General features: G+C 73.0%; 214 protein-coding genes, 1 tRNA gene and 1 riboswitch. Of the genes, 98 read left to right on the top strand and 117 right to left on the bottom strand.

Going from position 1 to position 222,549, the window contains the following annotated elements; all coding sequences use genetic code 11:
* The first annotated feature begins 424 nt into the window (after window positions 1–424).
* Together ACBI99_RS00005 and ACBI99_RS00010 are read left to right on the top strand one after the other, a co-directional pair.
* On the top strand, window positions 425–1,012 hold the full coding sequence (locus ACBI99_RS00005) for a hypothetical protein (protein WP_219515057.1): 588 nt from the start codon (window positions 425–427) through the stop codon (window positions 1,010–1,012).
* Window positions 1,009–2,310 carry a family 43 glycosylhydrolase gene (locus tag ACBI99_RS00010; RefSeq protein ID WP_357585758.1) on the top strand — a complete coding sequence of 434 codons (1,302 nt, stop codon included), beginning with the start codon at window positions 1,009–1,011 and terminating at the stop codon, window positions 2,308–2,310. Before ACBI99_RS00005 ends, ACBI99_RS00010 begins: the two co-directional genes overlap by 4 nt.
* Here the strand turns inward: ACBI99_RS00010 and ACBI99_RS00015 are convergent.
* From ACBI99_RS00015 to ACBI99_RS00040, 6 genes are all read right to left on the bottom strand, one after another.
* Window positions 2,307–2,885, bottom strand: coding sequence for a dihydrofolate reductase family protein (locus ACBI99_RS00015; protein WP_219515053.1), 579 nt, complete (start codon window positions 2,883–2,885; stop codon window positions 2,307–2,309). The two genes, ACBI99_RS00010 and ACBI99_RS00015, sit on opposite strands and share 4 nt — an antisense overlap.
* A gap of 88 nt (window positions 2,886–2,973) precedes the next feature.
* Entirely contained in the window at window positions 2,974–4,143 is a 1,170-nt protein-coding gene (locus tag ACBI99_RS00020) for an FAD-dependent monooxygenase (protein ID WP_246646555.1), read from the bottom strand.
* A gap of 98 nt (window positions 4,144–4,241) precedes the next feature.
* A complete protein-coding gene (locus ACBI99_RS00025) occupies window positions 4,242–5,561 on the bottom strand; it encodes a hypothetical protein (protein ID WP_375071357.1) in 1,320 nt (439 codons plus the stop codon).
* Window positions 5,558–6,376 carry a hypothetical protein gene (locus ACBI99_RS00030; RefSeq protein WP_375071358.1) on the bottom strand — a complete coding sequence of 273 codons (819 nt, stop codon included), beginning with the start codon at window positions 6,374–6,376 and terminating at the stop codon, window positions 5,558–5,560. Before ACBI99_RS00030 ends, ACBI99_RS00025 begins: the two co-directional genes overlap by 4 nt.
* The gene (locus tag ACBI99_RS00035) at window positions 6,373–8,406 is read right to left on the bottom strand and encodes a right-handed parallel beta-helix repeat-containing protein (RefSeq protein ID WP_375071359.1); all 2,034 of its coding nucleotides are present in this window, start codon (window positions 8,404–8,406) and stop codon (window positions 6,373–6,375) included. The genes ACBI99_RS00030 and ACBI99_RS00035 overlap by 4 nt, the downstream gene beginning before the upstream one ends.
* A gap of 27 nt (window positions 8,407–8,433) precedes the next feature.
* Entirely contained in the window at window positions 8,434–9,411 is a 978-nt protein-coding gene (locus tag ACBI99_RS00040; protein ID WP_219515035.1) for a YafY family protein, read from the bottom strand.
* An 86-nt stretch (window positions 9,412–9,497) separates the two neighbouring features.
* Here ACBI99_RS00040 and ACBI99_RS00045 point away from each other — a divergent pair, with 86 nt between their 5' ends.
* A complete protein-coding gene (locus ACBI99_RS00045) occupies window positions 9,498–9,926 on the top strand; it encodes a VOC family protein (RefSeq protein ID WP_375071360.1) in 429 nt (142 codons plus the stop codon).
* A gap of 3 nt (window positions 9,927–9,929) precedes the next feature.
* Here ACBI99_RS00045 and ACBI99_RS00050 read toward each other — a convergent pair whose 3' ends face one another.
* The 5 genes from ACBI99_RS00050 to ACBI99_RS00070 are packed head-to-tail and all read right to left on the bottom strand — an operon-like array spanning window position 9,930 to window position 15,773.
* Window positions 9,930–10,745 (bottom strand): carbohydrate ABC transporter permease, encoded by an 816-nt coding sequence (locus ACBI99_RS00050; protein ID WP_375071361.1) that lies wholly within the window; start codon window positions 10,743–10,745, stop codon window positions 9,930–9,932.
* On the bottom strand, window positions 10,738–11,616 hold the full coding sequence (locus ACBI99_RS00055; RefSeq protein WP_375071362.1) for a carbohydrate ABC transporter permease: 879 nt from the start codon (window positions 11,614–11,616) through the stop codon (window positions 10,738–10,740). Before ACBI99_RS00055 ends, ACBI99_RS00050 begins: the two co-directional genes overlap by 8 nt.
* A gap of 3 nt (window positions 11,617–11,619) precedes the next feature.
* The gene (locus ACBI99_RS00060; RefSeq protein WP_375071363.1) at window positions 11,620–12,864 is read right to left on the bottom strand and encodes an ABC transporter substrate-binding protein; all 1,245 of its coding nucleotides are present in this window, start codon (window positions 12,862–12,864) and stop codon (window positions 11,620–11,622) included.
* A 21-nt stretch (window positions 12,865–12,885) separates the two neighbouring features.
* On the bottom strand, window positions 12,886–14,532 hold the full coding sequence (locus tag ACBI99_RS00065) for a beta-N-acetylhexosaminidase (RefSeq protein ID WP_375071364.1): 1,647 nt from the start codon (window positions 14,530–14,532) through the stop codon (window positions 12,886–12,888).
* A complete protein-coding gene (locus ACBI99_RS00070) occupies window positions 14,529–15,773 on the bottom strand; it encodes a Gfo/Idh/MocA family oxidoreductase (RefSeq protein ID WP_357585746.1) in 1,245 nt (414 codons plus the stop codon). The genes ACBI99_RS00065 and ACBI99_RS00070 overlap by 4 nt, the downstream gene beginning before the upstream one ends.
* Window positions 15,774–15,914: 141 nt before the next feature.
* Between ACBI99_RS00070 and ACBI99_RS00075 the strand changes: the two genes are divergently transcribed.
* From ACBI99_RS00075 to ACBI99_RS00085, 3 genes are read left to right on the top strand one after another with little or no spacing between them, the layout of a single operon-like run.
* Window positions 15,915–17,081: an ROK family transcriptional regulator gene (locus ACBI99_RS00075; protein ID WP_219515024.1), complete on the top strand. Its 1,167-nt coding sequence runs from the start codon at window positions 15,915–15,917 to the stop codon at window positions 17,079–17,081.
* 44 nt (window positions 17,082–17,125) lie between these two features.
* Entirely contained in the window at window positions 17,126–18,916 is a 1,791-nt protein-coding gene (locus ACBI99_RS00080) for a discoidin domain-containing protein (RefSeq protein ID WP_375071365.1), read from the top strand.
* 60 nt (window positions 18,917–18,976) lie between these two features.
* The gene (locus ACBI99_RS00085) at window positions 18,977–20,119 is read left to right on the top strand and encodes a low temperature requirement protein A (protein WP_375071366.1); all 1,143 of its coding nucleotides are present in this window, start codon (window positions 18,977–18,979) and stop codon (window positions 20,117–20,119) included.
* A 296-nt stretch (window positions 20,120–20,415) separates the two neighbouring features.
* On the opposite strand, the gene ACBI99_RS00090 is transcribed toward ACBI99_RS00085, so the two are convergent.
* On the bottom strand, window positions 20,416–20,889 hold the full coding sequence (locus tag ACBI99_RS00090) for a MarR family winged helix-turn-helix transcriptional regulator (RefSeq protein ID WP_375071367.1): 474 nt from the start codon (window positions 20,887–20,889) through the stop codon (window positions 20,416–20,418).
* Between the two features lie 116 nt (window positions 20,890–21,005).
* On the opposite strand from ACBI99_RS00090, the gene ACBI99_RS00095 reads away from it, so the two are divergent.
* Window positions 21,006–22,424: an MFS transporter gene (locus tag ACBI99_RS00095; protein WP_375071368.1), complete on the top strand. Its 1,419-nt coding sequence runs from the start codon at window positions 21,006–21,008 to the stop codon at window positions 22,422–22,424.
* Window positions 22,421–23,587, top strand: a complete 1,167-nt coding sequence (locus ACBI99_RS00100; protein WP_375071369.1) for a cytochrome P450 — start codon at window positions 22,421–22,423, stop codon at window positions 23,585–23,587. Before ACBI99_RS00095 ends, ACBI99_RS00100 begins: the two co-directional genes overlap by 4 nt.
* 6 nt (window positions 23,588–23,593) lie before the next feature.
* On the opposite strand, the gene ACBI99_RS00105 is transcribed toward ACBI99_RS00100, so the two are convergent.
* The 4 genes from ACBI99_RS00105 to sigJ all read right to left on the bottom strand — a co-directional run bounded on the left by ACBI99_RS00105 (window position 23,594) and on the right by sigJ (window position 26,603).
* Window positions 23,594–24,454, bottom strand: a complete 861-nt coding sequence (locus tag ACBI99_RS00105) for an alpha/beta hydrolase (RefSeq protein ID WP_357585738.1) — start codon at window positions 24,452–24,454, stop codon at window positions 23,594–23,596.
* 111 nt (window positions 24,455–24,565) lie between these two features.
* A complete protein-coding gene (locus ACBI99_RS00110; RefSeq protein ID WP_375071370.1) occupies window positions 24,566–25,084 on the bottom strand; it encodes a hypothetical protein in 519 nt (172 codons plus the stop codon).
* 66 nt (window positions 25,085–25,150) lie between these two features.
* Window positions 25,151–25,699 (bottom strand): hypothetical protein, encoded by a 549-nt coding sequence (locus ACBI99_RS00115; protein ID WP_375071371.1) that lies wholly within the window; start codon window positions 25,697–25,699, stop codon window positions 25,151–25,153.
* A 19-nt stretch (window positions 25,700–25,718) separates the two neighbouring features.
* Window positions 25,719–26,603: an RNA polymerase sigma factor SigJ gene (gene sigJ / locus ACBI99_RS00120; RefSeq protein ID WP_357585734.1), complete on the bottom strand. Its 885-nt coding sequence runs from the start codon at window positions 26,601–26,603 to the stop codon at window positions 25,719–25,721.
* Window positions 26,604–26,790: 187 nt separating this feature from the next.
* Between sigJ and ACBI99_RS00125 the strand changes: the two genes are divergently transcribed.
* Window positions 26,791–27,723, top strand: a complete 933-nt coding sequence (locus tag ACBI99_RS00125; RefSeq protein ID WP_364174611.1) for an NAD(P)-dependent oxidoreductase — start codon at window positions 26,791–26,793, stop codon at window positions 27,721–27,723.
* Window positions 27,720–28,106 carry a hypothetical protein gene (locus ACBI99_RS00130; RefSeq protein WP_357585730.1) on the top strand — a complete coding sequence of 129 codons (387 nt, stop codon included), beginning with the start codon at window positions 27,720–27,722 and terminating at the stop codon, window positions 28,104–28,106. Before ACBI99_RS00125 ends, ACBI99_RS00130 begins: the two co-directional genes overlap by 4 nt.
* On the opposite strand, the gene ACBI99_RS00135 is transcribed toward ACBI99_RS00130, so the two are convergent.
* The 4 genes from ACBI99_RS00135 to ACBI99_RS00150 form a co-directional block, all read right to left on the bottom strand.
* Window positions 28,089–28,496 (bottom strand): hypothetical protein, encoded by a 408-nt coding sequence (locus tag ACBI99_RS00135; protein ID WP_219518882.1) that lies wholly within the window; start codon window positions 28,494–28,496, stop codon window positions 28,089–28,091. The genes ACBI99_RS00130 and ACBI99_RS00135 overlap by 18 nt on opposite strands.
* A gap of 66 nt (window positions 28,497–28,562) precedes the next feature.
* Window positions 28,563–29,867, bottom strand: coding sequence for a hypothetical protein (locus ACBI99_RS00140; protein WP_357585728.1), 1,305 nt, complete (start codon window positions 29,865–29,867; stop codon window positions 28,563–28,565).
* Between the two features lie 24 nt (window positions 29,868–29,891).
* Entirely contained in the window at window positions 29,892–30,500 is a 609-nt protein-coding gene (locus ACBI99_RS00145) for a TetR/AcrR family transcriptional regulator (protein ID WP_375071372.1), read from the bottom strand.
* A gap of 7 nt (window positions 30,501–30,507) precedes the next feature.
* Window positions 30,508–31,317, bottom strand: coding sequence for an oxidoreductase (locus ACBI99_RS00150; protein WP_375071373.1), 810 nt, complete (start codon window positions 31,315–31,317; stop codon window positions 30,508–30,510).
* Window positions 31,318–31,400: 83 nt separating this feature from the next.
* On the opposite strand from ACBI99_RS00150, the gene rph reads away from it, so the two are divergent.
* Entirely contained in the window at window positions 31,401–34,037 is a 2,637-nt protein-coding gene (gene rph, locus ACBI99_RS00155; protein ID WP_219518894.1) for a rifamycin-inactivating phosphotransferase, read from the top strand.
* A gap of 32 nt (window positions 34,038–34,069) precedes the next feature.
* Here the strand turns inward: rph and ACBI99_RS00160 are convergent, their stop codons facing one another.
* Window positions 34,070–34,993, bottom strand: coding sequence for an NAD(P)-dependent oxidoreductase (locus ACBI99_RS00160; RefSeq protein ID WP_219518897.1), 924 nt, complete (start codon window positions 34,991–34,993; stop codon window positions 34,070–34,072).
* A 149-nt stretch (window positions 34,994–35,142) separates the two neighbouring features.
* Between ACBI99_RS00160 and ACBI99_RS00165 the strand changes: the two genes are divergently transcribed.
* Window positions 35,143–37,290, top strand: a complete 2,148-nt coding sequence (locus ACBI99_RS00165; RefSeq protein ID WP_375071374.1) for a transglycosylase domain-containing protein — start codon at window positions 35,143–35,145, stop codon at window positions 37,288–37,290.
* A gap of 12 nt (window positions 37,291–37,302) precedes the next feature.
* On the opposite strand, the gene ACBI99_RS00170 is transcribed toward ACBI99_RS00165, so the two are convergent.
* Window positions 37,303–37,761: a MarR family winged helix-turn-helix transcriptional regulator gene (locus ACBI99_RS00170; protein WP_357585720.1), complete on the bottom strand. Its 459-nt coding sequence runs from the start codon at window positions 37,759–37,761 to the stop codon at window positions 37,303–37,305.
* Between the two features lie 49 nt (window positions 37,762–37,810).
* Here ACBI99_RS00170 and ACBI99_RS00175 point away from each other — a divergent pair, with 49 nt between their 5' ends.
* Window positions 37,811–38,587 (top strand): alpha/beta fold hydrolase, encoded by a 777-nt coding sequence (locus tag ACBI99_RS00175; RefSeq protein ID WP_375071375.1) that lies wholly within the window; start codon window positions 37,811–37,813, stop codon window positions 38,585–38,587.
* Window positions 38,588–38,941: 354 nt separating this feature from the next.
* Here the strand turns inward: ACBI99_RS00175 and ACBI99_RS00180 are convergent, their stop codons facing one another.
* Genes ACBI99_RS00180 through ACBI99_RS00190 form a run of 3 tightly spaced genes read right to left on the bottom strand, consistent with a single transcriptional unit; the run spans window position 38,942 to window position 42,115 of the window.
* The gene (locus ACBI99_RS00180) at window positions 38,942–39,514 is read right to left on the bottom strand and encodes a TetR/AcrR family transcriptional regulator (protein WP_375071376.1); all 573 of its coding nucleotides are present in this window, start codon (window positions 39,512–39,514) and stop codon (window positions 38,942–38,944) included.
* On the bottom strand, window positions 39,511–41,598 hold the full coding sequence (locus ACBI99_RS00185; RefSeq protein WP_375071377.1) for a molybdopterin-dependent oxidoreductase: 2,088 nt from the start codon (window positions 41,596–41,598) through the stop codon (window positions 39,511–39,513). Before ACBI99_RS00185 ends, ACBI99_RS00180 begins: the two co-directional genes overlap by 4 nt.
* A gap of 46 nt (window positions 41,599–41,644) precedes the next feature.
* Entirely contained in the window at window positions 41,645–42,115 is a 471-nt protein-coding gene (locus ACBI99_RS00190) for an Rrf2 family transcriptional regulator (RefSeq protein WP_357585714.1), read from the bottom strand.
* A gap of 81 nt (window positions 42,116–42,196) precedes the next feature.
* Here ACBI99_RS00190 and ACBI99_RS00195 point away from each other — a divergent pair, with 81 nt between their 5' ends.
* The 7 genes from ACBI99_RS00195 to ACBI99_RS00225 all read left to right on the top strand — a co-directional run bounded on the left by ACBI99_RS00195 (window position 42,197) and on the right by ACBI99_RS00225 (window position 46,442).
* Window positions 42,197–42,940, top strand: coding sequence for an SDR family oxidoreductase (locus ACBI99_RS00195; protein ID WP_357585712.1), 744 nt, complete (start codon window positions 42,197–42,199; stop codon window positions 42,938–42,940).
* 78 nt (window positions 42,941–43,018) lie between these two features.
* Window positions 43,019–43,795 (top strand): hypothetical protein, encoded by a 777-nt coding sequence (locus tag ACBI99_RS00200; protein WP_375071378.1) that lies wholly within the window; start codon window positions 43,019–43,021, stop codon window positions 43,793–43,795.
* A complete protein-coding gene (locus ACBI99_RS00205) occupies window positions 43,792–44,718 on the top strand; it encodes a hypothetical protein (RefSeq protein WP_357585708.1) in 927 nt (308 codons plus the stop codon). The genes ACBI99_RS00200 and ACBI99_RS00205 overlap by 4 nt, the downstream gene beginning before the upstream one ends.
* 48 nt (window positions 44,719–44,766) lie before the next feature.
* Window positions 44,767–45,270, top strand: coding sequence for an AAA family ATPase (locus ACBI99_RS00210; RefSeq protein ID WP_375071379.1), 504 nt, complete (start codon window positions 44,767–44,769; stop codon window positions 45,268–45,270).
* Between the two features lie 7 nt (window positions 45,271–45,277).
* On the top strand, window positions 45,278–45,871 hold the full coding sequence (locus ACBI99_RS00215) for an AAA family ATPase (RefSeq protein WP_375071380.1): 594 nt from the start codon (window positions 45,278–45,280) through the stop codon (window positions 45,869–45,871).
* Between the two features lie 5 nt (window positions 45,872–45,876).
* Window positions 45,877–46,284, top strand: a complete 408-nt coding sequence (locus tag ACBI99_RS00220; protein ID WP_375071381.1) for a DUF4276 family protein — start codon at window positions 45,877–45,879, stop codon at window positions 46,282–46,284.
* Window positions 46,215–46,442 (top strand): DUF4276 family protein, encoded by a 228-nt coding sequence (locus ACBI99_RS00225; RefSeq protein WP_357585702.1) that lies wholly within the window; start codon window positions 46,215–46,217, stop codon window positions 46,440–46,442. The genes ACBI99_RS00220 and ACBI99_RS00225 overlap by 70 nt, the downstream gene beginning before the upstream one ends.
* On the opposite strand, the gene ACBI99_RS00230 is transcribed toward ACBI99_RS00225, so the two are convergent.
* Window positions 46,412–47,302, bottom strand: coding sequence for a DNA-3-methyladenine glycosylase family protein (locus ACBI99_RS00230; protein ID WP_375071382.1), 891 nt, complete (start codon window positions 47,300–47,302; stop codon window positions 46,412–46,414). The genes ACBI99_RS00225 and ACBI99_RS00230 overlap by 31 nt on opposite strands.
* A gap of 31 nt (window positions 47,303–47,333) precedes the next feature.
* Complete coding sequence (locus tag ACBI99_RS00235) at window positions 47,334–48,212, bottom strand: alpha/beta fold hydrolase (RefSeq protein WP_375071383.1); 879 nt, start codon at window positions 48,210–48,212, stop codon at window positions 47,334–47,336.
* A 133-nt stretch (window positions 48,213–48,345) separates the two neighbouring features.
* Between ACBI99_RS00235 and ACBI99_RS00240 the strand changes: the two genes are divergently transcribed.
* A complete protein-coding gene (locus tag ACBI99_RS00240) occupies window positions 48,346–51,609 on the top strand; it encodes a BTAD domain-containing putative transcriptional regulator (RefSeq protein ID WP_375071384.1) in 3,264 nt (1,087 codons plus the stop codon).
* 26 nt (window positions 51,610–51,635) lie between these two features.
* On the opposite strand, the gene ACBI99_RS00245 is transcribed toward ACBI99_RS00240, so the two are convergent.
* The gene (locus ACBI99_RS00245; protein WP_219518969.1) at window positions 51,636–51,923 is read right to left on the bottom strand and encodes a hypothetical protein; all 288 of its coding nucleotides are present in this window, start codon (window positions 51,921–51,923) and stop codon (window positions 51,636–51,638) included.
* Window positions 51,924–52,057: 134 nt separating this feature from the next.
* On the opposite strand from ACBI99_RS00245, the gene ACBI99_RS00250 reads away from it, so the two are divergent.
* A complete protein-coding gene (locus ACBI99_RS00250; protein ID WP_219518971.1) occupies window positions 52,058–52,708 on the top strand; it encodes a DedA family protein in 651 nt (216 codons plus the stop codon).
* Here ACBI99_RS00250 and ACBI99_RS00255 read toward each other — a convergent pair.
* Window positions 52,631–53,293, bottom strand: coding sequence for a hypothetical protein (locus ACBI99_RS00255; protein WP_375071385.1), 663 nt, complete (start codon window positions 53,291–53,293; stop codon window positions 52,631–52,633). The genes ACBI99_RS00250 and ACBI99_RS00255 overlap by 78 nt on opposite strands.
* A gap of 129 nt (window positions 53,294–53,422) precedes the next feature.
* Complete coding sequence (gene vanY-N / locus ACBI99_RS00260) at window positions 53,423–53,986, bottom strand: D,D-peptidase/D,D-carboxypeptidase VanY-N (RefSeq protein ID WP_364174555.1); 564 nt, start codon at window positions 53,984–53,986, stop codon at window positions 53,423–53,425.
* Window positions 53,987–54,188: 202 nt separating this feature from the next.
* On the opposite strand from vanY-N, the gene ACBI99_RS00265 reads away from it, so the two are divergent.
* Genes ACBI99_RS00265 through ACBI99_RS00275 form a run of 3 tightly spaced genes read left to right on the top strand, consistent with a single transcriptional unit; the run spans window position 54,189 to window position 56,844 of the window.
* Window positions 54,189–54,863 carry a response regulator gene (locus ACBI99_RS00265; RefSeq protein WP_375071386.1) on the top strand — a complete coding sequence of 225 codons (675 nt, stop codon included), beginning with the start codon at window positions 54,189–54,191 and terminating at the stop codon, window positions 54,861–54,863.
* Window positions 54,860–56,359: an ATP-binding protein gene (locus tag ACBI99_RS00270; protein ID WP_375071387.1), complete on the top strand. Its 1,500-nt coding sequence runs from the start codon at window positions 54,860–54,862 to the stop codon at window positions 56,357–56,359. The genes ACBI99_RS00265 and ACBI99_RS00270 overlap by 4 nt, the downstream gene beginning before the upstream one ends.
* Complete coding sequence (locus ACBI99_RS00275; protein ID WP_357585686.1) at window positions 56,356–56,844, top strand: GerMN domain-containing protein; 489 nt, start codon at window positions 56,356–56,358, stop codon at window positions 56,842–56,844. The genes ACBI99_RS00270 and ACBI99_RS00275 overlap by 4 nt, the downstream gene beginning before the upstream one ends.
* Window positions 56,845–56,853: 9 nt before the next feature.
* Here the strand turns inward: ACBI99_RS00275 and ACBI99_RS00280 are convergent, their stop codons facing one another.
* Complete coding sequence (locus tag ACBI99_RS00280; RefSeq protein ID WP_375071389.1) at window positions 56,854–58,497, bottom strand: GMC family oxidoreductase; 1,644 nt, start codon at window positions 58,495–58,497, stop codon at window positions 56,854–56,856.
* 223 nt (window positions 58,498–58,720) lie between these two features.
* Window positions 58,721–60,112: an MFS transporter gene (locus ACBI99_RS00285; RefSeq protein WP_375071390.1), complete on the bottom strand. Its 1,392-nt coding sequence runs from the start codon at window positions 60,110–60,112 to the stop codon at window positions 58,721–58,723.
* Here ACBI99_RS00285 and ACBI99_RS00290 point away from each other — a divergent pair.
* The 5 genes from ACBI99_RS00290 (at window position 60,089) to ACBI99_RS00310 (ending at window position 65,245) form a co-directional block, all read left to right on the top strand.
* Window positions 60,089–61,042 carry a DUF5937 family protein gene (locus tag ACBI99_RS00290; RefSeq protein WP_375071391.1) on the top strand — a complete coding sequence of 318 codons (954 nt, stop codon included), beginning with the start codon at window positions 60,089–60,091 and terminating at the stop codon, window positions 61,040–61,042. The genes ACBI99_RS00285 and ACBI99_RS00290 overlap by 24 nt on opposite strands.
* An 89-nt stretch (window positions 61,043–61,131) precedes the next feature.
* The gene (locus ACBI99_RS00295; protein WP_219518249.1) at window positions 61,132–61,749 is read left to right on the top strand and encodes a TetR/AcrR family transcriptional regulator; all 618 of its coding nucleotides are present in this window, start codon (window positions 61,132–61,134) and stop codon (window positions 61,747–61,749) included.
* Complete coding sequence (locus tag ACBI99_RS00300; protein ID WP_219518247.1) at window positions 61,746–61,937, top strand: ferredoxin; 192 nt, start codon at window positions 61,746–61,748, stop codon at window positions 61,935–61,937. Before ACBI99_RS00295 ends, ACBI99_RS00300 begins: the two co-directional genes overlap by 4 nt.
* Window position 61,938: 1 nt before the next feature.
* A complete protein-coding gene (locus ACBI99_RS00305; RefSeq protein ID WP_219518246.1) occupies window positions 61,939–63,213 on the top strand; it encodes a cytochrome P450 in 1,275 nt (424 codons plus the stop codon).
* 64 nt (window positions 63,214–63,277) lie between these two features.
* A complete protein-coding gene (locus ACBI99_RS00310; RefSeq protein WP_375071392.1) occupies window positions 63,278–65,245 on the top strand; it encodes an alpha-glucuronidase in 1,968 nt (655 codons plus the stop codon).
* A 48-nt stretch (window positions 65,246–65,293) separates the two neighbouring features.
* Here the strand turns inward: ACBI99_RS00310 and ACBI99_RS00315 are convergent, their stop codons facing one another.
* Genes ACBI99_RS00315 through ACBI99_RS00335 form a run of 5 tightly spaced genes read right to left on the bottom strand, consistent with a single transcriptional unit; the run spans window position 65,294 to window position 71,781 of the window.
* Window positions 65,294–65,983, bottom strand: a complete 690-nt coding sequence (locus tag ACBI99_RS00315) for a hypothetical protein (RefSeq protein WP_375071393.1) — start codon at window positions 65,981–65,983, stop codon at window positions 65,294–65,296.
* A gap of 2 nt (window positions 65,984–65,985) precedes the next feature.
* On the bottom strand, window positions 65,986–67,641 hold the full coding sequence (locus ACBI99_RS00320; protein WP_375071394.1) for an extracellular solute-binding protein: 1,656 nt from the start codon (window positions 67,639–67,641) through the stop codon (window positions 65,986–65,988).
* A gap of 35 nt (window positions 67,642–67,676) precedes the next feature.
* Window positions 67,677–68,552 (bottom strand): carbohydrate ABC transporter permease, encoded by an 876-nt coding sequence (locus ACBI99_RS00325; RefSeq protein ID WP_357585670.1) that lies wholly within the window; start codon window positions 68,550–68,552, stop codon window positions 67,677–67,679.
* Window positions 68,549–69,463 carry an ABC transporter permease gene (locus ACBI99_RS00330; RefSeq protein ID WP_375071395.1) on the bottom strand — a complete coding sequence of 305 codons (915 nt, stop codon included), beginning with the start codon at window positions 69,461–69,463 and terminating at the stop codon, window positions 68,549–68,551. Before ACBI99_RS00330 ends, ACBI99_RS00325 begins: the two co-directional genes overlap by 4 nt.
* Entirely contained in the window at window positions 69,460–71,781 is a 2,322-nt protein-coding gene (locus tag ACBI99_RS00335; RefSeq protein WP_375071396.1) for a glycoside hydrolase family 3 N-terminal domain-containing protein, read from the bottom strand. Before ACBI99_RS00335 ends, ACBI99_RS00330 begins: the two co-directional genes overlap by 4 nt.
* Window positions 71,782–71,978: 197 nt before the next feature.
* Here ACBI99_RS00335 and ACBI99_RS00340 point away from each other — a divergent pair, with 197 nt between their 5' ends.
* Window positions 71,979–72,992, top strand: a complete 1,014-nt coding sequence (locus tag ACBI99_RS00340) for a LacI family DNA-binding transcriptional regulator (RefSeq protein ID WP_219519780.1) — start codon at window positions 71,979–71,981, stop codon at window positions 72,990–72,992.
* Window position 72,993: 1 nt separating this feature from the next.
* On the opposite strand, the gene ACBI99_RS00345 is transcribed toward ACBI99_RS00340, so the two are convergent.
* Window positions 72,994–74,400, bottom strand: a complete 1,407-nt coding sequence (locus tag ACBI99_RS00345; RefSeq protein ID WP_375071397.1) for a DHA2 family efflux MFS transporter permease subunit — start codon at window positions 74,398–74,400, stop codon at window positions 72,994–72,996.
* 123 nt (window positions 74,401–74,523) lie between these two features.
* Window positions 74,524–75,321, bottom strand: coding sequence for a hypothetical protein (locus tag ACBI99_RS00350; RefSeq protein ID WP_219519773.1), 798 nt, complete (start codon window positions 75,319–75,321; stop codon window positions 74,524–74,526).
* A gap of 132 nt (window positions 75,322–75,453) precedes the next feature.
* Between ACBI99_RS00350 and ACBI99_RS00355 the strand changes: the two genes are divergently transcribed.
* The gene (locus tag ACBI99_RS00355; protein ID WP_357585662.1) at window positions 75,454–76,167 is read left to right on the top strand and encodes an AfsR/SARP family transcriptional regulator; all 714 of its coding nucleotides are present in this window, start codon (window positions 75,454–75,456) and stop codon (window positions 76,165–76,167) included.
* 146 nt (window positions 76,168–76,313) lie between these two features.
* Here ACBI99_RS00355 and ACBI99_RS00360 read toward each other — a convergent pair whose 3' ends face one another.
* Complete coding sequence (locus ACBI99_RS00360) at window positions 76,314–79,655, bottom strand: BTAD domain-containing putative transcriptional regulator (RefSeq protein WP_375071398.1); 3,342 nt, start codon at window positions 79,653–79,655, stop codon at window positions 76,314–76,316.
* Window positions 79,656–79,696: 41 nt separating this feature from the next.
* Entirely contained in the window at window positions 79,697–80,599 is a 903-nt protein-coding gene (locus ACBI99_RS00365) for an inositol-3-phosphate synthase (RefSeq protein ID WP_375071399.1), read from the bottom strand.
* Between the two features lie 59 nt (window positions 80,600–80,658).
* On the opposite strand from ACBI99_RS00365, the gene ACBI99_RS00370 reads away from it, so the two are divergent.
* Complete coding sequence (locus ACBI99_RS00370) at window positions 80,659–81,999, top strand: NAD(P)/FAD-dependent oxidoreductase (RefSeq protein WP_219510204.1); 1,341 nt, start codon at window positions 80,659–80,661, stop codon at window positions 81,997–81,999.
* Here ACBI99_RS00370 and ACBI99_RS00375 read toward each other — a convergent pair.
* Entirely contained in the window at window positions 81,953–82,597 is a 645-nt protein-coding gene (locus ACBI99_RS00375; protein ID WP_219510251.1) for a hypothetical protein, read from the bottom strand. The genes ACBI99_RS00370 and ACBI99_RS00375 overlap by 47 nt on opposite strands.
* Before the next feature lie 20 nt (window positions 82,598–82,617).
* Here ACBI99_RS00375 and ACBI99_RS00380 point away from each other — a divergent pair, with 20 nt between their 5' ends.
* Window positions 82,618–82,782, top strand: a complete 165-nt coding sequence (locus ACBI99_RS00380; RefSeq protein ID WP_219510205.1) for a hypothetical protein — start codon at window positions 82,618–82,620, stop codon at window positions 82,780–82,782.
* On the opposite strand, the gene ACBI99_RS00385 is transcribed toward ACBI99_RS00380, so the two are convergent.
* Complete coding sequence (locus ACBI99_RS00385) at window positions 82,758–84,320, bottom strand: ABC transporter substrate-binding protein (protein WP_375071400.1); 1,563 nt, start codon at window positions 84,318–84,320, stop codon at window positions 82,758–82,760. The genes ACBI99_RS00380 and ACBI99_RS00385 overlap by 25 nt on opposite strands.
* A gap of 162 nt (window positions 84,321–84,482) precedes the next feature.
* Here ACBI99_RS00385 and ACBI99_RS00390 point away from each other — a divergent pair, with 162 nt between their 5' ends.
* Both ACBI99_RS00390 and ACBI99_RS00395 read left to right on the top strand, forming a co-directional pair.
* A complete protein-coding gene (locus tag ACBI99_RS00390; RefSeq protein ID WP_357585654.1) occupies window positions 84,483–86,381 on the top strand; it encodes a nitrate- and nitrite sensing domain-containing protein in 1,899 nt (632 codons plus the stop codon).
* Window positions 86,374–86,730, top strand: coding sequence for a DUF742 domain-containing protein (locus ACBI99_RS00395; protein WP_219510209.1), 357 nt, complete (start codon window positions 86,374–86,376; stop codon window positions 86,728–86,730). Before ACBI99_RS00390 ends, ACBI99_RS00395 begins: the two co-directional genes overlap by 8 nt.
* Before the next feature lie 32 nt (window positions 86,731–86,762).
* On the opposite strand, the gene ACBI99_RS00400 is transcribed toward ACBI99_RS00395, so the two are convergent.
* From ACBI99_RS00400 to ACBI99_RS00430, 7 genes are read right to left on the bottom strand one after another with little or no spacing between them, the layout of a single operon-like run.
* Window positions 86,763–87,638 carry an ABC transporter ATP-binding protein gene (locus tag ACBI99_RS00400; protein ID WP_219510210.1) on the bottom strand — a complete coding sequence of 292 codons (876 nt, stop codon included), beginning with the start codon at window positions 87,636–87,638 and terminating at the stop codon, window positions 86,763–86,765.
* On the bottom strand, window positions 87,635–88,372 hold the full coding sequence (locus tag ACBI99_RS00405) for an ATP-binding cassette domain-containing protein (RefSeq protein ID WP_375071401.1): 738 nt from the start codon (window positions 88,370–88,372) through the stop codon (window positions 87,635–87,637). The genes ACBI99_RS00400 and ACBI99_RS00405 overlap by 4 nt, the downstream gene beginning before the upstream one ends.
* Complete coding sequence (locus tag ACBI99_RS00410; RefSeq protein WP_219510212.1) at window positions 88,369–89,214, bottom strand: ABC transporter permease; 846 nt, start codon at window positions 89,212–89,214, stop codon at window positions 88,369–88,371. Before ACBI99_RS00410 ends, ACBI99_RS00405 begins: the two co-directional genes overlap by 4 nt.
* On the bottom strand, window positions 89,211–90,227 hold the full coding sequence (locus ACBI99_RS00415; RefSeq protein WP_357585648.1) for an ABC transporter permease: 1,017 nt from the start codon (window positions 90,225–90,227) through the stop codon (window positions 89,211–89,213). Before ACBI99_RS00415 ends, ACBI99_RS00410 begins: the two co-directional genes overlap by 4 nt.
* Window positions 90,228–90,230: 3 nt before the next feature.
* Window positions 90,231–91,868, bottom strand: a complete 1,638-nt coding sequence (locus ACBI99_RS00420) for an ABC transporter substrate-binding protein (RefSeq protein ID WP_219510214.1) — start codon at window positions 91,866–91,868, stop codon at window positions 90,231–90,233.
* Window positions 91,869–91,886: 18 nt separating this feature from the next.
* Window positions 91,887–93,434, bottom strand: a complete 1,548-nt coding sequence (locus tag ACBI99_RS00425) for a hydantoinase/oxoprolinase N-terminal domain-containing protein (protein WP_375071402.1) — start codon at window positions 93,432–93,434, stop codon at window positions 91,887–91,889.
* Window positions 93,427–94,500 (bottom strand): DUF917 domain-containing protein, encoded by a 1,074-nt coding sequence (locus ACBI99_RS00430; RefSeq protein WP_219510216.1) that lies wholly within the window; start codon window positions 94,498–94,500, stop codon window positions 93,427–93,429. Before ACBI99_RS00430 ends, ACBI99_RS00425 begins: the two co-directional genes overlap by 8 nt.
* 122 nt (window positions 94,501–94,622) lie before the next feature.
* On the opposite strand from ACBI99_RS00430, the gene ACBI99_RS00435 reads away from it, so the two are divergent.
* From ACBI99_RS00435 to ACBI99_RS00455, 5 genes are all read left to right on the top strand, one after another.
* Window positions 94,623–95,078: an RpiB/LacA/LacB family sugar-phosphate isomerase gene (locus ACBI99_RS00435; protein WP_357585643.1), complete on the top strand. Its 456-nt coding sequence runs from the start codon at window positions 94,623–94,625 to the stop codon at window positions 95,076–95,078.
* Entirely contained in the window at window positions 95,071–95,295 is a 225-nt protein-coding gene (locus ACBI99_RS00440; RefSeq protein WP_219510217.1) for a hypothetical protein, read from the top strand. The genes ACBI99_RS00435 and ACBI99_RS00440 overlap by 8 nt, the downstream gene beginning before the upstream one ends.
* A 39-nt stretch (window positions 95,296–95,334) precedes the next feature.
* Entirely contained in the window at window positions 95,335–95,484 is a 150-nt protein-coding gene (locus ACBI99_RS00445; protein ID WP_219510218.1) for a hypothetical protein, read from the top strand.
* Window positions 95,485–95,511: 27 nt separating this feature from the next.
* Entirely contained in the window at window positions 95,512–98,103 is a 2,592-nt protein-coding gene (locus ACBI99_RS00450) for a Tex family protein (RefSeq protein WP_375071403.1), read from the top strand.
* Between the two features lie 113 nt (window positions 98,104–98,216).
* Window positions 98,217–99,275, top strand: coding sequence for a hypothetical protein (locus ACBI99_RS00455; RefSeq protein ID WP_375071404.1), 1,059 nt, complete (start codon window positions 98,217–98,219; stop codon window positions 99,273–99,275).
* A 783-nt stretch (window positions 99,276–100,058) separates the two neighbouring features.
* On the opposite strand, the gene ACBI99_RS00460 is transcribed toward ACBI99_RS00455, so the two are convergent.
* The 9 genes from ACBI99_RS00460 to ACBI99_RS00500 form a co-directional block, all read right to left on the bottom strand.
* Window positions 100,059–100,505, bottom strand: a complete 447-nt coding sequence (locus ACBI99_RS00460) for a hypothetical protein (RefSeq protein WP_375071405.1) — start codon at window positions 100,503–100,505, stop codon at window positions 100,059–100,061.
* Between the two features lie 97 nt (window positions 100,506–100,602).
* Window positions 100,603–101,496, bottom strand: a complete 894-nt coding sequence (locus ACBI99_RS00465) for an RNA polymerase sigma factor RpoD/SigA (protein ID WP_219510253.1) — start codon at window positions 101,494–101,496, stop codon at window positions 100,603–100,605.
* A gap of 10 nt (window positions 101,497–101,506) precedes the next feature.
* Window positions 101,507–101,893 carry an STAS domain-containing protein gene (locus tag ACBI99_RS00470; protein ID WP_219510221.1) on the bottom strand — a complete coding sequence of 129 codons (387 nt, stop codon included), beginning with the start codon at window positions 101,891–101,893 and terminating at the stop codon, window positions 101,507–101,509.
* 41 nt (window positions 101,894–101,934) lie between these two features.
* On the bottom strand, window positions 101,935–102,912 hold the full coding sequence (locus ACBI99_RS00475) for a phosphotriesterase (RefSeq protein ID WP_219510222.1): 978 nt from the start codon (window positions 102,910–102,912) through the stop codon (window positions 101,935–101,937).
* Between the two features lie 103 nt (window positions 102,913–103,015).
* Window positions 103,016–103,639 carry a DsbA family oxidoreductase gene (locus ACBI99_RS00480; protein WP_375071406.1) on the bottom strand — a complete coding sequence of 208 codons (624 nt, stop codon included), beginning with the start codon at window positions 103,637–103,639 and terminating at the stop codon, window positions 103,016–103,018.
* Window positions 103,640–103,684: 45 nt separating this feature from the next.
* Complete coding sequence (locus ACBI99_RS00485; RefSeq protein ID WP_219510224.1) at window positions 103,685–104,197, bottom strand: TrmH family RNA methyltransferase; 513 nt, start codon at window positions 104,195–104,197, stop codon at window positions 103,685–103,687.
* Between the two features lie 119 nt (window positions 104,198–104,316).
* Window positions 104,317–105,630: an APC family permease gene (locus ACBI99_RS00490; RefSeq protein WP_375071407.1), complete on the bottom strand. Its 1,314-nt coding sequence runs from the start codon at window positions 105,628–105,630 to the stop codon at window positions 104,317–104,319.
* A gap of 140 nt (window positions 105,631–105,770) precedes the next feature.
* Complete coding sequence (locus tag ACBI99_RS00495; RefSeq protein ID WP_219510226.1) at window positions 105,771–106,229, bottom strand: universal stress protein; 459 nt, start codon at window positions 106,227–106,229, stop codon at window positions 105,771–105,773.
* 81 nt (window positions 106,230–106,310) lie between these two features.
* Window positions 106,311–106,937 carry a DUF998 domain-containing protein gene (locus tag ACBI99_RS00500; protein ID WP_357585633.1) on the bottom strand — a complete coding sequence of 209 codons (627 nt, stop codon included), beginning with the start codon at window positions 106,935–106,937 and terminating at the stop codon, window positions 106,311–106,313.
* Between the two features lie 279 nt (window positions 106,938–107,216).
* Here ACBI99_RS00500 and ACBI99_RS00505 point away from each other — a divergent pair, with 279 nt between their 5' ends.
* The gene (locus tag ACBI99_RS00505; RefSeq protein WP_219510228.1) at window positions 107,217–108,191 is read left to right on the top strand and encodes an aldo/keto reductase; all 975 of its coding nucleotides are present in this window, start codon (window positions 107,217–107,219) and stop codon (window positions 108,189–108,191) included.
* Here ACBI99_RS00505 and ACBI99_RS00510 read toward each other — a convergent pair.
* On the bottom strand, window positions 108,176–109,129 hold the full coding sequence (locus tag ACBI99_RS00510; RefSeq protein WP_219510229.1) for an anti-sigma factor RsbA family regulatory protein: 954 nt from the start codon (window positions 109,127–109,129) through the stop codon (window positions 108,176–108,178). The genes ACBI99_RS00505 and ACBI99_RS00510 overlap by 16 nt on opposite strands.
* Before the next feature lie 180 nt (window positions 109,130–109,309).
* Between ACBI99_RS00510 and ACBI99_RS00515 the strand changes: the two genes are divergently transcribed.
* Entirely contained in the window at window positions 109,310–109,867 is a 558-nt protein-coding gene (locus ACBI99_RS00515; protein WP_246646102.1) for a DUF1707 domain-containing protein, read from the top strand.
* Here the strand turns inward: ACBI99_RS00515 and ACBI99_RS00520 are convergent.
* Both ACBI99_RS00520 and ACBI99_RS00525 read right to left on the bottom strand, forming a co-directional pair.
* Window positions 109,834–110,946, bottom strand: a complete 1,113-nt coding sequence (locus tag ACBI99_RS00520) for an SRPBCC family protein (protein ID WP_375071409.1) — start codon at window positions 110,944–110,946, stop codon at window positions 109,834–109,836. The two genes, ACBI99_RS00515 and ACBI99_RS00520, sit on opposite strands and share 34 nt — an antisense overlap.
* A 62-nt stretch (window positions 110,947–111,008) precedes the next feature.
* Window positions 111,009–112,103, bottom strand: a complete 1,095-nt coding sequence (locus tag ACBI99_RS00525; protein WP_357585629.1) for an NAD(P)/FAD-dependent oxidoreductase — start codon at window positions 112,101–112,103, stop codon at window positions 111,009–111,011.
* A 120-nt stretch (window positions 112,104–112,223) separates the two neighbouring features.
* On the opposite strand from ACBI99_RS00525, the gene ACBI99_RS00530 reads away from it, so the two are divergent.
* Together ACBI99_RS00530 and ACBI99_RS00535 are read left to right on the top strand one after the other, a co-directional pair.
* Complete coding sequence (locus ACBI99_RS00530; RefSeq protein WP_219510233.1) at window positions 112,224–112,601, top strand: hypothetical protein; 378 nt, start codon at window positions 112,224–112,226, stop codon at window positions 112,599–112,601.
* Between the two features lie 37 nt (window positions 112,602–112,638).
* Window positions 112,639–114,129 (top strand): DUF2079 domain-containing protein, encoded by a 1,491-nt coding sequence (locus ACBI99_RS00535; protein ID WP_308126010.1) that lies wholly within the window; start codon window positions 112,639–112,641, stop codon window positions 114,127–114,129.
* A 2-nt stretch (window positions 114,130–114,131) separates the two neighbouring features.
* Here the strand turns inward: ACBI99_RS00535 and ACBI99_RS00540 are convergent, their stop codons facing one another.
* The 3 genes from ACBI99_RS00540 to ACBI99_RS00550 are packed head-to-tail and all read right to left on the bottom strand — an operon-like array spanning window position 114,132 to window position 115,953.
* Window positions 114,132–114,593, bottom strand: coding sequence for a hypothetical protein (locus ACBI99_RS00540; RefSeq protein ID WP_357585625.1), 462 nt, complete (start codon window positions 114,591–114,593; stop codon window positions 114,132–114,134).
* The gene (locus ACBI99_RS00545) at window positions 114,590–114,832 is read right to left on the bottom strand and encodes a hypothetical protein (RefSeq protein ID WP_219510235.1); all 243 of its coding nucleotides are present in this window, start codon (window positions 114,830–114,832) and stop codon (window positions 114,590–114,592) included. The genes ACBI99_RS00540 and ACBI99_RS00545 overlap by 4 nt, the downstream gene beginning before the upstream one ends.
* A 14-nt stretch (window positions 114,833–114,846) precedes the next feature.
* Entirely contained in the window at window positions 114,847–115,953 is a 1,107-nt protein-coding gene (locus ACBI99_RS00550; RefSeq protein ID WP_375071410.1) for a glycosyltransferase family 4 protein, read from the bottom strand.
* Window positions 115,954–115,991: 38 nt separating this feature from the next.
* On the opposite strand from ACBI99_RS00550, the gene ACBI99_RS00555 reads away from it, so the two are divergent.
* The 3 genes from ACBI99_RS00555 to ACBI99_RS00565 all read left to right on the top strand — a co-directional run bounded on the left by ACBI99_RS00555 (window position 115,992) and on the right by ACBI99_RS00565 (window position 121,332).
* Window positions 115,992–116,810 (top strand): PIG-L deacetylase family protein, encoded by an 819-nt coding sequence (locus ACBI99_RS00555; RefSeq protein WP_375071411.1) that lies wholly within the window; start codon window positions 115,992–115,994, stop codon window positions 116,808–116,810.
* 25 nt (window positions 116,811–116,835) lie between these two features.
* On the top strand, window positions 116,836–117,894 hold the full coding sequence (locus tag ACBI99_RS00560; RefSeq protein WP_219510237.1) for a lysylphosphatidylglycerol synthase domain-containing protein: 1,059 nt from the start codon (window positions 116,836–116,838) through the stop codon (window positions 117,892–117,894).
* A gap of 75 nt (window positions 117,895–117,969) precedes the next feature.
* Window positions 117,970–121,332 carry a BTAD domain-containing putative transcriptional regulator gene (locus ACBI99_RS00565; protein ID WP_219510238.1) on the top strand — a complete coding sequence of 1,121 codons (3,363 nt, stop codon included), beginning with the start codon at window positions 117,970–117,972 and terminating at the stop codon, window positions 121,330–121,332.
* Here ACBI99_RS00565 and ACBI99_RS00570 read toward each other — a convergent pair.
* Window positions 121,301–121,831 carry a hypothetical protein gene (locus ACBI99_RS00570; RefSeq protein WP_375071412.1) on the bottom strand — a complete coding sequence of 177 codons (531 nt, stop codon included), beginning with the start codon at window positions 121,829–121,831 and terminating at the stop codon, window positions 121,301–121,303. The two genes, ACBI99_RS00565 and ACBI99_RS00570, sit on opposite strands and share 32 nt — an antisense overlap.
* A gap of 149 nt (window positions 121,832–121,980) precedes the next feature.
* On the opposite strand from ACBI99_RS00570, the gene ACBI99_RS00575 reads away from it, so the two are divergent.
* The gene (locus ACBI99_RS00575) at window positions 121,981–122,490 is read left to right on the top strand and encodes a DedA family protein (RefSeq protein ID WP_246646103.1); all 510 of its coding nucleotides are present in this window, start codon (window positions 121,981–121,983) and stop codon (window positions 122,488–122,490) included.
* Between the two features lie 75 nt (window positions 122,491–122,565).
* Window positions 122,566–123,405, top strand: coding sequence for a D-alanyl-D-alanine carboxypeptidase family protein (locus ACBI99_RS00580; RefSeq protein WP_375071413.1), 840 nt, complete (start codon window positions 122,566–122,568; stop codon window positions 123,403–123,405).
* On the opposite strand, the gene ACBI99_RS00585 is transcribed toward ACBI99_RS00580, so the two are convergent.
* Window positions 123,398–123,586, bottom strand: a complete 189-nt coding sequence (locus ACBI99_RS00585; RefSeq protein WP_219510242.1) for a hypothetical protein — start codon at window positions 123,584–123,586, stop codon at window positions 123,398–123,400. The two genes, ACBI99_RS00580 and ACBI99_RS00585, sit on opposite strands and share 8 nt — an antisense overlap.
* Window positions 123,587–123,660: 74 nt before the next feature.
* Here ACBI99_RS00585 and ACBI99_RS00590 point away from each other — a divergent pair, with 74 nt between their 5' ends.
* The 5 genes from ACBI99_RS00590 (at window position 123,661) to ACBI99_RS00610 (ending at window position 128,317) form a co-directional block, all read left to right on the top strand.
* Window positions 123,661–124,707 (top strand): LacI family DNA-binding transcriptional regulator, encoded by a 1,047-nt coding sequence (locus tag ACBI99_RS00590; protein ID WP_357585614.1) that lies wholly within the window; start codon window positions 123,661–123,663, stop codon window positions 124,705–124,707.
* 135 nt (window positions 124,708–124,842) lie between these two features.
* Entirely contained in the window at window positions 124,843–125,649 is an 807-nt protein-coding gene (locus tag ACBI99_RS00595; protein WP_375071414.1) for a sugar phosphate isomerase/epimerase family protein, read from the top strand.
* 2 nt (window positions 125,650–125,651) lie between these two features.
* Window positions 125,652–126,746, top strand: a complete 1,095-nt coding sequence (locus ACBI99_RS00600) for a Gfo/Idh/MocA family protein (protein ID WP_375071415.1) — start codon at window positions 125,652–125,654, stop codon at window positions 126,744–126,746.
* Between the two features lie 19 nt (window positions 126,747–126,765).
* Entirely contained in the window at window positions 126,766–127,491 is a 726-nt protein-coding gene (locus tag ACBI99_RS00605) for a ThuA domain-containing protein (protein ID WP_357585610.1), read from the top strand.
* Window positions 127,492–127,534: 43 nt separating this feature from the next.
* A complete protein-coding gene (locus ACBI99_RS00610) occupies window positions 127,535–128,317 on the top strand; it encodes a neutral zinc metallopeptidase (protein ID WP_375071416.1) in 783 nt (260 codons plus the stop codon).
* A 9-nt stretch (window positions 128,318–128,326) separates the two neighbouring features.
* Here ACBI99_RS00610 and ACBI99_RS00615 read toward each other — a convergent pair whose 3' ends face one another.
* Genes ACBI99_RS00615 through ACBI99_RS00625 form a run of 3 tightly spaced genes read right to left on the bottom strand, consistent with a single transcriptional unit; the run spans window position 128,327 to window position 130,197 of the window.
* On the bottom strand, window positions 128,327–128,584 hold the full coding sequence (locus tag ACBI99_RS00615) for a DUF4235 domain-containing protein (RefSeq protein WP_219510249.1): 258 nt from the start codon (window positions 128,582–128,584) through the stop codon (window positions 128,327–128,329).
* 28 nt (window positions 128,585–128,612) lie between these two features.
* Window positions 128,613–129,422 carry a TrmH family RNA methyltransferase gene (locus ACBI99_RS00620; protein WP_375071417.1) on the bottom strand — a complete coding sequence of 270 codons (810 nt, stop codon included), beginning with the start codon at window positions 129,420–129,422 and terminating at the stop codon, window positions 128,613–128,615.
* On the bottom strand, window positions 129,415–130,197 hold the full coding sequence (locus ACBI99_RS00625; protein WP_375071418.1) for a DUF4184 family protein: 783 nt from the start codon (window positions 130,195–130,197) through the stop codon (window positions 129,415–129,417). The genes ACBI99_RS00620 and ACBI99_RS00625 overlap by 8 nt, the downstream gene beginning before the upstream one ends.
* 227 nt (window positions 130,198–130,424) lie before the next feature.
* Between ACBI99_RS00625 and ACBI99_RS00630 the strand changes: the two genes are divergently transcribed.
* The 11 genes from ACBI99_RS00630 (at window position 130,425) to ACBI99_RS00680 (ending at window position 144,432) form a co-directional block, all read left to right on the top strand.
* Window positions 130,425–130,979: a cation transporter gene (locus ACBI99_RS00630; RefSeq protein WP_308126271.1), complete on the top strand. Its 555-nt coding sequence runs from the start codon at window positions 130,425–130,427 to the stop codon at window positions 130,977–130,979.
* Between the two features lie 233 nt (window positions 130,980–131,212).
* Window positions 131,213–132,892 carry a substrate-binding domain-containing protein gene (locus ACBI99_RS00635; protein WP_357585606.1) on the top strand — a complete coding sequence of 560 codons (1,680 nt, stop codon included), beginning with the start codon at window positions 131,213–131,215 and terminating at the stop codon, window positions 132,890–132,892.
* 101 nt (window positions 132,893–132,993) lie between these two features.
* Window positions 132,994–134,544 carry a sigma factor gene (locus tag ACBI99_RS00640; RefSeq protein WP_357585604.1) on the top strand — a complete coding sequence of 517 codons (1,551 nt, stop codon included), beginning with the start codon at window positions 132,994–132,996 and terminating at the stop codon, window positions 134,542–134,544.
* Window positions 134,545–134,770: 226 nt separating this feature from the next.
* Entirely contained in the window at window positions 134,771–135,139 is a 369-nt protein-coding gene (locus ACBI99_RS00645; RefSeq protein ID WP_219517401.1) for a hypothetical protein, read from the top strand.
* Window positions 135,136–136,248 (top strand): GNAT family N-acetyltransferase, encoded by a 1,113-nt coding sequence (locus ACBI99_RS00650; RefSeq protein WP_375071419.1) that lies wholly within the window; start codon window positions 135,136–135,138, stop codon window positions 136,246–136,248. Before ACBI99_RS00645 ends, ACBI99_RS00650 begins: the two co-directional genes overlap by 4 nt.
* 166 nt (window positions 136,249–136,414) lie before the next feature.
* The gene (locus ACBI99_RS00655; protein WP_219517404.1) at window positions 136,415–137,248 is read left to right on the top strand and encodes a glycosyltransferase family 2 protein; all 834 of its coding nucleotides are present in this window, start codon (window positions 136,415–136,417) and stop codon (window positions 137,246–137,248) included.
* 24 nt (window positions 137,249–137,272) lie between these two features.
* Window positions 137,273–138,214, top strand: coding sequence for a glycosyltransferase family 2 protein (locus tag ACBI99_RS00660; RefSeq protein WP_219517406.1), 942 nt, complete (start codon window positions 137,273–137,275; stop codon window positions 138,212–138,214).
* Complete coding sequence (locus tag ACBI99_RS00665) at window positions 138,211–139,014, top strand: polysaccharide deacetylase family protein (protein WP_364174370.1); 804 nt, start codon at window positions 138,211–138,213, stop codon at window positions 139,012–139,014. Before ACBI99_RS00660 ends, ACBI99_RS00665 begins: the two co-directional genes overlap by 4 nt.
* A complete protein-coding gene (locus ACBI99_RS00670) occupies window positions 139,007–140,326 on the top strand; it encodes a lipopolysaccharide biosynthesis protein (RefSeq protein ID WP_375071420.1) in 1,320 nt (439 codons plus the stop codon). Before ACBI99_RS00665 ends, ACBI99_RS00670 begins: the two co-directional genes overlap by 8 nt.
* Window positions 140,327–140,418: 92 nt before the next feature.
* On the top strand, window positions 140,419–143,169 hold the full coding sequence (locus ACBI99_RS00675; protein WP_375071421.1) for a hypothetical protein: 2,751 nt from the start codon (window positions 140,419–140,421) through the stop codon (window positions 143,167–143,169).
* A 138-nt stretch (window positions 143,170–143,307) separates the two neighbouring features.
* Entirely contained in the window at window positions 143,308–144,432 is a 1,125-nt protein-coding gene (locus tag ACBI99_RS00680) for a DUF418 domain-containing protein (protein WP_375071422.1), read from the top strand.
* Here the strand turns inward: ACBI99_RS00680 and ACBI99_RS00685 are convergent.
* From ACBI99_RS00685 to ACBI99_RS00695, 3 genes are all read right to left on the bottom strand, one after another.
* A complete protein-coding gene (locus ACBI99_RS00685) occupies window positions 144,389–145,780 on the bottom strand; it encodes a xylan 1,4-beta-xylosidase (protein WP_308126174.1) in 1,392 nt (463 codons plus the stop codon). The two genes, ACBI99_RS00680 and ACBI99_RS00685, sit on opposite strands and share 44 nt — an antisense overlap.
* An 87-nt stretch (window positions 145,781–145,867) precedes the next feature.
* Window positions 145,868–146,617, bottom strand: a complete 750-nt coding sequence (locus ACBI99_RS00690; protein WP_375071423.1) for an SDR family oxidoreductase — start codon at window positions 146,615–146,617, stop codon at window positions 145,868–145,870.
* Between the two features lie 7 nt (window positions 146,618–146,624).
* Entirely contained in the window at window positions 146,625–147,656 is a 1,032-nt protein-coding gene (locus tag ACBI99_RS00695; protein WP_219517416.1) for a phosphotransferase family protein, read from the bottom strand.
* 144 nt (window positions 147,657–147,800) lie between these two features.
* Between ACBI99_RS00695 and ACBI99_RS00700 the strand changes: the two genes are divergently transcribed.
* Both ACBI99_RS00700 and ACBI99_RS00705 read left to right on the top strand, forming a co-directional pair.
* Window positions 147,801–148,883 carry a GNAT family N-acetyltransferase gene (locus tag ACBI99_RS00700; RefSeq protein ID WP_219517418.1) on the top strand — a complete coding sequence of 361 codons (1,083 nt, stop codon included), beginning with the start codon at window positions 147,801–147,803 and terminating at the stop codon, window positions 148,881–148,883.
* Window positions 148,880–149,986, top strand: coding sequence for a DegT/DnrJ/EryC1/StrS family aminotransferase (locus ACBI99_RS00705; RefSeq protein WP_219517420.1), 1,107 nt, complete (start codon window positions 148,880–148,882; stop codon window positions 149,984–149,986). The genes ACBI99_RS00700 and ACBI99_RS00705 overlap by 4 nt, the downstream gene beginning before the upstream one ends.
* Here ACBI99_RS00705 and ACBI99_RS00710 read toward each other — a convergent pair.
* Window positions 149,973–151,352, bottom strand: coding sequence for a PLP-dependent aminotransferase family protein (locus tag ACBI99_RS00710; RefSeq protein ID WP_219517421.1), 1,380 nt, complete (start codon window positions 151,350–151,352; stop codon window positions 149,973–149,975). The two genes, ACBI99_RS00705 and ACBI99_RS00710, sit on opposite strands and share 14 nt — an antisense overlap.
* A 71-nt stretch (window positions 151,353–151,423) precedes the next feature.
* Between ACBI99_RS00710 and ACBI99_RS00715 the strand changes: the two genes are divergently transcribed.
* From ACBI99_RS00715 to ACBI99_RS00750, 8 genes are all read left to right on the top strand, one after another.
* Window positions 151,424–152,062 carry a pyridoxamine 5'-phosphate oxidase family protein gene (locus ACBI99_RS00715; protein WP_219517422.1) on the top strand — a complete coding sequence of 213 codons (639 nt, stop codon included), beginning with the start codon at window positions 151,424–151,426 and terminating at the stop codon, window positions 152,060–152,062.
* A gap of 86 nt (window positions 152,063–152,148) precedes the next feature.
* Complete coding sequence (locus ACBI99_RS00720) at window positions 152,149–154,488, top strand: protein kinase (protein ID WP_375071424.1); 2,340 nt, start codon at window positions 152,149–152,151, stop codon at window positions 154,486–154,488.
* Between the two features lie 113 nt (window positions 154,489–154,601).
* Window positions 154,602–156,284 (top strand): serine/threonine-protein kinase, encoded by a 1,683-nt coding sequence (locus tag ACBI99_RS00725; RefSeq protein ID WP_375071425.1) that lies wholly within the window; start codon window positions 154,602–154,604, stop codon window positions 156,282–156,284.
* A gap of 24 nt (window positions 156,285–156,308) precedes the next feature.
* Entirely contained in the window at window positions 156,309–157,850 is a 1,542-nt protein-coding gene (locus tag ACBI99_RS00730) for a hypothetical protein (protein WP_375071426.1), read from the top strand.
* A gap of 61 nt (window positions 157,851–157,911) precedes the next feature.
* Window positions 157,912–159,036: a DUF2510 domain-containing protein gene (locus ACBI99_RS00735; RefSeq protein ID WP_375071427.1), complete on the top strand. Its 1,125-nt coding sequence runs from the start codon at window positions 157,912–157,914 to the stop codon at window positions 159,034–159,036.
* Window positions 159,037–159,107: 71 nt separating this feature from the next.
* Complete coding sequence (orn, locus tag ACBI99_RS00740) at window positions 159,108–159,701, top strand: oligoribonuclease (protein ID WP_375071428.1); 594 nt, start codon at window positions 159,108–159,110, stop codon at window positions 159,699–159,701.
* A 66-nt stretch (window positions 159,702–159,767) separates the two neighbouring features.
* Window positions 159,768–159,840, top strand: a tRNA-His gene (locus ACBI99_RS00745).
* A gap of 158 nt (window positions 159,841–159,998) precedes the next feature.
* Entirely contained in the window at window positions 159,999–160,220 is a 222-nt protein-coding gene (locus tag ACBI99_RS00750; protein ID WP_049556178.1) for a LuxR C-terminal-related transcriptional regulator, read from the top strand.
* Here ACBI99_RS00750 and lat read toward each other — a convergent pair.
* From lat to ACBI99_RS00770, 4 genes are all read right to left on the bottom strand, one after another.
* Complete coding sequence (gene lat / locus ACBI99_RS00755; protein WP_375071429.1) at window positions 160,206–161,492, bottom strand: L-lysine 6-transaminase; 1,287 nt, start codon at window positions 161,490–161,492, stop codon at window positions 160,206–160,208. The genes ACBI99_RS00750 and lat overlap by 15 nt on opposite strands.
* A 66-nt stretch (window positions 161,493–161,558) precedes the next feature.
* Entirely contained in the window at window positions 161,559–162,101 is a 543-nt protein-coding gene (locus tag ACBI99_RS00760; protein WP_219513632.1) for an HdeD family acid-resistance protein, read from the bottom strand.
* A gap of 51 nt (window positions 162,102–162,152) precedes the next feature.
* On the bottom strand, window positions 162,153–162,797 hold the full coding sequence (locus ACBI99_RS00765; protein WP_219513640.1) for a hemolysin III family protein: 645 nt from the start codon (window positions 162,795–162,797) through the stop codon (window positions 162,153–162,155).
* Between the two features lie 20 nt (window positions 162,798–162,817).
* Entirely contained in the window at window positions 162,818–164,350 is a 1,533-nt protein-coding gene (locus ACBI99_RS00770) for a penicillin-binding transpeptidase domain-containing protein (protein WP_375071430.1), read from the bottom strand.
* Between the two features lie 25 nt (window positions 164,351–164,375).
* On the opposite strand from ACBI99_RS00770, the gene ACBI99_RS00775 reads away from it, so the two are divergent.
* Complete coding sequence (locus ACBI99_RS00775; RefSeq protein WP_308126101.1) at window positions 164,376–165,224, top strand: fused MFS/spermidine synthase; 849 nt, start codon at window positions 164,376–164,378, stop codon at window positions 165,222–165,224.
* Here the strand turns inward: ACBI99_RS00775 and ACBI99_RS00780 are convergent.
* Window positions 165,221–165,889 (bottom strand): response regulator transcription factor, encoded by a 669-nt coding sequence (locus ACBI99_RS00780; RefSeq protein ID WP_246646449.1) that lies wholly within the window; start codon window positions 165,887–165,889, stop codon window positions 165,221–165,223. The genes ACBI99_RS00775 and ACBI99_RS00780 overlap by 4 nt on opposite strands.
* Window positions 165,882–167,594 (bottom strand): sensor histidine kinase, encoded by a 1,713-nt coding sequence (locus tag ACBI99_RS00785; protein WP_375071431.1) that lies wholly within the window; start codon window positions 167,592–167,594, stop codon window positions 165,882–165,884. The genes ACBI99_RS00780 and ACBI99_RS00785 overlap by 8 nt, the downstream gene beginning before the upstream one ends.
* A 157-nt stretch (window positions 167,595–167,751) precedes the next feature.
* Between ACBI99_RS00785 and ACBI99_RS00790 the strand changes: the two genes are divergently transcribed.
* The 3 genes from ACBI99_RS00790 (at window position 167,752) to ACBI99_RS00800 (ending at window position 170,662) form a co-directional block, all read left to right on the top strand.
* Window positions 167,752–169,107 carry a serine hydrolase gene (locus ACBI99_RS00790; protein ID WP_219513666.1) on the top strand — a complete coding sequence of 452 codons (1,356 nt, stop codon included), beginning with the start codon at window positions 167,752–167,754 and terminating at the stop codon, window positions 169,105–169,107.
* Window positions 169,108–169,162: 55 nt separating this feature from the next.
* Window positions 169,163–170,128: a pirin family protein gene (locus ACBI99_RS00795; protein ID WP_219513668.1), complete on the top strand. Its 966-nt coding sequence runs from the start codon at window positions 169,163–169,165 to the stop codon at window positions 170,126–170,128.
* A gap of 66 nt (window positions 170,129–170,194) precedes the next feature.
* Window positions 170,195–170,662, top strand: coding sequence for a hypothetical protein (locus ACBI99_RS00800; protein WP_375071432.1), 468 nt, complete (start codon window positions 170,195–170,197; stop codon window positions 170,660–170,662).
* Here the strand turns inward: ACBI99_RS00800 and ACBI99_RS00805 are convergent.
* The 5 genes from ACBI99_RS00805 to ngcE form a co-directional block, all read right to left on the bottom strand.
* Window positions 170,655–171,188, bottom strand: a complete 534-nt coding sequence (locus ACBI99_RS00805; RefSeq protein ID WP_219513678.1) for a superoxide dismutase family protein — start codon at window positions 171,186–171,188, stop codon at window positions 170,655–170,657. The genes ACBI99_RS00800 and ACBI99_RS00805 overlap by 8 nt on opposite strands.
* Window positions 171,189–171,261: 73 nt before the next feature.
* Complete coding sequence (locus tag ACBI99_RS00810; protein WP_219513680.1) at window positions 171,262–171,537, bottom strand: 4a-hydroxytetrahydrobiopterin dehydratase; 276 nt, start codon at window positions 171,535–171,537, stop codon at window positions 171,262–171,264.
* Between the two features lie 9 nt (window positions 171,538–171,546).
* Window positions 171,547–172,407, bottom strand: a complete 861-nt coding sequence (locus tag ACBI99_RS00815; RefSeq protein WP_219513688.1) for a carbohydrate ABC transporter permease — start codon at window positions 172,405–172,407, stop codon at window positions 171,547–171,549.
* Window positions 172,407–173,321: a carbohydrate ABC transporter permease gene (locus ACBI99_RS00820; protein ID WP_219513690.1), complete on the bottom strand. Its 915-nt coding sequence runs from the start codon at window positions 173,319–173,321 to the stop codon at window positions 172,407–172,409. The genes ACBI99_RS00815 and ACBI99_RS00820 overlap by 1 nt, the downstream gene beginning before the upstream one ends.
* 4 nt (window positions 173,322–173,325) lie before the next feature.
* Window positions 173,326–174,774 carry an N-acetylglucosamine/diacetylchitobiose ABC transporter substrate-binding protein gene (ngcE, locus tag ACBI99_RS00825; protein ID WP_219513692.1) on the bottom strand — a complete coding sequence of 483 codons (1,449 nt, stop codon included), beginning with the start codon at window positions 174,772–174,774 and terminating at the stop codon, window positions 173,326–173,328.
* Window positions 174,775–174,933: 159 nt separating this feature from the next.
* On the opposite strand from ngcE, the gene ACBI99_RS00830 reads away from it, so the two are divergent.
* A complete protein-coding gene (locus ACBI99_RS00830) occupies window positions 174,934–176,166 on the top strand; it encodes an alkyl sulfatase dimerization domain-containing protein (RefSeq protein ID WP_375071433.1) in 1,233 nt (410 codons plus the stop codon).
* Here the strand turns inward: ACBI99_RS00830 and ACBI99_RS00835 are convergent.
* Window positions 176,143–177,372, bottom strand: coding sequence for an aminotransferase class III-fold pyridoxal phosphate-dependent enzyme (locus ACBI99_RS00835; protein WP_375071434.1), 1,230 nt, complete (start codon window positions 177,370–177,372; stop codon window positions 176,143–176,145). The two genes, ACBI99_RS00830 and ACBI99_RS00835, sit on opposite strands and share 24 nt — an antisense overlap.
* 10 nt (window positions 177,373–177,382) lie before the next feature.
* Window positions 177,383–178,300: a carbohydrate kinase family protein gene (locus tag ACBI99_RS00840; protein WP_219513710.1), complete on the bottom strand. Its 918-nt coding sequence runs from the start codon at window positions 178,298–178,300 to the stop codon at window positions 177,383–177,385.
* Window positions 178,301–178,365: 65 nt separating this feature from the next.
* Between ACBI99_RS00840 and ACBI99_RS00845 the strand changes: the two genes are divergently transcribed.
* On the top strand, window positions 178,366–178,950 hold the full coding sequence (locus ACBI99_RS00845; RefSeq protein ID WP_219513712.1) for a TetR/AcrR family transcriptional regulator: 585 nt from the start codon (window positions 178,366–178,368) through the stop codon (window positions 178,948–178,950).
* 33 nt (window positions 178,951–178,983) lie between these two features.
* Window positions 178,984–179,616 carry a class II aldolase/adducin family protein gene (locus tag ACBI99_RS00850; RefSeq protein WP_375071435.1) on the top strand — a complete coding sequence of 211 codons (633 nt, stop codon included), beginning with the start codon at window positions 178,984–178,986 and terminating at the stop codon, window positions 179,614–179,616.
* On the opposite strand, the gene ACBI99_RS00855 is transcribed toward ACBI99_RS00850, so the two are convergent.
* Window positions 179,588–181,174: a DUF885 domain-containing protein gene (locus tag ACBI99_RS00855; protein WP_357585565.1), complete on the bottom strand. Its 1,587-nt coding sequence runs from the start codon at window positions 181,172–181,174 to the stop codon at window positions 179,588–179,590. The genes ACBI99_RS00850 and ACBI99_RS00855 overlap by 29 nt on opposite strands.
* Window positions 181,175–181,196: 22 nt before the next feature.
* Between ACBI99_RS00855 and ACBI99_RS00860 the strand changes: the two genes are divergently transcribed.
* The 4 genes from ACBI99_RS00860 (at window position 181,197) to ACBI99_RS00875 (ending at window position 184,098) form a co-directional block, all read left to right on the top strand.
* The gene (locus tag ACBI99_RS00860; protein WP_219513719.1) at window positions 181,197–182,411 is read left to right on the top strand and encodes a DUF4032 domain-containing protein; all 1,215 of its coding nucleotides are present in this window, start codon (window positions 181,197–181,199) and stop codon (window positions 182,409–182,411) included.
* Window positions 182,412–182,522: 111 nt separating this feature from the next.
* The gene (locus ACBI99_RS00865; protein ID WP_219513725.1) at window positions 182,523–182,900 is read left to right on the top strand and encodes a roadblock/LC7 domain-containing protein; all 378 of its coding nucleotides are present in this window, start codon (window positions 182,523–182,525) and stop codon (window positions 182,898–182,900) included.
* Window positions 182,901–182,904: 4 nt separating this feature from the next.
* Window positions 182,905–183,684, top strand: a complete 780-nt coding sequence (locus tag ACBI99_RS00870) for a hypothetical protein (RefSeq protein ID WP_357585561.1) — start codon at window positions 182,905–182,907, stop codon at window positions 183,682–183,684.
* A 42-nt stretch (window positions 183,685–183,726) separates the two neighbouring features.
* The gene (locus tag ACBI99_RS00875; protein ID WP_357585559.1) at window positions 183,727–184,098 is read left to right on the top strand and encodes a hypothetical protein; all 372 of its coding nucleotides are present in this window, start codon (window positions 183,727–183,729) and stop codon (window positions 184,096–184,098) included.
* A 44-nt stretch (window positions 184,099–184,142) separates the two neighbouring features.
* Here the strand turns inward: ACBI99_RS00875 and ACBI99_RS00880 are convergent, their stop codons facing one another.
* From ACBI99_RS00880 to ACBI99_RS00890, 3 genes are all read right to left on the bottom strand, one after another.
* Window positions 184,143–184,991: an alpha/beta fold hydrolase gene (locus tag ACBI99_RS00880; protein ID WP_375071436.1), complete on the bottom strand. Its 849-nt coding sequence runs from the start codon at window positions 184,989–184,991 to the stop codon at window positions 184,143–184,145.
* 130 nt (window positions 184,992–185,121) lie between these two features.
* On the bottom strand, window positions 185,122–185,916 hold the full coding sequence (locus tag ACBI99_RS00885) for a hypothetical protein (RefSeq protein ID WP_246646451.1): 795 nt from the start codon (window positions 185,914–185,916) through the stop codon (window positions 185,122–185,124).
* A gap of 168 nt (window positions 185,917–186,084) precedes the next feature.
* A riboswitch (cyclic di-AMP (ydaO/yuaA leader) is annotated at window positions 186,085–186,216 on the bottom strand.
* A 166-nt stretch (window positions 186,217–186,382) separates the two neighbouring features.
* On the bottom strand, window positions 186,383–186,583 hold the full coding sequence (locus ACBI99_RS00890) for a DUF5302 domain-containing protein (RefSeq protein ID WP_219513739.1): 201 nt from the start codon (window positions 186,581–186,583) through the stop codon (window positions 186,383–186,385).
* A 95-nt stretch (window positions 186,584–186,678) separates the two neighbouring features.
* Here ACBI99_RS00890 and ACBI99_RS00895 point away from each other — a divergent pair, with 95 nt between their 5' ends.
* Both ACBI99_RS00895 and ACBI99_RS00900 read left to right on the top strand, forming a co-directional pair.
* Window positions 186,679–187,122 carry a CBS domain-containing protein gene (locus ACBI99_RS00895; RefSeq protein WP_219513741.1) on the top strand — a complete coding sequence of 148 codons (444 nt, stop codon included), beginning with the start codon at window positions 186,679–186,681 and terminating at the stop codon, window positions 187,120–187,122.
* 43 nt (window positions 187,123–187,165) lie between these two features.
* Window positions 187,166–188,134 carry a rod shape-determining protein gene (locus ACBI99_RS00900; protein WP_375071437.1) on the top strand — a complete coding sequence of 323 codons (969 nt, stop codon included), beginning with the start codon at window positions 187,166–187,168 and terminating at the stop codon, window positions 188,132–188,134.
* Window positions 188,135–188,139: 5 nt separating this feature from the next.
* Here the strand turns inward: ACBI99_RS00900 and ACBI99_RS00905 are convergent, their stop codons facing one another.
* The 11 genes from ACBI99_RS00905 to ACBI99_RS00955 form a co-directional block, all read right to left on the bottom strand.
* A complete protein-coding gene (locus ACBI99_RS00905; protein WP_375071438.1) occupies window positions 188,140–189,084 on the bottom strand; it encodes a hypothetical protein in 945 nt (314 codons plus the stop codon).
* Complete coding sequence (locus tag ACBI99_RS00910; RefSeq protein ID WP_375071439.1) at window positions 189,081–191,777, bottom strand: AAA family ATPase; 2,697 nt, start codon at window positions 191,775–191,777, stop codon at window positions 189,081–189,083. Before ACBI99_RS00910 ends, ACBI99_RS00905 begins: the two co-directional genes overlap by 4 nt.
* Window positions 191,777–192,916: an exonuclease SbcCD subunit D gene (locus tag ACBI99_RS00915; RefSeq protein WP_375071440.1), complete on the bottom strand. Its 1,140-nt coding sequence runs from the start codon at window positions 192,914–192,916 to the stop codon at window positions 191,777–191,779. The genes ACBI99_RS00910 and ACBI99_RS00915 overlap by 1 nt, the downstream gene beginning before the upstream one ends.
* A gap of 15 nt (window positions 192,917–192,931) precedes the next feature.
* Entirely contained in the window at window positions 192,932–194,719 is a 1,788-nt protein-coding gene (locus ACBI99_RS00920; RefSeq protein WP_375071441.1) for an ATP-binding protein, read from the bottom strand.
* Window positions 194,720–194,791: 72 nt separating this feature from the next.
* Window positions 194,792–195,178 carry a hypothetical protein gene (locus ACBI99_RS00925; protein WP_375071442.1) on the bottom strand — a complete coding sequence of 129 codons (387 nt, stop codon included), beginning with the start codon at window positions 195,176–195,178 and terminating at the stop codon, window positions 194,792–194,794.
* A complete protein-coding gene (locus ACBI99_RS00930; RefSeq protein ID WP_375071443.1) occupies window positions 195,175–196,446 on the bottom strand; it encodes a hypothetical protein in 1,272 nt (423 codons plus the stop codon). Before ACBI99_RS00930 ends, ACBI99_RS00925 begins: the two co-directional genes overlap by 4 nt.
* Entirely contained in the window at window positions 196,443–197,579 is a 1,137-nt protein-coding gene (locus ACBI99_RS00935; RefSeq protein WP_375071444.1) for a hypothetical protein, read from the bottom strand. The genes ACBI99_RS00930 and ACBI99_RS00935 overlap by 4 nt, the downstream gene beginning before the upstream one ends.
* A gap of 121 nt (window positions 197,580–197,700) precedes the next feature.
* Window positions 197,701–197,937, bottom strand: a complete 237-nt coding sequence (locus ACBI99_RS00940) for a hypothetical protein (RefSeq protein ID WP_357585537.1) — start codon at window positions 197,935–197,937, stop codon at window positions 197,701–197,703.
* Between the two features lie 13 nt (window positions 197,938–197,950).
* Window positions 197,951–198,946 (bottom strand): hypothetical protein, encoded by a 996-nt coding sequence (locus ACBI99_RS00945; RefSeq protein WP_375071445.1) that lies wholly within the window; start codon window positions 198,944–198,946, stop codon window positions 197,951–197,953.
* A gap of 34 nt (window positions 198,947–198,980) precedes the next feature.
* Window positions 198,981–199,691: a ubiquinone/menaquinone biosynthesis methyltransferase gene (locus ACBI99_RS00950; protein WP_375071446.1), complete on the bottom strand. Its 711-nt coding sequence runs from the start codon at window positions 199,689–199,691 to the stop codon at window positions 198,981–198,983.
* A complete protein-coding gene (locus tag ACBI99_RS00955; protein ID WP_375071447.1) occupies window positions 199,678–200,769 on the bottom strand; it encodes a hypothetical protein in 1,092 nt (363 codons plus the stop codon). The genes ACBI99_RS00950 and ACBI99_RS00955 overlap by 14 nt, the downstream gene beginning before the upstream one ends.
* Window positions 200,770–200,990: 221 nt before the next feature.
* Between ACBI99_RS00955 and ACBI99_RS00960 the strand changes: the two genes are divergently transcribed.
* Genes ACBI99_RS00960 through ACBI99_RS00970 form a run of 3 tightly spaced genes read left to right on the top strand, consistent with a single transcriptional unit; the run spans window position 200,991 to window position 203,473 of the window.
* Entirely contained in the window at window positions 200,991–202,082 is a 1,092-nt protein-coding gene (locus ACBI99_RS00960; RefSeq protein ID WP_375071448.1) for a sensor histidine kinase, read from the top strand.
* Window positions 202,079–202,723: a response regulator transcription factor gene (locus tag ACBI99_RS00965; RefSeq protein WP_219516749.1), complete on the top strand. Its 645-nt coding sequence runs from the start codon at window positions 202,079–202,081 to the stop codon at window positions 202,721–202,723. The genes ACBI99_RS00960 and ACBI99_RS00965 overlap by 4 nt, the downstream gene beginning before the upstream one ends.
* Window positions 202,724–202,765: 42 nt before the next feature.
* Window positions 202,766–203,473, top strand: coding sequence for a hypothetical protein (locus ACBI99_RS00970; protein WP_375071449.1), 708 nt, complete (start codon window positions 202,766–202,768; stop codon window positions 203,471–203,473).
* Window positions 203,474–203,475: 2 nt separating this feature from the next.
* Here ACBI99_RS00970 and ACBI99_RS00975 read toward each other — a convergent pair whose 3' ends face one another.
* Window positions 203,476–204,711 carry an MFS transporter gene (locus tag ACBI99_RS00975; RefSeq protein WP_375071450.1) on the bottom strand — a complete coding sequence of 412 codons (1,236 nt, stop codon included), beginning with the start codon at window positions 204,709–204,711 and terminating at the stop codon, window positions 203,476–203,478.
* Between the two features lie 116 nt (window positions 204,712–204,827).
* Here ACBI99_RS00975 and ACBI99_RS00980 point away from each other — a divergent pair, with 116 nt between their 5' ends.
* Window positions 204,828–205,379, top strand: coding sequence for a CGNR zinc finger domain-containing protein (locus tag ACBI99_RS00980; protein WP_375071451.1), 552 nt, complete (start codon window positions 204,828–204,830; stop codon window positions 205,377–205,379).
* 8 nt (window positions 205,380–205,387) lie between these two features.
* On the opposite strand, the gene ACBI99_RS00985 is transcribed toward ACBI99_RS00980, so the two are convergent.
* The 5 genes from ACBI99_RS00985 to ACBI99_RS01005 form a co-directional block, all read right to left on the bottom strand.
* A complete protein-coding gene (locus tag ACBI99_RS00985) occupies window positions 205,388–205,744 on the bottom strand; it encodes a DUF1330 domain-containing protein (RefSeq protein ID WP_219516728.1) in 357 nt (118 codons plus the stop codon).
* Between the two features lie 37 nt (window positions 205,745–205,781).
* Window positions 205,782–206,150, bottom strand: coding sequence for a nuclear transport factor 2 family protein (locus ACBI99_RS00990; protein ID WP_219516725.1), 369 nt, complete (start codon window positions 206,148–206,150; stop codon window positions 205,782–205,784).
* A 76-nt stretch (window positions 206,151–206,226) separates the two neighbouring features.
* A complete protein-coding gene (locus ACBI99_RS00995) occupies window positions 206,227–206,598 on the bottom strand; it encodes a hypothetical protein (protein ID WP_375071452.1) in 372 nt (123 codons plus the stop codon).
* A gap of 11 nt (window positions 206,599–206,609) precedes the next feature.
* Window positions 206,610–207,524, bottom strand: coding sequence for an RNA polymerase sigma-70 factor (locus ACBI99_RS01000; RefSeq protein WP_375071453.1), 915 nt, complete (start codon window positions 207,522–207,524; stop codon window positions 206,610–206,612).
* Window positions 207,525–207,677: 153 nt separating this feature from the next.
* Window positions 207,678–208,256 carry a TetR/AcrR family transcriptional regulator gene (locus tag ACBI99_RS01005; RefSeq protein WP_375071454.1) on the bottom strand — a complete coding sequence of 193 codons (579 nt, stop codon included), beginning with the start codon at window positions 208,254–208,256 and terminating at the stop codon, window positions 207,678–207,680.
* A gap of 91 nt (window positions 208,257–208,347) precedes the next feature.
* Between ACBI99_RS01005 and ACBI99_RS01010 the strand changes: the two genes are divergently transcribed.
* The 5 genes from ACBI99_RS01010 to ACBI99_RS01030 all read left to right on the top strand — a co-directional run bounded on the left by ACBI99_RS01010 (window position 208,348) and on the right by ACBI99_RS01030 (window position 211,706).
* Window positions 208,348–208,713, top strand: a complete 366-nt coding sequence (locus ACBI99_RS01010; protein ID WP_375071455.1) for a DUF4267 domain-containing protein — start codon at window positions 208,348–208,350, stop codon at window positions 208,711–208,713.
* Window positions 208,714–208,826: 113 nt separating this feature from the next.
* Window positions 208,827–209,225, top strand: a complete 399-nt coding sequence (locus tag ACBI99_RS01015; protein WP_375071456.1) for an ATP-binding protein — start codon at window positions 208,827–208,829, stop codon at window positions 209,223–209,225.
* Window positions 209,226–209,289: 64 nt separating this feature from the next.
* Window positions 209,290–209,862 carry a helix-turn-helix domain-containing protein gene (locus ACBI99_RS01020; protein WP_357585522.1) on the top strand — a complete coding sequence of 191 codons (573 nt, stop codon included), beginning with the start codon at window positions 209,290–209,292 and terminating at the stop codon, window positions 209,860–209,862.
* Window positions 209,859–211,154 (top strand): MFS transporter, encoded by a 1,296-nt coding sequence (locus tag ACBI99_RS01025; RefSeq protein WP_375071457.1) that lies wholly within the window; start codon window positions 209,859–209,861, stop codon window positions 211,152–211,154. Before ACBI99_RS01020 ends, ACBI99_RS01025 begins: the two co-directional genes overlap by 4 nt.
* Before the next feature lie 111 nt (window positions 211,155–211,265).
* Window positions 211,266–211,706: a VOC family protein gene (locus tag ACBI99_RS01030; protein ID WP_246646630.1), complete on the top strand. Its 441-nt coding sequence runs from the start codon at window positions 211,266–211,268 to the stop codon at window positions 211,704–211,706.
* A gap of 43 nt (window positions 211,707–211,749) precedes the next feature.
* Here ACBI99_RS01030 and ACBI99_RS01035 read toward each other — a convergent pair whose 3' ends face one another.
* From ACBI99_RS01035 to ACBI99_RS01075, 9 genes are all read right to left on the bottom strand, one after another.
* Complete coding sequence (locus tag ACBI99_RS01035; protein WP_375071458.1) at window positions 211,750–212,922, bottom strand: hypothetical protein; 1,173 nt, start codon at window positions 212,920–212,922, stop codon at window positions 211,750–211,752.
* An 11-nt stretch (window positions 212,923–212,933) separates the two neighbouring features.
* Window positions 212,934–214,754, bottom strand: a complete 1,821-nt coding sequence (locus ACBI99_RS01040; protein WP_375071459.1) for a TOMM precursor leader peptide-binding protein — start codon at window positions 214,752–214,754, stop codon at window positions 212,934–212,936.
* Window positions 214,751–216,562 carry a hypothetical protein gene (locus tag ACBI99_RS01045; protein WP_375071460.1) on the bottom strand — a complete coding sequence of 604 codons (1,812 nt, stop codon included), beginning with the start codon at window positions 216,560–216,562 and terminating at the stop codon, window positions 214,751–214,753. Before ACBI99_RS01045 ends, ACBI99_RS01040 begins: the two co-directional genes overlap by 4 nt.
* Window positions 216,563–216,567: 5 nt before the next feature.
* Window positions 216,568–217,680 (bottom strand): hypothetical protein, encoded by a 1,113-nt coding sequence (locus tag ACBI99_RS01050; RefSeq protein ID WP_357585514.1) that lies wholly within the window; start codon window positions 217,678–217,680, stop codon window positions 216,568–216,570.
* The gene (locus ACBI99_RS01055) at window positions 217,677–220,226 is read right to left on the bottom strand and encodes a lantibiotic dehydratase (protein WP_375071461.1); all 2,550 of its coding nucleotides are present in this window, start codon (window positions 220,224–220,226) and stop codon (window positions 217,677–217,679) included. The genes ACBI99_RS01050 and ACBI99_RS01055 overlap by 4 nt, the downstream gene beginning before the upstream one ends.
* Window positions 220,227–220,285: 59 nt before the next feature.
* Complete coding sequence (locus tag ACBI99_RS01060; protein WP_219519446.1) at window positions 220,286–220,447, bottom strand: thiazolylpeptide-type bacteriocin; 162 nt, start codon at window positions 220,445–220,447, stop codon at window positions 220,286–220,288.
* A gap of 23 nt (window positions 220,448–220,470) precedes the next feature.
* On the bottom strand, window positions 220,471–220,632 hold the full coding sequence (locus ACBI99_RS01065; RefSeq protein WP_219519441.1) for a thiazolylpeptide-type bacteriocin: 162 nt from the start codon (window positions 220,630–220,632) through the stop codon (window positions 220,471–220,473).
* Window positions 220,633–220,709: 77 nt separating this feature from the next.
* On the bottom strand, window positions 220,710–221,501 hold the full coding sequence (locus ACBI99_RS01070; RefSeq protein ID WP_357585510.1) for an ABC transporter permease: 792 nt from the start codon (window positions 221,499–221,501) through the stop codon (window positions 220,710–220,712).
* On the bottom strand, window positions 221,498–222,451 hold the full coding sequence (locus ACBI99_RS01075; RefSeq protein ID WP_357585508.1) for an ABC transporter ATP-binding protein: 954 nt from the start codon (window positions 222,449–222,451) through the stop codon (window positions 221,498–221,500). Before ACBI99_RS01075 ends, ACBI99_RS01070 begins: the two co-directional genes overlap by 4 nt.
* Between the last annotated feature and the right edge of the window lie 98 nt (window positions 222,452–222,549).

The raw sequence follows: 222,549 nt of genomic DNA on the forward strand, positions 1-222,549 counted from the left end.
CCCCGGAGCCGCCCCACCCGCCACCCCGCCCGGAACTGCCCCCTCCGGGACCGGGCCGTTCGGGGCCGGTCCCTCCGGCCCCAGCCCTTCCGGCCCCGGCCCCTCGGGCGCAGGCCCGTCCGGGACCTGGCCCTCAGGGGCGTGGACGCCTGAGGCCGGCAACTCCAGGGCCGAGCCCCCTGGGGCCGCCGCCTCGGGCGCGGGCCCATCCACTGCCTGGCCCACCGGCACCGCGCCCTCCGGCACCGCGCCCTCCGGCACCGGCACCGGGGCCGGGGCCTCGGGCGCAGGCCCGTCCGAGGCCGCAGCCTGGGCCGGGCCCGCCACCGGGCCGTCCGGCGCCGCACCCTCCGGGGCCGCGCCCTCCCGACCGGCCTCTCTGGAAGTAGGGCGGAGGGCAGGGCGGCGGCGGAAGGTGGTGTTGGTGGCTGCCGGGTTGACGGTGGTGGCGGGGGTGGGGGTGAGCGTCGCGTTGACGGCGGGGCCGTGGGGTGGCACGCCGGACACGCTGTCCCGGCGCACCCTGGTGCCCGGCCACATCGTGAGCGACGACGGCCGCGCGTTCCCCCGTGGCGGCCGGAGCCGGTTCACGGTGACGGTGGAGCCGCGCAACACCGGCGTCCGCCTGATCCGCCGCCTGGACGTGGGGGTGGCCCTGCAGCACGCCTCCATCACGGTGAACGGCCTGCCCGCCGGCGAGTGGCGCCCGCTCATGGGCGACGACGTCTACAAGTGGCGCAACCAGGTCGTCGAACTGCCACCGGAGCTGACGGCCGGGCGGCGCAAGCTGACGGTGGTCAACACGTCGCTCTCCTCCTCCGGCTTCAACGAGTTCCTGTACGTCGTGGAGCAGCGGCTGGACGGCGCGTGGGAGACGGCCGACACGGTGGACGTCGGCGAGTCGCACGCCTCCAGCGAGGCCGCGCACGACTACGGCACGGTCGGCGAGGACTGGGCCGACACGCAGACGTTCGCCTACCCGCCCCGACCCGAGGACTGGACTGTCGAATGAGTCTCCTGCGTGCCCTGCTGGCAGCGGCCCTGCCCCTGACGGCCGCCGCCCCGGCGGCCACCGTGCCCCCGGCGGCCGTGATCTCCACGGACTTCCCGGACCCGGACGTGATCGAGGCGGGCGGGACGTTCCTCGCCTACTCCACGAGCAGCGGCGCGGGGAACATCCCCTTCGCCACGGCGCCGGCGGCGGACGGCCCGTGGACGGTGCGCGGCGACGCGCTGCCCGTCCGCCCGTCCTGGGCGGTGGCCTGCGGGGGCGGCGCCGACTGCGGCCTGTGGGCGCCTGACGTGTCGCGCCGCCCGGACGGCCGCTACCTCATGTACTTCACCGCGCCCAGCGCCGCCGCGGGCCGTCGCTGCATCGGCGCGGCGCTCGCGGACGGCCCGCTCGGCCCGTTCCGGCCGCTCGGTGACGGCCCGCTGGTGTGCGACCCGAGCGAGGGCGGCGCGATCGACCCGGCGAGCTTCACCGATGCCGACGGCAGGCGCTACCTGCTCTACAAGAACGACGGCAACGCGGTGCGCAGGCCGGCGATCGTCTGGCTCCAGCGGGTGCTCGACGACGGCGTCACGTTCACCGGCCCGCGCCGCGAGCTCATCCGCAACGACGCGCCGGAGGAGCACGGCGTGATCGAGGCGCCGGTCCTGGTCAGGCGTCCCGGCCAGTACGTGCTGTTCTACTCGGGCGGCCCGTACGGCGACGATCGCTACTTCACGGGTTACGCCGTGGCGCCGACGCTGGCGGGGCCGTTCACGAAGGCGTACCGGCCGTTGCTGACGACCCGCACGCTAGGCGGGGCGGTGCGCGGGCCGGGCGGCGCGGACGTGCTCGGCGACCGCCTCTTCTTCCACGGCTGGGCGGGCACGGCCCGCTGGATGTACGCGGCGAGCCTGGGCTGGGCCGACGGGTTCCCGGTGGTGCGGGGCAGCAGGGTCCGGTACGAGGCCGAGCGGGGCACGATCCACCACGCGAGGGTCCGCTCGGGCGCGGCCGGGGCTTCGCAGGGCGCCGTCGTGGCCGGGCTGGACCATGACGACAGCTGGGTGGACCTGCGCGTGTTCGCGCCGGCGGCCGGGACCTACACCGCGTACGTCACGTACGCGGCGGGGTACGGCCATGCGCAGCACACCGTGACCGTGAATGGTTCGTCCGCGTTCGTACTGGACTATCCCGACCACGGCTGGGACCGGTGGAAGGAGGTCCCGGCCACGGTCACGCTGGTCCAGGGCTGGAACACGCTGCGCTTCCGGCACCACAGCCGGTGGGCCGAGCTCGACCACGTCGAGCTGGCCTAGCGGCGGACCTTGTAGAGCAGGTGCAGCACCCGGTTCCCCCGGACGACCACGTGCGGGTCCTCCAGCAGGTGCTGGGCGTCGACGGAGCCGAAGTAGCGCTTGCCGGAGCCGAAGACGACGGGCACGACGTCCATCGCCACCTCGTCCACCAGGCCGAGCGCGAACGCCTGCCCGCCGACGTCGCCCGCCGCGACGGCGACGGTGCGCTCCCCGGCGAGCTCCTTGGCCTTGGCGACCGCTTCGGCCACGTCGCCGACGAAGTGGTAGGACGCCTCGGGGTGCCAGCCTTCGGGCTTGGGCCGGTGCGACACCACGACGACGTGCTCGGCCGCCGGCGGCGAGCCGTCCCAGCCGTTGGTCATGTCGAACAGGTGCCGCCCGATCACCATCGCCCCCATGCCCGCCCAGATCGGGCGGACGTAGTCGGCCGACGCCTGCGACACCCTGATCGGGCTGCCTTCGGCGAGCTCGGCGTCGCCGTTGCCGTACCACTCGAACAGTGGGCCGACCTGGTCGTCCAGGTCGGCGATGAAGCCGTCGACCGACACCACGTTGTGCATCACCACGGTGCTCATCAGGTCTCCTTCGTGCGTCGCGTTCTGTCCTCTCGCCTGTGCGTCGACCGAGCGGCGCCGGAATCGACACGGCTTCCGGAAATTTCTCCTACGTGGCGGACCGGCGGCCGGGCAGCAGCCGGGCGGCCTTGGAGCCGAGGCTGACGCCCTGGTAGTAGAGCCGGGGCGGCACGTGCGGGAGGAGCCGCGAGTGCCGCCGGCTGCGCAGCGCGTGCAGTTGCTCCGGCGGCAGGCCGATGTAGCGGGTCAGGTTCTCGTACCACCGGGCGCTGTAGCGGGCGTCGCGCTGGGTGAGCCGGAGCGCGCCCCGGCGGTCGCGCCCGTAGCGGGCCAGGGCGGGCTCCAGGCTCTTCTCCTCGACCAGCGCCTCGACCAGGTAGGTGGCGTCCTCCAGGGCGAGCGCGGTGCCGGCGCCGACGGAGTAGTGCGTGGTGTGGGCGGCGTCGCCGAGCAGGACGAGGTTGCCGCGGTGCCAGGTCCGGTTGGTCACGGTGCGGAAGCGCTGCCAGCGCGCGCCCGCGCCGCCGATCAGCGGGTTCCCGTCGAGGATGTCGGCGAACAGCTTCTCCAGCAGCACCAGCATCTCGGCCTCGTTCGCCCGGTCCAGGCCGAGCGCCTGCCAGGTCTGCGGGTAGCACTCGATGACGCAGGTGCTGCGGTTCTCGCCGTAGCCGTAGCCGTAGCACCAGATCCAGCCGTGCTCGGTCTCGGTGAAGGCGATGGTGAAGCCGTCGAACAGCTTCGTCGTCCCCAGCCACACGTACGGGTTGCGGCCGGTCGTCACCTTGGTCCCGAAGTGTTCGGCGTGGCGTTCGCGCAGCGCGCTGCCCGCGCCGTCGCCGGCGACGATCAGGTCCGCCCCGGCCACGTCGTCCTCCCCGGTGATCTCGCGCTCGTACTCGACGCGGACGCCGAGTGAGCGGGCCCGGTCGGCGAGGATGCCGAGCAGTTCGCGGCGGCCGATGCCGAAGCCCTCGTCCCAGTTCTCGCCGCCCAGGCTGGCGCGGTCGTGGACGTTCATGATCCAGCTGTCCCAGCGGTACGAGCTCTTCCTGATCGCCTCCGCCGACTCGGGGTCGGCGCTGAGCAGGTCGTCGAGGAGCTCGCCCCAGAAGGTCACTCCCCAGCCGTACGTGGATCCGGCCGGATTCCGTTCATAGACGGTGATGTCGTACGCCGGGGCGACCTGCTTCATCAGGATCGAGAAGTACAGGCCGGCCGGTCCCCCGCCGACGCACGCGATTTGCACATCTGCCATAAGCGTGGCCTTCCCTCGGCCGCCCCCGGACCGCGCACGCCAGTACGGAGCTTCACCGGCTCATGACCATCTCCATCCGGTCACCGGCAGAAAGGTCGCTATGCGGCCAGGAGGAGGGTGAGCCCGCCGAGCGTGTAGCAGACCATGAGGATGAACAGCGGGATCTGCCCGGCGACGGCCTTGGCGGGGGCGAACAGCCGTACCGAGCGGTCGTGGGCGGCGATCACGCCGAGCACGTGCCCGGCGACGATGGACACGACCTGCACGGTGGCGATCGTGCCCGGCGAGACCACCGCCTCGTCCACGGTGCGCGAGGCGGTGCCGAGCAGGTCGAGGCCGGTGTCCAGCGGGTCCGACGCGAGGATGAACGCCCGCTGCCCCTCGATGACCAGCAGCGAGAAGTAGTGGGCGACGAGGTAGCCGACGGCGATGGGCACCAGCGAGTGGGCGAAGGCCCGCAGGTTGCCGTCGCCGGGCCGCCGGGAGCCGCCGATCAGGCCGGCGACGCCGATGCACGCGCCGTACAGCAGGGCGACCCCGGCGACGGCGGCGAGCAGGCCGAGCGTGCCGGTGGCGGTCGGGCCGGCGGCGGCGCTCTGCAGGGTGTCCACCCACACGGGGGCGTCGGAGAAGCCGTCGTAGGCGGTGGAGGCGAGCATGACGCACACCAGCGCCACCAGCCCGGGGACGGGCGTCACCGCGTCCAGGCCGTGGAACGGGTTGCGCAGCACGATCCTGCCGTCGGCGCGGCGGCCGAGCGGGGCCAGCCGTCCGATCAGCGCCGAGTACGCCTCGAACGCCTCGGCCCGGTCGAACCAGCGCGGCCCGTACACGAGTGACCCGGTCAGGTGCACGGCGGCGTAGCAGCCGAAGAACGCCAGCATGGAGGAGTTGGCGGCGGGCTCGGGGGCGACGAGCTCCAGCCAGGTGAAGGCGAGCAGCCCGGCCGCCGCCGGCCAGTGGCCGAGCCACGCGGGCGGCTCCCGGTCGCGGCGCCGCCCCGGCAGCCGGGCGAGTGCGGCGTGGACGGCGCGCAGCGGGTTGACCAGCCGCCACACCGGCCCGAACAGCAGCGACGCGGGCACCAGGCCGACCCAGAAGACGACGTAGACGAGCGTGGCCGCCGCGTTGCGCTCCGGGTCGTCTGGCCCGAACGCGGCCAGGAACACCGTGAACGCGGCTCCGGCCAGGCCGAGCGCGCGCAGCGCCGTCCGGGTGGCGGGGGCGTCGGCGAGCCGTTGCATCACGTGCGGCAGCGCCAGGCCGGCCTCCCGGCCGCGGAACTTCGACTCGGCCCAGAGCACGGCCAGCCCGAGGAACGACACGACGAGCGCGGCCAGCGCCCCCGCGAACGCGTAGAACGCGGGGATCGGCAGGTCGTGGCGTGACCCGATGCCGTGCGCGAGGATGCCGCTCATCGGACGACGAGCTGGGTCAGGACGAGGCGGGAGTCGTGGGTCTCCACCTCGAACAGGCCGCTGCGGTCGGCGGTGAACTCGAGAACGAGCGGGGTGCCCGGGGTGAGGGGGCGTTCGAGGTCGAAGCCGTGCACGTGGACGGTGTCGGCCCGGTCGCCCGTGACCTCCAGCCGCACCCGGCCGCCCTTCGCGACCTCGACGCGGCCGGGTGGCGGCGTCACCTTGCCTCCGCTGACGCTGACGGCGACGGTGACCGGCGCGGGGCCGGTGGCTGTCGCGGGGCCGGTGGCTGTCGCGGAACCGGTCGTGTTCGCCTCCGGGGCGGGTCCCTCGACGGTGGCGGTGCCCTCCACCGGCTTGCCGGCCACCGACCAGAGCGTGTGGTCGTCGGCGCTCAGGCGGGCGGCGAGCGTGTGGCTGCCCGGCGGCACGGCCTCGCGCGGCAGGTGGTGCCAGGGCCCGTACAGCCGGGCGATCTTCTTGCCGTCGAGGTAGAGGTGGGCGTGCCCGGTGCCGGGCAGCGCGGCCCCGCCGACGCTGTCGGGGGTGAACGTGAACCGCTCGGTGACCAGGCGCAGGTTCCAGCCCGAGTCGCTGTCGGGCCGCACCTCCAGCCGCACCGAGGGGGCCTCGGCGGCGGGGACGTCGCGGGTGCGGTGGTCGCCGTGGGCGTGCGGCGGCCCGGGGGTGCCGGCCGAGGCGGTGGCGGGCGCGTGGTCGGTGCCGGGCCGGTGGTGCGTGGTCACCGGCTCGCCGCACCCGCCGAGCAGCAGCGCCGCCGCCACGGCCAGGACTCCGAGGGGGAGGCGGGTCATGCGGCCGCCTCGGCGGCGACGGGCTCGGGCGCCCTGCTGCCCGGCGGGCGCGGCGCGAGGCGCACCACCGCCCACAGCACCCACACGATCGCGAACAGCACCCGCAACCAGGCCGGGCTGAGCGGCAGCCACGGGATCAGCATCAGCGACTTGTCCACCGCGTCGAGCAGCGTCAGCACGCCGAACACGACGGTGGCGCCGCCGAAGAAGCGGTACGGGCGCCGCAGGGCCAGTCCCATGCCGGTCAGCCCCGCGCCCAGGAGCAGCAGGGCCGCGGCGGGCAGCAGCGTGTGGTCCTGGGCGGCGCCGGGGACGTCGAGCGCCAGCCCGGCCAGCGCGAGCGCCGCCGACACCGTCCCCAGACTGCCGGCGCCGCGCAGCCGCCGCCACCACAGCAGCGCCACCAGCAGCCCGAGCAGCACGGACGTGCCGAGCGTCACCTGCACCTCGACCCTGGCCAGGCCGGACGCGCCGAACCAGTCGCACCCGGCGGGCAGTCGCCGCTCGGTCACGCTGTACTCGGCGCACACCAGCGAGTGGGCGAGCTTGGCAGGCTCGCCGACCACCCGGTGCGAGCCGGGCCCGGCGAGCTCGCCGGCCTTGCCGCCGCAGCCCGGCACCACGTACGGGCTGGTCGCGGCCCGGGTGTCCCAGCAGTTGCGGCTGCCCTGGCCGTCCCAGAAGACGTCGGTGGCGTTGGGCCGGACCGTGCCGTCGGGGGCGACGCCGAGCCGGTTGCCGCCGTAGAAGTTGTCGTGCGAGGTGTCGGCCTGCTTGCCCAGCGCCTCCTCGCCGCGCAGGAACGCCGGAGCCCACAGCAGCATGAACGCGGTCCTGTCGTGCCCGTAGACCCAGTTGCCGCGGTAGACGTTGTGGTTGCCGCCCGCCGTCAGGATGCCGGTGCCGGGCGCGACGCCGATCTGGGGGCAGACCACGCCGCTCTCGTAGCCGCGCTGCCCGGCGGGCTTGGCGCAGGTGCCGTCGCGGACGTGCCGGTAGTAGTTCTCGTTGTTGTCGTAGATCCTGTTGTTCTCGAACAGCGCGTGGTTCTGCGGGAGCCCGGGGTGGTCGGGGAACAGGCTGTCCATCGAGGCGCCGGCCATGTTGTCGTAGAAGTCGTTGTCGTGCGCCCAGACGGAGTTCCCGGCGGTGCCGGAGTAGCCGACCATGTTGTGGTGGCTCTTGCAGCGGCGGATCTCGATCGCGTAGCGGGGCACGTCGTGGCCCCGGCCGGCGTTGATGTCGGAGGCGCTGCCGGGGTAGATGCCGCTGTCGCCGTTGCCGTAGGACTCGCAGTCGGTGTAGAGGCCGTGGTCGGAGGCGAAGGTCAGGAAGCCGTACTCGTCGTTCCACCGGGTGAGCATGCGGTCGATGACGAAGCCGTCGGTGGCCAGGATGTAGAGCGAGTTGAACGTGGTCCGCTGGGCGGTGAAGTTGCGGAAGTAGACGCCGTCGGTCATGTCGGCGCGGATCGCGTTCAGCTTCCTGTACTGGGCGTCCACGACCACGTCGAGCGGGGACGCGCCGGTGCCCTCGATCTGGAGGTCCTGGATGCCGAGGATGGCGACCAGGTTCTGGTTGTGCGGGCACTGCTTCTGCTGCTCGAAGGAGAGGATCTGGTAGCCGAAGGAGGACCAGCGGGCCTGGAGGTTCGCGCAGGCGCCGGTGGGCTCGGGCAGGCTGGGCTCCTCCTGGTAGAGGCCGGGGAGGATCTTGATGGTGTAGCCGGGGCCCTTGACCTGGTCGACGGCCTCCTGGAGGTGGCGGAAGCCGTCCTTCTGGCAGCGTTCGAACAGGGTGAGGTTCTGCTCCTTGAGCGCGGCGGGGAAGGAGGCGACGCGCCGCTCGAAGTCGGCCCGGTCGCTCTTGCAGACGAGCAGTTCGGGGCCGGTGGTCCGGTAGACCGGCACGGTGCCCGAGCCGTCGGGGAACGTGACCGGGCGCTCCTCATGGGCGAGCGCCGGGGCCGCCTGGGCCAGGCATAACAGGGCGAGGAGGGCGGCCACCGCCAGCTTCCGCAGCATCGACATAGGGCAAAAGTAGAGCCAAGCTCATGTTCAGTCCACGCCCGGCGATGAATCGATACGGATGTCCGGTTCGTACTGGCGGACCAGCTCCCGCCCGATCCTCGCCAGCTCGGCGCGCACCTCCTCCGGCTCGACCACCTCGATCATGGCGCCCCACCCGGCGAGCTGCTCGGCGACCGCGCGCGGCATGTGCGCCGCGACACGCACCCGGACCCGCCCGCCGTCCTCCTCGGCGACGAGCTCGCAGTGCCGGCCGAAGTGCGTCCGCAGCACCGGGAAGAACCGGGCGCCGACCAGTACCTCGGCGTGGACGAGCGAGCGCCGCCGCTCCATCTCCGCCGCGACGCGCTCCCACTCCTCCTGAAGGTCGAAGCCGTCGGGCCGCTCGGCGGGCAGCTCGGTGACCTCCGCCCCGGCGACGCGGTCGACGCGGTACGTCCGCCGCCCGGCCGGGGTGCCCGCGACGAGGTACCAGATCCCGTCCTTGTCGACCAGGCCGAGCGGGTCCACGAGCCGTTCGGCCGCCTGCCCGTCCTTCCCCGGGTACGCGAGCCGTACCTTGAGCCTGCGCACCACGGCGGTCTGCAGCGACTCGACCAGGGCGGGCGGCTCCTTGCCTCGCTCCCCCCAGCCCGCCGGGTCCGACACGACGGCCCGCGCGGCGGCCTCGGCGTCGGCGCGGAAGGTGGCGGGCAGGGCGCGCACGAGCTTGCGCAGGGCGGAGGTCAGCTCGGGGGTCGCCGAGCCGGCCGGGCCGAGGACCAGGAAGAGCGCGCGCGACTCGGCGGCGTTGAGCCCGCTCAGGTCGGTCCTGGCGCCGCCGACGAGCTGCCAGCCGCCGCCGCGTCCGGGCTGCGGGTAGACGGGGATGCCCGCAGCGGACAGCGCCTCCAGGTCGCGGCGGGCGGTCGCGACGGAGGTCTCCAGCTCCTCGGCCAGCTCGGCGGCGGTCACCCGGCCACGGGACTGGAGCAGCAGCAGGGCGGCAACGAGACGGTCAGCGCGCATGTCCGCCATTCTCTCCAGGAAAGTGCTCAGTTGATGAGCACTTTGAAGGGAAGAATGGAGACATCACCACGAGAAAGGCACCGGACATGCTGCGAGGACTCACCACCGCCACCTTCTACTCCCCCGACTTCGAGGCCACCAGGAGCTGGTACACCGAGGTGTTCGGCATCCCGCCCTACATGGACACGCCCGGCTACCTGGAGTGGCGCATCGGCGACTACCAGCACGAGTTCGGCGTCGTCAACAGCGCCTACGCCGGGAGCGAGCTGGCCAGGACCCCATCCCCGCAGACCGTCGGGCAGCCGGCCGGGGCCGTCGTCTACTGGCACGTGGACGACGTGCCCGCGGCCCTGGAGAGGCTGGTGGCGCTGGGCGCCAAGGAGCACGACTCCCCCCACGACCGCGGCACCGGCTTCATCACCGCGAGCGTCATCGACCCGTGGGGCAACATCCTGGGCCTGATGTACAACCCGCACTACCTGGAGATCCTGGCCTCGCTCAAGGGCGGCGTGTGAGCGTCACCCCTTCGAGCCCGTGAACGCGATCCCCGCGATGAGCTGCCGCTGCATGACCACGAACAGCGCGATCACGGGCAGCGAGGCCACCACCGAACCGGCGAACAGGATGGGGAAGTTCGTCTGGAACTGCCCGCGCAGCGAGGCGAGCCCGGCCGACAGCGTCATCATCTCCGGATCGGTGTTGACCACCAGCGGCCAGAGCAGGCTGCTCCACGACCACATGACGGTCAGCAGCCCCAGCGCCAGCAGCCCCGGCCGCACCAGCGGCAGCATGATGTGCCAGTAGATCTGCAGCGGGTTGGCGCCGTCGAGCCGCGCCGCCTCGTCCAGCTCCTTGGGCAGCGTGAGGAAGAACTGCCGCAGCAGGAACGTGCCGAACGCCCCGAAGACGCCCGGCGCGATCAGCGCCTGCAGCGTGTTCAGCCAGCCGAGCCCCTGCATGATCTCGTAGCGCGGGATGATGAACAGCTCGCCCGGCACCATGAGCATGGCCAGGAACACCATGAAGATCGCGCCCCGGCCGGGGAAGCGCAGCCGGGCGAAGGCGAAGGCCGCCATCGAGCACAGCAGGAGCTGCCCCGCCGTGACGCCGACGGTGACCACCACCGTGTTGACGAACTGCCTGGCCAGCGGCACCGAGCGGAAGACCTCGGAGAAGTTGGACCACTCCCACGAGGGCGTGAACTTCGGCGGCACCCGCAGCGAGTCGGGCAGCGTCTGGAGCGAGACCACGACCTGCCAGACGAACGGCGCGATCATCACCAGCGCGCCCGCCGTCAGGATCACGTGAGCCGGCCACGTCCTGGCCCTACTCATAGTGCACCCACTTCTTCTGCAGCCTGAACTGGATGGCGGTCAGCACGAGGATCAGCCCGAGCAGCACCACGGCGATGGCCGCGGCCAGCCCGCGCTGGTTCTGCACGAAGCCCTTCTCGAAGAAGAGGTAGACGATCGTGCGACTGCCGTTCAACGCCGGGCCGTCCAGGTCGATCATGAGATAGACCAGGTCGAAGACCTGCAACGCGTTGATCATGGTGATCACGAGGACGAAGAACGTGGTCGGCGTGAGCAGCGGGAGCGTGATGCGGAAGAACTGCCGCAGCCGCCCCGCGCCGTCCATCGAGGCCGCCTCGTAGTACTGGCGCGGGATGCCCTGGAGCCCGGCCAGGAACAGCACGGCGTTGTAGCCGACCGAGCTCCAGACCCCGACGATCGCGATCGCGTAGATGGCGAAGTCGGGGTCGCCCACCCAGTACGGCCCGTCGATGCCCAGCTCGCCCAGGAAGTGGTTGATCGCGCCGAAGTCGCCGTTGAACAGGTAGCGCCAGGTCAGGCCGACGGCGGCGGGCATCGTGACGACGGGCAGGAAGTACAGCGTCCGGTAGACGCTCATGCCGCGCAGCCCCGGCACGTTCAGCAGTGCCGCCACGACGATCGCCACCGGCACGCCCGCCAGCACCAGCACCGCGTAGAGCAGGGTGTTGCCGAGCGCGCCCCGCATCTGGTCGTCGCCGAGCAGTTCGGTGAAGTTGTCCGTCCCCACCCAGGTGTGCCCGCCGAAGACGCCCGACTCGGTGAAGCTGAGATAGAGCGTCTGGGCGATGGGCCACAGGTAGAAGACGCCCAGGCCCAGCGCCATCGGGGCGATGAGGAGGTATCCCCACACCCACTCGCGCTTGGAGAGCATCCGTTACTCCTTGGCCAGGATCTCGTTCATCTGCGCCGCGATCTCCTTGGCGACGTCGGCGACCGGCCGCTTGCCCGACCAGGCGTCGGCCAGCAGCCTCTGCTGCACGTCCTGCCACTGCGCGGTGTTCAGCGTCGCCGGGTACGGCACGCCGTGCGGCATCGAGGCGTCGTAGGTCTCCTTCAGGTGGAAGGACGGGAACGCCTTGAACCAGCCGTCCTGCGTGCCCGGCCGGAGCGAGAGGGCGCCGCCGCCGCTGTCACTGAGGATCTTCTGCGCCTGCTCGGAGGAGACGAACTCGGCGAACGCCGCCGCCTCCGCCGGGTGTTCGCTCTTGGCCGACACGGCGTTGGCCAGGCCGAGCAGGATGACGGCCTCCTTCGCCGGGCCCGCGGGCAGCGGCGCCACGTCGATGCGCTCGCGGATCTCCGGGTTGGCCCAGAACGTGGAGGCGAACCAGACGCCGCCGTAGTACATGCCGTACTTGCCGGACTGGAAGAGCTGGATGGGGTCGGTGTCGGTGTAGACCTCGGCGACGGGCGCGACCTTGTCCTTGATCAGGCCGGTCCAGAACTCCAGGCCCTTGATCGAGGCCGGGTCGTCGAAGCCGCTCTTCTTGCCGTCGGGCGAGAGCACGTGGCCGCCCGCCTGGAGCATCGTCGGGTAGAAGCCGCCCTGGTCCCACATCGGGGCCAGGATGCCGAACTGCTTCTTGGCCGGGTCGGTCAGCTTCTTGGCCGCGGACTTGACGTCGTCCCAGGTCCAGTCGGCGGTCGGGTAGTCCAGCCCGGCGGCGTCGAAGATCTTCTTGTCGTACCAGAGGGCCGGGATGCTCACGTTGTGCGGCAGCGCGTACAGCTTGCCGTCGTAGCGGTAGCCGTCGACGACCGCGTCCGGCAGGCCCTCGGCCTTGGCCGCGTCGATCGGGGAGATGACGCCGCCCTTGGCGTACATGCGGACGTTGAGGCTGTTCATCCAGAAGACGTCCGGCGCCGCGCCGCCGGACGCGGCCGTCTGGAGCTTGGTCCAGTACTGGTCCCACGGGGTGATCTCCAGCTTGACCGTGACCTTCGGGTTGGCCTGCTGGAAGGCGGCGATGATCTTCTCGGCGCCGGCCTGGTCGTTCTTGTCCCAGATGGCGTACGTGATCGCGGCCTTGCCGTCGGCGGCCGGCTCGGAGGAGGAGCCGCAGCCCGCGGCGAGGACGGCGAGGGCGAGCAGCCCGGCCAGGGGGAGGCGGTGGCGCATGGTTTCTCCAGGTGGGGGGTGTCAGAACCGCAGGTTCGCGGTCCAGGCGGCGAGCTTGCCGTCGATCTCGGCCCTGGTCCGGGGGTGACCGGGGGCGTCGGGACGGCGCTGCCAGGGGTGCGGTCCGCCGGCCGGGCGATACTCCACGCCCAGCGCGTCGAGCCGCTTCTCGTGCACGGCGAGCCGGGCGAGGAACCCGCCGAAGTCGCGCTCCTCGCTCCACACCGCCTCGGCGAAGGCGGCCAGGCGCGGGAAGGCCATGTAGTCGAGCAGCCGCGGCGAGTCGATGTGCTCGGTCCACAGCGCCGCCTGCGCGCCGAGGATCCGGCCGCGCTCCTCTCCGGTCAGACCGGCGGGCACCGGGTCGAAGGCGTGCACCGCGTCCAGCGAGGTCACGCTGCCGATCGGCACCGGCTCCTGGTCGCCCTCGGCCTGGCGGAAGTCCAGGTACGTCTCCGCGAACGGCGAGACGACCACGTCGTGGCCGGACCGCGCGGCCAGCGTCGCGCACTTGTCCCCGCGCCAGGCCGCGACCGTGACCCCCGGCGGCAGGCCGCCCTCCAGGAGCTCGTCCCAGCCGAGCGGCTTGCGGCCCCGGGCCAGCAGGTAGTCGGTGAAGTGCCGCATCAGCCAGGTCTGCAGCTCCTCGGCGTCGCGCAGGTTCAGCTCGCGGATGCGCTCCTTGGCCGGGACGCTCTCGTTCCACTGGGTCTTGGGCACCTCATCGCCGCCGACGCAGACGTAGTCGCCGGGGAAGAGCTCCAGCACCTCGTCCAGGACGTCGGTGAAGAAGGCGATCGTCTCGTCGGCGACGTTGAGCACGTTCTCGCCGACGCCCCACTCGGTGCGCACGTCCAGCGGGGTGTCCAGGTTGCCGAGCTGGGGGTAGGCGGCGATGGCGGCCTGGGTGTGGCCCGGCAGGTCGATCTCCGGGACGACCGTGACGAACCGGTCGGCCGCGTAGGAGACGATCTCCCTGATGTCCTCCTGGCTGTAGAAGCCGCCGTGCGGGCGGCCGTCGAACAGCCCGTGCCGCTTGGCGCCGCGCGGCGACTCGCGCCGCCAGGCGCCGACCTCGGTCAGCCTCGGGTACTTCCTGATCTCCAGCCGCCAGCCCTGGTCGTCGGTCAGGTGCAGGTGCAGGACGTTCAGCTTGTGGGTGGCCAGCAGGTCGATGTAGCGCAGCAGGTCGTTCTTCGGCAGGTAGTGGCGGGCCACGTCGATGAGGCAGCCGCGCCAGGCGTAGCGGGGGGCGTCGGCGATCGTGACGGCGGGGACCGTCCACGTACGGTCGCCGGTGCGGCCCGCCCGGAACGCGGCGGGGTCGAGGAGCTGGCGCAGCGTCTGGGCCCCGTAGAAGGCGCCGGCCGGGGCCGTGGCCTCGATCAGCACCGACGCGGGGGTGACGGTGAGCCGGTACTCATCGGGGCCGAGCCCGTCGGTGAGGCGGATCTCGACGCCGCCGGGGCCTTCGGGCAGCGGCAGGCCGGTGGCCGGGCCGAGCGTCTCGCGCAGCCACGCCGCCGCCCTGGCGAGCGCCGGGTCGGCGGCCAGCGGCGTGGCGGCGTCGAACGTGAACCGCCCCGCCCCGGTGACGACCCGCGCGGGCACGGGAACCACCCCACCGGCGGCGGTGGCGGCCGTTCCGGAGGCAGCGGGCGCCGTCACAGGGGCTGCACCGTCCTGGTCTCGCGGGCGCGCTCGGCGGCCCAGACGACGAGGTGCCCGGCCAGCGCGTCGGCCGCGCCGGCGCCGAGCGGCGCCTGGTCCCCGGTGGCGACGGCGTCGAGGAACGCCGCGACGAGCCCCGCGTCGCCGCCGCCGTGGCCGTCGGCCAGCGAGGCGCCCGCGCGGGTCCCGGTGTCGACGATCTCCTCGTCCCCGGTCACGAAGTCGACGACCCGGATCGTCCGCCCGTCGCCCTCGGCGTAGCCGCGCGTGCCGAACACGCGGGTCTTGCGGTGCTCCAGCGGCGTGAAGGCCGTCATGGTGAACGACACGGTCGCGCCCCGGGCGAACTCCATCGTCACCACCTGCTGGTCGACCACGTCGTTGTCGCAGTCGTACACGCAGCGCCCGTACGGGCCGGTCTCCAGCGCGCTCATGACGCCTGCCGTCGTGGCGTCGGTGGTGACCGGGCCGAGCGGCCAGAACTCCCGGTCCGGGTCGCCGAGGCAGCCCAGGTAGAGGCGCTTGGCCGAGTAGGCGCAGGCGGGCTCGACCGGGCAGCTCACGCACCGCGAGCCCGCGCCCTCCGGCCGGTTCTCGGGCCGGAAGTGGGTCAGCGAGCCGAACGAGGACACGCCGACGGGCCGGTCCCCGACGAGGTGGAGCAGCCAGTCGATGTCGTGGCAGGACTTGGTCAGCAGCATCGGCCCGGACTCGGCGGCGTTGCGCCAGGAGCCACGGACGAAGGAGTGGGCCATGTGCCACCAGCCGACCGGCTCCAGGTGCTGGACGCTGGAGATCGTGCCGAGCCTGCCGCCGTCGACGAGCTCCTTGAACACCTGGGTGTAGGCGGTGTAGCGCAGCACGTGGCAGACGGCGAAGACGACGCCGGCGCGCTCGACGGCCTCGACGATGCGGCGCGCCTCCGGCTCGGTGGGCGCCATCGGCTTCTCCAGCAGGATGGCGTAGCCCAGCCCGGCGAAGGCGATCGCGGGATCGACGTGCAGGCGGTCCTGGGTGGCGATGACCACGGCGTCGGCCAGTTTCGGCGCGGCGGCCAGCTCGGCCCAGCCGGTGAAGCGGGCCTCCTCGGACACGCCGTGCTCGTCGGCGAGCCTGTCGCGCCGGGCCGGGTCCGGGTCGGCCACGGCCACGATCCGCGCCCGTCCGCCGGCCGTCGCCGCGCGGGCGTAGATCTGGCCTCGGGCTCCTGCCCCGACGACGGCTAAGGTCACTGTCATATCTGCCCGAACTCCCCGATTTATTGTGGAGTCCATAGATATTCATGGATCCGGTCTTGCAGTCAAGACCCGCTTGGCCGATGATCCCCCTAGCAGCGGACCGACATCGTCTGGAGACCATCAATAGTGAGGAGAGAGCCCGTGCAGGTCAACGGCGGCGACCTACAGCGGCTGCGCCAGCTGAACCTGCTGAGCAGCATCCGCGCGCTGCGTGAGGCCACCGGCCCGCTGACGCTGACCGAACTGGCCGCGAGAACCGGGCTGTCCCGGGGCTCGATGGTCGACGTTGTCACCGACCTCCAGGACCGCGGCTGGATCGCCGAGGTCGAGCCCGCCCCCGGGGGCATGGGCCGCCCCGCCAAGCGCTACCGCTTCCGCGCCGACGCGGGACACGTGCTCGGCATCGACATAGGGGTGCACAAGGTCCTGGCCATCATCACCGACCTCGCCGGGCGGGCCGTCGCCAGCGGGCGGGTCGCCGTGACCCCCGCCACCACGCGCGACGAACGGCTGGAGGCCGTCGACAGGGCGATCGACGCCGCGCTCGTCGCCGGCGGCCTCACCACGCTCGACCTGTGGGGCGTCGCCGCCGGGAGCATCGGCGTCGTCAACCGGGAAGGCATGGTCACCCGCGTCACCGCGCTGCCCGACTGGGCCGGCGTCGACCTCATCGGCCATCTCGGCCGCCGCCTGTCGTGCCCGATCACCATCGAGAACGACAGCAAGCTCGCCGCCCTGGCCGAGCAGCGGCTGGGCGTCGCGGCCGGCGTCCGCGACCTGGTCTACCTGCACGCCGGCCGGCGGCCCGGGGCCGCGCTCATCCTCAACGGCCTGCTGCACCACGGCTTCAGCGGCGCCACCGGCGAGGTCGGCCTCATGGACATCACCGGCTGGCGCACGATGGCCGGCCACCTGGAGAACTCCCCCGCCGCCGCGGGCGCCGCCCCGGAGGACGCCGCCGGGCTCGTCTTCGCCTCCGCCCGCACCGGCGACCCCGCCGCCCTGGCCGCCGTCGACGCCTACGCCGATCAGCTCGCGCTCGGCACCGCCGCCATGGTGCTGACCCTGGACCCCGAGCTGGTCGTCCTCGGCGGCGGCTTCTCCCGCTCGGCGGACGTCCTGCTGCCCGCGCTCCGCCGCGCCCTCGAACCCCACTGCCTGCGCGTCCCCGAGATCCGGCCCTCGACGCTCGGCGAGGAGTGCGTCTCGCTGGGCGCGGCCTGCCTGGCCCTGGACCACGTGGACGACCGGTTCTTCTCACCGCAGGGCTCGATCTCCCGGCCCGCGGCCCCGCAACGCCTCACCTGATCCCCCCTGCCGGCTCGCCCGGCGCACCGCAGAAGGAAAGTGCCTTGCGCAAGTTGATCCCCCCGATGGTGGCCGCCCTGGCCCTCGCCGCTCTGACCGTGCCCAGCCCGGCCTCGGCCGACCCCGGCCCCAGGCCCGCCGCGTACCGCCTCGACTGTGACGGTCAGGCTCCCGGCAGCTCGTGCACGGTCGTGGCGAGCGGCAAGAGCCGCCCGAACCACGTGCAGGAGTTCGTCGCCACGGTCAGGACCGGCGAGCAGGTGTGGGCCCGCGACACCATCTACACGCGCGAGGGCCAGGCCCGCACCCGCCCCTTCCCCCTGCCCGCCGGGAACGTGACCGTCGACGTCTCCGTCACCTCCATGCCGGAGAAGAAGGCCGGCACGCCACTGCGGCTCATGGCCTGGAACCTGTACGTGGGCGGCACCATCAACGGCCAGGAGAAGACGGGCCAGAACCTCGCCCAGCTCATCGAATACCTCAACGAGGTCAACCCGGACATCCTCTTCGTGGTCGAGGCGTACGGGTCCGGCGAGAAGATCCTCGACGGGCTCAACGCCGGACGCGCCGAGGACGACCGCTACACCGCCGCCCGGCTCACCCAGCCCGAGGACTACAGCGTCAACGGCGACAACCTGTGGATCTACACGAAGCTGGACATCCAGCAGGTCTACCCGCGTTACGCCGACGAGGACATCTCCTCCTTCAACCTCGGCGGCGCCCGCCTCGGCCTGCCCAACGGCAAGCACGTGCACGCGTTCAGCATGTGGACCTGGCACGAACTGTCGTCCAACTGGGACGGCCACGAGGCCGCCGTGCAGAACCTCTACGGCATGCCCAGGACCAAGACCGACCAGCAGCTCGCCGAGAACGACAACTTCCGCCGCGTCGCCATGGGCAAGTCCATCCTGGAGAAGGCGCTGCCGTCCTTCATCGGCGACGACGACGCCCCCGTGCTCATGGGCGGCGACCTCAACGCCTGGCCGCACCTCGACTGGACCGAGCAGTTCAAGAACGCGCGCGGCCACGCGGGCATGGTGCTGCCGTGGCCGCTCACCAAGATGTTCACCGACGCGGGCTTCACCGACACCTTCCGCCACGCCAACCCCGACGCCGGCCGCCACCCCGGCCGCACCTGGAGCTCGCTGAGCGGGTGGCGGTCCGCGCCCGCCCGCATCGACTACGTCTTCACGCGCGGCGAGGACGTACGCGTGCTCGGGTCGCGCATCGACGACCGGCGGCTCCCCCGCCACCAGGACAGCCCGCTCGACGACCCCTACCCGTTCTACTCCGACCACAGCTCGGTCATCACCGACGTGGTGATCCGGGGCAAGGGCACCGGCCCCGACCAGCCGGTCGTCCACGACGAGCCCGAGCACGCGCCCGGCGTCTGGCCCGAGGTCCCGGCCGGCACCCGGGTGCCCCCGGCCGAGCTCAGCGCCACGGCGAGCACGTTCAAGCCCGGCGCCGGCGACCCCGCCCGGGCCGTCGACGGCAACCTGACCACGGACTTCCACTCCTACTACCCCGGCCCGCCGCCGCAGCCCCACCACATCACCGTGGACCTGGGCAAGGTGCGCGAACTGTCCGCCGTACGCTTCCAGCCGAAGCTCCGCTACGACATGAACGGCACCGTCCGCCGGGGCGTCGTCCAGGTGAGCGACGACGGCGAGACGTTCCGCGACGTCAAGCGGGTCGAATGGCCGATGATGACCGCGCCCAACGACGTCGACCTGACCGGCGTCTCCGCCCGCTACATCCGGCTGCGCGCCGACTACGGCATGGGCGGCGCCACCGCTCTCGCCGAGATCATCCCGTATGAGGTAACTCGCTGACAATTACACCATTACAATGCCGTTCATGATCGTTGACCTCGGCCGAGGACGGTTACGGCATTGATCCTCAGATCGCGCGTGCGCGCCGCGAAGGTCGTCCCCATCGAGCTCTTCTTCGACCTCGTGTACGTGTTCGCCATCACCCAGCTCTCCCACCTGCTCCTTGAGCACCTCGACGCGGCCGGCGCGGCACAGACCCTGCTGCTGACGCTGGCCGTGTGGTGGGCCTGGATGTACGCCACCTGGACCACGAACTACCTCGACCCCGACCACCCGGCCATGCGGCTCACCATGGCCGGGATGATGCTCGCCGGACTCGCCATGGCCGCGGCGCTGCCACAGGCTTTCGGCCCGCGAGCCCTGTGGTTCGCGCTCGCGTACGTGACCATCCAGGTCGGGCGAGCCGCCGTGGCGGCCGTCGCCGCGCGGCGCGAGCCCATCGGCCACACGTTCCGGCTCATCCTCGCCTGGCACGTGGTCAGCGCCGCCCTGTGGATCGGCGGCGCCCTCGCCGGAGGCGGCGCCCAGGTCGCGCTCTGGATCGCGGCGCTGCTCGTGGAGTACGCGGCGCCCTGGCACGGCTACCGGATGCCGCTGCTCGGCCGGGCGACCACCACCGAATGGTCCATCGACGGCGGCCACATGGCCGAACGCTGCCAGCTCTTCGTCATCCTCGCGCTCGGCGAATCGGTGCTGATCACCGGCCTCACCCTGGCCGAGAACGACCACCTCTCCGCCGCCACCGTCGCCGCCTTCGCGATCGCCTTCCTGACCAGCGTGGCGATGTGGTGGGTGTACTTCGACCGGACCGCCGACGCCGCCGCCGAGAAGGTCGCCGAATCCGACGACACCGGACGGCTCGGGCGATCCGCCTACACCTACAGCCACATCCCCATCGTCGCCGGCGTCATCGTCGCCGCCGTGGGCGACGAACTCGCGATCGCCCACCCGCTCGGCCACACCACGGCCGGGGCCGCGCTCACCATACTCGGCGGCCCCGCGCTGTTCCTCGCCGGGCACGCCGTGTTCCAGCGCGTGGTCTTCGGCACCCTCCCGACCGGCCGCCTCGTCGCCGCCGCCCTGCTCGTCGCCACCGCCGTGGCCGTCCCCCTCACCTCCGCCCCCGTCCCACCCCTCGCCCTCGCCGCCCTCGCCGCCCTCACCCTCTCCACCGTCGCCCTCACCACCCCCCGCCACCCCTGACCTTCCTCGGGGAAACGGGCGGTGAGCGAAGGCCCAACCGAACGACCCGGCGCCCCGCACGGGCAAGGCACCCCGCACGGGCAGCCCAGGCCACCGGCCCGCGCGCACCCCGCCTTAGCGGGCAGCTCAGACCACTTCGTGGCACGCGGCACGGTGGTGTCCCAACGGCCCGGACGGCTCCAACAGCCCGGGCGCCCGTGGCCCCAACCGCTTAGGGGCACCGCCGTGCGGCATCCCCCGGTTCCCGAAAGCCCTGGAAGGTTCGGGGCAGCTCGGAGGCCCCCGAAGGCGCGGGGTTAGTCGGTGGTGGGGGTTGGGAGCTGCTGGAGCTCGGCGGTCGTGTCGCGGTGGGCGGATCGGACGAACTCGAGGATGGTCTCCAGGGCGCGGTCGTCGAAGGGCGCCAGGGACTGCTCGGTGCGGGTGATGAGCCCGGCGTAGGCGGCGCTGACGCGGGCGATGCCGTCCGGGGTGGGTTCGATGAGCACGCGCCGCCGGTCGCCGGGGTCGGCGACGCGGCGTACGCAGCCGGCGGCGACGAGGCGGTCGATCATGCGGGAGGCCGAGCCGGTGGTGAGGCCGACCTGTTTGGCGAGGGCGCCGGGGGTGGCGGGGCCGAGCCGGTCGAGCACGTGCAGGCATTGGACGTCGCTCTCGGCCACGCCGAGCCGGTCGGCGACGGCCTTGTTGAGCCGTACGACGGCGATGGCCCAGCCCGGTATCGCGTTCTTGACCAGCTCGGCGACCAGCGCCTGCCGTTCCTCGTCCATCACCCGACCGCCCTCCGGTTTGCTGCGTGACGCAGAGGTTCTGCTATAAATTAGCTGCGTCGCGCAGCTACTGCGTTATGCAGTCATTCTAGCGGATCGAGGAGCACCCACGCGCTATGACCACTCCCCCACCCACCACCCTCCTGACGGGACGGCCGGCGGTTCTCGTCCTGGCCGCGGTCCTCATCGCGTCGTTCATGGAGCTCCTTGACGCCACCATCGTCAGCGTCGCCCTCCCGGCGATCGCCGCCGACCTGGGCGCGGGTGACGCCGCGCTCCAGTGGACGGTCGCCGGCTACACGCTCGCCGTGGGCGCCGGCCTGATCACCGGGGGCCGCGCCGGTGACGCGTACGGGCGCCGCCGGGTGTTCCTCGCCGGGCTGTCGGCGTTCACGCTGGCCTCGGCGGGCTGCGGGCTGGCGCCGGACGCCGCCGTCCTGGTCGGCGCGCGCGTCGCGCAGGGCCTGGCGGGCGGCCTGATGATCCCGCAGGTGTTCGGCGTCATCCGGGCCTCGTTCGAGCCCGCCGCCCGGGCCAGGGCGCTCGGCGCGTACGGCGCGGTGCTGGGCCTGGCCTCGGTCGCCGGGCCGCTGCTCGGCGGGGTGCTGGTCGAGGCCGACCTGTTCGGGCTCGGCTGGCGGGCGATCTTCTGGGTGAACGTGCCGATCGCCGCCGTCGGGCTCGCCCTCGGGGCCCGGCACCTGCCCGACTCGCGCGAGCCCGGCCGCGTCCGGCTCGACCTGCCGGGCGCGGCGCTCGCCGCCTGCGCCGCCGTGCTCCTGCTGCTGCCTCTCGTGCAGGGGCGCGAGTGGGGCCGGCCCTGGTGGAGCTACGTGATCCTGGCGCTCGCGGTCCCGGTGACGGCGGTGTTCCTGGCCAGGCAGCGGCGGCTGGCCGAGCGCGGCGGGCAGCCGGTTCTCGATCCGGCGCTGCTGCGCGTGCGGGCGTTCGCGGGCGGGCTGGCGGCCTCGCTGCTGTTCTTCGGCGCGCTGGGGTCGTTCTTCCTCGCGCTCTCGCTCTACCTGCAGTCGGGCGCCGGCTACTCGGCGCTGGAGACCGGGCTGGTGATCCTGCCGTACGCGGTCGGCTCGATCATCACCTCGGGCCTCGGGGTACGGGCCGGCCGCGGCACCCTGGTGGCGGGGTCGCTCACGCTGGCCGCCTCCCAGGTCGTCCTCCACCTGGTCGTCAGCGGCGGCGCCGAGCCGGCCGCCTGGCTGCTGGCCGCGCCGATGCTGCTGGGCGGCCTGGGGCTGGGCCTCACCGCGCCCGGCCTGATCAACGTGGTGCTCGCCGGGGTGCCCGCCCGTGACGCCGGGGCCGCGGGCGGCGTGCTCACGACCGTGACGCAGATCGGCAACGCGGTGGGCGTCGCCGTCCTCGGCCTGATCTTCTTCGACGCCCTGGAGGGCGCGGGCGGGACGCCCGGGCTCGCGGCGTACTCCGGGGCCATGAGCGCGGTGCTGCCCTGGCAGGCCCTCTGTTACGTGGGCGCTGCCGCGCTGATGTTCCTCCTGCCCAAGCAGACCCGATGACCCCCGAGGAGATCCCGATGACCGAAGCCCCGTACGCCGGCGTGGACCCGTTCGCCGTCACCGTCCGCGCGATCGGCGAGCCGCATCCGGCCCGTGCCGCCCTGCGCGCCGCCGGCCCGATCGTCCGGGCCGACGCCCCCGCGGGCGGCCCGGCGTGGATCGTCACCGAGGAGGCGCTGGCCCGCCAGGTCCTCGTCCACCCCGACATCGTCAAGGACCCGGCCTGGGCCCCGGAGAGCTGGGACCCGCGCACCGCGGGCCTGGAGCCCACCGCCGCCGCGCAGCCGTCGCTCACCACGCTCGACGGGCCCGCGCACGAACGGCTGCGCCGGGCGCACGCGCCCCTCTTCACCGCGCGCCGCCTGGCCGCCTACGCGGACCGGATCACCGGGCACGCCCGCGACCTGCTGGCCCGGCTGGCCGCCACGGGCGAGACCGTGGACGTGATGGCGGACTTCGCCACCCGTTACCCGCTCACCGTGGTCTGCGACGTGCTCGGCGTGCCGCTGGAGCGCGTCGACCAGGCGATGGCGGCCTGCCGGAGCATGTACAGCCCGGACCCCGAGGAGGTGGGCGCGGCGATGGCCGCCTTCGCGGAGCTGGCCGGCGCGGCGCTGGCCGAGGGCCGGGACGGCCTGGCCGCCGAGCTGCGCGAACGGGTGCCCGAGTTCAGTGAGCCGGAGGTGCACTACCTGATCTTCACGCTCGTGTTCGCCGGTCAGCTCACCACCGATCCGTCGCTCGGCTTCCTGCTGGCCCGCGCGCTCGACGTCGCCCCGGAGCCGTCGCAGGCCGAGGACTTCGTCAACGAGACGCTGCGCAGGCACGCGCCCGCGCCGTTCACGCTGTGGCGGTTCACCTCGGCTCCGGTCGAGCTGGCCGGGGTGCGGCTGCCCGCCCGCTCCCCCGTGCTCGTCGACATCCAGGGCATCAACCTCGATCCGCGCCGGGCGATCGGGCCGGACCTGACCTTCGGCGCCGGCCCGCACTACTGCACCGGCGCACAGCTCGCCCGGCTCGAACTGCGCGCGCTCGTCGAGGTCCTGCGCACCGACTTCCCCCGGGCGCGGCTCGCGGTGCCGTACGCCGAGCTGCGGCAGACGGACTTCGGCGGCATCCAGGGCAGCAGGCTCACCGCGCTGCCGATGCGGCCGCACGGCTGACCCGCGCTACTCCGACAGGACCTTGCGCAGCGCGGCGGCGAAGCCGTCGGGGTCGCCCTTCATGCCGAACTCGCCGTCCATGAAGCCGCCGTGGTTGCTCGGGAAGATCACCGCTTCGGTGCCGAGCCGCGCGGCGACGCCCTCGCCCGAGCGCCGGGCCATCTGGCCCTCCGACTCGGCGCCCACGGCGATGACCACCCGGGTGGAGGCGGCGCGCAACGCCTCGTAGTCGTGCTCGTAATGCGTACAGGAGATGAGGTTCTGGGCGAACAGCACGTCGTCGCGCGAGCCGTCGTCCTCCGTCGGCATGCCGAACGCGGCGGGGTCGGGCATGGGCCGGTCGGCGAAGTCGGCGGGGATCTCGCCGGTCAGGCTGGTGATCCCGATGAACTTGGCCATCGCGGGCCCGAAGCCGTCACGCTCGTAGGTCTGCCGGATGTCGGCGATGGCCGCGAGCGCCTGCTCGCGGTCGGGCAGGGCCTGGGCGGCGGGCGGCTCGTGCGCCACCAGCGTGCGGACCTGCTCGGGGTGCTTGGCCACCAGCGCCAGCGCGTTGACGGCGCCGCCGCTGCTGGCCAGGATGTCGACCGGCCCGCCGCCGATCGCGTCGATGAGCCGGTGCAGGTCGTCGGCGTGCAGGTCGGGCGTCGACTCGCCGCCCTCGGTGCGCACGCTCCGCCCGGCGCCGCGCGGGTCGTACGTGACGACCGTGCGGTCGGGGAAGCGCGCGGCCAGCGACGCGAAGCCGGCTGCGTCCATCGGCGACCCGATCAGCAGCAGGATCGGGTCGGCGCTGTCGGCCGGGCGGATGTCGTAGTGAAGGACGGCCCCGGGCACTTCCAGGGTGTGTGTCGTGAGCTCGGTCATGCGGTCGCCTCCTGGTCGATGCTGATGATGCAGACCGCCGCGAGCGGCGAAACTCATCGGCGCAGGCGAAAACGTACCCCGAACCGGGAGCCGTGCGCAGGAGCCGTCCGGTCAGCCCGCCTTGCGGAACCGCCGCACCAGGAGGAGGCCCCAGGCCAGCGCGAGCAGCGCGAAGACCGCCGAGGCGATCTTGAAGCCGGTCGCCGCGCCGCTCGCCCGCTCGGCGTCACCGGCGGCGGAGTAGACCGGCCGGCCGTCGACCGAGGCCCCCAGCGCCTTGATCAGGTAGTCGGAGTCGGGGAAGCGGGCGGCGCGGGCGAGCGTCTCGGCGGTGTCGGCGGGGACCTCCAGGCGCACGGCGGCGCCGTCGGGCACCCCGCCCGGCGGCGGCTGCAGCAGGCGGAAGGTCACGTTGGCCGGATAACCGGAGAGGGTCAGCGCGAACACCACGACCGTCGAGGTCCGGTTGCCCCGCCCGGTGCTGTCGGTGTAGGAGCGGTAGCCCGCCGCCGTGCCCTCCAGCACGCTGACCTCCCGCACCACCGGCTCCCGCCGCGCGCCCTGGTCGAACAGGAACAGCGCCGTCCCGGCCAGCACCAGCAGCGGGACGAGCCGCGAACGCCACTTCACCGGGGGACCTCCTCAGGCGGCGGGGGCGCCGATCCTACCGATGCCGCCGGGGACGGCACCACAGGATCAGGCGCTCGCGGCGGCCTTCCTGGCGATGGCGCGCAGCATGATCCGGCGGATCAGCCCGCTGAAGGGGCGGATCAGCCGCCAGTAGGCCAGCATCCTGCGCCGGGTCCGCGGCGAGTCGGCGGTGACCCGGGTCTCGGTGCGCAGCAGCGTGCCGTGCTCGGTCGGGATCACCTCGAAGATCGACGCCGACTTGGCGAAGCCGGGCGCGTGGTAGTCGCGGAAGCTGCCGGGCGGGCAGGTGTGGCGGTGCTCCCCCGGCCGCAGCCGCCAGAACTGGCTGATCGAGCCGAGCACGATGTAGCGCTGCGGCTCTCCGGCCAGCTCGAACCAGCCGCGGCCGCGCATCGTGGCGAGCATCGTCGGCGCCTGGTTCAGCCCGTTCGCCGGGAGCGAGCGCAGGCCCATGAGCAGCCGCACCCCCGGCAGCTCGGCGGGCGTCAGCGTGTTCAGCGCGGTCCACACGGTCTCCGGCCGCTGCCGGATGTGCAGCTCGTGGCACTCGGTGCCCAGGGGCCACGGGATGAAGTCCTCCAGGACCTTCGGCATGCGCGCATCCTCTCGTTCGTCAGTTGTGCTGCGACAGGTGGGCGAGCTTGTCCGGGTTCGCCATGCCGTAGATGGCGCGTACCCGGCCGTCCACGGGGTCGGTCTCGACGGTGACGACCGCGACGGGGCGGTCGCCGTCGACGATCAGGGCGGTCGGGGTGCCGCCGGGTGCCGCCCAGCGCACCTGGTACCCGGCGTAGTAGGGGCCGACGGCGGCGAGCAGGCGGGCCACCTTGGCCGCGCCGTGCACCGGCCGCAGCGCGGCGCGGGCCCGGCCGCCGCCGTCGTTCCAGAGCGTGACCTCGGGGGCCAGCACGTCGAGCAGGCCGGTCATGCTGCCCCCGACCGCCGCCGCCACGAACCGCTCGGCCGCGACCTGGGCCTCGCGCTGGTCGGCGGAGAATCGGGGCCGCCGCGCGTGCACGTGCCCGCGCGCCCGGTGCACGAGCTGCCGCACCGCCGCGGGCGACCGGCCGAGAATGCCGGCGATCTCGTCGTACTCGTAGGCGAACGCCTCCCTGAGGACGAACGCGGCCCGTTCCAGCGGGGACAGCGTCTCCAGCACGACCAGCAGGCCGAGCGCCACGCCGCCGCTGCGCTCCACCGGCTCGGCGGCGCTCTCGTCGGTCCACAGCGGCTCGGGCAGCCACGGGCCGATGTAGTCCTCGCGCATCCTGCGCGCCTTGCGGAGCTGGTCGACCGCCCGGTGCACGACGATGCGCATCAGGTACGCGCGCGGGTGCTCGATGGCCTCATGATCGGCCCCCTGCCAGCGCAGCCACGCGTCCTGCACGACGTCCTCGGCGTCGGTGACGCTGCCGAGGATGTCGTACGCGGCCGCGAACAGCAGGTTGCGGTTCGCGGCGAAGACGGCTTCCCTCTCGTCCGTGATGTCGTCCGTCACTGTTCCCCCTGGTCGCTTGCCTTCCCTCGTTGGGACGAACCCGCCGCCCGGCTTGTGACATCCCGGGCGGAAATCCGTGTCACAGGCGCCGGCGCGCCGGCGTCAGATCGTAGAGCGGCCGGGCAGGAACACCGAGGCCGCGGGAAGGAACGTGTTCGATGACACACCAGCAAGAAGGAGACGGGGAATGAAGGTCGTGCTCGCGGGTGCGACGGGCGCCCTCGGCGGCGAACTCGTGCCGAGGCTGCTCGCCGCCGGTCACTCGGTGCTCGGCCTGACCCGCTCGTCCCGCCGGGCGCGCCTGCTGGAGGAGGCGGGCGTCGAGACGCGGGTGGTCGACGTGATGGACGAGCGCAAGCTGCTGGACGCGCTGCGGGGGCACCGCGCCGACGCGGTGATCCACCAGGCGACCGCGATCACCGGCACGCCGCTGCGCCACCGGGACCTGCACGCCACCGACGACCTGCGCGAGCAGGGCACGGCGAACCTGCTGCGGGCGGCCGAGCTGGTCGGCGCGCACCGGTTCGTCACGCAGTCGTTCTTCCTCGGCTACGGCTACCTGGACCACGGCGAGGCGAAGCTGACCGAGGAGCACCCGTTCGCGCCGACCGGCCGGGGCGCCTTCGAGCGGCACATGCGCTCGATGCGGACGAACGAGCGGCTGACCTTCGGCACGGCGGGCATCGAGGGGGTCGCGCTGCGCTACGGCCTCTTCTACGGCCCGGAGGCGGGCACGCGCAAGCTGATGGAGCTGGCGTCGCGGCGAATGCTGCCGGTGCCGAGGCCGTCCGGGGTGACCTCGCCGATCCACATCGCGGACGCGGCGGCGGCCACGGTCGCCGCTCTCGAACGGGGGCGGGCCGGGCAGGCGTACAACGTGGTGGACGACACGCCGCTGCCGTTCGCCGAGTTCGTCGCCGCCCTGGCGGAGGCGGCGGGCGCGCCCGCGCCGATCGCCGTGCCGAGCCTGCTGCTGCGGCCGGCGCCCTACATGTACGCGCTGATGGCGGGCACCCGGATCCGGCTGTCGAACGACAAGGCCAAGCGGGAGCTGGACTGGCGGCCGGAGTACCCGAGCTGCCGGGCCGGGCTGCGGGCGATGCGCGAGGTCCGCGCGTGAGGCGGGCGATCCGCGCCGCGGCCGTCGCCGTCGCCCTGCTGGTGACGGCGGCGGCGTGCGGCCAGGGCGGGGGGCAGGTCGGGGGGCAGGTCGAGGGGCAGGGGGCCGAGGGCGCCGCCGCGCGGCGGCACCTGTTCGTCGTGGCCGGCGGCGAGCTGGTGACCGGGCCGGACCGGGTCGAGGCCCGCACCGGCGACACGGTCGAGCTGGTCGTGACCTCCGACGCCGCCGACGAGCTGCACGTGCACGGCTACGACCGCGAGGCGGAGCTCGTCCCCGGCCGGGCCTCGACGCTGAGCCTCGTCGCGGACATCCCGGGCGTCTTCGAGGTCGAGCTCCACCGCGGCGGGCTGGTGCTGACCCGGCTACGCGTCAGCCCGTGACCGGCGGCTGAGCTGCCTGCGGTGCACCACGAGGCCGGCCAGGGCCAGCAGCGAGACGAGCCCGAGCTGCCACCAGTTGTCCGGGCTGCCGCCGAGGTCCAGGTCGGCCGCGTGGTTCACCGCGTGCAGCGAGTTGGTGACGAAGAACCCGACCAGCACGATCGAGAGCACGTCGTGCCACACCAGCGCGCAGAGCATCATCAGCCCGATGCCGATCTGGAAGACCCCGGCGTCGTGCAGGAAGTGCACGTGATTGGGGAACTGGGCGAAGACCGCGAAGCCCGCGGGGTCGATGCGCATCCACACGCCGAACACCAGCATCGTCAGCGCGCCGACCACGACGGCCACCTGGACGAAGATCCTGGCCGGCCTGCTGTAGCCGTTCATCATGATTTGTCCCTTTCCTGTGCTTGATCTGGTGATAGGACGAGCGCCCCCGGCGGCGTGTGACACGGCTCAGCCCGCGGACATCAGCGTGATGCCGAGGCCCGTGTAGACGACCATGAGCGTGAGCATCGGGTACTGGCCGGTCCGCAGCTCCCCGGCGCGTACCACCTCCAGCGCCCGGTCGTGCGCGGCCACCACGCCGCCGATGTGGCCGAGCACGATCGCGCCCACCTGGACGGCGGCGATCAGCGACGGCGCCAGCACCGTGTAGTCGACGGCCGCGTCACCGACGCCGAACAGGTCCCAGCCGAGGCCGAACGGGTCACCGGCCAGCAGCCAGCCCCGCTGCCCCTCGAAGACGGCGAAGGAGAAGTAGTGCGCGACGCTGTAGCCGACCATGACCGGCACCAGCGAGTGCGTGAACGCGTCGGCCACGCCCGCCGACGGCCGGGCGTACGGCCTGGTCATCCGGAGCGCGTCACGGTAGGCCAGGTGGTTGAGCGCGATCACGACGCCGAGCGCGGCCGTGGTCAGCAGCGTCGCGGCCGGGCCGCCGAGCACGCCGGTGATCCCGGTCCACACCGGCAGCCTGCTGAAACCGTCGTACATGGTGCCGCCCAGCACCACGAGCGCCAGCGCGGTCTGCCCGGCGTCGGCGCGACCGGCGCGCAGCCCGGCCGGGGGCGTCCGCAGCACCAGCCGCCCGGCCTCGTCCCTGCCGATCGGCGACAGGGCGGCGAGCAGCCCGGCGTACACCTCGAAGGAGTCCGCCCGATCGAACCAGCGCGGCCCGAACACGGCTCCGGCCACCGTGTGCGCCAGCGCGTACCCGGTCACGAAGAGCGCCACCGCGCGCGGTGAGCCGGGGTCGGGGGAGGCCAGTTCGAGCCAGAGGAAGGCGGCCATGCCGGCGACCGCCGGCAGGGAGCCGGCGCGGCCGGACGGCGGCTCGCGGCGCGCCGCCTCCGGCAGGAGCCGGCGGACGGCGGCGGCGAGCGCGCGCACCGGGTTCACCAGCCGCCAGAGCGGCCCGAACAGCAGCGACACCGGGATCAGGCCGACCCAGAACCACACGTAGAACCAGGCGGGCGCCGGGTTGCGCGCCGGGTCGGCGGCGCCGAACCAGGCGGTGGCCAGCAGCAGCGCGAGCGCCGCCAGGCCCGCCGCCCTGAGCAGCGCGCGGACGGCGGGGGCGGCGGCGATCCGCTGCGCGGCCCGGGGCAGCGGCACGCCGCCCGATCGCTGCCGCTGCCGTGGCCGCAGCACCGACACCGCGAAGAACGCGATCAGCACCGCCCCCGCCCCGGCGTAGAGCGCCAGCCAGAGCGGGATCGGCAGATCCGACCGCCCGCCGATCCCGTGCGCGAGAATCACCGCAGCCCCTCCCCCAGTCGTCCGTCACTGAGCAGACGGCGGCGGGCGGCCCGATGTGACATCCGTGCGGTATCCGGCCTGCCGCAGGATGGCCACGAAGTACGCCTTGACCGCCTCGGCGCTCTCGGTGTCGGGGTAGGCGCCGAGGTGGTGCAGCACCGCGCCGTTGAGAAGCTGCTGGACGGTGTCGGGGTCGCTCTCGCGCGGGAGCTGGCCGCGCTCGCGCGAGCGGCGCAGCGCCGCGTGCTCGGCCGCCGCCCGCCGCCCGCCGTGGGAGTTCCGGTACGCGCGCGGCAGCTCGGGGTAGTCGTCCACGGCCCCGTACAGCCGCCGCAGCATGCGCCGGTTGCGGGGGGTGCTCAGGTAGGCCGCCCAGTTGTCGAGCATGCGGTCGATGTCCGGCCAGTCGAGCGCCCCGGGGCCGTGGTCGTGGTGCACCGACTCGATGGCCTGGATGAGCAGGGCCGTCGTGCCGGGGAAGCGCCGATAGACGGTGGCGCGGGTGACTCCGGCGCGCTGGGCGATCTGCTCGATGCTGGTCTGGCTGGCGCCGCGCTCGATGAGCAGGTCGAGCGCGGCGGCCAGGACCGCCGCGTCCACCTCCCTGCTGCGCGGCCGGCCGGGTCGTCTCATGGCCGCGCTAGCCTGCCTTCGTGACCAGGGCGTCGAACGCCCGGTCGGGCAGGATCCGGTGCATCGCCAGGAGCGTCCTGGCCAGGTAGCCGACCGGGTAGCGGGACTTGGGCCGGGGCGATTCGGCCGCGGTCCTGATGGCCCGGGCGACCACGGCGGGCGGGGAGCCCTTGGTGTTGCCCTCGGCGCGCCTGGCCATCGACTCGGCGAGCGCGCCGTAGGCCCCGCCGCCGGAGGTCTCGCGCAGCTCGCGCGGCGTGTCCTCCTCGAACTCGGTGCGGATGATGCCCGGCTGCACGACCACCACGCGGACGCCGAACGGCAGGCATTCCTGGCGCAGCGAGTCGGACCAGGTCTCCAGGGCGTGCTTGGAGGCGTGGTACCAGGCGACGAGGGGCAGCGAGATCTCGCCGGCGATCGAGGAGACGTTGACGATCGTGCCGGAGCGGCGCTCGCGCATGTGCGGCAGGACGAGCTGGGTGAGCCGGGCCGGGCCGAAGAGGTTGACCTCGAACAGGCGGCGGGCGCGTTCGACGGGAACGTCCTCGACGGCGCCGTGCAGGCCGGTCCCGGCGTTGTTGACGAGCACGTCGATCCGGCCGTGCTCGTCCAGGACGGCGGCCACGACGCGGGCCAGGTCGTCGTCGCTGGTGACGTCCATGGCCAGCGGGTGGGCCCCGGCCTGTCGCAGTCCGGCCATGCGGTCGACGCGGCGCGCGGCCCCGTACACGATGTGGCCGGCCCGGCGCAGCTCCAGCGCGGTGGCGTGGCCGATGCCCGAGGAGGCTCCGGTCACCAGGCAGATCTTGGCAGTCATGGGGACGTCCTTCCCTGTTGGCGTGTCCCGATTTCAATACAGTACAGTGCTGTATTGAAATCGGATGAGAGACGGGATCAGCCATGAGTGCCTACGTACTCGGGTTCCAAGACATCGACAAGACGCACCTCCCCTTGGTCGGCGGAAAGGGGGCCAACCTGGGCGAGCTGTCCGCGATCCGCGGGGTCCGCGTGCCGCCGGGCTTCTGCGTCACCACCGGCGCGTACGAGCAGGTCGTCGAGCGTGACCCGGCGGTCGCCGCGCTGATCGACGGGCTGTCCGGGCTGCGGGCCGACGACCGGGCCGGAATCGCCGCCGCCGCCGCCCGGCTGCGCGCCGCCATCGAGGGCCTGACCGTGCCCGAGGAGATTCGGCACGACATCGTCCGCCACCTCGGCGGGATGGGCGGCGACGAGGCGCCCTGCGCGGTGCGCTCCAGCGCCACCGCCGAGGACCTGCCCTCCAGCTCCTTCGCCGGCCAGCAGGACACCTACCTGAACGTGCGCGGCGCCGAGGCGATCGTCGACGCGGTGCGGCGCTGCTGGGCGTCGCTGTTCACCGACCGGGCCGTGGCCTACCGCATCCAGAACGGCTTCGGCCATCGCCTGGTCCGGCTGTCGGTGGTCGTGCAGCGGATGGTCTTCCCCGAGGCGGCGGGCATCATGTTCACCGCCGACCCGGTCTCGGCCAACCGCCGGGTGGTGTCGATCGACGCCGGGTACGGGCTCGGCGAGGCGTTCGTGTCGGGGCTGGTCAACGCCGACAACTACCGCGTCAGGGCGGGGCGGATCATCGACAGGAAGATCGCCACGCAGACGATGGAGCTGCGCGGGCTGCCGTCCGGCGGCACCGAGGAGCTGCCGGTCGAGCCCGCCCGGCAGTCCGCGCAGAAGCTCGGCGACGAGCAGATCCTGCTGCTGGAGCGCCTCGGTCGGGAGATCGAGGCGCACTTCGGCCGCCCCCAGGACATCGAGTGGGCGCTGTACGACGGCGCGTTCCACGTCCTGCAGAGCCGCCCCGTCACCACGCTCTACCCCGTGCCGCCCGCCGGCGACGACAAGAACCACGTGTACGTCTCCTACGGGCACCGGCAGATGATGACCGACGCCTTCGCGCCCCTCGGCCTGTCGTTCTTCGCGCTGCTGCACGACAAGCTGGGCCGCACGGCGGGCGTCGTGGCCGGCAACCGCTTCTACAAGGACGTCTCGGCGGAGCTCACCTCGGCCTGGGCCAGGCCCGCCACGCTCAAGAGCCTCGACCAGGTCGACGTGCTGATGGCCAACGCCCTGCGGGCCGTGCTCACGCGCAAGGACTTCGTCGCCGGGCTGGCCCGCGGCAAGACCTCGATGCTGGACTTCGGCGAGGGCGGCGTGCTGCCGATCGCCAAGCAGTATCTCAAGCTCGCCCGCGAGGACGACCCGCGCGTCGTGCCCGACCTGATCGCGCACACCGAGGCGACCGTGGCGCGGCTGCGGCGCGAGATCGCCGGGAAGTCGGGCGACGAGCTGTTCGCCTGCATCGTCGACGACCACGACGTGCTCGCCGAGCTCACCTTCGACCCGCGCAGCGTGGCGGCGGCCTTCCTCGGCATCCAGTCGGTGAACTGGGTCAACAAGCACATGGAGTCCTGGCTGGGCGTCAAGAACGCCGCCGACGCCGTCGCCCAGTCCGCCGACCACAACGTGGTGGCCGCGATGGGGCTCGACCTGCTCGACGTCGCCGACGCCGTCCGCGACCATCCCGAGGTGCTGCGCTACCTGGAGACGGCCCGGCGCGACACCTTCTACGACGGCCTGGCCGGGCTGGAGGGCGGGGCCGAGGCCGCCGGCGCCATCCGCCGCTACCTGGACACGTACGGGATGCACTGCGCCGGCGACATCGACCTGACCAGGACCCGGTGGAGCGAGGACCCGACGCTGCTCGTGCCGCTCATCCTCAGCAACATCCGCAACTTCCCGCCCGGGGAGCGCCTCCGCAAGGCGGAGCAGGGCCGCGCCGACGCCGAGCGCACGATGGCCGACCTGCTCGCCCGCCTGCGGGCGCTGCCCGGCGGCGCCGGCAAGGCGAAGAAGGCGGCCAAGAAGATGAGCCTGATCCGGCACTTCATCGGCTACCGCGAGTACTCCAAGCACGCGCTGCTCCTCCGCTACGAGGTCTACAAGCGGGCGCTCATGGAGGAGGCGGCCAAGCTCGCCGCGCGCGGGGTCGTCCAGGCGCCCGAGGACGTGTACTTCCTGTCCATCGAGGAGTTCAGGAAGGCGGTCAACACCGGCGAGCTGGACTACTCGCTCATCACGCGGCGGCGGGAGGAGCACGAGACGTTCCAGAAGCTGACCCCGCCGCGCGTGATCACGTCGGAGGGCGAGGTGATCTCCGGCGCGTACGAGCCGGGCTCGCTGCCGAAGGGGGCGCTGGCGGGCATCCCCGTGTCGTCGGGCGTCGTGGAGGGCCGGGCGCGGGTCATCCGCAGCATGGCCGAGGCCGACCTGGAGGACGGCGACATCCTCGTCACCGTGTTCACCGATCCGAGCTGGTCGCCGCTGTTCGTCTCGGTCAAGGGCGTCGTCATGGAGGTCGGCGGGGTCATGACGCACGGCGCCGTGGTGGCCCGCGAGTACGGGCTGCCCGCGGTCGTCGGCGTGGAGGGCGCCACCCGGCGCATCGAGGACGGGCAGCGCATCCGGGTCAACGGCGGCGAAGGGTACGTGGAGATCCTCTGAGACCGCCGGGGCGGCGCCGCCCCGGCGGGTCGTCAGCGGGCCTTCAGCCCCTCGGGCACGCTCCGGTGCACCGGAGCCCAGCCCAGTTCGCGGGTGGCCTTGGCGTGCGAGACCCGCGTCGTGGTATCGATCAGCAGGCAGCCCAGGTACGGCACCGCCAGCCGGATCAGCCACCTCGGCGTCACGACCGGGCGCGGGGTGCCGTGCGTGCGCGCCACCGTCATCAGGAAGTCGCGCCAGCTCATCGGCTCGTCGTCGACGATGTTGTACGCCTCCCCCGGCCTGCCGCGCTCCATCGCCGCGACCGCGGCCGCCGCGGCGTCGGCCACGTGGACGAAGGACGTGGTGCCCGTCCTGCCGCGCGGCAGCACCGGCGCCCGCTTGCGCATCATGTCGGCGAACATGTCGCTGAAGGCGTTCTTGCCATAGAACATGCCGTAACGCAGGGCGATGCCCTCGATGCCCTCGGCGGCGAACACCTGCCGCTCGGTCGCCACGCTGGAGTCCGTCACCAGGTCGGCGACGGTACCGACGTGCACGCCGAACTCGTCCTCCTCGGTCAGCAGCCGCTCGCCGTTGTCGCGGTAGCCGTAGCCGGTGATCAGCGACTGGGTGACGAACCGGTGCGCGCCGACCACCCGCGCGGCGTCGAGCAGGTTGGCGGTCCCCCGGCCGCGCAGTGCGATCGTCGGGTCGTCGGGAGTCAGCCTGCGCGAGGCGTTGCGCAGCGCCGTGGCCTGGTGCATCACCACGTCGGCCGACACCCCGTCGACGGCGCGCAGCAGCGCGTCGCGGTCGAGCACGTCGGCGATCACGGCGACCGCCCCGCCGTCGGTGACGAGCCGCCGCTTGGCGGGATCGCGGATGACGGCGACCACCTCGTGCCCGGCCCCGGCCAGCGCCGACAGCAGCGGCACCCCGATCGCGCCGGTCGCCCCGGCCAGCAACACCCTCATGAAGACCTCCTCGTCTGTTGGACAGCACGGGGAGGACGGGACAGCGGCCCGGGATGTGACAGCACCGGCATCGATATCTGTTTGGATATCAAAGGGCGATTGATATCGGTCTTGGACAGTCTGTGGATGCCTGTGCTGTCATGGCCGCCATGTCCAGGTCGCATTCCCGTACCCGCATGTCCGGCGTCGCCCGGCTGGCCGCCGCCGCCACCGCCGCCGGGCTGGTCGCCGCCGCGCTCGCCCTGCCCGCCGTGGGCGGCTCGGGCGCGGTGCTCGTCGCGGGCACCGAAGCGCTCAACCTGCGCCCGGAGGAACTGGTGGAGCCGCCGCTGGCGGAGAAGACCGCGGTGTACGACGCCGAAGGCCGCAGGATCGCCCAGTTCTACGCCCAGGACCGCAAGGTCGTCCCGCTGGTGCGCATCGCCGAGGTGATGCGCACCGCCATCGTCGCCATCGAGGACGACCGCTTCTACGAGCACGGCGCCATCGACGTCGAGGGCACCGCCCGCGCGCTGGTCAAGAACCTCACCTCCGGCGGCATCAGCCAGGGCGGCTCGTCCATCACCCAGCAGTACGTCAAGCAGGTGCTGTTCAACGCGGCCGGCACCGAGGCGGAGAAGAACGCGGCCCTGGAGGCCAGCTACGCGCGCAAGCTGCAGGAACTGCGCCACGCCATGGCCGTCGAGCAGAAGTACACCAAGGACCAGATCCTGGAGAAATATCTGAACATCGCCTACTTCGGCGCGGGCGCCAACGGCGTCGAAGCCGCGGCCAGGCGCTTCTTCGGCGTCTCCGCCGCCCGGCTCGACCTCGCCCAGGCCGCCACCCTGGCCGGCGCCGTCCAGGACCCCAACGCGACCTCGCCCGACCGCGGCGCCAAGGCCCGCGAGCTGCTGCGGCAGCGGCGCGACGTGGTGCTCGACCGGATGGCCGAGCTGGGCCGGATCACCCCCGCGCAGGCCGCCGCCGCCAAGGCCCGCAAGCTCGGCTACAAGGGTGTCAAACAGCCCAACGGCTGCCAGGAGAGCCGCTACCCGTACTTCTGCGAATACGTCCGGCACGAGCTGCTGTCCGACCCCGCCTTCGGCAAGACCCGGCGGCAGCGCGAGGCCGCCTTCAGCCAGGGCGGGCTCAAGGTCCACACCACGCTCGACCCCGCCGCCCAGAAGGCCGCCGAGGCCGCCATCAAGAAGCACGTCCACGCCTCCGACCGGGCCCTGGCCGCCGAGGCGCTGGTCCAGCCGGGCACCGGCGCGATCCGGGCGATGGCCGCCAGCCGGCCCTTCGGCGGCTCGGCGCGCAAGAACGAGATCTCCTACAACGCGGTGGCCGACATGGACCACGGCGGGCTGGTCGGCTTCCAGGCGGGCTCGACGTTCAAGACGTTCACGCTGATCGAGGCGCTCAAGCAGGGCATGAAGATCGACGACGGCATCACCGCCGGCGCCGGCTACACCGCGCCCGCCGCCGCCTCGTTCACCGACTGCGCGGGCCGCAAGGTCGGCGACCCGTCGTGGACCGTCACCAACGACGAGGGGTCGCCCGGCTTCAAGACGCTCGCCACCGGCACCTGGGGCTCGGTCAACACGTTCTTCATGGAGCTGCAGGAGCGGGTCGGCCTGTGCCCGACGGTCCAGACCGCCAGGTCGCTCGGCATCAAACGGGCGGACGGCGAGGAACTGCGGGAGTTCGAGACGTTCACGCTCGGCATCAACGAGAGCGACCCCGTCACCGTGGCCACCGCCTACGCCGCCATCGCCGCGCGCGGCACGTACTGCCCGCCGATGGCCATCACCAAGGTCGTCGGCCGGGACGGCAAGGCCACCACGTTCCGGCCGCGCTGCGAGCGGGTGCTCGACGCCGGGGTCGCCGACGCCACCGCGCACATCCTGTCCGGGGTGTTCACGCACGGCACGATGAGCGGCGTCGGCGGCATCGGCCGGCCCGCCGCCGGCAAGACCGGCACCACCGACGGGTACGCCAGCGCCTGGTTCGCCGGGTTCACCCCGGACCTGGCCGGGGCCGTCAGCATCGGCGACCCGCGCGGCTCCCAGCGCCACAAGCTGACCGGCGTCACCATCGGCGGACGCTACTACGGGTCGGTCCAGGGCGCCTCGCTGCCCGGCCCCATCTGGAAGGACACGATGATCGCCGCGCTGCGCGGCGTGCCCGCGACGCCGTTCACGCCGGTCGACGCGGACCGGTTCGGCGGCTGCGACCTCGGCTGCGCGCCGGCCGCCGACCACCCGGACGACGCCACCGCCGAGCCGGCCGCCGACGACGACGCCGCGTTCTAAGCCGACGTCCCCCTAGTCGACGTCCACGTCGTCGAGGTGGCTCAGGAGGCGTGACAGCACGCGCAGGCAGGCGGCGATCTCGGCCTCGGTCAGGTCGCCGCCGATCTGCCGCAGCATGGCGCGCTCGCGGTCGAACACGGCGGTGATCGCGGCCCGGCCCGCCTCCGTCAGCCGGATCAGCGACGACCTCCGGTGCGCCGGGTTCGGCACGAACTCGACCAGCCCGCGCGCCGCCGCGTCGTTGGTCATGCGCTGCACGAACTGGCGGCTCAACGCCTGGTCGCGGCCCATCTGGGGGACGGTCATGGGGCCGTGCTCGCGCAGCATGTTGAGCACCGCCCGCACGCCCACCGACAACCCCTCGATCGGGGCGTCCAGCTCCACCTTGCGCTGGGCGCGCCGGTAGAGCGGGCCCACCAGGTCGAACACCTCGGTGAGCCGGTCGGTCACCGCGTCGCCACTCTCGCTCATGATGACACCTTAGTTGCCATGTTGGGCGGAAGATGACACCTTGGTTGTCATGAGTGAGTTGTTCTGGACCGAATCCGGCACCGGCCGTCCCCTCGTCCTCCTGCACGGCGGGTTCCTCCACCACCGCATGTGGGACGACCAGATCCCCGCCTTCGCCGAGCGCTTCCGCGTCATCGCCCCCGACGCCCGCGGCCACGGCCGCTCCCCCAACGCCACCGAGCCCTACCGGCTCACCGACGACCTTGCCGCCCTGCTGCGCCACCTCGGCACCGGGCCCGCGATCCTCGTCGGCGTCTCCATGGGCGCCGCCACCGCCGTCGACACCGCGCTCGAACACCCCGACCTCGTCAGCGCCGTCGTCGTCACCGGAGCCGGGACCAGCGAACCGTACTTCACCGACCCCTGGACCACCCGGGCCTGGACCGGCTGGCAGGCCGCCATGGCCGCCGGCGACCTGGACGCCTCCGTCGAAGGACACCTGCTCTTCGCCGCCGGACCGCACCGCGCGCTCGACACCCTCGACCCCGACGTGGTCACCCGCCTGCGCCGCATGGCCCGCGAGACCATGTCCAAACACGCCCCCGGCGAGCCGAACCACCTCGTCCCGGTCCACGACACCTGGGAGCGGCTCCCGTCCGTCCGCGTCCCCGTCCTGGCGATCAACGGCTCCCTCGACTCGCCCGACCACCTCGGCATGGCCGACCGCCTCACCACCACCGTCCCCCACGGCCGCACCCACACCATCTCCGGCACCGCCCACTACCCGAACCTGGAACAACCGGACGCCTACAACAAAACCCTCGAGTCCTTCCTCCACACCCTCTGACCCCCCGGGAGCGGTACGCCCCCGCCCCAGAACCGGAGCGTCCGGGGGCCCCGCGCCCCACCCAGCGCGCCCCCGGAAGGGACGCACCCCACGGGACGGCCTCCCAAAACGAGAGGCCCCCGAAACGGGACGAGCTCCGGCCGAAGGACGCCGGTCCCGACGCGGGCGGGCGCCCGTACAAGCGGGAGCGGCCTCCCCGGGGGCGCCAGGCCCGGCGTGGGCGCGCACCCGTGCAAGCGCGAGCGGCCTCCCCGGGCGGAGCCACCCCGGGCGGGGCCACCCCGGTAGCAAACCCGAAGGGACGCCGGGGCGAGTGCGGGATGCACTCGGGAGGAGCGAGCGCCGGGGCTTCGGTTATGGGGTGGGGTCGGGGAGGGAGTGGGCGATGGTGCGGGCGGCGTACTCGAGCCAGGCGGGTTGGGCGGCCACCGGAAGGGGCCGGGCGAGGGCGTCGAAGAGGACGCCGTCGAGCTGGGCGACGAGCATGCGGGCCGCGTCGTCGGCGCCGGGCACCCTGGCGGCGCGCAGGCCGGTGGCGGCGAGGTGGAGGAAGCGGGCGCCGGCGGCGTCGAGCTGGGCGCGGAGGGCGGCGTGGCGGGCGGCGTCGAGGTAGAGCTCCATGCGGGCCCGGGTCCGGGTCCGCGCCGGTCCGAGCCAGTGGGCGAGCAGCCCGGCCAGCGTCGCGGCGACCCGTTCGCGGCTGCTCCACGCGTCGGGCGGCAGGCGTACGATCGACGCCTCGTCCAGCTCCAGCATGCGGGCCAGCAGCGCGTCGAGCAGGGCGAGGCGGGTGCGGAAGCAGCTGCTGGTGCTGCCGGGCGGCAGCCCGGCGCGGGCGTCGACGGCGCGGTGGGTGAGGCCGCGCATGCCTTCGTCGGCGAGGACCTCGATGGCGGCGTCGGCGGCCCGCCGGCTGCGGGGGGTCATGGGCTGGGCTCCACGGTGACGGGGACGCCGTTGAGCACGGCGGTGCCGCTGAGCTGGTCGAGCGCGGCCGGGTCGGTAAGGGCGTTGACGGGGGCGCCGGGCAGGTGGCGGGCGCGGGTCAGCCGTACGCCTGGCAGGTCGTGGCCGTAGCCATGGGGCAGGCTGACGGTGCCGGGCATGAGGTCGTCGCTGGCGGCGACCTCGACGGTCACCTCGCCGGTCGTCGAGCGGACGCGCACCGGAGCGCCGTCGGCGAGGCCGCGGGCGGCGAGGTCGGCGGGGTGCATCAGCAGGTGGTGGCGCGGGCGGCCTTTGGTGAGCCGGGCCGAGTTGTGCATCCACGAGTTGTTGTCGCGCAGGTGACGGCGGCCGATGAGGAGCAGTGTCCCGGGCTCGGCGGGGGTGAGCAGGTCGGCGGCGGCCTGCCGGACGGCTTCGAGGAGCGGCGGCGGGGCGGCGCGCACCCGCTTGCGCGGGGTGCGCAGCCGCCGGGGCAGGCCGGGGCGCAGCGGGCCGAGGTCGATCCCGTGCGGGTGGCGGCGCAGCCGGGCCAGTGACAGCCGGTACGGGCCGGTCCGCAGGGCGAGGTCGACGATCCGGTCGGGGCGCAGCCGCAGCATGAGGGCGTCGCGCCACCGGCCGGTGCGGACGAGGCGGCGGTAGCGGCGGGCGAGGTCGCGGAAGATCTCCCAGTCGTGCCGGGCGCCGGGCGGTTTGGGGAAGGCGGCGGCCGAGTAGCGGGCGGTGTCGCGGACGGCGAGCATGCGGAAGACCAGGTCGTAGTGGTCGCGTTCGAGGGGTTCCGTGGGCGGCAGGATGACGTGGGCGTGGCGGGTGGTCTCGTTGACGTAGAAGTCGACGGCGGCCATGAACTCCAGCCAGGCCAGCGCCTGGTCGAGCGCGGGCCCGCCGGGGGCGGACTGCACGGGGTTGCCGGCGACGGTGAGCAGGGCGCGGACCTGGCCGGGGCCGGGGGTGCGGATCTCCTCGGCGAGGGCGGCGAGCGGCAGTTCGCCGCCGAACTCGGGCAGCCCGCGCACCCGGCTGTGCCAGCGGCCCCGGCGGCCGGGGTCGAGCTGTCCGATCGCGTCCACGGCGGGCCTGGTGAGGAGGGTGCCGCCGGGCCGGTCGAGGTTGCCGGTGACGATGTTGAGGAGCTGGATGCCCCACTGGCACAGCGTGCCGTACCGCTGCGTGGACACGCCCATCCGGCCGTAGCAGGCGGCGGCCGGCGCGGCGGCGAACTCCAGGGCGACGCGCCGGACGGTGCCGGGTCCGACGCCGGTCGCGGCCTCGACCCGTTCGGGGGTGAAGGGCTCGACGGCGTGGCGGACCTCGTCCAGCCCGTCCACGTACGCGGCGGGCGTGGCGGCGCCTTCGGTGAGGATGACGCGGAGCAGGCCGAGGATGAGGGCGGCGTCGGTGCCGGGGCGGATGAAGTGGTGGTCGACGCCGAGCCTGGCGGTCTCGGTCCGGCGCGGGTCGAACAGCACGGCCGTGCCGCCTCGCTCGCGCAGCGCGCGGATGCGGCGGGTCATGCCGGGGGCGGTCATCAGGCTGCCGTTCGAGACGGCGGGGTTGGCGCCGAAGATCAGGAAGTACGCGGTGCGGTCGATGTCGGGGACCGGGAGCAGCCACTGGTGGCCGTACAGGAGCCGGGCGACGACCTGGTGGGGGAGCTGGTCGACCGATCCGGCGGTGAAGCGGTTGCGGCTGCCGAGCAGGTTGACGAACGGCGGCGCGTGCGTCATGCCGCCGAGGCTGTGGGTGACGGGGTTGCCCAGGTAGGTGGCGACGGCGTCGGCGCCGTGCCGCCGGCGGATGCGGGCCAGCGCGCCGGCGACGAGGTCGTACGCCTCGTCCCAGGTGATCTCCTGCCAGCCGTCGGCGGTGCGGCGGACGGGGGCGCGCAGGCGGTCGGGGTCGTCGCGCAGGTCGGCGAGGGCGAGCGCCTTGGGGCAGAGGTGCCCGGCCGACAGGGGGTCGTCGGCGTCGCCGCGGATGCCGGTCACGCGGTCGCCGGAGGTGGTGATCAGCAGGCCGCACATCGCCTCGCACAGCGTGCACGTGATGGCCTTCGTCATGACTACAGTTGTAGCAGCCGATTGCTACACCTGTAGCGGCGGCCCCTCACTTCGCCATGAGGCGGGAGCGGGTGCGGGCCGGGGCGGTCGGGGGCAGCTCGCCGAGGATGTCGGCCAGCGTGACCCCGCGCAGGCTGTCGCGCCACGCCCGGTGCGCGTCGGCCATCTTCGCGGCCAGCACGCAGGCGTCCCGGCAGTCCTCCGGCGGCAGCGCGCCTCTCCCCTGCCGGCGGATCTCGCGGCATTCGTACGGCGAGGCCGCGCCGTCGACGGCCTCGACGATCCGCAGCAGCGTGATGTCGGCGGCCGGGCGGGCGAGCCGGAACCCACCGCGCGGGCCGGTCGTCGCCGCCAGCACCCCGGCCCGGACCAGCGCCTGCAACTGCTTGGCCAGGTAGGGGGCGGGCAGATCGTAGTAGTCGGCGAGCTGAGCCGCCGACGCGGTGGCGCCTGGCTCCAGCTGGGCCAGCGTGGTGGCGCAGTGCAACAGCCATTCGGTGCTCACGGGCAGCTTCACGCCACCAGCATATACCGGATATTGCAGATCCATTTAGTCCGAGATATGGTCGTGACCCCACGGGAAGAAGGAGAGATCATCATGCGGATCGCCGTCGCCGGCGCCACCGGCAACATCGGATCCCTGACCGTCGCCGCCCTCGAACGCGACGGGCACGACGTCGTGCGCATCAGCCGCTCGCTCGGCGTCGACCTCATGACCGGCGACGGGCTCGACGCGGCGCTCACCGGCGTCGAGGCCGTCGTCGACGCCACCAACGGCCCGGCCGGCCGCCGTGAGGAGGCGGTGGAGTTCTTCACCACCACCACGGGCAACCTGCTCGCCGCCGAGGCGCGGGCCGGCGTCCGGCACCACGTGCTGCTCTCGATCGCCGGCATCCACCGCGTCGAGGGCAACGCCCACTACGCCGGCAAGCGGGAGCAGGAGCGCCTGGTGGCCGCCGGGCCGGTGCCGTGGACGATCGTCCCGGCCACCCAGTTCCACGACTTCGCCGAGATGGTCGCGGGCTGGACCGAGCAGGACGGCGTGGCCACGATCGCGCCGCTGCTCGTGCAGCCGGTCGCGCCCGCCGACGTGGCCGCCGTCCTGGCCGAGATCGCCACCGGCGCGCCGCTGGGCCGCCACGCCGACCTCGCCGGGCCCGAGACGCAGGACCTCGTCGACATGGCCCGGCGCACCCACCAGGCGCGCGGCCGCGAGGTCAAGCTGGTGCCGACGTGGTCGGGCCTCTTCGGCACGTCGATGGCCGGTGACGTGCTGCTGCCCGGCGAGGGCGCCCGGATCGCGCCGACCACGTTCGAGGAGTGGCTGGCCACCGTCCGGTGACCTCCGGGGCGCGGATTTGGCCAGGTTTTTCCAACGCCGGATGGGAGCGGGGCACGCTGCGACGGTATGACCGGAGCCGTGGGGAGAACCTGGTCAGCGGCCCTGACGGCGCTCGCGCTCGCCGCCGGCGTGGCGCTGGCGGGCGGCTGCGGCGGCTCCCGGGACTCCGCGCCGTCACCGCGCGTGTCGGCGAAACCGGCCATCAAGCCGAACGGCGAGCTCGTGCCGTCCACCGGCGGCGGCGACGTGCCCGACACGACCGTGGCCGTGTGCCGCGAGTGCCAGAAGCTGCTGGCGTCCGGCCAGTACGAGCTCGCGGCGCGGCGCATGGACCGGCACGCGAACCAGCGGCCCGCGAACCTGGGCGGCGACTCCAGCACGGTGGCCGTCGCCCTGGTGTGCGCGGGGGCGGCCAAGGCCAGCCTGGGCCGGTACGAGGAGGCGATCAAGAGCCTCGCCGCGGCGGACCGGCTGGACGCCGAGCTGCCCGCCGACACGCGGCCCCAGTTCCTGGAGCTCATGTACCACGCCCAGCTCGTCAGCTACACGGCCGTCGGCGAGCCGGCCAAGGCCCAGGAGAGCCTGGCCCGGCTCGCCGGACTCGGCCGGGACACGGGCCCGTACCTGAAGGAGGCCTGCGCGGAGAAGCCCGGCGCGCTGCCCGCGTGCACCGGCGCCCCCATCGGCTCCCCGACCGGCTCCCCCACCGGCGAGGAGGAGCGCCCCTCGGAGCCCACCCACGACCCCGTGCCGACGGAAACCGGCGGGACCACCCCGCCCACGGCCCCCGAGACGGAACCGGAGCCGGAGCCCGAACCCGAACCGGAACCCGAACCCCTCCCCGAAGAAACGTGAAGAAACTCGGCGAGAACCCCGACGAGGGCGACGCCGGCCCCGGCGTGAGTCAGGACCTGGCGCGGCTGGGCAGCGTCCTGGCCCACATCGTCACGCCGACCACGATCGTCGCCGCGCTCATGGTCTACTTCGGCTCGGTGCGCACGAACACCTTCTTCGCCAGCCTCGGCGTCGACCAGAGCGTGCTCGGCCTGTCGATCCAGGACTACGCGCTGCGCAGCGTCGCCTCCACCATCGAACCGCTGGCCGTGCTCCTGCTGGCCGTCCTCGTCGCGCTGCCGGCGCACGCGGTGCTCGTCCGCCGCCTGGCCGCCCGGCCGGCCGCCATGCGCAGGTTCGTGATCGTGCTGGACGTGCTCGGCTTCGCCGCCGTCGTCGCCGGCGTGCTCGGGCTGGCCGGCTGGGTCGAGTACAAGGTCAGAGCCCCGGTCGCCCCCGCCTGCCTGGGGCTCGGCGTGCTCGCGCTCGGCTACGCCGCCTCCCTGCGCGCCCGGAGCCTCCCCCGCCCGCCCGGCTACGCCGTCGAACCCCACGGGGTCCGCGTCGTCCGGCGGGCCATCTTCGTCGCCCTGCTCGCCGTCCTGCTGCTGTGGTCCGTCGCCGTGTACGCGCAGCTACGCGGCCTCCGGGCGGTGGAGCAGCTCCGCCACAGCCCGGCGCTGCTGCCCGGCGTGGTCATCTACACGCCCCACCGCCTCTACCTGGAGGGCCCCGGCGTCACCGAGACCCGCCTGCCGGACGAGACGGCCAAGTTCCGCTACCGCTACGCCGGGCTGCGGCTGCTGATCCGGGCCGACCAGCGCTACTTCCTGCTGCCGTCCTGCTGGGCGACGACCCCCCAGGCCCGCGCCATCGCCCTGCACGACGACCCGTCGATCCGCCTGGAGTTCTTCCACGTCACCACACCCCCACCCTGCCCCTGACCGCCCGATCGCAGATCACGCGGGGCCGAGCCGTCCTAAGCTGGTCACATGACGCGCCGCGGACTCCGATCGATCATGGTCGAGGGATACACCTCGATCCGCTCGGCCCGCGTCGAGCTGCGCGATCTCAATGTGCTGATCGGCGCCAACGGCGCCGGCAAGAGCAACTTCATCTCCGCGCTGGCCCTGCTGGGGCGCATCGTCGACGCCGAGCTCAACCTGTTCGTGGGCCGCGCCGGCGGGGCCTCCGCGCTGCTCCACGGCGGCTCCAAGGGCGATGCGCGGATCTCTCTCGGCCTGGACTTCTCGCCCAGCGCGTACGAGGCGACGCTCATCCCCGCCGCCCGCGACGAACTGATCTTCAGTGACGAACGCATCCGATTTCATGGGCGAGGACCGGACGCAACCGGTCGACTCCTCTCTCGGGCGAGGGCATCGCGAAACCCTGCTGCTGGAGGAGATCGGCCGGTACGGCTGGGACTCCGTCGCCGGGCACGTGGTCGACACGCTGCGCGGCTGCCGGGTGTTCCACTTTCACGACACCGGCCCTAACGCTCCGGTGAAGCAGACCGGCTACGCATCCGACAACATCGCGCTCCACCCTGACGCCGGCAACCTGGCCGCCGTCCTTCTCCGTCTGCAGCAGACCGACGGCGCGACCTACCGGCGCATCGTGCTCAGCGTCAGGCAGGTCGCCCCCTTCTTCCGTGACTTCGTCCTCGCCGAGGAGAACGGGCGGCTGCGACTGCGCTGGCGGCAGGAGGGGTCCGACGTGGTGTTCCCCGCCGACGCCCTGTCCGACGGAACGCTCCGCTTCATCTGCCTGACGACCTTGCTCAGCCTGCCTGACCTGCCCAACCTCGTCGTCCTCGACGAGCCGGAGCTCGGCCTGCACCCCTACGCCATCGTGCAGCTGGCCGACATGCTGCGCGCGGCCAGCCACGACAGCCAGGTCCTCATCGCCACCCAGTCGGTCACGCTGATGAACCAGTTCGGCCTCGACGATCTCATCGTCGTCGAACGTGCCGGCGGAGCCTCCGTCTTCGACCGCCCCGACCCCGAACGGTTGCGGGCCTGGCTCACGGACTACTCGCTGGGCGAACTCTGGGAGAAGAACCTGCTCGGAGCCAGGCCCCAGGCCGAGCCCCGGTGACCGGGATGCGCCGCCTGCACGTCCTGTGTGAGGGACAGACCGAGGAGACCGTCGTACGCGAGGTCATCGACCCCTATCTGCGCAGCGCCGACGTCTACGTGACCCGGTCCGTCTTCACCACCAAGCGCCCTGCCGGCGGCATGAGCCACAAAGGGGGCCTGTCCACCTGGGGCAAGCTCGCCACCGAGATCCGCCTGCTCCTGCGCGACTCCTCCATCACCGTGCTCACGACCCTGCTCGACTACTACGGGCTGCCCGGCGACGTGCCTGGCATGGCGACCCGCCCGCCAGGTTCGCCACACGACCGGGTCACCCATGTCGAGCCCGCGCCGCGGAGGCGATCGTGCTGGGCGCCCACGGCGCCGAACTCGTCAACGACGGGGCCGACACGGCGCCGTCCAAACGCCTGCTGAACCTCTACCCGCGCTATCGCAAAACCTCCGACGGCCCGCTCGTCATCGCCGAGATCGGGATCGACGCCGTCAGGAAGGGGTGCCCGCATGCTGACGCCTGGTTCGCCGCCGTGAAAGCCTCGCTCGGTCAGGACGGCTGGTCGGCCGGGGTGCCGTAGGTGGAGGCGCGGAACAGGAAGGACGCCCAGGAGCGGTACGGGCGCCAGGCGTCGGCGACCTTGCGGTAGGCGGCGGCCGGGGCGTCCTCCGGCAGCCCGTACGCCTCCCGGAGGATGGCGAACAGGCGCGGCTCGTCGCCCGGGAAGGCGTCCGGGGCGCCCGCGCCGCGGATGAGGATGAGGCCGGCCGAGAACGGGCCCACGCCAGGGAGGGCGCGCAGCTCGGCCAGGGCGTCGCGCGGGTCGAGGGCGCGCAGGTGCTCGGTGGTGAGCACGCCGTCGAGCGCGGCGCGGGCCAGGCCGCGCAGCCACTCCTCCTTCTGCGCGGGCAGGCCCAGCCCGCCCGCGTCGAGCAGCGAGACCGGCGGCGGGAAGGCCGCGTAGGCGGTGCCGTCGACGGTGACGCGGGAGCCGTGGCGCTCGGCGATGCGCTGCTTGATGCGCGAGGTGATCAGCATGGACGAACGCTGGACGATCACCGCCCAGCAGGCCGCCTCCCAGGGGCTCCAGAAGCACACCGGGCGCAGGCCGGGGCTGCGCCGTTGCAGGTCGCCGAGGATCGGGTCGCTCTTGCCGAGCTCGGCGAAGCCGGTGCCGTCGACGTCGAGCGACAGGATCCGCTCCACCTCGCCCCGGATCGCCGGCCCGGCCGGTCGTGTGGTGGCGACGGCGACCCCGCCGGGCGCGGCGGTCACGGTCACGCCGATCGGCCGCCAGTCCGACTCCGCGCAGTAGGCGAAGCGCAGCGCCCGCCCGTCGGAGGGCAGCGCGGCGGTGGCCGGCCAGTCCTCGACGAACCGCAGCGACGCGCCGAAGTCGAACGGGCCCTCGGCGGTCAGCGTGAATCCGTGCGTGGTCATGGCCGTATGGTAGGCGGCCCGGCCGACACGTCTACCTGGCCAGGAGCGCGCGCAGCTCCTTGACGACCACGGCGGGGGCCTCCTCGGCCATGAAGTGGCCGCAGGTGACGGTGCGGTGGACCAGGTCGGGCGCCCAGGCCCGCCACAGCGCCTCCGCGTCGTAGCCGAGGGCGGCGCCCCAGTCCTGCTGGAGCACGGTGACGGGCATGCGCAGGTGGTTGCCGGCCGCGCGGTCGGCCCGGTCGTGGTCGAGGTCGATGCCGGCCGTCGCGCGGTAGTCGGCGACGATCGACGGCACGGCCTCGCGCGACGCCTTCAGGTACGCGGCCCGTACGTCCGCCGGGATCGCCTCCGGGTCGGTGGTCCAGACGTCGAGGAAGTGGCCGAAGAAGGCGTCCGCGCCGGCGGAGATGAGCTGTTCGGGCAGGCCGGGCGGCTGGGCCATCAGGTACAGGTGCCAGCCGACGGCCGCGCCGGCGCCGCGCATGACGTCCCACATGTCGAGCGTGGGCAGGACGTCGAGGGACGCCAGGTGGGTGACGGCGTCCGGGTGGTCGAGCCCGGCGCGTACGGCGACGAGGGCGCCCCGGTCGTGCCCCGCCAGGGCGAACCGGTCGTGGCCCAGTTCGCGGGCGAGCGTGACGATGTCGGCGGCCATGGTGCGCTTGGAGTACGCGGTGCCGTCCGGGTCGCCGGGCTTGTCGCTGGCGCCGTAGCCGCGCAGGTCGGGGCAGATGACGGTGTGGTCGGCGGCCAGGTCGGCGGCGACGTGCCGCCACATGAGGTGCGTCTGCGGGAAGCCGTGCAGCAGCACGATCGGGCTGCCGGAGCCGCCGACGGCGGCGTTCAGCGTCACGCCGTCGGCGACGGTGACGCGGTGGTGGTCGAATCCGCTGATCCGGGGGTTCATGAGGGCCTTTCGGTGGTGCTTCCAGTGGTACGCCGTCCAGCGTGCCCGGCGGGGGTCAGCAGCCGGTCAGTGTTGGATCAGCGGTCCGGTCAGCGGGTCGGGTCAGGGGGCCGGAGCTGCGTAGATTGGGGGCGTGACCACGGTGGCGTTCGGCGTGCTCGGGCCGTTGGAGGCGGTGGGCGAGCACGGGCCGATCTCGCTCAGGGGGCCCCGGCACCGGGCGGTGCTGGCGCGGCTCCTGGTCGCCCGTGGGCGGGTGGTGCCGGTCGACCGGCTCGTCGAGGACCTGTGGGAGGAGCCGGGCGAGGGGGCGGTTTCGGCGCTGCGGACGTTCGTGTCCGATCTGCGGCGGGCGCTGGAGCCCGATCGGCCGCCGCGTGAGCCCGCGCGGCTGCTGGTGACGGCGGCGCCGGGCTACGCGCTGCGGGCGGCGGCCGACGCGGTGGACGCCTGGCGCTTCGAGGCGGCCGTCGGCGAGGCGGGGCGGCTGCTGGCCGACGGGCGGCCGGCCGCGCCGCCCGGGGGCCCGGCGCCTGGGGGTCAGGCGCCCACGGGTCCGGTGCCCACGGGTCCGATGCGCGGCCGGGAGCGGGCCGAGCGGGCGCTGGCCTGCCTGGACGGGGCGCTGGCGCTGTGGCGCGGGCCCGCGTACGCCGAGAACGCCGGGGAGGAGTGGGCCCGTTCGGAGATCCACCGGCTGGACGAGCTGCTGGCGCTGGCCGTGGAGCGGCGGGCGCAGGCGCTGCTGGCGCTGGGGCGTTCCGCCGAGGCGGTCTCCGACCTGGAGGCGCACGCCGGTGACCGGCCGTTGCGCGAGGACGCCTGGCACCTGCTCGCCACGGCGCTCTACCGGTCGGGGCGGCAGGCCGACGCGCTGGCCGCGCTGCGCCGGGTCCGCGAGACGCTGGTGACCGAGCTGGGCGTGGACCCGGGGCCCCGGCTGCGCCGCCTGGAGTCCGACATCCTCACCCAGGCGCCCCACCTCAGCCAGGACGACCCGGCCCCCGTACGGGCTCCCGAGCCGGCGGCAGGCGGCCGGGTGTTCGTGGGGCGGGAGGGGGACCTGGCACGGCTGGAGGAGGCGGCCGGGCAGGTGGCCGGGCGGGGCGGGCCGGGGGTCGTCCTGGTGTCCGGGGAGGCCGGGGCGGGCAAGACGGCGCTGGCCGAGGCCGTCGCGGCGCGGCTGGCGGCGCGCGGCTGGGTGACGGCGTGGGGCCGCAGCCCCGAGTACGAGGGCGCGCCCGTCGCCGCGCCGTGGACCCAGGTCACCGGCGCGCTGCCCCCGCCCCCCGAGCCGGACGGGCCCGGACCGGAGGGGTCGAGCGGGCTCGGGCCGGACGACGGGGGGCGGGGCGCGGATCCGGCGGTGGTGAGGTTCCGGCGGCATCGGGCGGTCGTGGCGCGGGTCGCGGGGGCGGCGGCCAGGGAGCCGGTGCTGGTGGTGCTGGACGACCTGCACCGGGCCGACGCCGACACCCTCGACCTGCTGACCGCCGTCGCCACCGCGCCCGAGATGGGCCCGGTGCTGGTCGTGGGCACGTTCCGGACCACGGAGGTCGGCCCGGAGCTGACCTCGGCGCTGGCCAGGCTGGCGCGCACCGAGCCCGTGCGGGTCTACCTGGGCGGGCTGACCGAGGCGGCGACGGGCGAGCTGGCCGGGGCGGTCACCGGGCGGGAGCCGGCCGGGCCGGTGGTGCGGCTGATCCATCGGCGCAGCGGCGGCAACCCGTTCTTCGTACGGGAGCTGGCCCGGCTGTTCGCGGCCGAGGGCGAGGCGGGGCTGGAGGCGGTTCCGGCGGGGGTGCGGGACGTGATCCGGCACCGCCTGGCGCAACTGCCCGAGGAGACGCGGACCGTGCTGATGCAGGCGGCGGTCGCGGGGCGGGACGTGGACCCGGAGGTGCTGGCCGAGCTGGCGGGCGAGGGGCCGATGCTGGACGCGGTGGAGCGGGCGCTGCGGGCGGGGTTCCTGACCGAGCGGGGCGGGCTGCGGTTCACGCACATCCTGGTGCGCGACACGCTGTACGGGGATCTGTCGGCGTTGCGCCGGGCCCGGTGGCACGCGGCGGTCGGGGAGGCGGTGGAGCGGCTGCATCCGGACGACGTGGCGGCGCTCGCCCACCATTTCACCCTGGCCGCGGGCGGCGCTGTCTCGCCCAGGGCCGCCCGTTATGCCCGCGCGGCTGCCGAGCTGGCCGAACGCCGTTCCGATCCGCACGAGGCCGCCCGGCTGTGGCGCCAGGTGATCACACACACGGGCGGCGACGCCGTACGGGATCGGCTGGAGGCGGATCTCGGGCTGGGGCGGGCGCTGGCCGTGACGGGGCGGATGGAGGAGGCGCGGCGGCTGCGGGCGGAGGCGGTGGACACGGCGGAGAGCCTCGGCGACGCCGACCTGACGGCGGCCGTGATCACGGCCTTCGGCGTGCCGGCCGTCTGGACGCGCAACGACGACGAGCGCCTGTCCGCCCGGATCGCCGCCGCCGCCGAGCGCACGCTGGCCGCGCTCTCCGGCGACCCGTCCGCTCCCCGGGACGTGGTGGGCCGGCTGTGGAGCGCGCTGGCGCTGGAGCTGCGCGGCACGACGTCGGATCGCGGCCGGCGGGCGGCCCGCGAGGCGGAGGCGATCGCCCGCGCGTCCGGGGACCGGGCGTCGCTGGCGCTCGCGCTCAACGCCCGGTTCATGCACGCGTTCGGACGTGCCGGGCTGGCGGGCGAACGGGCGCGGATCGGGGCCGAGCTGGTCGAGCTGGCGGCCGGCGGCGAGCTGGTGACGTTCGAGGTGCTGGGGCGGCTCGTCCAGCTCCAGGCGCGCGCCGCGCTGGGCGACCTGGCCGCCGCCGACGCGCACGCCGAGGCCGCCGACGCGCTCGCGAGCCGGTACGAGCTGCCGCTGGTGGGGGTGTTCACCGCCTGGTACGCGGGGCTGCGGCACGCGGTGGCGGGACGGCCGGAGGAGGCCGCGGCCGCCTACCGGGACGCGCAGGCCCGGCTGGCCGGGAGCGGCATGCCCGGCATGGAGGAGGGCCTGCTGCCGCTCGCCCTGCTGGCGCTGCGCCTGACGACCGGCCGGGACGGGGACGCGGGGAGCTGGCGTGGCCGCGACTACGGCCCGTACGAGCCGTGGGTCCGCCCGCTGATCCTGCTGGACGCCGGCCGGCGCGAGGAGGCCGCGGCGGCGCTGCGCGGCCTGCCCGAATCGCCCCACGACCTGATGCGCGAGGCGCGCCTGTGCCTGGCGGCCCGCGCCGCCGTCGCGCTCGGCGAGCGCGCCGTCATGGCCCGCCTGCGCCGCGAGCTCGCGCCCGCCGCCGGAGAGCTGGCCGGGGCGGGCAGCGGCGTGCTCACCCTCGGCCCGGTGGCGGGCTACCTGGACGACCTCGTCACCGGCCGCTGAACGACGAGCCCAGGCCCTGGGCTCGGTCAGTCGATGTACACGCTCGTGCCGAACTCCGAGACGGTCGAGCCGCCGGGCTCGACCAGTTCGAGCAGCTCGCCGGTGCAGTCGGGCGAGCTGAAGACGTACGCGAGCCCGTTGGTGTGGTTGGCGACGGACAGCGGCCACCGGTCGCTCGAGTAGCAGCCGCTGGGGTCGAAGTACGGCTGGTCGTTGATGACGAGCACGCCGTCGGCGGCGTGGGCGGGCGTGAGCGGGGCCAGGACCGCTCCGGCGGCGGCCAGGGCGGCGAGGGCTGTGGTGATGCGTCGCATGGTCTGGATTCCTGTTCTCGAACGGGTGGGACGACGCCATTGTTCACTTACAGCAATGACTCAACTACTGACTGTGAGGTGACGAGCCCGTCCCGGGCGGCGATTGGCGCCATCAGTCCCGGGAAGCCGGGATCATGGTGGTTCACGAACATGTACGGGGGCGGCGCACGGTGGATCTGATCACGGATGTCGTCCAGGCGATCAGCGATCTGCCGTTCCCGGTGGTGGGGGTCGTGGCCGGGGCCATGGCGTTCGCCGAATCCGGCCTGGGCCTCGGGTCGATCGTGCCCGGGGAGACGGGCGTGCTGCTGCTGGGGGCCGCCGCGGGCACTCCCGTGCGGTACGTCGTGATGCTCCTCGTCGTCGCCCTCGGCGTGACCGCGGGTGACCACGTCGGCTACCTGCTCGGCCGCCGCTACGGCGTGCGGATGCGGGAGCTGCGGGTGGTGCGGCGGCTCGGCGTACGGCACTGGGACCGCGCCACGACGGCGCTGCTCAGGTACGGCGCGGCTGCGGTGTTCGTCACCCGGCTGATCCCCGTGGTGCGCACGCTCACCCCGGCCGCCGCGGGCGCCGCCCAGGTGCGTTACGGGCGTTTCCTGCCCGCCTCGCTCGCCGGATCGCTGCTGTGGTCGGCGGTGTACGTCAGCCTGGGCGCGTTCGCGGGTGCCTCCGCCGCCCACCTGGAACGGCTCCTCGGGCGGGCGTCATGGGCCCTGCTCGGCGTGCTGGTCGCCCTCGTCGTCACGGTGAGCCTGGTCCGCCGCTTCCGCCGCCGCCGCTAGCTGCAGGGGCGCGGCGGTCCCGCCCGCGAGCTCCCGCCCGTGGTTCAGCGCGTGGTCGAGCTGCCTGGCCAGGTTCGGGACGGACGCGGGAGGCAGGTACGCGTCGGCCCCGGCGTCGAGCAGCCGGCGGACCGGGCCGTCGTACCGCACCCCGAGCTCGTCGTCCTCGATCTCGGTGACGACGACGCGCGCCTTCGGGAACGCCGACCGCAACGCCCCGATCAACTGCGGACTGCCCGCCGGCACCAGCAGCACGTCGGCCGTCACGGGAGCCGCGTGCATGTCGAGCACCACGTAGTCGGCCCCGAGCTGCGCGGCCAGCGCCACCCTGGCCGCGGTGGACAACTCCATCGCGGTCGCCACCACGGTCACGCCCTCGTAGCTCGCCGGCCCCCGCCCGTGCCCCTCGTCCGGCGTCCCGCGCCCGACGACGGCCCCCTGCACCACGTCCACGGTGCTGGAGATCCGCGCGATCGACCCGCCGTCCCGCGTGACGACCAGCTCCTCACCGGGTTCGAGCCCGTCGATGAGCGCCACGAGCTCCTCGGGCAACCCCGCCACGTCCACCCTCCGGGCAGCCCCCATGCCACGTCCCTCCTGCTCCCCACCCACGCTATTGCACGATCACCCGCGCACGACCGCCCCCAGCACGGGCCGGCCGAGGTGCGCCTGAGTGATCACGACGCCGGTGACACGCCCCCGCGAGCGCCAGAGCTAGGCGTGGTTCTCGGGTGCGGGGAGGGGGTGCCAGTTGGGGTGGGGGCGGCGGGGTGGGGGGCCGGCCGGGTGGTGTTCGAAGTGCCACCACTCGTTGTCGTACATGCGGTAGAGGGCGTAGCGGGGGCCGTGGTCCTCCAGCCAGCGGGCGCCTTCGTAGGGGCGTACATCCAGGGCGGTGCCCTTGACGTGGCGCGATTCGGCCGGCGGCAGGACGAGCATCCGGGCGGAGGCCGGGGAGCCGGAGCGGCGTACCTCGTCGTCGAACAGCCGTTGCTGGGCGGCGGGGTCGCGGTAGCCGGAGGTGAGGCCGATGAGCTGGCCGTGGCGCCAGAGGGCGTCGGTGCGCGCCGCGGTGAAGGCGGCCTTGGCGCCGTCGGTGAGGCCGGTGAGGTCCTCGGCGGGGAAGCGCAGCCGCAGCGCCCAGCCGCAGGCGAGCTCGCGGGCGCGGCCGGGGTGGCGGGCGAAGGCCACGGGCAGCAGGAGCGCGGCGAGCACCAGCGTGACCACGGCGTACAGCCGGTCGCGGGGCCGGGGCGGGAGGATGTGTGGTTCGCTCATGACGAACTACGATTGGCGGGGGATGTGCGCGCGTCGTCAGCCGTATGTCATGGTTCGTCGACGGCGGCGCACCCGTGGCGCCCGAGGGCGGGATCGTGACACAACGATGACACGGCGCGCACAGGGCGCGGACACGGCCGGTCGACAGTGGACGGGGTCGGCCGGCGGGTGAGTTACGGAGCGTGCTGAGATGCTCGGCAGCGTGTCGCGAGTGTTGTTGATCGAGGATGACCCGGCTGTGCGGGAGGGGCTGGAGCTGGCCCTGACCCGGCACGGCCACCGGGTGCGCGCGGTGGAGTCCGGGGAGCAGGGGCTGGAGCAGCTGCGTACGGACGTCCCGGACGTGGTGGTGCTCGACCTGATGCTGCCCGGCATGGATGGCTTCGAGGTGTGCCGTCGTATCCGGGTGGCCGGTGAGACGCCGATCATCATGCTGACGGCGCGTGGTGACGACATGGACGTGGTGGCGGGGCTGGAGGCGGGCGCCGACGACTACGTGGTCAAGCCGGTGCAGCCGAGGGTGCTGGAGGCCCGCATGCGCGCGGTGCTGCGGCGGATCGGCCGGGACCAGGCGGAGCTGGAGCGGCACGGGGACCTGGTCATCGACCGGGCCGGGCTGGTGGTCACCAGGCGCGGCGAGCCGGTCAGCCTCGCGCCGACCGAGCTGCGCCTGCTGCTGGAGCTCTCGGGCACGCCGGGCCGGGTGCACAGCCGCCAGCAGTTGCTGGAGTCGGTGTGGGAGCACGGCTACTTCGGCGATTCGCGGCTGGTGGACGCGTGTGTGCAGCGGTTGCGCGCGAAGATCGAGGACGACTCGGCGGCGCCGGTCTACGTGCAGACGGTGCGTGGGTTCGGGTACCGGTTCGGGCCGGTGTGAGCCGGTTGGTGGAGTCCCGGCCGAGTCTGGGGCTGCGGACCCGGCTGCTGTACGCGTTCGCCCTGTTGTGCGTGGTCACGGCGGCGGCGGTGGCCGGTGCGATGTACGTCGAGGCCCGCATCTCGATCCTCCAGCGGGCCCAGGATGCCGCGGTGGAGGCGACGCGGGGACGCCTGGCGACCCTGTTCCCGTTGCGGACCGCGACGCCGGGCCGGGCGGAGCTCGACGAGATCGCCCGCGTCATGGCCGACGGGGGCGGCCTCGCGGTCGCCGTCTACCGCGACGCGCACTCGACGCTGCTCGCGGCGCCGGGCCCCCGGCTGCGGCGCGAGGACACCCCGATCCTGGACCCGGGGCTGATCCCGGCGGGGCTGCGGGGGACGGTGGCGCGCGGCGAGATGGCGTGGCAGCGCGTGGTGTGGAGGGGCCACCCTCTCCTGCTCATCGGCGCGCCGTTGCTGATCGCCGAGCCGGGCCGGACGGCGCAGGTGTCGGGCATCGAGGTCTACACCGCGCGCAGCCTGGCTCCCGAACAGCTCAGCATCGACAGCCTCGCCGCGCGGGCGTGGCTCGCCGGCGGGGCGGCGCTGGTGCTCTCGGTCGTCCTGGCGTCGCTGGCCACCCGTGGCGTGCTGCGCCCGGTGCGCGAGCTGGGCCGGGCGGCCCGCCTGCTCGGCGAGGGCGATCTGCGGACCAGGATCGCGGTCCGCGGCTCCGACGAGCTGGCGGACGTGGCGCGTACGTTCAACGAGACGGCCGCGGAGCTGGAGCGGCACGTCGAGCAGCTGCGCGAGATGGAGGCCGACGCCCGCCGGTTCGTGGCGGACGTGTCCCACGAGCTGCGCACCCCGCTGGCCGCGCTCGCGGCGGTCGCCGACGTCCTCGACGAGGAGGCGGCCGAGCTGCCCGAGACCGCCGGGCGCGCCGCGCGGCTGGTCAGCCAGGAGACGCTCAGCCTGACCGGGCTGGTGAATGACCTCATCGAGATCAGCAGGTTCGACTCCGGCGTCGCGGCGCTCGCGCTGAACGAGGTCGACGTGGCCGAGCTGGTGCGCGCGACCCTGCACGCCCGTGGCTGGTCGGAGTCCGTACGCACCGAGCTGCCCGCCGGGGTGACCGCGCGGCTGGATCCGCGCCGGGTGGACGTCGTCCTCGCCAACCTGGTCGGCAACGCCCTGCGACACGGCGAGCCGCCCGTGTCGGTACGGCTGTCCGCCGGCGCGGAGGAGATCGTCCTGGAGGTACGCGATCACGGGCCGGGGCTGGACGAGGCGGTGCTGCCGCACGTGTTCGACCGGTTCTACAAGGCCAGCGCGGCCCGGGCCAGGTCCGAGGGCAGCGGTCTCGGCCTGGCCATCGCGCGGGAGAACGCGCGGCTGCACCGGGGCGATCTCACCGTCGCCAACGCCCCGGACGGAGGCGCCGTGTTCACGCTCCGCCTGCCGCGCCGGATGGACGATCCGGACGGGCACCTCGACTCTGGAGGTCCCGCGTGAGAGCCGGACCCGGCCGTCTCGGGCTCGCCCTGGGCGTGGCGGCGCTCGTCGCCGTCGCCGGCTGCGGCGTGCGGCCCAGCGACCCCATCTCCGTCGGCGCCCCGCCGAGCGGTGGCGTCGCCACGCACACGACGCTCACCCTCTACCTGGTCAAGGACGGCCGGCCCAGCCCGGTGAAGCGGTCCGACGACAGCCGCCCGTGGTTCCGGGCGGACATCCTGGCGCTGCTGGCCGTCGGCCCCACCGCCGGGGAACGGGCGAACGGCTTCACCACCGACATCCCGGCCGGGGCCGGCCCGTTCTCGGTCACCCCCGTGAAGGCCGGCCACCTGGTGGTGACCCTGTCGGCTCCGGCCGGTGAGCTGTCGCCGCTGGCGGTCGACCAGATCGTGTGCACGGTCACCGCCCCGGAACGGGACCACCCCGCCCAGGTCACCATCATCGGCGCCGGGCAGAGCGTCGGCCCCCGCGACTGCCCGGTGTGACCCGCGCGGTCAGGCGCCGCCCAGGATCAGCCGTCCGCACCGGTCGCCGATCATCATCGACGGGGCGTTGGTGTTGCCGGAGGTGATGCTGGGCATGATCGCGGCGCTGGCCAGCCGCAGCCCCCTGACGCCGCGTACGCGCAGGTGGGGGTCCACGACGGCGTGCGCGTCCGTGCCCATCCGGCAGGTGCCGACCGCGTGGAAGTCGGCCTGCGAATAGGTGCGCACCGCTCGGATCAGCTCCTTGCGGGTGTTGACGTCAGGGCCGGGGATGGCGTCGTCGTCGATGACCCAGTCACGCAGTCCCTTCGCGTTGACCAGCTCGATGGCCAGCCGGTAGCCGTCGAGCTGCGCCTCGAGATCCTCTCCGGTCCGCAGGAAGTTCGGCTGGATGATCGGCGGCACGGCGGGATCGGCCGACCGCAGCCTGACGTGCCCCCGGCTGGTGGGGTGCAGGTTGATCATGCCGACCGCCTGCGAGAACGCGGAGAAGGGCGGATACCCGCCCGCGCCGATGTAGTAGACCTGCCCCTGGTACGCCGGCGTCCCGGGCACCCGGCCGCTGCCGGTGAAGAGGCTGACGTCCATCGAAGTGAGGTGCGTCGCGGGCTCGGGGGTGCGGAGTCTCTTCAACGCCACCGAGATCAGGTGGTCGTGCAGGTTGGCGCCGACGCCGGGCAGGTCGGCGACGACCGGGATGCCGAGCCGTCGCAGGTCCCGCGCCGCGCCGATGCCGGACAGCTGGAGCAGGCGAGGCGTGTTGACCGTGCCCGTGCTGAGGATCACCTCCCGCTCGGCCCGGACGGTGAACCGGCGGCGACCGGCGTGGATGACGACCCCGTCGATCGCGTCGCGGCGGTCGAACGTCAGCCGCGCGACCTCCGCGTCCGTCATGATCGTCAGGCGCGGGTCCGTGAGGTACGGGACCAGGAACGAGGTGAACGCGTCCTGGCGGATCTTGTCCACCACGTTGAGCCGCGTGTAGGAGACGCCGAACTGGGTCGCGCCGTTGTAGTCGGGGTTGAAGGTGTAGCCGAGGTCGACGGCCGCTGCCACCGTGGCCTGGGAGAGCAGGTTGCGCCGCGTCAGCTCGTCCGACGGCTCGATGGGCCCGGACAGCGCCTCCAGCGAGGGCCGCACGCTCGCGTAGTCCCAGCCGGTGGCGCCCTGGGCGGCCCAGCTGTCGTAGTCGGCCGGGTTGCCGAGGACCCACACCATCCCGTTCACCGAGCTGCTGCCGCCTTCGAGCTTCCCGCACACGAACGACTGCCGCGCGTGCAGCAGCTCCCGCTGCGGAACCGACTGGTACGGCCAGACGAGCCCCGAGTTCGGCGCCGCCGCCAGGGCCGACTTGGTGAAGTCCCGCACCACCGGCAGGTCGTTCGTGCCGCCGGCCTCGATCAGTAGCACGCTCGCCCGCGAGTCCGATAACAGGCGCGCGGCCAGCGTGCACCCGGCCGAGCCGGCTCCCACGATCACGTAGTCGTAGCGGCGCGTGGCCGCGGCTGCCGTCCCCGCGGCCGAGGCGAAGGCCGCCGACGCCGCGGACACACCGAACATCGCGAGCAGATGGCGTCTGGTGAGGCTTCCGTCCCGCACCCGGCGAGCGATCTCGTCCGGGTCCTGCCAGGCTTTCCCATCCTTACCGGGCATCAGCGTCCCTTCGCGTCGGAATGGCGGCCCGCGCCACCGATGACGTGAACGGGGGCTGGTGCGCGAACGGGGGCCGACGACGTCGCGGTGGCAGGGTTCAGAAGTATACGAAGCGAACCGGCGCCGGATCCGGCCCTGAGTGCATACCAACTGCAGGATGGGGTCGGAGGGATGGGCGGCGCGGCGAAGACACTCCAGGTGGTCATGACGATGGCGGCCTGCGTCAGACCTCGTGGCGGAGTGGGCTGAACCAGATCGGTATCCAGCTGAGCGCCATGATCGCTGCGCCCGTCCACATTGCCGTCCCAATGCCCCAGACCTCGCCGAGAAGGCCCGCCAGCAGACCACCGACGCCGACCGCACCGATAAGGATCAGGCGCATGGTGGCGTTCATCCGGCCGAGCATCGGGTCGGGTGTGACTTCCTGCCGGAAGCTGACGAGCAGCACGTTGTTCACCCCTGTCCGGAAGCACAGGATGCTCCATGCGGCCGCCGAGATCCAGACGCTCCAGCCGACGAACGGCACCAGAAGCGCGAACGGCGCAGTGGTCATGCCGACGATCCACACGGCACGCCCGCGGCCGAGCCGCCGGCCGATCAGGTGAGCCGTCGAGGAACCGGCCAGCACACCGAGCCCGCCGACGGCAAGGTAAGCCCCGAGCACCCAGGCGGGCTGCCCGAGCTCGTCAACGAGCAGCACGGGCAGCAGCGTCGAGCAGAGCGGGAAGGCGAGGTTCGTCATGCCGCCTTGCGCCGCGATGGCGATGAGGACCCGGTTGCCGAAGAGGAATCGCACCCCCTCGCCGATCTGCCGTCCGAGTCGCTCGCCGGGTACGGGGGCGGGCGCGGGTTCGGGCTTGCTGATCCGGCGTAGCCACACGGCCGACCACAGGTAGGTGAGCGCGTCGAGCACGATCGCCACCGGCGCGCCCGCGAGAGCCACCAACACTCCGGCGGAGCTCCTGCCCCCCACGTCCATCGCCGCGCTCGTGCCGACGAGCACCGAGTTCGCGGCGGTGAGCCGGTCGCGGCCGACCAGGTGCGGGAGCGTGCTCTGCGAGGCGACGTCGAAGAAGAGCGTGCCGATTCCCGTCGCGATGGCGACGCCGTACAGCTGGGTCATCGTGAGAGCGTCCAGCCACCACGTGACCGTCACCGACACCAGAAGCACGGCGCGGACCAGGTCCGTCGCGATCATCACCGGGCGGCGCCTGACCCGGTCCACCCATGCTCCGGCGGGCAGGCCGAGCACGAGCACGGTGATGGTGGTGAGGGCGCTGAGCAGTCCCACTTCACCGGGCCCCGCGTCGAGGGCGATCACCGCGAGCAGGGGCATCGCCACGTAGCCGACCTGGGAGCCGAACTGGCTGACCGCCGACGCCAGGTAGAAGTTTCTGAAGGAGGGGTCATGCAGGAGCGGAGGCCCGGCGACAGTTGTCATAGCACCTAGATGATGGAATCCTCCGTCCGAGCGCCATTGATTAAGCAGAGGACGAATCGGATGGGCCTTGAGCTGACGTTCACCGCACAGGATGCGGCCAATGTCCGTTTCGCGGTTTCTCCTCTGTGGGAGGTCGTCGCCAGCGTGCGGGTGGCGAAGAATCCGGCCGCGCATGCCGTGCTCAAGCCCTGGGCCGAACGGGTGCGGCGGCGGCTCGCCGATGTCGACTGGCGGCTGCTGTCCGACCTGGTGCCGGTGCCGACGGTCTCGATCGTCGGCTTCGTCTGCCCCCCGCCCTCAACCGCCGTGCCCGACCTGGAGGTCGAGCTGGCCGGGATGGCGGCGATGGCACCCCTGGTCCAGGAGGGTCTCGACGTCTGGGACGGTCCGCGCACCCGAGCGCTCCAAGAGCTCTACGCCGACCCCGTGGGTGGCCTCGAACGGCTGGCCGAGGAGATCCGCGGCTACTGGGAAGCGGCCATCGCGCCCTACTGGCCGCGCGTACGGGCCCTGCTCGAAGGCGACGTGCTCTACCGCGCCAGGTTGCTGGCCGAGGGCGGCCTGCGGCGCATGCTCAGCGACCTCGACCCCGCCGTGACGTGGGAGGGAGAGACACTGCGCCTGCCCAAGACGGTCTGCGAAGGCGTGCGCCCGCTGGGCGGCCTGGGACTGTTGCTCGTGCCGTCGGTGTTCACCTGGCCGCGGGTCTTCTCCATCACGACCCCGCCCTGGCAGCCCACGATCCGCTACCCCCCGCGCGGCGTCGCGACGCTCTGGGAGCACCGCGAGAGCGACCCGCCACAGGCGCTGGCCGCCGTGCTCGGCCGGACCCGCACCCGGCTGCTGGCCGAGCTCGACCAGCCCGCCTCGACCAGGGAACTGGCCGCCCGCCTCGACCTGTCGGAACCAGGCGCGAACCAGCACCTCACCGCTCTCCGCAGGGCCGGGTTGGCCAGCGCGCACCGCACGGGGAGATATGTGCTCTATGCCCGTACGGCCGTCGCCGAGACGCTACTCGCCGGCGACGCGAGTCCCATACCGAGCGGTCACGAGTACGAACGGGCGGGAACCGCCGAAGTCCTCCACCCACCCCGCGCCCACTGACGACCAGGCCCCCAAGCGCCGCGTCAGACATTCCAGTTGCCCGGCCCGCAACCCTTGACGAATCAAATGAATGTTCTTTCAATTCTCCTATGGGGCGTATCGCAGGCGTCACCGCCGCGGAGACGCGGAAGCGGCTGCTGCGCGCGGCGGCCGACGCGTTCGCCGAGCGCGGCTACGACGGCACGCGCGTGGCCGACATCGCCGCCGCCGCGGGCGTGAGCAACGGCGCTCTGTACGCGCACTTCGGGTCGAAGGCGGAGCTGCTGGTGGCCGCGTTGCGGGCGCACGGGCCGACGCTGATGGCGGACCTGTTCGCCGCCCACCCGGACGAGCCGATCACGGACCTGCTGGTGGCGAGCGGGCGGCGGCTGCCCCGGCGGCGGGACGCGCTCGGCTACCTGATCGTCGAGGCGCTGGTGGCCGCCCGGCGCGACGAGGACGTGGCCGGGCCGATGCGCGACTACGTGCGCGAACGCGCCGACTGGATCACCCGGCTGGTGCGCGCCGGGCAGGACGCGGGCGAGCTCGACCCCGCGGTCTCCCCCGATGCGCTCGCGCACTTCTGCTTCCTGCTCGCGATGGGCAGCGCGCTGGTCACCCCCGACCAGCACGCGGTGGACGACGAGGAGTGGGTCGCGCTGCTCACCCGTCTCGTCGCCGCGATCACCCGTACCGGATCCACCTCAGCCACGGAGGCGACACCGTGAAAGTCCAGATCAACCCCGAACGGTGCCAGGGCCACGGCCGGTGCTACGACCTGGCGCCCGCCCTGTTCGGCGAGGACGGCGAAGGCTACGGGACGGTGCTCGGCGACGGCCTGGTGCCACCGGGGCGGGAGCAGGAGGCGCGGCTGGCGATGGCCAACTGTCCCGAGAAGGCCGTCGAGGAGGCATGAGATGACCGTTGACGACCGCTTCACCCGTGATTTCCGGGAGACCGACGGGGAGGAACCCCTGGGCACCCGGAACGAGATCATCACTGGCCCGGTCTCCGACTGGGCGACCGATTTCTCCCACTTGGAACCGGAGTGGGCGGCCGACCCGTACCCGATCCAGGACGACCTGCGGCAGCGCTGCCCGATCGCGCACACCGAGCGGTTCGGCGGCGGCTGGCTGCCGACGCGGTACGAGGACGTGGCGGCGGTGGCGTACGACACCGAGCGGTTCTCGTCGCGGTCGATCATCATGAGCAACTTCCGGCCGCCGCGCGAGCTGGCGCCGATGGGCGGCTCGCCGCCCATCTCCTCCGACCCGCCCTTCCACCACGACGCGCGCAAGCTGCTGCTGCCGGCGTTCACCAAGACGGCGGTCGCCAAGCAGGTGGACTCGACGCGGGCGCTGTGCCACGCGCTCATCGACGAGTTCGAGGGCCGCGACGTGGTCGACGCCGCCCGCGACTACGCCCAGCACATCCCGATGCGGGTGATCGCCGCCATGCTCGGCTTCCCGGCCGAGGACGGGCCGAGGTTCCGCGAGTTCATCGAGAACGTGCTCGAAGGCGTCAACCATCCGCCGGAGGAGCGGATCGAGCGGATGCAGCAGCTCTTCGACTACCTGCTGGAGCAGATCCGCGACCACGTCGACCGGCCGCGTGACGACCTGACGACCTACCTGATCAACGCCGAGCTCTACGGCCAGAAGCTGGACCCCTCGCACGTGGCGGGCACGATGGCGCTGCTGCTCATCGCGGGGATCGACACGACGTGGAGCGCGATCGGCGCCTCGCTGTGGCACCTGGCCAAGACGCCGGCCGACCGGGAGCGCCTGGTTGCCGAGCCGGGGCTGCTGCCGACGGCGATGGAGGAGCTGCTGCGCGTCTACGCGCCGGTGACGATGGCGCGGCTGGTCAAGGAGGACATGCACTGGCACGGCGTCGACATGAAGGCCGACGACTGGGTCCTGCTGTCGTTCCCGGCGGCGAACCGGGACCCGGCGCAGTTCGAGCGGGCGGGCGAGGTCGTCATCGACCGTCAGGTGAACCGGCACGCCGCGTTCGGGCTGGGCATCCACCGCTGCGTGGGCTCGCATCTGGCCCGGATGGAGCTGCGGGTGGCGCTGGAGGTGTGGCTGGAGCGCATCCCGGTGTTCGGCCTGGCCGATCCGGAGGCGGTGACGTGGGCGGCCGGCCAGGTGCGGGGGCCGCGCACGCTGCCGCTGACCCTGGGGCGGTAATGCCGGGAGAGGCCGGTCTCCGGTAGGTTGGCGCGAGGAAGCGCTTTCCCGCCGGAGGACCCCCGTGAGCATTTCCGACCTGGCCGACGTCCACGCCGCGTGGCTGCCTCCGGAGGCGTTCCGGGCGATCGGCTCGCGCCGCACCCTCGTGCTGGGCGGCGACGGCGTCGCCACCGTGCACGACGAGGTGGCGGCGGCCTGCGCCCGGTTCGGCGGCAGCGTGAACGACGGCGACGCCGCCGATCTCGTGCTCGCGCTGACGTCCGAGGCGGGGGCTCCCGCCGCCGACGGCATCGGCCCGGAGGGGTACGCGCTCGGCCGCCGCGACGGCGTCACCACCGTGCTCGCCGACGACCCGGCCGGGCTGCTGTACGGGCTGTTCCACGTGGTGCGGCTGGGCGAGGCGGCGTTCGGCGCGGACCGGCCGGTCGAGCACCACCGGCCCGCGCTGCGCCGCAGGATGCTCGACCACTGGGACAACGTCGCCGTGCACCCGGTGATGGGCCAGGTCGAGCGCGGCTACGCGGGCGGTTCGATCTTCTGGCGGGACGGCGGCCCGCAGGGCGACCTGGCCAGGGTGCGCGCCTACGGGCGGCTGCTGGCCGCGATCGGCGTCAACGCCATCGCCGTCAACAACGTGAACGTGCACGCCGCCGAGGCCCGGCTGCTGACCGACCGGCTCGGCGACGTCGCCGCGATCGCCGGCGAGCTGCGCCCGTACGGCATCCGCGTGCACCTGTCGGTGAACTTCGCCGCGCCGGTCACGCTGGGCGGGCTGCCGGTCGCCGACCCGCTGGACGAGGACGTGCGCGCCTGGTGGGCGGGCACGACCGCACGCGTGTACGAGGCGATCCCGGACTTCGGCGGTTACGTGGTCAAGGCCGACTCCGAGGGGCAGCCGGGCCCGTTCGCCTACGGGCGCACCCACGCGGACGGCGCGAACATGCTGGCCGACGCGCTGGCCCCGTTCGGCGGCGTGGTGCACTGGCGCGCGTTCGTCTACAACCACCGCCAGGACTGGCGCGACCGCTCCACCGACCGGGCCCGCGCCGCCCACGACCACTTCGCGCCGCTCGACGGGCAGTTCAGGGACAACGCGATCGTGCAGGTCAAGCACGGGCCGATGGACTTCCAGCCGCGCGAGCCGGTCTCCCCCGTGATCACCGCCATGCCGCGCACCCGCCTGGCGGTGGAGCTCCAGGTCACGCAGGAGTACACCGGCCAGCAGCGGCACGTGTGCTATCTCGCGCCGATGTGGAGCGAGGTGCTGGCCTTCGCCGACGTCGCGGACGTGGCCGCCGGGGGCGGGCTGGTCGCGGTCTCCAACGTGGGCGACGACCCGTACTGGACCGGCCACCCGCTCGCCCAGGCGAACCTGTACGCGTTCGGCAGGCTGGCGTGGGCGCCCCGCGCGGACCCGGCCGCGATCCTGGACGAGTGGATCGGGCTCACGTTCCCGCAGGCCCCGGCCGCGCTGCGGGAGACGCTGCACGCGATCATGGACGGCTCGTGGCGGACGTACGAGCGTTACACCGCCCCGCTCGGCGTCGGGTTCATGGTCAACCCGGGCGACCACTACGGCCCGTCGGTCGACGGCTACGAGTACTCGCCGTGGGGCACGTACCACTTCGCCGACCGTGACGGCGTGGGCGTGGACCGGACCCGCGCCACCGGCACCGGCTTCGCCGGGCAGTACCCGGAACCGTGGGCGGGGACGTACGAGTCGCTCGACCGGTGCCCCGATGAGCTGCTGCTGTTCTTCCACCACGTCCCGTACGGGCACGTGCTGCGCAGCGGGTCGACGGTGATCCAGCACATCTACGACACGCACTTCGCCGGGGCGCGGGAGGCGGCCGGTTACCGGGAGCGGTGGGCGGAGGCGGCCGGGCTGGTGGACCCGGCGCTGCACGCCCGGGTGCGGGAGCTCCTCGACGAGCAGGTCCGCTGCGCCGAGGAGTGGCGCGACCAGGTCAACGCCTATTTCTTCCGCAAGTCGGGGGTGCCGGACGCGCACGGCCGGCGCATCCCCTGAGGCTCGGTCCTCGCGCAGGACCAGGACGCCGCCGGGCGTCCTGCGGCTTCAGCGGGTGAACCTCTCCTCGATCTCGGCGATCATCGGCCGGCTGTTGCGCAGCAGCGCCGCCGCCACCGCGAAGGCGAGCAGCGCCAGCGCCGCCTCCGAGGCGACCAGCGTGACGCCGCCCGCCAGCACCAGCAGGCACAGGTTGCCGAGCGTGGCGCCGGGCGCGCGCACCAGGAAGTACGCCGCCAGCCGCGCCACGTCGGCGGTGCGGAACGCGTACAGGGAGGTGATCACCAGGGCGTTGGCGACCCACAGGGTGGCCGCGACGGCGACCACGACGAGGAGCGCCGCCCACCAGCCGGGCAGGCCGGAGGCGCCGAAGTTGGCCAGGGTGAGGCCCGCGACGGCCAGCCAGGCCAGCCACGGCGTCCAGATCTTCAGCACGCCGCCCGCGTTGGCCCGGTAGCCCCGCCAGAACGCGACGGCGGGCCGCAGGTCGGCGAGGTCGCGGGAGCGGCGGCGCAGCGCGTAGACGGCGGCGGACAGCGCCGGGCCCACGGGCAGCAGGCAGGCGACGGCCAGCGGGACGTTGCCGGGGTCGCGCTCGAGCAGGGTCAGCCCCGCCAGGCCGGGCACGACCCCGGCCAGGAACAGCAGCTCGATCGTCAGCAGGGTGTAGACGAGCGCGGCGGCCCGGGAGAGCACCCCCTCGCCGAACCGCCCGCCCGCCGCCGGGATCTTCGTCACGCTCAGCCGTGTTCCTTCTTGAACCGCTCGTAGGCGGTGTTGACCAGGTTGATGTAGCTGGTGGAGCTCTTGGCCTCCAGCTCCTTGACGTAGGCGTCCCACTCCGACAGCGGCCGGTCGCCCAGGATGAACTTGAGCGTGTTCTGGTCGACGTGGTCGCGCAGCGCGGTCTCCCACAGCGCCGCCTGCTCGCGCTCCTCGTCGGTGAACGGGCGCGGCGGCGGCACCGGGAGCGCCTGACGGGCGTTGATCACGGCCTGGAACTCCTTCTCCTCGTCGGAGAAGGTGGACTGGAGCAGCGACGTCCGGCCGCCGTAGGCGAACACGCCGTTGCTGAAGCCGAAGTCCTTCTGCAGGTGCTTGGAGCCGTCGGGGTTGAGCCCGATGAAGTCGACGTCCTCGTTCAGCTCGTACTCGCCCTCGCCGGCCTTGGTGTAGGTGACGCCCTCGACGCCCCACTTGGCGAACTCCTGGCCGGCGTCGGAGTACCAGAGCCAGTCGATGAACTGCATCATGGCGACGAAGTTCTCGCTGTCCAGCGCCTTCTTGGAGATCATGATGCCGTTCTCCAGGCGGTTGCCGGCCTTGACGTCGCCGAGCGGGCCCGTGGGCGTCGAGATCTTGACGAGCTTCGCGTCCGGGTCGAACTTCTTCAGCGGCGGCCGGTAGTCGTTGACCAGCGTCTGCGCGTTCGTGCTGATGACGAACGACTTGCCGCCGACGATCTTCTGGATGGCGGCGTCGTCCGACTGGGTGAACGACTCGGGGTCGAGCAGCTTCTCGGCCACCAGCTTGTTCAGGTACTCCAGCACGGCCTTGTACTGCGGCATGCTGCCGGTGAAGGCGAACTTCCCCGCGGCGGCGTCCCAGGTGGCGTGCTGGTAGCCCCAGCCGCCGGGCGCGCCGTGGGCGGCGCCGACGATGTTGAGCAGGTTGCCGCCCGGCGTCGGGACGCCCCACCGGTCGGTCATCGGGTAGAGGTCCGGATACTCCTGCTTGATGGCCTTGAGCAGCGTGTGGAGCTCGTCCCAGGTCTTCGGGACCTGGAGGCCGTGCTTGTCGAGGATGTCGGCCCTGACGGCCAGCGAGTAGTCGAGCCAGATGTTCTCGTGCAGGCCGGGCAGCAGGTAGAAGCGGCCGTCGGCCTGGCGGAGGGTGTCCAGGTCGGCCTTCATGTTCCACTTGGCGACCTTGTCCTGGAAGTGCGGCATCAGGTCGACGTAGTCGCTGACCGGCAGGATCGCGCCGGAGGCGACGAACGGCTCCTCCTGGTGCGGGTAGGTCTTGGGGATGATGAGGGGGGCGTCTCCCGCGCCGATGAGCAGGCTGCGCTTCTTCTCGTAGTCGCTGAGCGGCACCGTGACCGGGTCGAACGTCACGCTGGTGCGCTTCTCCAGCTCCGACCAGAACAGCCAGTCCTTCTTGAGCGCGTAGTTCGGGTGGTTGTTGTACAGGACGGAGAAGGTCAGCGGCACGGTGGCCTTGAACTGGTCGCCGACGGCGTACTTGGGCATCGCGCCCGCCTTGTTGCCCAGGCCCGGCTTCCCGGCGGCGGGCGCGGCCGGGGCCTCGCCGCTGCACGCGGTGGCGGCCAGGGCGAGCGCGCCGAACGTGAGGAGCGCCTGGCGGCGGGTGACGCGGCGGGTGACTCTGTGCATGGGGGGTTGCCTTTCCCGTGGGGAGACGGCGGCCCCTATCCCTTGACGGCTCCGAGCATGACGCCCGAGACGAAGTAGCGCTGCACGAAGGGATAGACGGCCAGGATGGGGAGGACGGTGAGCACGATGGTCACCGACTGGATGTTGGCGGCGGCCTGCGTCAGCTCCCCGGCCACGGCGCCGGCGTTCTCCACGCCCGTGGCTCCGGCGATGAGGTTGCGCAGGTAGACCGTCACGGGGAACAGCTCCGACTCGTTCATGTAGAGGAACGCCGCGAACCACGAGTTCCAGAACGAGACCGCGTAGAAGAGCACCATCGTGGCCACCACCGCCTTCGACAGCGGCAGCGTGATCCGCCACAGGATGCCGTAGGTGTTGAGCCCGTCGATGGCGGCCGCCTCCTCCAGGTCGTCCGGCAGGCTCTCGAAGAACGCCTTCATCACCAGCAGGTTGAAGACGCTGATCGCGTTGGGCAGCGCGATGGCCCACACGGAGTTGCGCAGGCCGAGGCTGGTGACCAGGACGTAGTTCGGGATCAGGCCGCCGGAGAAGATCATGGTGAAGACGGCGATCCAGATGAGCGCCGTGCGGCCCTTGAGGTGCTTCTTCGACAGCACGTAGGCGTAACAGGTGGTCAGCACGATCGCGACCAGCGTGGCGACGACCGTGTAGTACACGGTGTTGCCGTAGTTGCGCCAGAACATCGGGTCGGAGGCGACGATCTCGTACGTGGTCAGGTTGAAGCCGCGCGGGATCAGGTTCACCTCGCCCGCGCGGATGTACGTCTCCTCGCTGAACGAGCGGGCCAGGATGTTGAAGAACGGGTAGAGCGTGACGGCCACGACGCCGGTGAGGACGACGGCGTTGACCGCCTGGAAGACCCGGTAGCCCCGGCTCGTGCCGACTGTCACCACAGGCTCGTCCCTACTGTGCGGCGGGAGATCACGTTCGCCGACACGACCAGCACCAGGCCGATGAGCGCCTCGAACAGGCCGATGGCGGCCGCGTAGCTGAAGTTGCTGGACAGCACGCCCATCCGGAACAGGTACGTGGAGATCACGTCGGCGGTGGGGTACGTCAGCGGGTTGTAGAGCAGCAGGATCTTCTCGAAGCCCACGGCCAGGAACGTGCCGAGGTTGAGGATCATCAGGGTGACCGCCGTGGGCCGGATGCCCGGCAGCGTCACGTGCCAGATCTGCCGCCACCGGCCGGCGCCGTCCATCCGGGCGGCCTCGTACAGCTGCTCGTCGATGGTGGTCAGGGCGGCGAGGTAGAGGATGGTCCCCCAGCCGACGGTCTGCCACACCTCGGACGAGACGTAGATCGTCCGGAACCACTCGGGCTGCTGCAGGAACGTGACGGGCTCCTCGCCGAGCGACTTGAGCACCTGGTTGATCGGGCCGTCGACGGCCGTCATCTGCATGACGAGCGCGGCCACGATGACGACCGACAGGAAGTGCGGCAGGTAGGACACCGACTGCAGGAACCGCTTGAGCCTGCGGGTGCGGATCTCGTTCAGCAGCAGCGCCAGCACGATCGGCAGCGGGAAGCAGAACAGCAGCGTCAGCCCGCCGAGCATGAGCGTGTTGGTGAACACCGTCCAGAACGTCGGGTCGGACAGGAACATGTTGACGTAGCGGAGGCCGACCCACTCCTCGCCGAAGAGGTTGCCGCCGGGCTGGAACTTGCGGAAGGCGATGACGTTGCCGAGCATCGGCGCGTAGCGGAAGATCAGGAAGAACAGCAGCGGCAGGATCGCCAGTGTGTAGAGCTGCCAGTCGCGGCGCAGCGCCCGGCGCCAGGTGCGGTCCTGGGGTTTCACGACCGCTCCTCGGGCGCGATCCGCGTCACCGGCCGCAGCTTCCGGTCGTGCCCCACCTCGCGTTCCCGGCCGTCGAGGCGCAGCGGCAGCGCCGCCACCAGGTCGCCCGCCGAGCGCCCGAACCGCAGCTCGACGTCGCCGGGCTCGACGACGCGGCGGCCGCGCACGCCGGTGAACGCGGTGAGGTCCGCCGGGACGGTGAACGTCACCACCGCGCCGTCGCCCGGTTCCAGCGGCACCCGGGCGAAGCCGAGCAGGCGGACCACCGGCCTGGTCGTCTGGGCGACGGGGTCGTGCAGGTAGAGCTGGACGACCTCGGCGCCCGGCCGCTCCCCCGTGTTGCGCACGGTGATCTCGACCGTCGCCTCGCCGTCCACGGGCCACACGTCCGGCCCGACCACCCGCGCCCCGCTCCACTCGAACGCGCTGTAGCCGAGCCCGTGCCCGAACGGGTACGCCGGCGTCGGGTCGACCGACGACACCTCGCTGCGGCGGCCGAGCGGCGGCGACAGGTACGTGGCGGGCAGCCCGCCGGCGTCGCGCGGGACGCTGACCGGCAGCCGGCCGGACGGGTTCACCGCGCCGGTGAGCACCTCGGCCAGCGCCTGGCCGCCGAGCTGGCCGGGGAAGAAGCCGCAGACGACGGCCGCGGCGGCGTCCGTCCCGGGGCCGAGCGCGTACGGGCGGCCGGCGAGCAGCACCAGGACCACGGGGGTGCCGGTGGCGAGCACCGCGCGCACCAGCTCGGGCTGCACGCCGGGCAGGCGGAGGTCGGCGGCGTCGCAGCCCTCGCCTGAGGTGCCGCGCCCGAACAGCCCGGCCCGGTCGCCGACGGCGAGCACGCACACGTCGGCGGCCTCGGCGGCGGCGACCGCCGCCGCGATGCCGGAGGTGTCGTCGCCGCTGACGTCACAGCCCCGCGCGTACGCGACGCCGGGGACGAGGGCGTCGAGCGCCTGGCGCAGCGAGGGGACCTCCAGCCCGAGGCCGTGCTCCGGGTGGCCGCCGACGTGCAGGGGGAAGGAGTAGCAGCCGAGCATCGCCATCGGGTCGTCGGCCACCGGCCCGACCAGCGCGACCCGCGCGCCGGGGGCAAGCGGGAGGACGCCGCGGCTGTTGCGGAGCAGCACGACCGCCTGGCGGGCCAGGCGCAGCGCGATGTCGCGGCCCCGGTCGTCGTCCAGGCGCAGGTTCTCGACGTCGTCCGGCAGGGGCCGCCAGTCCGGGTCGAGCAGGCCGAGCTCGGCCTTCTGCGCCAGCACCCGGCGCAGCGCCCGGTCGATCAGCGCCTCGCTCACCGTGCCCGCCTTGACCGCGTCGATCAGCGGGGCGCCGAACGTGTCGACGGTGGGCAGCTCGACGTCGATCCCGGCGCGCAGGGCCAGCCCGGCGGCCTGTCCCCCGTCGGCGGCCAGGCCGTGCAGCTTCTGCAGGAACCGGACCGCGAAGTAGTCGGCGACGACCGTGCCGGTGAAGCCCCAGGTGTCGCGGAGCAGGCCGGTGAGCAGGCTCTCGTCGGCGGCCACGGGCAGGCCGTCGATCTCGGAGTAGGAGTTCATCACCGAGCGGGGGCCGCCCAGGCGCAGCGCCATCTCGAACGGCGGCAGCACCACGTCGGCCAGCTCGCGCGGCCCCATCGGCACGGGGGCCAGATTGCGCCCGCCCCGGGAGGAGGCGTACCCGGCGAAGTGCTTGAGCGTGGCGACGATCCCGGCGCCCTCCAGGCCGCGCACGTAGGCGGCGCCGAGCGTGCCGACGAGGTAGGGGTCCTCGCCGATCGTCTCCTCGGTGCGGCCCCAGCGGTAGTCCCTGGTCACGTCCACCACCGGGGCCAGGCCCTGGTGGACGCCGGCGGCGCGCAGGGAGCGGCCGATGTGTCCGGCCATCTCCTCGACCAGCGCCGGGTCGAAGCTCGCGCCCCAGCTCAGCGGGGCGGGGTAGACGGTAGCGCGCCAGGCGGCGAAGCCGGTCAGGCACTCCTCGTGCACCTGGGCGGGGATGCCGAACCGGCCGGCGGCCACGATCTCGGCCTGGGAGGCGGCCAGCGAGCGGGCGCCGGCGACCGGGTCTACCGGGGCGGTGCCGAACGGGCGGGTGAGCTGGCCCAGGCCGTGGGCGATGACCTCGCTCCACTCGACGCCCGCCATGTCCTCCTGGTGCGGGGCGACGCCGCCCCCCGACGCGTCGGCGCCCACCCACACCCCGGCGAGCTGGGCGACCTTCTCCTCCAGCGTCATGAGCGGGATCAGCGCCTCGGCGCGCTCCGCAGGGGACAGCCGGGGATCACGCCAGGGCTCGGGGGCGGTGTCGGTTGGCATGCCATCCCTTCGGCCGGCGGAATACGAAACTTTCGAGAAGATTCCGTTAATTGCGGCAACCTAAGGGGCTCGTCGTGGTGTGTCAAGAGTTGCGTCATCTGCCGTTATGCGTATAGTTCGGGACTGTCAGGCCGAAAATTGCGGGCCCTGACGGCAGGGGTTGCCCGAAAGTTTCCGAAAAAATAGGATGCCGGGCGATGACCACTCCCCGCTCCGCGACGATCGCCACCGTGGCCGGTGAGGTCGGCGTCTCCGTGACGACGGTCTCCAAGGTCCTCAACGGCCATCCCGACGTCGCGCCCGAGACCCGGGCCCGCGTCGAGGCGAGCCTCGCCCGCCACCAGTACCGGCGCCGGACCCGGCGCCGATCGTCCGGATCGGGCCAGCTCGACCTGGTCTTCCACGAGCTCGACTCGGCCTGGGCCGTCGAGATCATCCGCGGGGTCGAGGCCGTGGCCGCCACGGCGAAGGTCGAGATGGTGCTGTCCCAGCTCGGCGGCAAGCACCGGCCGCCCGCCGAATGGCTCAACGCCGTGCTCGCCCGCCGGCCGCTCGGCGTGGTGTTCGTGCTGTCCGGGCCCACCCCGGCCCAGCAGGAACGGCTCCAGCGGCAGGGCATCCCGGTCGTCGTCGTCGACACCGACAGCGCGACCGCCGCCTCCGTGCCGACGGTCGGCTCCAACAACTGGGACGGCGGCCTGCTCGCCACCCGCCACCTGCTGGAGCTCGGCCACCAGCGCATCGCGATCGTCTCCGGCCCCGAGGACGTGCTGTGCAGCCGGGCGCGCGTGGCCGGGTTCCGCTCGGCGCACGAGGAGGCCGGGCTGGAGGCCGACCCCGAGCTGGTCCGCTACGGCAACTTCTACATCGACGCCGGCTACGAGCACGGCATGGAGCTGCTGTCCCGCCAGGACCGCCCGACCGCGATCTTCGCCGGGGCCGACATGCAGGCGCTCGGCGTCCTGCGCGCGGCCCGGCGGCTCGGGATCGACGTGCCCCGGGAGCTGTCGGTGATCGGGTACGACAACCTGCCGATGTCCGAATGGATCGATCCGCCGCTGACCACCGTCAACCAGCCGTTGCGCGACATGTCGGGGATGGCCGCCCAGATGCTGCTCGACCTGGCGCGCGGCGCGGAGCTCGCCAGCAGCCGCATCGACCTGGTCAACGAGCTCGTCGTCCGCGCCAGCACCGCTCCACCGCCGGCGTGATCTACTCCAGGCGGGCCCGCTTCGGGAGCAGGAAGCCCAGGCAGAACGTGACGGCCGTGGCCCCGGCAGCGAGCAGCGTCACCCGGGCCGCCGCCTCGGCGAAGCCCGCCGTCCCGGCCGTGGAGAAGAACACGGTGCCGAGCACCGCCACCCCCAGCGACGCGCCGACCTGCTGGAAGGCCGACAGCATGCCGGACCCCGAGCCGACCTCGTGGTCGCGCAGCCCGCCGACGATGATGTCGAACAGCGGTACGAAGATCATTCCCATGCCGATCCCGTACACGACCAGGGGCCCGGTCAGGTCCCAGCCGTCGAGCGCGACGCCGATGCCGGTGAAGACCGCGTACAGCCAGCCGAGGCCGGTGGTCATCAGGGCGAGGCCGAGGTGCAGGATGCGGCGGCCGAGCCGGTTCATCAGCGCGCCGCCGAAGGCGGAGCCGAGGAAGGCGCCCACCGCCCAGCCGGACATGGCCAGGCTGGCGTCCAGCGGCGAGTAGCGGAGCCCCACCTGCAGGAACAGCGCCACCACGAGCGAGAACCCGGTGATCGAGCCGAAGAAGGCGACCACGAACGCGACCCCGGAGGCGTAGGAGCGCCGGGCGAAGACGCCGAGGTCGACCAGCGGCGCGCGGCCCCGGCGGCGGAGCTGGTGCAGGACGAACAGGGCGAGCGTGGGCACCGAGGCGGCCAGCAGGACGAGCGTCCAGGCCGGCCAGCCGAGCTCGTGGCCCTGGACGAGCGGCACGACGAGCATGGTCAGCCCCGCGCCCGCCAGCAGCGCGCCGGTGGTGTCGAGCCGGGCGCCCCGGGCGGTGGGCGGCACCGCGGGCAGCACCTTCCAGCCCACGGCCAGCGCGAACGCGCCCAGCGGCACGTTGATCAGGAACACCGACCGCCAGCCGCCTGCCTCGACGAGCAGCCCGGACACGATGGGCCCGAGGATGGTGGCCAGCCCGATCACCGGCCCGAGCAGGGCGAACGCCTTGCCGGTCCGCTCGCCGAACAGGTCGCGGATGAGGCCGAACGACTGCGGCACCATGAGCGCGCCGAACAGCCCCTGCAGCACCCGGGCGGCGATCATCGTCGCGGGCGAGAACGCCAGCCCGCAGGCCAGGGAGGCGACGACGAACCCGGTCACCCCGACCATCATCATCCGCTTGCGTCCGTACATGTCGCCGAGCCGCCCGCCGGTGAGCAGCCCGACGGCCATGGCGAGCGTGTAGCCGGCGACGATCCACTGCATGGTGGCGGCCGAGCCGCCCAGCTCGGCGCGGATGGCGGGGGCGGCCACGTTGCCGACGGTGCCGTCGAGCAGGTTGAGCAGGTCGGCCGCGAGGATCGCGAACAGCCCGGTCCAGCGCCTGGGCGGGGCGACGGCGACGGGCGCGGGGGGAGCGAGGACGGTCATGTGCTCGGCCCTTCAGTCGGAACGGAACGCTACATTCCCATAATAACAGAACGGAACGATCGGTTCCACAACTACAAGGCCCCCGGTACGTGACCGGGGGCCTTGGCGGTGAAGCGGGGACGCCTATCGGCGGCTGGACCAGAGCGGCTTGTTGTCCTTCGAGTAGACGATGACCCGGCCGTCGTTGCTCACCGACAGCCACGCGCCCGGGTTGCCCGCCGTCGGGCTCGTCCACAGGGCCTTGTCGTCACGGCCGACGACCACCCAGTTGCCCTCCCGCTGCATGATCGACCGGGCGCCCGGGTGACCGGCCGTCGGCGTCGTCCACAGGCTCCGCGTGCCGTCGTACAGCACCGCGTTGCCCTCGTCCTGCTGGATCAGCTTGTAGCGGCCGTTCGCCGACTGCACCCACTGCCCCGGCCGCAGCACGTGGCCCGACGGCAGCTTGCCGAAGTACGTGTGCGACGACCACAGCGGCGTGTTCTCCCGCGAGTAGATCACCAGGTTGCCGCTCTGCGCGGGCAGCTTCAGGTACGCGCCCGGGTTCCCCGCCGTGGGCGTGGACCACAGCGGCTTGTTCCCGGCGTCGTAGATGACGAGGTTCCCCTCCTTCTGCATGGTGGTGCGCGCACCCCGGTTGCCGGACGTGGGCGAACTCCACAGCGCCCTGGTGCCGTCGTAGAACACCAGGTTGCCCTCACGCTGCTGGACCAGCTTGAACCGGCCGCCGCCCGACGTGAGCGACTGCCCGGGCAGCAGCCACTCCCCCGCGCCCAGCCGGTCCTTCGCGGCCACCGCGGTCTCGGCGGTCACGGCCGCCGCCGGCTGCGCCGCCGCCGCCGTGGTGAACTGCGCCGCGACCAGCAACGAACCCGCCGCGACGACCGCCGCCCCCGCGACCGCCTTCTTGAAAGCCTTCACTGCTTCCTTCCCCGATCATGTAGGCGAAACAACGGGTGGAAACCCTGGCAGGCGCGCTTGGCGTTTCGTTGGCGTCGCAGCTCCTAGCCGATCCTTAGCCCGCCCTTAGCGGCCCCCGCCATGCTGTGGCGGATGGATCTCCTGGAGTTTCGCCTGCTCGGGTCCATCGACGCCTGGAACGGGGGACAGAGGCTGGAGCTGGGGCCGCGCAAACGGCGGTACGTGCTCGCCGCGCTGCTGCTGACGCCCGGCACGCCCGTGGCCGTGGACCGGCTGATCGGCGCCGTATGGGACGGCAGCCCGCCCGACAGCGCCCGCGTCACCGTGCAGGGCCACGTCTACCGGCTGCGCAAACTGCTCGGCGACGAGCTGCTGGAGACGACGCCGACCGGCTACGTGCTGCGCGTCGAACCCGAACGGGTCGACGCGCTGCGGTTCCGCCGGCTCGTGGCCGAGGCCGCCCAGGCCGGCGACCGGCGCGGCGCCGACCTGCTCGACGAGGCGCTGTCGCTGTGGCGCGGCCCCGCCCTCGGCGAACCGGGGCTGGCCGCCGCCATCGACCTGGAGGAAGCCAGGCTGGCCGCCGTCGAGGACCTGGCCCGGCGCCGCCTGCGGCTCGGCGAGCCCGAGCGGGTCGTGGCCGCGCTCCGCACCGCCGTCGCCGCCGGTCCCCACCGGGAACGGCTGGTGGCCCTCCTCATGACCGCCTTCTACCGCCTGGGCCGCCAGGCCGAAGCCCTCGACCTCTACGAACGCACCCGCGCCGGCCTCGCCGCCGACCTCGGCGTCGACCCCGGCCCCGAACTCCGCTCCACCTTCGAAGCCGTCCTCCAACGCACCCTCTGACACCCGCCCCCAAGACAGGGAGACACCCGCCCTCCTCGGGAAAGCGGGGTGCCCTCCCCTCCGGCGGGGGTGCCGGCCTGTCGGGGCGGGCGCGGCGTCTTCCCAGGGTGGGCGCCGTCCACCAGGGCGGGGTGGTGGGACCTGGGTCAGGGGGTCATCCCCAGGTCGAGGCCGCCGCTCTCCAGGGCGGGGGCGCCGTCCCTCAGGTCGGGGGTGGTGGGGTGGAGCCAGGGCGGGCGGGCGCCGAGGGCGCGGAGGCAGGTGCGGGCGCGGGCGGCCAGGGGAGCCGCCTCGTCGGGGCGGCCGTCGCGGACGAGGCAGGCGGCCGCCGCCAGCATGGCGTCGGCCTCGTCGAGCCGGTGGCCGAGCTCCCGGTGCAGCTCGGCGGCCCGCAGCGCGTCTCCGGCCGCCCCCTCCGGGAGGCGGGCCGACACCGTGAGCGCCTGCCCTTCCAGCCGCCGCAGCTCGTGCGCGCGGGCGAGCTCGAGCGCCTCGGAAACGCGCCGACCGGCCTCCCCGGAGGTCCCCGCGCGCTGCCGCAGCGTCGCCAGCAGGAGGTGGGCGCGGGTCTTGGGGTACGGGTGCGCCCCCCGCTCGGCGTAGGAGGCGACCACCCGCTCCAGGAGCGCGCACCTGACGTCGAGGTCCGCGGTCTCGTCCACCCAGGCCAGCGTGGACAGGGCCTCGTCGTGCTCGCCCGCGACCCCCCTGCCGCGCGTGGAGTCGACGGCCCGGCGCGCGTGCTCCACGGCGGCGCCGACGTCGCCGCGCAGGTAGTGGGTCATGGCGACGCTGCCGTAGGCCGCCGCCTCCCGGAAGCGCGAGCCGAACTCCGGCTCGCCGCCGAGCGCCACCCCGAACGCCTCCTCGGCCGCGCCCAGGTCGCCGAGCGCCAGGTGCACGTCCCCCAGGATCGCGTACGCGCGCCCGCGCCACGACCGGCTGCCGCCGAGCTCCCGGAACAGGTCGATGGCGCGCCGCTGCTGCTCCAGCGCCTCCCCGGCCCGTCCCTGCCACAGCAGGGCGAGGGCGTGGTTCTCCAGGGTGGCGGCCAGTTTGGCCGACGGTTCGAGCTTCTCCCAGACGCGGATGACGCGCTCGTAGTGGCGGGTGCTGCCGGCGAGGTCGCCGCGGCTGGTGCCCGCCGTGGCCAGGTTGGTCAGCGTCATGAGCACGCCGGGCGTCCAGCCGATGTCCTCGTAGTGGGCCGAGGCGCGCTCGTAGTGGGCGATGGCGGCGTGCGGGTCGTTGAGCACGAGCCGGGCGTTGCCCAGCGTGTGGTGCATGCTGCCCTGCCCGGCGGTGTCGCCGGCCTGTTCGGCGGCGCGCAGCCCGGCGCGGGCCAGGGAGAGGATCACCTCCAGGTGGACGCGCCCGTTCATGAACGCGCGCAGCACCTCGATCAGCCGCCACAGCATCCGGTGCGCGCCGAGCTGGATCGCCTGGTCGAGGACGGCGAGCAGGTTGTGCTGTTCGGCGTCGAGCCAGGCGCGGGCCCGGGCGGGGTCGTCGAGCGGCTCGGCGTCGAGCGGCGGGTCGTCGGCGGTGAGCGGCAGCAACTCGTTGGCGGGCGCGAGGAGGGCGGCGGCGGCCCGCGCCGTGTGCAGGTAGTAGGCGTGCAGGCGGGTGCGGGCGGGCTCGTCGTCCGGCTGCCGCCGCTCGCGCGCGTACAGGTGGATCAGGTCGTGCAGGCGGAAGCGGCCCGGCGCGTGCTCCTCGATGAGGTGGGCTGAGGCGAGCGCGCCCAGCAGGCGCGTGGCCGTGGCGGCGTCGGCGCCGGCGAGCCGGGACGCGGTGGCCACGGTGAAGTCGCAGCCCGGCGCCAGCCCGAACCGGCGGAACAGCAGCGCGGCGTCGGGGGCGAGCGAGGCGTACGAGCGGCCGAAGGCGGTGGCGACGGCCGCCCGCGGGTCGCCTTCGACGCTGAGCGTGCGCCACCGGTCGGCGCGCAGCTCCGCGGTGTAGCTCTCGACGCCGAGGCCGGGCCGGGCGGCGAGGTTGGCGCCCGCGATGCGCAGGGCGAGCGGCAGGTGGCCGCAGAGCCCGGCCATCTCGGCGACCGCCCCGGGCTCGGCGCCGATCCGGTCGGGCCCGGCCACGTCGGCGAGCAGGTCGCGGGCCTCGACGGGGGTGAGCGTGCCGAGCGTCAGGCTGCGGGCGCCCTCCAGGGCGACCAGGCCGCGCAGGCTGTCGCGGCTGGTGACGATCACGGCGCAGCCGGTGCCGCCCGGCAGCAGGGGGCGCACCTGGCCGGCGTTCGCGGCGTTGTCGAGGACGACGAGCAGCCGCCGGCCTGCCGTGAGCGAGCGGTAGAGGTCGGCCTGTTCGGTCGCGCCCGCCGGGACGGAGCCGACGCCGAGCGCCCGCAGGCAGCGGGTGAGCGCGCGTTCGGGCGGCACCGGGTCGCCCTGGCCGTAGCCGTTGAGGTCGACGTGGAGCTGCCCGTCGGGGAACTCGGCCGCCAGCCGGTGCCCGGCCCGCACGGCCAGCGCCGACTTCCCGGCCCCGGCGGCCCCGGTGACGAGTACGATCTGGCGCTCGCGGAGCAGCGCGCAGAGCCGGTCGAGCTCGGCCCGGCGGCCGGCGAACCCGGCGGTCTCCATGGGGAGCTGCCTCGGCACCACCCGCCCGCCCGCCGGAGCGGGCGAACCAGACGCGGACGAGCTGGACGCGGGCGAGCCAGGCGCAGTCGAACCGGGCGCGCGCGAACCGGGCGACGTCGTCTGCGGGTGGCCGGTCGTCAGCACCACGCGCCCGGCCGACGGCGGCGGGGCGCCGGACAGGATGCTCGCGTGCAGGTCGCGCAGGCGGGGCCCGGGGTCCACGCCCAGCTCGTCCGCGAACAGCCGCCGGACCTCCCGGAACAGCTCCAGCGCCTCCGGCGCGCGCCCGCCGTGCCACAGCGCGACCATGGCCAGCTCGTGCGGCCGTTCGCGGAACGGCTGCTCGTGCCGCAGCTCCCGCAGCACGACCGGCACCTCGTGGTGGCGGCCCAGCTCGGCCAGCGCGGCGGCGTACTCCTCCAGCAGCGCCCACCGCTCCTCCAGCAGCGGCCCGCGCACCCGCTGGTCGACCCAGACGCCGCCGATGCCCTGGAGCGGCTGGCCGCGCCACTCGTCCAGGGCCCGCGACCAGGCGCGGGCGGCGTCGGCGGGCCGGGCGGCGGCGCGCCCTTCGGCGGCCAGGCGGCGGAACCGGCCGAGGTCGACCCGGTCGGCGGGCACGGCCAGCGCGTAGCCGGCCGCGCCGCTGTCGATCAGGTCACCGGCGGCCTTGCGGAGCTGGGACACGTGCCCCTGCACGATGGTCTTGGCGGTCTTGGGCGGTTCGTCGTCCCACAGGGCCTCGCTCAGCCGCTCCACGGACACGTAGCCGCCGAGGTGCGCGGCGAGCAGCCCGGCGACGCACCTCTGCTGGGCTCCCCCCAGCGGCACCCCCGAACCGCCGCCGTCCCGCACCTCCACCGGGCCGAGCACGCGGATGTCCACAACGTCCGAGCATAATCACGCGGGCGAGCCGGGCGAGTTGATCAGGCGGGCGCCTTCATCAGCTCGCGTGAGACCTCGCCGAGGACGCCGCCGACGCCCCGGTCCAGGGCGGCCTTGGCGTGGCGGACGGCGTCCAGCGTGTTGCCCGCGGCGCTGGGCGAGTCCTCGACGCTCATGCGCACCTCGACCTCCAGCGGCGACCCGCCGAACCCCTCGCCTTCGAGGCGGATGTAGGCGACCTTGCGGTCCTCCAGGAACGGGATGTAGTCGGCGCCGACGTGGGCGGCGGTGCCCGCGCCCGCGACCTTGGTGGCCCGCTTGGTCTGCATGCTCGCGGGGTCGAGCAGGTTGAGGAAGTCCATGTTGCCGCCGCCGAGCAGCTGGTAGCCGTCGCCGAGCCGTACCCCTCCCGAGGTGAGGGCGTCGACGAGCGCGCGGTGCACCAGCGTGGCGCCGAAGGAGCTCTTCAGGTCGTCGCCGACCAGCGGCAGCCCGGCGGCGGCGAACCGGGCGGCCCACTCGGGCGAGCGGGCGAGCACGGCGGGCATGCAGTTGACGTAGGCGCAGCCGGCCGCGAGGGCCGCCTCCGCGTACATCTCGCTCTCGCGCTGGGCGCCGGCCGGCAGGAAGCTGACCGCGACGTGGGCGCCGCGCAGCCGTTCCGCGGCCTCGTGCGGGGCGGCCACCTCGACGCCGAGGCAGGGCACGTCGGCGAACTTGCGCGCGTTGTTGGGCGCCGCCCAGATCGCCTCGGACAGGTCGAGGCCGATCTTGCCGGGGTCGGCGTCGAAGGCGGCCGTGAAGCGCACCTGGGAGACGGCGTAGCCGGCGCAGATCGGGTTCCGCAGGCCGGGGGCGTCACCGTCGCGGTAGTACTCCACCCCCTGGACGAGGGAGGACGCGCAGTTGCCCACGCCGATCAAGGCCACGTTCACAGTCGTCATGCGTGGATTTTCCCGTATCCGCAGGTTCGCGTGGCCCAGTCCACGGAAGGGCCTTTCACGTGACACGTATCGCGATCGTGGGCAGCGGATTCGGCGGCTTCGCCTGTGCCAGGCTCCTCGAACGGCGGCTGCGGCCAGGCGAGGCGGAGATCGTCCTCATCACGCCCAAGGACTACAGCCTCTACCTGCCCCTGCTGCCCCAGGTCGCCGCCGGGGTGCTGCAGCCGCGCTCGATCGTGGCGCCGCTGCACACCAAGCTGCGTCACGCCAAGCTGCTGCCGGGCGTCGCGATGGACGTGGATCTCGACTCCCGCACGTGCGAGGTGTTCAAGATCAGCGGGGAGACCGTGCGGGTGCCGTTCGACGTGATCGTGCTGGCTCCGGGCAGCAAGACGCGCACGTTCGACATCCCGGGCCTGTCCGAGCACGCGCGCGGCATGAAGACGCTGGCCGAGGCCGTGTACCTGCGCGACCAGGTGATCGCCCAGCTGGAGCTGGCGGCGATCGCCCACGACGCCGAGGAGCGGGCCTCGCGGTGCGGGTTCCTGGTGGTGGGCGGCGGCTACTCGGGCGTCGAGACGGCGGCGACGCTCCAGCTCGTCACCCGCAAGGCGCTGCACCGCTTCCCCGGCCTGGACCCGGGGCTGGTCCGCTGGACGCTGATCGACATCGCGCCCAAGCTGATGCCGGAGCTCGGCGAGCAGCTCGGCGCCGCCGCGATGCGGCTGCTGCGGCATCGCGGCATCGACGTGCGGCTGGGCGTCACGGTGGAGCGGCTGACGGGCGAGTCGGCCGCGCTCACCGACGGCACCACGCTGCCCACGCGTACGGTCGTCTGGACCGCCGGGGTGACGCCGAGGCCGGTGGTGGCGAGCCTGGGCACCGAGACGGTCAAGGGACGGCTGGTGGTCGGCACCGACCTGGTGGTGCCGGGGCACGGCGGCGTGTTCGGGCTGGGTGACGCGGCGGCGGTGCCGGACCTGACCAGCGCCTCCGGCCTGCCCTGCGCCCCGACGGCGCAGCACGCCCACCGGCAGGCGGCGACGGCCGCGTACAACGTGGTGGCGGCGCTGCGCGGGCGGCCGCTGCGCGAGTACCGGCACCACGACATCGGCTTCGTCGTGGACCTCGGCGGCGCGGACGCGGTGGCCAGGCCGTTCGGGATCGACCTGGCGGGCCCGCCCGCGCAGCTCGTGACGCGCGGCTATCACCTGCTGACGGCGCCCACCGGCCGTTCCAAGCTGCGCATCGGCGGCGACTGGCTGCTGAACGCGATCACCGGCGACGACCTGATCAGGCTCGACTTCCTCCAGGACACGCCGGGCACGCTCGACGACCTGGAGCACATGCCGATCAGGCGGGGCCAGAGCCGGGAGCGGGCAGGGGCACCCCCACGGTGATCTCGTTGCCGAGCTTGTGCTCGCCGAGCAGCCCGAGGTCGTCGCCGCTCCAGAACCGGCCGGGGTCGTACCAGTTGGGGCGCCGGCCCGCGGGCAGCAACCCCATCTCCTCGTACGTGACGGCCACGATCTCGGCGCAGTAGGCGCGCTCCAGCGTGTGCTCGCGCTCGCGGCGGCGCAGTTTGGGCACGCGGCCGCGCAGCCAGCGCCCGGCCAGCCGGGCCGTCGAGGGGAACGGCGTGCCGTCGAGCCTGGCGACCGCGCGCAGCGCCGCGTCCTCCATCTCGCGGGTGGCCTGCGGTTCGAGCTGGCGCAGCCAGGCCCGCTGGCCGTAGCGGGCGGCCCAGACGGTGACGGCGTCGCGCAGGTCGTGCAGTTGCACGCCCCGGTGGTGGCCGCCGGCCCACAGGTCGGGCAGCGACCTGCCGAGCTCGGCGTGCCACATCATGGGCGGCAGGTCCTCGATGACGATCGCCATGCCCACGTGGTTGACCGGGCTGTTGGTCATCGTCTGGATGGCCCGGTCGGGCACCGAGCGCCCGCGGAAGACCCACAGGTCACCGGTCCTGGTCAGCTCAACGGCCTCGTCGAGAGTCAGCACACGGCTAGCCTAGGCACATGCGCTGGTGGAAGATACTCGGGCTGGCCGGGATGGCGGGAGTGGCCGCGACCGGGGTGGCGATCGCGCGGGCCGAGCGGCGGCGCCGCGCCTACACCCCGGAGGAGATCAGGCAGCGGCTGCGCGAGCGGGCCGGGGATCAGCCGGAGGGCCGCAGGTCGTAGACGAAGACGACGTCCGGGTAGGCCGGGTTGTCGTCGTAGCCCTGCACACCGCCCAGGTAGGCGCGGCGGTAGTTGACCACCCACGGCATCGCCGCGGCGGCCTGGTCGTCGAGGACCTGCTTGGTGGCGCGGGCGAACATCCGCTGGGCGGTCGCCCTGTCGGTCACGGTGAGCTCGGGCAGCGAGTCGAGCAGCGCGTCGGTCGCCGGGTGGTTGAGGTAGGCCAGGTTGAAGACGGGCGGGTTCGCGCTGCGGAAGACGTTGCCGAACCAGGAGTAGCCGTCGGCGTAGTCGGGCCACCAGTACATGACGAGGATGTCCTGGCCGCGTTTCTTGCCCAGCTCCCACTGCTGGGACCAGGGCAGGGCGCGCACCCGCAGCGTGATGCCGAGCCGGGCGAGCGTGGTGCGCAGGCTGCGGGCCAGCAGCCGCTGGTCGGTGTCGCCCTCGGTGTAGGTGAGCAGCAGCCGCAGCGGCCTGCCGCCGGGTCCGTAGCCGGCCTGGCGCAGCAGCCTGGTGGCGCCCGCGAGGTCCTGCCGCGGCGTCCGGCCGGGCACGTGGCCGACGAGCCCTTCGGGCACGACGCCGCTGGCGGGCGTGACCGCGCCGCGCAACGCCCTGACGACGCCCTCGTAGTCGACGGCCTTCTGGACGGCCCGCCGTACCCGCACGTCCTTCATGGGGCCGGTCGCGGTGTTGAAGAGCATCATCGCCGTCTGGAACGAGGGCCGCTCGACCGTGCGCAGGCCGGGCGTGCGCTCGGCCCGCGCGTACAGGCGCGGGGCGAGCCGGTGCACGAACGTCGCCTCGCCGCGCGTCAGCAGCTGGAAGGCCCGTTCGGGCTCGGGCACCACGCGGAACTTGACCGAGCGGTAGTGCGGCCGGTCCCAGCCTCCCCAGTAGCGGTCGTACGACCTCAGCGTGAGCTCGTCCTCCTGGCCCCGCCGCCAGGAGGCCACCGTGTACGGCCCGGTCCCGGCGTCGCGGCCGGCGCCGAACCAGGCGGTCAGGTCGCCGGCCGCCTGGGTGTCGTAGACGTAGGCCGCGTAGGCGGAGGAGGCCACGACGTCCAGCGGGACCGGGTAGCGCAGCGAGAACGTGACCGTGGCCGGGTCGTCGGCCCGGATGGAGGCGACGGAGTCCCAGATGTAGTGGGCCCCGGCCTTGAGCTGCCGGGTGCGCTCGATCGACGCCTTGACCGCGGCGGCGTCCAGCGGCCTGCCGGTGTGGAAGGTGACGCCCTGGCGCAGCGTGAACGTCCAGGTGCGGCCGTCGGCGGAGGAGCGCCACGAGGTGGCCAGGCGGGGGCCGGTCTTCTTGGTGACCGGGTTCCACAGGGTGAGGGTCTCGTAGATGTTCTGCATGGCGATGATCTCGTTGGAGTAGGACCGGGACGGGTCCCACTCCGTGATCACGCCGGTGTTCTCGACGTAGACGAACGCCGACTCCCCCGGTGACGCCTTCGGGACGGGCGCCTGAGCCGAGCAGGCCGCCAGTGTGATCACCAGCGCGGCGACCGCGGCGAGACGACGGCGCAACGCTTCTCCCTCTGTGACCGATCTACTGGCGAAACCTACTGCATGATCAACGCCAAGTGTCCAAAAGTGCCGAAAAATTGGGCATTCCGGAGATCGAATTGCTATTCTCATGGCTTGTCCCGTCCGGGGTTGCCAGCAGGGGACCGACCGGAGTGAGGTGTCATGGGTCGTAGCCGCACGATCCGCATGAAGATCATCGGCCTGCTGCTGGTTCCGCTCGCTTCGATGGTGGTGCTGTGGGGCGTCATCACCGTCGTCACCGCGGGCGAAAGCCTGGAGCTGCGCCAGTACACCACGCTCTGGACCAACCTGCGTCACCCCGCCTACAAGCTCGGCACCGAGTTGCAGCGTGAGCGCCTCGCCTCGGTGAAGCTGCTGCGCGCCGGGAGGGCGGCCGACCGTTCGGCCCTCACCCAGCAGCGCGCCCGCAGCGACAAGGCAAGGCAGCAATTCAGGATGCTCTCGGGCCGGTCCCGGGACACGTCGGAGGCGATCCGCAAGCAGGTGGACGCGGTGTACACCGAACTGGACGGGCTCGACGCCATCAGGGGCGAGATCGACACGGGCCTGGCCGACCGCCTGCGCGCAGTCGAGGCGTACAACGCGATCATGGACTCGCTCTTCGGGCTGCACCGCCGGGTGGGGTTCATCAAGGAGATCCCGATCTACGAGCAGGCGCGCGTGGTCATCGACCTCGGCTACGCCAAGGAGCTGCTCACCCGCGAGCAGGCCCTCGCCCTGGGCCCGACCACGCTCGCCGAGCGCCGGGTCTTCACCCAGATCGTCGGCAACCGGCGCTTCCTGCTCGACCACGCGCTCGGCGAGCTGGACCCCGCGCTGCGCGAGGCCCAGGTGTCCATCATCACCTCGCCCGACTACCAGCGGATGCGGCTGATGGAGGACCAGATCATCGCGGGCGGCTCGCCGCTCGGCTGGCTCGACACCACCGAAGGGCTGGCCAAGTCGTTCCAGGACGCCCAGCTCAAGGCCAGCATGGCGCTGTCGGCCCGGTCCGAGCCGGTGGCCGACTCGGTCCTCACCCGGGCGCTGCTGCTGGCCGGCACCGCGCTGCTGCTGATCGTCGTGTCGATCGCGTTCTCGCTGCGGATGGGCAACCGGCTCTCGCGCGAGCTGGGCACGCTGCGCGAGGCGGCGCTGGAGGTCGCCAGGGAGCGGCTGCCCGAGGTCGTGGCCAAACTGCGCAGGGGGGAGGCGGTGGAGGTGCCCGAGCTGTCGGTGACCAGCACCACCGTCGAGATCGACGACGTGGGCCAGGCGTTCTCCACCGTCCAGCAGACCGCCGTCGAGGCCGCCGTCGGCCAGGCGCAGCTCCGCGACGGCGTCGGCCACGTCTTCCGCAACCTGGCCAGGCGCAGCCAGGCGCTGCTGCACCGCCAGCGCATCCAGCTGGAGGGCATGCAGCACCGGGCGACCGACCCGGAGGCGCTGGACGACCTGTTCCGCCTGGACCACCTGACGACCCGCATGCGCCGCCACGCCGAGGGCCTGATCATCCTGTCGGGCGCCACCCCGGGCCGGGGCTGGAGCAAGCCCGTCCCGCTGCTCGACGTGGTCCGCGGCGCCACCGCCGAGGTGGAGGAGTACCCGAGGGTCGTCGTCGAGCCGATGCCCGCCCAGCGGCTGGCCGGGCCCGTGGTCGGCGACGTCATCCACCTGATCGCCGAGCTCATCGAGAACGCCACCGTCTACTCGCCGCCGCACACCTCGGTCGTGGTGCGCGGCGAGGTGGCCGCCCGAGGCTTCGCCGTGCACGTCGAGGACCGCGGGGTCGGCCTGACCCCCGAGGAGCTGGCCGACCTCAACGAACGGCTGGCCAGCCCGCCCGAGTTCGACCTGGCCGACAGCGAGCGGCTCGGTCTTTTCGTCGTTTCCCGCCTGGCCGCCAGGCATGACATCCGCGTGACGTTGCGCGGTTCACCATATGGAGGGACCACCGCCATCGTGCTGATCCCGGCAGAGCATGTGACAGATCCTCCCGACGAGCCGGAGGAGCCCATCCGGCAGCCGGCCCGTCCGATGCGGGTGGTGCAGGGTGACTGACGAGCGCTGGCTGGACGAGGACGCCGGTCCGATCGTCCCGGCCTACCTGCTGACCCGAGGCCGCACCGTGCCCGCGAGCGAGGCCATCGACCTCATCGCGGTCATCATCACCTCCGGCGGCCTCGCGCCGCCGTCCGGCCTTGGACCCGAGCACCTGATCATCCTGCAGAAGTGCACCCGGCCGACCCGGCTGGTGGACGTCGCGGCCGAGCTGAACCTGCCCATCGGGGTGGTCCGGGTGCTGGTCGGCGACCTGCACGAACAGCAGCTCGTCCAGGTCGAGTCGCCGCCCCCGGCGCCGGACGCCACGGTCCTCCTGGAGGTGATCACGGGCCTCAAGGCCCTGTGATCCCCTCCTCGCAGGCCCGGTGACCGGGCTCCTCAGGAGCCCGCGAGCACGTCCTCCGCGCGGTGGCAGGCGACCCTCCGGCCGGCCACCTCGCGCGGCTCAGGCGCCCGCTCGCACTGCGGCGCCGCGAGCGGGCAGCGCAGCCGGAACGGGCAGCCCGACGGCGCCGGCCTGGCCTCCGCCCGCCCCCGCGCCACCGGCGGCGGCCCGCCCAGCTTCGGCACGGCGTCGCGCAGGGCCAGCGTGTACGGGTGCGCGGGCCGGCCGAGCAGGTCGGCCGTCGGGCCCGACTCCACCACCCGGCCCGCGAACAGCACGTGCGACGTCCGGCAGAGCCGCTCCACGACGGCCAGGTTGTGCGTGATGAGCAGCCGTTCGGTGTCGAGCCCGGCGAGCAGGTCGAGAATCCTGGCCTGGACGGTCACGTCCAGCGCGCTGGTGGGCTCGTCGAGGATGAGCAGCCGGGGCCGGACGGCGAGCGCCCTGGCGATCACCACCCGCTGCCGCTGGCCGCCGGAGAGCTCGTGCGGCCTGCGCGTGGCCAGGTCCGGCGCGAGGCCGACCTGTTCCAGCAGCTCGGGGACGCGGTGGCGGCCGGACCTGGGCAGCGCCTCGGCTATCGAGCGGCCGACGCGCATCCGGGGGTCGAGCGACTCGGCCTGGAAGACGGGCTGGACGTCGGCCCGGAACGCCTTCCGGTCGGCTTTCCTGAGGTTCTGCGTGCCGTACCAGATATTTCCGGACATGGGGGTGAGGAGGCCGAGGAAGGCGCGCGCCAGCGTGGTCTTGCCGGACCCGCTCTCGCCGATCAGGCCGGTGCCGCCCTCGGCGAGGTCCAGCGTCACGCCGTGGACGACCGGGGTGCGGCCGTAGCCGAGCGTCACGTCCTCCGCCCGCAGCAGGGTCACGGCAGGGCCTCCAGCAGCTCGCGGGTGTAGGGGTGGGCCGGGCGCGACAGCACCTCGGCGGCGGGGCCGCTCTCCACGACCGTGCCGTCCCGCATCACGAGCACCCGGTCGGCGATCGTGGAGACGAGGGCCAGGTCGTGCGAGACGAGGAGCAGGGCCAGCCCGCGTTCCTCGCGCAGCCGGCACAGCACGCCGACCACCTCGGCCTGCACGGTCACGTCCAGGGCGCTGGTCGGCTCGTCGGCCAGGATCGCCTCCGCGCCGAGCGCGATGGCCAGCGCGATCGCGAACCGCTGCGCCTGGCCGCCGGAGATCTCGTGCGGATAGCGGCGCAGGATGCCGGGGTCGAGCATGACCGCCTCGGCGGCCTCGGCCAGGACGCGCTCGCCCGACGGCAGCCCGTGCAGGCGGAGCGCGCGCCGCATGAGGACGCCCAGCCGGGTGGTGGGGCTGAGCGCGGCCTGCGGCGACTGCATGACCAGGGCCACGCGGGCGCCCCTGATCGCGCGCAGCTCGCGCGGCGTGGCCGTCAGCACGTCCACGCCGCACACCCTGACGTGGCCGGAGACGTCGGCTCCCTCGGTGAGGCCGAGCAGCGACAGCAGCGTGGTCGACTTGCCCGACCCGCTCTCCCCCACGACCGCCACGCACTCGCCCGCGCGCAGGTCCAGCTCGGGCACCCGGGCGACGACCCGCCCGCCGTAGGCGACCTGAAGGTCGCGCACCTCGATCACTTCACGATCCTCCGCGGGTCGAGCGCGCCGCGCAGCCCCTCGCCCAGCACGTTGAACGCGAACGCCGTCACCAGGATCGCCAGCCCGGGGAAGGTGACGACCCACCAGTTCGTGGTGAACAGCGTCTGGCCCTGCTGCACCATCAGCCCCCACTCGGCGACCGGCTCCTGCGCGCCCAGCCCCAGGTACGACAGCGCGGCCGCGGTGAGGATCACCCCGCCCGCGTCGAGCGAGAGCTGGACCAGGACGGGCGTGAGCGAGTTGGGCAGCACGTGCCTGACGACGACCAGCGGCGCGGGGACGCCCAGGCAGCGGGCGGCGTCCACGTACGGGCGGTTGGCGATGGAGGCGGCCGTGGCGGCCGACAGCCGCGCGTACCAGGGCCACCAGGTGACGGCGATGGCCACGACGACCGTGGTCACGCTCGGCTGGAGCACCACGGCCAGGGTCAGCGACAGCAGCAGCGCCGGGAAGGCCAGGAACACGTCGGTGACCCGCATGATCACGTCGCGCACCCAGCCGCCCGCGTACCCGGCGACCACGCCCAGCGTGACGCCCACGGCCGCCGACACCGCCAGCACGGCCACGGCGATCGACAGCGACGTGCGGCCTCCGTACAGCACCCGGGTGAGCACGTCGCGGCCGACCTGGTCGGTGCCGAACCAGTGCGCGCCCGACGGCGGCAGCAGGGCGTTGACCGGATCGACCTCGTCGGCCGGGTACGGCGCGATCCACGGCGCCAGCAGGGCGGCGAGCACCACGAGCACGATGAGCGCCGCGCCCGCGAGGGCGAGCCTGTCGACGGAGCCGGGCAGGGCGCGGCGGGTCACGAGCGCGGTCACCGGGCCCTCGCCCTCGGGTCGACGACGCCCTGGAGGAGGTCGACGACCAGGTTGGCCAGCACGTAGACGAGCGCCACGAGCAGCGTGACGCCCGCGATGGCCGGCGTGTCGCCGGAGAAGATCGAGTCGACCGCGTAGCGGCCCAGGCCCGGCCAGTTGAAGACGGCCTCGACCAGGAACCCGTTCACGATCGCGTAGGCGAACACGAGCGCGATCAGCGACAGCACCGGGTTGAGCGCGGGCCGCAGCGCGAACCGGGTCAGGATGGACGTCTCGCGGAAGCCGAGCGCGCGTTCCAGCCGGGCGTGGTCCTGGCTCGCCTCCTCGATCAGCGTGGCGCGGACCATCTGGGCGATCACGCCGGCCGGATAGGCGGCCACGACGAGCGCGGGCAGCACCAGGTGGCGCAGGGTGCTGGTGAAGATCGGCCAGTTGCCGGTGATGAGCGCGTCCACGATCGTGATGTTGGTCCAGAGGGTGAGCGGGCTGGTCGTGTTGAGGCTGTCGTCGTACTCGCCGGCGACGGGGAACCAGCCGAGGTTGCTGGCGAAGACGGTCTGGAGGGCGAGGGCAAGCCAGAAGACGGGGACGGAGACGGCGAGCATGCTCGCCACCCGCACCCCCAGGTCCGGAAATCTCGTCTTGTAGCGGGCGGCGAGCACCCCGACCGGGACGCCCACCGCGATGGCCAGTAACAGCGCGGCCCCCACCAGCTCCAGGCTCGCCGGGAACGCCAGCGCCAGGTCGTCCAGCACCGGCTGCCGGGTCCGCAGGCTGGTGCCCCAGTCGCCCGTCACCAGGTCCCGGACGTAGGCCCCGAGCTGCACCCAGACCGGCTCGTCCAGCCCGAACCGCTCGCGCGCCTGCGCGAGCTGCTCCGGCGTCGCCTTCGGCCCCGCGTACGCCACCGCCGGATCGCCCGGCACCAGCCGCATGATGACGAACGTGAGCACGATCACGCCGGCCACGACCAGGAGCGCCTGGCCGAGCCGGCGGATCAGGTAGCGGGCCACGGCTCAGGCCGCGGGCTTCAGGTCGTAGAAGAAGACCACGTTCGGATAGGCCGGGTTGTCCTTGTACCCCTGCACGCCCGCCGTCAGCGCCCGCTGGTAGGTCTGCACGTACGGCACGGCCACCGCCGCCTTGTCGTTGACGATCTGCTTCTGCAGCTTGTCGTAGGCCATCTCGGCGGCGAACGGGTCGGTGGCCGTGAGCCGCGGCAGCCCGTCGATCGCCGCGTCGATCCCGGCGTCCTTCAGGTACGACAGGTTGAACTCCGGCTTGTCCGAGCTCCTGAACACGTTGAGGAACCACGAGTACGGGTCGGCGTAGTCCGGGTACCAGTACATGACGAACACGTCCTGGCCCTTCTTCTTGCCCAGGTCCCACTGCGCGTTCCAGGCCATCGGCCGCGCCTGGAGGGTCACGTTCAGCTTCTTCAGCGCCGAGCTGAGCAGCGTCACGAACAGCTTCTGGTCGTCGTCGCCCTGCGCGTAGGTCATGGTCAGCTTGAGCTCGGGGTTGTCGGGCCCGTACCCGGCGGACGTCATCAGCTCCTGCGCCATGGACAGGTCGTGCACCGGCTCCATGCCGAACACGTGGCCGAGCAGCCCCGGCGGCACCAGCCCGCTCGCCTTCTGCCCGGAGCCCTTCAGCGCCGACACCAGGCCGTCGTAGTCGATGGCGTACTGCAGCGCCTGCCGCACCCGCACGTCCTTGGTCGGCCCGCTCTCGGTGTTGAACAGCACCAGCAGGTTCTGGAACGACGGCGTCTGCGACGCCTGCACGCCCTCGGTGGACCCGGCCTGCTGGAAGAGCTGCGGGTTGAGCCGCTGGACGAAGTTCACCTCGCCCCGCTTGAGCAGCTGCCAGGCCGTGGTGATCTCCGGCGTCACCCGGAAGGCCACCTTCTTGTACTGCTCGGGCTTCCAGCCGCCCCAGTAGTCCTCGAACGCCTTCAGCGTCAGCTCGGTCTCCTGGCCCTTCCTCCAGCTGTCGATCGTGTACGGGCCGGTCCCGGCGTCGCTCTTGCCGTCGGCGACCGCGTCCACGGCCTCGGTGTCGTAGATGTAGGCCGCGTAGCCGGAGGAGGCCACCAGGTCGAGCGGCGCCGCGTACTTGAGCGAGAACTTCAGCGTCGAGGCGTCCGGCGCCTCGATCGTGTCGACGGCCCCCCAGATGTAGGCCGCGCCCGCGTTCTTCTTGATCGTGCGCTCGATGGCCTTCTTGGCCGCCTCGGCGTCCATGGGCGCGCCGGTGTGGAACTTCACGCCCTGGCGCAGCTTGAACGTCCACTGCTTGCCGTCGTCCGCCGACGACCACTCGGTGGCCAGACGCGGCTCCGGCTTCTTCGTCTCGGCGTTGTAGCGGGTCAGGCCCTCGTAGATGTTGGACATGGCGATGATCTCGTTGGAGTACGAGGACGCCGGGTCCCAGTCGGTCACCACGTCCAGGTTCGGCGCGTAGACGAACGTGGCGTCGTTCTCCTTGCCGCCCGGCTCGGCCTGGGCCGCCGTCGGGGCGCCCGTGCCGTCATCCGCCGTCGGCTGCGGGGTGCCCCCGGCGCCGCGCACCTGGCCGCCCGCGCACGCGGACGCGGCCAGGGACAGGATTCCGACGACTCCGGCGACCAGCAGGCGCTTGTGCCAGCGCATGGGGGGATCCTTTCTCTGTCACCGCGCGAGGGGTCCGGCGGCTTTGACGTGTACGCGCACGGCGGGTTCGGCGAGGTAGCTCAGCGGCACCTCCAGCAGGTCGACGATCTCGACCCCGGCCGGATCCGCGCCCGCGGCGACGGCTCGGGCAGCCGCCTCCTCTTTAACCCTTTCGATAGCCTCTGCCCGGCTTTCGTGCGCAGGCATGATCGTATCGACTCTGCCGCTCGCCAGGGCGATGGCGGCGCCGACGGCGTTGGCGACCTCGGCGTGCTCGGGCCTGATCACCCGGCTCACGCCCGGGAGGTCGGCGGGCAGCAGGAACGCGCCGCCCCCGACGACGACCAGCGGCCGGCCCGCCCGGCCGAGCGCCATCCGGTCGACCGCGTCCGCGGCCGCCGCGTCGGCGAGTGCGAGCGCGGCGCGCAGCTCCGCGAGATCGGCGCCGGACGCCGCCAGCCGGTCCGCCCAGCCCGCCGAGCCCTCGGGCAGGCGGCCCGCGGCCACGGCGGCGTCCGTGAGCGTCGGGGTCCGGCCGCCGAACACCAGCGCCTCCTCGGCGATCCGGTAGCCGACCGAGTCCGGCCCCACGGCCCGGCCGCGCACCACCGTCCCGCCGCCGAGCGCGATCGCCAGGATGTCCGGCATGCGGAAGTTGGTGAGCACGCCGCCGATCTCCACGGCCGCCGCCGACTCGCGCGGGAACCCGCCGGCCAGCACCCCGAGGTCCGTCGACGTGCCGCCCACGTCCGCCACGATCGCGTCCGGCACCCCCGACAGGAACGCGGCCCCGCGCAGCGAGTTGGCCGGCCCGGACCCGATGGTCGACACCGGCAGCCGCGCCGCCTGCTCGACCGTCATCAGCGTGCCGTCGTTCTGCGCCAGGTACGGCAGCGCGTCCAGGCCGCGCTCGGCCAGCGTCGCGGTGAGCGCCCCGGTCACCTGCGCGGCCACCCGGTACAGCGCCGCGTTCAGCACGGTCGCGTTCTCGCGCTCCAGCAGCCCCAGCGAGCCGATCTCGTGGCTCGCCGACACCGGCAGCCCGTACTCGGCCTGGACCAGCTCCCGCACGGCCAGCTCGTGCCCGGCGCTCGACGGGCTGAACACCCCGGTGACCGCCACCGCGTCGGCGTCCGTCCCGTCCAGGAACCGCCGGATCGCGTCCAGGTCCAGCCGCCCGATCTCCCGGCCGTCCACGTAGTGCCCGCCCGGCACCACCGCCTCGCCCGCCGACACGACCTCGCGCAGCTCACCCGGCCAGTCCGACAGCGGAGGCACCGACGTGGTCGCGGGCGCCCCCAGCCGCAGCACGGCCACCCGGCCCAGGTCACGACGCTCCAGGATCGCGTTCGTGGCGTGCGTGGTGCCCAGCATGACCCGGCCGATCCGCTTCCTCGCGTACGGGTCCAGCCCGGCGAGCACGGCGTCCAGGGCGGCGCGCAGGCCCTCGGTCACGTCCCGGCTCGTGGGCCGCTTGGCCTTGGCGATCACCCGGTCGGAGCCGTCCAGCACGACGGCGTCGGTGTTCGTGCCGCCGACGTCGACCCCGACACGCAAGTCAGCCATGCCGCGTCTCCAGCTCTTCGACGGGCACGTACTCCAGGTCGTGGCCGAACGCCCGGGGCCCGGCCGTCTCCAGCCCCCTGGGGGTGCGCCACAGCGGGTCGCACGGCCAGGCGAGCACCGCCACGCGCTGGCCGTAACGCAGGCCCTCGGTCTGCACGGCGGCGGCCGTCTCGGTGTCGGCCACCGTGATCAGGTCCGGCACCATGGCCCTGACCCGGCCGTCCTCGACCGCCACCAGGTTCTCGTTCTGCAGCTCCAGCGTGAGCGTGCGGCCCCGGTCGCCGCCGGTGCCCTCGATCGTGGCCGTGCCCCTGACGAACCCGCCGCTGGTGCGCCGCTCGACGTCGGTGAGCTTGCCGGTGATCAGCCGGACCGCGCCCAGCTCGCTCCGCAGCGCCTCCAGCGGGTCCGCGGCGCCCTCGGTGGCCCGGCCGATCTCCAGCGCCCGCGTCACCGTGCCCTCGATCACCGCCCCGCGCGCCCGCCCGGCGGTGATCACGTAGTCGGCCATCAGCGCGTGCGACCCGGCGGCCACGCACACCGCCCGCGCCAGCCGCTCCGACCACAATCCGTCCACCGGGCGGATCGTCACCACGTTGCCCGCGACGTCCGCCATGACCACCAGGTCGGCCGGCAGCCCCGCCACGTACATGGACACCATCTGGACCTCGGGGAACGCCCGGCCCATCCCGTCGGCGTCGAGCAGCGGCAGGCCGAGCTGCGCCGCCCACGCCACGGGGGCGACCCCGTTCGCGCCGCCGATCTCGGACGACATCACCGCCGCCGGCGGGCGGCCGAAGATCCGCTCAACCTCCTCGGCGATGCGCCTGGGCTCGTCCTCGCCGTGGATCATCTCGTGGCTGACGGTCGGCGCGCCGATGCCCGACAGCGGGACGATCAGCGCGTCCTCCGGCAGCTCGGCGAGCCGTACCAGCGGGACGGGGCCGTACGTCCTGATGGCCCGCCGCGCGGCCAGCGCCCCGGTCCGCACGTCACCGCCGCCACCGGTGCCCAGGACCGCACATCCCCGCGCAAGAGCGGAAATATCATCTTCAACGATGTCCATATGGCGACACAACCAAGCACATACGGGGTGATCGCGCCAGCCGGTTACTCCTCTCGTCGCTGATTCCGTTGTCTGATAGAGCTGAACACGTTGCCTGAAACTGGACCCCCGGAAGGAGCGCCATGCGGATCGCGGTGGCCGCCGACAGCCTCGACGGGATCGCCGAGCGAGTGGTGACGGCGCTGCGCGAGCGCGGTCACGAGGTCGTCCCGCACGGCGCGCTCAACCACGGCGAGCGCGCCGACTGGGCCTGGGCCTGCGAGGCGGCGGCCCGCGACGTCGCCGAGGGCCGCGCCGACCAGGCGGTCGTGTGCTGCTGGACCGGCACCGGCGCGTCGATCGCGGCCAACAAGGTGCCCGGCGTCCGCGCCGCCCTCTGCGCCGACGCCTACACCGCGGGCGGCGCCCGCACCTGGAACGACGCCAACGTGCTCGCCCTCAGCCTCCGCCTCACCTCCGCCGTGGTGCTCGACGAGATCCTCGACGCCTGGTTCGCGAGCAGGCCGAGCACCGATGCCGTCGATCAGGCGAACATCTCTCATCTCTCCGAGATCCCGATATCGTCGGGCAATGGCTGACTTCCGGTGCACCCACTGCGGCGCGACAGGGCTGCAGACAGGCTTCGTCATGGACAGCGGGCAGTACTCCCAGGGCTTCGCCAACTGGGTGGAAGGCGCTCTGGAGCGCGGCGTCTTCGGCGGGGCCAAGCTGTCCGGCCGCCCGAGGTGGGAGATCGACGCCTACCGTTGCCCCCGCTGCTTCCACCTCGAACTCTTCGCCGGCCGCCCCGCCTGACCGCGCCGAATCGTCGGTGCGGCGCTTTAGGGTGCAGGCATGACGGACGTCCTCCTGCGCGACGGCCGCCCGCGGGTGCTCGGCGGGCCGGCCGCCGACCCGCCCCGCGACCTGCGGCCCGGTAGGGAGGCGGCCGTTCACCCTCGGCGCACCCTGGTCATGGAAGACGGCGTCGTCCTGCACAATTGACCGGCGGGACCATCGAAAGGCAGGCAAGTGCTCTCTATTCACCAGCGGATCGCGGAAGAGCTCGGCGCGCGCGAGGGGCAGGTGCGGGCGGCGATCGAGCTGCTCGACGGCGGCGCGACCGTGCCGTTCATCGCGCGATACCGCAAGGAGGCCACGGGCGCCCTCGACGACGCCCAGCTGCGCACGCTCGAAGAGCGGCTGCGCTACCTGCGCGAGCTCGAAGAGCGCAGGACGGCGATCCTGGAGTCGATCGAGTCTCAGGGCAAGCTCGACGACGACCTGCGCGCCCAGGTCATGGCGGCCGAGACCAAGGCCCGCCTGGAGGACATCTACCTCCCCTACAAGCCCAAGCGGCGCACCAAGGCCCAGATCGCCCGCGAGCTCGGGCTGGAGCCGCTGGCCGACAAGCTGCTGGGCGACCCGGCGCTCGACCCGGCCCAGCTCGCGGAGTCGTTCGTCACCGAGGGCGTCGCCGACGCCGCGGCTGCGCTCGAAGGCGCCAGGGCGATCCTGATCGAGCGCTTCGCCGAGGACGCCGACCTCATCGGCGGCCTGCGCGAGCAGCTGTGGAGCCGCGGCCGGCTGGTCTCCAAGGTGCGCGAGGGGCAGGAGGAGGCGGGGGCCAAGTTCTCCGACTACTTCGAGTTCGGCGAGCCGTTCACCAAGCTGCCCTCGCACCGGATCCTGGCGATGTTCCGGGGCGAGAAGGAAGAAGTGCTCACGGTCACGCTGGAGCCCGAGGAGACCGCCGCCTACGAGCTGCGCATCGCCGGCCACTTCGGCATCGCCGACCGGGGCCGCCCGGCCGACAAGTGGCTGACCGAGACCGTCCGCTGGGCCTGGCGCACCCGCATCCTCGTCCACCTGGGCATCGACCTGCGCATGCGGCTCTGGCAGGCGGCCGAGGACGAGGCCGTGCGCGTGTTCGCCGCCAACCTGCGCGACCTGCTGCTGGCCGCCCCGGCCGGCACCCGCGCCACGATGGGCCTCGACCCGGGCCTGCGCACCGGCGTCAAGGTGGCCGTGGTCGACGCCACCGGCAAGGTCGTCGAGACCACCACCATCTACCCGCACGAGCCGAAGAAGCAGTGGGACCAGTCGCTGGCCGTGCTCGGCGCTCTGGTGCAGAAGCACGGCGTCGAGCTGATCGCCATCGGCAACGGCACCGCCTCCCGCGAGACCGACAAGCTGGCGGGCGAGCTGGTCAAGCTCATGCCGTCGGTCACCAAGATCGTGGTGTCGGAGGCGGGCGCGTCCGTCTACTCCGCCTCCGCCTACGCCTCGCAGGAGCTGCCCGAGCTCGACGTGTCGCTGCGCGGCGCGGTCTCCATCGCCCGCCGGCTGCAGGACCCGCTCGCCGAGCTGGTCAAGATCGACCCCAAGTCGATCGGCGTCGGCCAGTATCAGCACGACCTGGCCGAGACCAAGCTGTCCCGGTCGCTCGACGCCGTCGTCGAAGACTGTGTCAACGCGGTCGGCGTCGACGTCAACACCGCCTCGGCCCCGCTGCTCACCCGCGTGTCGGGCATCGGCGCCACGCTGGCCGAGAGCATCGTGCGCCACCGCGACGCCAACGGGCCGTTCAAGACCCGCACCGCGCTCAAGGACGTCGCCCGGCTCGGCCCCAAGGCGTTCGAGCAGTGCGCGGGCTTCCTGCGCATCCCCGACGGCGACGACCCGCTCGACGCCTCCAGCGTGCACCCCGAGGCCTACCCGGTGGTCCGGCGCATCCTCAGCTCGGCGGGCGCCGACCTCAAGTCGCTGATCGGCAACACGTCGGCGCTGCAGGCGCTGAAGCCCGAGGAGTTCACCGACGACACCTTCGGCCTCCCGACCGTCACCGACATCCTGCGCGAGCTGGAGAAGCCCGGCCGCGACCCGCGTCCGGCCTTCAAGACGGCGACGTTCAAGGAGGGCGTGGAGAAGCTGTCCGACCTGGAGCCGGGCATGATCCTGGAGGGCGTGGTCACGAACGTCGCGGCGTTCGGCGCGTTCGTGGACGTCGGCGTCCACCAGGACGGGCTGGTCCACGTCTCGGCCATGTCCCACAATTTCGTGAAGGATCCCCGCGAGGTGGCCAAGCCGGGCGACATCGTCCGCGTCAAGGTCCTCGACGTCGACATCCCGCGCAAGCGCATCAGCCTGACCCTCCGCCTCGACGACGAGCTCCCCACGGCCACCGGCGCCGACGGCCGCCGCAACGGCCGCCGCTCCGACGCCGACGCCACAGCCACCGCCTCCGGCAACGGCAACGGCGCGGCCGGTGGCGGCAACGGCACCGGCGGTCGCGGGGAAGGCCGCTCCCGCGGCCGGGGCGACGGCGCCCAGCGTGGCCGCGGCGGCGACGGCCAGCGCGGTGACGGCAACCGCGGCGGCCGAGGCAACAACGGCGGCCGGGGCGACAGTGCCCGTGGTGACGGTGCCCGTGGCGACGGCGGCCGGGGCGGCAACGGTCGCGGCGACGGTCGCGGCGACGGCGGGCAGCGCGGACGTGACGGACAGCGCGGTCGCGGCGACGGCAACCGTGGCGGCCAGCGCCGCCAGGACCGCCCGCAGCCGATGGGCGCCATGGCCGAAGCCCTCCGCAAGGCCGGCCTCGGCGGCGACACCACCCGCTGACCCCAGGGCCCGCCGTTCCTCCACCGGCTCGGAACGGCGGGCTCCCGGGATGATCGCCCTCAGCGGAAGGCCGTACGCCCTGTCGTGGAGGTGCGGGGCGATACGGTCGAGGGGTGAGCACCACAGCGTTCGACACCACGATCAACCAGGCTCGCGACCTGCTCAGGTGGCGTTCGCCGCTGCGCACCGAGTTGTGGGCGGCCCGGCTCACCGCCGACCTGGAGGCGGCCGGGGACGACGGGCTCCTCGCCCAGCTCGTACGCGACGACCGCACCGAAGCCCGCCTCGCCCTCGCCGCCCTGGCGGCCCTCCACCCCACCGAGGACGAGGCCACCGCACCGCCACCGGACACCGCCGAAGGCGAGACCACAGACGGCGACGACACCCCCACTGACTCCCCCGCCGGCACCTCCGTCTTCGCGCCGTACCGGCAGGCCGGGGTCGAGGCGACGGGGTCGCTGGCCGGCTGGGTGGCGCGGATGGGGCAGGTCACCTGCGACGGCGCATGGTACGGCCCGGCAGATCGCTACGGCGAGCAGACCCTGGCCGCGCTCGCCTTCCGCTACGCCGACGGCAAGGAGCCGCACCTGCTCGTGGTGGCCATCGACCAGGTGCACGGCGGGCTGGCCGTCGACGCGGTCGTGGAGGAGCCGAAGTTCCTCGACGACCTCGACCTCGTCCCCACCGATCCGGGGGTCGTGGCCGGGCGGATCCTCGACGCGTTCGAGGTGACGGACCTGGTGCTGGGGGCGGAGGTCGCGGAGACGCTGCCCGCCGTCCGCCCGCTCGCGCTGTCACGCGCCCGCGCCGTCCCCGACCCGGTACGCCACCCGGCCGACGACCTGATCACCCGATTCCACGATCTTCCGGACCTGCCCGGGGCTCGGGAGGCGTTCGAGAAGCTCGTCGAGTTCCTGGGGGATCGGCCGTTGTGGTGGAGCCCGGCCAGGGTGACGCGGTTCCTCACCTCATGGCTTCCCCGTGAGGCGATCCTGTCGGACGCGGCCGTCGCGGCGATGCCCGACGTCGTCCGCGCCTGGACCCGCCACCACGGCGACCACCCGGAGATCCTGCGCCGCATCGACGAGGACGCCCCGCACCTGCCGGCGCTCATGGCCGACGACTCCCTCGCGAGCCTCGGCAAGCGCATCGCCCAGCAACACCACCCCTGAGCCCCGCCCTTCCCTCGGACACCTGCCCGGAAACGGACACTCCCCTCCGGAAGGGAAGAACCGACCCACCCCACCCCACCGGACGAAGGCGAACGACCGACCCCTCTCCCCCGGAGGGACGGAGGGCCGGGCCCTCCCGGACACCCCTCCCCCGGAGGGGCGGAGAACCGATCCGACCGGACGCCCTCCCCCGGCGGGACGGAGTCCCCACTGGACGCCCACTCGCCCCGGAGGGACGGAGGGGCGGCCCTTCCCGGACGCCCCCCGGGGGGCGGACGGCCCGCCCGTCAGGACGCCCTCTCCCCGGAGAAAGGGCGAGCCGATCCGACCCGACGCCCACCCCCGGCGGGACGAAAAACCCACTGGACGCCCGAATCCCCGGAGGGGCGGCGGCCCGGACGCCCCCTCCCCTCGGAGAGGCGGACGGCCCGCCCGTCCGGACGCCCTCTCCCTGGAGGAGGGCGGGCGGCCGGACCGGCCGTCACCCGACCGCACGAAGGGGTGGTCGGGTCGTCGTACGCGGGCCTCGTAAGGGGTGGGCGTCGTGCCGAGCCCCTCACGCGAACCCGGGCGCGGGTGGGTGGCCGGATGGTGGGCTCTGCGCATGGCGCGGGGACGGCTATGCTGCGCAGTGACGTTTACGCTGCCCCCGCTCGGGCGTTGCACAGGGAGATTGATTCTGCATGTACAAGGAGTTCGCCGCCGAGGCTGTCGTCTGGGTCGTGCCGATCGTGGTGCTCATCGGTCTCGCCCTGATGATCACCGCCTGACGACGCAGCAGGGTCAGCGGTAATACTCGTAGTGCACGACGGTGTTGACCTGCTTGTCGAAGCGGATCTCACCGTCGAGCCAGCGGTTCCACATCTTCGACAGCGATCTGGTCCGGACGGTGCATCCGCCCCACCGGACGCCCTTGGGTCGGATCTGGCCGACGTAGTCGTGGCAGGATCCGACCTTACGGTTGTTGACCTTGAGGCGAGCGTTCACGCTCACCGAGTAGAGGCGCTTGCTGGATGTGTTGGTGATGCGGACCTTGATGCGGCAGGTGTCCTTGCACCGGCCGAAGTAAATCTTGTAGCGGATGAGGTGCGGTTTCGCCGCGACGGCGGCCGCGGCCTCGGTGACGGACGCGGTGGCGCCGGCCCGCGTGGTAGCGGCCTCGGCGGGTGGGACGAGCACTCCCGCGGCGGCCGTGGCGATTAAGAGCGCGCCGGCAAGACTTCTGATCATGTTGCCCCCATGGCGAACCGGTTCAGCCGCCTCCCCCAGTTGAAGGCGGCATCTCCATTGACCACCGGCAGCCGGGCGACATCAAGGAGCGGGACGGTTACGAAGCCCAGGCGAGCAGCGGCCCGTCCTTGCTGAGCCGCTTGAGCGCCTGCTTCTCCAGTTGGCGGATCCGCTCCCGGGTCAGCCCCATTTGTCGCGCAATATCGCTATATGTCCAGACCTCTTCCCCGGCGAGCCCGTACCTGAGCCTGAGGATCACCGCCTCCCTCGGCGGCAGCGACGTGATCACCTCGTTCACCGAGACGCTCAGCGCCCGCCGCTCGGCCAGCTCCTGCACCTGCGGCCCGTCCTCGTCGGCGAGCAGGTCGCCGATGCTGCTCTCGCCGTTCTCGCCGACGGGCGTGTCCAGGCTGACCGGGTCCCTGGCGAGCCCGCGCAGCCCCGCCACCTGCTCCGGCGTGCGCCCGGCGGCCTCGGCCAGCTCGTCGTCGCCGGGTGTGCGGCCGAGCGAGGCGGCGAGCGCGCGTTCGGCCCGCAGCAGCCGCGCCAGCTCCTCCGCCACGTGGACGGGCAGCCGTACGGTGCGGCTCTTGTCGTGGATGCCCCGTTCGATCGCCTGGCGGATCCACCACATCGCGTACGTGGAGAACTTGTAGCCGCGCCGGTAGTCGAACTTCTCCACCGCCCTGATCAGCCCGAGGTTGCCCTCCTGGATGACGTCGACGAGCGGCAGCCCGCGGTGGGCGTAGCGTCGGGCGGCGGCGACCACCAGCCGGAGGTTGGACCCGATGAGCAGGTCCTTGGCACGCTGGCCGTCGCGGCGGACGACGTCGAGCTCGGCGGTGCCCGCGCCGGAGCCGATGAGGTGCCCGGCGTACAGCCCGGCTTCGATCCGCTGAGCCAGCTCCACTTCGTCCGCGGCGGTGAGCAAGGGGGTCGTGCCGATCTGCTTCAGGTAAAGGCCGAGCAGATCGGGCTCTTGGACCGGCATGCCGAGGCAACTACCCGGTAAACGGCGGTGAATTCCCGTCTTCGCTGAGTTCGGCGATGGCGAGCTCGGCGGTGGTGCGGATGTCGAAGAACTTGTCGAGCGCGGTGATCGCGAACAGGTGCTTGCACCTGCCGTTGAGCCCGGACAGCAGCAGCCGTCCGCCGGACGCGGTGACGGCCTTGTGCAGGTAGACCAGGACGGACAGGCCCGAGGAGTCGCAGACCGCGACGGCCTGCATGTCGATGACAAGCATCGGCGGCTGGGTCAGGTCGAGCGCCTTGGTGACGCGATCACGGACCTCGGCCGCGGAGCCGAAATCGAAGTCGCCGGTCAGCCTTGCGATGACACACGGCCCCTGAAGCCCGAGGCTGATCGACAAGGCCTGGTCCGAAGTCACCCAGTTCCACCTACCTGCGTTGCTCTTACCTTCCCCCCACTTTACGAGAACAGTTGACGGGGGTTGAACACCAGCATCCGTTCGATCTGCTCGCCGGTCACACCAGACTCCGTCAGCGCGGCCAGCACGTCGTCGTGGATGTGATCGTATCTCCAGTTGGGCGCCAGGGCGCCGCGGGTCTCGTCCCAGGCCTCGGGAAAGTAGTCGTTGAAGCAGGCGGCGTCGTGGCTGAGCACCATCCGGTCGGCGTAGCCGCGGCGGCACAGCGCGGCGATCGTGGCCACGCGCTGCGCCGTCGGGTTGTAGAGGTCGAGCCCGAACCGGTCCATGCCGAGCGTGGCGCCGGTGTCGGCCAGCTTCATCAAGTAATCCAAATCGTTACTGTCACCGGCGTGGCCGACCACGACCTTGGCCAGGTTCACGCCCTCCTCGGCGAACAGGTCGAGCGCCGGGAGCCCGCTCTGGGTGAACGAGTTCGTGTGGACGGTGATCGGCGCGCCGGTGCGCAGGTGGGCCTGGGCGACGGCGCGGCAGACCCGCTCGACGCCGGGCGTCAGGCCCTTGTGCTCGACGACGCACTTGAGGAACGCCGCCTTGACGCCCGTGTCGGCGATGCCTTCGGTCAGGTCGCGGACGAAGTCCTCGATCATCGGGTCCGGCATGTCGATGAGCAGCCCCGGCCCCCGGTGCTCGTACTGGTGGGGCAGTTCGTCGAAGGTGTAGAGGCCGGTGGCGACGATGATGTGCAGATCGGGCACTTCAGCCGCTATGCGCTGGATGCGGGGGATGTAGCGCCCGAGCCCCCACACCGTGGGGTCGACGATCGTCCTGACCCCCTTGGCCGCCACCGCGTTCAGCTTCGTGATCGCGTCGGCGACCCGGTATTCCTCGTCCCACCAGGCGCCTTTGCCGTAGTTGTCCAGGTGCTCGGTGGAGGTGACGAACACGTGCTCGTGCATGAGCGTCTGGCCGAGCCGGTCGGCCTCGACGGGCCCGCGGACGGTGCTGACTGTGGTCATGGGGGCCTCCGTGCCTGCTGGGCCGACCGCGCCAATGTAAAGCCGCCTCACATGCACGTCAACGTACGCGCCCGGCAACCCCGCGGCGAGCGCCCGGCGGGGATCACCTGGCCAGCGCGAGCTCCAGCAGGCGGCGCAGGTCGGCGACGGGTTGGACGCCGGGGACCGGCGGGCCGCCGTCGATCACCAGGGTCGGGACGCCCGTGATGCCCCGCTCGGCCGCGCTGCGCCGGTCGGCGCGTACGTCGTCGGCGTGCGCGTCGCCGGTCAGCACCGCGTCGACTTCGCCGGCGTCCAGGCCCGCCTCCGCGCCGAGGCGGCGCAGCACGTCCGGGTCGGCCACGTTCAGGCCCTCGGTGTGGTAGGCGCGCAGCAGCCGTTCCATCATCTCGGCGGCCAGCCCGTGCCGGGCGGCGAGGAGGTTGAGCCGGTGCGCGTCGAACGTGCTCACCGGCCTGGCCAGCCCCAGGTTGAGCTCCAGGCCCTCGGCCGCGCCCAGGGCCTGGATGTGCGCGACCCTGGCCGGCGCCTGGTCGCCCCACCATTCGCTCATCGCCTCGGCGGCGGTCGGGCCGGGGACGCGGCCCTGCTCCGGCGCCAGCTCGTAGGCGCGCCAGACGAGCTCGACGGACTCCCGGCCGGCGACCGTCTCCAGGGCGGCCGCCAACCGCCTCTTGCCGATGTAGCACCACGGACAGAGCACATCGGCGTAGATTTCCACCTTCATGCGCCCGATCCTGCAACCTCAACCACGGTTGGGGTCAACTTCGGCTCAGCTGAACCCGGCCAGCTTGTAGAGGACGAGCGACCCGGCGACGGCCACGTTCAGGCTCGCGCCGGTGCCGATCATGGGGATCTCGACGACCAGGTCGAGCAGGTCGAGCGCCTCGGGCGGGATGCCGTCGGCCTCGTGGCCGAGCACGACGACGGTCGGCTGCCTGGCCATGGGCAGGTCGGCCAGCCGGACGGCCTCCTCGGCCAGCTCGACGCCGACGACCTGCTCGCCCCGCTCGCGCCGTTCGGCGAGCCAGCGCAGCGGCCGCACCCAGTGGACGCAGGCCCCGGCGCGCAGCGTGTTGCCCTTGGCCAGCGCCTCCGGCACCCACGGCAGCCGGGGCACGGCCAGGCACGCGCCGACGGCGTCGCAGGTGCGCAGCAGCGTGCCCAGATTGGCGGTGTGCATCGGCCACAGCGGCGCGACGGTCAGGTGCCCCAGGCACCGGGGTGGCCGTCGCCGCCGGGCGGACTTGAGGTCCTTGCTCGTACGGACCCTGACCCCGCTCATGCGCGCGGGCGGATCTCCTCCGCGGAGGTCTTCATGTGATGGGCGCTTTCAGCGGCACGCCCGAGCCATCGACGGGAGCCTCCAGCATAACGCGGCCGGACCCGCCCGGCCCAGGCGCGTCAGGGTGACGGCCGGCCCTGCCGGAGCCGGTGCCGTACGGCCCAGAGGACGGCGCCGGCCGCGAAGACGGCCAGGCCCGCGAGCACGGAGGCGAGCGGGAGGGTGGCGGCGAGCAGCAGGCACAGGGCCAGCCCGAGCACCGGCACGGCCTTCGGCGGCGCGCCCTCGTCGCGGCGCAGGGTGAACGCGGAGGCGTTGGCGACGGCGTAGTAGACGAGCACGCCGAAGGAGGAGAACCCGATGGCCCCGCGCAGGTCGGCGACCAGCAGCAGGACGGTCACCGCCGCCGCGACGGCGAGCTCGGCCCGGCGCGGCACCTGCGCTCCGGGGTGGACGGCGGCGAACACGCCGGGCAGGTCACGCTCCCTGGCCATCGCCAGGACCGTGCGCGACACCCCGAGCATGAGCGCGAGCAGCGCGCCGAGGGCCGCCACCGCCGCGCCGGCGACGACCACCGGCCGCATCCACTCCGCCCCGGCCGCGCTCACCACGTCGGCCAGCGGCGCGCCGGAGCCCGCCAGCCCCCACGCGGTCAGCGTGCCGAGCGCGGCCACCGCCACCAGGGCGTAGACGACGAACGTGACGGCCAGCGCGATGCCGATGGCACGCGGGATGGTCCGGGCGGGATCGCGCACCTCCTCCCCCAGCGTGGCGATCCGCGCATATCCGGCGAACGCGAAGAACAGCAGCCCGGCGCCCTGGAGCACTCCCCAGAGCCCGGGGGCGGCCAGGCCGGCGGGCGCCCCGGCGGCCTGGGCCGTGACCTGGGAAGCGCCGGGCGTGCCGCCCGCGAAGGCCGCCACGACGACCCCGGCCAGCACCAGCAGGACGAACGCCACCATCACCCGGGCCGCGGCGGCGGAGCGCTGCACCCCGAACAGGTTGAGCGCGGTGAGCACCACCACGGCGGCGATGGCCAGCGGGCGGGCGAGCGCGGGGGCCGCATAGGCGCCGAAGGTGAGCGCCATCGCGGCGCAGGAGGCGGTCTTGCCGATCGTGAAGCCCCAGCCCGCGAGGTAGCCCCAGAACGGGCCGAGGCGACGCCTGCCGTAGACGTACGTGCCGCCGGACTCGGGGTAGAGCGCGGCCAGGCGCGCCGAGGAGGTCGCGTTGCAGTAGGCCACCAGGCCGGCCAGGGCGAGCGCGGCGAGCAGCCACGTGCCGGCCGCCCGCGCGGCGGGGGCGAAGGCCGCGAACACGCCGGCGCCCACCATGGCACTGAGCCCGACGACCACCGCGTCGCCGGTGGCCAACCTTCTCGCCAGCCCTGCGGCCACGCGCCCTCCTCGTTCCAGGAGGCAACTCTGCACCATCGGGCCGACACTTTCCCATCGGCCCGGGATACGCGGGGGAAATGGCGGGCGGCGTTTCGACGAGCGCCCCGGAGCCCAGCGGGTGTGGGTGGACGGTGGGCTCCGGGGACGATCAACCCCCGGACAGAGGACGGGGAAGATCAGGCCCCGGACTCCGGTCCGGGGACGACGAGGACGGGGCGGCGGGAGTGGTGCAGGACGCGGTCGGAGGTGCTGCCCAGCAGGAGCGAGCGCACACCGCCGAGCCCCCGGGTGCCGGTGACGATCAGCTCGGCGTCCAGCTCGTCGGCCGTGTCGACGATCGTGGCCCAGACGGCCACGGCGTCGGAGGAGCAGCGCGGGGTGGCGTCCAGGCCGGCCTCGGTGGCGAGGGAGGCGCCGTGCTCGGCGAGCTCGCGCATGGCCTTGCCGATGGCCTCGTCCTCGGCGGCTGAGTTGTCGATCGTCATGATGAGCCCGGCGGACGCCCGGGCGGAGGTCATCGCCAGCCGCTCCCACACGGTCAGCACCACCGCGTGCCGGCCGGGGAACATCTTGCCGGCGAAGGCGATGGCGGCCTTGGCGTCGTCGGAGCCGTCGTAGGCGATCAGGATGGTCATGCCGATACCTCCGTGCAAAGCAAAGTGTCAGGCTCCCCCTCTAACCGAGGGAGAGCCGTTCACTCCTGCTCAGGCAAGGGCTCAGGCAAGGGGGCGGGCGAGGGCGGGCACGCGGCGGGGGGCGGGGTTGAGCGCCGACATCCCGGCCAGGGCGAGGACGGCGAGCTCGGTGACGACCACGGTGCGCTGGATCAGCCCGGCGGGGAAGTCCTCGTTGGCCAGCGGGATGCCGAACATCCGGACCACGTACGGGATCACGACGGCGACCAGGGCGACCAGGGCGATGGTGCTGAGCACGCGGACGGCGCGGGCGTGGCGGACGCGGGCCCTGGCCAGCAGCAGTCCCGCGACGGGCATGACCAGGAAGGCGACGAAGGCGGCGTAGCGGTGGACGGCGCCCGACAGCGACAGCTCGACGCCGGGCGGGTCGGTCGGGAACGCGCCGATGAGGAACATGCTCGCGCCCCACACCAGCAGCAGGGCGACGACGCGGCGGTCCGCCCCGGCCCGGCGCACGGCCTCGGCGATCAGCGTCGAGCCCACCGCGAACAGGGTCAGCGACAGCGGCAGCAGCCAGCCGGCCGCCTGGAAGGCGTACTCGCTGATCACCGTGTGCATCGGGTCCAGGCCCGTCTCGGCGTGCAGGGTGAACATGGCGCCCGCGCCGGTGCCGATGGCCGTGAATCCGCTGACAAGCAAACCCTTCATGCCTACAAACGTGGCGGAATCCGGCTTCGCGGAGTATCGGAGATCACCCCCGGCGGGCCCTGAGGAATCCCCTACTACTTCGGTCTTGATACCCCTGTCAGGGGCATGATGACCTGCGGGGATACAGACCCTGGTAGGGATTGCCCCCTCAGGGGGAGTAGGGATTTGACTTAGAGCGCGCTCAAAGGGCGACCCTGGATGCATGAGCTGCTCAGGAAGGCCCGGAGGCGGTCGGGGAGCGGCCCTGGACCACACGATCGACATGTACAGGGGACACGGATGAACAGGCGCACACTCGGCACGGACGGCCCGGAGGTCTCGGCTCTGGGGCTGGGCTGCATGGGCATGTCGGAGTTCTACGGCAAGGGCGACGAGGCGGAGTCGATCTCGGTCATTCACCGCGCCCTCGACCTGGGCATGAATTTTCTGGACACCGCCGACATGTACGGCAGCGGGCACAACGAGGAGCTGGTGGGCCGGGCGATCAAGGGCCGCCGGGACGAGGTCGTGCTCGCCACCAAGTTCGGCGTGAACCGCGCCGGCGGCGCCCGCACGATCGAGAACAGCCCCGACTACATCCGGACGGCCTGCGACGCCTCGCTGCGCCGGCTCGGCGTCGACCACATCGACCTCTACTACATGCACCGCCGCAACCCGGACGTGCCCGTCGAGGACTCGGTCGGCGCGATGGCCGAGCTGGTCCAGCAGGGCAAGGTCCGCCATCTCGGGCTGTCGGAGGTGAGCGCGGCGACGCTGCGCCGGGCGGCGGCCGTGCACCCGATCGCCGCGCTGCAGAGCGAATACTCGCTGTTCACCCGGGGCCTGGAGGCGGAGATCCTGCCCACGGCCCGCGAGCTGGGCGTGGCGCTGGTCGCCTATTCGCCGATCAGCCGGGGCTTCCTCACCGGCGCCATGCCGCCGGCCGACGAGCTGCCCGACGACGACTTCCGCAAGTGGATGCCGCGCAACACGGGACAGAACGCCGAGCACAACGCCGCCATGGTCGCCGAGGTCACCAGGATCGCCGAGGCGGCCGGGGTGACGACGGCGCAGCTCGCGCTGGCCTGGGTGCTCGCCCAGGGGCGCGACGTGGTGCCGATCCCGGGCACCAAGCGGCTGCGCTACCTGGAGGAGAACGCGGCGGCGGCGGACATCGAGCTGACCTCCGAGCAGCTCGCCGCGCTGGAGCGGGCGGTGCCCGCCGACGCGGTGCGCGGCGACCGTTACGCCGACATGGCCTACCTGGAGTCCTGAGCGGGCACGGAGCGCCGTCCGGGCAGGTCGAAGTAGGCCCGGATGGCGGTGGCTCCGGCCCGGGTGTGCACGCGGACGAGGTCGCTCAGCAGGTTGACGATGAGCAGGCCGCGCGAGCCGGGCACGCGCGGGTCGACGGGGGCGCGCCCGGCCAGCGGGTCGGTGATGTGCCCGGCGTCGCTCACCTCGCAGACCAGCCGGCCGTCGGCGTGCCACACGCGGATCACGCCGGCGCCGCCGCCGTGGTCGAGGCTGTTGGCGCTGAGCTCGGCGACGACCAGCCGGATGTCGTCGAGCCGCTCGCCGGTGAACCCCAGCTTGTCGCCCACCTCACCGGCGAGCAGGCGGGCCGCCGCCAGGTTGTGGCGGTCGAAGCGGAGCGCGACGTGCTCGCCCGGCTCGTCGAGCGGGCGGTTGTGCCCGTCGACGACCGCCTGAGGAGCGTAGAGGTCGCTGATGCGCTCCCCCTCCTCGTCGAGCAGCACGGGGTGGGTGAGCTCGGCCTCGCGGATGACCTCGGGATCGAGCCCGTCCAGGTCGTACGGGCACAGGATCGTGACCTGCCTGCCCCGGAACGCGTAGTTGATCAGCGCCTCGTGCTGGGCGCACGCCGGGTATTCGGTCGCGCTGCGCCCGGGCCAGATCGGCTCGCCGATGATGCGCACGTGCTCGCCGGGATGGCGGTCGGCGAAGTCGCGCAGCACGCCGGGGATGATCCGCCCGGGATTGCGCCCCGCCTTGAGCATGTCGAGCATGGTCACACGGGCGGCATCGGCGCCCAGCACGGCCTCGATCAGCTCGAGGTTACGCGCCGGAACGGCGACGGCCACGGGCTCGCCGGCGTCCAGGCCCTCGCGGATGAACCGGGTCGTGGCAGCAACGTATTCCCGATCGCCTCTGTAGAAGAGTGCCGGGTGCACGAACGGGTCTGCCAACATCGCCTTTCACGCTACCCGGCGTTGGTGTCATCAAGGCCGAGTGTTGGGTAGCTATTCAGTGTGAAGAGACTTCAGATCGTACAGCGGCCCCGGCCCCCTCGCCGCCCGCTCCCCCTCGATCTGCGTACCCCCGCAGGCCGTCCACTCCCGTTCTGACCGATGCGACCCTATGCTCAAGACATGTCGGAAATGCAGATCCGCGCATCCGACGCGGATCGGGAACTCGTCACCCAGCAGTTGCAGCGCGCCTTCACCGAGGGGCGTCTGGACCAGTTCGAGCTGGAGGACCGGCTCGAACGGGCGCTGAGTGCCAAGGTTCAGAGCGACCTGGTCAAGGTCGTCGAGGACCTGCCCGCCGACACGCCGCAGGCCGACGACGTGGTCGTGCTGGAGACCAAGCATGACGAGCTCAAGCGCGCCGGCGACTGGGCGGTGCCGCGCCGGCTGCGTGCCGTCTCCAAGCACGGCGGCGTCCACCTCGATTTCAGCCAGGCGGTCATCGCCCATCCCGTGGTGGAGGTCGAGCTCGACCTCAAGTACGGCTCGGCCAAGATCGTGCTGCCGCCGGGCGCCTCGGCCAACGTCGACGGGTTCCGCACCACGTACGGCACCACGTCCACCGCCGACGTGCCCGGGCGTCAGCGGCCCGGGGTGCTGCACGTGGTGGTGACGGGCGAGACCAAGTACGGCGCGCTCGCGGTCCGCTATCCGCGCAAGCGCTGGTTCACCCAGTCGTGAAACGCGGAGATGTGGTGCTCGCTGGGCACCAGCACGCCGCCGTCGGCGTAGGCGCGTGACGACATGCCGAGCTGGGTCCGCTCGCAGGCGTCGAAGTCCTGCTCGTTGACCCGGTGGAACAGCTCGACGGAGCGCGACAGGTCGGCCCCCGAGGCGACCACGTCGGGGTGGTAGAGCCAGTCGCACTCCACGATCGTGCGGTCGGCGGCCAGCGGGAACATCCGGTGCACGATCACGTGGTCGGGCACCAAATTGACGAAGACCTGCGGCTTGACGGTGACCGCGTAGTAGCGCCGGTCCTGCTCGGGCGCGACGTCGGGCAGCTTGCCGAACCCGGCGGCGCCGTCGACGGTGAACCCCTCGGCCCGCTCGGCGAACGCGGCGCCGTGCCCGACGTAGTACTGGGCCGCGTATCCTCCGGCGAACTCCGGCAGCACCGCCGTGAGCTCGGGGTGGATGGTCGCGCAGTGGTAGCACTCCATGAAGTTCTCGACGATGAGCTTCCAGTTGGCGCGCACGTCGTAGCGGACGCGGCGGCCCACGGCGAGCTCGTCGGCGTGGTAGCGATCGATGGCGGCCGGGTCGCCGAGCCGTTCGGTGGCGGCGTGGGTCACGCTCTCCTCGAACGGTGGCGGCTCGTCGGCCAGGCAGATCCACGCGTAGCCGAGCCATTCGCGCAGCGCCACGGGCACCAGGCCGTAGGCGACCCGGTCGACGTCCGGCATCCTCGCCAGGTTGGGCGCCGCCGCCAGCGTGCCGTCGAGGTCGTAGGACCAGGCGTGGTAGGCGCACCGGATCGTCCGCCTGATCTCGCCGCCCTCCTCCAGGCACAGCCGCGCGCCGCGGTGCCGGCAGACGTTGAGGAAGGCCCGCAGCAGCCCGTCGCGGCCCCGCACCACGATGACGCTCTCGCGCCCGGCCTGGACGGTACGGAACGCGCCCGGGGCGGCGAGCTCGGCGGATCTGACCGCGCAGAACCAGAGCGATTCGAAGATCAGGGCCTGCTCGCGGGCGAACACCTCGGGGTCGGTGTAGGAGCGTCCGGGCAGCGTGGAGATCAGGCTCGATGTGCTGGTCAACAGACACTCCTTGTTGCGTAATACGCACCGAGTTGCCCTATATGCGAAATAGTCAGCTCGGCCTAGGAGGCTGTCAAGAGGTAGCCGCTGGCCCACCTGAGCCACCGGGTGCACAGGCCGGTCGCGACCCGTTTCGGCACCAGCCGGGCCAGCGGCTCGTGCCGGTTGGTGATCTCGATCCCGGCGAGCACGGCCGAGCGGCGCACCATCCTGGCGCGGGCCCGCTCGTAGGCGCGCAGGTCGCCGGTGACCGAGCGCGCCAGCAGCCAGGCGTCCTCCAGCGCCTGGTTGGCGCCCTGCGCCAGGGTCGGCGGCATGGTGTGCGCCGAGTCGCCGGCCAGCGTGGTCGGCCCGTGCCCCCACACGTCCGGGATCTTCCACGTGTGGTGCGGGAAGAACTCGGGCGCGGTCATCGTGGCGAGGATGCGCGGCACCGGGTCGGGCAGGTCGCCGAACAGCCGCCGCAGCTTCCCCACCGGGTCGGGGTCGTCGCCCCACAGCGGCCTGCCGGGAGCCGTGCGCACGTCGAACCACCACAGCAGCCGCCCGCCGCCCGCCGGGATCAGCCCGCACAGCCCGCCCTCGCCGGAGATCAGGACGGCCCGGCCCGCGGAGATGAGCGGGGTCGGCTCGGTGGTGAACCCCTGCCAGGTCGCCCAGCCGCTGAGCCGCGCGGGATCGCCGCCCAGCATGGCGTGCCGGACCGCCGACCGGCGCCCGTCCGCGCCCACCAGCACGTCGCCGCGGACCGTCCGGCCGCCGGCCAGCCGCGCACGCGCGCCGCCTGGGTCGACGTCCTCGGCGGCGGCGCCGTACGTGACCGGGACGCCCTCGGCGAGCAGCGCGACCAGCTCGCCGCGCGCCACGTGCACGGTGGGATGGCCGTAGGCGCGCTCGGCGTCGGTGAGGTCGGCGGCGCTGAGCATCCGCCCCCGCGCCGACCAGGACTCCAGCGTCTCCAGCCGCCGCCCGGCGGCGGCGGCGTCGATGCCGAGCTCGCGCAGGATCGCGGTGCTGCCCGGCCAGAGCGTGACGGACCCGCCGGCCGTGCGCGGCTCCGGGGCCTCCTCGAACACCTCGACCTCGTGCCCGCCGCCCATCAGAGCGCGCGCGAGAGCGAGACCCGCCACGCCCGCCCCGATCACGACCACTCTCACGAAGAGGACAGATACCCGCTTTACGTCGGCTTGATATCGATGATGCTAGTGGGGTGCAAGCGTCGGTCAAGGTTTGCGCCATACTGTCCCCTCGTTCCTACACCAACGAAGGGCAAGACCATGACTCCCCCTCGCCGCATCGCGATCGCGATCGCGACGCTCACCCTTGCCGGCCTCACCACCGCGTGCGGCGCGATCGGCACCGCGGTCGACTGCAACAAGGTCGCCAGCGAGGTCACCACGATCATGAACGGCTTCAGCACCTCGGTCGCGGGCGCCGCCACCGACCCCTCCGCCATGGAGAAGGCCGGCCAGGAGGCCGCCGGCAAGATCAAGACCCTGGCCGCCGACTATGACGGCGAGCTCCGCTCGGCCCTCGACGAGATGGCCAGCGGCATGGAGAGCATCAAGATCGACGCTGCGAACCCGACCGCCGCCATGGACGCCGTCACCAAGCTCCAGAGCTCCGCGACGAAGATCCAGGGCGCCTGCAGCTGATGACGTTCCGCATGAAACCGGTCTAGTCTTGCTGCCCGTGACGGGCGACACGCTGGTGGGGCGGCCCAAGGTCGGCGCCACTCTCTCCGGTTTCATGACCCGGTTCAACCCCTGGCTGAGGGGCGACCGCCTGCGGGTCGGGCTCCTCAGCCTGGTGTCGGCCGTCGCGTACGCCGTGATCGGCCTGGTGGAGCTGGCCACCTACCGCACCAGCACCTTCGACCTGGTCATCCTCGACCAGACCGTGCGCAACTACGCGTCCTTCCGGCTCCCGTACGCGCCGGTCCTCGGCGCCTTCCACGACCGGGGGCTGGACTACCTCCAGCTCGCCGACCACTTCTCGCCCATCTACGCGCTGCTGGCGCCTTTCTACTGGGTGCACGACGGGCCCGGGTCGCTGATCGTGGCGCAGGCGCTGCTGTTCGCGGCGGCGATCCCGTTCATCTGGCTGTTCACCCGCCGCGTGCTGGGTCTCGGCCCCGCCTACCTGGTCGCGCTGGCCTACGCGCTGTCGTGGCCGGTGGCGCAGGCGGTGGCGTTCGACGCGCACGAGGTCATGTTCGTGCCGCTGCTGACCGCCGTCGCGATCGAGCGCTACCAGGCCGGCCGGCACCTGCCCGCCTTCGTGGCCCTGTTCACGCTCCTCCTGGTCAAGGAGGACATGGGGCTGATGGTGATCGGGTTCGGCGCCTACCTGTTCGCCGTGGGCGACCGCTTCCGCGGCGTGTGCTGCGCGGCCGTGGGGCTGGGCGGGGTGATGCTGACCCGGGGCGCGCTCGTCCCGATGCTGGGCGGGCAGGCGTCCGACTTCTGGGCCTACGGCCATCTCGGGCCGGACGTGCCGGGCGCGGTGCTGACGATGCTGCGCGATCCGCTCGCCGCGCTGCTGCTGCCCTTCAGCGAGGAGGCCAAGGTCGACACGCTGTTCCTGCTGGCGTGGCCGACGCTGCTGCTGTGCCTGCTGTCGCCGCTGTCGCTGGTGGCGCTGCCGCATGTGCTCGAACGCATGCTGGCCGACCGTCATCTGTGGTGGCAGGCGGACTTCCAGTACAACGCCTTCACGGTGGCGATCCTGTTCTGCGCGGGCGTGGACGGGCTGGCCCGGCTGCTGCGCTGGGTCAAGCGGCCCGGCGACCGGTCGCTGACGCTGGCGTGGGCGGTGGCGGTGTGCGCGGTGGCGGTCACGCTGGTGCCGAGGTTCGCCCTGGACCAGCTCTACCATCCCGCCTTCTACAAGGGCGACCCGGTCAAGACGGCCGCGGCCGAGGCGGCGGTCGCGCACGTGCCGTCGGGGGTGACGGTCGAGGCGGCCAACTCCGTCGGGCCCGCCCTGAGCAGCCGCGCCACGGTCCTGCTGTGGACGGGACGGCCGCAGGGCGCGCCCTGGGTGGTGGCCGACACGGCCCGCTGGGAGTTCCCGTTCGGCACCGCCGAGGAGCAGTTCGCCCAGGTGGGCAGGCTGATGGCGGAGGGCTACACGAAGGTGTTCGAGCGCGACGGCTACGTGGTGCTCAACCGGGCTCCATGACCTCAGCCGGGGGTCACGGCCTCGGGCGCGCTGAGGTGCTCGGCGATGGCGGTCTGCCAGCCGCGCAGGTAGTCGGCGTAGCCGTCAGCGAACCCGCGCAGCTCGCGGGCGCCCTGCGGGGACAGGGCGGTGAGGTCGTAGACGACCTCGGCCGTGCTGCCGCCCCGGGTGTCGCCGGTGACGGTCACGGTGACCGTGCCGGCCCGGGAGCCGGGGGTGACGCGGGCGTAGCAGACGCGGCGGCCCTCCTGGCGGTCGACCACGATCCAGGTGGTGCGCTCGCCGTGGGTGTCGGTCTCGAAGACCGTGCCGGGCGCGCAGTCGTCGTCGGCGGGCATCGGGAAGCGCGGCCGCCAGCCCTTGACCCAGCGCTCCTCGCCGCGCGGCGTGAACAGCAGCAGCGCCTCGGCGGGCGGCAGCGGCACCGCGACCAGGCCGCTGAGCGAATACTGCACCCCCGTCACCGGGTGACCAGCCGGTGCGCGTCGTCGGCGGTCAGGGTGAGGCCGTAGACGGACTTGAGCTGGTCGATCTTGCCGAGCGTCTCGGGCGAGAACGGCGCCCGCCCCTCGAAGGCGTGGAGCGTGATGCCCTCGACGAGGTCGCCCAGGGACATGTCCAGGTATTCCGCCAGCCCCTTGAGGACCTTGAGCAGGTTCTTCTCCACCCGGAGGCCGGTCTGGGTCCGCTCCGCTGTTACCATGGTAACAATATACCTCAATTCGGGCGGGCTGTCGGGCGGGCGGCCGCCTCGGCGTAGGCGCGGTCGAACCCGGCCAGGACCGCGGGCCACGAGCCCGCCGCCGGCGGTGTGGCGCGGTTGTGCCGGGTGATCCGCTCGCGCAGCTCGCGGTCCACGCTGAGCCTGGCCACGGCGTCGGCCAGCGCGTTCACGTCAGGGCCGAGCAGGCCCTCGGTGCCGTCGCTGACGAAGTCGGCCACCCCGCTCTGCGACCGCGCCACCACCGGCAGCCCGGCCGCGCGCGCCTCCAGGGCGGCGATGCCGAACGACTCGCGCGGCGCCGGGGCTACGAACACGTCGGCCGACTCCAGCACCTTGGCGATCTGCTCGCGGGTGTGGCGGCCCGGCAGCGACACCCAGCCGGTCATGCCGTGCCGGGCCAGGTAGCGCTCCATCGAGGCGCGGGCCGGGCCGTCGCCGACCACGGTCGCGCGCAGCGGGATCTCCGCCGGGACCCGCGACCTGGCCAGCTCCAGCAGCTTGAGCAGGCGTACCGGATGCTTGCGCGGGGCCAGCCTGCCGACGGCCACGACGTGCACCTCGCCCCGGTCGTCGGGGCCGCTCTCGGCGGGGAAGCGGCGCCAGCCCGACAGGTCCAGCCCGTTGGACACCACGTGCACCGGCACCCGGGGCCCGGCGACCGCGCGGATCGGGACCGCCGCCGCGTTGCTGACCGTGGTGGCCACCAGCCCCCACCGCTGCCACCCGTACGCCGTGCCGAGCAGCCGGTAGAGGGCGCGCGTGACCGGATCCCACATGCTGTGGACCGTCACCACGCACGGCAGCCCGAGCCGGACGGCGGCGCGCACGCCCTGCCAGGCGAACGGCGATACGGCCCCCGTGTGCACGTGCACCACGTCGGGCCGGGACCCGGCCAGGCGGCGGGTGAGATGCCTCACGCCCGCCGGGTGCACCGGCAGGTCGAACGGGACACGCGCCACGATCCGGTGCACACCGGGCAGCGCCTCGCCCCGGGTGGCGGTGGCCAGCTCCACCTCGTGTCCGGACTCGCGCTGCATTCGCACGAGATCGGCGACCTGCACCTCGATTCCCCCGAGTCTCGGCAGGTAACAGTCACTCACGTGAAAGATCCGCACCCCTCCCAGACTAATCTGGGCCTGTGCCTCCACGTACCGCTGTGTTCTTCCATGCCCACCCCGACGACGAGGCCCTGCTGACGGCGGGCACGATGGCGATGCTCGCGGCCGAAGGGCACCGCGTGGTGCTCGTGGTGGCCACCGCGGGCGAGCGCGGCCTGGCGGAGATCCGGCCGGGCGAGGCGCTCGGCGAGACCCGCATGAAGGAGCTCTACGCCTCGGCCGCCGCGCTCGGCTGCGCCCGCGTCGAGTGCCTGGGCTACGGCGACTCGGGGCTGAGCCCGAAGGGCGGCATCGCCGAGGAGCGGCCCGACAACGCCTTCATCGACGCCGACACGGAGAAGGCCGCCACCGCGCTGGCCGCCATCCTCCAGGAGGAGAGCGCCGACCTGCTGTCGATCTACGACCCGGCGGGCGGCTACGGCCATCCCGACCACGTGCAGGTGCACCGGGTGGGCAGGCGCGCGGCGGAGATCGCCGGCACGCGGGTCGTGCTGGAGGCGACGGTCAACCGCGACCCGCTGGTCAAGCTGCTCAAGGCGGCGGGCAAGGTCTACCGGTTCCCGCCGGAGTTCGACGTGCGCACGTTCGAGAGCGCCTACTCCTCCGGCGAGACCATCACCCACCGCGTCAACGTGCGCCGCTACGCCCGGCAGAAGCGGGCGTCGATGGAGGCCCACGCCTCGCAGGCGACCGGCGGCGACACCGACCGCACGCTGGCCGTGATGCTCAAGGTGCCGGGGCCGCTCTACCGGCTGGTGTTCGGCACCGAGTGGTTCGTCCGCCGCGACCTGCCCCCGGGTACGAGGCTGCGTCATCCCTTCGACCGATGGCCCAAGTAGCCGGCTACCGGCAGACTGGGCTCCGATGAAGAACAAGTGGCTCCAGATCACGCTGTCCGTCCTGTCGCTCGGGCTCGCGGTGCTGCTGGTGGTCTATCTGCCGCAGATCGTGCAGACGCTGACCGGCAAGCCCGTCTCCTGGCAGGAGATCGGCGCCGTGTTCGGCACGCTCGACGCCGGCATGATCGCGCTGATGACGGCCGTGTGGCTGCTGAGCCTGCTCGCCTACACGTTCGTGCTGACCGGGTCGCTGCCGGGGCTGGGCCACACGCAGGCGCTCACGCTCAACGCCGCCGGGAGCGCGGTCAGCAACCTGCTGCCGTTCGGCGGCGCGGCCGGGGTGGCGCTGACGTTCGCGATGACCAGGGGCTGGGGGTTCGCCAACCGGCCGATCGTGGTCATGACGCTCGTCAGCGGGATCTGGAACACGCTGTTCAGGTTCATCCTGCCGGCCGTCGGGATCATCGCGCTGCTGCTGGCCGGGCAGGCGCCCAACGCGACCGTGGCCAACGCCGGCTGGGTCGGCGCGATCTCGATCCTGGCCCTGTGCGCGGTGGTCGCCGCCGCCCTCTACTGGGACCGGGCCGCCGCCGTGCTGGGCCGGGGGCTCGACTTCCTGGCCAGGCTGGTGCGGCTCAAGGTCCGCCCGTCGCAGGCGTTCGAGAGGCTGCGCCACGACACCGCCACCGTCGTGCGGACCCGGTGGCCGATCATGTCGTTCGGCATGGTGTTCTTCCTCGGCTTCCAGTGGGCGATCATGGCCGCCTGCATGCTGGCCACCGGCGCCTGGCCGGGGCTCGCCGAGTCGATCGCCGTCTTCGCGCTGTCGCGGGTGCTCACGGCGGTGCTCGTCACGCCGAGCGGCGCCGGGATCATGGAGTCGGGGGTGGTCGTGCTGCTGACCACGTTCGGCGTGGCGGCCCCGCCGGCGACGGCCGCCGCACTGCTCTTCGGTTTCTGGACTTACACTATCGAGATCCCGTTCGGCGGCCTCGCGCTGGGGGCGTGGGCGCTCCTGCGCAGGCGCAACAGCCGAGGCGCCGCAGCGGATCCCCCGTCCACGATCTCGAAGGCCCCCCAGTGACTATCCCGAACCCTCCACGTAATCAACCCCGGGCCTTGTGCGTGATTCGGAAGCGCGCATAGCGTGGCGGCTGACATGGTGGCGTTCCGAGTTCTGGGGCCAGTCGAGGCGTACGAAAACGACGAACTCGACCTCGGCGGGTTGCGGCAACGGGCCGTGCTCGCCCGGCTTCTCGTGGCCAGGGGCCAGGTGGTGCCCGTCGACACGCTGCTGTACGACCTGTGGGACGACGACACCGCCAAGGGCGCCCAGTCGGGGCTGCAGGTCTACATCTCGCGGCTGCGCCGGGTGCTGGAGCCGGGCCGCCCGCGCGGTGGGCCCAACCGGCTGCTGGTGACCGTCGCCTCGGGCTACGCGCTGCGGGTGGCGCCCGAGCAGGTCGACGCGCTCCGCTTCGAGCAGCTCGTCCGGACGGCGGGCGAGCACCTCGACGACGGCGACCCGCAGGCCGCGCGCGGCCGCCTGGAGAAGGCGCTGGGCCTGTGGCGCGGCACCCCCTACTCCGACTTCGCCGACCAGCAGTGGGCCGAGGCCGAGGTCAACCGGCTGACCGAGCTGCGGCTGGTGGCCCGCGAGCGGCATGCCGACACCGGCCTGCGCCTGGGCATGCCCGCCGAGACCGTGCCCGACCTGGAGGCGCTCACCACCGAGCACCCGCTGCGCGAGGAGGGCTGGCGGCTGCTCGGCCTGGGCCTCTACCGGTGCGGCCGGCAGGGCGACGCGCTGGCGGCGCTGCGCCGGGCGCGCAACATCCTGGCCGACGAGCTCGGCATCGACCCCGGGCCGGCGCTGCGCAAGCTGGAGTCCGACATCCTCGCCCAGGCGCCCGAGCTGGAGCTGGCCCCGCCGCCCCGCCCGTCGCGACCGGTGCCGCCCGCCGACACGTGGCCGCCCAGGCCCGCCACCCCGATCGAGCCGCCGCCGCTGGAGCCCGAGCCGTTCGTCGGCCGTGACGCCGAGCTGTCGAGGCTGACCACGGCCGCCGCCCGCACCGGCCGCTTCCAGGTGGCGATCGTCACCGGCGTCGCCGGGGCGGGCAAGACGACGCTGCTGCGCCAGTTGCAGAGCAGGCTGACCGCCGACGGCTGGATGACCTCCTCCGGCGCCTGCCCCGACTCCAGCGCCACCCCGCCCGGCTGGGCCTGGGTGGAGATCCTGCGCGCGCTCGTCGGCACGACCGGCGCGGGCGAGTACGCGCAGCTCCTGGCCCCGCTGCTGGACGACGCCGCGCCCGCGCCCGACGACGACGAGGTGTCCGGCGGGTTCCGGCTGCACCGGGCCGTCGGCGGCTACCTGGCGGGCGTCGCGCGCCGGGCCCCGGTGCTGCTCACGCTGGAGGACCTGCACTGGGCCGACGACCAGACGCTGGCGCTGCTGCGCGCGCTGCCGAGCCTGCTGGCCACCAGCCGGGTGCTGCTCGTGGTCACCTGCCGCGAGAGCGAGCTCGACGACCGGCAGGCCGACGTGCTGGCCGCGCTGGCCAGGCTGGGCCCGGTCCGGGTGGGCCTGTCCGGGCTCGCCCCGAAGGCCGTGGCCGAGCTGGTCCGGGCCACCTGCGTGCGCGAGATCGACGAGGACGCCGTCGAGTCGATCGTCGAGCGCACCGGCGGCAACCCGTTCTTCGTCCGCGAGACCGTCCGGCTGCTCGACGCCGAGGGCGCGGCCGACCGGGCGAGCGCGGCCGAGGTGCTGTCGCGGGTGCCCTCGGGGGTGCGGGACGTGCTGCGGCGGCGCGTCTCCCGGCTGCCCGCCGGTGCGCAGCAGATCCTGCTGCAGGCGGCGGTGATCGGCCGCGACGTGGACGTGGACGTGCTGGTCGACGTGGCCGGCGACGAGGACGCCGTGGTGGAGGCGGTCGAGGCGGCGCTGCTGGCCGGGCTGGTGACCGAGCCGGGCCCCGGGCTGCTGCGGTTCGACCACGACCTGGTGCGCGACACCCTCTACTCCGACGCCTCGCGGCTGCGCCGCACCCGGCTGCACGCGGCCGTGGCGGCGGTGATCGAGCGGCGGGCGCCGTCCGACGTGGCCGCGCTGGCCCACCACTACTTCCTGGCCGACGCCGCCGACAAGGCGGTGCACTACTCGGGGCTGGCCGCCGAGCAGGCCGAGCGGCGCTTCGCGCACCGCGAGGCGGCGACGCTGTGGGAGCAGGCCATCGCCGCCTTCGACCGCACCGGCGGCGACACCAAGCAGCGGCTGCGGCTCATGCTGCGCCGGATCAAGGCGCTGGCGCTGTGCGGCGACATGCACACGGCCCGGCTGTTGCGCCGCGAGGCGATGGACGCCGCGCTGCCGCTGGGCGACCTGGAGCTGACCGCGCGGGTCGCGGCGGCGCTCGCGGTGCCGCACAAGGGCATGGCGCGTGACTTCACCCGCACCGCGTGGGAGATCGTCGACGTCACCGAGCGGGCGCTGAGCGAGCTGCCCGAGGGCGAGCAGCAGCTGCGGGCCAGCCTGCTCACCACGCTGGCGCTGGAGCTGGAGGGCTCCTCCTCGCCCGAGCGGGGCCGGCAGGCGTCGCTGGAGGCGCTGGAGGTGGCCCGGCAGAGCGGCGACCCGGTGCTGATCGCGGTCGCGCTGAGCGGGCGGCTGCGCCAGTCCTACGACATCCCGGCCGTCGACACCCGCGAGAGCATCGGCCGCGAGCTGCTCGACGTGGCCCAGCGCTCCGGCCAGGTCGCCACCCAGGCGCTGGCCCATCTGGTGCTGCTGGAGTGCGCGGCGGCGCGCGGCGAGTTCGGCGTCGCCGACGAGCACGCTGCCGCCGCCGACCGGCTGGCCCGGCAGTACGACCTGCCGGCCCCGGCCGCCGTCCACGCCTGGTATTCCGGGCAGCGGCAGATGATCGCCGGCGACTACACGGGCGCCGAGCGGGCCTATCGCGACGCGGCCCGGATGACGGCGCGGGCGGGCATGCTGGAGGGCCGCCAGGACCTGCCGCTGATCACCACGTTCTGCCTGCACCTGGTCGACGGCCGGGCGGCCGAGACGGTCGAGCTCCTGGCCGAGGCCCACCAGCGCGGCGCGAAGTGGACCCTCGACGCCTACGCGCTGGCGCTCGCCTCGGCCGGTCACGTGGCCGACGCCAAGGCGGTCGCCGCCGTCCGCCCGCCGGTGCGGCCCGACTTCCTGTACGAGCTCGCGATGACGTGGCGGGCGCTGGCCGGGATGCTGCTCGACGACCGGGAGCGAATGGTCGACTGCTACGACAAGCTCAAGCCGTTCGCCGACCGGGTGGCGGGCGCCGGCACCGGGGTCGTGGCGCTGTGGCCGGTGGCGCTGACGCTGGGCGACCTGGCGATCCGGCTGGGTCAGCCGGCCGCCGCCCGCGAGCACTACGGCAAGGCGCTGGAGGTGGCGCACCGGATCGGGGTGCCGCGCTGGGTGGAGGCGGCGCAGCGCTCGGTCAGCAGCTCACCTGGAAGCGGTCGCTCCTGATCGCCTCGCGCCCCTCGGCCTTGAGCTCGACGCGATACCAGCCGGGGTTGGCGGAGATGGCCGGGTCCCAGGCGGCGCTCTCCTCGGCTCCCGCGAACCCGGAGTAGTGCACCAGATAGGTGCCCCAGGTGTTGGTGCCGGGGTTCCAGCGGGCCAGCCGCCAGCGGTAGGAGACGGCCTCGTCGGGGTCGGGGTTGACGATCACCGTACGGGCCAGGAACGTCTTCAGGCAGTCCGGCGCGCTGTCGAGGGCGGTGACCGTGACCTCGCCGGGCACCGCGGCGGGCAGCGCGGCGGGCACTGTGCGTGCCGGCAGGGTGACCGCCCGGGCGGGGGCGGGCGCGGGCAGCGGCGCGGAGCTCGCGGCGCCGTACGCGGTCAGGCCGGCGTAGGCGGCGGCGAAGGCGAGGGCCGCCACGAGGAACTTCACCGCGCTCGCCGCGCCGGTGGCCAGTGCCGTACGGCTGCTTCTCGTCGCCTTGCTCAACCCGGTCAACACGGTCAGCACCTCTCTTCGCTCACCGCCCAGCGTGGGGCACGGGTATTGAGCGTCGCTTGTCACACGCTTGCAACCTGCCTGTGGCGGTAACGTAAGGGGTGAACTAAGGTAAGCCTGACCTAATGGTTTGGCGTGGGGGGAGTCGGCTCATGGCATCACGCGTTCTGGCCGTCCCCGCGCCCACCGACCCCTTCCTGTTCGGGATTCCCTACTGGCTGGTGGGGGCGATCCTGATCCTCGCCCTGTTCGGAGCGTTCCAGGTCTATTACTGGGTGGGCCGCAGGCTCGGCGAGAAGCTGTACGACTCCCGCATCGGCGTCAAGGTGGGCCGCGAGCGGATCGAGAAGGTCGAGCGCGTCGTCGAGCGGTGGGGGGCGTTCGCCGTCTACGGCTGCTTCTGGGTGCCGATGCTGCGCCACACGCTGCCGTGGGTGGCCGGTGCGCTGCGGGTGTCCTATCCGTGGTACGTCGTGGCCAGCGCGCTGGGCTGCCTGACGTGGGCGCCGATGTGGTGGTTCGGGCTGACGGCGCTGGTGTGGGGCTGGTTCCGGATCGCCGCGTCCTCGCCTGTCACGGCCGGGGCGCTGGCGGTGGCGGCGGTGGCCGGGGTCGTGGTGATCGTGATGCGGCGCAGGAGGAAGCGGACCTTCGTCGGCTGACGCTTTCCGGTTGTTTTCCCCTTTCGGGGTGGGTTTGGCGCGCCTCCGGGTGGTTCGGATGCCACGATGTCCGTCATGTTCGTCATGCGAATCGCGGCCTGTATAGGTTCCGCGCTGCTCGTCCTGATAGCCGGGACTCCGGCGTACGCGGCGGATACGCCCACCGTCAAGGCGAAGGTCGGCTACGTGGTCGACTCGGCGGGAACGATCCACTTCGGCAAGCGGGAGACCGCTCGGGTGCCGGTCGCCAGCCTGGTCAAGGTGATGACCGCCTACGTGGTGCTGCGCGAGGCCCGGCTGGGCGACACGGTCACCGTGACCGCCGCGGACGTGCGTCACGCGGTGCGCAACGGCGCCACCTCGGCCGCGCTCAAGAAGGGCGAGCGGCTGACCGTGCGCGACCTGCTCTACGGGCTCATGCTGCCCTCGGGCGCCGACGCGGCCCACGCGCTGGCCCGCCGCTACGGGCCGGGCACGAACGCCTTCGTGCGCAAGATGAACGCCACCGCCCGCGTGCTCGGCCTGGACGACACCCGCTACACGAACGCCGACGGCCTGCCGAAGCCGTCGCTCGGCGGCTATTCGACGGCCGTGGACCAGGCCGAGCTGGCGCGCCGGGCGCTGGAGAACCCGGTCTTCCGCACGATCGTCGGCCGCGAGGTGCACCGGGTGCCGAAGACGTCCGCGCACCGGGCGCACACCTGGCGCAACACCAACAAGCTGCTCACCCGGGCCGACGGCGTGACGGGGGTGAAGACCGGCTACACGCGGGCGGCGGGGTTCTGCCTGCTGTTCGCGGGCGAGCGGGGCGGCAGGCAGGTGATCGGCGTGCTGCTGAACGACCAGGACGAGCGCCGTTTCAGCACCGCCGAACGGCTGCTCGACCATGCCGGCAGCCAGATCGAGGTCAGCTGACCGGCATGCCCGGACAGGCGGGGTCGAGCCGGTCGGCCGTCACCCGGAGCGTGTAGGCGAGCCGCACCCGCACCCGTCTCCTGTCGCGGGAGTGCTTCACCGGCGCGTCCGGCAGCGCCTCGGTCAGCGTGTCCGTGTGTCCCAGCGCGCTCTGATGAGCCAGTACCTGCATGGCGTCCATGACACCTCCTTAATCAATTAAGACCTTAATTGATTAAGGAGGGCTCCGGCAAGGGATTCCGATACCGTTGGACGATGGCCAAGGTCACGCTGCAGACGATCGCCGACAGGGTGGGCGTGTCGCGGGCCACCGTGTCCTACGCCTTCTCCCGGCCCGACCAGCTCAGCGACGGGCTGCGCCGGCGCATCCTGGAGGTGGCCGACGAGCTGGGCTACGCCGGGCCCAACGCGACCGCGCGCTCCCTGCGGCTCGGCCGGGCCGGCGCGCTCGGCCTGCTGTTCAGCGAGACCCTGCCCTACGCGTTCGCCGACCCGTACGCGGTCGGGTTCTTCCAGGGGTTGGCCGCCGCCGCCGAGGACGCGGGCGTCGGGCTGCTCATCCTGCCGCTGCCGCGCGGCGAGCAGCGCCCGGTGCCGGTGCGTGACGCGGTGGTCGACGCCTTCTGCGTGGTCTCGCTGCCCGACGGGCACCCCGCGCTGGCGGAGGTGCTGGCCAGGAGGCTGCCGATGGTGGTGGTCGACGAGCCGTACGTGCCGGGCCACCCGTTCGTCGGGATCGACGAGCCGGCGGCGGGGGCGCTGGCCGCCCGCCACGTGCTGGAGCTGGGCCACCGGCGCGTCGGGGTGGCGATGGTGGGCCTGCACGACGACGGCCGCACCGGCTGGGCCGACCCGGCGCGGCAGCGGGCGGCGACGTTCGAGGCGATGCGCGGCCGGCGGGGCGGCTACGAGAGCGCCTGCGTGGCCGCCGGGGTCGACTGGGCGGGCGTGCCGTTCTACGAGCTGTCCCGCAACTCGCGGGAGGCGGGCCGGGAGGCCGGGCACGCGCTGCTCCGGGCCGACCCTCGGCCCACCGCCGTCCTGACCAACACCGACGTGCTGGCGCTCGGCATCCTCGACGCCGCCGCCGACCTGGGGCTGCGGGTGCCGGAGGACCTGTCGGTGGTCGGGTTCTCCGACAGCGCGGCGCAGGAGGCCGGGCTGACGACGATCCGGCAGGCCAAGCAGGAGATCGGCGAGAAGGCCGGGCGGCTGCTGCTGTCCGACCCGCCGGCCGCGCCGGAGCGGCTGATCTTCCCGCACGAGCTGATCGTCCGCTCGTCCACGGCGGCGCCTCACTGAAATTTCAGTGAAATAATGGCCCCCTCACGCCACCAAAAGGTACGAATTCCCCGCGAACACCCCATTGACGCCCCTCTGACGGGCACGTAAGTTCACTGAAAAGCCTCCGAAAATCGCAATCGCGCGAGGAGACGTGTGAACACGATCGCGTTCATGGGAGCCAACTTCGTCACCAGGGAGACCGGCAGCCGCATGCCCGCCCCCGGCTGGGGAGAGGCCGACCGGGTCACCAACGAGCGGTTCGCCCCGCTCGACGGCTTCGCCGGGCGGTTCGGCGGCATCGTCGCCGAGGTCGCCGGGCTCGGCTTCACCTCGATGGACGTCTGGACCGCCCACCTGAACCCGGCCTGGGCCACCGACGAGCACCTGGAGATCGCCGCCGGGCTGCTCGCCGGCCACGAGCTGTCCGTACCGAGCCTGGCCGGGTCCGCCGGGGCCGACGTGGCGTACTTCCGCGGCCTGTGCCGGATCGCCCGCGCCGTCGGGGCGCCCGTCATCGGCGGGATGGCGCCCGTGCTGCGCACCGACCGCGAGGCGGTGGTGGCCGCGCTGGAGGAGCACGATCTCCGGCTCGGCGTGGAGAACCACCCCGAACGCACCCCCGAGGAGTATCTGGAGGCGATGGGCGACGACGCCGGCGGCCGGATCGGCGCGGCGCTCGACACCGGCTGGTTCGGCACCCACGGCTACGACGCCGCCGAGGCGATCAAGGTGCTCGGTGACCGGATCTTCCACGTGCACCTGAAGGACGTGGCGGCGCCCGGCGGCCACGACACGGTGGCGCTCGGCGACGGCTGCGTGCCGGTGCGGCGGTGCGTGGAGGAGCTGCGGCGCATCGGCTACACGGGCACGATCAGCATCGAGCACGAGCCTGAGGACCGCGACCCGATCCCCGAGGTGCTGACGTCGCGCGAGCGGCTGCGGCAGTGGCTGGAGGTGTGAGCATGGAGACCACCGACGCGACCACCGACGCGACCACCGGCGTGGCAATCGTCGGCTGCGGCAACATCGCCCAGCGCTACGCCGCCGACCTCGCCGGCTACCCCGAGATCGAGCTGCGCGGCGTCCAGGACGTCGACCCGGCGCGGGCCGCGACCCTGGCGGCGGCGCACGGCGTGCGCGCCTACCCGTCGCTGGACGAGCTGCTGGCCGACCCGGGCGTCTCGATCGTGGTCAACCTGACCGCGCACCACGCCCACTACGAGGTGATCCGCCGCTGTCTGGAGGCGGGCCGGCACGTGCACAGCGAGAAGCCGCTCGCCCTGCGCTACGAGGAGGCGGCCGAGCTGGTCGAGCTGGCCGGCAGGAAGGGGCTGCGCCTGGGCGGGGCGCCCGCCACGTTCCTCGGCGAGGCCCAGCAGACCGCGCTCAAGCTGCTGCGCGAGAACGCCACCGGCCGGCTCAGGCTCGTCTACGGAGAGGTCAACTGGGGGCGCATCGAGACCTGGCACCCGGACCCGGTCGGCTTCTACGAGGTCGGGCCGCTGTTCGACGTGGGCGTCTACCCGCTGACGATCGTCACGACGGCGCTCGGCCCGGCCCGGCGGGTGACCGCGTTCGCCTCCGTCGTGCACCCCGAGCGGACGCGGCTCGACGGGCGGCCGTTCACGATCACCACGCCCGACTACGTGGTGGCCAACGTCGAGTTCGACGGCGGCGTCCTGCTCCGGCTGACCTGCGACTTCTACGTCCCCGGTCACGGCACGCGGCAGCACGGGCTGGAGTTCCACGGCGACACCGGGTCGCTGCTGCTGCGCTCCTGGCACGACTTCGACTCCGCGCTGGAGGTCGCCGCCTTCGGGGAGGAGCCGCGTCCCGTCGAGCCGCTGCGGCCCGCGTACCGGGGCGTGGAGTGGGGCCGGGCCGTGCGGGACCTGGCGGCGGCCGTCCGCGAGGGTCGGCCGCACCGGGCCACCGGGCGGCAGGCCGCGCACGTGGTGGAGATTCTCTGCGCCACCCGCGCCTCCTACGAGCAGGGCAGGCCGGTGGAGCTGACGTCGGTCTTCGAGCCTCCCGCGCCTCTGGATGGGTACGCCTGATCTGGACGAGGGGAGCAAGATGCGGATCAGAGTGACCGTCTGGAGCGAGAACTACCACGAACAGCGCGAAGAGGACGTACGCCGCCGCTACCCGGACGGCATCCACGGCGCGATCGCGGCCGGGCTGAACGCGCACCTGGGCGGCGAGGCGCGGGTGCGCACCGCCGTGCTCGACGACCCCGAGCACGGCCTGTCCGACAAGGAGCTGGCCGAGACCGACGTGCTCACCTGGTGGGGGCACATGGCGCACGAGGAGGTCGCCGACGAGGTCGTCGCCCGGGTGCGGCAGCGGGTGCTAGGCGGCATGGGGCTGGTGGTGCTGCACTCCGGCCACTACTCCAAGATCTTCCGCAGCCTGATGGGCACCACCTGCACGCTCAACTGGCGTGACGCGGGCGAGCGCGAGCTCGTGTGGACCGTCGCCCCCGGCCACCCCATCGCCCAGGGCGTGCCGCGCCCGCTGGTGATCGGGGAGCAGGAGACGTATGGCGAGCCGTTCGGCGTCCCGGAGCCGGACGAGCTGGTGTTCATCAGCAACTTCAGCGGCGGCGAGGTGTTCCGCAGCGGCTGCTGCTACACCCGCGGCCTGGGCCGGATCTTCTACTTCAGCCCCGGCGACCAGAACTATCCCGTCTACCACGATCCGGACGTGCACCGGGTGCTCGCGAACGCGGTGCGCTGGGCCGCGCCGTCCGCCCCCGTCGGCCCGCCCCTGGACAACGCCCACACCCCCATCCACTGGTAGCGCCCTTGCCCTGTTGACCTTGCCAGCCCTAGTGTCACGCCTTGTGAAAATTCGCGTGATCGCCGCGCTGAGCGCCGCCGCTCTGCTGCCGTTGACCGGCACCGCCGCGGCGGCCTCCGGCCAGGACCCGGTCGAGGGCGCCGACCTCGTCGCCAACGCCCTCTACGAGGCCGGCCCGCTCCCCAGGAGCACGTGCGCCGAGAAGCCCGTCAAGCGCAACAACAAGCCGATGGCCAGGGCCTACATCAACGCCGTCGTCGCCTGCCTGGACAGGACCTGGGGCAAGCACCTCACCGCCGCGGGCCTGGAGTTCCAGAAGCCCCGGGTGAAGTATCTGGCCAAGGTGCCCAAGGACTACTGCGACCTGGAGATCGACAACTACAACGCGCAGGCGTACTACTGCGAGAAGAACCGCACGCTGATCTTCCAGCTCGGCAAGGACTGGCTCGACGACCCGCACGACCTCTGGCTGTTCAGCATCACGTCCAGGATGTACGGGATCCACGTGCAGGAGCTCGTGGGCATCGGCGCCGCCCTGGACGAGGAGTCCTACGACGACGACGCCGAGGAGCGGGAGCTGGTACGGCGCTACAGCCTGCAGTCCGACTGCTTCGCCGGCGCGTTCATGAAGAGCGTCTGGCCGCTCAAGGGCCGCTCCGGCAAGGACTGGAAGACCTCGCTGAACCTGCTCCTGGGTGACGAGCCCGGCGACGATCGGGTCTACGGCAAGACGGCCAACATCCGGGCATGGACCAAGCGCGGGTTCGCCACCGGGAACCCCGGGTCGTGCAACACCTGGACGGCCTCGGCGTCGAAGGTCGCCTGACCGCCGCCGTCAGGTCCTGCCCGTCACGGCGCGATGCCGGAACGTCTGCGCGCCGGCACGGTGCACGGCGGCCTTGACCAGGCCGAACAGGGCTCCCTGGATCGCGGCGGCGACGAGCACCTCCGTCCAGCCGCGTTCCAGGTCGCCGGCGTCCGGGGCGTCGTCGTCGCCGGACACCAGCTTCCACGTCCGCTTGAACATCGCGGCGGCCAGGGCGCCGCTGAGCATTCCCGTCCCGAGCGAAAGAGCCTTCTCCACAGCATGCATGGCTGTGTCAGTGCCCCGTGTGGCGGCTCTAAACGGTTTCGCGCATCAGTCCATGGCAGGCGATCGCGGCGGCGGCGACGACGTTCAGCGAGTCGACGCCGGCGGCCATCGCCGTCGGGCTCATCGCGATGCACACGGCCTCGTCGGCCTCGTGCAGCCAGCGGGACGACAGGCCGTCGCCCTCGGCGCCGAGCAGCAGCGCGACCCGGCCGCCGAGCTTGACCCGGTCGATCGGGGTGACGGACTGGTCGGGGGTGAGGGCGAGGGTCTGGAACCCGGCGGCGCGCAGTTCGTCCAGGCCGGTGAACCAGTTGTCCATCCGGGCGTACGGGATCGAGAAGACGGCTCCCATGGAGACCTTGACGGCGCGGCGGTAGAGGGGATCGGCGCAGCGGGGCGACAGGACGACGCCGTCGACGCCGAGGGCGGCGGCGCAGCGGAAGATCGCGCCGACGTTGGCGTGGTCGACGATGTCCTCCAGGACGACGACGCGGGCGGCCGGGGCGAGCACCGTGTCCAGGGCGGGCAGGGGCAGGCGGGCCAGGGAGGCGAGGGCGCCCCGGTGGACCTGGAAGCCGGCGATGCCCGACATGATCTCGTCGCTGACGACGTACACGGTGGCGTCGCCGAGGACGTCGGCGAGGGGCTGGAGCCAGCGGCCGGTCGTCAGGACGGAGCGGACGGGGTAGCCGGCGGCGATGGCGCGCCTGATCACCTTCTCGCCTTCCGCCAGGAACAGGCCGCGCTCGGCTTCGAGGCTCTTGCGGAGCTCCACGTCGCGCAGCCGGGTGTAGTCGGCCAGGCGGGGGTCGGCGGCGTCGGTTACGTACTCAAGCACCTTCCGATACTGCCACGAGCCGCCTGAGCTGCCAGCCGACGGCGTAGCAGACGAGCACCAGGCACAGGCCGACGACGGTGCCGGCGCCCACCTTGGTGATCACGGCGGGCAGCCCGTACGCCGGGTTGGGCTCGTCGACCAGCGGCCAGACGAACGCGCCGGTCAGGATGCCGGCGGCGCCGCCGGTGAGGACGCCGCCGCGCACGCGGGCGGAGACGCGCAGGCGGCCGGGCACCGGCGCGGGCGGCATCGCGGCGAGGCCGCGCCAGGCCCACCACACGACGACGGCCAGGCCGACGGCCGACGACACGTACTGCAGCACGCGGAACAGCGGCAGCACGCCGAGGACGGAGACGCCGAGCCAGTGGCCCCACTCCTGCGGCCCGGTGGAGTGCGTGAAGGAGTCCCACAGCACGTGCGTGCCCGAGCCGACCAGCGCGCCCGCGACCACGGCGGGCAGGCGGGACAGCAGTTCGCGGCGGGTCGGCAGGAGGGTCGCGGCGCGGCCGGCGAACGCGGGCGGCAGCAGCCCGATCAGCGGGTCGCGCAGCAGGCCGTGGAAGAGCACGAGCAGCACCAGCACCGCCGCCAGGTCCACGGTGACGACGCCCTGCCAGGAGTGCCAGTCGCTGTAGTCGGGCAGGAACGGCAGGAAGATCGGCAGGTCGGGCACCATCGCTCCGACCGCGAGCGCCCAGGGGTCGGTCCACCTGCGCATGCGCGGTGACGACACCAGCGGCAGCACGGCCGCGATGTGACTGGGCGTGAACGGCATCGGCCCCCCATATCCCGTCGACGATCACTGCACACTACCCGGGAAGCTTGAACATTCTTTGCCGCCGGCCTCTAAGGTCACGATAAGTAATGGGTACGGCACATAATGCTGTCGACGGCCGGAAGCCGAGAATGCGGAGGTTCAAGGTGCCTGACCAGCGGGTTCATGCGCATCCGGCCGCGTCAGCCGATTGGATCAGGGCTGCGAGGCTGGCGCGTTCACTCTCCGTGGTCACCATCGTGTGGCTGGCGGTGGAGAGCTCGCTCGGGCTGGCGGCGGGGCTGGCGGCGCATTCGGTGGCGTTGATCGGGTGGGGGCTGTCGGCTCTGGTGGAGGTGGCGGCGAGCCTGATCGTGGTGTGGCGGTTCACGGGGAAGCGGACACTGTCGGCGAGCGCGGAGCATCGGGCGCGGCGGGCGATCGCGGTGAGCTTCTGGCTGCTCGCGCCCTATCTGATCGTGCACGTGGGTCACGACCTGGATGCCGGGCACCGGGCGGTGCCGACCGTGCTGGGGATCGTGGTGACGGCGGTGAGCCTGGTCAGCATGCCGATCCTGGGGCTGGTCAAGCGGCGGCTGGCCCGGCGGCTGGCCTCAGGGGCGACGGCCGGGGAGGCCGCGCAGAACCTGATCTGCGGCGCGATGGCGGCCGGGGTGCTGGCCGGTCTGTGGGCGGGCACGATCGGGTGGTGGTGGGTCGATCCGGCGATGGCGCTCGCTCTGGCGGTGGTCGCCGTGCGTGAGGGATGGCGGGCGTGGCACGGTCACGCATGCTGCCACTGACCGTCACCGAGCGTTATTAGCGCACCAAAACAGGTGTTTTGCCACAGCAAGCACACCGAGTATCGTCTCCCGAGTATTGCGGAGCATCACCGGCTAGGGTCTCCGAAAGGCTTCCAAACACACACCAAGAGGACATCGTGGGGCGACACCGCACAGACGAGTTCGATGGCGGCTACCGAGCCCAGGATCCACCCCCCAGCAGAAGGCGGGCCGGTCGCGGCGGACGCGGCCGGGTGCTCGTCCCGCTCGCGGGAGCAGTGGCGCTCGCCGTGCTCCTCGGTGTGGCCGCGTTCGTCATCTTCAACCGGGAGCACGACTGCTCCAGCGGCAAGCTGCCGCTGACCGTCGTCGCGACGCCGGACGTCCAGCCGGCCCTGAACAAGATCGCGGGCACCTACAACAAGGCGCTGCACTCGATCGACAGCAGGTGCGTCGAGGTCAAGGTGGCCAGGGAGAGCGCGGCCCGGACGGAGAACGCGCTGGTCGCCGGCAAGTTCAAGGGCGACGTGTGGGTGGCCGACTCCAGCCTCGTGGTGGAGCGGGTGCGCAGCCAGGAGTCCGTCACGCTGCCCGAGCCCGCGGGCTCGGTCGCGTCCTCGCCGGTGGTGCTGGCCACGGCCAAGAGCTCGGCGGCCAAGCTGGAGGGCACGCTCAAGCCGAGCTGGTCCGGCATGGTCGCGGCGGCCAACGTGGCGAACGTGGACGGGCCCGGCAGGAAGGTCCGCGTGCTGGCCCTCGATCCGCAGAAGAACTCCGCCGGGCTGGCCGCGCTGCTGGCGGCGGCTGGCACCGCGAAGGCGGCCAAGCAGGACAAGGCGCTGGTGGGCGCGCTCAAGGAACTGTCCGGGCAGCTCGTCGCCGACCCGACCGCGCTGCTGGCGAGCCTCACCGTGAAGTCCGGTGACCGGGTGCCGATCGGCGTCACGTCCGAGCAGGCGATTCACGTACACAACACGAAAAAGCCGGACACGCCGGTGGTGGCGCTGTACCCGAGCGAGGGCACGCTGAGCCTGGACTACCCGCTCACCGTCGTCACCAAGGACGCCGCGAAGCTCAAGGCCGCCGCCGACTTCCGGCAGGAGCTCGGCAAGGAGTCGGCGCTCAAGGTGCTGCGCGCCCAGGGCTTCCGCGATCCCGGCGGCAAGGCGGGCGAGACGCTGTCGGAGGACAAGGGGTTCACCCCGGCGGCGCCCAAGGCCATGCGCGCCCCCGACGTCAAGACCGTCGCCACCATGACGCAGACCTGGTCCCGGCTCAACCTCGGCACCCGGCTGCTCACGCTGCTGGACGTGTCGGGCACGATGGCGCTGCCCGACCCCGGCACGGGGCTGACCCGCATGAAGGCCATCAGCAAGATCGCCACGGAGGGGCTGTCGCTGTTCCCGCCCGACTCCGAGATCGGCGTGTGGAACTTCTCCACCCACCTGGACGGCCGGGGCAAGGACTACCAGGAGGTCGTCCCCGTCGGGCCGCTGACCGAGAGCATCGGCGGCACGCTGCGCAAGGACGTGCTGGCCCAGCAGCTCGCCACCGTCGAGGCGAAGGCGACCGGCGACACCGGGCTGAACGACTCGCTCAAGGCCGCCTACGCGCACATGACCGAGACGTACAAGCGGGACAAGATCAACACGCTGCTGATCCTGACCGACGGGGCCGGCAACGACGACCCCGACGGCGGCGTCACCGACGCGCAGATCCTCGACTACCTGAAGTCGGCCTACGACCCGGAGCGGCCGGTGAGCATCCTGCTCATCGCGTTCGGGCCGGAGGCGCAGGCGGGCAAGCGGCAGATGGACGCGGTCGCCAAGGCGACGGGCGGCGAGGCGTACATCGCCAAGGACCCGCTGCAGGTCCGCGACTTCTTCCTCCAGGGCATGGAGCGCCGCATCTGCTCGCCCAATTGCGATGGTTGATGCCTGTTCGGCATGAATGAGGGGCCGATCGTCAACCCGCCGGGAGGAGGCGGGCGTCCTACCGCCGTGGGGACGTCCTGCAACCCGCGGGGAGGGTATTCGTGCCTGGATGGCCGGCAGTCGAGCGTGACGACGACGAGCGACTCGTGGCGGGGCTGCGCCACGACGACCCGAACGCCCCCGACCGGCTCTACGGCGCCTACGCCGAGCGGCTCTACGACTACGCCTGCTCGCTGCTGGGCGAGCGGGACGGCGCGGCGGACGCGGTGCACGACGCGCTGGTCACCGCGCACGGGCGGGTGCGGCGGCTGCGCGACGCCGACCGGCTGCGGGCCTGGCTGTACGCGCTGACCAGGTTCCAGGCGGTGGCGCGGCTGGGTCACCCGGGCGCGGAGCGGCCCGCGCGGCGGACGGACGGCGAGCCGGACGACCCGGAGCTGACCGGCCTGGTGTACGAGACGCTCGGCGAGCTGCGCGGGGCCGAGCGCGAGGTGCTGGAGCTGTCGCTGCGGCACGGGCTGGCGCCCGCCGAGGTGAGCGCGGTGCTCGGCCTCACCGCGCGGCAGGCCGCCGGGCGGCTGGCCAGGGCCCGCGGCCAGTTGGAGAACGCCGCCGCCGCGGTGGTGCTGGCCAGGACGGGCCGGGCGCACTGCCCCGGCCTGTCGGCGATGCTGGACTCCTGGGAGGGCCCGCTCACTACGCCGCTGCGCCGCCGCCTGTCGGGGCACATCGGCGGCTGCGAGGTGTGCGCCGAGCGGCGCGGCCGGGCGATCTCCGCCGAACGGCTGCTCGACCTGGTGCCGATGGCCTTCCCGCCGCTGTCGCTGCGCGAGCGGGTGATCGGCACCTGCCTCGACCCCGCGCGGAACGAGACCCGCACGCTGATCGTCGACCGGGGCGACAGCTTCGACCGGTCCGGGTTCCCGCTCTCCCCCCGGCACCGGTCGCGGCGGCGCAGGCCGCGCAGGCTGGCCCCGGCGCTGCTGGCGGGCGCGCTGCTCCTGGCGGGGACGAGCGTGACGATCGCGCTGACCTTCCAGGAGGAGGCGCACCCCGCGCTGAGCGCGCCCCCGCCCGCGGCGCCGCCCGACGAGGACTACGCCGCCGACGACCCCGGACCCGTCGCCGGGGAGCCCACGGACACCGAGCCCGAGCCCGATCCCGAGGTCGAGCCGGAGCCCGACCCCGAGCCCGGCGCGTCCGAGCCGGTCACGCCGCCGACCCGGCGGCCCGCCGACGGCGTGGCCACCACCCGGCCGCCGGCCGCCCCCACCCCCACCCGCCGGCGGGCCGCCCGCCCCGCCCGGATCGCCGCCGCCTGCCCGGCGGCGATCCAGGGCGCGGCGCGGGTCACGCTGCGCGCCCGCAACGCCGCCGTCACCTGGGCATCCACCACGACGGACGGCCTGACCCTGAAGCCGGCGAGCGGGACGATCAAGGCGGGTGCGTCGGCGGCCGTGTGGGTCACCGTGGACGACCCCGGCCTGCCCGGCAGCGGCACGGTGACGTTCACCTCCAACGGCGGCGCCGCGCGCTGCGCGCTCAGCTGGGAAGGTCAGCCCGAACCGCCGTCCGACCCGCCGGAGGAGGAGCCCACCCCGTCGCCGGAGCCGTCCAGCACACCGGAGGCGACCCTCGCCACCGTTATGTGAGAAAGCCCCGATTTCCCGGGTCAAGCCGATGTTGCTGTGACAAATAAGGCATCCTGGTGTGCTTGGGGAGCACGTCGGGGACCCGGGGCTCGTTGGCAGTGTGTTGAACTTCACATGGGCGCTGGTAAACCTGACTGTGCCGCCAAGCGTCGGCGTTGACGCGTACGCGCACGGATTGATCCCATGAAATTGGCGATCACGTCAGGAACCGGGAGAGAAACAGCAGATGCTCAAGCACCGCAGAGCGCTCACATGGCTGCTCGCGCTGGCCTGCATCGCGGGGGCGGTGATCGCGCTCTTCGACATCGACACTCCCCTGCGCCCGCTCCTGATCTCCATGTTCCTTCTGCTCGTGCCCGGCGCCGCGGTGGTCGGGCTGTTGCGTGATCGTGACCCTCTGGCGGCACTATCGGTAGGGGCCGCCGCGAGCCTCGTGCTCAACGTGCTGCTCGCCCAGGCCATGCTGCTCTTCGACGCGTGGTCGCCTCGGGCCGGGGTGGCGACGATCGCCGTGCTCGGCGGGTTCATGTACGTGCTTCGCGTGCTCTACCGGGGGAAGAACATGCAAACCGAACAGGGGGCCAGCCAAAGGTGAAGATCAACGTCGTTCGCCCCGGAGAGCTGGGACCACCGGAGCGGGCCCGCTGGCGCGAACTTCAGAAGGCCGACCCCAGCCTGGACAACCCCTTCCTCTCCGTCGAGTTCGCCGTCGCCATGGACCGCCTGCGCGACTACGTGCGCGTCGCCGTCCTCCAGGACGGTGACCGGATCGCCGGGTTCTTCCCCTACGAGAGGCACAGCTTCGGCATCGGCAAGCCGCTCGGCGGCTTCCTCACCACGTGCCACGGCCTGATCGCGGAGCCCGGCCTGAAGGCAGACGCGCGGGCGCTGCTGCGGGCCTGCAAGCTCACCGTCTTCGACTTCGACCACCTGGTGGCCGGGCAGCCGACGTTCGCCCCGTACGAGAGCGACGTGCGGCCCGCCCCCGTCATGGACTTCACCGCCGGCTTCGACGTCTGGATCGAGCAGGTCAGGGCCAACTCGCCGAAGAACCTGAAGACCGTCCGCTACAAGGAGCGCAAGCTCGGCAGGGAGCAGGGCGAGCTCCGGTTCGAGTGGGCCTCGCCCGACCCCGAGGCGCTGCGCACGCTGCTGGCCTGGAAGTCCGACCAGTATCAGCGCACCGGCCGGGTCGATCGGTTCGCCCAGCCCTGGATCGTCGAGCTGACCGACCTCATGCACGCCGAGCGGTCCGCTGACTTCTCCGGCGTGCTGACCATGCTCTACTCGGGCGACGTGCCCGTGGCCGGCCACTTCGGCCTGCGCACGGCCACCACGCTCGTGGGCTGGTTCCCCGCCTACGACACCGCCTACGCGCGCTACTCCCCCGGAATCGTGCACCACCTCCAGATGGCCGAGGCGGCCGCGGCCAGCGGTCTGCACATGGTCGACATGGGCAAAGGCGGCAAGGAGTACAAGGACTGGCTCAAGAGCGGGACCCTGTACGTCGCCGAAGGCCGGGTCTCCCGCCCCTCCCCGGCCGCCGCCGTGCACTGGATGGGGCGGACCCCGTTCAACAAGGCCCGAACAATTGTCCTGGACCGACCGTCTCTCTATAAGGCAGCCGACCGCGTCCTCAAGGGATTCGGCCGGATGCGCAGATCGATCCAGCACGACGTCAAGGAACCGACCGGAGCACGCTGACCCGAGCACTCAAGACCCCCCGGCACAAGGCAGCAGCAGCAGATCCCAGCACAACCCTCACTTGGACCCACTGATGCATCGTTCGCCCCAGCAGCCACTCCCGCAGCACCCGGGAGAAACTGTCACCGCGTTGCGCCAGGCGGGTCCCGGAAGGATTAACCTCGCCATGAGTCCCGAGTCCGTCAAGTCCAACGGCAAGGCGCAGATCACGCCTTTGCGATCGATGCCGCCTATCGAACGCTTCACTCCCGTCACACCACATCTGGCCATCTCACCGACGGTGAGTGTCGTGGTGCCGGCGATGAACGAGGCGGAGAACCTGCCCCACGTGTTCGCCACCCTGCCGCAGTGGATCGACGAGATCGTGCTCGTCGACGGCAACTCCGTCGACGACACCGTCGCGGTGGCCCGCCGCCTGCGGCCCAATGTGAAGATCGTAACGCAGACCGGCAAGGGCAAGGGCGACGCCCTGGCCGCCGGGTTCGCCGCGTGCACCGGCGACATCATCGTGATGATCGACGCCGACGGCTCCACCGACGGGCACGAGATCATCCAGTTCGTCGGCGCGCTGGTGACGGGCGCCGACTTCGTCAAGGGCTCGCGCTACGCCGCCGGCGGCGGCAGCGACGACCTCACCTTCAACCGCCGCCTCGGCAACAAGATCCTCACCGGGATCGTCAACCGGATGTACGGCACCTCCTACACCGACCTGTGCTACGGCTACAACGCCTTCTGGGCCAGGCACCTCGACGTGCTCGACCTCGACTGCGACGGCTTCGAGGTGGAGACGCTGATGAACATCCGCGCCGCCAAGGCCGGGCTCAAGGTGCACGAGGTGCCCAGCCACGAGCGCAACCGCATCCACGGCGAGAGCAACCTGCACGTCGTACGCGACGGGTTGCGGGTGCTCAGGACCATCCTGAGCGAATGGCGCCGCCAGCCCGCCCCGCCCCGCCCCGAACCCGCCAGGAAGCCCGCCGCCGACCGGGGCGTCGCGTAAGCCTGAGCGCCTGAAGGATTCGTCGTGAACACGTCTGTCGTCATCTGCGTCTACACCGAGGACCGCTGGGAGGACATCAGGCAGGCCGTCGAGTCGGTGGAGCAGCAGAGCCGCCGCCCACACGAGCTGATCCTGGTCGTCGATCACAATCCGGACCTGCACCTCAAGCTCAAGCGCGCCTATCCCGACGCGATCGTCGTGGAGAACACGCACGAGCAGGGGCTGTCCGGCGGCAAGAACACCGGGGTGGCCACGGCCACCGGTGACATCGTCGCGTTCCTCGACGACGACGCGGTCGCCGATCCCGGGTGGCTGGAGGCTTTGGAGGAGGGCTTCCAGGATCCCGGAGTCGTCGGCGTGGGCGGTCGCACCGAACCCATCTGGGCGTCCCAGCGCAGGCCGCGCTGGTTCCCGCAGGAGTTCGACTGGACGGTCGGCTGCACGTACCGCGGCATGCCCGCGGTACGGGCGCCGATCCGCAATGTCATGGGAGGAAACGCGGCCTTCCTGCGCACGGTGGTGTCCGAGGTGGGCGGGTTCCACAGCGGCATCGGGCGCCGCGTACAGGGCCGCAAGTCGCGCCCCCTGGGGTGCGAGGAGACCGAGTTCTGCATCCGCCTGAGCCAGCGCCGGCCCGGCTCGATCATGCTGTACGAGCCGAAGGCGCTCATCGGGCACAAGGTGTCCAGGCAACGGGAGCGGTTCGCCTATTTCCGCTCCCGCTGCTACGCCGAAGGGCTGTCGAAGGCCCTGGTCACGCAGGAGGTCGGCACCCAGGACGGGCTGTCCAGCGAACGGGCGCACGCGCTCAGGACGCTGCCGCTCGGCGCGCTGCGCGGCCTCGGCGAGGCCGTCAAGGGCGACCCTGGCGGCCTCGGCAGGGCCGGCGCCATCGTCGTCGGCCTCGCCTGGACGGCCTGGGGATACCTGGTGGGCTCGGTACGGCTGAAGGCGGTGCGGTCATGATCCGGGTGCCGATCCTGATGTACCACTCGGTCAACGACCGGCCCAACGACGAGACCCGGCCGCACTCCGTACGCCCCGGCGACCTGGACGAGCAGCTCGCCTACCTGTCGGAGGCCGGGTTCACCCCGCTCACGCTGGGCGACCTCGTCGCCTCGCTGAACAAGAACAACGGGCGCTCGCTGCCCGCCAAGCCCGTCGTGCTCACCTTCGACGACGGCTACGCCGACTTCCACAGCCGCGCGCTGCCGCTGCTCGACAAGTACGGCCACCCCGCCACGGTCTTCCTGACCAGCGGCTGGGTGGCCGACGCCGGTGACGACGCGGCGGGCCGGCCGCTGGACGACATGCTCAGCTGGGGCCAGGCCCGCGAGGCCGCGCAGAGCGGCATCGAGATCGGCGGCCACAGCCACAGCCACCCGCAGCTCGACCAGCTCCCCACCGAACAGCTCCGCCAGGAGCTGCGGCGCAACAAGGGCCTGCTGGAGGACACGCTCGGCACGCCCGTGGCCACCATGGCCTACCCCTACGGCTACTCCAGCGCCCGCGTGCGCCGGGAGGTGCGCAAGGCCGGCTACTTCGCCGCCTGCGCCGTCGGCAACACGATCGCCGCCGACCGGCACGACATGCTCGCCATCCCCCGGCTGACCGTCGCCAGGCACACCACGATCGGCATGTTCAAGCGGGCGGTCGAAGGCACCGGCGTGCCCCTGATCTACCTGCGCGAACGCATCCTGACCAAGGGCTACGCGGTGGTCAGGCGCACCCGCTACGGGCTGCGACGGGTCCGCGGCAATGTCTAGCCTCTGGCGGAGGCTGCTGCGCGACCTCCGCAACCCCCTGTTCAGGAACGGCTACGCGCTGATGGCCAACACGGGCATCACCGCGGTGCTCGGCGCGGGCTACTGGCTGCTGGCTGCGCACTACTTCTCCGAGGAGGAGTTCGGCCGCGGCCAGGCGGTGATCACGCTGATGCGGCTGTTCGCGTCGCTGACCGCGCTCGGCCTGGTGGGCGCGTTCGCGCGCTTCCTGCCGGTGGCGGGCCGCCGCACGCCCGAGCTCATCCTGCGCGGGTACGGGATCGCCGCCGCCACCGGTGGCGCGGCCGCCGTCGGCTTCCTGCTGACGCTGCCGCTGTGGGGCGAGACGTACTCGGTGCTCGCCGGGTTCGGCCCCGGGCTGTTCTTCCTCGCGGCCGTCGTGGTGTGGGCGGTCTTCACCCTCCAGGACGTGGTGCTGACCGGGCTGCGCAACGCCACCTGGGTGCCGTTCAACAACCTCGTCTTCGGCCTGGTCAAGATGGGGCTGCTGGTCACCCTGGCGGGGGCGCTGCCCGACGGCGGCATCTTCGTCTCGTGGATCGTGCCCACCGCGATCGCGCTGATCCCGATCAACTGGCTGATCTTCGGCGTGGTGGTGCCCCGGCACGTCAGGCAGACCGCCGGCGTGCACCGCGAGGCGCCGAGGCTGCGCGAGGTCGGGCGGTTCCTGGCGGGCGACTTCCCCGGCACGCTGTCGGTGCTGGCGATCGTCTACCTGGTGCCCGTGGTCGTCGCCACGCAGGTCGGCGAGGCCGTGTTCGGGCGCTTCTCGATGGCGCACACGCTCGGCTGCATGATCGAGCTGCTGGCCATGAACATGGCCGTGTCGCTGACCGTCGAGGGCTCGTTCGACCGGTCCAGGCTCGCGGCCAACTGCCGCAACGCGTTGCGGCGTGCGCTGACCATCATCGTGCCGATCATCGTGGTGGCCGTCGTGGCGGCGCCGCTCATCCTCCAGGTCTTCGGGGCCAAGTTCGCCGACGAGGGCACGCTGCTGCTGCGGCTGATGGCGCTGGCGGTGCTGCCCCGGGTGCTGATCGAGGTCTATCTGAGCGGGCTGCGCGCCCAGAGCGAGGCGCGCAAGCTCGCCGCCGTGCAGATCGGGCTGGCGGGGCTGGTGCTGGCGTCCATCCTGGCGCTGTTCCCGTTCGCGGGCGTCAACGCGGTGGGGTACGGGATGCTGCTCAGCCAGACGGTGGTCGCACTTTTGATCTTCGGAAAGCTACGTAAAATTCTCAAATACGACGAAATACGACACGCGAGCGTCGCTCACGGGTCGCCCGGGGCTCCATGATGGTCAACGTGAGGCAACGGGACGGCGATGGCATGACAGCGGGGACCACCGGCTCTTCCGGTGTGCGGGGGGACACGGGAGAGGAGCAGGAGGTGCCTTTCGATCCGGAGGCGACGGGGGTCATCCCGCGCCTGGACCCCGCCTCCCTGCAGGCGGCCCCGGACGCGAAGACCGACACGCCCCCGGCCCCCTCCCCGGACGCCGACTCGGGCGCGGACTCGGAGGCGGACCCGGACGCGGTGGGCGACGACGCGGTGAAGATCACCGCCGCCTTCCGCATCCCCACCACGCCGAGCACCCTGCGCATAGGCGGCCCCCCGGCCACGCCGCCGTCGGAGACCGACACGCTCCCCTCCCTCCCGGTGCCCCAGCCCACGGAGGAAGAGGCCGACGACACCAAGCCCGAGGAGACCACCACCTCCGGAGAGGCCGACGCCTCTGAAGAGGTCGGGACCGCTGAGGAGCCCGCCGCCGCCGTGGAGGCCGACGCCGCCGAGGGGTCCGATGCCGCCGTGGAGGGCGCCGTCTCTGAGCAGGTCGACGTCGCCACGGAGGTCGGGGCCCCCGAGGAGGTGGATGTCGGGGAGACGGCTCCGTTCGAGCGGGTGGTCGCCGAGCCCGTGGAGGCCGCCACCGCCGTGCAGGCGGTCGCGCCCGGGCCGGTCCGTCAGGCCGCGCCCCCGCCGAGGGCGTCGCGGCTGGCGGCCCTGGTGGCCGGCGCGCCGAAGTGGCTGCCGGTCGTGCTGGTGCTCGAAGGTCTCCTCATGTACGTGCTGGCCCTCAAGGTCAGCCCGGGGCCGCTGCGCGGCGTCGACCCGGCGGACATCAACGGCCTGGGCCTCATCTCGGCGTTGCCGGTCAGCGCGTTCGCGGCGATCCTGATCATGATCGTGTCGTTCTTCGTCACGGTGGCGCAGAGCACCGACCGCAAGTTCCTGTTGCTCTTCCAGATCGCGGCGATCACGTTCGCGTTGCACGGGGCCGGGGCGCTGGTGGCCGAGGAGCCACGCTTCCCGACCGCGTACATCCATGCCGGTTTCGTGGACTTCATCGCGAGAACCGGCGACACGGCGATCAGCATCGACGGCCGGATGGGCTGGCCGGGCTTCTTCGCGTTGTTCGCGTTCGTGACGAAGACGGCGGGGATCACCGATCTGTCGCCCATTCTCAACTGGACGCCGCTGCTGTCGAACCTGCTCTACCTGCTGCCGTTCGTGCTGATCCTGCGCCAGGTGGTGGCGACGACGCGGGCGCGCTGGTTCGCGGCGCTGCTGTTCGTGCTCGTGCAGTGGATCGGGCAGGACTACTTCTCGCCCCAGGGCTTCACGTTCGCGCTCTATCTGGTGTTCGTGGCGATCCTGCTGCGCTGGTTCGGGCGGGTGGAGCCGCGGACGAAGCCGGTGCCGGCCAAGGGGCTGCGCAGGCTGCTGGGGCGGCTGGACGCGATGACGCCGGGCGAGCTCGCCAACACCGGCATGTTCCGCGCGGACAAGCTGCTGATGCTCATGCTGATGGTGGCGCTGTTCGCGGCGGCGACGGCGTCGCACCAGATCACGCCGTTCATGATGCTGGGCGTGCTGACCGCGTTCCTGCTGTTCAAGCGGACGACGCTGACGTGGGCGCTGCCGTTCGGGCTCGGGCTGGTGGTGCTGGCGTGGATCAGCTACCAGACGGTGGGCTTCTGGGCCGGGCAGATCGACGCGATCTTCGGCGGCCTGGGCGACATCGTGTCCAACCTGCAGCGCAACACGGGCGACCGGATCGAGGGCAGCGACGAGCTGCACGCGATGGTGCTGCAGGCGCGGCTGGGCATCCTGGTGGTGATCCTGGCGCTGGCGGCGGTGGGCCTGCTGCGGCGGCTGCGGCGCGGGGTGTTCGACCGGGCGGCGCTGATCCTGCTCTGCGTGCCGGTGCTGGCGCTGGCGTTGCAGAGCTACGGCGGCGAGATCGGGCTGCGCATCTACATGTTCGCGCTGCCGGGTGCGTGTCTGCTGGCGGCGTACGCGTTCTTCCCGAACCTGCCGGCCGACAGCGCCGACGTGCGCGAGGAGACCGTCCCCGTGCGCAGGCTGAACGTGAGGTTCAACCCGGAGCTGACGAAGAAGGTGTCGCTGGTCCTGGCGGCCTGCTTCGCGGTGATGTTCTCGATGGCGTTCCTGGTGGCGCGCTACGGCAACGAGAAGTTCGAGCGGGTGACCTCGGGCGAGGTCGCGGCGATGCACTACGTGTACGAGCACGACAAGCCGAGCGCGCGGGTGGTCTACCTGGTGCCGAAGGAGGGGCCAGAGGTCACGCCGACGCTGCCGTGGGGCGAGCGCGACATCGAGCTGGTCAACTTCGCCGGCCAGGCGCTGGTGCACAAGGACCCGGCCAACATCAAGGACGTGGTCGACCGGCTGCGGCCGGGGCCGGAGAGCCCGCGTAACACGTATCTGGTGGTCAGCAAGGGCCAGGTCAGCTATCTGCAGCTCAACGACGGCTTCCCGGCCGACTGGGGGGAGCGGTTCCGGGCGGCGCTGGACGCCTCGCCGGATCTGAAGCGGGTCTACGCGAACGAGGACGCCGCCCTCTACACGTGGGGCAAGTTCGTCCGGGGCACGGAGATCCCGGAGCCTCGGCCGTGGCAGGGCCGCGGGGAGCCGACCTCGCCGTGGACCCCGATCGGGGTCGGGGCGCTGGCGGTGAGCTGGGCGGCGCTGTTCGGCTACGAGGTGATCCGGCTGAACGGCGCGCGGCGGGCTCCGCGGGCGCGCAGGTGGCTGCTGTGGGTGGCGGTGCCGACGTTCGTGGTGGCGGTGGGCGTGGTCGTCGAACGCTTCATTTACATCGCAGGAATCAACTGAATTCACAGGAAACTCGTAGGTTGTGCGCGATGATGTCCCCTGATGGTTTTTCAGGGGACATTTCGCATCAATCAGGGAACGTCACGGATCGCGGCGATTGACGCCCTGCGGGGTTTCGCCCTGCTGGGCATCCTCGTGGTGAACATCGCCTTCCTGGCCTCGGGTTACCGGATGGCCGGGCTGGCGGAGCCGGGCTTCGACGGCGCCGCCGACTGGGCGGTGCGGTGGGGCGTCACGCTGCTCGTGGAGAACAAGTTCTACCTGCTGTTCTCGTTCCTGTTCGGCTACAGCCTGACCCTGCAGATCGGGTCGGCGGCCGGGCGGGGGCTGGCGTTCACGCCGATGTTCCTGCGGCGGCTGGCGGGGCTGTTCCTGATCGGCGCGGCGCACGCGGTGCTGCTGTTCCCCGGCGACATCCTGACCACGTACGCGGTGGTGGGGGTGGCGCTGCTCCTGCTGCGCCGGATCCGGATCAGGACGGCGCTGGCCCTGTCGGCGGCGCTGACCGGCCTGCTCGCGCTGGGCTTCCTGGCGCTGGCGTGGCTGGCCGCGCACGGGGTGGACCTGCCGGGCGTCGCCGAGCACCCGCCCGCCCAGGCGTCGGAGGTCGACCGGTCGCTGTCGGGGTCGGCGGCCCAGATCGTCGGCGAGCACCTGCGCGAGCTGTCGGTGATCGTCGTCCGGCGGGTGCTCTTCCAGGCGCCTGCCGTGCTGGCCGCCTGCCTGCTCGGCCTGGCGGCGGGCCGGGCGGGCCTGCTGGCCGGCTCCGGGCCGCGCACGGCGACGCTGCGGCGCGTGCAGTGGATCGGGTTCCCGGTGGGCCTGGCGGGCGCGGTGGTGGCCGCGATGTCGGTCTGGGACGGCCCGGTGCACCGCTTCGCCGGCGAGGCCGCCACGCTGCTCACCGCTCCCCTGCTGGCCGCCGCCTACGGGGCCACGCTGCTGCGGCTGCTGCCCCTGCTGCCGCGCCTGGGCCGCGCGCTGGCCTGGGCCGGGCGCATGGCGCTGACGAACTACCTGGCGCAGTCGCTGGTGTGCTCGCTGATCTTCACCGGGTACGGGCTCGCCCTGGTCGACCGGGTGGGCCCGCCGCTCCAGGTGGCGATCGCCGCCGCCGTCTTCGCCGCGCAGGTCGTCGTCAGCCGCCGGTGGCTGCGGGCGCACCGCTACGGCCCGGCGGAGTGGCTGCTGCGCCGGCTCACGTACGGCGGCGCCGGGGTCAGGTCCCGCCCCGGCCGCTCCACTGGATCTCGTACGGTTTGAGCGTCACCTGCCTGCCGTCGACCGTGGCGGTCACGTCGGCGTCGGAGGTGTTGACCATGACGAGCTGGCGCGGCTGGGCCAGCACCCTGACGCGCGGGTCGGAGCTCGGCACCTGCTGCAGCTCGACCCCGGCGGGGAACCACCGGGTGAACCCGCTCAGCAGCCCGGCCATCGGCATCTCCTGGCCGCGCCCGGGGGTCCACAGGCAGCCGGGGCACTCGGCTCCGCCCTTGGCCTGCGGGTTCCAGTAGAGGGCCGTGGTGGCGCCGCTCCTGGCGAACTCCATCATCGCGGTGGCCTGCACGGCGGTGCGCCGCTCCTCGCTCCAGCCGGAGTCCTCCGGCTCGACGTACCACTCGGCCCACCACACGGGCAGGTTGCCGCTCTTCTGCCGCAGCCACTGGGTGATCGCGCCGAACTTGCCGGTGGCGCCGAAGTCGTCGGGGATGTTGCCGCCGTCGGTCGTCATCGTGCCGCCGTCGACGACGATGAAGTCGGCGCCCTTCTTGTGCTCGATCCAGTACTCGATGGCGTCGAGCGCGCGCTGGTCCACCACGCCGTAGGGGCCCGACAGCTCGGAGACGCCGCGCGCGGTGGTCTCGATCGGCACGTACGGGCCGCCGACCTGGATCTCGCTGTCGACCTTCTTCAGCGCGTCGTAGACCTTGTTGTAGAGCTCGGTGTAGCCCTCGGCGTCCCACCGGTTGGTGGTGGTGTTCCAGAAGCCCTTGAACTCGTTCCACACCAGGTAGTGCTTGACCGTCGGGTACTGCTTGGCGACCCGGGCGGCGAGCTTGGCGAAGTCGTCGAAGTGCTCCGGGTCGGGGGCGACGGTGTGGTTCTTGCTCCAGTCGGTGCGACCGGGCTGCCCGCCCTTCATCCAGTCGGGGGCGCAGCACAGCGTGATGACGGGGATGGCCTGCGAGTCGGCCATGAGCTTGAGCCGCCGGTCGAGGTCCCGGAAGTTGTACTGGCCGGGGCTGGGCTCGGGGTTGTTGGCGCCCCAGCCCATGATGTGCTGGTTCTGCAGCATCGGGACGCGGCCGAGCATGTGCTTGGCCTGCTCCTGCACCCGGGCGTTGTCGTTGTCGGCGCTGTACTGGGTGTGGGTGACGCCCCAGCGGGGCCAGTCGGGCACGACGGGCGGCGGGTCGAGGGAGGGCGCGGGCGAGGTGGGCGCCGGCTGGGCGATCTCGCCGTTGAACTGGACGGCCGGGTCGCCGCCCGACGAGCGGGAGCCCGCGTACACCATGATCCCGGCGACGAGCAGGACGGCGAGGACCCCGGCTCCTACGGCGATCGGCCACGGGGACCGCCTGCGGGCATGTCGGCCGTCCGTCGGAATCACGGAATCCACCTCTCACGCAACGTTCCAAAAGGCCGAGCGCTCCGGCCCGGCCTTTTTACACCGTATCCGCCCGCCTGCGTGGACGAATCAGGACGATGGTGGCCGCTGCCCGGTCGCGGGTCCAGGAACTCCGGCATAACGGTACGACACCGGTTCCCTGCCCGGCTGCACGACGAGGAGCGTGCCGGGCTCCTCGTCGTAGAAGGCGGACTCCACGGCGGCGGCCACGTCGTCGGCGGTGAGCAGCGGGAATCCGGCGTTGACGAACATCTCCTTGGCGCCGGCGACGAGCGGGGTGTCGGTGAAGCCGGGGCAGACGGCGCCGATCCTGATGCCGTCCCTGGCCAGCGGCCCGGCCAGCGCCCTGACGAGGCCGACGACGGCGTGCTTGGTCATGGTGTAGACGGGGTCGCCGTCGAAGCCGACGAGCCCGGCCAGCGAGGCGGTGACCACGATGGCTCCGCCGCCTGAGCGCCTGAGCAGCGGCACGGCGGCCACCGCGCCGAAGACGACGCCGTCGACGTTCACGCCGACGATCCTGCGGTAGCGCGCCAGGTCGAAGGCGGCGAGGTCGGGGCCGCCCGCGACGCCGGCGTTGAGGTGGACCAGGTCGAGCCGGCCGTAGGTGCGCTCGGCCAGCTCGACGGCGTCGTGCGAGGCCTGCTCGGTGCTGACGTCGGCGGCCAGCCAGACGCCGCCGACCTCCTTGGCCAGCCGCTCCGCGCCCTCGCCGTCGAGGTCGACGAGGACGCACTTGGCGCCGCCCGCCGCCAGCCTGCGGGCCACCGAGGCCCCGATGCCGCTCGCGGCTCCGGTGATCAGTGCAACTGTGCTCATGGCTCTCCTATGCGGGTTGGTCGAGCATGCGGTGCGCGCGGGCGATCAGGGTGGGCACGGCGGCGCCGATCCGGTCGAAGCCCTCCCCCACGGTCTTGCCCTGGCGGAAGCGGGCGTGGATGCCTTCCACGATGACGGCGAGCTTGAAGCTGCCGAAGGCCACGTAGAACCCGAGATCTGCAATGTCGCGGCCTGAGGCTTCGGCGTAGTGGGCGGCGAACTCGGCGGCGTTCAGGAACCCCGGCGCCGTCGTGACGTCGCCCGCCACCGGGATGCCCGCCCGCTCCTCGTCCCCGGCCTCGTGCCAGTAGGTCAGCGTCAGCCCCAGGTCGGCCAGCGGGTCGCCGAGCGTGGACATCTCCCAGTCCACCACGCCCAGGATCTCCGGCTCGGGGCCGAGCCGTACCAGCGTGTTGTCCAGCCGGTAGTCGCCGTGCACGAGGGTGCCGGCGGAGCGCGCCGGCAGCCGCTCGCGCAGCCGGGCCACCAGCCGGTCGAACTCGGGCCGGTCGGCGGTCCTCGACCGCTCCCACTGCTGGCACCAGCGGTCGAGCTGCCGGGGCAGGTAGCCGTCGGGCCGGCCGAAGTCCGCCAGGCCCGCCTCCCGGTAGTCCACGGCGTGGATGGCGGCCAGCACCTCGGCCAGCCGTCCGGCCAGCCTCCTGGTCCCGGCCGGGTCCGTGTCCCCGAGCTCGTCCCGGCCGCGCACCGCCGCGCCGTCCACGTACCCCATCAGGTAGAACGGCGCCCCGACCACGTCCTCGTCGGCGCAGAACGCGACCGGCTCGGGCACCGGGACCGGGGTCGGGGCGAGCGCGGAGATGACCCGCCACTCGCGGCGCATGTCGTGGGCGGTGGGCAGCACGTGGCCGAGCGGCGGCCGGCGCAGCACCACGCGGCGCTCCCGGGTCTCGACGAGGTAGGTCAGGTTCGACCGCCCGCCGGAGATCAGCGAGACGGACAGGGGTTCGCCGGCGTCGGGCACGTTCCTGCCCATCCACGCGAACAGCCGGGGCCGGTCAATCCCAGGTACGGTCATGGACAACTATTAGAACGTCACTCGGTGCCGAACGCCACACATGAGAGTTGCGTAACGTTACGGACCCGTGCCTGCGAGCACGACCCCCATCCCGTAGCCTGGGAGAACATGTCTGCCACCGAGGCATGTCCACAGTAGGAGCCCATGCACGTCACGATCGTTCGCCCCGATGAGCTGGGAGCAACCGAGGTCAGCCGCTGGCGCACCCTCCAGGAAGCCGACGCCGCCTTCGACAATCCCTTCCTGTCGCCCGAGTTCACGATCACGGTCGGCGCGCTGCGTGACCGGGTCCGGGTCGCGGTGATCCACGACGGGCCCGACATCGTGGGATTCTTCCCGTTCGAGCGGCACCCGCTGGGCATCGGCAAGCCGGTGGCCGCCGGCCTGACCGACGCCCAGGGCATGATCCACGCCAAGGACTGCCTGATCCCCGCCCAGTGGCTGCTGGCGCAGTGCGGGCTGTCGGTCTACGAGTTCGACCATCTCGTCGCCGGCCAGCCGCTGCTCGGCAGGCGGCACGAGTCCTACCCGTCGCCGGTGATCTGCCTGCGCGACGGGTTCGACGCCTACACCGCCTACCTGCGCGCCCACTCCGGCAAGACGTACAAGTCCACGCTGGCCAAGACGCGCAAGCTGGGGCGCGACATCGGCGAGGTGCGCCACGACTACGCCATCGCCGACGTGGAGCCGCTGCGCACGCTGCTCGCCTGGAAGACCGACCAGTACCGGCGCACCGGCCGCACCGACAGGTTCGCCCACCAGTGGATCGTCGAGCTGGTCGAGCGGCTGCTGGCCACCCGCACCGAGAGCTTCGCCGGCGTCCTCGACATGGTCTACGTCGACGGCGAGCCGATGGCCGGCCACTTCGGCATCCGCACCCGCACCACGCTGGCCGGCTGGTTCCCGGCCTACGACCCGCGCTTCGCCAAATACTCCCCCGGCCTCATCCACCACCTGGCGATGGCCGAGAAGGCCGCCGAGACCGGCATCCAGACGATCGATATGGGCCGGGGCGACAAGGAGTACAAGGACAAGCTGAAGACCGGCGAGCTGTCCGTCTGCGAGGGCCGCGTCGCCCGGGCGGTCCCGGCGGCCGGCGTCCACTGGATGCTGCGCGTGCCCGCCCGCAAGGCCCGCGCCACCGTGCTGGCCAACCCGGTGCTGCTCAGGACCGCTGACAAGGCGCTCAAGACCTACGGGCGGCTGCGCGCCACGCTTCCCGGATGAGGCCGATCGCCGAGCGCACCGGCCGCCACTGCCTGCTGCTCCCCTCCAACCGGCTCGGCCTCTACCTGGCGTTACGCCACTGGTGCGAGCCCGGCCAGCGGCTGCTCATGTCGCCGATCTCGGCCGACGAGATCCTCTTCCTCGTGCTGGCGGCCGGGCTGCGCCCGGTGATCGCGCCGCTCTCGCCGCGCGACGGCAACATCGACGCCGCCCGGGTCGACCTCTCCCGCGTCGACGCGGTCCTGACCACCAACCTGTACGGGCTGCCCGACCAGGTGGCGGCGTTCACCGGGAAGATCCTGGTGGAGGACGTGGCCCACGCGATGGAGACCGACGTCGGCGGCCGGCCGCTCGGCACGTTCGGGCAGGCGGGCGTGTTCAGCCTGTCCAAGCATCCCGGCGCGGGCTCGGGCGGCGTGCTGGCCGTCGAGGACGCCGCCGACCTCAAGGCCCTGGAGCGCGCCCGCGACCGGCTGCTGGAGCCCGGCTCCTTCCGGGCGGAGCTGTTCGCGGTGGCCACCTCGATGGCCAGGCAGGCGGCGCTCCGGCTCGACCTGGTGCGCCCGGCGCTGTGGCTGATGCGGGCGCTCGGGCTGCAGGAGGAGCGTGAGGGTTACCGCATCCGACTGGAGGCCGAGGCGCTGGCCCGGGCGCTGCCGCAGGCGCCGTCGCTGCCGCCGTTCGACCCGTGGGTGCGCGCCGACCTGCACGACTACCGTGCCGCGCGGGGGCCGCTGGCGCGCTGGTACCAGCGCAGGCGGCTGGCGGCGGTGCCGCGCGAGCGGGCCAGGCGGCTGGCCGGCGTCGAGTTGCTGGCCGCGCTCCCCTCGGCCGCCCCGGCCGTGCGCGACGACCCGGGCCGGCCGCTGTTCCGCGTGCCGCTGCTGGTGCGCGACCGCGACGCGGCGATCGCCGCGCTGGAGCGGCGCGGCGTGGCCACCGGCTACCTGTACGACCCGCCCTACGACGACTACGCCGGGCCGTTCACCGAGCCCTCGCCCGACCCGGGGCCGGCCCGCCGGTGGGCGCGGCACGTGCTGCCGGTCGACCCGGTCCACGCCGCCCGCGCGCTGCCGGTGGTCGCCGGGCTCACACCCGCCTGATCAGGTCCGCGACGATCCGGCAGCCCCGCCTGACGTCGGGCAGCGACGCCGACCCGTACCCGATCACCAGGCCGTGCAGGCGTTCGGCGCCGTGGTGGTGGCGGGCGACGGTGTCGAGCAGGACGCCGCGCTCGGCGGCCCGCGCCACGATCTCCGGGGCGGCGCCGGGCGGCAGCTCGGCCAGCACGTGCAGCCCGGCCGTGTCGCCGCGCAGCCGGCAGGCCGCGCCGAGGACCTCCACCACGACGGCGCGGCGGCGCGCGTACTCCAGGCGCATCCGGCGCAGGTGCCGGTCGAGGTCGCCGCGTTCGAGCAGCGTGGCCACCGCGTGCTGGACGGGGCCGCTGGTGCGGTCGGCGATGGCGCGCCGGGCCCGGGCGATCCGGTCGACGGTCTCGGGCGCGGCCACCAGCCAGCCGACGCCGATGTCGGGAGCCAGCGACTTCGACAGCGTGCCGAGCAGCACCACCCGGGACGGGTCCAGCCCGTACAGGGCGGGCAGCGGGGCCACGTCGTAGCGGAACTCGGCGTCGTAGTCGTCCTCCACGACGGTCGCGCCGGTCCGCGCGGCCCACGAAAGCAGCCGCTCCCGGCGCGGGATCGGCAGCCGGCCGCCGAGCGGGAACTGGTGTGCCGGGGTGGTGTAGAGGACGCGCAGGCCGTCGGGCAGCCCGTCGACGATCACCCCGTCCTCGTCCACCGGGCACGGCACGATCTCCGCGCCCCGGGCGGCGAACACGGCCCGCGCGGTGCGATAGCCGGGGTCCTCGACGCCCGCCCTGGTGCCGGGGCCGAGCAGGGCCAGCGCGCACAGGTCGAGCCCGTTGCCGGTGCCCCGGGTGACCAGGATGTTCTCCGGGCCGACGGCCACCGCCCTGGTGCGGCGCAGGTGGGCGGCCAGCAGCTCCCTCAGGTGCGGCAGCCCGTACGGGTCGGGGTAGTCGCCGGGCGGCAGCTCGGCGGCCCGGCGCCAGGCGCGCTTCCAGGCGGCCCGGTCGTAGTCGCGCACCCACGGGTGGCCGGGCGTGAGGTTGATCGTGCGCTCGTCGGGCTCGACGGCGGGCGGCGGCGGTGGCGCGGGCGGCGCGGGGACGGCGCGGCGCGGCGTCTCCAGCGAGGCGACGAACGTGCCCGAGCCGTGGCGGCCCTCCAGCCAGCCCTCGGCGTAGAGCTGCTGGTAGGCCTCCGTCACCACGGTGCGGCTCACGTCGAGCTGCGCCGCCAGGCCGCGCGAGGACGGCAGGCGCTCGCCCGGCGCGAGCGCCCCCGACAGCATGGCGTCACGCAGCCAGGCCGCGAGCTGCGCCGTGAGCGGCACGGCGGCGTCCCTGGACAGCGATACGGGCAGGTCGACGAGGGTACGCACGCAAGTGGTCTCCGGGAAGCGGCAAACAGTGGCTCTACAGGATAAGTCCACTTTCCCGCTAGCTTCGGAGCATGCTCTCCACCACCCCGCGCACCCGGCTCGGCCGGGAGAAGCATCGCGGCAGCGACGACCGCGCCGACCTGTACGAGGTGCTCGACACCGGACTCGTGTGCCACCTGGGCGTGGTCGTGGACGGCCACCCGATGGTGATCCCCACCGGCTACGGGCGCGTCGGCGACACCCTCTACCTGCACGGCTCCACCGGTGCCCGGTCGCTGCGCGCGGGCGAGGGCAGCGAGGTGTGCGTCACGGTCACCCACCTCGACGGCATCGTGCTGGCCCGCTCGTCCTTCAACCACTCGGTCAACTACCGCTCCGCCGTGATCTACGGCCGGGCCAGGCTGGTGACCGACGAGGACGAGCGGCTGCTCGGACTGCGCGCCCTGACCGAGCAGCTCGCCCCCGGCCAGTGGGACTACACGCGGCAGCCGACGCGCAAGGAGCTGGCCGCCACCGCCGTGCTCGCGCTCTCGCTGGAGGAGGCGTCGGTCAAGATGCGCCGGGGCGCCCCCTCGGACGAGGAGGAGGACTACGCGCTGCCCGTCTGGGCCGGGGTGCTGCCGCTCGTGACGACGTGGGGCGAGCCGGTGCCCGACCCGGCTCTTCCAGAGGGAATCGACATACCTGTTCACATCAGCGGCAGAAGGTAGTTCCATAAATCAGGACCGATCCGGCAAACCAATCGCCTCGATCGTGCGTCACAATCAGGTGGGCCGCCTCTGATGGGAGAGGCAACATGGGCTGGGAAGCTCCTGGTTATACGGAAGTCAGGCAACTCGGCACCGGCGCCGCCGGCCGGGTCGTCCTCGCCGTGCACGACGACACGGGCATTCACGTCGCCGTCAAGTACCTGTCCGACCGCTGGCGGCGCGACCCGGTGGCGCTCGCCCGCTTCCGGGCCGAGGCCCGCACGCTGACCACGCTGCGCCACCCGAACATCGCAACCCTGTGGGAGTACATCCAGGACCCGCAGGGCGCCGCCATCGTCATGGAGCTGGTCAACGGCGTGTCGCTGCGCGCCCTGCTGCGCGAGCACGGCGCCACCGGGCCGGAGGCGGCGCTGGTCGTCCTCAAGGGCTCGCTCCTCGGCCTGGCCAGGGCGCACGAGACGGGGCTCGTGCACCGCGACTACAAGCCGGAGAACGTCATCGTCCGCGACGACGGCGTCAGCAAGCTCGTCGACTTCGGCATCGCCGTCCGGGAGGGGACGCTCTCCCGCCCCGAGGGCACGCCGCCGTACATGGCGCCGGAGCTGTGGGCCGGGGAGCCGTCCTCGGCGGCGACCGACGTGTACGCGGCCACGGCGGTGTTCTTCGAGTGCCTGACCGGGCAGCGGCCCTACCGGTCCACCGAGCCCGTCGTGCTCGGCTACCAGCACGTGCACGCGCCCATCCCGGTCCAGGACGCGCCCGAGCCGGTGCGCGGGCTCGTCGAGCGCGGGCTGGCCAAGGACCCCGCCGCCCGGCCTGCCGGCGCCGAGGCGTTCGTGGCCGAGCTGGAGGCCGTCGCGGCGGCGGCTTACGGCGACGACTGGGAGGAGCGCGGCAGGCGGCGGCTGGCGGCGCTGGTGCTGCTGCTCGCCGTGCTCATGCCCGAGCCGCCGCCCGCCGAGCCGCAGGTGTCGACCACTCTGGCCCGCACCACCTTCCGCGGCGTGCGCGGGCACGTCACCAAGACCGCGATGGGCGCGACGCTGGCCGCCCTGGTCGCCGTGTCGGCCGCGCTGGTGATCGCCAACCGGGACCGGGCGACGCCGTTCGAGCCGGTCGCCGCCGCGCCGCCCACGGAGTCCGGCGTCCCCGTCGCGCTCCCGCCCACGCCGAGCACCACGCCCCAGCTCGTGCCCGAGGACACCGCCGACCCCGAGGACACCGGGGCCCCTGAGGACACCGGGGACCCGCCCGGCGGCACCGACTCCGACCCGCCGCCCACCGCCACCCCGCCGTTCACGGCCACCGCCGGGCCGAGCGCCACCCGTACCACCGGACCGAGCGCCACCCGCACGTCCCGCCCGACCCCGACGCGCACGGCGACGCCCACGGCCACGGCCACGCGGACGGCCACCCCCACCCCGACCCGCACCCCGACCCGCACCGTCACCCCGACCCCGTCGCCCGTGACCTCGGTGTCGCGGCTCGGGGTGGGGCGGCTCGCCGTGGACGGCGCGACGGCCGCCGGGACGTTCACGCTCGCCGCCACCGGCGCCGCCACCGTCACCGTCGAGGCCACCTGGCGCGCCGGCGGCCGGATCGTGCACGTCGAACGCCTGGGGCTGCGCGGCGACACCGCCTACACGCGCACGCTGCGCCACACCTTCCCCGAGCGGCCGTGCGGCCAGGACGTCACGCTCACCGTCGCGTCCACCCCGGCCGCCCCCGGCGGCGCCCGGTCGGCCACGGTCAGCGTGCCGCCCTGCCCCACCGAGGTCACCGCGTTACGGGCGACGCTCCGCATGGACGGCGCCACCGCCCGCGCCCGCCTCCTCATGACCACCAGCGGCACCGCCGAGGTGCCCGTCTCCGCCGCCTTCGCGGTCGACGGCGACCAGGTGGCCGACCGCTCGGCGACCCTGTCGGGGCGGACCTCGTACACCCGCGACCTCACCTACGCCTTCCGCGCCCGCCCGTGCGGCTCCACCGTCTCGGTGCTCGTGCGCGCCGGCGGCCGGACGGCGTCCGCCCGCGCGCGCGTGACCTGCCCGCCGGAGGTGAAGAGCGTCTCGATCATACGGAGCGCCTACGGCGACGGCACGGCCACGGCCACGGTCGCCGTGGGCGCCGGGAACGCCAGGCCGGTCCGACTGACCGTGACGTTCCAGCTCGGCGGCAGGGTCGCCGGGAGCCAGGTGCTGGAGCTGGCCGGCGACACGTCGTACGTCAGGACCGTGCGGCAGGCGTTCGGGCAGGTGCCCTGCGGGACGGCCTGGCAGGTGCGCGCCTCCACCGAGCCGGAGGCGGGCAGCGGCACGGCGGTGGACGGCGGCAGGACCCCGGCGTGTGAGCCGGAGGAGCCGACGGAGGAACCCACGGAGCAGCCCACCGAGGAGCCGACGGAGGGGCCGGGAACCATCGGCTGACCTGCATGTACCCCCATGTACGGATATCTGGTGACCTGGTGAGGTGCCGGGCCGTTAAGCTACGCCTCGTCTGTTAAGGGTGGGGGCCCAGAAGACTCCAGAGGAGAACCGTTATGTACGGTGATGGGCAGTGGGGGGTCCCCGGCTACACCGAGGTTCGCGAACTCGGCAGCGGCGCCGCCGGCCGCGTGGTCCTGGCAAGACGCGACCGCGACGACGCCGAGGTCGCCATCAAGTACCTCTCCGACGAGCTGCGGTCCGACGTGAGCTTCGTCGCCCGCTTCCGTCACGAGGCCAGGCTGCTCGGCACGCTGCGCAGCCCGCACAACGCCCGCCTGATCGACTACGTCGAGACCGGGCGGGGCGCGGCCATCGTCATGGAGCTCGTCGACGGCGTGTCGCTGCGGCAGCTGCTCAGGTCGGAGGGCCCGACCGGGCCGGAGGCCGCGCTGACCGTGCTCAAGGGCTCGCTCCAGGGCCTGGCCGCCGCGCACGCCATCGGCGTCGTGCACCGCGACTACAAGCCCGAGAACGTCATCGTCCAGGGCGGCGGCGACACCAAGCTCGTCGACTTCGGCATCGCGGTCATGGCCGGCGAGGGCGCGAGCGCCGCCGGCACCCCGCCGTACATGGCGCCCGAGCAGTGGTCCGGGCTGCCCGCCTCGCCCGCCACCGACGTGTACGCCGCCACGGTGGTGTTCTTCGAATGCCTCACCGGCGCAAGGCCGTTCCGCGCCTCGAACGTCGCCGCCCTCGCCCACCAGCACCAGGCCGCCGCCCCGCCCGTCGAGGAGGTCCCGGCCGCGCTGCGCGAACTGGTCGAGCGCGGCCTGGCCAAGCGGGCGGAGGCGCGTCCCGCCTCCGCCGAGGCGTTCCTGGCCGAGCTGGAGGCCGTCGCGGCGGGCGCGTACGGCGACGACTGGGAGGAACGCGGCAGGCGGCGGCTGTCGGCGCTGGCGGGGCTGCTGCTCCTGCTGTTCCCGTCCGCGCCCGACGCGCCCGTGGAGGTGCACACCACGCTCGCCCGGACCCGGTTCGGCAGGCCGGGCAAGGTGATGACCAAGCTCACCGGCAAGATCGCCATCGGCGCGGTCTGCACCGGGGCGGTGATCACCGCCGCGCTCGTCCTCACCAACGCCCTCGACGGCGACCGCACCCTGACCGCCCAGAGCACCGAGGTCACCCCGTCGCCCTCGGCCCCGGCCGAGCCCGCCACCCCGGAGCCGCCGTTCTCCGAACCGCCGTTCTCCGAACCGCCCGCCTCCGAACCGCCGGCCTCGGAGCCGCCCGCCACCGAGCTCCCGGACACCGGCCCGCCCGTCGCCCCCACGACCGCCCCCACGACCGCCACTGCAGCGCCACCGCCGGACCCGGCCCCCACGACCGCCGCCCCCACCAGGACGGCCAAGCCGGCCACCGCCGCCCCCACGGCCACCAAGACCCGCTCCCCCAAGCCCACGAAGACCGCCGACCCGCAGCTCACCGGCAGGGCCCACGCTCACAACGGCACCGCCGGGCCGCTCCCCAAGCCGACCCCCACCCCCACCGCCACCCAGGCGACCACCCGGCCGCCCCGCCCCACGCCCACCCGAACCCCGACGTCCCAGAGCCCCACCCCGGACGAAGAGCCCACGGGCGACGGCGAGACCACGCCCGGACTCCCCGGCCCCGAGCCCTCCACGGCAGCGGCGGCCCCCGCGGCACTGCTCGCGGCCGGGCTCGTGACGACAGGCGCGCTTCCCGTCACACTTGCGGTGAAACGCCGCATGGCGGGACGGCACCGCAGGAAGCGCTAGAAGACGCGGCGGGGGGCGACGGCGATGAGCAGTCCGAGAAACGGTATTGCCGGGTTCCGGCTGACCGAGCACACGTGGATCACCGAGCTGGGCAACTGGATCGACGCGATCTCACCCGACGGGCGGCGGGCGGGGGCGCTGCTGTTCGACGCGCGCGTCATCGAACTGCCCGGGGTGCGGGAGCGCGTCGTGTCCGCCGTCCTCACCGACCGCCGCCTCGTCCTCGGCGGCCTTACGGGGCTCATCCCGGTGGCGGACGTCGTGGCGGCCGGCGACCAGGTGTGGCTCCTGACCGCCCAGGCGGTCACCCCCACCCTCTCCACCCTCCTCACCATCCCCCCGTCCGGCGACGCCCCCGGCCGGGGCAACCACCCGTACGGCGACGCTCCCGCCCAGAGCGGGCGCCCCTTCGTGGGCTCGCCTCCCCAGGGCGGGCACCCGTACGGGGATGGGGGTGTGTCGTTGTTGGGGGGTGTGGAAGCCGGTGGGGCGGCGTCGGTGCTGGTGGAGACGGCGCGAACGCTGCTCGGGCTGCACGCCGCCGGGGTGACTCACGGCTCCGTGCATCCGGGGACCGTGGTGATCACGGCCGAGGGGGAGGCGCTGCTGTCGGAGCGCGGCCTGGCCGACGCCATCCGGGGCCAGGTGTCCGCTCCGGAGCGGGACGCCGCCGGGTGGGCGTCGCTGGCACGCGGGCTGGCGGCCTCGAGCACCAGGGAGGCGCCCCAAGTGGCGGCGCTGTTCGAACGGGCGGCGGGCACGGCGGTCACCAGAGGGCTGGCGGCGGCCCGGGACCTGCTGCTGGCCGAGCTGCCCCCGGGAACGGTCAGCCGGGACGGCCTGGCCCGGGCGGCGCGCGGCCGTTCGGTGTTCGCCCAGCCCTCGGCGTACCGGCAGCCGGCCGCCCAGGGGCCGGAGGATCGGGACGAGGGCGACATCGTCACGCTTCTGCACGTCCCCGAGGCCCGTACTCCCGCAGGCCCGGACGGCGTCGCGGGGACGCGGCCGGGGGCGGAGGTGGCCACGCGGCCGGGGCGGCAGGGGGACGGGGAGGTGCGGTTCGGGCCGGGGGTCGGGGCGCCGGCGGAGACGGCGGCCGAGCGGATCTGGCGTGAGGGCCGTGACGGGCCGGGCGGGCGGCGCGGCGCGGGCCGGCGGGGCAGGCGGCGGCGGCGGACGGCGCTGTCGGCGGTGGTGCTGGCGGTGGTGCTGGCGGGCGCGGCGTTCGCCTGGCTGCGGCTGAACGGCGGCGGCCCGGAGCTGGCCGTGTCGGAGGTGGCGGTGCGCGTGCCGAAGAAGACTCAGGGCTGCGACACCGTGGTGACCGTCACGGGCACGATCACCACGAACGGCGGCGTGGGCGAGATCCGGTACGAGTGGCGCCAGAACCTGGAGAAGAAGGTCGAGCGCGGCACCCTGCGCACCCGGGCGGACAGGACGTCATACGACCTGACGCTGCGCTGGGAGTTGCAGGGTGAGAGCACGGTGAAGGCGACGTCGACGCTGCGGGTGCTGTCGCCGGGCCCGGCGCGCAGCGGCAAGGCGACTTTCACGTACAAGTGCTGAAGCCCAAGTGCCGAACGGCGCAACAATGCATCTCAAAGCCGTTCTTACTACTCTGACGGGCATGACCCAGCAGACCCCCGCGGGCTGGTACCCCGACCCGTACGGATCCCCTCAGTTGCGGTGGTGGGACGGCAACCAGTGGACGGACGCCACCCACCCCCTGGAGCAGGGATCGCAGCAGCCCCAGAGCCGCCCGCAGCAGCCTCAGAGCCAGCCCGACTGGTCGTCGGCCCCGGCGAATCCCACGCTCGCCTACGGCCAGCAGCCGCAGTTCGCGCAGGCCCCGCCGCAGCAGCAGCAACCGCCCCAGCAGGCCCAGCAGCCCCCGCAGCCCCCGCAGCAGCCGCAGCAGCCGCAGCAGCCCGGTCAGTGGGGCGGCGCGCCGCTGCCCGGTCCCGGTTACGGGCCGCCGCCCAAGCAGAGCAACCCGCTGCCGTGGGTGCTCGGCGGCCTGGCGGCGCTGGTGGTGGTGGCGCTGATCGCGGTGGCGGGCATCTACCTGGCCAACAGCTCCTCGCCGGTGGCGGCGCCGACCGACTCGCCGACGCAGTCGCTGCCGGAGACGGAGGACCCGCCGAGCGAGCGGCCCTCCGACCCGCCGACCGACCAGCCCACGGATCGGCCGACGACCCCGGCCCAGCTCCCGCAGCCGCAGGACGGCACGGTGACCGACCCCATCGCGGGCCTCTCGTACGAGGTGCCGGATGGGTGGACGGTGCCGGAGGCGAGCTCGATCAACGGCACCAACCCGGCCATCCAGTCGTGGACGAGCGGCGTGGGCAAGGTCGCGCACGAGAAGTTCGACGGCGAGAGCGACTGGGTGGGCAACATCTACGCGGGTGAGCTGATCGAGCGCTTCCCGTACGCCGGGGCGGCGAGCCTGGGCACCACGGCCAAGCTGGTGATGGCGGACTTCGCCCGCTACTACGACCTCCCCCACGAGAGCAAGATCGTCGCCGACAAGGCCATGAAGATCGGTGACCGGGACGCCTGGGTGGTGCAGTTCGAGTACGACTTCACCAAGGTGTCGGAGCAGAAGAACTTCAAGTGGAAGAAGGAGAGCGGCGCGGTCGTGCTGATGGACCGGGGCGAGGGCGAGCGCCCGGCGCTGGTCTACATCTCGGTCCCGGACAACCTGGGCACCGACGTGGTCGGTGACGTGCTCAGCTCTATCAAGCCCGCCTGACCGGTGGCACTAGGCTGGTGGGGTAGGCAAGCGGGGCGGGTCACTCCGGGCCGCTGCGGCGAGGAGAACGAATGAGTGACTTGCTGGTCTGGATCGACTGCGAGATGACCGGGCTCGATCTCGGGCGCGACGCGCTCGTGGAGGTGGCGTGCATCGTCACCGACAGCGAGCTCAACCAGCTGGACGAGGGCGTCGACGTGGTCATCAAGCCGCCGCCGGAGTCGCTGGAGCAGATGTCGCAGGTGGTCAGGGAGATGCACACCGCGTCCGGGCTGCTGCCGGAGCTGGCCGGCGGGGTGACGCTGGCCGAGGCGGAGTCCATGGTGCTCGACTACCTGCGGCGGCACATCACCGAGCCGAAGAAGGCGCCGCTGTGCGGCAACTCGATCGGCACGGACCGCACGTTCCTGTCGCGTGACATGCCGGCGGTGGACGCCTACCTGCACTATCGGATGATCGACGTGTCGTCGATCAAGGAGCTGGTCCGCCGGTGGTATCCGCGGGTCTATTTCGCCGCGCCCGAGAAGCAGGGCGGTCACCGGGCTCTGGCCGACATCACCGAGAGCATCCGCGAGCTGCGCTACTACCGTGCGGCCGTGTTCGTGGGGCAGCCCGGGCCCGATTCGGCGACGGCCCGGACGCTCGCCGAGCGTGTCAGCGGTTAATGGGTGGCGTGAAGACTCCCGAACACCGCTACACTTTTGCTGTGCCGTTCTCACGGCGGCACGATGGTGGGTGTAGCTCAGTTGGCAGAGCGCCAGGTTGTGGTCCTGGATGTCGAGGGTTCAAGTCCCTTCACTCACCCTGACGCGAACGGCCGGTCCGATAGGACCGGCCGTTGCCGTTTTCTTCCGGCATCGTCCCCAAATCACGACATTGCGAGTTATGCTCGCTGTCTACCGCCAACGCCGGAAGCTCGGGGGCCCTCGGCGACCTGACTGTCTACGCGCCCCGGAGGCCGGATGAGAGTCGACGACGCAGCGTTCGAGAGCGTGTTCACGTCATTGAGCAAGCGCGAGGCCGAGGTCATGGACCTGATCGCGAAGGGCGAGTCCAACGGCCAGATCGCGCAACGGCTTTTCCTCAGCGAGAAGACGGTCAAGAACCACGTCAACCGCATCTACGCCAAGCTGGGCGTGGACTCGCGCGTCACCGCGATCGGCCTGTGGTTATCGCGTGAGTGACCCCTCCAGGGTGGTGGCCAGGGCGTCGAGCCCGTGCTCCAGGTCCTGCTCGGGGATGTTCAGCGCCGGGCGCAGCCGCACCGAGCGGGTGCCGCACGGCAGCACCAGCACGCCCGCGTCCTCGCGCAGCGCGGTGACCATCGCGTCGCGCGCCGCCGTGTCGGGCAGGTCGAAGGCGGCCATCAGGCCCCGGCCGCGCACGTTCGCGACGGTCTCCGGGTGCTCGGCCTCCAGCTTGGTGAGGCGTTCGAGGATGACCGAGCCGAGGGTGGCGGCACGCGGGATCAGCCGGTCGCGTTCGATGATCTCCATCAGGCCGCGGCTGCGCACCATGTCGACCAGCCCGCCGCCCCAGGTGGAGTTGATCCGCCCGCTGCGCCTGAACACGTTGTCCTCGATCTGGTCCACCCGGCGGCCCGCCATGATGCCGCCCACCTGGACCTTCTTGGCGAAAGCCACGATGTCGGGCTCCAGGCCGAGCTGCTGGTAGGCCCACGGGGTGCCGGTGGTGCCGCCGCCGGTCTGCACCTCGTCCAGCACGAACAGCGCGTCGTGCGCATGGCAGAGCCGCTGCATCGCCTGGAGGAACTCGGCGCGCATGTGGTTGTCGCCGCCCTCGCCCTGGATGGGCTCGGCGATGAAGCAGGCGATGTCGTGCGGGTGGCGTTCGAAGGCGGCGCGGGCCTGGGCGAGCGCGCGTTCCTCGGCCGCCTCGACGTCGCCGAAGTGGATGGCGGGCACGTCCACGCGGGGCCAGTCGAAGACGGGGAAGCGCTCGGTCTTGACCGGGTCGGTGTTGGTCAGGCTCAGCGTGTAGCCGCTGCGGCCGTGGAAGGCCTGGGTGAGGTGCAGGACGCGGGTGCCGAGCGCGGGTGAGCGGCCGGCGGCCTCGTTGCGGCGGCTCTTGTAGTCGAAGGCCGTCTTCAGCGCGTTCTCGACGGCCAGCGCGCCGCCCTCGACGAAGAACAGGTGGGGAAGGGCCGGGTCGCCGAACACGCGGGTGAAGGTGTCGACGAAGTCCGCCAGGTGTTCGGTGTACATGTCGGGGTTGGCGGGTTTGTTCCGGGCGACCTGGCCGAGCAGGCGGGTGAAGTCCGGGTCGAAGGGCGGGTTCACGCCCAGGGGCGCGGATGCGAAGAACGTGTAGAAGTCCAGGTAGCGGCGGCCGTCGCGGGCGTCGACCAGCCAGGAGCCCTGGCTGAGCTCCAGGTCGAGGACGAGCCGGTAACCGTCGACGAGCAGGTGGCGGGCGAGGCGGGCGTGTACGTCCATGTCTCCTCCACAATGAGCCGGACATGCTGTACATTTCCCGCCTTCATCCCGATATATACGTAAGATTTACGGATGATGGGCCTTCGGCGCGAGGTTCTTCACCCGGAACGCCAGAGCCACCATCGCGATGCCGTACAGGATGGCGAAGATCCCGATCAGCCAGGCCAGCGTGAGCAGGCCCGCCCCCGGCCAGATCAGCAGCAGGACGCCGAAGATCACCGACAGGATGCCGCCCACGATGAGCATCCACTCGTTGTCGATCACCTTGCGGAGCTGGATCCCGTCCACGATCTCGGCGATCCCGTGGAAGATCGCCCAGAACGCGACCACGTACAGCAGTGCCAGCGAGGTGATGCCGGGCCACACCAGGGCCACGATGCCGGCCAGGACGCTGACGACGCCGATGAAGATCGGCCACGCCCGCGACCGCGCCCCGTGCCGGAACCCGGAGAAGATCGAGAAGATCCCGTCGACGATCGCGTACGCGCCGAAGAAGACCACCAGCACGAGCAGCGTGATGCCCGGCCAGATCAGCGCGAGGATGCCGAAGAGGATCGCCGCGATGCCGCGGATGAGCACCAGCCACCAGGTGCTTGCGAGTCGTTCCATTCCGCTCTGCTGTCCAGGATCGACTCCCGGATAGCCCCGCATGCGGTCAAATCACTGTGAATAGACCACGATCGACACCGCAATGTACTGCACCAGGTAGGCGGCCAGCGTGAAGGCGTGGAAAACCTCGTGGTAGCCGAACCAGCGCGGCGACGGGTCGGGCCGGCGCAGCCCGTACACGACGGCGCCGGCGCTGTAGAAGACGCCGCCGACGGCGACGAGCACCACGGCGACCACCCCCGCGCCCTCCAGGAGCTGCGGCATCACGAAGATCGCGGTCCAGCCGAGCGCCAGGTAGAGCACGGTGTAGAGCCAGCGCGGCGCGCCCATCCACAGCACCCTGAACAGCACCCCGGCCAGCGCCCCGCCCCAGATCACGCCGAGCACCGCCACCCGGGCGGCCCCGTCGAGCGCCAGCAGCGCGAACGGCGTGTAGGTGCCCGCGATGATCAGGTAGATGTTCGCGTGGTCGCAGCGCCGCAGCACCTCCGCCAGCCGGGGGCCGAGCGTGCTGCGGTGGTAGGTGGCCGAGATGCCGAAGAGCAGCCCCGAGGTGATCGCGTAGACGGCGGCGGCGAGACGGGCCTGGAGCGTGGGGCCGAGCGCCACGAGCGCGAACCCGCCCAGCAGGGTCACGGGCAGCGCCCCCGCGTGCAACCAACCGCGCAACCGGGGCTTTACGGTGATCGTCGTCATGAAACCTACGGTACCGTAGGTTAGAGACCGTTGAGAAAGCGGACCGCGATCGGCACCGCCGCCGAGCCGCCCGATCCGCCGTGCCTGACGAAGACGCAGAACGCCAGGTCGTCGGTGAATCCCATGAACCAGGCGTGCGGCCGCTGACCCTGCACCTCGGCCGTCCCCGTCTTGCCCGCCACCCCCGGCGGCAGCCCCGCGCCACTGGCCGTGCCGTGGTCCACGACGGCCCGCATCATCTGCCGCAGCCCCGCCACGACCGTCGAGTCCATCGGCGACGGCGGATGCGGCGGGCCGTCGATCCGGCGCACCTCCTTCTCGCCGAGCAGCCGGGGCGAGCGCAGCGTGCCGTCCTGCACGGCGGCGGCGATCGCCGCCATGCACAGCGGCGTGGCCAGCACCTTGCCCTGGCCGATGATGTTCGCGCCGGCGTCGTCCGGCGTCTGCGGGTCCTCGATCGAGCCGCACGCGCCCTGCGCGCCCGTCGGCATGCTGCGCCCGAACCCCCACTCCAGCGCCGTCTCACGCAGCTCCTCGGCGTCGAGCCGGGTCGTGCCCTGCTGGACGAACGTGGTGTTGCAGGAGTACGCGAGCGCGTCGGCGAAGGAGACCACGCCCCGGTCCCTCTCCCCGTCGTTGTCGAAGCCGCGGTGGCCCGGGATCGCGTACCTGGCCGGGCACGGCACCGGGGAGCCCGGCTGGAGCCCGGACTTCAGCAGCGCGGCGGCCACGATCGTCTTGAACGTGGAGCCGGGCGGGAACATGTCGTGGAAGGCGCTGTAGTTGTCCTTGAGCCGGTCGGCCACCGCCAGCACCTCCCCGGTGCCGGGACGCAGCACGACGATCGAGGAGTTCTCCACGCCGTCCAGCGCCCGCGCGGCGGCGGCCTGGACGGGGCGCGACAGCGTGAGGCGCACGACGTTCGGCTTCGGCTCGGCGGTCAGCAGCCGCCGCTCGGCCCCGCCCGGCTCCTTGGCCACCAGCGCCAGCCCCAGGTTCACGTCCCCGAACTCGGGCCGCAGCCTGGCCAGGTACGACTCCACGTGACTGTCGCGCGGGATCGGATCGCCCTCCCGGGTGACCAGCTCGACCGCCGGCCCCTCGAAGTCGGTCAGCTCCACCGTGGCGCCGCCCTTGAGCACCGGGTGCAGCGTCTCCGGGGCCCACAGCACCTTCCACTCCCCGTCGCGCACGGCCAGCCGCAGCACCCCGTCGAACGGCCACTCGCCCAGCTCGTCCAGCGTCCGCACCCCGCTGAACGGCGCCTCCGCGCTCTCCTCGCCGGTGCTCTTCACCGGCGCGGGGCGTAACTCCAGGCCGGTGACGCCGAGCTCGGCGTCCATCGCCCGGTGCCGCTCCCGGAAGTCGCCCGGCGGCCGGTCGACCAGCCGGCTCATCGTCCCGACGTCACCCGCCCGCCAGGCGTCGAAATATGCCTTCGCGGTGGCGGCGGCGCTGCCTCTGACCCCGCCGGCGGCGGCGACGGCGAAGGCCACCGCGGCCATCACCGCGAGAACCGCCCCGAGGAGCACAATCAGCCTTCTGCGTCGCATACGGTTCTCCCAGGGAGGGATCAGCGTGGCACGTGGACAGCAGCGGGAACCGGCCCCCGGCCAGTATTCGGTGACGTTCGGCGAGGTCGAACTGCTCCGGGATCTGGACAGGCAGGACGGCTGGATGCTGTCCAAGGATGGCGTACCGCAGTCGTATGTCGACCTACAAGACCCCACATTCCTGGAATTCGAGTACGTACGCCTCATGGCGGACGTCATCGATTTGCTTCCTGAAGGGGAGCTGAGCTGCGTCCACGTGGGCGGCGGGGCGTGCACGATCCCCCGTTACGTCACGGCGACCCGGCCGGGGTCGCGGCACATCGTCATCGAGCCCGACGGGCTGCTCGTCGACCTGGTGCGCGAGCAGCTCGCGCTGCGCTCGGTGCCCCGGCTGAAGGTCATCGTGGCCGGTGGGCGCGAGGGCACCGCGAAGGTGTGGGACGCCACGGCCGACCTGCTGGTCCTGGACGCCTTCAGCGGCGCGACGATGCCCGTGGAGCTGGCCACCGAGGAATACCTGGGCGACATCGCCCGGGTGCTGCGCCCTTCGGGCACGCTGCTGGTCAACCTGGCCGACGGCAAGGGCCTGGCGTTCGCCAGGCGGCTGCTGGCCACGGTGACGGGGGCGTTCCGGCACGTGGCGCTGCTGGCCGAGCCGGGGGTGATGCGGGGACGCCGGTTCGGCAACCTCATCGTCGCCGCCTCACGGACGGAGCTGCCGGTCGAGCTGCTCACCCGCCGCGCGGCGGGCGGCCTCACGCAGGCGCGGTGCGTGCACGGCGAGGCGCTGGTCAACTTCATCGCCGGGGCCGCGCCCATCAGGGACGGCGACGCGGTGCTCGCACCGGTGCCGCCTCCCGCGGTGTTCGGCTAGGGGCGCAGGTAGGCCAGGACGGCGGCGACCCTGCGGTGGACGTCGCCGCTGTTCTCCAGGCCGAGCTTGGTGAAGATGGCGTTGACGTTCTTCTCCACCGACGACACCGACAGGTGCAGCGCCCTGGCGATGGCGCCGTTGGACCTGCCGTGGGCCATCTCGCGCAGCACGTCGCGCTCGCGCGGGGTGAGCGACTCCGGCTCGCCGCGCACGTCGTGCCTGGCCATCAGGCCCTCGACCACCTTCGGGTCGATGACGGAGCCGCCGGAGGCGACCGCCCTGATCGCGCCCAGCAGCTCGTCGAGGTCGCCGACGCGGTCCTTCAGCAGGTAGGCCAGCCCCTCGGTGCCGTGCTTGAACAGCTCCAGGGCGAACAGCGCGTCGGAGTACTGCGACAGCACGACGATGCCGACGCCCGGGTGGGCGGCGCGCACGCGGTGGGCGGCGTCGATGCCCTCGAAGCCCTGCCGCCACCGCCCTCCGGGCATCCGGATGTCGGTGACCACCACGTCGGGCCGGAGCCTGCGGACGGCGTCGAGGAGCTGGTCGGCGTCGCCGACGGCGGCGGCGACGGTGACCTCGGCGGAGGTCTCCAGCAGCCGCCGGGTGCCCTCGCGCACCAGGTAGTGGTCGTCGGCCAGGACGGCCCTGATCGGCTCACCCATCGACCGGCACCCAGGCGTGCACCCGTGTCCCCTTTCCCCGCTCGCTGTCGACCCGCAGCCCGCCGCCCAGCGCGGTGAGCCGGTCGGTCAGCGTGCCGAGCACGCCGGGCCGGGCCTCGAAGCCGGCGCCGTCGTCGCCCACGGTCACGCCGAGCCGTCCGTCGTCCCTGGACAGCCGCACTTCTATCCTGGCCGCCGCGGCGTGCTTGAGCGCGTTGGCCACGGCCTCGCTCACGGTGAAGTACATCGCGCCCTCGACCTCGTCGGGGAAGCGCTCGGCCCGCAGGTCGCGCCCGGCGTGGACGTGGACGGGCACGGGCAGCCGGGCGCAGCGCTCCTCGACGGCCTCGACGAGGCCGCCCTGGCTCAGCGCCGACGGGTGGATGCCGGCGGCCAGCTCGCGCAGGTCGGCGAGGGTCTGGCGGGCCTGTTCGCGCAGGCCGGCGAGGGTCGCGGCGCCGCCTCCGGTGGCGCGGGCCAGCTCGATCCCGGCGATGAGGGCGACGAGCTGCTGCTGGACGCCGTCGTGGATGTTGCGCTCGATGCGCCGCCGCTCGGCCTCCTGGGCGTTGACCAGGCGGGTGGCCAGCCCGGCGCTCTGGATGGCGAGCCCGGCGGGCACGGCGAGCGCTTCCAGGAAGCGCCGGTCCTCGCGGGTCAGGCGGCCGGAGACGCGGGGGCCGCATTCGAGCCGCCCCTGGCCGCCCCGTACGGGCAGGGTGAGGGCCGCGGGGCCGTCCTCGGCCCCGGACACCACCCGCCTGCCGTCGGCCAGCGTGACGGCCGCCCAGCGCGTCTCCAGGCCGGTCCGTACGGCCTCGGCGAGCCGGCCGAGCTGCTCCACGGGTTCCCGGCTGTCCTCCAGGTCGGGGGCGAGGCCGGACAGCACCTCCCCCACGGTCGGCCGTACGTCGAACACCAGGAGCAGGCGCGAGCCGCGCAGGCCGATGCGGATGTCGAGCAGGTGGTGGCGGGCGACCGCGACGACGATCGCGCCGGGCAGCGCGCCGAGCACGGCCAGCATGCCGACCAGGCCGACCGCCGGGGCCTGGCCGCCGCTCAGGAACAGGTAGCCGAGCACGATCCCGATCTGGTTGGCGGCGGCGCCGGCGGCCATCCAGCCGTACTGGGCCCGCTCGGGCGGGCGGCTGCGCCACCAGCGGAGCACGAGCCCGGCGAAGACCACGTGACCGAGGACCCAGACCGTGAACTGCCCGGCCGCGGAGGCGAAGACGCCGGCCCACTGGACGGGGCCGTGCACGTCGATGGGCCGGCCGGGCAGGAACGACACCGTCAGGTTGCCGGCGGCGTGCAGGGTGATCGCGACCCCGGCGAGCCAGGCGACGGGCCGCCAGCGCCGCGACGGCAGCCGGCCCTCCGGGAACAGCAGCGGCACGTACACCCAGCTCAGCCCGTAGAAGACGGCCATCGCGGCGAGGGCCGCCCGGGCGAGCCCCGGCGCGACGTCCGCCAGGGCGACCCCGGACAGGCCGACGCCGAAGCAGACGGCGGCGGCCAGCAGCAGCCTGCCGTAGGGCACGTCGGGCCGCCGGAGGGCGAGCAGCAGGCCGAGCGCCGGGAGGATCAGGCCGACGGCGACGAACGCCGCCTGCGAGGCGAGGGGCCCGCCCGTCGCGACGGTGGCCGCCACCAGCGTCACGGCCGCGGTCGCGGCCGCCAGGACCGCCGCCAGGTTGGTACGCATATCCGACCATCGTCACAAGCCTTCCGGACGGCGTCCATCCGGTTGACCGCACACTTCGTACGGCCGTCCGCACCGCCGGGACGGTGGCCCGCACGGTGGGCCGGGCGGGCCGGTCCGCGTTTTGCTGGAGATCCGTCGAGCGGAAGGGATCTTCCTCATGAACCACCCGGCACGAAGCCTGGCTGCCGTCGCCTGCGCCGTCGCCCTGGCCGTCCCCGCCCTGACCGTCCCCGCCCAAGCCGTGCCCGTCTCTTACGCCGGCATCGCCCGGGTCGCGGGCGCCGAGATCCCGGACACGCCGCTGGGCGACGCGCTGCGCTGGGTGCTGGACGCCGCCACGCGGACGCCGATCGGGCAGGCCGAGCTGGAGGCGCGCTTCGCCCCCGAGTTCCTCGCCGCGGTCCCCGCCGAGCGGATCAACGAGGCGCTGGCCGCCTACAAGGGCATCCAGGTGCGCTCGGTGCACGTCCAGCACGCGGGCGCGCTCGTGGCCGCCGTGGACCTGGGCGGCAGGCGCTACCTGCTGACGCTCGGCGTGAACGGCGCCGGGCTGATCAGCGGGCTGCTGCTGGCCGAGCCGCCCGAGCCGCGGCCCACGCCGGCGAGCTGGGGCGAGCTGGAGCGGCGGCTGCGCGCGGTCGCGCCGCGCACCGGGTTCGTCGCGGCCGAGGTCACCGGCCGGTCCTGCCGTCCGGTGCGGGGCGTCGCGACGGGCGTGCGCCGGCCGCTGGGGTCGATGGTCAAGCTGTTCGTGCTCGGCACGGTGGCCGCGCAGATCAAGAAGGGCGCCTACCGCTGGGACACGAAGCTGACGATCACGCCGGAGCTGAAGAGCCTGCCGACCGGCCGGTTGCAGGACCTGCCCGACGGCAGCAAGGTGACGGTCCTGGAGGCCGCCAAGCTGATGATCTCGATCAGCGACAACACGGCCACGGACCTGCTCGTGCACCGGGCGGGCCGGCGGGCGGTCGAGCGGACGATGCGCGCCTGGACGAAGGGGCACGAGCGGCGCAACGAGCCGCTGCTGACCACCAGGGAGCTGTTCGCGCTCAAGGGCGCCCGCTATCCGGAGCTGGCCGAGCGCTATCTGGCCGAGGACACCCGGGGCAGGCGCGCGTTCCTGGCGGACGTGGTGGCGAAGGTGCCGCTGCGGGAGATCGCCGGGTGGCAGCGGCCGCGCGAGCTGGACACGATCGAGTGGTTCGCCTCGCCGATGGACGTCTGCCGCGCCCACGCGGGGCTGGCGAAGCTGGACGACGGCCGGATCGGCGAGATCATGTCGGCGAACGACGCCGGGCTCGGGCTGCCGGCGGACCGGTGGCGGGCGGCCTGGTACAAGGGCGGCTCGGAGCCTGGGCTGCTCGACATGAGCTTCAGCGCCACCACCAGGGACGGCAGGACGTACGTCGTGACGCTCATGGCGGTGAACCCGGGCGCGCCGTTCGACGACGACCGGACGGGCCAGGAGCTCCTGGCGCTGGCGCGGGGCGCGTTCAGGCTCATGGTGGAATAGTTGAAAACTAAACTGGGTTGACCGGAGCACGATCCCCGGCCGTAAGGAGCCCGAGATGCCCGCCGTGACCGTCGACAACCTCCTCACCCTCCCCCGCCTGCCCGAGCCGGTGGCCGGGACGCCGCAGCGCAAGGTGCTGGCCGTCGAGACGGCGCCCAGCGGCTTCGAGGGCGAGGGCTTCCCGGTGCGCCGGGCGCTGGCCGCGATCAAGCCCGCCTACCTGGACCCGTTCGTGATGATGGACCAGATGGGCGAGGTCGACTACGCGGCCGGTGAGCCCAAGGGCACCCCCTGGCATCCGCACCGGGGCTTCGAGACGGTCACGTACATGATCGACGGGGTGATGGACCACCTCGACTCCAACGGAGGCGGCGGCTCGATCACCAACGGCGACACCCAGTGGATGACCGCCGGGGCCGGCATCCTGCACAAGGAGGCGCCGCCGGAGTGGCTGGTGCAGCAGGGCGGGCTGTTCCACGGCATCCAGCTGTGGGTCAACCTGCCCGGCGCCAAGAAGATGACCGCGCCGAAATATCAGGACATCGGGCGCTCGTCCGTGGTGCTGCTCAGCAGCCACGACGGCAGCGCGCTGGTGCGCCTGATCGCCGGCGACCTGGCCGGTCACTCCGGCCCCGGCAGCACGCAGACGCCGATCACGCTGCTGCACGCCACGATCAGCCCCGGCGGCCGGCTCACGCTGCCGTGGCGCAAGGACTTCAACGCGCTGGCCTACGCCCTGTCGGGGCGCGGCACGGCGGGCGCCGACCGGCGGCCCCTGCACGGCGGCCAGCTCGCGGTGTTCAACGGCTTCGGCAACCGGCCCGGGCTCACCACCGACGGCGAGAGCATCACGCTGACCGCCAAGGACACGCTGGAGGTGATCGTGCTGGGCGGCGCGCCGATCGGCGAGCCGGTCGCCCACTACGGCCCGTTCGTCATGAACACCCGCGCCGAGCTCGTCCAGGCCTTCGAGGACTTCCAGGCGGGCCGGCTCGGCACCATCCCCGCCGGCCACTCCTGACCGGGGCCGCGACGAGGTCAGCGGTATGCAGGTGAATTCCAAGCGCCCGGCGGCAGGGTGGGCGGCGTGTCACGTACGGAACTCACCACGGAACTCACCACGGAACCCACCACCACCCCGGCGGTCGCCGGGCGGCTGCTGGGGCTGCTGATCCCGGGAGCCCTGCTGATCTGGCTGGCGGCCACCGTCGTCCTGGTCTCTCTGCCGGAGCTGAAGGTGGCGCTCGGCCACGCCGGGACGCCCGGCACCGCGACGGTCCTGTCGTGCCAGGCCCTGGGCCAGGGGCGCTACGACTGCCGGGCGTCCTTCGTGTTCGACGACCGGTCGAAGGCACCGATCGTCGTCGCCACCGTGCCGGACGCCGGGGCGGGCGAGGTCTTCCCCGCCGCGCTGACGCCGGCCGGTGACCGGGTGCTGCCGACCGGGGCGCGCGGCGTGTGGCGTCAGGCGCTGGTGCTGGGCGCGCTCCCGCTGGGCGTGGCGCTCATCGCCGTGGTCACGGTCGTGATCAGGCGCCGTCACGCGCTCACTTGAGCGTCACGCAGGCCAGCCGGTCGCCCGCCGCGCCCGCGTCGGGGCCCGAGGACGTGGTGTGACGGGCGTGGATCACCAGGGAGCCGGGCAGCCTGCCGGAGTCGAGCGACCAGGCGTTGCGCGCCGTGGCGCGGCCTGCCCCCGAGCTGTCGGTGGTGAAGTCGAGCCACACCTCGTTGCGCACGCTGGCCTGGCCGGGCTCGTGCTGGTAGTGGGGGCCGGCGTCCTCGCCGGTCTTGCCGCAGGGCTTGGTGTGCAGGTGGGCGCCGTAGGGGCGGGTCGGCAGCAGCCCCTCGACGACGAGGGAGGTGAGCGTCTGCCCGCCGGTGGACTCGGCGGTGACGCTGGCCTGCGCGCCGGCCGGGACGAGCTTGCGGTCGTAGGCGATGGCGGCGGTGTCGCCGTCGGTGAGCTCGCCGCCGCCGGTCAGGCGCACGTCGCCGGGGTCGGGGGCGTGCGCGAGCTGCGGCGGGGAGCCCGCGCAACCGGCCGCGAGCAGGACGAGCAGGAGTGCGGGCACGCGCATGGAGATCCCCCGGTCCGGGAGCCCGTACGGTCCGGGCTCGGCGAGGGCACCACTCTAACCAGTAGCCGCTCGGCTACGCACCGTGTTTCGCGGCGATGTCGTCAATCAGGGCGGCCAGGGTGAAGTCGAGCTCGGTGAGGCCGCCCTGATCATGCGTGGTCAGCGCGAGGTGCAGGTCGCGCCAGCGGATGTCGATGTCGGGATGGTGGTTGAGCTCCTCGGCCCGGACCGCGATCTCGTCGACGATCCGGATGGCCGTGGGGAAGTCGGGCGCGCTGACCGTGCGCCTGATCTCGTCACCCTCGCGCCGCCACCGGGGCAGCTCGCGCAGCTTCTGCTCGACGTCCATGAGGCCACGTTACTTCAGCGCCCCCGCGCCGAGCCCCGACTGGATCTGGCGCTGGAAGATGACGTACACGACGAGCACCGGCAGGATCGTCATGCTGAGCGCGGCGAACAGGCTCGGCCAGTCGGCGTCGGCGCCCGCCAGCGTGGAGATGCTGGCGATGCCCTGGGTGATGACCCAGTCCTCCTCGTCGCGGGCGACGAGCACGAGCGGCAGCAGATACTGGTTCCACTGGCCGAGCACGTTGAAGATGGTGATGCTGATCAGGCCGGGCTTGGCCATCGGCACCATGATCTGGAAGAACGTCCGCGTATGGGAGGCCCCGTCGATCCTGGCCGCCTCGGCCACCGACTCCGGCAGCCCGCGGAAGAAGGCGGCCAGGAAGAAGACCGTGAACGGCAGCGAGTAGGCGATGTAGACCAGCACCAGGCCCGTGTGCGTGTAGAGCAGGCCGACCTGCTGCACCACGAAGAACAGCGGCCCGAGCGCCAGGAACACCGGGAACGCCATGCCCGCCACGAAGAAGTAGTAGATCAGCCGGTTGCCGGGGAACCGGTAGCGCGCCAGCACGTAGGCGGCCATCGACCCGAACACCATCGTGCCCAGCGTGCTGAAGAAGACCACGATCACCGTGTTGAGCAGGTAGCGCCCGACGTGGGCCTTGTCCCAGGCCCGCCCCCACGCCTCCCACCGCAGCGCCTGCGGGAGTTGCAGTGCGTCGCCGAAGATCTCGGCGTTGTTCTTGAACGAGGCCAGGAACGTCCACAGCAGCGGCAGGATGATCAGCAGCGCCCAGATGACCAGCGCGACGTGGGACAGTCCGCTGAGCAGGCTCGGCCGGGGCCTCGACAGGCGGCGACGACGCGTGGCCATCAGAACTCGATCCTTTCGCGCCGGGTGGTGCGCAGCGTCAGCACCGCGAACGTGACCGTGAGGAAGAACAGCGCCACGCCCATCGCGGAGGCGTATCCGTACTCGCTGTAGTTGAAGGCGGTCTTCCAGATCTGCACGGGCAGCACGTGCGTGGTGCCGTCGGGCTCGCCCTTGTCACCGGTGAGCACCTGGATCAGGGCGAAGCCGTCGAACGCGGCGATGCCCAGGTAGACCCAGCCGACCTGGACGGTGTCGCGCAGCAGGGGCAGCGTGATGGAGAAGAACAGCCGGAACCGGCCGGCCCCGTCGAGGGCGGCCGCCTCGAAGTAGTCCTTCGGGATGGCCGCCATGCCCGCCGAGAACAGCACCACGTAGAAGCCGACGGCCTGCCAGACCATCACCGCGATGACCGCCCACAGGGCGATGCTCGGCTCGACGAGCCAGCCCACCGGGTCGAAGCCCAGCTTGATCAGCACCCCGTTGACGACGCCGTACTCGTCGGGCCGGTAGATGGCCCTGAAGAGCACGCCGACCACGGCCACGGCCAGCACCTGGGGGAAGAAGAACACGACGCGGTAGAACTTCGACCCCCAGATGCCGCGCATCCCCGCGCCGTGCGACCCTCCGCCCAGGTTGATGAGGAAGGAGAAGAACAGCGCGATGACGATGGTCGCGAGCGGCAGCACCAGCAGCAGGATCCCGTGGTTGCGCAACGCCTGCCAGAACGCGTCGTCGTCAAAGAGCTTGGCGAAGTTCTCCAGTCCCACGTAGGCCGGGCTCGCCGCGTACCCGTCCCAGTCGGTCAGCGAGATCTGGAATGCCTGGATGTACGGGCTGATCACGAAGACCGAGTAGAGGACGACGGGGACGATCAGGAACCCGGCGATGAATCCGTACTTGCGCAGCCGCTCCATCGAACTATTCGCTCCGCGTCTGCTTGGAGACCTTCGAATCCTTCTTGATCTCGTCGGCCTTCTTCTGCACGTTGACGCAGAACTCCTCGGGGGTGCTGCGCCCGGCCATGACCACGTTCATCTGCTCGGTGGCGTAGTCGAAGAGCTCCTTGTACCAGCCTTCGAACCGGGCGTCGGTGATGATGTTCTGACCGGCGGCGTCCTGGGCCTTGGCGGCGCTCCGGAGCGCGGCGGGCAGGTCGACGCCCTCGGCGGCGCCGTTGACGACGGTGAGGTTCTGGGTCTTCTGGGTGAAGCCCTTGGCGCCTTCCTTCGACAGCATGATGCGCAGGTACTCGAGGCCGCCCTGGGGGTTCTTGCCCTTGGCGCCGACGACGAAGTTCTCGCCCACGCCGACCTGGATGGCGCCGTACGGCATGACGTCGCTGGGGGTCACGTCGGGGATGGGGGCGATGGCGTACTCGAAGTCGTCCGGGATGTCCTTGACCATCTCGTTCTCGATCCACGAGCCGGTCGGGTAGAACAGCACCTTGTTCTGGAGCTGCTTGACCTGCGTCTGCGTGTGGTCGAGGCCGAAGTACGCCTTGTCGCCGTACTTCGCCTGGATGTCGACCCAGGCGGCGACGGCCTTCTTGACCGGGTCGGCGAGCCAGGCGTTGTCGACGAGGTTGTCAATGTCGATGATGACCTGGTTGCCGCCGATCTTGGCGGCCGTGTAGAGCATGTTCCACGTCTGGTAGTACGGGCCGACCTGTCCGGGGTAGGCGAACAGGACGATGCCCTCCTTCTTCGCCTGCTCGCCCAGGGCGGTGAACTCGGCCCAGGTCTTCGGCACGGTCCAGCCCTTCTGCTCGAAGAGCCGGGCGTTGTACCACAGGGCCCGGTGGGACACGGTGTAGTTGAGCACCAGGTCCTTGCCGTCGATCTTGGCGTTGGTGATCACGGCCGGGGTGACCGTGTCGCGGACCTTCTTGCTCGGGTCGTCGTAGGAGGGCGCGTCGAACAGCACCGTGAGGTCGGCCAGGTGGCCCTGGCCGGCGAGCGCCACGAGGTCCATCGACTCGGGGCCGGAGTTGTTGATCACGTCCGGCGCGTCGCCGCTGACGAAGCGCGGGCGGAGCTGGATGCCGATCTGCTGGGTGGCGTTGTGCTTGATCGTGGCACCGGGGAACGCCTTCTTGTACAGCGGCTCGTGGATCTCCTTGGCGTAGGCGTCGGTGTAGCCGCCGCTGAAGATCGTTACCTCGAGCGGCTTGTTCGGGTCGACGCCGAAGGGGTTCTTCGGGTCGGCCGAGGCCGCCAGCGTCGTGGCGGGGGCCGCAGAAGACGGGGTACCGCCCCCGCCGGCCGTCGCGCAAGCGCTCAGCAGTCCCGCGCCGGGACCTGCGACGAACGCGGTGAGGCCGATCCGGCGCAGAAGCTGGCGCCGCGTGATCTCTCCCGGGTGGGTCATGGGGGGCTCCTGAAGAGAAGGGACCGAATTAGGAAAGTTTCCTAAACGTGCGCCCGAACGTACGAACGCACCTGGATACGCGTCAAGAGGGTGCAATCGAGACGTGACCTTGCCGTGATCCCTTGCCTAGAACCGGATTCTAGAAGCAGAGTGGTCCGCATGATCGAGGAGTACGCGGACAGGGTCTGGCGCGGCGACGCCGACGACAGCATCGTGGACATGGGACAGGGTGGCCGGGGTGTCGTCAATATAGGCGATGGCCTGGGGTGGTGGTCCGGCTTCGGCAACGTGACCGCCTTCGAGACCGAGGGCTCGCTGGCGCTGTTCGACACCGGCAGCCCGTTCTCGGCGGGCAGGCTGCACGAGGACGTCCGGGCGTGGAGCCGGGCGCCGCTGTCCGCGGTGTTCTACTCCCACGGGCACATCGACCACGTCTTCGGAACCGGGCCTTTCGAGGAGTCGGGCCCCAGGGCGACGGTGTACGCCCACGAGGCGGTGCTGGACCGATTCCAACGATATTTGCTCACTAATGGTTACAATGCGGTCATCAATCAGCGGCAGTTCCAGGCAACCAACCTGCGCTGGCCCACCGCCTACCGCCATCCCGACGTCACCTACCGTGACGCCCTCACCGTGCGGCTCGGCGGGCTCACCTTCGAGCTGTTCCACGCCAAGGGCGAGACCGACGACGCCACCGTCGCCTACGTGCCCGAACACCGGCTGCTGCTGCCCGGCGACCTGTTCGTCTGGGTGACGCCCAACTGCGGCAACCCGCAGAAGGCGCAGCGCTACCCGCGCGAGTGGGCGCACGCGCTGCGCCGGATGGCCGCCCTGGACGCCGAGATCATGCTGCCCGGCCACGGCGCGCCGGTCTTCGGCCGCGGCCGCGTCCGGCAGGCGCTGCTGGAGACCGCCGAGTGGCTGGAGTCGCTGGTCGCCCAGACGCTCGACCTGCTCAACGCGGGCGTCCGGCTCGACGACATCGTCCAGGCCGTACGGCCGCCCGCCCACCTGGCCGACCGGCCGTACCTGCGGGCCCGCTACGACGAGCCCGAGTTCGTGGTGCGCAACCTGTGGCGGCTCTACGGCGGCTGGTACGACGGCAACCCGGCCCGGCTCAAGCCCGCCCCGGACGCCGTCCTGGCCAAGGCGGTGGCGGAGCTGTCCGGCGGCCCCCAGGTGCTCGCGGACGCGGCTCTGAAGGCCCTCTCGGACGGCGACGAGCGCCTGGCGGGCCATCTGGCCGAGATGGCCGCGCAGGCCGCTCCGGACGACACGGGCGTGCACCGGGTGCGCGCCGAGGTCTTCGCCGCCAGGGCCGCGCGGGAGGCGTCGCTGATGGCCAGGGGCGTGTTCGAGTGGGCCGCCTCAGAGTCGCGCGGCCGCCTCTAGGTGCGCGCGGGTCTCGGCGAAGGCCAGGTCGGTGCCCTCCAGGGCGCGGGCCACGTCCTCGTCGGTGTGGGCGGCCGACATGAACCAGTTGTGCCACGGGTGCACGTAGACCCCGTGGCGCAGGCAGGCGTCGCTCCAGTACAGGGCCGTGGACAGGTCGGCGTCGCCGTCGAAGCTCAGCCACGGGATCGTCACCGGCCCGGTCTGCCTCACGGTGAACCCGTGCGCCGTGGCCTGCGCGTACAGGCCCTCGCGCAGCAGGGTCCCGGTCCGTTCCATGTGGGCGATGCCGGAGGTGTCGCGCAGCGTCTCGATCGTGGCCTTGGCCGCCGCCATCGCCACTGCCGAGAACCAGAACGACCCCGTCGAGTACAGCGACTGCGCCGCGCCGCGCAGCGCGTCGGTCCCGGTCACGGCGGCGATCGGGTAGCCGTTGGCCATCGCCTTCGACCAGGCCGTCAGGTCGGGCCTGACCCCGTACGGCTCCCATGACCCGCGCAGGTCGATCCGGAACCCGGCCCGCACGTCGTCGATCACCAGCGCGGCCCCGAGCCGGTCGGCCAGCGCCCGCGCGCCGCGCGCGAACGCGGGCTCCACCAGCTCCTGGTCCTCGAACGAGTCGTGCTTGAACGGCGTCACGATGATCGCCGCCACGTCGCCCTCGACGGTGGCCGCGGCGGCCTCCAGCGACTCCAGCGAGTTGTAGGCGAACTCGACGAGGTCGGCCCGCTCGTTCGGGGTCGTGCCCGCGGTGGAGGGCGTGCACCACGGGTCGGCGCCGTGGTAGGCGCCGTGCGCCATGAGCACCTTGGCGCGCCCGGTGGCGGCCCTGGCGACCATGAGCGCCTGGGTGGTGGCGTCGGTGCCGTTCTTGGAGAACATCGCCCAGTCGGCGCTCGGCACGGTGTCGACCAGCAGCTCCGCCAGCTCCACCATGATCGGCCCCGGCCCGTTGAGGCAGTCGCCGCGGGCGAGCTGCCTCGCCGCGGCCTCCTCCACGCGCGGGTGCCGGTGGCCCAGCACGACGGGGCCCCAGCTGCACATGAAGTCGATGTACTCGCGCCCGTCCGCGTCCCACTGCCGGCAGCCCTCGCCGCGCTCGAAGAACTGCGGGTAGCCCGGGGCGAAGATGGCCGCGTTGAGGTGCCCGTACATGCCTCCGGGGACGACCTTCAGCGCCCGCTGCCGGAGTTCGGCGTCAGTCATGGAGCTTCCTTCAGGTGAGGAGGGCCAGGGTCGAGTCGAGGTCCTTGAGGCCGGCGTCGGAGCCGAGCCCGGTGGCGACGCGGCCCGCCGCCGCGGTGCCCCAGCGGGCCGCCGTGCGCACGTCCCGCCCGTGCAGCAGGCCGGTGATGAAGCCCGCGCAGTACGCGTCGCCGCAGCCCGTGGTGTCGGCCACGGGCGTGTCGAGCGCCGGGACGAGCTCGTCGGCCTCGGCGGTGACGACGAGGCTGCCGCCCGCCCCCAGCGTCACCAGGACGCCGCGCGGCCCGTCGGCCAGCAGCGCGGCGGCGGCGGCCCGCACGTCGCGCTCGCCGGTCATGAGCAGCGCCTGGGCGTCGTTGGGCAGCACGTAGTCGACGTGCGGCAGGAAGGCCCGCGCCGGGCCGAGCAGGTCGGCCATCTCCGACAGCGGGTCCATCGTGACGATCGTGCCGCCGGCGCGCACCTCGTCGAGCAGCGCGAAGAACGCCGGGTCGCCCAGGCCGAACGTCACGTCCACGCCGCCGAGATGGATCGCGCGGGCGGCGCGCAGCGCCTCGGTGTCGAGGTCGGCGGGCGTGAGACCGAGGTTGGCGCCGGGCACGTGGAAGCTGGGCCGGCCGCCGTCGGGCCTGATCGGCAGGATGGAGGCGGCCGTCTGCTCGCCGGGCCGGCGCGCCAGCCGGGTGACGTCCACGCCGCGCCTGGTCATGGTCGCGATCAGGAAGTCGCCGAGCTCGTCGTCGCCGACGGCGCCCATCGAGACGACCTCGTGGCCCAGCTTGACCAGGTCGACGGCGGTCCCGGCGGCGGCGCCCGCGGCGGTCAGCCTGATCTGGTCGACCAGGACGGTGTCCTGCCCGTCGGGGATGCGCTCGACGGGCCTGGCGAGGATGTCGACGATGTGCACGCCGACCGTGACGACGGTCATGGACTAAATAGACAGACGTCCGAATAAAAAGTCAATATGCTGGGGACGGGACGAAGGAGGGGCCCATGCCGAAGATCGTCGACCATGAGCAGCGCCGCCGCGAGGTGCTGTCGGCGGCCCGCCGGGTGATCGTCAGGGACGGCATCGACGCCGCCACCACCCGCGCGATCGCCAAGGAGGCCGGCTATTCCAACGGCGTCCTGGCGCACTACTTCACCGACAAGGACGAGATCCTGCTCTCGGCGCTGCGCCAGTCGCACCAGCGCATCCGCGAGCGCCTGGCGCGCAAGGTCGAGGGCGTGTCCGGGCTGGCCGCGCTGCGCGAGCTGCTGCTCGACAACCTGCCGCTGGACGCCGAGCGCACCCAGGAGACGCGCCTGGAGGTGAGCTTCTGGAGCCGCAGCCTGGCCTCCGAGCTCCTGGCCGACGTGCAGCGGGCCGAGGCCGCCGAGCTGCGCACCGCCGTGCGCGCCCTGCTCGCCCAGGCCAGGCTCGCGGGCGAGCTGACCACGGAGGCCAACCTCGACGACGTGACCGAGCAGCTGCTCGCCCTGGTCGACGGGCTCAGCCTTCACCTGCTGCTCTACCCCGAGCGGCTGCGCCGGGTGGACCTGGAGCGGCTGCTCCTGCAGTTCGTCGACCAGCTCTAGCCGTAAGTCGGACGACCGACTAGGTTGCCGGGCATGAACCTGCGCGAGGAGCTGTGCGCCTACGGCCGCAGGGCCGTCGAGCTCGGCCTGGTCATCGGCACGTCGGGCAACCTGAGTGTGCGCGAAGGCGACCGGGTCGCGGTGACGCCGTCCGGAGCGGCGCTCGACCGGCTCACCCCCGACATGTGCCCGGTCGTCGACGTCGAGGGATTCCTGCTGGAGGGCGAGCTGCAGCCGTCCTCCGAGACGCCCATGCACCTGGCGATCTACGAGACGACCGACGCGCGGGCCGTCGTCCACACCCACTCGATGTTCGGCACCGTGGTGGCCACGACGATGACCGAGCTGCCGCCGGTGCACTACAACGCCCTGACGCTCGGCGGCACGGTCAAGGTCGCCCCGTACGCCACCTACGGCACGCCCGAGCTGGCCGCCGGCGTGCGCGAGGCGCTGGCGGGCAAGCGGGCCGCACTGATGGCCAACCACGGCGGCGTGACCATCGGCGCGACCCTGGAGGAGGCGTTCGAGGCGGCCCGCCTGCTGGAGTGGCTGTGCGAGGTCTACGTGCGCGGCCTCGGCGTGGGCAGGCCCGCCGTCCTCACCGAGGACCAGCTCGCCGCCGTGGTCGAGCGCGCGCTCAACCCGCCGCGGTTCCCGCGCCGTTAGCCGCGATCTCCGCCAGCCCCAGCGGCAGCCCGCCGGAGCCCGCGATCCGGTCGTGGAAGGACTTCAGCGACCCCTGGTACGACTCCCGGATGCGGTCGATCTCGATCGCCCCGGTCAGGTAGGACGGCGCCTGCGTGGGCCAGGCGCAGTAGCGGTTGACCTCGCCCTGGGCGGTGCCGGGCGACAGCGACGCCTTGGTGGCCATGAACGTCTCGGCCTGCTCGATCGTCATGTCGTCGCAGTGCAGCGCGGTGTCGACGACGATGCGGGCGGCGCGGAAGATCCGGCAGTCGAGGTGGGCCAGCTCGGTCGCGGGCGTGTCGAAGTAGCCCTGCTCGTGCAGCAGCTTCTCGACGTAGAGCGCCCACCCCTCGCTGAAGTACGGCGTCCTGAACACCTTGCGCACCGCGCGCGGGTTGGCCGCCATGTGCGACAGGTGCCAGTGGTGCCCCGGGTACGCCTCGTGCACGGCGATCGAGGGCATCTGGGCCCGGCTGTTGGTCCGCAGGCGCTGCCGTACCTGCTCGGGGGTGAACCCGTCGGGCGTGTACGGGACGAAGAAGACGCCGGTGCGTGAGCTGGTGAGGGGCGGCGGGGCCAGGTAGTGGGCCACCGACAGGACGGGGCGGCTGTAGACGGCCGACGGCAGGACCAGGCACTCCTCGCCCTCGGGGAAGGTGACGAGGTCGCGGTCGCGGACGAAGTCGCGGGCGCGCAGCGTCTCGGCCTCGTACTCGGCGCGCATCTCCTCCAGGGTCGCCGGGTGGTCGTCCATCAGCGTCTCCATGGCGGCCCGCCAGTCCTGGGAGCCGTTGACGCGCACCGACACCTCGCGCATCCGCTCGTCGAGGGAGTCCCAGGCGGCCTTGCCCTTCTCGTGCAGCTCGGCGGCGCCGTAGCCGAGCAGTTCGCGCTCGCGCAGCAGCGTGCTGTAGAGGTGCTCGCCCATGCGCCAGGTGCCGCCGCAGGAGAAGCCGTCGAGGAAGGCGACGAGGTCGTCGAAGGCGTCGGCGGCCGGGGCGGCGGCGTCGGCCAGCTTGGCGCGCAGGTCGGGGTCGGCGACCATGCCGGGGACGGTCTCGGTGAGGAACGCGCGGCCGGTGCGCGCCTGCTTGAGCCCGCGCTCGACGAGCAGGGGCGCGGCCAGGACGGGGTCGAGGTTGGCGCGGCAGGCGGCGAGCACGCCGGGCACCTCGGCCAGCCGGGAGATCGCCGCGGCCACCAGCTCGGGCTCGGGCTTGAGCCGCTGCTGGAAGGGCGTGAAGAAGGAGGAGAAGACCGGCGCCAGGTAGGCGGCGGGGTCGCGGCGCCACTCGGCCCAGTTGGCCAGGGCGATGGACCCTCTCAGGTGGGACAGGACCAGGTCGCGGTCGATCGCGTCGTCCAGGGTGGCCGCCTCGCGGGTGCGCAGGCGCTGCAGCCAGAGCACCTGCTCGCGTTCGCGGGCGGTGAAAGCCTCGGCGGTGAAGTCGCCGAGCGTGTGGTCGTAGCCGTCGGCCCCGAGGGTGCTGGCGACGACCGGACGTCCGGAAAAGTACCAATTGAGAAAGTCGTCCACCAGCGCACAATATCCTGAACAAATGCCCCTTCAGATCACCGGCGCGCTAGGCGATCCCGACCTGATCAGGCTCCCCTGGGAGCTTCCCCTCGAACAGTGGCCCCAGCACCATCTCGTCGACCTCCCGCGCGGCATCTCGCGGCACGTGGTGCGCTTCGCCCGGCTCTCCGGCAAGGTGTACGCGATCAAGGAGATCAGCGAGCGCTACGCCAAGCGCGAGTACCAGCTCCTGTGGGACCTGGCCCGGCTCGACGCCCCCGCCGTCGAGCCCGTCGCGTACGTCACCGGCCGCGACGAGGGGCTGGACGCGGCGCTGATCACCCGGCACCTGCAGTTCTCGCTCCCCTACCGGGCCGTCATGTCCGGCACGCTGCGGCCCGACACGCTCACCCGGCTGCTGGACGCGCTCGCGGTGCTGCTGGTGCGGCTGCACCTGAACGGGTTCTTCTGGGGCGACTGCTCGCTGTCCAACACGCTGTTCCGCCGGGACGCGGGCGCGTTCGCCGCCTACCTGGTCGACGCGGAGACCGGCGAGATGCACCCGATGATCAGCGAGGGCCAGCGGCTCGGCGACATCGACGCGGCGCACACGAACATCTTCGGCGAGATGCTCGACCTGGAGGCCGGCGGGCTGCTGCACCCGTCGATCGACCCGATGGAGACCGCCGAGGACGTGGTCAACCGCTATCACCGGCTGTGGGCGGAGATCACCCAGGACGAGATCATCGAGGAGGTCGACTGGCACCGCGTCGAGCAGCGCATCCGGCGGCTCAACCTGCTCGGCTTCGACGTGGCCGAGATGATGGTCCGGCGCAAGGTCGGCACCGGGCGGCTCATCGTCCGTCCCAAGGTCGTCGACGCCGGTCACCACCAGCGGCGGCTGCTCCGGCTGACCGGCCTGGACGCCGAGGAGAACCAGGCGCGGCGGCTGCTCAACGACCTCGACGGGTTCCGCGTGGCCAAGGGGCTGCGGCACGAGGACGAGGCCATCGTGGCGCACCGGTGGCTGGCCGAGGTGTTCCAGCCCACGCTCGCGGCCATCCCCGCCGAGCTGCGCGGCAAGCTGGAGACCGCCCAGCTCTTCCACGAGATCCTGGACCACCGCTGGTACCTGTCGGAGGCCGAGGGGGGCGACGTCGGGCTGGCGGCGGCGGTCAAGTCGTACGTGGACAACGTGCTGGTGTTCAAGCCTGACGAGAAGGCTTTACTGCCGGACGAGACTCCGAATATGAATTAAATTCCACAATGGCACGATAAATCCGTCGCGGTTGGGTTTTTCTTACTCCGGGCCATATAGATCCTTATCTTGTGGAAATTGCTGTCAGTCCGCTCTCCCTAAGCTGATCGCGTGCTGGGACTGGACGGCTGCCTGACCGAGGTCATGGCGATACCGGGAGCGCTGGACGCGATGCTCGTGGACCACACGAGCGGCATGGCGGTGGCCGCCAGCGCCTTCCCGCCCGGCGCGGACGCGGAGAAGTCCGCCGCCGCGCTGACGGAGACGCTGCGCGCCACCGTCGACGGGCTGGCGCGCGCCTGCCCGGGCGACACCGTGCGCGTCGAGGACGTGCTCATCACCACGGACAAGGGCCACCACCTGCTGCGTCCGCTGGACACGCTCTTCGACGGGCCGCTGGTGATCTACGTCCGGCTGGACCTGGAACGCGCGAACATCGCCCTGGCGCGGCACCGGCTGCGCGCCATCTCCGCCGAACTGCTGGCGTGACGGCATGCCGCCCCTGGACACGCACCTGGCCGGGCTGGCCCGCGAACGCTCCACGGGCGCGCTGCGGGTCGGCCGGGCCGGCACGATCTACCTCGACGCCGGGCGGATCACGTACATGGAATGCGCCCGCACGCCGGGCGCCGAGCGGCTGCTCGCCTCCCGGGGGCGCGTGTCGGAGGCCGCGCTGCGGCGCACGCAGGCCGACGGCGGGTGCGAGCGGCTGCTGCGGGAGGGACCGGTCACGCTCGGCGAGCTGCAGTACTGCGTGCTCGGCGCGGTGCTGGACGCGGCGTTCTTCCTGCTGCCCGCGGCGGGGCCGCGGCCGAAGTTCCGGCCGGGCGAGCGGCACTGGCTGGGCGGGCGCTGGTACTTCGACGTGGCGGGGCTGGTGCGCGAGTGCGCGCGCCGCCGCGCCCACCTGGCGAGCGTCTGGCCCGACGCCGCCGTCGACACCGCACCGGTACGGGTCTCACCCCGGCTGCGCGGGCAGGGCGTGACGCTCACCGACGTGCAGTGGGAGGTCGTGGTCGCCGCCGATCAGGAGGCCACGCCGCTCGACCTGGCCAGGCGGCTGGGCCGGACGGGCTACGCGGTCATGCTCGCGGTGCGGCGGCTGGCCGCGGCCGGGCTGCTGCTCCCCGACGAGCGGGCCGCCCTGCCCAGACGCGCCAAGCGGCTGCCGAAACCGGGCCCGCAGGACGCCGCAGAGCCCGCGGAGCCCAGGCAGCAGGTGGACGTGGCCCTGCTGCTGCGGCTGAGGAAGGCGCTGGAAGAACTGGCGTGAGGATCGCTCACGCCGGGACGATCACAACGAACGGAGGACGACATGGCCGGCATGGACATCTCGCTCAAGGAGATGATGACGATCGACGGCTCGATCGGCGCGGCGATCGTCGACCACGGCAGCGGCATGGCGCTGGGCACGCTCGGCGGCTCCAAGGACCTGGACCTCCAGGTGGCGGCGGCCGGCAACACCGAGGTCGTCAAGGCCAAGCTGCGCACGATGGACTCGCTCGGGCTCAAGGACGCGATCGAGGACATCCTCATCTCGCTCAGCGGCCAGTATCACATCATCCGGCCGCTGACCGGGCGCGGCGGCAAGGGCCTGTTCCTCTACCTGGCCCTCGACCGGAGCCGGGCCAATCTGGCCCTGGCCAGGCACCAGCTCCGGGCCATCGAGGAGAAGCTGGAGGTCTGAGACCCGGTGGCTCGTGCCCGGGGCGCGGCGGGCACGAGCCACCGTCACACGCGGGAGGTGAGCCGCGTCACGGCGGCGACGATCTCGGGCCAGAGCGGGCGGGGAAGGTCGTGCCCCATGCCGGGGAACGTCAGCAGCTCGGCCCCCTCGATGGCCGCCGCCGTGGCGCGCCCGCCCTCGACCGGGACGAGCTGGTCGTCCTCGCCGTGCACGACCAGCGTCGGCACCTTGACGGCCGCCAGGCCCTCGGTGCGGTCGCCGGAGGCCATGATCGCGGCGAGCTGGCGGGCCGTGCCCGGCGGGTCGAAGCAGCGGTCGAAGGCCAGGCCGGCCAGCCGCAGGACGCGCTCGCGGTCCATCTCGTAGCCCGGCGAGCCGATCACCGACCAGGTCTTGAGCGCCTGCGCCAGGACCGCCTCCCGGTCGGCCGGCGGCGCGCCGAACAGCACCGCGCCCGCGGCCTCGGTCGGCGGGGCGACCGCGGGGCCGGTGGTCGACATGATCGAGGTGAGGGTGAGCACCCGTTCCGGATGGCGGACGGCCAGCGTCTGGGCGATCATGCCGCCCATCGACGCGCCCATGACGTGCGCCGCGGGCCAGCCGAGCGCGTCCATGAGCCCGGCGGCGTCGTCGGCCATGTCGTCCAGCAGGTACGGGGCGGCGCCCCGGAAGTCGGGCACGCCCGCCTCGTGGAAGTGCGTGGACAGACCGGCGTCGCGGTTGTCGAACCGGAGGACGTGATGCCCCTGGTCGGCCAGGGCCGTGCAGAGGTCGTCGTCCCAGTGGATGAGCTGGGCGCCCAGCCCCATGATGAGCAGGAGCGGGCGCCCGTCAGGTGAGCCGAAGCTCTCGTAGGCGAGGTCGATGCCGTTCGCCGAGGCGTGGGTGGTCACGGATACTAGAATTACCTTCTAATTCGTCCCGCGTAAAGCACGCCCGGCCTCCCATGCGGAAGGCTCAGGCGCCCGGCCGGGGGACGGCTCGGACGCCTGAGCTCCTTGCTGGGTCAGCTGCCCGTCAGGGTCAGCGGCCCATCAGCTTGCGGAGACGGTCGCGGCCGAGGATCACGCCGCCACCGGCCAGGGCGAGACCGCCGGCCAGCACGGCGCCGCCGACGCCACCGGTCTCCTCGCCGGCCGCCGCGGCGGCGGGCTTGGAGCCGCCGCCCGCGGGGCGCTCGCTCGCGGTGTACGCGGCCGGGGCGACGCCGCCGCTGCCGGGAGCCTCGACGCGGGGCTTGTTCTCCTCGGTCTTCTTCTCCGCCAGGATGGTCGGCGGCTGCGCCGGGTTGCGGTCCACGCGCGACCAGGCGCCGGTCGAGAAGGCCACGGGGTGGTTCTTCTTGCCCACGCCGTCGCCCCACTTGGTGATGACGTACTGGACCTCGATGTGGCCCTTGCCGCCGTTGCCGTCGACCATCAGCGTGCTGGAGTTGAACTTGCCGCCGGTCAGCTCGGCGAACGTCTTGGCGTCCAGGTCGAGCATGATGCCGTTGTTGGACGGGTTGCCGGGACCGCGGTCACCCACGAAGAAGGGCATCTTCTTGCCCTTGTAGACGACGTAGCCCTCGGTCATCAGCGGCCAGCTCGGGCTGGCGGCCAGGCCCTTCTGCATGGGCTTGCCACTGGCGGGCAGACCCGTGTCACCGGCGCGGCCGGAGGAGTCGTCCCAGAAGTAGGACGCGGTGGTCGCGCCCTTCAGCAGCACCTTCTGGCTCTCGTCGACGTCGGCGTGGGCGGCGCCGGCCCCGAAGGCGAGGGCGCCGGCGGCGGTGGCGGTGAGCAGGGCGAAGGAACGCATGCCGATACGAGCAGACATGAAAAAGTAAAGTCCTCTGTTAGGCAATGGGGAAAAGCGCTCACTCAGAAGGGCGTAGCCGGGCAGAACGCCAAACGGTCGCTACGCGGAGCGCGAGAAGTTCGGGGAAGTGGTGCCGCTCAGTGGGCGCGGGCTGGGGGTACGACGCAGCGGTACATCACAGGTAGGGTGTCCTCTCCATCTCGCCTACCGGGTTAGCTGACGGGTTCGGGCGTGGAGATGCCCTACCGGCCGCGAGGGCCGGATTCACCCCAGAAGTTGGGTCCCCGGTTCCCGTGAGGGATTCGGCGCCAGGTGGCCGCCTCTTCCTGGTGAAGGGCTAGGTCACCACCTGGTAACGCCACCCAATGTATATGCCAAACCGGACAAACGCAAAGGTAACACCATGAATCAGGCGAAGATCTACCTAGGAGGGTCAAGAAAAGGGGGGCACGGCATTGCCGTACCCCCCTGAAACGCCAGGATCTCAGCCGCCGCTCTTGCGCCTGAAAGATCGCTTGCTGGCAGCCGGCCCGTGTGCCCCGTGAATCTTCGCGGCGTCGGCGCCCCTGCCACCCGCGCTCGTGCCCGCGGCCTGGTTGCGCTTGCGCTCCAGCGCCTCGCGGAACTTGCGCTTCATCTCGTCCTCGGGAGTCTCGCTGACTTCCGGCTCCGGTGTTTCCGCCATGGAGGACCTCCTGGTGTTGAGGGACGTACACAGCTTCGCACGATCGCCCACACGGCGCGAAACCGGGACGGCCGCCCAGCGGTTAGGGTGAGCCTGTGCGCGCACGCGATCTCGTCAGCGACTTCCCGACCGTGACGCTCGACACCCGCGCGGCCGACGCCGCCCGGCTGCTGGCCGAGCACGGGCTGCCGGGGCTCATCGTGCTCGACGACGACGGCCGTCCGCGCACGATCCTGCCCGGCACCCAGGTGCTGCGCCTGGCCGTCCCCCGCTACTGCCTCGACGACCCCGCCCTGGCCAGGGTCGTCGACGAGGAGCACGCCGACGCGTTCATGCGCGGCCTCGGCGAGCGCACGGTCCGCGAGACCCTGCCCGAGCAGCCGCGCGAGCTGCCCATCGCCGACGGCGACGCCACCCTGCTGGAGCTGGCCGCGCTCATGGCCCGCACGCACAGCCCGCTCGTCGCCGTCGTCGACGACGGCGCCCTGCTGGGCGGCGTCACGCTCCAGGCGCTGATGGGCCAGTCGCTGCCGCACTAGCTCCTTGGTGTTGCCTTGACCCGATGCCGGGCAGATTCCGGTCATGGTGAGCCCGCTCGGCCGGGATCTCGCGATCGATCTCGGCAGTGTCAGCACCCAGATCCACGCACGAGGCCGGGGCATCGTGCTCAACGAGCCCACGGCCGTCGCGCGAAGTCCCGAGACGGGCCGGGCCGTCAGGTTCGGCGCCCAGGCCGTCTGCTGCGGCGACACCTGCTGGCCGGTGCGCGGCGGTATGCCGGGAGACCCCGAGCTGGCCCGGCTCCTCATCCGCCACTTCGTGCACAGGGTGCACAAGTTCACCAGGCCGCGCCTGGTCATGGCCCTGCCCGACGGCTGCTCGCCGATCGTCGCGCGGACCCTCGGCGACCTGGCGTACGAGGCCGACGCGCGCGGCGTGGTCCTCGTGCCGCACGCGCTGGCCGTGGCCCTCGGGGCCGGAGTGGCGCTGGACGAGCCCGCCGGCGCGATGGTCGTCGACATCGGCCCCGGCCTCACCAGGATCGCCGTCCTGGCGGGCGGCGACGTGGTGACGGCCGCGTCCGCCGGCGTCGGCGGCGACGACATGAACCGCGCCATCGCCCGCCTCGTCGAACACCGGCACGGCATCCTCATCAGCGAGAGCGAGGCCGAGGCCGTCAAACGCGACGCCGGCACCGCCTGGAAGCCGCTGCACCGCCAGGTCCTCGTCCACGGCCACGACCCCGAGACCGGGTGCGAGCGCGTGGTCACGGTCCCGGTGCACGACCTCTACGAGGCGACCAGGCAGCCGGTCGACGCGATCGTCCGGGCCGCCGCCCGCGCCGTGGAGCACTGCCCGCCCGAACTGGCCGCCGACCTCGGCGAGCGCGGCGCCACCCTCGCGGGCGGCGGCTCCCTGCTGCGCGGCCTGGCCCGGCGGCTGCGCACCGCCCTGGCCATCCCGGTCCGCCGCGCCGACCAGCCGGTCGAGACCGTCGCCCTGGGCCTGGCCCGCTACGTCGACCGCCGGTGGCCCGGACGCACGCCCTAGGCGGTCTACTCCTGGGAGGCCGTGCGCAACGCCCGGTAGAGCAGGCGCGGGTCGCCCAGATGGTGGCGCAGCAGCTTCTCCAGGCCGCCGATCGGGACGAGGTTCTGCGGGGCGCGCGGGTCCTTGTAGTCGACGCCCGCCAGCGGCGGCAGCGCCAGCGTGAGCTCGTCGGCCAGCCGCGTCACCTGGGCGGGCTCCAGCTCGGCGCTCGCCTCGCACCGCGCGATCCCCGCCCACGGGGTCGAGGACCGCACCGGAAGCCGGACGTACCAGGCGTGCCGCCGCCAGCTCGTCCCCATGAGGAACACCGGCGTGCGCTCCCCCGGCGCGAGCGCCGACACGACCGCCGACTGCGGCGGCGGCAGGTAGGCGGTGTGGTGGGTCTTGATGTAGCCGACCGTGTTGGGCAGATGGCTGCGCCCGCGCAACGGCCCGTCGACCAGCAGCAGGTCACTCGTGCCGGCCCGGTGCCGGACGGCCAGGTCCACCTCCAGCTGGGTCACCTGGCGCTGGAGCGCCAGCGACAGCTCCTCCATGCTGGAGTCGGCCGCCCGCCCGGGCCGGTAGACGGCGTGCGCCGTCTTGACCTCCGGCGCGTACGGCGACGCGCTGATCAGCGAACGGCCGATCTCGATCGCCGCCAGATCCGCGCCACCCGGCCCGCAGCGGACGATGCCCGCCGCGAACGAGGCCGCGATGCCCGGCAGCGGCATCGGCGCGTCGGCGTCCGACACCCACACGCGCGCGTCGATCCGCCGCACCCCGTCGGCCACCAGCAGCGTGTCGGGCGCGTCCACGCCGGGGCCCGGCCGGACGGGCTTCCAGTCGGCCGCCGGGCGCTCGACGTCCAGGATCAGCTCGGCGCTCGTCGTCCCCAGCTCCGACAGGGCCTCCACGGCCAGCGCCGCCGCGTAGCCCGGATCCCACGGGTCGACGGTGAACCCGGTCATGGGCCCACCCGGCGCACGTGCGAGCCCTCGGTGTCGCGGCTGACCTCGAACCGCACGGGGACGCGCTCCGCCAGCGCCGGGACGTGCGTGACGACGCCCACCATGCGCTCCTGGCCCGAGGCGAGCCGTTCGAGCGTGGTGGCCACCGTGTCGAGCGTGGCGGGGTCCAGGGTGCCGAAGCCCTCGTCCAGGAAGATCGACTCCAGCCCGCGGGCGACCGTGCCCGACAGCGCCAGGGCCAGCGCCAGCGCCGCCTGAAACGTCTCGCCGCCCGACAGCGTGCGGGCGCTGCGCCGCATCCCCGCCTCCGCGTGGTCGATCACCTCGATCTCGCTGCGGCTGCCCAGAACGAGCTCGTACTGCCCGTCGGACAGCTCCCGCAACGTGTCGGACGCGGTGGCGACCAGCAGCGCCAGCGCCTCGGCGCACAGCCAGCGCTCGAACGCGTTGGCGCGCAGCCGCAGGTCCAGCTCGTGCGCCACCTGGGCCGCCTGGTCGTGCTCGGTCACCTCCGCGGTCAGCTCGGCCACCTTCGCGCGGTCCTCGCGGATGCGCTCCAGCGCCGCCTCCGACCTGGTCACGGCCGCCGCCACCGCGGCGGCGAGCTGGTCCGGTCCCCCGGCCCCACCTCCCGGTACGGGGACGCCGTGGGCGGTGAGGCGGTCGAGGAGCGCGGCCCGTTCGGCGTCACGCCTGGCCGCCAGCTCGGCCAGGGCCCGCTCCGTCTCGTCGACGACCACCCGGGTGGCGATGCCCGCCTGGTTGCGCCACTCGATCAGGTCGCTCCAGGCGTGATGCAGATCGGCCCGGTCCACCGGTGGCGGCGCCTCCGCGTGCCCGCCCAGCGTGAGCAGCCGGTCCCGGGCGGCCTCCAGGGCGCGCCAGGCGTCCTCGCCCTGCCGCGCCGCCCGCACCGCGCGCGTCCGTGCCTGCTCCAGCCGGGTCCGGCAGCCCCGCGCCGCCGCCCGCGCCTCCGCGGCCACCTTCTCCGCCTTCCCCATGTCGGCCAGCCGCGCCTCGGTGAACCCCCGGACCACGTCGCCACGCGGCGCCCGTGAACCCTCCACAGGGACGGCACCCCGTACGGACCGGCCACCCCCCGAAGAGACCGCCCCACCGGAAGGGGCGGCGTCCTCTGGGGTGGCGGCGTCGGACCCCAGGCCGGCACCGCCCGAAGGGGCGGCCCCGCCTACGGGGCGGGCGCCCTCCGGGGAGGCCACCCCGCCGGACGCGGAGGCTCCACCGGACGCGGTGGTTCCGTCGGGGTTGGTGGGGGTGGGGAGGCCGTAGGGGCGGAGGGGGTGGAGGGCGGCGGCGCAGGCGGCGCGGTGGTGGGCGAGGTCGGCGTCGAGGCGGGCGGCCTGGTCGGCGAGCATCGCGGCGGACGTCTCGGCCTTGCCGTGCTCGGCCCGCGCCTGGTCGGCGTCGCCGCGGGCGATGGACACGGCGCGCTCGGCCGTACCGAGGTCGGACAGGGCGCCGTGGCTGGGCGGGTCGGTGACGGGGCGCAGGCAGACGGGGCAGGGGTCGCCGGCCGTCAGGCGGGCGGCGAGCCCGGCGCCCGCGTGGGCGTCGCGGAGCCGGTCGCGGGCGGTCTCGGCGGCGGCGAGCCGGTCGCGGGCCTCGGCGAGGCGGGCGGCGAGCGCGGGGACGCGGGCGGCCGTCTCGGCGGCGGTGGCGTGCGCGGCGGCGGCGGCCCGTTCGGCGCGGTCGAGGGCGTCGAGGGCGGCCAGCGCGGCGACGAACGCGGCGCGGTCGCCCAGGCCGGCGAGCGCCGCCTCGGCGGCCTGTTCGTCGGCGGCGAGCGTGGCGGCCTCGGCCTCCAGCGCGGTGACGGCGTCGGCGGCCTCGCGGGCGGTGGCGGCGAGGGTGGGCACCTCGGGCGGCATGGTGAGCGAGCGGAGCGCGGTGATGCGGTCGGTGAGCGCGGCGAGCGCCTCGCGGGTGCGCTGGTGTTCGGTGTCCCTGGCGCGCAGCAGCTCCAGGTCGGCGCCGATGCCGTCGGCGAGCGCGCGCAGCGAGCCTGCGCGCTCCTGCGCCTCGCGCTCGGCCTCGTCGGTGGCGCCGGACAGCTTGGCGAGCTGGTTGCGGGCGAAGGTGGCCGCCTGCCTGGCCTGCTCCTCCTCGGCCGCCGCGCGCTGCCGGATGCGGTCGTAGACGTCGGCGTCGAGCAGCTGGACGAGCAGGTCCTGGCGTTCGCGGGGGGCGGCGTGCAGGAACTCGGCGAAGCGGCCCTGGGGCAGCACCACGCACTGGGTGAAGAACCGGTATTCGAGCCCGGTGACGCGCTGGACCTCGGTGGTGACGTTCTCGCCTTCGGCGACGGGCCTGGCGACCTCGTCGAAGCCGGTGGCGCCGGGGGTCAGCTCGTCGAGCCTGGCCTCCTTGGTGCGCACGGTGCCCTTGCTGTCGCGGACCAGGGCGCGCACGACGCCGTAGCGGCGGCCGCCGCTTTCGAAGACGAGGCCGACCTTGCCGGCGGCGGCGGAGGGGGCGAGGGCGTGGGCGATCACGTTCTCCTTGCCCCAGCGCGGGACCGTCCCGTACAGGGCGAAGCAGAGGGCGTCGATGATCGTGCTCTTGCCCGCGCCGGTGGGGCCGACGAGGGCGAAGTAGTCGGTGTCGGCGAAGGAGATCTCGGTCGCGCCGCGGAAGCTGCCGAAGCCTTCGACGTGCAGCAGCAGGGGTCGCATCAGCCGGTCACCTCGTCGTGCAGGCGGTCGAACAGGGTGGCCACGCGCTCGTCCTCGCGCCCGGAGTCGGCGAGGTAGGCGCGGAACAGCTCGCGCGGGCTGCGGGCGGCGGAGCCCGGCCTGCGTACGGCGTGCACGGGCCGGAACCGTTCGTCGATCACCACGTCGACGGCGCCGGGCAGCAGTTCGCGCACCTGGTCGGCGAGGCCGACGCGGGGTTTCTCCTCGACGACCACCTTGAGCCAGTCGTCGCCCGCCTCGACGGTCTCCAGCTGTTCCAGCGTGCCCCGTACGGTGCGGAGCCGGCGGGCGCCGGGGAAGGCGATCTCGCGGACCACGGCGGGGCGGCCGGGGGCGACGTCGACGAGCAGCGCGCCGGGCTCGTTGCCCTCCTCGCCGAAGTCGACAGCGATGGGCGAGCCGCTGTACCAGATCGGGCAGGGTCCGGGGATCTGCTGGCGGCGGTGCAGGTGGCCGAGGGCGGCGTACTGGGTGGCGGGCGGGAAGGCGGTCGGCTCGAAGTAGTAGGAGAAGATCGACTGGGCTTCGCGTTCGCCGCCGCCGAACCGGCCGCCGGGCAGGGTGCCGTGGGTGGTGATCAGGTTGACGGTGTCGCCGGTGAAGCTCGCGGTGAGCGCGCCGATGAGCTCGCCGATGCGGGCGGCGTAGTCGCGGTTGTGCTCGGCGGCGGTGCCGGTGAGCACCTCGGCGGCGCGCACCACGTAGCGGTGGGACAGGAAGGGCAGCACGGCCAGCCGCACCGGCTCGCCGGAGCGCGCGGTGAAGGAGAGCGTGCCCCCGGCGTCGGGGCGGCGGAAGGCGCCCACGACGTGCAGGCCGAGCGCGCCGAGCACCGGCCGGTAGACCTCGAACAGCGGCGCGCTGTCGTGGTTTCCGGCCAGCACCACCACGTCGCGGCCGTCCTCGCGCAGCGCCATGAGGGCGGGCAGCACCAGCGACTGCGCCTCGGGGGTGGGCGCGGAGGTGTCGAACAGGTCGCCGGCGACGATGACGGCGTCGACGTCCTCGGCGCGGGCGGTGGCGACCAGCTCGCGCAGCACCTGCCGGTGCTCGTCGGCGCGCGAGCGGCCTTTGAGCACCTTGCCCACGTGCCAGTCGGCGGTGTGCAGGATCTTCACGTGGTCACCTCCTCGTCAGAACGGCGGGATGTCGTCTTCGGGGCCGGGCAGCCCCTGGAACGGGTCCGCCGGGGTCGCGGGGGCCCCGGATCTCGTCACGGCCACCGCCTCGGACGGCCGGGTGGCCCAGGCGGGGAAGGGGAACGCGACGGCCAGCGGCACCGGGATCTCCGGCTGGGCCACGAACATGGTGCCGGGTTTGGCGATCGTGGCGCGCTCGCGCACGGCCGGGGGCAGCCAGCCGTACTCGGACCTGGTGGCCTCGGCGGAGTCGAGGCGGCCGGCGACGCGCACGGCGCTGTTGGCGACGATGCGGCGTTCGACCTCGGAGGCGGTCTGCTGGGCTCCGATGAGGATGACGCCGAGGCTGCGGCCGCGCTCGGCGACGTCGAGCAGGATCTCCTTGATGGGCGACTCGCCCTCGCGCGGGGCGTACTTGTTGAGCTCGTCGAGCACCACGAACAGCAGCGGCTTGGCGGTGCCGGACGACTCCTTGCGGTGGAACTCGCCGCGCAGCACCACGCCGACCACGAACCGCTGCGCCCGCTCGGGCAGGTTGTGCAGGTCGACGATGGACACCTGGGCGTCGGAGGTGCGGATGGTGTGGGCGCGGAAGAACGGCAGGTCGCCGCGGACGATGGGCGACAGGGGGCGTACGGCGCTGCGCAGGCGGCGCAGGAAGGCGTTGACGGTGCCGAGGGGCGTGGTCGCGCCGGTCCACTCGTGACGGGAGGCCTCGTCCTGGAGCTGGTCGGACAGCAGCTCGACCAGGTCGGAGAAGGTGCGGCAGGCGGTGCCCCTGATGCGGACCGCCCCGCCGTCGCCGACGGGCTCGGCCCAGGAGTGCAGCCGGGCGGCGACCTGGCCGACGAGCAGCGAGTAGCCGGCGCGCTCGTCGTCGGCGTCTGCGAAGACGAACCGCAGCAGCTCCTCCTGGCAGAACTCCACCAGGGTCCAGAAGAACGAGCTGACCCCCTGGGTGCGGGCGGAGACGTGGGGGACGCCGTTGGGGTCGCCGGGCCGGGGCGGGGCGAAGACGTGGACGCTGGAGAAGGGCCTGGCGGGCAGCCCGAGCCGCCCGTAGACGCTGCGGGCGGCCTCGTCGAGGCGGCTGTTGTCGTGGTCGAGGAAGAGCAGGTCCTCGCCCTTGACGGAGAAGATCAGCGCCTTGGTGTTGGCCGCCTCGCCGCCGAGCACGCCCGAGTTGAAGATCGAGTAGAGCATGAACGTGGCGAACGAGGTCTTGGTCGCCACGCCGGACACGCCGGAGATCGACACGTGGGCGCCGCGGGTGCCGTCGAGGAAGTCGAAGTTCACGTACAGCGGCTGGCCGTCGCGGCCGGTGCCGATGGGGATGCGGCGGTCCATCACGTCGAAGTAGAGCGCCTGGTCGCGGTCGCCGGCGCCGGCGAGGTAGACCTGCGCGCCGGGCAGCGGCGGCACGAACACCTCGGGCTCGACCCGGGTGACGCGCACCTCGGCGACCTCGACGACGGCGGCGGGCAGCGCGCCGTCGGCGATGAGGAACACGTCGGAGTCGTAGGCGGCGCCCTCGTGGCGGGCCTCGACGGTGCTGACCACGCCCGCCATCAGGACCGGCCCGTGGCCGGGCACCTCGCGCCTGGTCACGACCACGTCGTCGAGCTGGACGACCTTGCCGGGCTCCAGCCCGATCCAGAACGACAGCGGTGAGGCCGACTGCGTGCCGAGCACCCGGCCGACCGCTTCGCCTGCCGGGACCGCCACCGCGGCGCTCGTCACCCCGTTGACCGTCACGTGTCTCTCCACCCCCACCGTCGTCATCCACCGCAGCGTAACCGGCGCCACCGACTATGACGGACAGCTTCGGCGTCCGGCCTGGCCGGGACGGCCGGGCTAGCCGCTGATGAGGGCCTTCGCGGTGAGGGTCTCTTCTCCCGCCGGGCCGGTCAGGCGGATGGACACGTCCCACACGCCGGACATGGTGAACAGCTCGCCCTCGGCGACGAACCGGCCCGGCTCCCGTTCCGCCGCGCTGAGCTCGGGCATGGCGTGGCCCATGTCGGGCATGACCGCCGATAGGGCGAGGCCGTCCGCGTCGCCCGAGGTCACGCGCGTCTCGACGACGACGGCCCCGGTCCTGGGCGGGTCGATCACGACGGTGGCGGTGTAGCGGGAGCCGGCGATGGTCAGAGTCAGCGGCTCGGCGCCCAGGGCCCGGCCGGCGACGAAGAGCGCGGCGGCGGCCGCCAGGAGCGCGGCGAGGGCGATCAGGCGTCTCATCCGGCGGACGCCGATCCGGGTCCGGTCACGTCGACGGTGAAGGGCATGGTCACGATGCGGCCGTCCGTGGCGTGCTGGGCCCAGGCCAGGTACCGTCCCGGGCGGGGGAAGCTGAAGGTGAAGCGGAGGCGGTTCCCGGCCGTGCCCATCTCGTGGACGTGGCCGAGGAATGATCCGTCCTGGTTCCGTACGATCAGGTGGCCGGCCATGCCGAGCCAGGGCCGCACCCGGCCCTCGGCGGGCAGCTCGATCGTCGCCGGGCGGCCCGCGACCGGGGCGGCGGGCCGCAGCGTGGGGGCGACGGTCTCCTCGACGGCGGCGGCCGCCGGTTCCCCCTCGACGGCGAAACCTCCGGTGAGGAGCTGGCCGCCGGAGTCCTCGCGTTCCAGCTCGGCGTAGGCGAGGTAGCGGCCGGGGCGGTCGGCGCGCAGCCTGACCTCCAGGCGGCCCGGGGCGGTGCGCAGCGGGTGGACGTGGCGGAAGTAGCGGCCGTCCTCGCTGGTCACGACCACGTGGGCGAGCGCCTCGTGGTGGGAGACGAGGTCGTCGACCGGCCTGCCGGTGGAGCCGTCGGTGAGGTCGACGCGCAGCGTGAACTCCTGACCCGGGGCCGGGCGGGCCGGGGCGGTCTCCATCCGCGCCTGCGCGAACGGGCGGCCGCCCGCCGGCTGGGCGGTGGCGGTCGGGGCGGCGCCGTCGGGCGGGCCGGGCGGCAGCATCGGCTCGAAGACGACGACCATGGCCGCCACCGTCACCCCGGCCGCGGCTCCGGCGGACAGCAGCATCGCCGGGCCGCGCCGCGAGGTCGCGCCGGTGAGCAGGCCGCCCACCAGCAGCAGCCCGGCCGCGAACAGCCCGCCGTAGACGAGGAAGTCCCCCGCCGACCCGCGCTCCACCAGGACGCGGAACGGCACCACCGCGACCGCGCTCCCGGCGCGCAGCGTGAGCTGGTGCGGGCCCGTCTCCTCGACCCTGAGCTCGGTGTACGCGGGCTCCGCCGCGGCCCGTGCCGTGCCCGTGACCGTGTGGCCACCGGTCAGCGAGCGGACCTCCAGGCTCACCTGCAGCCCGTCGGCGCGCTCGTAGGCGACGACGCCGATGCGCAGCGGGCCGGGCACGCGCGACGTCCCCTTGATCACCAGCGTGACCTCGGCGCCCGCGATCGTCTGCGCGATCCGCAGGTCCGCCCCGGCCGTGACGTTGTGCGCGGCGGCCGGAGCGGCGAACACCACCACCAGGACGGCGGCGAGCAGGAACGCCCTGATCATCCTCGCGCGACGCCGGGACGGGACGCGGCGGGACTGTCACCGGCGGCATTGTGGCCGGCGGGATTGTGACCGGCGGGGTCGTCGCCGGCGGCGTTGGGCAGGAACAGCGCGCCGAGCGCCAGGCCGACCAGCCCGGCGACGATGGGCGAGCCGGTCCACAGCTCGGGCACCGTGGGCAGCCGCCCGGCCACCGCCGAGGCCACCCCCATGTACAGCGACCAGGTCACGAACGCCGACAGCCCGGCGAACGCCCAGTAGGCGCCCCGCCGCCGCGCCGAGGGACGCAGCAACCGGATCAGCACGTCGCCGGCCAGCCCGGCCGCCACGAACGAGAGCAGGATCGGCACGTTGCCGAACGCCGTCTGCGCGCCCGGCATCAGGACGGCGATCCCGTACATCACGGTCATGCTGCCGAACGGCAGCTCCCAGCGGCGCACGAGCAGCAGCACCGGAGCCAGCATGATCACGTTGGTCATGACCATCGACGCGGCCAGGTGGCCGGGCATCTCCTCGTTGGAGAAGGCGGCCACGACGCTCTCGCCGTCCCACTGCATCGCGTCGCCGTACGACAGGAACAGCGACACGAGCGTGGTCGCGAACGCCAGCCCGATCAGCGCGGGCAGCAGCCGCCCGAGCGACGGCCGGTCCCCCACGTCCGGCGCCTTCCAGGCCGAGCGGAGCGGGGTGGTGATGATGAGCAGCATCGTCACGATGAGCCCGAGATGCGAGGGGCTGAACAGGATGTCGAGCGAGGTCTCGATGCCGAGCACCGTGTGCCACATCATGTCGGCGAACCCGAACGCGGCGAACGCGGGCACCGCCACCAGCCCGGCCAGGTAGCCCATCGGCACCGCGGCCACCCCTTGCCGCCCGGTGCGGGTGTTGCGGAGCACCTGCCAGATGAGCCAGGCGGACACCGCCGCGAACCCCGAGTAGAACACCGCGTGCCAGGGGGTGAAGAACGTCTCCAGCTCGGCCGAGAGCTGGGTGTGGGCCCAGGCGTCGATCATCAGCCCGACGCCGAACCAGACGCCGAGCAGCGCCGTGACCAGGTCCGTCCGGGGCGATACCCAGGTGCGGGCCTCTCCGGAGTCCGCCAGTAATCGCCTGATGCCGGCGTTCGTCGTGGCCATCTGTTGCCCCCTTCTCCCGTCCACCGAGCGCGGAGATCGTGTCAGACGGGAGGTCAGCCGCGCATAAAGCCCGGTGAGCTGCCTGTTTACGGCCCGGCCGGAACACCGGGCCGTACGTTCGTCAGTACTGGACCCACAGGTTGTAGAGGCCGGGCGCCATCCAGTTGGTGGGGATGACGGTCTCGCAGTAGTACGAGCTCCAGGTGTGGTCGGCCGTGCCCTGGTTGCCGAACCACTGGCACTGGTCGGGCCAGCCGTAGGAGGCGTGCTTGACGTAGGAGGCGGCCTGGGCGGGGGCGGACGTGGCGACGAGGGCGGCCGCGGTCAGGACGAGCGCGGCTGACAGACGCGACTTCATGAAAGAAAGTTAACTAATTAGCGGGGTCCGGGCAATGCCCTCCGGGGCGTGGGTGCGGGGTCCGGGCAATGCCCTCGAAGGCTCCATCGGCCAGGGCCGTGCGCAGGCGTTCGTAGATCGGGGCCAGCGCGCGCAGACCGGCCGCGAGCGCGGCGTCGTCCCCGGTCACGACGGGGAGTTGCAGCGCTCCCACGAGGCGGGCCTGTTCGGCGGCGACGGCGGCGCCCTCCGCCAGGCCCAGCGAGGCCAGGCAGGCGGCCAGGTCGTTCGCCCGGCGGGCGCCGACGCGGACGGCGAACGCCCGCAGGAGCTCCCGCGCCTGCGGGTCGAGCCGCCCCTGGGCCACCAGCTCGGCGGTCCGTTCCGCGGCCTCTGCCTGGCCCAGCGTGCCGGGGGCGACGGGCACGTCCGTCCGGCCGCCCAGCCAGGCGAGCGCCGCGGGCAGCGAGCGGCGCAACGCCTCCTCGGGGCTCACCCGGGCCTCCCGGACGAAGGCGGAGCGCATGGTGAACGGCCGGGGCAGGTAGCTGATCAGCTCGCCCCGCCACGACTCGGCGAACTCCGCGACCGGGAGGGTGGCGTACGGGTAGCCCTGCGGGTCGTGCACGAGCACGGTGTCGTCCGTGACCTCCAGCACCACCAGGTAGTGGTCGGCGCCGACCGCCTGCCCGGAGCCGGGCTGGTAGCGCAGCAGCCCCAGCTCCAGCGGCCCGGCCAGCACCGGCCCCGCCGCGCAGGCGCGGCGCAGGCGTTCGACGGCCTCGTCCGCCGAGCCGCCGTCCTCGCGCGCGCACGTCCAGCCCAGCAGCTCGATCGCGGCGTCGAGCCCCTGCTCGGGATCCCAGCCGAACGGGTCGAACAGCGGCAGCCGCCCGCTGATCAGCTGCATCCCGTACGGGGAGCCGGTCAGCACCTCGACGACCGAGGCGGAGGGAGCCTCGTCGCCGAGGATCATGGCCAGCGAATTGGCGTAGCAGTAGGGGCCGGAACCCACATAAGGAATCGACATGCCGGCCACCTTGGCGCCTGACACGGTGTCAGCCTCAAGCCGGCGGCTTCTGGGCAGAGATGATCATGTTGGTCCCGAAGAACTTCTTCCGCCACGCGACCGACTCGAAGCCGGCCCGGCGGAGCACGGCGGCGACCTGCTGCGGCGTCATGAAGCCGAGCGTCGACTCCTTCAGATACGCGTACGACTCGCGGTCCCCGGCGACCGCCTGCCCGAGCAGGGGGATCATCATCCGGACGCCCAGCTCCACCGGATAGCGCAGCGGCCCGCGCGGCGGGCAGGTCTCCAGGATGACGACCCGGCCGCCCGGCTTCAGCACCCGGTGCTGCTCCCTCAGCACCCGCTCGGCGTCCTCGACGTTGCGCAGCAGGTAGCCGTGCGTGACGGCGTCGAAGCTCGCGTCGCCGAACGGCAGGTCGTTGGCGTCCGCGTACTGCCAGGTGACGCCCTCGGCGCCCGGTTTGCGGGCCGCCTCCTGGAGCATCCGCCCGGAGAAGTCCACGGCGTGGACGGTCGCGTCCGGATGCCGGTCCCGTACGGCGAGCGCGATGACGCCGGTGCCGGTGGCGATGTCGAGCAGGCTTCCCCCCGGCGGGAGGTGCGCGCCCGCCGCCACCTCACGGCACCACGCGGCGTGCCGCCCGAGCGTCATGATCCGGTTCATCCGGTCGTAGTAGCCGGTGATCTTGTCGAACGTCCGCTGGACCTCCAGGCCCTTGGGCGAAGGCGTTTCATGCGACGGCAACTGCGGCACTCCTCGGTTTCTCGGCGGTTCTGCGGCGCGCCCAGTAGGCGAACACCGCGGCCCCCAGCAACGGACCCCAGATCGGGCACGGGAACATCACGACGAACAGGACGCCGTCCGGCCACGAGCCCATCTGGACGGCCCCGGCCAGCACCCCGGGAGCCGAGACGGACAGCGCGACCGCGCCGAACACGCCCGGCCCGACGGCCAGCATCACCGGGACGGGCCGCCCGCCCAGCCGGGGCACCCATCGCGGCACGGTCTCGCCCCACCGGCTGATCAGGCCGAGCGTCAGCACGAGGGCCAGGACCGCGCTCAGGCCGATCAGGAACCCCTGGAGGCGGGTGGCCGCGTCGCCGGCCTCCACGGCGATCAGCGTGATGTGGCCGGTGCGCGGGTCGAAGCCGCCGAGCGGCCACGGCGTCGCCCACGTCAGCCGCGTCACCCCGTACGGCACGGGACAGAGGGCGGCCGCGATCGTGACCGCCCTCCCCCACCCCGGGACCGCCACCTTCCGCTCGCGCGCGAACGAGCCGTAGGCCAGCCACGCCCAGCCGACCGCGGCGATCGCCATCGCCCACGACCAGGCGATCCGCCCGCCGAACTCGCCGAACCCGGAGGCCACGTTGACCAGGTAGCGGGCGACCGCGTCGGTCATCGTGAGCGACGCGACGAGCCCGGCCGGGAGCAGCACCGCCAGCACGTACGCGACGGGCCTGCGGCGGACGCAGCCCACTGCCACCAGCCCGGCGATCCCCAGCAGGGCGGCGGGGATCAGGGCGTACCCGATGGACGACAGCACAGAGGCGTCGGACATCACCAGGAGGAAGAAGGCGCTCAGGACCCCGGCGACCGCGCCGGCGGCCCTGGGCCAGGACCGGACGCCGAGCGCCACCAGCACCCCCAGCACGCCGGCGGCCGCCATCAGGCCCACGCCCGGCCCGCGTTCGATCCAGTGGTTGACGCCCACCGTGACCTTGGCCGCCGCGCCGTACGGATAGCTGCCGGGGACGAACCACCACAGGGCGGCCACCGCGAGCGTCGCCGCGGAGATCGCCGATGCCGTGAGACGACGCATGCTCACCTCCCCCCGATCCCGGACTCACCGGCCGAGTCTGTCCACCGGCCCGGCCCGGCGGATCCCCCGCCGGGGGGATCTGTGCGGGCGGGGACATGCGGTGTGTCGTGCGGTCTTGTGGTTGCGCTCTTCATGACTGTGAGGCTCACAGCCCGGCGGCGGGCGGACATCCCCCAGGTGGGGGAAGGGGCGGCCCGGCGTCCCGGGCTAGCATCGCCGACGTGAGCCGACATGCCGGACGCGCCGTGCGGGCGGTCCTCTACCAGGTGCTGGGCGCGGCGCTGCTGACCCCGGTCGCCGTGGTGCTCGGCCTGCTCGTCCTGGGCGAGCCGACGCCGGCGCGCGTCCTGGTGCTGTGGGCGGCGTGCCTGCCCGCCTCGGTGCTGCTCGCCCTCGCGCCGCTGGTGCGGCGCATCGAGATCGCCGCCCTGGCCGAGCTGCTCGACGTCCGGGTCTCCGACCGGGCCGACCGCGTCTACCTGGTGGCGCTGACGAGCCTGCACCTGTACGGGGGCGCGACGCTGGGCGCGGGCGTGCTCATGCTGTCGCCGGGACTGGTCCGGCTGGGCGATCCGGCGCTGTGGCGCGACAGCCCCGCCGTCCAGGCCGAACCCCTGGCCGCCCTGCTCGGGCTGGCCGCCGCCATGGTCGCGGCCGGGTACGGGCAGCGGTGGGCGGCACGCCGCCTGCTGCGCGCCGATCCGTCCCGCATGCTGGAGGAGCTCGGCCGCCGCCAGGCCCTCGCGCTGGAGCTGCACGACGCCGTCGGGCACGCGCTCAGCGTCGTCCTGGTGCAGGGCATGGCCGCGCAGGCCGCGCTCCAGCGGCCCGGCCCGCGCGCCGAGCACGCCACCCGCTCGCTGGACCACCTGCTCGACACCGCCCGTGCCGCGCAGGAGGACCTCGACGTGCTGCTCGGCGTCCTCGGCGACGGCGAGGCGGCCCGCACGCCCACGCTCGACTCGCTCGACACCCTCACCCGCGGGCTCGACGTACAGGTCACGACCGGCCCCCTCGGCCGCGTCCCCCCGGCCACCTCCCGCACCGCCTACGCCATCGCCCGCGAGGCGCTCACCAACGCCCTGCGCCACGGCTCCGGCCCCGTCACGCTCGACGTCGGCACCGACGCCACCGGCGAGCTGGTGCTGACCGTCGAGAACGCCACCACCGGCGCCCCCGGCACCACCGGGCCCCTGGCCGGGCCCCGGCGCGGCCTCACGGGCATGCGCATGCGCGCCCGCCTCGCCGGCGGGACGTGCACCACCGGGCAGGCCGGGACGACCTGGCGCGTCGAGGCGAGGCTGCCGCTGTGATCCGCGTCGTCCTGGCCGACGACGAGCCGCTGATCCGCGAGGGCTGGGCCGCCATGCTCTCCCTCCACGACGACCTCACGGTCGTCGGCCAGGCCGCCGACGGGCAGGAGGCCGTCGAGGCCGGCGCGGGCGCCGACGTCGTGCTGATGGACATCCGCATGCCCCGCATGGACGGCCTCGCCGCCACCGTCGAGCTGACCCGCCGCTCCCCCGCCACCCGCGTCGTCGTCGTCACCACCTTCGAGAACGACCAGCTCGTGTGGGCCGCCCTGCGCGCCGGAGCCGCCGGGTACGTGCTCAAACGCGCCCCGGCCGGCGAGCTCGTGGAAGCCGTCCGGCTCGTGCACTCGCGGCGCGCGGTGCTCTTCCCCGACGCGCTGCGCCGCATCGCCTCCCCGCACCACGGCAGCGCCCGGCCGCGCCGCCCCGTCACGCTGACGCCCCGCGAGCTGGAGGTGCTGCGGCACATCACCCTCGGCCAGGCCAACCCGGAGATCGCCGCCGCCCTGCACGTGTCCCGCGAGACGATCAAGACCCACGTGACCAACGTCCTGGACAAGCTCGGCGCCCGCGACCGCACCCACGCCGCCGTGCTGGCCTACGAACTCGGCCTGATCCTCCACGGCGTCGATCCCCCGTGACCCGGTTGACGTCTGATCATCAGGGCCGCGAACCTGACCCGCATGACGATCAGGGCCTGGCTCAACAAGGATTATCAGCTTCCCCCGGGTGAGGAGATCTTCCGGAGCGAACGCAGGTTCGCGCTATGGGCCTACAGCGTGAGCCACGGCCAGACGCTGTTCCGCAGCACCCCGGGCTCCGACGGTCTTGCGGAGACCACCGTCGAGGTGCTGTTCAAGCCTGTCACGGCCATGAAGATCCGGGCCTTCTACCAAGGGCTGCTCATCAGGACCGCACCGGCCGAGGAGGCCGAGCGCGTCAAGGCCGGCTGTCCGAGCGTCGAGTTCGGCCGGGAGGATCGGGTCTTCCTGCTGGAGAGCAGCGGGGAGACCGACTACGTGATCAGCATGGCCGTCGGCTGGCACGAAGGCGTCCTCGCGCCCACGCGCCGGAGCTTCTTCACCGACGTCTTCGCGGGCGAGACCCGGTGGCCTGCCACGCCGTTGCCCGGCGTCGACGCGGGGTTCGGCGTCGCCTCGGCCGCCGAGCTGATCGCGGCCCTCCGCGGCGGCGGCGACGGTCAGGAGCGGGCGCGGAGGGAGAGGTACCGCCATGTCCACGTCGTCATGACGCGCGAGGAGTACAGGGACGGGCCGTACATCTCCGGCTCCGGGGTGTTCCTGACCCTTGAGGATGCCGAGGAGGCCAAGGCCGCGCTCGCCCCGCACGTCGCCGACTGCTGGATCGAGACCCTGCCCGTCGCCGTCTGAGTTCAGGCCGGGTGCGGGGGTGGGTCGAGGGCGGCGGGGGTGGCGATCTTGAGGAAGGGCACGACGACGAGCAGGGCGGCGACGGCGAAGAGGGCGAAGGCGGCGCGGATGCCGAGCCATTCGGCGAGGAGCCCCACGAGCCCGGCGCCCAGCGGCATGGCGCCCCAGCTGAACAGGCGGGCGGCCGCGTTGTAGCGGCCGAGCACGCCGGGGTCGACGAGGCGCTGGCTGAGGGTGCGGGAGTTGACGGTCCACAGGGTGCCGCCCATCCCGCCGAGGAAGGCGCCGAGGCCGACGATCCACAGGTCGGTGGTGAGGACGGGGGCGGCGACCATCGCGGCGGTGCCGATGAGGTCGGCGAGCATGGCCCAGCGGCGGCCCAGCAGGCGGTTGACGGTGGTCACGGTGAGCGCGCCGACGAGCCCGCCCGCGCCGAGGGCGCTCAGCAGGAAGCCGTACTCGCTCGCGTCCAGGCCCATGAGCCGGGTGGCGACCAGCGGGATGAGCGCCAGCCAGGCGCCCCAGCAGGCGGACAGCACGCTCAGGGCGAGCGCCATCAGGCGGAGCAGCGGCTGCTGCCACAGGCAGCGGAGTCCTTCGGCGATGCGCTGGTTGACGGTGGCGTCCGGGCGTTCGCCGGCCGGTCGCGGCCTGAAGCGGCCGGCCAGGAAGACCAGGACGACGGTCCCGATCAGGTAGCCGGCGCCGGTCCAGCCGAGGGCGGCGGCGGACCCGGCGGCGATGAGGAGGCCGCCGACGAAGGGTCCGCAGAACTCGTTGCACACGGTCTCGGCCCCGGCGACCCAGGCGTTGGCGCGTTCGCGCCCGGCGGGGGCCACGGCGGCCGGGACGAGGGTCGCGGCCGAGGTGAGGGCGACGACCTCGGCGATCCCGAGGGCGAGACCTCCGGCGTAGAGGGCGGGCAGGGTGACGCCGCCGGTGAGGGTGAGGGCGAGCAGCCCGGCGACGACGAGGATGCGGGCGGCGTCGGCCAGCCACAGCAGCAGGCGCCGGTCGAAGCGGTCGACGAGGACGCCGACGTGCAGGGCGATCAGCAGCCACGGCAGGGTGAGGGTGAGCCCGACCCCGGCGACCTGTGCCGGGGAGTCGGTCAGCCGGGCCGCCATCAAGGGCAGCGCCATCTTGGTCACGCCGTCGGCCAGGTTCGTGATCGCCGTGAAACTCACCAGCACCGCGGTGTTGCGCCCGCTGCGATCCGCCTTCAGCACGTCCACCATGTAACCCCCTATCAGCTATAGGTGGTTATCTTGCCCGGAAAGAGGCGACGGCACCAGGGGTGATAACTGGTAAATTCGGTTAGCAGGTTAGGCAGGGACCCGGAAGGTGATGCGGCGTGATCGAGCCCACTCCGGCCGCCCAGCTGATCAAGGCGTTCGTCAACACCGTCGACCTGGAGAACGGGCAGGACGACGTGGCGAGCCCGGACGAGCTCGCCCGCTGGCTGGCGGCCCGTCAGCTCGGCCCGGCGTCGCTGCGGCTCACCGACGAGGAGCACGCCGTCTTCCTGGAGCTGCGTGCCGGGTTCCGGGAGGCGCTCGACCCCGGCCATCCCGTGTTCCCGCACCGCCTGGCGCGGGCCGACGCGATCCTGGCCGACGCGCCTCTCCTGGTCACCGTGACCCGGGCCGGGCCGGAGCGGCCGCTCGCGCCCACCCCCGGCCTGCCCGAGGCCCGTACGGCCCTGGCGCGGCTGGCCGTGGCGTGGGCCGAGCTGGTGCTGACCGGCCAGATCCACCGGCTCAAACGGTGCGCCGAGCACACGTGCCAGGGCGCCTTCTGGGACTCCTCCAAGAACCACAGCCGCCGCTGGTGCTCGATGCGCCTGTGCGGCAACCGCACCAAGGCCCGCCGCTACGCCGCCCGGCAGCGCCCCCAGCACCCCTGAGCAGGGCTTCAGGTGGCCGCGCCCCCGGCCGCCGCCTCGCGCACCGCGCTCGCGGCGGCGACCGGCCGGTAGCCGTCGGGGACGCCCTCGACCACGATGATGTCGCCCTCGATGTGCCGCGAGCGCATCGGCGCGATCTCCCGGTACTCGGGCGAGTCCCACCACGCCCGCGCCCGGGCCGCGTCGGGGAAGGCGAGCATCACGACCGCTCCCGGCCACCGGCCGTCCAGCACCTCGTGCTCGGTTGCGTGCACCAGGTAGCGGCCGCCGTACGGCTCGAAGGTGCCGGGCAGGCGCTCCATGTACTCGGCGATCTCCGGGTGCGGGGCGGCGTCCTGAAGGTGGGCGATGACGTACGCGGTCATGATTCCTCCTGTGTTGTCCGGTTCAGATGGGAGCGGGTCAGGCCTGGGCCGGCACCTTGTCCAGGAAGCCGAGCACCTGGCTGATCCGCCCGTCCGCGCCGAACACCGCGACGTCGAAGCCGACGGCGACCGGCTCGGCGCCCTCCGGGCCCAGGTGCCAGGTGAACCGGGCGATGTCGTGGTGGGCGTCCACGGCGCCGCCGAGGCTGAAGACGAGCCCGCCGAACTGCGCCTGCACCGCGGCGATGGTGGCGTCCAGCCCGTCGATGCCGCGCACGGAGACCAGCGGGTCGGTGTAGCCGGCGTCCTCGGCGAAGACCTCCTCCAGGGCGGCCCGGCGGGCGGCGGCGTCGGTCTCGTTCCAGGCGGCCAGGTAGCGCTGGACCAGCTCGTTCGTGTCGCTCATGTTCGTCTCCTCAGTGGTCGTGCTCTCTTGTGACCACCACGTTAGGGAGACGGCGACGACGCGGAATCTGACGTGCTTAGGTAGTTTCTCCCCTGCTTTCGGTACGCATCCGGGCCAGGGTCAGCAGGCTGAGCCCGAACATCAGGACGCCCAGCGGGACGTGGAGCGGGGTCATGCCCGCGATGCCCAGCGCGACCTGCGCCGACGCGAGGACGAGGAAGCCGGCCGCGTACAGGATGGGGCGTGGCGTGCCGCCGCCCGGACGCCAGGCCAGGACGGCGGCGATCACGTACAGCACGGTCGCGCCGTACATCACGGGTGATCCGATGTGGTGCAGCTCCGAGCCGCGGGAGGACATGAGGATCCCGGCGGTGGCCGCCTGGAAGAAGATGCTCAGCGTCTGCAACGCGACTGCGATCTTGAGGATGGCGGGGCCGTGCACGGTCATGCCGGGGCCTTTCATCGGAGGGTGAGCGGGGTCTCGGAGGCGACGCGGGTCAGCTTGTGCGGGTTGCGGACGTAGTAGAGGCCGGTGATGCGGCCGTCCTCGACGCGGGTCGCGAGCACGCCGTCGAACGCGCCGTCCAGGTGGACGAGCAGCGCCGGGTTGCCGTTGACCACGGTGGCCTTGCAGGTGATCGCCGCGCGCACCACGGCGGCCTCGCCCAGGTAGAAGCGGACCACCTTCTCCGCGCCGACGACCGGCCGGGGCGCGGCCAGTTTCACGCCGCCGCCGTCGCTGACCAGGACGACGTCGGGGGCGAGCACGTCCAGGAGGATCCGCAGGTCCCTGGTCTCGAGCGCCCGCTTGAACGTCTCCAGGACCGCCTGGGCCTGGCCCGGGGAGACCGTCTCGCGCGGGCGGCGGGCCTCGACGTGCTTGCGGGCCCGGTGCGCGATCTGGCGGACGGCCGCGGCGTTCTTGCCGACGGCGGCGGCGATCTCGTCGTAGCCGACGTCGAAGACCTCGCGCAGCACGAAGACGGCGCGCTCGGTCGGCGAGAGGCTCTCCAGGACGAGCATCAGCGCCATCGACAGGCTCTCGGCGAGGTCGGCGTCCTCGGCCACGTCCGGCGTGGTGAGCAGCGGCTCGGGCAGCCACGAGCCGATGTACGTCTCCTTGCGGCGTTTCATCGTGCGCAACCGGTTGAGCGACTGCCGGGTGACGATCCGGACGAGGTAGGCGCGCCGGTCCGACACCTGTCCGAGGTCGACCTTGATCCAGCGCAGCCAGGTCTCCTGGAGGACGTCCTCGGCGTCGGCCGCCGACCCGAGCATCTCGTACGCGACCGTGAACAGCAGGTTGCGGTGGGCGACGAAGGCCGCGGTGGCGGCGTCCACCGGGTCCGTCGTCGCCTCGTCGTGCTCGTTCATCGCTCGCTCCCGCCGGTTGGTCTCTCGTCCTGCTCCGCGCACAGGACACCGGCCCACCCGGCCGTGTGACACCCCGGTCCGGTGGCGTACGTCACAGGACTCCGCTGTCACACAGCCAGGATCGCCGGTGCCTCATGGCCGTCAAGGACGGCGTCACGGGCTCGCCGTGAACCGGGCCAGGAGGAGGGCGAGACGGTGCTCGTGGAACTCGCGGGGGATGCGGCCGCCGCGCATCAGCGTCACCAGGCCGTGGAGTGCCGCCCAGAGGGTCTCCGCCAGCAGCGCGGGTTCGTCGCCGTGCGCGTACGGGCGGACGGCCTCGGCGAACTCGCCGAACGCGGCGTGCAGGGCGGGCGGGGCCTCGGGGGTGGCGAAGGGCAGGTCGACGCGCTGGCTGAACATGGCGTCGTAGAGGGCCGGCCGCTCCTCGGCGAAGGTCACGTACGCGGCGGCGAGCGCGGCGACGGCGGCCTCGGGGCCGGAGGCGGCGAGGCGGGCGGCGCGCAGGTCGGCGGCCAGCTCGGTGATGCCTTCGAGGGCGACGGCGGTCACGATCGCGTCCTTGCCCTTGAAGTGGCTGTAGAGGACCGGCTGGCTGTATTCGACCTGTTCGGCGAGCCGCCGGGTGGTGACGGCCTCCCAGCCTTCGGCCTCGGCCAGCTCCCGGGCTGCGGTGACGATGAGTTGCTCCCGGTGGGCGCGTTCGCGTTCCTTGCGGCTCTGGATGGACATGCTCCTGAATCTAGCACCGCTAGCGCTTATGTCGATGCTCTGCTAGCGTCGTCCTCGTTCCTAGCGCTGCTAGTTTTTCTGGAGTCACGACATGCTCACCACCGTCGCGTACGGCCTGGCCATCGTTCTCAACCTGCTGTGCCTGCTCATCGGGGCCCGGTTCCTGCTCACGCCGCACGCCGCCGCCACGGGCTACGGGGTGCCCGCCACGACCGACCGCGCCTACCTGACGATCAAGGGCCTGCGCGACGGCACGTACGGGCTGGTCGGCCTGGCCCTGCTGGCCTTCGCCGGACCCCAGGCCGAGGCCTGGTTCATGCTGGTCATCGCCCTGGTGCCGCTCGGCGACACCCTCGTCGTGCTGCGCAACGGCGGCACCAAGGCGGCGGCGTTCGGCATCCACTTCGCCACCGCCGTGCTCGTACTGCTCTGCGCGGGCCTGCTGTTCGCCGTCTGATGACGCCTTCTTCCGTGCTGAATCGGTCTGAAAGGGGCGGGCCGGCACGGCACCGGGCATGCCGGCGGCCTTTTCGGGCATGGGAAGATCACGCGGCGAAAGGCAGGCCCGACATGATTCCCGGATTCCGGATGCAGTGGCCGATCACCTCAGAGCTCGCCGTGCTGCGCGAACGGGTGCACGCCTTCGGGACGAGCGCCGGGCTGTACGGGCAGCGCTTGCAGGACCTGGTGATCGCCGCCCACGAGGCCGCCGTCAACGTGCTGCGGCACGGCGGCGGCCGTGGCTCCCTGATCGCGTGGCGCGACGCCCACGGCGTCAGCCTCGACGTGGTCGACGCGGCCGGCACCCTGACCGAGGCCCACCTGAGGAACGCCAGGCCCGACCCCGACCGGGGCGGCGGCGTCGGGTTGCTGCTGGTGCGCACCCTGTGCGACGAGGTCCGCGTGGAGCACGAGGCGGGCAGCGCCCGGCTGCACCTGCGCATGCGCACCACCCCCCAGCCCCGCTGACCAGCACGGGCAAGATTCACAAGAACTGTTGCACAACACCTCTTGTACATGCAGCTTGACCGGCATGTCCGAATTCCAGCGTGCGATCACGGATGCCCGGGTGCTCGCCGCCATGACGCACCCCGTCCGCCGCCGCCTCCTCGACCTGCTCAAGCTCGACGGCCCCAGCACCGCCAGCGTGCTGGCCGAACAGACCGGGGAGGCCGTCGGCAACGTCAGCCACCACCTGCGCGCCCTGGCCGCCGCCGGCCTCATCGAGGAGGCCCCCGAGCTCGCCCGCGACCGCCGCGAACGCTGGTGGCGCCGCATCGTGCCCACCCTGTCCTGGTCCTCGGCCGACTTCGACGGCGACGCGTCGGGCGAGGCGATCGCGCGGGCCGCCGACTCGCTCAACCTCGACCGCCAGACCGGCCACGTCCGGCGCTGGGCCGACCAGCCGCAGGACGTGCAGGCCCGCTGGCCGCTCGGCCCCTTCTCGGCCGAGGGATGGCTGCGGGTGACGGACGAGGAACTGGCCGAGTTCGCGGCCGAGATCACCGAAGTGATCACCAGGTGGTCCGAGCGGAGCGTGCCCGACGACGGCCGCGAGCGCGCCACCGTGTTCACCTTCGCCCGCGCCGTCCCCGCCCGCCCGTGAACCTCCCGCGCCGGCCCCGCCTGGGGTTGCTGGCGCAGCGCGACTTCCGGCTGCTGTGGATCGGGGAGAGCGCCAGCAGCCTGGGCAGCTCCGTCACCTCCGTCGCGCTGCCGCTGGTCGCGGTCACCGTCCTGGACGCCTCCCCGCTCGCGGTCAGCCTGCTGGCCGCCGCCGCCTGGCTGCCGTGGCTGCTCATCGGCCTGCCCGCCGGGGTCTGGGTGGACCGGCTCCCCCGCCGCCGGGTCATGCTGGCCGCCGACTGGGCGTCGCTGGCCGCCTTCCTCAGCATCCCGGCCGCGGCGCTGCTCGGCGTGCTGACGGTCGGCCACCTGATCGCCGTGGCGCTGGCCGCCGGCACCGCCAAGGTGTTCTTCGCCACCGCCTACCGCGCCTACCTGCCCACCCTGGTCGACGCCCCCGACCTGCTGGAGGCCAACGCCAAGCTCCAGGGCAGCGAGCAGGTGGCGAACCTGGCCGGCCCCGGCGCCGCCGGGCTGCTCGCCCAGGCGTTCTCCGCGATCGGAGGCCTGCTCGTGGACGCGGCCAGCTTCGCCGTCTCCGCGATCTGCCTCATGCGGATCAGACGCGCCGAGACCGTGACCCGCCCGCCGCGGCGGCGGCTGCGCACCGACATCCGCGAGGGCCTGCGCCTGGTCGCCCGCGACCGGCTGCTGCGCGGCAACACCCTGTACGGCTGCGCCGCCAACCTGGCGCTCACCGGCTACCAGTCGCTGATCGTCGTCTTCCTCGTCACCGACCTCGGGCTCGCCCCGGCACAGACCGGCGTCCTGATGGCCGCCACCGGCGTGGGCGGGATCGCCGGAGCGGCACTGGCCAGGCCGCTGGCCGCCAGGCTGGGCAGCGCCAGGGCGGTGCTGGTGGCCAAGGCCGGGCTCGCGCCGTTCGGGCTGCTCATCCCGCTCGCCGACCGGGAGCTGGGCATGGCCCTGTTCGTCACCGGCAGCATCGTCATCGTCGGCGGCATCGTGGCCGGCAACGTGATCTTCTCCGGATTCGTCCAGAGCTACGTGCCCGGCGAGCTGATGGGCCGGGTCACGACCAGCGTCCAGGTGGTCAACTACGGCGCCATCCCGCTCGGCGCGCTGCTGGCCGGCGCACTGGCGGAACTGGCGGGCGTACGGGCCGCGCTGTGGGCGATGCTGGCCGTGTTCGTGGCGAGCGGCGTGATCCTGCTCCTCACGCTGGGCCGCCGCCGCGACCTGCCCACAGGCCGCCTGACCTGGGCCGGAGGAGCGCCGACCTGCGCGGGAAGCGTTACGACCGGCGCGTGACGGGGCACTCCCAGGTCAAAAGCTCGCAGACGATGTCGAGAACGGCCTGGCAGCTCCGTCCCAGGGGCGCATACGGCCACCGCGGCCCGTATCCCACCAAGGAGACCCAGCATGACGATCCAGCGGATGGACAACGTCCTCATCATCGTCGACGATCTCGACGCCGCCGTCGCGTTCTTCGTCGAACTCGGCATGGAACTGGAGGGCAGGGGGCCGATCGGGGGCGCGTGGGTGGAGAACGTGCTCGGCCTCGACGACGTCCAGCAGGAGATCGCGATGCTCCGCACGCCGGACGGTCACGGGCGGATCGAGCTGGGGATGTTCTTCACGCCGAAGGCGATCAGCGCCGAGCCGAAGATCGCGCCGGCGAACACGCTGGGCATCCGCCGCATCATGTTCGCCGTCGACGACATCGAGGACGTCCTGTCCCGGCTGCGCGCCCGCGGCGCCGAGCTCGTCGGCGAGATGGCGCAGTTCGAGGACAGCTACCGGCTCTGCTATGTCCGCGGCCCCGAGGGCATCATCGTCGGCCTGGCCCAGCAACTCAGCTGAGCTCCCGGGCATGAGGGGGTGCGGGCAGGTCGCGCCGGCGCGCTCAAGGCCGTTCCTCCCCTGCCGGGCCTGCCGTGACGGGGGTCAGGTCGTAGTCGAACCAGGTGAAGCGGGGGCGTCCGGCCAGGACCAGGTAGAGGGCGTCGTGCGAGGCGGGAGCCCCGGCGGCGGCCTCCAGCAGCCCCTCCCTGATGGCCCGGACCGGGCGGCAGAACAGGCCGGCCCCCGCCGCGGCCGAGCACACGTGCTGGGCGACCGCGCCGGCCGTCCGCAGGAGGGCGCGGTAGCCGGCAGGCCCGCTCGCCCGCACCGCCGAGCCGACGTCGGCGGCGATGAGCAGCGCGAGGTTGGTCCCGCCGACGTCGAACTGGGTGCGGGGGTAGCTGTAGGCGGCCTGCACGGCGGCCATCGCCGCCCCGGCCCGCCCGGTCACGGGGCTCAGCGGGGCCGGCACGTACCAGCCGTCCGCCAGCCCCGTCACGTTGCGGACCGCCAGGCGGCACCACACCCCGCCACCGGCCGCCGGGGAGCCCGGCGGCGGATCGGCGACCGCGGCGGCGAACGCCCGCGCCGCCTCCCCGGGCAGGGGGCGCGGATCGGCGGAAAGACCCCGGGGACCGAGCCCGGCGCTGCGCCGTGCCCCGCCCGCGACCGCCTGTCCCGGCCTGGCCGGCACGCCGGGAGCCAGGGTGACGCCGGCCGGCCCGTACGCCACGGTGAGCGGCAGCGCCGCGGCGTGCTCGGCCACCGCGGCGGCCAGGTGGCCGGTCTCCAGCTCCGCCAGCGCGTCGGCGAGCTCGCCGTAACCGGGACGGAGCCGTTCCGGCCGCTGCGCCAGGTCCAGCCACACGGTCCCGGCCGGCGCCGGCGGCGCCGCCCCCACCAGCTCGCGCCGGACCGGGTCGAGACGCCACCGCCCCCGCTCCGTCCGCACCCCCACGTCCACCAGGTACGCGGCGCGCGGTGACGGGTAGGCGCGGTGGTCGTTGTACGGGTTGTACGGCTCCCAGCGCTGCGGGGTCAGGGCGGAGACCAGCAGCTCCGCCACGGCCGCGCCGAACTCCCCCCACGCCGCCAGGTCGCGCAGCGGGGTGCGCGTCCCCTCCCCGGCACGGGCGGGCTCACGGTGCACGGCCGCGCCCGGGACCGGGGCCTTGCCCGGCCCGTGCGCGTAGGCGGCGGCCAGCGCCAGGGCAACCTCGTCGTGATGCGCCACGGCGACTCCAGTCACGGGAAGGGATGGGGAAGCACGGGATCGCCGGCGGAACGCGTGGGGCTCCGGCCCAGGCGGTGCGGCACCTCCCACAGCCGGGGCAGGCCGCGGACGCGGCGGTTGCGGTGCCCGAACGTCATGGGGAGCGTGCCGGGCACGACGACCTTCGCCGCGTGCAGGCCGAGACGGTCGCGGATCCGCCGATCACTCTGGTCGACCGCGATCACCTCCAACCCCAGCCCGCGCAGGCGGTCCACGTGGTGGTCGAGGACGGTCCACAGGTCCGTGGCCGTCCCCGGGAGGTCGCCGCCGAGATCCGCCGGGTCCACGGTCCCCGCCTGCCCCGACAGCAGGAATCGGTAGCCCGCCGCGGCCTCGGGCAGGCTGTACAGGGCGACGTGATCGTGCATGGCCCGTACCGAATCCGGGTCCGCCAGCAGGCGCAGGAGGCGTTCGCGGCGGTGGCCGGCGGGAGAGCGGCGGGCGCGGTCGGCCGACGACTCGACGTCCACGGCCAGCTCGGCGGCGGCCGACCGCATCGCGGCGACCGGGTCCGGGTGCGCCCCCGCCGCGAAGAAGGCCGCCGGGGCCGCACCGTCGTCCCGCCACGCGAGCGTGAGCACGACCGGGATGCCCAGGTCGTTGGTCGCGTCGAAGAACAGCAGCTCGTAGCCCAGGCACTCCAGCCGGTCGGACAGGTGGGGCAGCACGGGATCGTCCGGCGGCACGGCGACGCGGCGCAGCGGCGTGCCCGCGTACCAGGCCATCAGGAACGCGTCCCGCTCGGCCACCTCGAACAGGCCGTGCAGCACCGCCTCGGCCAGGCTGTTGCCCAGACCGCACCCGCTGGAGGTCTCCGCCACGAACCGGGGCGTGCCCGGCTTGCGGACCCCCCAGTACGCGACGTGCTCCGGCACCAGGATCGGGGCCGTGCGCGTGCAGGACCAGCCGTCCACCCAGGTGGTGGGCACGCCCGGGGCGTAGGCGGTGAGGCCGCTGCCCGGATCGGCGTAGCAGTCCGGCTCGTGCGGGCCCAGTCGTGCCGGATCGAGTGCCCGGTCCGGGCCCAGCGCCTCGAACGCGGCCTCGGTCACCGGCCGGCCGCTCGCCGCGATCCCGCCGAGCCGCTCCACCGCCTCGAAGAGCGCGACGCGTTCGGACTGGGCGAAGGCTGGGGTGCGGCCGTAGCCTGCCGCGTTCCCGTCCGGGTCGCCCGCCAGGACGGCGGCGACGGTGGCCAGCGGCAGGTGACCGCTCCGGCGCACCGTGGTCACCGGGCCGTAGCGCGCGTCCACCAGGGCCTCGCGCAGCCGGGCGCCGTCGGTCCGCGGGTTCGGCGAGCGCAGCGACCCGGGCGGCACGGCCACGGGCTCCCGGGCGGCCGGCGCGTACGGCTCGGCAGGCCCGCACACCCGGCAGCCCTCCGGCCGCGGCATCACGCGGTGCCGGGTGAGCGAGCCGTGGTCGGTACGGAGCGCGAGGACGACGTCCCCGTGCCGCTCCGGATCGGCCAGCAGCAGCGCGGCCAGCACGGACAGCGTGTCGTGGAAGGCCGGAGCCGCGAGCCCGCCCACCCGCAGCTCCGGCAGCCGTACGGGCACCGCCGCGCCGAACGCCGCCAGCCGCTGCGACTCCGCGCAGGCCACGCAGACGCCCTCCCCCGGCCCCTGCACCGGGCCGGCCAGGGCGAGCGCGCCGTCGAGGAGCACGGGAAGCAGCGGGTGGCGGCGTCCGCGCGCGAGGCGGCCGACCTCTTCCAGGTCCGCGAGCCCGTACCCGCTGATCAGCACGGCCTCGGCCCGGTCGTCGCGCAACTCGCCGATGCCGTTCCTCATGCGACGCTCCCGGCCCGGACGGCGGCGGGCACCTTCGCGGCGGCCGGCGCTGCTACGGCGGCCGGCGCCCTCGCTGCGGGCGGCACCGTCACTGCGGCCAGGCCGGTCGCCGCGAGCAGCGGGCCCAGCGGCGCCGGCTCCGGGCCCGGCACCAGCGCCTCCATCGCCGCCTGGAACCGCTCCTCGCCGTCCCGCGTCCCGGCGGGCCAGAACCAGAAGCGCGTCTCCCACGGCACCGGCGGCTCCTCCGACGGCGACCAGACCGGAGCCGCCCCGCAAGGCACCACCGAGTCGCCGAACTCCCGGCCCGCCGCCCGCGCCTGCGCCGCCGCCGTGGCCGCCAGCAGCGCGAACGCCGCCGCCGTGCCCGCCTCCGGCTCCACCGCCCAGGCGAGGGTACGGCCCGCCGCGCTGACCCGGGCGTGCGCGACCCCCTCGGCGACGCGTACCACCTCGACCTCGGCCGGTACGGCGAACCGCAGCGTGAGCGCCTTCCACCAGCGCCGCGCGGCCGGGTCCGCCGCCCACTCGCCCTCGCCCACCGCGGTGCCCAGGAGATCGGCGAGATCGCGGTGCACGGCCTCGCGCAGGCCGAGGCCGCGCGCGTGCAGCCGGTCGGCGCCCACGACGGTCCCGGCCGGAAGCGCGGACCGCACGGCGGACAGCGCCGCGTGCAGCCGCGCCGACTCCAGGCCGGTGCCGAACCCCACCGCCTCGCCGCACGCCGCCAGGCTCACCGGCACCTGCGGCAGCTCCCCCGCCTCGGGAGGGGCCACCATGCCCAGCTCCGGATCGCCCAGCACTTCGAGCATCGCCGCCGCCCGCTCCCACGGGTCCGCACCGGCAGGCTCGCCGACGGGCCACCGGTGATGCGTGACCGCCAGCGGCTCGGCTTTCGCCACCATGACCGAAAGCCCCCGCCCCACGCCCTCGGGCGAACGGGCCGCCGCCTCCTCCACCGGATCCGGCATACCCGCCACGGCACACAGCAGCCGATGCGCCGCCGCCCCGCCCACCAGCGCCCACAAAACCTCCGGCACCCGCGCCCCACCGGACCCCGCAGCCGGCGTGGCCGCTGGAGCCGGGGTGCTCGGGGTCGGTGGGGGCGCGGTCGCCCCGCCCGGGGCCGACGCACCCGGGGTCGGCGTGGTTGGGGGCGGTGGGGTTTGGGTGGTTAGGAGGGAGGTGGGGCCGTGGAGGAGGCGGTGGCGGATGGCGGCGGGGTCGGGAGCCGGGGTGCCAGGGCTGGTCGGCGGCAGGGCGTAACCGGCTTCCGGGAGGCAGCCGGCCCTTACCGTCACCGGGGGGCCGGAGGGTGGGGTGGCGGTCAGTTCGAGGTCGGCGGGGGTCGCGCCCGGGAGGGTGGCCGGGTGGCAGCCGGCGGCGGCGAGGGCGCGGGCGGCCGCCTCGGCCAGGGGGCCGCCGCCGCGGACCGCGTAGGCGGCCCCCGACAGGCGCTCCCAGGCGCGCGCCGGGTCGGCGGCGGCGGACTCCAGCCAGGCGGCCACCCGGGCGGGCGGCAGCCCGGGCCCCGGGCTCCCCCAGCCGGGCGGCACCTCGACGAGCATGTCGTGCTCGCGGAGCTGGGCGATGATGAGCTCCAGCGCCTTGGCGACCGGCTCGGGCAGCCCGGCGGGAGCGGTCAGCTCGGCGGCGGGCACCCCGTCGGCGAGCAGGACGGACAGGCGTTCCCACAGCCGCCACAGCCCGGCGCCGCCTTCGGCGGTGAAGCTGGAGGTCCAGCCGCGTACGTGCAGGCCGGTGGGGGTGGGGGTGGCGTGGACGACGGGGCGCAGGCGGAGTAGCATCGGCCTCATCCCGTCTCGCCGAGCTGGGCGCGCCACGTGGTGCCGTTGAGCTCCTGCACGGCGGCGGCGACCATGCTCGCCGCCAGGTAGCGCTCGACGGGCGTGACGTCGCACACGGCCAGGAGCTGGTACAGCACGTTGGTGCCGAACCGGTAGACGGCGAACGCGCGGGCGAGCTCCGGCCGGGAGAAGTCGACGACCCGCAGGGCGCGGTGGTAGTCGCTGAGGGCGGTGCGTTCGGCGGGGTTCCAGCGCCGCGCGGTGTCGGGGTCGCCGAGCCTGGCCGCCTGCTCGGTGTAGCCGCGGCTGAGCTCCACGGCCAGGCTGCCGCCGTCGAAGGCGGGTTCGGCCAGGAGGCGGGCGGTGATGGTCCAGTGCTGCCAGGCGGCTTCCACCTGGTCGGTCGGGTGACCGTCGGCCACGCGGCCGACGAGTTCGAGCACCTGGGTACGGTTGCGCGTCCAGCCCGCCTCGAACGCGCGGCGCAGCCGCCCGTCGGGGTCGTGGTGGAACAGGAAGTCCTCGACGTGGGAGAGGAAGGAGTGGTAGCCGAGCGCCTGGCCGCGGGGGTAGCGGGCGGCGTGGACGGCCATGGCGGTCACCGCGAGCTCGATGCGTCCCGCCGCGCTGTCGCCGGTTCCGGCCAGCCGGTCGAGGGAGTGTTCCAGCGCCGGGAGCCCGGCTTCGAGGGAGTCGGCGCGCAGCCGTACCGATGCGGCCGAGCCGAGCAGGGCGGCGACGCGGCCGGTCTCGGCGGGGCCGACGGTGACGGTGTTGTCGGCGTGGATGGGCTCGTACGGCGGGGGGACCAGCTCCAGGAGCCCCGCCTTGCGCGCGTGGGAGAGGAGTTCGGGGGCGCCGGGCGAGCCGGTGGAGGGGTGCAGGCGCAGGTGTTCGCGCAGCCGTGCGGCGAGCTGGTCCGCCGCGGCGGCGACGGGCCCGTCGGGGCCGCGCAGCCGGACCCGTACGTGGGGGCCGTGCAGCCAGTGGCGTTCCAGGTGGCCGCGCACGCCGGGGCGGGCGGCGAGGGCGGCGCGGAGCCCGGGGATGACCGCCGCCCTGACCAGCGGCGCCTTGACCGGGTCGTGGTAGTAGCAGACGACGTCGAGCTCGGTCACTGTGGTCTCCAGCAGGTCTCGATGATGAGCTCGGTCACCGGCTCGCCGTCGCCCGCCGCGCCCGGGACGGGCAGCGCCTCGACGAAGGCCGGCTCCTGGGGGTATCGGGCCAGGTAGGTGGGCAGGCACCGCAGGTGCAGGGCGTTGCCGAGGTCGACGTACTGCGGCTTGGCGGCGCGCAGCCTGCGCAGGAAGCCCTCCAGGGAGGCGGCGCTCCCCCCGGCTTCGAGGAAGACGTGCTCGGGCAGGTCGTGCCGGGCTCGCAGGTGCGCGGCGGCGACGGCGGGGTGCTCGGCCGTCCACTGCTCGCGCAGCCGCGCCGCCGCGTCGTCGTCGAAGGCCCAGCGGCGGCGGTTGAGCACGATGCCGTCGTAGGTGAGGCGTCCGCTCGCGGTCACGCCGTCCACGGTGCGTTTGGTGACGAACCTGGTCAGCGAGGGGAACCCGCAGCTCAGGTCGCCGGTCAGCGGAGCAGTCCGGTACGGGAGCACGAACGGGACGAGGAAGCCCAGGTAGAGCACGCTGACCTCGCGGCCGGAGCCGCGATGCCGGATGCGGACCAGGCCGGTGTGCTCGTCGTGGACCATCTCCAGGTCGTCGAGGGTGAGGCCGGCCCAGCGCGGGTCCTCGCCCACCTCCTCGGGCAGCACCATCGGGTGCAGGTTGGCGTTGAACCCCATCAGCGGCCGGAACTGGGCGACGTCCTCGCCGAGGAGGTGGCGCAGCCAGCCGGCCACGGCGGTGGCCGCGGAGGGGTCCAGGTGGGGCAGGAACCGGCTGGTGAAGCGGGCGAATCCCGCGTAGACGTGGTTGATCGCCAGGCCGCCGGGGAGGGGCTGGGCGAAGAAGGAGTAGGAGGCGGGGCGGGCCCGCGCCCAGCCGGGCAGCAGGTCGCGCGCGGCCGTGACGGCTTCCTCGGGGATGACGACGTCGGCCGCGTCCGGGCCGTTGGCGGCGGCGATGATCTCGGCCACGATCTCGCGGGCGCTCCGCAGGTCCTCCGGCACGCGCCGCTCGCGGGGGTCGCCTTGGAGGAGGTCGCGCCAGACCTCCGACATCATGGCCGCGCCGGCGGTCATCGGGGCGCGTCCGCCGGCGCCGTGGCGGGCGGTGAACGTGTCGGCGACCAGCCGCCGGATGGCCAGGTGGTGGTCGTACAGCATGACGAGCGGGGTGAGCCGGGTGAGGGCCGGGACCTGGTCGCGCCCGTGGCGGGCGCGCAGGCTCAGCGGGCCGGGCAGCGTGACGTCCTCGGTGAGCACGGGCGCACCGGTCAGGTCGGCGCCGGCCCGCTCCCCGAGGAGCCGCCAGTCGTCGGCGAGGGCTTCTAGCCTGTCGCGCCTGCTCGCGGGGGGCAGGCCGGTGAAGGAGCGGGTGGCGTCCCGGATGGCGGTGAGGCGCGCGGCCACGTCCGTCAGGTCCTGCTCGCGGCACCAGCGGGCAAGGGAGCGCAGGATGTCGGGATCCTGGACGTGTACGGGCCAGACCGGGACGAGGAGTCCCATCTCGGCCATCTTCCGCACGTAGCGGGTGGCGATCGCGTCGGCGTCGGCGCTCTGGATGTGGACGGCCAGCGCGGCGGCCAGCTCCCCGGGGGTCAGGCCGTCCGGCGTGTCGCGCAGCCGTTCGATCAGGAAGCGGATGGGCCCGGTCAGGCCGACGTCGACGAGCTCTTCCGTGGTGCCGTAGAGGTGGCTGGAGTCGGGGAGCGGCACGTCGCGGTGGAAGAGCACCCGGTCGCCGTCCTCCCGCAGGCCGGGCGCGAGGCGGTGCGGGCACTGCGCCTGGCCGAGCAGGGCGGCCATCAGCCGGGTGACGAGCACCCGGTTGGCCTGCACGGCGGCAGCGGGCCCAACGGCGGGCACAGCGGGGCGCGGGTCCGGGGCCGTGTCCCACCAGCCCAGGCCGACCAGCGTGTACCAGGAGAGCGGGCTGGTCTTGGAGGTGGCGCGGAGGGCGTACCGCAGGACGGTCGGCTCGGCCTTGCGCGCCCGCTTGTCGGGCCGGCCTTGGCGGGCGGCCGTCCTGTCCACGCCGTGGAGCAGGTCACGGCCGGTGAGCGTGACGGCCAGGCGGAGCGGCTCGGCCCGGCACAGGTCCGAGAGCACGGCGCGTTCGGCGGCCAGCGCGTCCTCCCAGGGGCCGTCCGGCGCGGCGAGCAGGCCGCTCAGGGTCTTGCGGTCGCGGACGGCGTCCAGCCAGGCCGCCAGCCCGGCGACCCGGCCGGGCAGGTCGCCGAGCTCACGCAGCAGCGACTCGCGCGGGACGCGGCCGTTGTGCACGTCGCGGCGCAGCGGCAGGACGACGCCGCGGTGGAAGGCGGCCGGGTGGCCGGGCAGGCTGGCGGCCAGCGCGTCGGCCAGGGCGGGCGCGGCGGAGGCGGCGCTGCGCAGCGCCTCGGTCAGCGCGCGCACCGCGGCGCGGAAGGGCTCGGCCGCCGCGGGCCGTTCGGGGTAGGGCAGGGCGGCGCGCCTGACCACGGCGAAGGGCGCGGCCTCGAACTGTCCCGCGCCCACTGCTACGGGGTTCTCGACAGTGCTGGTCATCGATGTTTCCTCGTTCGCGGGTGACCTCCCGGCCGCCGTGAGACGGCCGGGAGGATGACCTACCTCGGGTTGATCGAGCAGCAGGAGCTGCACGAGTCCGTCAGGTAGGAGCAGCTCACGGCCGATGCGCCGGTGTCGGGCACCGCGAAGCCGTCGCGCATGGTGGTGACGGACAGCTCGTTCAGGTCGAGGTCCTCGACCTGGAAGGAGAGGCTGGACATGGGCGGGGTTCCCTTCTGGGCGGTCACTGAGGCTCGGTGCAGCAGCAGCACGAGGACGAGGACATCCAGGAGATGCAGCTCGACGAGGACGCGCCGGTGTCGGGCAGCGCGACGCCGTCACGCACGGTCGTCACCGAGAGCTCGTCCAGGGCCAGGTCTTCGACATCGAAGGCCAGTGCGTTCATGGGGGGGTTTCTCCCTTTTCATCAATGGTTCCGTGCTGTTCGGATGCGGTTCTGCGGAGTGGGACGGGCCTCCCTTCTCAATCGACGGCACGGCGGCCGAAGCCGCGCATGCCCGCCTCGGCCGCCACCGCGCCGGCGACGGCCAGGACCAGAAGGCAGAGCCACAGCGGGATGTGCGGGATCCGCGGCACCATCACCGCGCGCATCCCCTCGCTGACGTACGTGAGCGGATTGACCGCGCACACGATCTGGAACCACGGCACGCGGTCCAGGCCGGGCCACGGGAACTGGGTGGCGCCGGTGAACATCAGCGGTGTGAGCACCACCGTGAAGACGACGTTGATCCCGCGCGGGGAGACCGCCGTGCCCACGACCATGCCGACGGCCGAGCCGACGAAGGCGCCGAGCGCCATCACGGCGAGCGCGGGCAGGAGGGACGCGGGCGCCAGTGTGGCGTCCGGCAGGATCAGCAGGCCGAGCGGGATCATCACGGCGCCGGCCACGACACCGCGGATCGTGCCGAACACGATCTTCTCCATCGCCACCAGCCGGGTCGGCAGGGGCGACAGGAGCCGGTCCTCGATCTCCCTGCTGAAGGAGAAGTCGAGGGTGAGCGGCAGGGCGGTGTTCTGCAGCCCGCCGACGAAGGCGTTCAGGGCGATGACGCCAGGCAGCAGGACGTCGCCGAACCCGCCGCCGACGTAGCCGAGGTCGGCCAGCACCTTGCCGAAGACGAACAGGATGAACAGCGGCTGGAGCAGGACCTGCGCCAAGAAGGCCGGCAGCTCCCGGCCGGTGACCACGAGGTCGCGGCCGAGCACGGCGGCGAAGGCGCGCGCGGTGGGCGGGCGCTCGTCGAGGACGCTCATCGCAGCTCCCGTCCGGTTAGGCGGAGGAAGACGTCCTCCAGGCCGAGCCGGGCCACGTCCAGGCCGGTCAGCGCGATGCCGTGCCCGGCGAGCGCCTTGAGCACGGCGGGCAGGACCTCGCCCGGCTCGCGGGAGGTGTAGAGCCTGACGCGCCCGCCGGGCATCGCCTCGACCCGTTCGACGGTCTCGACGGCCGTCAGCGCCGCGTCCACGTCCTGGGCCGGGGCCCGGCCGGGCTCGAACGAGAGCGTGAGCGTGGTGCTGCCCGGCAGCTCGCGGACCAGGGCGGCGGGGGCGTCCAGGGCCAGCAGCCGGCCCCGGTCCACGATGGCGACCCGGTCGCAGAGCTTGGCCGCCTCCTCCATCTGGTGGGTGGTGAGGACGACGGTGACGCCCCGCTCCTTGAGCTCCCGTACGCAGGCGTGGACGAAGATGCGCGACTGCGGGTCCAGCCCGGTGGACGGCTCGTCCAGGAAGAGCACCCGCGGCTCGTGCATCAGCGCCCGCGCGATCATGACGCGCTGGGCCTGGCCGCCCGACACGTTGTCGAGCCGGTCGTCGCCGCGCTCCGCGAGCCCCATGCGCTCCAGCAGCTCGCCGGCGCGCCGCCGCCGCTCGGCCCGCCGCACGCCGTGGTAGGCGGCGTGGAAGAGCAGGTTCTGGCGGATGCTGAGCGACCGGTCCAGGTTGTTGCGCTGGGGGACGACGCCGAGCAGCCGCCGGACCCGGGTGGGCTCCTTCGCCACGTCCACGCCGCCGACTCTCGCCAGGCCGCCCGTCGGGCGCATCCGGGTGGTCAGCACGCCGACGGTCGTGGTCTTGCCCGCGCCGTTGGGCCCGAGCACGCCGAACACCTCGCCGGAATTCACGCGGAAGCTGAGCGAGTCGACCGCGGGCTGCGGCGCGCCCGGGTATTTCTTGGTGAGATTCTCGACCTCTACGGCATTCATGTGCCCGCCCATGCCAGTCAGGTTCCCGATGAAAACGGCTGCAGCGTATTCACGGTCAATTCGCAGCGTCAAGACGGCAATTCCGGCGATTTATCGGC

This window comes from Nonomuraea sp. ATR24, from assembly GCF_041950485.1.
Classification (GTDB): Bacteria; Actinomycetota; Actinomycetes; order Streptosporangiales; family Streptosporangiaceae; genus Nonomuraea; species Nonomuraea ceibae.

Excerpts from the sequence above, each read along its gene's own strand:
- ACBI99_RS00035 (WP_375071359.1), bottom strand. The coding sequence starts at position 8,406 with ATGTCGATGCTGCGGAAGCTGGCGGTGGCCGCCCTCCTCGCCCTGTTA.
- ACBI99_RS00720 (WP_375071424.1), top strand. The coding sequence starts at position 152,149 with ATGGGCTGGGAAGCTCCTGGTTATACGGAAGTCAGGCAACTCGGCACC.
- ACBI99_RS00585 (WP_219510242.1), bottom strand. The coding sequence starts at position 123,586 with ATGGACGCCATGCAGGTACTGGCTCATCAGAGCGCGCTGGGACACACG.
- ACBI99_RS00995 (WP_375071452.1), bottom strand. The coding sequence starts at position 206,598 with ATGACCGTGCACGGCCCCGCCATCCTCAAGATCGCAGTCGCGTTGCAG.
- ACBI99_RS00670 (WP_375071420.1), top strand. The coding sequence starts at position 139,007 with ATGTCTAGCCTCTGGCGGAGGCTGCTGCGCGACCTCCGCAACCCCCTG.
- ACBI99_RS00175 (WP_375071375.1), top strand. The coding sequence starts at position 37,811 with ATGAGTGAGTTGTTCTGGACCGAATCCGGCACCGGCCGTCCCCTCGTC.
- ACBI99_RS00170 (WP_357585720.1), bottom strand. The coding sequence starts at position 37,761 with ATGAGCGAGAGTGGCGACGCGGTGACCGACCGGCTCACCGAGGTGTTC.
- ACBI99_RS00705 (WP_219517420.1), top strand. The coding sequence starts at position 148,880 with ATGAGGCCGATCGCCGAGCGCACCGGCCGCCACTGCCTGCTGCTCCCC.
- ACBI99_RS00485 (WP_219510224.1), bottom strand. The coding sequence starts at position 104,197 with ATGAGCGGGGTCAGGGTCCGTACGAGCAAGGACCTCAAGTCCGCCCGG.
- ACBI99_RS00840 (WP_219513710.1), bottom strand. The coding sequence starts at position 178,300 with ATGACCGTCGTCACGGTCGGCGTGCACATCGTCGACATCCTCGCCAGG.
- ACBI99_RS00040 (WP_219515035.1), bottom strand. The coding sequence starts at position 9,411 with ATGCGCGCTGACCGTCTCGTTGCCGCCCTGCTGCTGCTCCAGTCCCGT.
- ACBI99_RS00590 (WP_357585614.1), top strand. The coding sequence starts at position 123,661 with ATGGCCAAGGTCACGCTGCAGACGATCGCCGACAGGGTGGGCGTGTCG.
- ACBI99_RS00765 (WP_219513640.1), bottom strand. The coding sequence starts at position 162,797 with ATGACGACGATCACCGTAAAGCCCCGGTTGCGCGGTTGGTTGCACGCG.
- ACBI99_RS00790 (WP_219513666.1), top strand. The coding sequence starts at position 167,752 with ATGAACCACCCGGCACGAAGCCTGGCTGCCGTCGCCTGCGCCGTCGCC.
- ACBI99_RS01075 (WP_357585508.1), bottom strand. The coding sequence starts at position 222,451 with ATGAATGCCGTAGAGGTCGAGAATCTCACCAAGAAATACCCGGGCGCG.
- ACBI99_RS00440 (WP_219510217.1), top strand. The coding sequence starts at position 95,071 with ATGGCTGACTTCCGGTGCACCCACTGCGGCGCGACAGGGCTGCAGACA.
- ACBI99_RS00885 (WP_246646451.1), bottom strand. The coding sequence starts at position 185,916 with ATGTCTGCTCGTATCGGCATGCGTTCCTTCGCCCTGCTCACCGCCACC.
- ACBI99_RS01005 (WP_375071454.1), bottom strand. The coding sequence starts at position 208,256 with ATGTCCATCCAGAGCCGCAAGGAACGCGAACGCGCCCACCGGGAGCAA.
- ACBI99_RS00060 (WP_375071363.1), bottom strand. The coding sequence starts at position 12,864 with ATGCGCCACCGCCTCCCCCTGGCCGGGCTGCTCGCCCTCGCCGTCCTC.
- ACBI99_RS00025 (WP_375071357.1), bottom strand. The coding sequence starts at position 5,561 with ATGAGCGGCATCCTCGCGCACGGCATCGGGTCACGCCACGACCTGCCG.
- ACBI99_RS00770 (WP_375071430.1), bottom strand. The coding sequence starts at position 164,350 with ATGCGACGCAGAAGGCTGATTGTGCTCCTCGGGGCGGTTCTCGCGGTG.
- ACBI99_RS00220 (WP_375071381.1), top strand. The coding sequence starts at position 45,877 with ATGCGCCGCCTGCACGTCCTGTGTGAGGGACAGACCGAGGAGACCGTC.
- ACBI99_RS00665 (WP_364174370.1), top strand. The coding sequence starts at position 138,211 with ATGATCCGGGTGCCGATCCTGATGTACCACTCGGTCAACGACCGGCCC.
- ACBI99_RS00280 (WP_375071389.1), bottom strand. The coding sequence starts at position 58,497 with ATGCCCGGTAAGGATGGGAAAGCCTGGCAGGACCCGGACGAGATCGCT.
- ACBI99_RS00490 (WP_375071407.1), bottom strand. The coding sequence starts at position 105,630 with ATGGTGCAGAGTTGCCTCCTGGAACGAGGAGGGCGCGTGGCCGCAGGG.
- ACBI99_RS00380 (WP_219510205.1), top strand. The coding sequence starts at position 82,618 with ATGCGCTGGTGGAAGATACTCGGGCTGGCCGGGATGGCGGGAGTGGCC.
- ACBI99_RS00125 (WP_364174611.1), top strand. The coding sequence starts at position 26,791 with ATGAAGGTCGTGCTCGCGGGTGCGACGGGCGCCCTCGGCGGCGAACTC.
- ACBI99_RS00625 (WP_375071418.1), bottom strand. The coding sequence starts at position 130,197 with ATGCCGTTCACGCCCAGTCACATCGCGGCCGTGCTGCCGCTGGTGTCG.
- ACBI99_RS00850 (WP_375071435.1), top strand. The coding sequence starts at position 178,984 with ATGAACCTGCGCGAGGAGCTGTGCGCCTACGGCCGCAGGGCCGTCGAG.
- ACBI99_RS00165 (WP_375071374.1), top strand. The coding sequence starts at position 35,143 with ATGTCCAGGTCGCATTCCCGTACCCGCATGTCCGGCGTCGCCCGGCTG.
- ACBI99_RS00435 (WP_357585643.1), top strand. The coding sequence starts at position 94,623 with ATGCGGATCGCGGTGGCCGCCGACAGCCTCGACGGGATCGCCGAGCGA.
- ACBI99_RS00990 (WP_219516725.1), bottom strand. The coding sequence starts at position 206,150 with ATGAGCGACACGAACGAGCTGGTCCAGCGCTACCTGGCCGCCTGGAAC.
- ACBI99_RS00425 (WP_375071402.1), bottom strand. The coding sequence starts at position 93,434 with ATGGCTGACTTGCGTGTCGGGGTCGACGTCGGCGGCACGAACACCGAC.
- ACBI99_RS00495 (WP_219510226.1), bottom strand. The coding sequence starts at position 106,229 with ATGACCATCCTGATCGCCTACGACGGCTCCGACGACGCCAAGGCCGCC.
- ACBI99_RS01000 (WP_375071453.1), bottom strand. The coding sequence starts at position 207,524 with ATGAACGAGCACGACGAGGCGACGACGGACCCGGTGGACGCCGCCACC.
- ACBI99_RS00700 (WP_219517418.1), top strand. The coding sequence starts at position 147,801 with ATGCACGTCACGATCGTTCGCCCCGATGAGCTGGGAGCAACCGAGGTC.
- ACBI99_RS00100 (WP_375071369.1), top strand. The coding sequence starts at position 22,421 with ATGACCCCCGAGGAGATCCCGATGACCGAAGCCCCGTACGCCGGCGTG.
- ACBI99_RS01040 (WP_375071459.1), bottom strand. The coding sequence starts at position 214,754 with ATGAGGAACGGCATCGGCGAGTTGCGCGACGACCGGGCCGAGGCCGTG.
- ACBI99_RS00055 (WP_375071362.1), bottom strand. The coding sequence starts at position 11,616 with ATGCTCTCCAAGCGCGAGTGGGTGTGGGGATACCTCCTCATCGCCCCG.
- ACBI99_RS01010 (WP_375071455.1), top strand. The coding sequence starts at position 208,348 with ATGCTCACCACCGTCGCGTACGGCCTGGCCATCGTTCTCAACCTGCTG.
- ACBI99_RS01020 (WP_357585522.1), top strand. The coding sequence starts at position 209,290 with ATGTCCGAATTCCAGCGTGCGATCACGGATGCCCGGGTGCTCGCCGCC.
- ACBI99_RS00180 (WP_375071376.1), bottom strand. The coding sequence starts at position 39,514 with ATGACCCCCCGCAGCCGGCGGGCCGCCGACGCCGCCATCGAGGTCCTC.
- ACBI99_RS00460 (WP_375071405.1), bottom strand. The coding sequence starts at position 100,505 with ATGATCAGAAGTCTTGCCGGCGCGCTCTTAATCGCCACGGCCGCCGCG.
- ACBI99_RS00605 (WP_357585610.1), top strand. The coding sequence starts at position 126,766 with ATGCGGATCAGAGTGACCGTCTGGAGCGAGAACTACCACGAACAGCGC.
- ACBI99_RS00820 (WP_219513690.1), bottom strand. The coding sequence starts at position 173,321 with ATGGAGCGGCTGCGCAAGTACGGATTCATCGCCGGGTTCCTGATCGTC.
- ACBI99_RS00560 (WP_219510237.1), top strand. The coding sequence starts at position 116,836 with ATGAAGAACAAGTGGCTCCAGATCACGCTGTCCGTCCTGTCGCTCGGG.
- ACBI99_RS00365 (WP_375071399.1), bottom strand. The coding sequence starts at position 80,599 with ATGACGACTGTGAACGTGGCCTTGATCGGCGTGGGCAACTGCGCGTCC.
- ACBI99_RS00480 (WP_375071406.1), bottom strand. The coding sequence starts at position 103,639 with ATGAAGGTGGAAATCTACGCCGATGTGCTCTGTCCGTGGTGCTACATC.
- ACBI99_RS00985 (WP_219516728.1), bottom strand. The coding sequence starts at position 205,744 with ATGACCGCGTACGTCATCGCCCACCTTCAGGACGCCGCCCCGCACCCG.
- ACBI99_RS01030 (WP_246646630.1), top strand. The coding sequence starts at position 211,266 with ATGACGATCCAGCGGATGGACAACGTCCTCATCATCGTCGACGATCTC.
- ACBI99_RS00910 (WP_375071439.1), bottom strand. The coding sequence starts at position 191,777 with ATGCGACCCCTGCTGCTGCACGTCGAAGGCTTCGGCAGCTTCCGCGGC.
- ACBI99_RS00815 (WP_219513688.1), bottom strand. The coding sequence starts at position 172,407 with ATGGCCACGCGTCGTCGCCGCCTGTCGAGGCCCCGGCCGAGCCTGCTC.
- ACBI99_RS00780 (WP_246646449.1), bottom strand. The coding sequence starts at position 165,889 with ATGGGTGAGCCGATCAGGGCCGTCCTGGCCGACGACCACTACCTGGTG.
- lat (WP_375071429.1), bottom strand. The coding sequence starts at position 161,492 with ATGGACGTACACGCCCGCCTCGCCCGCCACCTGCTCGTCGACGGTTAC.
- ACBI99_RS00355 (WP_357585662.1), top strand. The coding sequence starts at position 75,454 with ATGGATCTCCTGGAGTTTCGCCTGCTCGGGTCCATCGACGCCTGGAAC.
- ACBI99_RS00095 (WP_375071368.1), top strand. The coding sequence starts at position 21,006 with ATGACCACTCCCCCACCCACCACCCTCCTGACGGGACGGCCGGCGGTT.
- ACBI99_RS00970 (WP_375071449.1), top strand. The coding sequence starts at position 202,766 with ATGACGATCAGGGCCTGGCTCAACAAGGATTATCAGCTTCCCCCGGGT.
- ACBI99_RS00975 (WP_375071450.1), bottom strand. The coding sequence starts at position 204,711 with ATGGTGGACGTGCTGAAGGCGGATCGCAGCGGGCGCAACACCGCGGTG.
- ACBI99_RS00445 (WP_219510218.1), top strand. The coding sequence starts at position 95,335 with ATGACGGACGTCCTCCTGCGCGACGGCCGCCCGCGGGTGCTCGGCGGG.
- ACBI99_RS00565 (WP_219510238.1), top strand. The coding sequence starts at position 117,970 with ATGGTGGCGTTCCGAGTTCTGGGGCCAGTCGAGGCGTACGAAAACGAC.
- ACBI99_RS01060 (WP_219519446.1), bottom strand. The coding sequence starts at position 220,447 with ATGTCCAGCCTCTCCTTCCAGGTCGAGGACCTCGACCTGAACGAGCTG.
- ACBI99_RS00510 (WP_219510229.1), bottom strand. The coding sequence starts at position 109,129 with ATGTTGGCAGACCCGTTCGTGCACCCGGCACTCTTCTACAGAGGCGAT.
- ACBI99_RS00810 (WP_219513680.1), bottom strand. The coding sequence starts at position 171,537 with ATGGACGTCGAGCAGAAGCTGCGCGAGCTGCCCCGGTGGCGGCGCGAG.
- ACBI99_RS00870 (WP_357585561.1), top strand. The coding sequence starts at position 182,905 with ATGCCGCCCCTGGACACGCACCTGGCCGGGCTGGCCCGCGAACGCTCC.
- ACBI99_RS01055 (WP_375071461.1), bottom strand. The coding sequence starts at position 220,226 with ATGACCAGCACTGTCGAGAACCCCGTAGCAGTGGGCGCGGGACAGTTC.
- ACBI99_RS00250 (WP_219518971.1), top strand. The coding sequence starts at position 52,058 with ATGGTGGTTCACGAACATGTACGGGGGCGGCGCACGGTGGATCTGATC.
- ACBI99_RS00515 (WP_246646102.1), top strand. The coding sequence starts at position 109,310 with ATGTCGGAAATGCAGATCCGCGCATCCGACGCGGATCGGGAACTCGTC.
- ACBI99_RS00940 (WP_357585537.1), bottom strand. The coding sequence starts at position 197,937 with ATGAAGTCGCGTCTGTCAGCCGCGCTCGTCCTGACCGCGGCCGCCCTC.
- ACBI99_RS00105 (WP_357585738.1), bottom strand. The coding sequence starts at position 24,454 with ATGACCGAGCTCACGACACACACCCTGGAAGTGCCCGGGGCCGTCCTT.
- ACBI99_RS00715 (WP_219517422.1), top strand. The coding sequence starts at position 151,424 with ATGCTCTCCACCACCCCGCGCACCCGGCTCGGCCGGGAGAAGCATCGC.
- ACBI99_RS00805 (WP_219513678.1), bottom strand. The coding sequence starts at position 171,188 with ATGCGCGTGCCCGCACTCCTGCTCGTCCTGCTCGCGGCCGGTTGCGCG.
- ACBI99_RS00145 (WP_375071372.1), bottom strand. The coding sequence starts at position 30,500 with ATGAGACGACCCGGCCGGCCGCGCAGCAGGGAGGTGGACGCGGCGGTC.
- ACBI99_RS00845 (WP_219513712.1), top strand. The coding sequence starts at position 178,366 with ATGCCGAAGATCGTCGACCATGAGCAGCGCCGCCGCGAGGTGCTGTCG.
- ACBI99_RS00730 (WP_375071426.1), top strand. The coding sequence starts at position 156,309 with ATGAGCAGTCCGAGAAACGGTATTGCCGGGTTCCGGCTGACCGAGCAC.
- ACBI99_RS00420 (WP_219510214.1), bottom strand. The coding sequence starts at position 91,868 with ATGCGCTGGCACAAGCGCCTGCTGGTCGCCGGAGTCGTCGGAATCCTG.
- ACBI99_RS00345 (WP_375071397.1), bottom strand. The coding sequence starts at position 74,400 with ATGACCGTCCTCGCTCCCCCCGCGCCCGTCGCCGTCGCCCCGCCCAGG.
- ACBI99_RS00210 (WP_375071379.1), top strand. The coding sequence starts at position 44,767 with ATGACGCGCCGCGGACTCCGATCGATCATGGTCGAGGGATACACCTCG.
- ACBI99_RS00010 (WP_357585758.1), top strand. The coding sequence starts at position 1,009 with ATGAGTCTCCTGCGTGCCCTGCTGGCAGCGGCCCTGCCCCTGACGGCC.
- ACBI99_RS00835 (WP_375071434.1), bottom strand. The coding sequence starts at position 177,372 with ATGACTGACGCCGAACTCCGGCAGCGGGCGCTGAAGGTCGTCCCCGGA.
- ACBI99_RS00305 (WP_219518246.1), top strand. The coding sequence starts at position 61,939 with ATGACCGTTGACGACCGCTTCACCCGTGATTTCCGGGAGACCGACGGG.
- ACBI99_RS00135 (WP_219518882.1), bottom strand. The coding sequence starts at position 28,496 with ATGATGAACGGCTACAGCAGGCCGGCCAGGATCTTCGTCCAGGTGGCC.
- ACBI99_RS00230 (WP_375071382.1), bottom strand. The coding sequence starts at position 47,302 with ATGACCACGCACGGATTCACGCTGACCGCCGAGGGCCCGTTCGACTTC.
- ACBI99_RS00690 (WP_375071423.1), bottom strand. The coding sequence starts at position 146,617 with ATGAGCACAGTTGCACTGATCACCGGAGCCGCGAGCGGCATCGGGGCC.
- ACBI99_RS00050 (WP_375071361.1), bottom strand. The coding sequence starts at position 10,745 with ATGAGTAGGGCCAGGACGTGGCCGGCTCACGTGATCCTGACGGCGGGC.
- ACBI99_RS00695 (WP_219517416.1), bottom strand. The coding sequence starts at position 147,656 with ATGACCGTACCTGGGATTGACCGGCCCCGGCTGTTCGCGTGGATGGGC.
- ACBI99_RS00575 (WP_246646103.1), top strand. The coding sequence starts at position 121,981 with ATGGCATCACGCGTTCTGGCCGTCCCCGCGCCCACCGACCCCTTCCTG.
- ACBI99_RS00830 (WP_375071433.1), top strand. The coding sequence starts at position 174,934 with ATGATCGAGGAGTACGCGGACAGGGTCTGGCGCGGCGACGCCGACGAC.
- ACBI99_RS00925 (WP_375071442.1), bottom strand. The coding sequence starts at position 195,178 with ATGAGACGCCTGATCGCCCTCGCCGCGCTCCTGGCGGCCGCCGCCGCG.
- orn (WP_375071428.1), top strand. The coding sequence starts at position 159,108 with ATGAGTGACTTGCTGGTCTGGATCGACTGCGAGATGACCGGGCTCGAT.
- ACBI99_RS00955 (WP_375071447.1), bottom strand. The coding sequence starts at position 200,769 with ATGCGTCGTCTCACGGCATCGGCGATCTCCGCGGCGACGCTCGCGGTG.
- ACBI99_RS00115 (WP_375071371.1), bottom strand. The coding sequence starts at position 25,699 with ATGCCGAAGGTCCTGGAGGACTTCATCCCGTGGCCCCTGGGCACCGAG.
- ACBI99_RS00580 (WP_375071413.1), top strand. The coding sequence starts at position 122,566 with ATGTTCGTCATGCGAATCGCGGCCTGTATAGGTTCCGCGCTGCTCGTC.
- ACBI99_RS00725 (WP_375071425.1), top strand. The coding sequence starts at position 154,602 with ATGTACGGTGATGGGCAGTGGGGGGTCCCCGGCTACACCGAGGTTCGC.
- ACBI99_RS00235 (WP_375071383.1), bottom strand. The coding sequence starts at position 48,212 with ATGAACCCCCGGATCAGCGGATTCGACCACCACCGCGTCACCGTCGCC.
- ACBI99_RS00160 (WP_219518897.1), bottom strand. The coding sequence starts at position 34,993 with ATGAGGGTGTTGCTGGCCGGGGCGACCGGCGCGATCGGGGTGCCGCTG.
- ACBI99_RS00920 (WP_375071441.1), bottom strand. The coding sequence starts at position 194,719 with ATGACGACGGTGGGGGTGGAGAGACACGTGACGGTCAACGGGGTGACG.
- ACBI99_RS00860 (WP_219513719.1), top strand. The coding sequence starts at position 181,197 with ATGCCCCTTCAGATCACCGGCGCGCTAGGCGATCCCGACCTGATCAGG.
- ACBI99_RS01015 (WP_375071456.1), top strand. The coding sequence starts at position 208,827 with ATGATTCCCGGATTCCGGATGCAGTGGCCGATCACCTCAGAGCTCGCC.
- ACBI99_RS00945 (WP_375071445.1), bottom strand. The coding sequence starts at position 198,946 with ATGTCGATTCCTTATGTGGGTTCCGGCCCCTACTGCTACGCCAATTCG.
- ACBI99_RS00545 (WP_219510235.1), bottom strand. The coding sequence starts at position 114,832 with ATGGTAACAGCGGAGCGGACCCAGACCGGCCTCCGGGTGGAGAAGAAC.
- ACBI99_RS00500 (WP_357585633.1), bottom strand. The coding sequence starts at position 106,937 with ATGAAGGGTTTGCTTGTCAGCGGATTCACGGCCATCGGCACCGGCGCG.
- ACBI99_RS00185 (WP_375071377.1), bottom strand. The coding sequence starts at position 41,598 with ATGACGAAGGCCATCACGTGCACGCTGTGCGAGGCGATGTGCGGCCTG.
- ACBI99_RS00655 (WP_219517404.1), top strand. The coding sequence starts at position 136,415 with ATGAGTCCCGAGTCCGTCAAGTCCAACGGCAAGGCGCAGATCACGCCT.
- ACBI99_RS00390 (WP_357585654.1), top strand. The coding sequence starts at position 84,483 with ATGGGTCGTAGCCGCACGATCCGCATGAAGATCATCGGCCTGCTGCTG.
- vanY-N (WP_364174555.1), bottom strand. The coding sequence starts at position 53,986 with ATGAGCGAACCACACATCCTCCCGCCCCGGCCCCGCGACCGGCTGTAC.
- ACBI99_RS00430 (WP_219510216.1), bottom strand. The coding sequence starts at position 94,500 with ATGGACATCGTTGAAGATGATATTTCCGCTCTTGCGCGGGGATGTGCG.
- ACBI99_RS00245 (WP_219518969.1), bottom strand. The coding sequence starts at position 51,923 with ATGCGACGCATCACCACAGCCCTCGCCGCCCTGGCCGCCGCCGGAGCG.
- ACBI99_RS00905 (WP_375071438.1), bottom strand. The coding sequence starts at position 189,084 with ATGACCGGGTTCACCGTCGACCCGTGGGATCCGGGCTACGCGGCGGCG.
- ACBI99_RS00600 (WP_375071415.1), top strand. The coding sequence starts at position 125,652 with ATGGAGACCACCGACGCGACCACCGACGCGACCACCGGCGTGGCAATC.
- ACBI99_RS00015 (WP_219515053.1), bottom strand. The coding sequence starts at position 2,885 with ATGAGCACCGTGGTGATGCACAACGTGGTGTCGGTCGACGGCTTCATC.
- ACBI99_RS00255 (WP_375071385.1), bottom strand. The coding sequence starts at position 53,293 with ATGGGGGCTGCCCGGAGGGTGGACGTGGCGGGGTTGCCCGAGGAGCTC.
- ACBI99_RS00320 (WP_375071394.1), bottom strand. The coding sequence starts at position 67,641 with ATGCACAGAGTCACCCGCCGCGTCACCCGCCGCCAGGCGCTCCTCACG.
- ACBI99_RS00150 (WP_375071373.1), bottom strand. The coding sequence starts at position 31,317 with ATGACTGCCAAGATCTGCCTGGTGACCGGAGCCTCCTCGGGCATCGGC.
- ACBI99_RS00900 (WP_375071437.1), top strand. The coding sequence starts at position 187,166 with ATGGTGAGCCCGCTCGGCCGGGATCTCGCGATCGATCTCGGCAGTGTC.
- ACBI99_RS00875 (WP_357585559.1), top strand. The coding sequence starts at position 183,727 with ATGGCCGGCATGGACATCTCGCTCAAGGAGATGATGACGATCGACGGC.
- ACBI99_RS00090 (WP_375071367.1), bottom strand. The coding sequence starts at position 20,889 with ATGGACGAGGAACGGCAGGCGCTGGTCGCCGAGCTGGTCAAGAACGCG.
- ACBI99_RS00030 (WP_375071358.1), bottom strand. The coding sequence starts at position 6,376 with ATGACCCGCCTCCCCCTCGGAGTCCTGGCCGTGGCGGCGGCGCTGCTG.
- ACBI99_RS00295 (WP_219518249.1), top strand. The coding sequence starts at position 61,132 with ATGGGGCGTATCGCAGGCGTCACCGCCGCGGAGACGCGGAAGCGGCTG.
- ACBI99_RS00645 (WP_219517401.1), top strand. The coding sequence starts at position 134,771 with ATGCTCAAGCACCGCAGAGCGCTCACATGGCTGCTCGCGCTGGCCTGC.
- ACBI99_RS00195 (WP_357585712.1), top strand. The coding sequence starts at position 42,197 with ATGCGGATCGCCGTCGCCGGCGCCACCGGCAACATCGGATCCCTGACC.
- ngcE (WP_219513692.1), bottom strand. The coding sequence starts at position 174,774 with ATGACCCACCCGGGAGAGATCACGCGGCGCCAGCTTCTGCGCCGGATC.
- ACBI99_RS00795 (WP_219513668.1), top strand. The coding sequence starts at position 169,163 with ATGCCCGCCGTGACCGTCGACAACCTCCTCACCCTCCCCCGCCTGCCC.
- ACBI99_RS00475 (WP_219510222.1), bottom strand. The coding sequence starts at position 102,912 with ATGACCACAGTCAGCACCGTCCGCGGGCCCGTCGAGGCCGACCGGCTC.
- ACBI99_RS00070 (WP_357585746.1), bottom strand. The coding sequence starts at position 15,773 with ATGACAGTGACCTTAGCCGTCGTCGGGGCAGGAGCCCGAGGCCAGATC.
- ACBI99_RS00760 (WP_219513632.1), bottom strand. The coding sequence starts at position 162,101 with ATGGAACGACTCGCAAGCACCTGGTGGCTGGTGCTCATCCGCGGCATC.
- ACBI99_RS01045 (WP_375071460.1), bottom strand. The coding sequence starts at position 216,562 with ATGCTACTCCGCCTGCGCCCCGTCGTCCACGCCACCCCCACCCCCACC.
- ACBI99_RS00285 (WP_375071390.1), bottom strand. The coding sequence starts at position 60,112 with ATGCGCGGCCGGATTCTTCGCCACCCGCACGCTGGCGACGACCTCCCA.
- ACBI99_RS00785 (WP_375071431.1), bottom strand. The coding sequence starts at position 167,594 with ATGCGTACCAACCTGGCGGCGGTCCTGGCGGCCGCGACCGCGGCCGTG.
- ACBI99_RS00615 (WP_219510249.1), bottom strand. The coding sequence starts at position 128,584 with ATGCATGCTGTGGAGAAGGCTCTTTCGCTCGGGACGGGAATGCTCAGC.
- ACBI99_RS00750 (WP_049556178.1), top strand. The coding sequence starts at position 159,999 with ATGAGAGTCGACGACGCAGCGTTCGAGAGCGTGTTCACGTCATTGAGC.
- ACBI99_RS00045 (WP_375071360.1), top strand. The coding sequence starts at position 9,498 with ATGCTGCGAGGACTCACCACCGCCACCTTCTACTCCCCCGACTTCGAG.
- ACBI99_RS00020 (WP_246646555.1), bottom strand. The coding sequence starts at position 4,143 with ATGGCAGATGTGCAAATCGCGTGCGTCGGCGGGGGACCGGCCGGCCTG.
- ACBI99_RS00930 (WP_375071443.1), bottom strand. The coding sequence starts at position 196,446 with ATGATCAGGGCGTTCCTGCTCGCCGCCGTCCTGGTGGTGGTGTTCGCC.
- rph (WP_219518894.1), top strand. The coding sequence starts at position 31,401 with ATGAGTGCCTACGTACTCGGGTTCCAAGACATCGACAAGACGCACCTC.
- ACBI99_RS01070 (WP_357585510.1), bottom strand. The coding sequence starts at position 221,501 with ATGAGCGTCCTCGACGAGCGCCCGCCCACCGCGCGCGCCTTCGCCGCC.
- ACBI99_RS00530 (WP_219510233.1), top strand. The coding sequence starts at position 112,224 with ATGACTCCCCCTCGCCGCATCGCGATCGCGATCGCGACGCTCACCCTT.
- ACBI99_RS00505 (WP_219510228.1), top strand. The coding sequence starts at position 107,217 with ATGAACAGGCGCACACTCGGCACGGACGGCCCGGAGGTCTCGGCTCTG.
- ACBI99_RS00465 (WP_219510253.1), bottom strand. The coding sequence starts at position 101,496 with ATGCCGGTCCAAGAGCCCGATCTGCTCGGCCTTTACCTGAAGCAGATC.
- ACBI99_RS00735 (WP_375071427.1), top strand. The coding sequence starts at position 157,912 with ATGACCCAGCAGACCCCCGCGGGCTGGTACCCCGACCCGTACGGATCC.
- ACBI99_RS01065 (WP_219519441.1), bottom strand. The coding sequence starts at position 220,632 with ATGAACGCACTGGCCTTCGATGTCGAAGACCTGGCCCTGGACGAGCTC.
- ACBI99_RS00890 (WP_219513739.1), bottom strand. The coding sequence starts at position 186,583 with ATGGCGGAAACACCGGAGCCGGAAGTCAGCGAGACTCCCGAGGACGAG.
- ACBI99_RS00340 (WP_219519780.1), top strand. The coding sequence starts at position 71,979 with ATGACCACTCCCCGCTCCGCGACGATCGCCACCGTGGCCGGTGAGGTC.
- ACBI99_RS00935 (WP_375071444.1), bottom strand. The coding sequence starts at position 197,579 with ATGGCCACGACGAACGCCGGCATCAGGCGATTACTGGCGGACTCCGGA.
- ACBI99_RS00335 (WP_375071396.1), bottom strand. The coding sequence starts at position 71,781 with ATGCCAACCGACACCGCCCCCGAGCCCTGGCGTGATCCCCGGCTGTCC.